This window comes from Thermoactinomyces sp. CICC 10735 (assembly GCF_016055175.1).
Taxonomy (GTDB): domain Bacteria; phylum Bacillota; class Bacilli; order Thermoactinomycetales; family Thermoactinomycetaceae; genus Thermoactinomyces; species Thermoactinomyces vulgaris.
This window is the reverse complement of the sequence record NZ_JAECVT010000002.1, coordinates 229952-459988: the sequence shown is the minus strand read 5'-3', so window position 1 is coordinate 459988 and position 230037 is coordinate 229952. Positions and strand designations below refer to the sequence as shown.

The 230037-nt window shown below is 48.3% G+C and carries 239 protein-coding genes, 6 tRNA genes, 2 other RNA genes, 3 pseudogenes, 2 riboswitches and 3 other annotated features (2 of these 255 only partly in view); of the genes and pseudogenes, 202 read left to right on the top strand and 48 right to left on the bottom strand.

Going from position 1 to position 230037, the window contains the following annotated elements; all coding sequences use genetic code 11:
* The 12 genes from I8U23_RS05525 to I8U23_RS05470 all read left to right on the top strand — a co-directional run.
* Positions 1-214: the 3' portion of a PaaI family thioesterase gene (locus tag I8U23_RS05525; protein WP_049720439.1), read on the top strand. Its footprint begins 206 nt before the window's first position; the window shows 214 of its 420 coding nt (coding positions 207-420); its start codon lies off the left edge, out of view; the stop codon is at positions 212-214.
* A 27-nt stretch (positions 215-241) separates the two neighbouring features.
* Entirely contained in the window at positions 242-1027 is a 786-nt protein-coding gene (locus I8U23_RS05520; RefSeq protein ID WP_037995562.1) for an enoyl-CoA hydratase-related protein, read from the top strand.
* A 33-nt stretch (positions 1028-1060) separates the two neighbouring features.
* Entirely contained in the window at positions 1061-2389 is a 1329-nt protein-coding gene (gene paaK, locus I8U23_RS05515; protein WP_037995560.1) for a phenylacetate--CoA ligase PaaK, read from the top strand.
* Between the two features lie 56 nt (positions 2390-2445).
* Positions 2446-3303, top strand: coding sequence for a 3-hydroxyacyl-CoA dehydrogenase NAD-binding domain-containing protein (locus I8U23_RS05510; protein WP_049720438.1), 858 nt, complete (start codon positions 2446-2448; stop codon positions 3301-3303).
* Positions 3287-4060 carry a 3-hydroxyacyl-CoA dehydrogenase family protein gene (locus I8U23_RS05505; RefSeq protein WP_037995555.1) on the top strand — a complete coding sequence of 258 codons (774 nt, stop codon included), beginning with the start codon at positions 3287-3289 and terminating at the stop codon, positions 4058-4060. The genes I8U23_RS05510 and I8U23_RS05505 overlap by 17 nt, the downstream gene beginning before the upstream one ends.
* A complete protein-coding gene (pcaF, locus tag I8U23_RS05500) occupies positions 4057-5256 on the top strand; it encodes a 3-oxoadipyl-CoA thiolase (protein ID WP_037995553.1) in 1200 nt (399 codons plus the stop codon). The genes I8U23_RS05505 and pcaF overlap by 4 nt, the downstream gene beginning before the upstream one ends.
* A gap of 133 nt (positions 5257-5389) precedes the next feature.
* A complete protein-coding gene (gene paaX / locus I8U23_RS05495) occupies positions 5390-6214 on the top strand; it encodes a phenylacetic acid degradation operon negative regulatory protein PaaX (RefSeq protein WP_049720437.1) in 825 nt (274 codons plus the stop codon).
* A gap of 165 nt (positions 6215-6379) precedes the next feature.
* Entirely contained in the window at positions 6380-7387 is a 1008-nt protein-coding gene (paaA, locus tag I8U23_RS05490; protein ID WP_198050813.1) for a 1,2-phenylacetyl-CoA epoxidase subunit PaaA, read from the top strand.
* Complete coding sequence (gene paaB, locus I8U23_RS05485) at positions 7384-7722, top strand: 1,2-phenylacetyl-CoA epoxidase subunit PaaB (RefSeq protein ID WP_049720435.1); 339 nt, start codon at positions 7384-7386, stop codon at positions 7720-7722. The genes paaA and paaB overlap by 4 nt, the downstream gene beginning before the upstream one ends.
* Positions 7723-7737: 15 nt before the next feature.
* Positions 7738-8568 (top strand): 1,2-phenylacetyl-CoA epoxidase subunit PaaC, encoded by an 831-nt coding sequence (gene paaC / locus I8U23_RS05480; protein WP_049720434.1) that lies wholly within the window; start codon positions 7738-7740, stop codon positions 8566-8568.
* Between the two features lie 14 nt (positions 8569-8582).
* The gene (gene paaD, locus I8U23_RS05475) at positions 8583-9059 is read left to right on the top strand and encodes a 1,2-phenylacetyl-CoA epoxidase subunit PaaD (RefSeq protein WP_231564599.1); all 477 of its coding nucleotides are present in this window, start codon (positions 8583-8585) and stop codon (positions 9057-9059) included.
* Between the two features lie 28 nt (positions 9060-9087).
* Positions 9088-10530, top strand: coding sequence for an NAD-dependent succinate-semialdehyde dehydrogenase (locus tag I8U23_RS05470; protein WP_198050812.1), 1443 nt, complete (start codon positions 9088-9090; stop codon positions 10528-10530).
* 118 nt (positions 10531-10648) lie between these two features.
* Here I8U23_RS05470 and I8U23_RS05465 read toward each other — a convergent pair.
* Positions 10649-11720, bottom strand: a pseudogene (locus I8U23_RS05465) (NAD(P)H-dependent flavin oxidoreductase).
* A gap of 431 nt (positions 11721-12151) precedes the next feature.
* Here I8U23_RS05465 and I8U23_RS05460 point away from each other — a divergent pair.
* Positions 12152-13071, top strand: a pseudogene (locus I8U23_RS05460) (class I SAM-dependent methyltransferase).
* A gap of 32 nt (positions 13072-13103) precedes the next feature.
* Positions 13104-13604, top strand: a complete 501-nt coding sequence (locus I8U23_RS05455) for a GNAT family N-acetyltransferase (RefSeq protein ID WP_037995541.1) — start codon at positions 13104-13106, stop codon at positions 13602-13604.
* A gap of 188 nt (positions 13605-13792) precedes the next feature.
* Here the strand turns inward: I8U23_RS05455 and I8U23_RS05450 are convergent, their stop codons facing one another.
* The 6 genes from I8U23_RS05450 to I8U23_RS13395 all read right to left on the bottom strand — a co-directional run bounded on the left by I8U23_RS05450 (position 13793) and on the right by I8U23_RS13395 (position 17553).
* Positions 13793-14386 carry a pentapeptide repeat-containing protein gene (locus I8U23_RS05450; RefSeq protein WP_121874170.1) on the bottom strand — a complete coding sequence of 198 codons (594 nt, stop codon included), beginning with the start codon at positions 14384-14386 and terminating at the stop codon, positions 13793-13795.
* Positions 14387-14401: 15 nt separating this feature from the next.
* Positions 14402-15538, bottom strand: a complete 1137-nt coding sequence (locus I8U23_RS05445) for a pre-toxin TG domain-containing protein (protein ID WP_049720428.1) — start codon at positions 15536-15538, stop codon at positions 14402-14404.
* Positions 15539-15552: 14 nt separating this feature from the next.
* Positions 15553-16167, bottom strand: a complete 615-nt coding sequence (locus tag I8U23_RS05440) for a YIP1 family protein (RefSeq protein WP_037995533.1) — start codon at positions 16165-16167, stop codon at positions 15553-15555.
* Between the two features lie 277 nt (positions 16168-16444).
* A complete protein-coding gene (locus I8U23_RS05435) occupies positions 16445-17014 on the bottom strand; it encodes a manganese catalase family protein (protein ID WP_037995530.1) in 570 nt (189 codons plus the stop codon).
* A gap of 15 nt (positions 17015-17029) precedes the next feature.
* A complete protein-coding gene (locus I8U23_RS05430) occupies positions 17030-17296 on the bottom strand; it encodes a spore coat protein CotJB (protein WP_037995529.1) in 267 nt (88 codons plus the stop codon).
* Entirely contained in the window at positions 17296-17553 is a 258-nt protein-coding gene (locus I8U23_RS13395; RefSeq protein ID WP_049720427.1) for a spore coat associated protein CotJA, read from the bottom strand. The genes I8U23_RS05430 and I8U23_RS13395 overlap by 1 nt, the downstream gene beginning before the upstream one ends.
* A gap of 224 nt (positions 17554-17777) precedes the next feature.
* On the opposite strand from I8U23_RS13395, the gene I8U23_RS05420 reads away from it, so the two are divergent.
* From I8U23_RS05420 to I8U23_RS05410, 3 genes are all read left to right on the top strand, one after another.
* On the top strand, positions 17778-17990 hold the full coding sequence (locus I8U23_RS05420; RefSeq protein WP_037995524.1) for an alpha/beta-type small acid-soluble spore protein: 213 nt from the start codon (positions 17778-17780) through the stop codon (positions 17988-17990).
* 191 nt (positions 17991-18181) lie between these two features.
* On the top strand, positions 18182-19741 hold the full coding sequence (locus tag I8U23_RS05415) for an acetate--CoA ligase (RefSeq protein ID WP_232335454.1): 1560 nt from the start codon (positions 18182-18184) through the stop codon (positions 19739-19741).
* 59 nt (positions 19742-19800) lie between these two features.
* Positions 19801-20334 (top strand): hypothetical protein, encoded by a 534-nt coding sequence (locus I8U23_RS05410; RefSeq protein ID WP_121874173.1) that lies wholly within the window; start codon positions 19801-19803, stop codon positions 20332-20334.
* Between the two features lie 120 nt (positions 20335-20454).
* Here I8U23_RS05410 and I8U23_RS05405 read toward each other — a convergent pair whose 3' ends face one another.
* Positions 20455-20784, bottom strand: a complete 330-nt coding sequence (locus I8U23_RS05405; RefSeq protein WP_037995515.1) for a hypothetical protein — start codon at positions 20782-20784, stop codon at positions 20455-20457.
* Positions 20785-20870: 86 nt separating this feature from the next.
* On the opposite strand from I8U23_RS05405, the gene I8U23_RS05400 reads away from it, so the two are divergent.
* Entirely contained in the window at positions 20871-22004 is a 1134-nt protein-coding gene (locus I8U23_RS05400) for a S8 family peptidase (RefSeq protein WP_121874174.1), read from the top strand.
* A 119-nt stretch (positions 22005-22123) separates the two neighbouring features.
* The gene (locus I8U23_RS05395) at positions 22124-24097 is read left to right on the top strand and encodes a peptidoglycan D,D-transpeptidase FtsI family protein (protein ID WP_037995514.1); all 1974 of its coding nucleotides are present in this window, start codon (positions 22124-22126) and stop codon (positions 24095-24097) included.
* 152 nt (positions 24098-24249) lie between these two features.
* Here I8U23_RS05395 and I8U23_RS05390 read toward each other — a convergent pair whose 3' ends face one another.
* A complete protein-coding gene (locus I8U23_RS05390) occupies positions 24250-24540 on the bottom strand; it encodes a gamma-type small acid-soluble spore protein (protein WP_082813516.1) in 291 nt (96 codons plus the stop codon).
* A 101-nt stretch (positions 24541-24641) separates the two neighbouring features.
* Here I8U23_RS05390 and asd point away from each other — a divergent pair, with 101 nt between their 5' ends.
* The 5 genes from asd to I8U23_RS05365 all read left to right on the top strand — a co-directional run bounded on the left by asd (position 24642) and on the right by I8U23_RS05365 (position 29381).
* On the top strand, positions 24642-25511 hold the full coding sequence (gene asd / locus I8U23_RS05385; protein WP_049720421.1) for an archaetidylserine decarboxylase: 870 nt from the start codon (positions 24642-24644) through the stop codon (positions 25509-25511).
* Positions 25501-26109, top strand: a complete 609-nt coding sequence (locus tag I8U23_RS05380) for a rhomboid family intramembrane serine protease (protein ID WP_037996792.1) — start codon at positions 25501-25503, stop codon at positions 26107-26109. The genes asd and I8U23_RS05380 overlap by 11 nt, the downstream gene beginning before the upstream one ends.
* Before the next feature lie 88 nt (positions 26110-26197).
* Positions 26198-27430 carry an MFS transporter gene (locus tag I8U23_RS05375; protein ID WP_082240726.1) on the top strand — a complete coding sequence of 411 codons (1233 nt, stop codon included), beginning with the start codon at positions 26198-26200 and terminating at the stop codon, positions 27428-27430.
* 94 nt (positions 27431-27524) lie between these two features.
* Complete coding sequence (locus tag I8U23_RS05370) at positions 27525-27989, top strand: gamma-glutamylcyclotransferase family protein (RefSeq protein ID WP_049720420.1); 465 nt, start codon at positions 27525-27527, stop codon at positions 27987-27989.
* 24 nt (positions 27990-28013) lie between these two features.
* Positions 28014-29381 (top strand): aldehyde dehydrogenase, encoded by a 1368-nt coding sequence (locus I8U23_RS05365; protein ID WP_198050811.1) that lies wholly within the window; start codon positions 28014-28016, stop codon positions 29379-29381.
* A gap of 62 nt (positions 29382-29443) precedes the next feature.
* On the opposite strand, the gene I8U23_RS05360 is transcribed toward I8U23_RS05365, so the two are convergent.
* Positions 29444-30487: an oxidoreductase gene (locus I8U23_RS05360; RefSeq protein ID WP_198050810.1), complete on the bottom strand. Its 1044-nt coding sequence runs from the start codon at positions 30485-30487 to the stop codon at positions 29444-29446.
* Positions 30488-30509: 22 nt separating this feature from the next.
* Positions 30510-31922, bottom strand: coding sequence for an amidase (locus tag I8U23_RS05355; protein ID WP_198050809.1), 1413 nt, complete (start codon positions 31920-31922; stop codon positions 30510-30512).
* 206 nt (positions 31923-32128) lie between these two features.
* Here I8U23_RS05355 and I8U23_RS05350 point away from each other — a divergent pair, with 206 nt between their 5' ends.
* Positions 32129-33115, top strand: coding sequence for a 2-hydroxyacid dehydrogenase (locus tag I8U23_RS05350; protein WP_049720418.1), 987 nt, complete (start codon positions 32129-32131; stop codon positions 33113-33115).
* 291 nt (positions 33116-33406) lie between these two features.
* On the top strand, positions 33407-33883 hold the full coding sequence (gene greA / locus I8U23_RS05345) for a transcription elongation factor GreA (RefSeq protein ID WP_037996774.1): 477 nt from the start codon (positions 33407-33409) through the stop codon (positions 33881-33883).
* A 49-nt stretch (positions 33884-33932) separates the two neighbouring features.
* Here the strand turns inward: greA and I8U23_RS05340 are convergent, their stop codons facing one another.
* The gene (locus I8U23_RS05340; protein ID WP_037996772.1) at positions 33933-34307 is read right to left on the bottom strand and encodes a group I truncated hemoglobin; all 375 of its coding nucleotides are present in this window, start codon (positions 34305-34307) and stop codon (positions 33933-33935) included.
* Between the two features lie 234 nt (positions 34308-34541).
* Entirely contained in the window at positions 34542-34718 is a 177-nt protein-coding gene (locus tag I8U23_RS05335) for a hypothetical protein (protein WP_156097751.1), read from the bottom strand.
* Between the two features lie 162 nt (positions 34719-34880).
* Here I8U23_RS05335 and I8U23_RS05330 point away from each other — a divergent pair, with 162 nt between their 5' ends.
* The 4 genes from I8U23_RS05330 (at position 34881) to tkt (ending at position 40050) form a co-directional block, all read left to right on the top strand.
* A complete protein-coding gene (locus I8U23_RS05330; protein WP_037996769.1) occupies positions 34881-35246 on the top strand; it encodes a hypothetical protein in 366 nt (121 codons plus the stop codon).
* Positions 35247-35359: 113 nt separating this feature from the next.
* Positions 35360-37513 carry a RelA/SpoT family protein gene (locus I8U23_RS05325; protein ID WP_037996766.1) on the top strand — a complete coding sequence of 718 codons (2154 nt, stop codon included), beginning with the start codon at positions 35360-35362 and terminating at the stop codon, positions 37511-37513.
* 21 nt (positions 37514-37534) lie between these two features.
* A complete protein-coding gene (gene dtd / locus I8U23_RS05320; RefSeq protein WP_037996763.1) occupies positions 37535-37984 on the top strand; it encodes a D-aminoacyl-tRNA deacylase in 450 nt (149 codons plus the stop codon).
* A 59-nt stretch (positions 37985-38043) separates the two neighbouring features.
* Positions 38044-40050: a transketolase gene (gene tkt, locus I8U23_RS05315; RefSeq protein WP_138614891.1), complete on the top strand. Its 2007-nt coding sequence runs from the start codon at positions 38044-38046 to the stop codon at positions 40048-40050.
* 54 nt (positions 40051-40104) lie between these two features.
* Here tkt and I8U23_RS05310 read toward each other — a convergent pair whose 3' ends face one another.
* Positions 40105-40485 carry a DUF423 domain-containing protein gene (locus I8U23_RS05310; RefSeq protein WP_037996759.1) on the bottom strand — a complete coding sequence of 127 codons (381 nt, stop codon included), beginning with the start codon at positions 40483-40485 and terminating at the stop codon, positions 40105-40107.
* A gap of 139 nt (positions 40486-40624) precedes the next feature.
* Positions 40625-40863: a binding site (T-box leader), on the top strand.
* Positions 40864-40933: 70 nt separating this feature from the next.
* Between I8U23_RS05310 and hisS the strand changes: the two genes are divergently transcribed.
* The 4 genes from hisS (at position 40934) to I8U23_RS05290 (ending at position 44873) form a co-directional block, all read left to right on the top strand.
* On the top strand, positions 40934-42223 hold the full coding sequence (hisS, locus tag I8U23_RS05305; protein WP_037996757.1) for a histidine--tRNA ligase: 1290 nt from the start codon (positions 40934-40936) through the stop codon (positions 42221-42223).
* A gap of 2 nt (positions 42224-42225) precedes the next feature.
* On the top strand, positions 42226-44019 hold the full coding sequence (gene aspS / locus I8U23_RS05300) for an aspartate--tRNA ligase (protein WP_037996755.1): 1794 nt from the start codon (positions 42226-42228) through the stop codon (positions 44017-44019).
* A gap of 38 nt (positions 44020-44057) precedes the next feature.
* A non-coding RNA gene (ssrS, locus tag I8U23_RS05295) (6S RNA) lies at positions 44058-44239 on the top strand.
* A 37-nt stretch (positions 44240-44276) separates the two neighbouring features.
* Entirely contained in the window at positions 44277-44873 is a 597-nt protein-coding gene (locus I8U23_RS05290; RefSeq protein WP_037993280.1) for a 5' nucleotidase, NT5C type, read from the top strand.
* A gap of 77 nt (positions 44874-44950) precedes the next feature.
* Here I8U23_RS05290 and I8U23_RS05285 read toward each other — a convergent pair whose 3' ends face one another.
* On the bottom strand, positions 44951-45589 hold the full coding sequence (locus I8U23_RS05285; RefSeq protein ID WP_037993279.1) for a spore coat protein: 639 nt from the start codon (positions 45587-45589) through the stop codon (positions 44951-44953).
* 164 nt (positions 45590-45753) lie between these two features.
* Between I8U23_RS05285 and I8U23_RS05280 the strand changes: the two genes are divergently transcribed.
* Together I8U23_RS05280 and I8U23_RS05275 are read left to right on the top strand one after the other, a co-directional pair.
* Entirely contained in the window at positions 45754-46344 is a 591-nt protein-coding gene (locus tag I8U23_RS05280; RefSeq protein ID WP_037993276.1) for a hypothetical protein, read from the top strand.
* 137 nt (positions 46345-46481) lie between these two features.
* On the top strand, positions 46482-46664 hold the full coding sequence (locus tag I8U23_RS05275; RefSeq protein WP_049720416.1) for a hypothetical protein: 183 nt from the start codon (positions 46482-46484) through the stop codon (positions 46662-46664).
* A 38-nt stretch (positions 46665-46702) separates the two neighbouring features.
* Here the strand turns inward: I8U23_RS05275 and I8U23_RS05270 are convergent, their stop codons facing one another.
* Positions 46703-48040 carry an AAA family ATPase gene (locus I8U23_RS05270; RefSeq protein WP_037993272.1) on the bottom strand — a complete coding sequence of 446 codons (1338 nt, stop codon included), beginning with the start codon at positions 48038-48040 and terminating at the stop codon, positions 46703-46705.
* Between the two features lie 296 nt (positions 48041-48336).
* Here I8U23_RS05270 and cymR point away from each other — a divergent pair, with 296 nt between their 5' ends.
* The 19 genes from cymR (at position 48337) to I8U23_RS05175 (ending at position 66610) form a co-directional block, all read left to right on the top strand.
* Complete coding sequence (gene cymR, locus I8U23_RS05265; RefSeq protein WP_037993270.1) at positions 48337-48756, top strand: cysteine metabolism transcriptional regulator CymR; 420 nt, start codon at positions 48337-48339, stop codon at positions 48754-48756.
* Between the two features lie 80 nt (positions 48757-48836).
* A complete protein-coding gene (locus tag I8U23_RS05260; protein WP_049720415.1) occupies positions 48837-49979 on the top strand; it encodes a cysteine desulfurase family protein in 1143 nt (380 codons plus the stop codon).
* A gap of 70 nt (positions 49980-50049) precedes the next feature.
* Positions 50050-50556: a hypothetical protein gene (locus I8U23_RS05255; protein ID WP_037993265.1), complete on the top strand. Its 507-nt coding sequence runs from the start codon at positions 50050-50052 to the stop codon at positions 50554-50556.
* A 68-nt stretch (positions 50557-50624) separates the two neighbouring features.
* On the top strand, positions 50625-52880 hold the full coding sequence (gene recD2 / locus I8U23_RS05250) for an SF1B family DNA helicase RecD2 (protein ID WP_037993263.1): 2256 nt from the start codon (positions 50625-50627) through the stop codon (positions 52878-52880).
* A gap of 64 nt (positions 52881-52944) precedes the next feature.
* A complete protein-coding gene (locus tag I8U23_RS05245; protein WP_049720414.1) occupies positions 52945-53448 on the top strand; it encodes a PRC-barrel domain-containing protein in 504 nt (167 codons plus the stop codon).
* 15 nt (positions 53449-53463) lie between these two features.
* The gene (locus I8U23_RS05240; RefSeq protein WP_037993262.1) at positions 53464-53664 is read left to right on the top strand and encodes a hypothetical protein; all 201 of its coding nucleotides are present in this window, start codon (positions 53464-53466) and stop codon (positions 53662-53664) included.
* A gap of 27 nt (positions 53665-53691) precedes the next feature.
* On the top strand, positions 53692-53892 hold the full coding sequence (locus tag I8U23_RS05235; RefSeq protein WP_037993259.1) for a hypothetical protein: 201 nt from the start codon (positions 53692-53694) through the stop codon (positions 53890-53892).
* Between the two features lie 117 nt (positions 53893-54009).
* Complete coding sequence (locus tag I8U23_RS05230) at positions 54010-55083, top strand: AI-2E family transporter (RefSeq protein ID WP_309485132.1); 1074 nt, start codon at positions 54010-54012, stop codon at positions 55081-55083.
* Between the two features lie 336 nt (positions 55084-55419).
* Complete coding sequence (gene alaS / locus I8U23_RS05225; protein ID WP_037993257.1) at positions 55420-58050, top strand: alanine--tRNA ligase; 2631 nt, start codon at positions 55420-55422, stop codon at positions 58048-58050.
* A 76-nt stretch (positions 58051-58126) separates the two neighbouring features.
* Complete coding sequence (locus tag I8U23_RS05220; protein ID WP_037993255.1) at positions 58127-58384, top strand: IreB family regulatory phosphoprotein; 258 nt, start codon at positions 58127-58129, stop codon at positions 58382-58384.
* A gap of 15 nt (positions 58385-58399) precedes the next feature.
* Complete coding sequence (gene ruvX / locus I8U23_RS05215) at positions 58400-58858, top strand: Holliday junction resolvase RuvX (protein ID WP_049720393.1); 459 nt, start codon at positions 58400-58402, stop codon at positions 58856-58858.
* Positions 58858-59184: a DUF1292 domain-containing protein gene (locus tag I8U23_RS05210; protein ID WP_037993253.1), complete on the top strand. Its 327-nt coding sequence runs from the start codon at positions 58858-58860 to the stop codon at positions 59182-59184. Before ruvX ends, I8U23_RS05210 begins: the two co-directional genes overlap by 1 nt.
* Positions 59174-59470 carry a DUF1292 domain-containing protein gene (locus I8U23_RS05205; RefSeq protein WP_037993252.1) on the top strand — a complete coding sequence of 99 codons (297 nt, stop codon included), beginning with the start codon at positions 59174-59176 and terminating at the stop codon, positions 59468-59470. Before I8U23_RS05210 ends, I8U23_RS05205 begins: the two co-directional genes overlap by 11 nt.
* A gap of 103 nt (positions 59471-59573) precedes the next feature.
* A complete protein-coding gene (gene mltG, locus I8U23_RS05200; RefSeq protein ID WP_049720392.1) occupies positions 59574-60647 on the top strand; it encodes an endolytic transglycosylase MltG in 1074 nt (357 codons plus the stop codon).
* A 199-nt stretch (positions 60648-60846) separates the two neighbouring features.
* Positions 60847-62649, top strand: coding sequence for a peptidoglycan D,D-transpeptidase FtsI family protein (locus I8U23_RS05195; RefSeq protein ID WP_049720391.1), 1803 nt, complete (start codon positions 60847-60849; stop codon positions 62647-62649).
* Between the two features lie 153 nt (positions 62650-62802).
* The gene (locus I8U23_RS05190; protein WP_037993249.1) at positions 62803-63129 is read left to right on the top strand and encodes a hypothetical protein; all 327 of its coding nucleotides are present in this window, start codon (positions 62803-62805) and stop codon (positions 63127-63129) included.
* Positions 63130-63257: 128 nt separating this feature from the next.
* Entirely contained in the window at positions 63258-63536 is a 279-nt protein-coding gene (locus I8U23_RS05185) for a hypothetical protein (RefSeq protein WP_037993247.1), read from the top strand.
* A gap of 148 nt (positions 63537-63684) precedes the next feature.
* Positions 63685-65220, top strand: coding sequence for a glycine betaine uptake BCCT transporter (locus tag I8U23_RS05180; protein WP_037993245.1), 1536 nt, complete (start codon positions 63685-63687; stop codon positions 65218-65220).
* Positions 65221-65431: 211 nt separating this feature from the next.
* The gene (locus tag I8U23_RS05175; RefSeq protein ID WP_082240550.1) at positions 65432-66610 is read left to right on the top strand and encodes an NRAMP family divalent metal transporter; all 1179 of its coding nucleotides are present in this window, start codon (positions 65432-65434) and stop codon (positions 66608-66610) included.
* 29 nt (positions 66611-66639) lie between these two features.
* Here I8U23_RS05175 and purU read toward each other — a convergent pair whose 3' ends face one another.
* The gene (purU, locus tag I8U23_RS05170) at positions 66640-67527 is read right to left on the bottom strand and encodes a formyltetrahydrofolate deformylase (protein ID WP_037993241.1); all 888 of its coding nucleotides are present in this window, start codon (positions 67525-67527) and stop codon (positions 66640-66642) included.
* Positions 67528-67839: 312 nt separating this feature from the next.
* On the opposite strand from purU, the gene I8U23_RS05165 reads away from it, so the two are divergent.
* On the top strand, positions 67840-69675 hold the full coding sequence (locus I8U23_RS05165; protein WP_037993240.1) for a monovalent cation:proton antiporter family protein: 1836 nt from the start codon (positions 67840-67842) through the stop codon (positions 69673-69675).
* 31 nt (positions 69676-69706) lie between these two features.
* Here I8U23_RS05165 and helD read toward each other — a convergent pair whose 3' ends face one another.
* A complete protein-coding gene (gene helD / locus I8U23_RS05160) occupies positions 69707-72067 on the bottom strand; it encodes an RNA polymerase recycling motor HelD (RefSeq protein ID WP_049720390.1) in 2361 nt (786 codons plus the stop codon).
* A 298-nt stretch (positions 72068-72365) separates the two neighbouring features.
* On the opposite strand from helD, the gene I8U23_RS05155 reads away from it, so the two are divergent.
* The 12 genes and pseudogenes from I8U23_RS05155 to sigK all read left to right on the top strand — a co-directional run bounded on the left by I8U23_RS05155 (position 72366) and on the right by sigK (position 82687).
* The gene (locus I8U23_RS05155; protein WP_037994678.1) at positions 72366-73358 is read left to right on the top strand and encodes a LacI family DNA-binding transcriptional regulator; all 993 of its coding nucleotides are present in this window, start codon (positions 72366-72368) and stop codon (positions 73356-73358) included.
* Positions 73346-74230, top strand: a complete 885-nt coding sequence (gene rbsK / locus I8U23_RS05150) for a ribokinase (protein WP_049720389.1) — start codon at positions 73346-73348, stop codon at positions 74228-74230. The genes I8U23_RS05155 and rbsK overlap by 13 nt, the downstream gene beginning before the upstream one ends.
* Positions 74227-74619, top strand: a complete 393-nt coding sequence (rbsD, locus tag I8U23_RS05145; protein ID WP_049720388.1) for a D-ribose pyranase — start codon at positions 74227-74229, stop codon at positions 74617-74619. The genes rbsK and rbsD overlap by 4 nt, the downstream gene beginning before the upstream one ends.
* A gap of 16 nt (positions 74620-74635) precedes the next feature.
* Positions 74636-76135 carry a sugar ABC transporter ATP-binding protein gene (locus I8U23_RS05140; RefSeq protein WP_049720387.1) on the top strand — a complete coding sequence of 500 codons (1500 nt, stop codon included), beginning with the start codon at positions 74636-74638 and terminating at the stop codon, positions 76133-76135.
* Positions 76119-77063: an ABC transporter permease subunit gene (locus tag I8U23_RS05135; protein ID WP_037994670.1), complete on the top strand. Its 945-nt coding sequence runs from the start codon at positions 76119-76121 to the stop codon at positions 77061-77063. The genes I8U23_RS05140 and I8U23_RS05135 overlap by 17 nt, the downstream gene beginning before the upstream one ends.
* Positions 77064-77077: 14 nt before the next feature.
* The gene (gene rbsB, locus I8U23_RS05130; RefSeq protein ID WP_037994667.1) at positions 77078-77992 is read left to right on the top strand and encodes a ribose ABC transporter substrate-binding protein RbsB; all 915 of its coding nucleotides are present in this window, start codon (positions 77078-77080) and stop codon (positions 77990-77992) included.
* 289 nt (positions 77993-78281) lie between these two features.
* A complete protein-coding gene (gene ssuE / locus I8U23_RS05125; protein WP_198050808.1) occupies positions 78282-78875 on the top strand; it encodes an NADPH-dependent FMN reductase in 594 nt (197 codons plus the stop codon).
* Entirely contained in the window at positions 78872-79183 is a 312-nt protein-coding gene (locus I8U23_RS05120; RefSeq protein ID WP_138614897.1) for a hypothetical protein, read from the top strand. The genes ssuE and I8U23_RS05120 overlap by 4 nt, the downstream gene beginning before the upstream one ends.
* 17 nt (positions 79184-79200) lie before the next feature.
* On the top strand, positions 79201-80277 hold the full coding sequence (gene sfnG, locus I8U23_RS05115; protein ID WP_198050807.1) for a dimethylsulfone monooxygenase SfnG: 1077 nt from the start codon (positions 79201-79203) through the stop codon (positions 80275-80277).
* A gap of 24 nt (positions 80278-80301) precedes the next feature.
* Positions 80302-81486, top strand: coding sequence for an acyl-CoA dehydrogenase family protein (locus I8U23_RS05110; protein WP_198050806.1), 1185 nt, complete (start codon positions 80302-80304; stop codon positions 81484-81486).
* Positions 81487-81557: 71 nt separating this feature from the next.
* Positions 81558-81705, top strand: a pseudogene (locus tag I8U23_RS05105) (4-hydroxyphenylacetate 3-hydroxylase C-terminal domain-containing protein); the annotation flags it as partial.
* 268 nt (positions 81706-81973) lie between these two features.
* The gene (sigK, locus tag I8U23_RS05100; RefSeq protein ID WP_198050805.1) at positions 81974-82687 is read left to right on the top strand and encodes an RNA polymerase sporulation sigma factor SigK; all 714 of its coding nucleotides are present in this window, start codon (positions 81974-81976) and stop codon (positions 82685-82687) included.
* 68 nt (positions 82688-82755) lie between these two features.
* On the opposite strand, the gene I8U23_RS05095 is transcribed toward sigK, so the two are convergent.
* From I8U23_RS05095 to I8U23_RS05070, 6 genes are all read right to left on the bottom strand, one after another.
* Entirely contained in the window at positions 82756-83385 is a 630-nt protein-coding gene (locus I8U23_RS05095) for a tetratricopeptide repeat protein (protein ID WP_049720381.1), read from the bottom strand.
* Between the two features lie 431 nt (positions 83386-83816).
* Positions 83817-84428: a YIP1 family protein gene (locus I8U23_RS05090; RefSeq protein ID WP_165489733.1), complete on the bottom strand. Its 612-nt coding sequence runs from the start codon at positions 84426-84428 to the stop codon at positions 83817-83819.
* A 16-nt stretch (positions 84429-84444) separates the two neighbouring features.
* Positions 84445-84912: a signal peptidase I gene (gene lepB / locus I8U23_RS05085; protein WP_198050804.1), complete on the bottom strand. Its 468-nt coding sequence runs from the start codon at positions 84910-84912 to the stop codon at positions 84445-84447.
* 110 nt (positions 84913-85022) lie between these two features.
* Entirely contained in the window at positions 85023-85496 is a 474-nt protein-coding gene (locus tag I8U23_RS05080) for an SMI1/KNR4 family protein (RefSeq protein WP_049720378.1), read from the bottom strand.
* A 435-nt stretch (positions 85497-85931) separates the two neighbouring features.
* Positions 85932-86861, bottom strand: a complete 930-nt coding sequence (locus I8U23_RS05075) for a hypothetical protein (protein ID WP_049720377.1) — start codon at positions 86859-86861, stop codon at positions 85932-85934.
* Between the two features lie 315 nt (positions 86862-87176).
* Positions 87177-87401 (bottom strand): hypothetical protein, encoded by a 225-nt coding sequence (locus I8U23_RS05070; protein ID WP_049720376.1) that lies wholly within the window; start codon positions 87399-87401, stop codon positions 87177-87179.
* A 255-nt stretch (positions 87402-87656) separates the two neighbouring features.
* On the opposite strand from I8U23_RS05070, the gene I8U23_RS05065 reads away from it, so the two are divergent.
* A complete protein-coding gene (locus I8U23_RS05065; RefSeq protein ID WP_037994654.1) occupies positions 87657-88019 on the top strand; it encodes a hypothetical protein in 363 nt (120 codons plus the stop codon).
* 22 nt (positions 88020-88041) lie between these two features.
* Positions 88042-91368, top strand: a complete 3327-nt coding sequence (locus tag I8U23_RS05060; protein WP_049720375.1) for an AAA family ATPase — start codon at positions 88042-88044, stop codon at positions 91366-91368.
* 285 nt (positions 91369-91653) lie between these two features.
* Here I8U23_RS05060 and I8U23_RS05055 read toward each other — a convergent pair whose 3' ends face one another.
* The 4 genes from I8U23_RS05055 to I8U23_RS05040 form a co-directional block, all read right to left on the bottom strand.
* Complete coding sequence (locus I8U23_RS05055) at positions 91654-93396, bottom strand: hypothetical protein (RefSeq protein WP_198050803.1); 1743 nt, start codon at positions 93394-93396, stop codon at positions 91654-91656.
* Between the two features lie 56 nt (positions 93397-93452).
* On the bottom strand, positions 93453-93626 hold the full coding sequence (locus tag I8U23_RS05050; RefSeq protein WP_198050802.1) for a hypothetical protein: 174 nt from the start codon (positions 93624-93626) through the stop codon (positions 93453-93455).
* A gap of 220 nt (positions 93627-93846) precedes the next feature.
* Positions 93847-94176, bottom strand: a complete 330-nt coding sequence (locus tag I8U23_RS05045; protein WP_198050801.1) for a type II toxin-antitoxin system PemK/MazF family toxin — start codon at positions 94174-94176, stop codon at positions 93847-93849.
* On the bottom strand, positions 94176-94448 hold the full coding sequence (locus I8U23_RS05040) for an AbrB/MazE/SpoVT family DNA-binding domain-containing protein (protein WP_037994644.1): 273 nt from the start codon (positions 94446-94448) through the stop codon (positions 94176-94178). Before I8U23_RS05040 ends, I8U23_RS05045 begins: the two co-directional genes overlap by 1 nt.
* 201 nt (positions 94449-94649) lie before the next feature.
* On the opposite strand from I8U23_RS05040, the gene I8U23_RS05035 reads away from it, so the two are divergent.
* Positions 94650-95354, top strand: a complete 705-nt coding sequence (locus I8U23_RS05035) for a YdcF family protein (protein ID WP_198050800.1) — start codon at positions 94650-94652, stop codon at positions 95352-95354.
* Here I8U23_RS05035 and I8U23_RS05030 read toward each other — a convergent pair.
* Positions 95346-96011 carry a hypothetical protein gene (locus I8U23_RS05030; protein ID WP_156097720.1) on the bottom strand — a complete coding sequence of 222 codons (666 nt, stop codon included), beginning with the start codon at positions 96009-96011 and terminating at the stop codon, positions 95346-95348. The two genes, I8U23_RS05035 and I8U23_RS05030, sit on opposite strands and share 9 nt — an antisense overlap.
* 426 nt (positions 96012-96437) lie before the next feature.
* Between I8U23_RS05030 and I8U23_RS05025 the strand changes: the two genes are divergently transcribed.
* Genes I8U23_RS05025 through cydC form a run of 4 tightly spaced genes read left to right on the top strand, consistent with a single transcriptional unit; the run spans position 96438 to position 102337 of the window.
* Positions 96438-97847, top strand: a complete 1410-nt coding sequence (locus I8U23_RS05025; RefSeq protein ID WP_198050799.1) for a cytochrome ubiquinol oxidase subunit I — start codon at positions 96438-96440, stop codon at positions 97845-97847.
* Positions 97831-98847, top strand: a complete 1017-nt coding sequence (gene cydB, locus I8U23_RS05020; RefSeq protein ID WP_037994635.1) for a cytochrome d ubiquinol oxidase subunit II — start codon at positions 97831-97833, stop codon at positions 98845-98847. The genes I8U23_RS05025 and cydB overlap by 17 nt, the downstream gene beginning before the upstream one ends.
* Positions 98847-100571 carry a thiol reductant ABC exporter subunit CydD gene (cydD, locus tag I8U23_RS05015; protein ID WP_198050798.1) on the top strand — a complete coding sequence of 575 codons (1725 nt, stop codon included), beginning with the start codon at positions 98847-98849 and terminating at the stop codon, positions 100569-100571. Before cydB ends, cydD begins: the two co-directional genes overlap by 1 nt.
* A complete protein-coding gene (cydC, locus tag I8U23_RS05010; RefSeq protein ID WP_198050797.1) occupies positions 100568-102337 on the top strand; it encodes a thiol reductant ABC exporter subunit CydC in 1770 nt (589 codons plus the stop codon). The genes cydD and cydC overlap by 4 nt, the downstream gene beginning before the upstream one ends.
* A gap of 52 nt (positions 102338-102389) precedes the next feature.
* Here cydC and I8U23_RS05005 read toward each other — a convergent pair whose 3' ends face one another.
* Positions 102390-102797 carry a hypothetical protein gene (locus tag I8U23_RS05005; protein ID WP_138614906.1) on the bottom strand — a complete coding sequence of 136 codons (408 nt, stop codon included), beginning with the start codon at positions 102795-102797 and terminating at the stop codon, positions 102390-102392.
* A gap of 248 nt (positions 102798-103045) precedes the next feature.
* Between I8U23_RS05005 and I8U23_RS05000 the strand changes: the two genes are divergently transcribed.
* On the top strand, positions 103046-103762 hold the full coding sequence (locus I8U23_RS05000; RefSeq protein WP_198050796.1) for an AzlC family ABC transporter permease: 717 nt from the start codon (positions 103046-103048) through the stop codon (positions 103760-103762).
* On the top strand, positions 103755-104054 hold the full coding sequence (locus tag I8U23_RS04995; protein WP_037994628.1) for an AzlD domain-containing protein: 300 nt from the start codon (positions 103755-103757) through the stop codon (positions 104052-104054). The genes I8U23_RS05000 and I8U23_RS04995 overlap by 8 nt, the downstream gene beginning before the upstream one ends.
* Positions 104055-104090: 36 nt before the next feature.
* Here I8U23_RS04995 and I8U23_RS04990 read toward each other — a convergent pair whose 3' ends face one another.
* Positions 104091-105476 (bottom strand): peptide MFS transporter, encoded by a 1386-nt coding sequence (locus I8U23_RS04990; RefSeq protein ID WP_037994627.1) that lies wholly within the window; start codon positions 105474-105476, stop codon positions 104091-104093.
* 404 nt (positions 105477-105880) lie between these two features.
* On the opposite strand from I8U23_RS04990, the gene I8U23_RS04985 reads away from it, so the two are divergent.
* Positions 105881-106915, top strand: coding sequence for an acyltransferase (locus tag I8U23_RS04985; protein WP_037994624.1), 1035 nt, complete (start codon positions 105881-105883; stop codon positions 106913-106915).
* Positions 106916-107026: 111 nt separating this feature from the next.
* Here I8U23_RS04985 and I8U23_RS04980 read toward each other — a convergent pair whose 3' ends face one another.
* Together I8U23_RS04980 and I8U23_RS04975 are read right to left on the bottom strand one after the other, a co-directional pair.
* Entirely contained in the window at positions 107027-107254 is a 228-nt protein-coding gene (locus tag I8U23_RS04980) for a hypothetical protein (RefSeq protein ID WP_037994623.1), read from the bottom strand.
* A 246-nt stretch (positions 107255-107500) separates the two neighbouring features.
* Positions 107501-108076, bottom strand: a complete 576-nt coding sequence (locus tag I8U23_RS04975) for a TlpA family protein disulfide reductase (protein WP_052186670.1) — start codon at positions 108074-108076, stop codon at positions 107501-107503.
* Positions 108077-108414: 338 nt separating this feature from the next.
* Here I8U23_RS04975 and qoxA point away from each other — a divergent pair, with 338 nt between their 5' ends.
* The 6 genes from qoxA to I8U23_RS04945 all read left to right on the top strand — a co-directional run bounded on the left by qoxA (position 108415) and on the right by I8U23_RS04945 (position 114006).
* Positions 108415-109302, top strand: a complete 888-nt coding sequence (gene qoxA, locus I8U23_RS04970; protein WP_049720367.1) for a cytochrome aa3 quinol oxidase subunit II — start codon at positions 108415-108417, stop codon at positions 109300-109302.
* A 26-nt stretch (positions 109303-109328) separates the two neighbouring features.
* Positions 109329-111272: a cytochrome aa3 quinol oxidase subunit I gene (gene qoxB, locus I8U23_RS04965; RefSeq protein WP_255517021.1), complete on the top strand. Its 1944-nt coding sequence runs from the start codon at positions 109329-109331 to the stop codon at positions 111270-111272.
* A 19-nt stretch (positions 111273-111291) separates the two neighbouring features.
* Entirely contained in the window at positions 111292-111876 is a 585-nt protein-coding gene (gene qoxC / locus I8U23_RS04960; protein ID WP_037994620.1) for a cytochrome aa3 quinol oxidase subunit III, read from the top strand.
* A gap of 2 nt (positions 111877-111878) precedes the next feature.
* A complete protein-coding gene (qoxD, locus tag I8U23_RS04955) occupies positions 111879-112178 on the top strand; it encodes a cytochrome aa3 quinol oxidase subunit IV (RefSeq protein ID WP_037994618.1) in 300 nt (99 codons plus the stop codon).
* A 124-nt stretch (positions 112179-112302) separates the two neighbouring features.
* Positions 112303-113139: an aldo/keto reductase gene (locus I8U23_RS04950; protein ID WP_037994617.1), complete on the top strand. Its 837-nt coding sequence runs from the start codon at positions 112303-112305 to the stop codon at positions 113137-113139.
* Positions 113140-113235: 96 nt separating this feature from the next.
* Positions 113236-114006 carry a TatD family hydrolase gene (locus I8U23_RS04945; protein WP_049720365.1) on the top strand — a complete coding sequence of 257 codons (771 nt, stop codon included), beginning with the start codon at positions 113236-113238 and terminating at the stop codon, positions 114004-114006.
* A 49-nt stretch (positions 114007-114055) separates the two neighbouring features.
* On the opposite strand, the gene I8U23_RS04940 is transcribed toward I8U23_RS04945, so the two are convergent.
* Positions 114056-114841, bottom strand: coding sequence for a carbon-nitrogen family hydrolase (locus I8U23_RS04940; RefSeq protein ID WP_121874196.1), 786 nt, complete (start codon positions 114839-114841; stop codon positions 114056-114058).
* 95 nt (positions 114842-114936) lie between these two features.
* On the opposite strand from I8U23_RS04940, the gene I8U23_RS04935 reads away from it, so the two are divergent.
* Entirely contained in the window at positions 114937-116109 is a 1173-nt protein-coding gene (locus tag I8U23_RS04935; RefSeq protein ID WP_198050795.1) for a pyridoxal phosphate-dependent aminotransferase, read from the top strand.
* A gap of 58 nt (positions 116110-116167) precedes the next feature.
* Here I8U23_RS04935 and I8U23_RS04930 read toward each other — a convergent pair whose 3' ends face one another.
* On the bottom strand, positions 116168-116356 hold the full coding sequence (locus I8U23_RS04930; protein WP_037994609.1) for a hypothetical protein: 189 nt from the start codon (positions 116354-116356) through the stop codon (positions 116168-116170).
* Positions 116357-116529: 173 nt separating this feature from the next.
* Here I8U23_RS04930 and I8U23_RS04925 point away from each other — a divergent pair, with 173 nt between their 5' ends.
* The 3 genes from I8U23_RS04925 (at position 116530) to I8U23_RS04915 (ending at position 118945) form a co-directional block, all read left to right on the top strand.
* The gene (locus I8U23_RS04925) at positions 116530-117633 is read left to right on the top strand and encodes a M24 family metallopeptidase (protein WP_198050794.1); all 1104 of its coding nucleotides are present in this window, start codon (positions 116530-116532) and stop codon (positions 117631-117633) included.
* A gap of 134 nt (positions 117634-117767) precedes the next feature.
* Positions 117768-118211, top strand: a complete 444-nt coding sequence (locus I8U23_RS04920; RefSeq protein ID WP_037994607.1) for an SACOL1771 family peroxiredoxin — start codon at positions 117768-117770, stop codon at positions 118209-118211.
* A gap of 143 nt (positions 118212-118354) precedes the next feature.
* Complete coding sequence (locus I8U23_RS04915) at positions 118355-118945, top strand: DedA family protein (RefSeq protein ID WP_198050793.1); 591 nt, start codon at positions 118355-118357, stop codon at positions 118943-118945.
* Between the two features lie 122 nt (positions 118946-119067).
* Here I8U23_RS04915 and I8U23_RS04910 read toward each other — a convergent pair whose 3' ends face one another.
* A complete protein-coding gene (locus tag I8U23_RS04910) occupies positions 119068-120306 on the bottom strand; it encodes an MFS transporter (protein WP_198050792.1) in 1239 nt (412 codons plus the stop codon).
* A gap of 170 nt (positions 120307-120476) precedes the next feature.
* On the opposite strand from I8U23_RS04910, the gene I8U23_RS04905 reads away from it, so the two are divergent.
* From I8U23_RS04905 to I8U23_RS04820, 18 genes are all read left to right on the top strand, one after another.
* Complete coding sequence (locus I8U23_RS04905) at positions 120477-120665, top strand: hypothetical protein (RefSeq protein ID WP_037994601.1); 189 nt, start codon at positions 120477-120479, stop codon at positions 120663-120665.
* A 75-nt stretch (positions 120666-120740) separates the two neighbouring features.
* Positions 120741-121262 carry a YqeG family HAD IIIA-type phosphatase gene (locus I8U23_RS04900; protein ID WP_037994600.1) on the top strand — a complete coding sequence of 174 codons (522 nt, stop codon included), beginning with the start codon at positions 120741-120743 and terminating at the stop codon, positions 121260-121262.
* Positions 121263-121292: 30 nt separating this feature from the next.
* On the top strand, positions 121293-122399 hold the full coding sequence (yqeH, locus tag I8U23_RS04895; RefSeq protein ID WP_037994599.1) for a ribosome biogenesis GTPase YqeH: 1107 nt from the start codon (positions 121293-121295) through the stop codon (positions 122397-122399).
* A gap of 27 nt (positions 122400-122426) precedes the next feature.
* Entirely contained in the window at positions 122427-123272 is an 846-nt protein-coding gene (gene aroE, locus I8U23_RS04890; RefSeq protein WP_037994597.1) for a shikimate dehydrogenase, read from the top strand.
* Positions 123273-123287: 15 nt separating this feature from the next.
* Positions 123288-123872 (top strand): nicotinate-nucleotide adenylyltransferase, encoded by a 585-nt coding sequence (locus I8U23_RS04885; RefSeq protein WP_037994596.1) that lies wholly within the window; start codon positions 123288-123290, stop codon positions 123870-123872.
* The gene (gene yqeK / locus I8U23_RS04880; RefSeq protein ID WP_037994595.1) at positions 123862-124452 is read left to right on the top strand and encodes a bis(5'-nucleosyl)-tetraphosphatase (symmetrical) YqeK; all 591 of its coding nucleotides are present in this window, start codon (positions 123862-123864) and stop codon (positions 124450-124452) included. The genes I8U23_RS04885 and yqeK overlap by 11 nt, the downstream gene beginning before the upstream one ends.
* Entirely contained in the window at positions 124449-124790 is a 342-nt protein-coding gene (gene rsfS, locus I8U23_RS04875; RefSeq protein ID WP_206759997.1) for a ribosome silencing factor, read from the top strand. Before yqeK ends, rsfS begins: the two co-directional genes overlap by 4 nt.
* A gap of 106 nt (positions 124791-124896) precedes the next feature.
* Positions 124897-125130 (top strand) — a binding site (T-box leader).
* Between the two features lie 68 nt (positions 125131-125198).
* A complete protein-coding gene (gene leuS, locus I8U23_RS04870) occupies positions 125199-127661 on the top strand; it encodes a leucine--tRNA ligase (RefSeq protein WP_049720363.1) in 2463 nt (820 codons plus the stop codon).
* A 133-nt stretch (positions 127662-127794) separates the two neighbouring features.
* Positions 127795-128427, top strand: coding sequence for a helix-hairpin-helix domain-containing protein (locus I8U23_RS04865; RefSeq protein WP_049720362.1), 633 nt, complete (start codon positions 127795-127797; stop codon positions 128425-128427).
* A gap of 80 nt (positions 128428-128507) precedes the next feature.
* A riboswitch (SAM riboswitch) is annotated at positions 128508-128622 on the top strand.
* Between the two features lie 101 nt (positions 128623-128723).
* Positions 128724-129872: an aminotransferase class I/II-fold pyridoxal phosphate-dependent enzyme gene (locus I8U23_RS04860; RefSeq protein WP_082240634.1), complete on the top strand. Its 1149-nt coding sequence runs from the start codon at positions 128724-128726 to the stop codon at positions 129870-129872.
* 16 nt (positions 129873-129888) lie between these two features.
* Positions 129889-131049 (top strand): aminotransferase class I/II-fold pyridoxal phosphate-dependent enzyme, encoded by a 1161-nt coding sequence (locus I8U23_RS04855; RefSeq protein WP_121874199.1) that lies wholly within the window; start codon positions 129889-129891, stop codon positions 131047-131049.
* A gap of 88 nt (positions 131050-131137) precedes the next feature.
* On the top strand, positions 131138-131695 hold the full coding sequence (gene dcd / locus I8U23_RS04850) for a dCTP deaminase (protein ID WP_037994582.1): 558 nt from the start codon (positions 131138-131140) through the stop codon (positions 131693-131695).
* An 84-nt stretch (positions 131696-131779) separates the two neighbouring features.
* Positions 131780-132058 carry a DUF6881 domain-containing protein gene (locus I8U23_RS04845; RefSeq protein ID WP_232335453.1) on the top strand — a complete coding sequence of 93 codons (279 nt, stop codon included), beginning with the start codon at positions 131780-131782 and terminating at the stop codon, positions 132056-132058.
* A 93-nt stretch (positions 132059-132151) separates the two neighbouring features.
* Positions 132152-134575, top strand: coding sequence for a DNA internalization-related competence protein ComEC/Rec2 (locus I8U23_RS04840; protein WP_198050790.1), 2424 nt, complete (start codon positions 132152-132154; stop codon positions 134573-134575).
* Positions 134576-134671: 96 nt separating this feature from the next.
* Positions 134672-135229 carry an RNA polymerase sigma factor gene (locus I8U23_RS04835; protein ID WP_037994578.1) on the top strand — a complete coding sequence of 186 codons (558 nt, stop codon included), beginning with the start codon at positions 134672-134674 and terminating at the stop codon, positions 135227-135229.
* Entirely contained in the window at positions 135211-135900 is a 690-nt protein-coding gene (locus tag I8U23_RS04830; RefSeq protein WP_037994576.1) for an anti-sigma factor, read from the top strand. Before I8U23_RS04835 ends, I8U23_RS04830 begins: the two co-directional genes overlap by 19 nt.
* A 17-nt stretch (positions 135901-135917) precedes the next feature.
* Complete coding sequence (gene holA, locus I8U23_RS04825; protein ID WP_037994574.1) at positions 135918-136943, top strand: DNA polymerase III subunit delta; 1026 nt, start codon at positions 135918-135920, stop codon at positions 136941-136943.
* 87 nt (positions 136944-137030) lie between these two features.
* The gene (locus I8U23_RS04820) at positions 137031-137600 is read left to right on the top strand and encodes a hypothetical protein (protein ID WP_037994572.1); all 570 of its coding nucleotides are present in this window, start codon (positions 137031-137033) and stop codon (positions 137598-137600) included.
* Between the two features lie 43 nt (positions 137601-137643).
* On the opposite strand, the gene I8U23_RS04815 is transcribed toward I8U23_RS04820, so the two are convergent.
* Positions 137644-138933 (bottom strand): phytoene desaturase family protein, encoded by a 1290-nt coding sequence (locus I8U23_RS04815; RefSeq protein WP_082240625.1) that lies wholly within the window; start codon positions 138931-138933, stop codon positions 137644-137646.
* Between the two features lie 145 nt (positions 138934-139078).
* Positions 139079-139600 (bottom strand): CcdC family protein, encoded by a 522-nt coding sequence (locus I8U23_RS04810; RefSeq protein ID WP_049720358.1) that lies wholly within the window; start codon positions 139598-139600, stop codon positions 139079-139081.
* A gap of 126 nt (positions 139601-139726) precedes the next feature.
* Positions 139727-139947 (top strand) — a binding site (T-box leader).
* Positions 139948-140001: 54 nt separating this feature from the next.
* On the opposite strand from I8U23_RS04810, the gene trpS reads away from it, so the two are divergent.
* Positions 140002-140979 (top strand): tryptophan--tRNA ligase, encoded by a 978-nt coding sequence (gene trpS / locus I8U23_RS04805; protein WP_049720357.1) that lies wholly within the window; start codon positions 140002-140004, stop codon positions 140977-140979.
* 90 nt (positions 140980-141069) lie between these two features.
* Here the strand turns inward: trpS and rpsT are convergent, their stop codons facing one another.
* Complete coding sequence (rpsT, locus tag I8U23_RS04800) at positions 141070-141333, bottom strand: 30S ribosomal protein S20 (protein ID WP_037994564.1); 264 nt, start codon at positions 141331-141333, stop codon at positions 141070-141072.
* A 157-nt stretch (positions 141334-141490) separates the two neighbouring features.
* Between rpsT and gpr the strand changes: the two genes are divergently transcribed.
* From gpr to I8U23_RS04730, 14 genes are all read left to right on the top strand, one after another.
* Positions 141491-142603: a GPR endopeptidase gene (gpr, locus tag I8U23_RS04795; protein WP_037994560.1), complete on the top strand. Its 1113-nt coding sequence runs from the start codon at positions 141491-141493 to the stop codon at positions 142601-142603.
* Positions 142604-142805: 202 nt separating this feature from the next.
* Complete coding sequence (spoIIP, locus tag I8U23_RS04790; protein WP_049720356.1) at positions 142806-143945, top strand: stage II sporulation protein P; 1140 nt, start codon at positions 142806-142808, stop codon at positions 143943-143945.
* Positions 143946-143967: 22 nt separating this feature from the next.
* Positions 143968-144321 carry a DUF3679 domain-containing protein gene (locus tag I8U23_RS04785; RefSeq protein ID WP_037994558.1) on the top strand — a complete coding sequence of 118 codons (354 nt, stop codon included), beginning with the start codon at positions 143968-143970 and terminating at the stop codon, positions 144319-144321.
* Between the two features lie 135 nt (positions 144322-144456).
* Positions 144457-146274 (top strand): translation elongation factor 4, encoded by a 1818-nt coding sequence (gene lepA, locus I8U23_RS04780; protein ID WP_037994557.1) that lies wholly within the window; start codon positions 144457-144459, stop codon positions 146272-146274.
* A gap of 58 nt (positions 146275-146332) precedes the next feature.
* Positions 146333-147484, top strand: coding sequence for a radical SAM family heme chaperone HemW (hemW, locus tag I8U23_RS04775; protein WP_082240633.1), 1152 nt, complete (start codon positions 146333-146335; stop codon positions 147482-147484).
* A 94-nt stretch (positions 147485-147578) separates the two neighbouring features.
* Positions 147579-148601 carry a heat-inducible transcriptional repressor HrcA gene (gene hrcA / locus I8U23_RS04770; RefSeq protein ID WP_037994556.1) on the top strand — a complete coding sequence of 341 codons (1023 nt, stop codon included), beginning with the start codon at positions 147579-147581 and terminating at the stop codon, positions 148599-148601.
* 87 nt (positions 148602-148688) lie between these two features.
* Positions 148689-150233: a TCP-1/cpn60 chaperonin family protein gene (locus tag I8U23_RS04765; protein WP_037994555.1), complete on the top strand. Its 1545-nt coding sequence runs from the start codon at positions 148689-148691 to the stop codon at positions 150231-150233.
* 13 nt (positions 150234-150246) lie between these two features.
* Positions 150247-150879, top strand: a complete 633-nt coding sequence (gene grpE, locus I8U23_RS04760) for a nucleotide exchange factor GrpE (protein WP_049720355.1) — start codon at positions 150247-150249, stop codon at positions 150877-150879.
* 47 nt (positions 150880-150926) lie between these two features.
* Positions 150927-152777: a molecular chaperone DnaK gene (dnaK, locus tag I8U23_RS04755; protein ID WP_049720354.1), complete on the top strand. Its 1851-nt coding sequence runs from the start codon at positions 150927-150929 to the stop codon at positions 152775-152777.
* Between the two features lie 125 nt (positions 152778-152902).
* Complete coding sequence (dnaJ, locus tag I8U23_RS04750) at positions 152903-154024, top strand: molecular chaperone DnaJ (RefSeq protein WP_049720353.1); 1122 nt, start codon at positions 152903-152905, stop codon at positions 154022-154024.
* A 58-nt stretch (positions 154025-154082) separates the two neighbouring features.
* Positions 154083-155027, top strand: a complete 945-nt coding sequence (prmA, locus tag I8U23_RS04745) for a 50S ribosomal protein L11 methyltransferase (RefSeq protein ID WP_049720352.1) — start codon at positions 154083-154085, stop codon at positions 155025-155027.
* Between the two features lie 17 nt (positions 155028-155044).
* Complete coding sequence (locus I8U23_RS04740) at positions 155045-155791, top strand: 16S rRNA (uracil(1498)-N(3))-methyltransferase (protein WP_037994549.1); 747 nt, start codon at positions 155045-155047, stop codon at positions 155789-155791.
* Positions 155788-157134, top strand: a complete 1347-nt coding sequence (gene mtaB, locus I8U23_RS04735) for a tRNA (N(6)-L-threonylcarbamoyladenosine(37)-C(2))-methylthiotransferase MtaB (protein WP_037994545.1) — start codon at positions 155788-155790, stop codon at positions 157132-157134. The genes I8U23_RS04740 and mtaB overlap by 4 nt, the downstream gene beginning before the upstream one ends.
* 78 nt (positions 157135-157212) lie before the next feature.
* A complete protein-coding gene (locus I8U23_RS04730) occupies positions 157213-157641 on the top strand; it encodes an NUDIX hydrolase (RefSeq protein WP_049720351.1) in 429 nt (142 codons plus the stop codon).
* Here I8U23_RS04730 and I8U23_RS04725 read toward each other — a convergent pair.
* Together I8U23_RS04725 and I8U23_RS04720 are read right to left on the bottom strand one after the other, a co-directional pair.
* The gene (locus I8U23_RS04725; protein WP_037994536.1) at positions 157638-158576 is read right to left on the bottom strand and encodes a Na/Pi cotransporter family protein; all 939 of its coding nucleotides are present in this window, start codon (positions 158574-158576) and stop codon (positions 157638-157640) included. The two genes, I8U23_RS04730 and I8U23_RS04725, sit on opposite strands and share 4 nt — an antisense overlap.
* Positions 158577-158669: 93 nt before the next feature.
* Entirely contained in the window at positions 158670-159053 is a 384-nt protein-coding gene (locus I8U23_RS04720; protein ID WP_037994535.1) for a hypothetical protein, read from the bottom strand.
* Positions 159054-159155: 102 nt separating this feature from the next.
* Between I8U23_RS04720 and I8U23_RS04715 the strand changes: the two genes are divergently transcribed.
* From I8U23_RS04715 to glyS, 18 genes are all read left to right on the top strand, one after another.
* A complete protein-coding gene (locus I8U23_RS04715) occupies positions 159156-159500 on the top strand; it encodes a histidine triad nucleotide-binding protein (protein WP_037994532.1) in 345 nt (114 codons plus the stop codon).
* Between the two features lie 254 nt (positions 159501-159754).
* Positions 159755-159928 carry a 30S ribosomal protein S21 gene (gene rpsU, locus I8U23_RS04710; RefSeq protein WP_037994530.1) on the top strand — a complete coding sequence of 58 codons (174 nt, stop codon included), beginning with the start codon at positions 159755-159757 and terminating at the stop codon, positions 159926-159928.
* 14 nt (positions 159929-159942) lie between these two features.
* Positions 159943-160386, top strand: a complete 444-nt coding sequence (locus I8U23_RS04705) for a GatB/YqeY domain-containing protein (protein WP_037994527.1) — start codon at positions 159943-159945, stop codon at positions 160384-160386.
* Between the two features lie 62 nt (positions 160387-160448).
* Positions 160449-161108 carry an NfeD family protein gene (locus I8U23_RS04700; protein WP_049720350.1) on the top strand — a complete coding sequence of 220 codons (660 nt, stop codon included), beginning with the start codon at positions 160449-160451 and terminating at the stop codon, positions 161106-161108.
* Positions 161109-161123: 15 nt separating this feature from the next.
* A complete protein-coding gene (gene floA, locus I8U23_RS04695; protein WP_369792444.1) occupies positions 161124-162113 on the top strand; it encodes a flotillin-like protein FloA in 990 nt (329 codons plus the stop codon).
* Positions 162110-162292 carry a hypothetical protein gene (locus I8U23_RS04690; RefSeq protein ID WP_037994524.1) on the top strand — a complete coding sequence of 61 codons (183 nt, stop codon included), beginning with the start codon at positions 162110-162112 and terminating at the stop codon, positions 162290-162292. Before floA ends, I8U23_RS04690 begins: the two co-directional genes overlap by 4 nt.
* Positions 162293-162423: 131 nt before the next feature.
* Positions 162424-162612, top strand: coding sequence for an alpha/beta-type small acid-soluble spore protein (locus I8U23_RS13390; protein ID WP_037994523.1), 189 nt, complete (start codon positions 162424-162426; stop codon positions 162610-162612).
* Positions 162613-162743: 131 nt separating this feature from the next.
* Positions 162744-163001 (top strand): YabP/YqfC family sporulation protein, encoded by a 258-nt coding sequence (locus I8U23_RS04680; RefSeq protein WP_037994522.1) that lies wholly within the window; start codon positions 162744-162746, stop codon positions 162999-163001.
* A gap of 14 nt (positions 163002-163015) precedes the next feature.
* Positions 163016-164227 carry a sporulation protein YqfD gene (gene yqfD, locus I8U23_RS04675; RefSeq protein WP_037994520.1) on the top strand — a complete coding sequence of 404 codons (1212 nt, stop codon included), beginning with the start codon at positions 163016-163018 and terminating at the stop codon, positions 164225-164227.
* Positions 164228-164231: 4 nt separating this feature from the next.
* Positions 164232-165218, top strand: coding sequence for a PhoH family protein (locus I8U23_RS04670; RefSeq protein WP_049720348.1), 987 nt, complete (start codon positions 164232-164234; stop codon positions 165216-165218).
* Between the two features lie 13 nt (positions 165219-165231).
* Positions 165232-167376: an HD family phosphohydrolase gene (locus I8U23_RS04665; RefSeq protein ID WP_049720347.1), complete on the top strand. Its 2145-nt coding sequence runs from the start codon at positions 165232-165234 to the stop codon at positions 167374-167376.
* Positions 167373-167843, top strand: a complete 471-nt coding sequence (ybeY, locus tag I8U23_RS04660) for an rRNA maturation RNase YbeY (protein ID WP_037994518.1) — start codon at positions 167373-167375, stop codon at positions 167841-167843. The genes I8U23_RS04665 and ybeY overlap by 4 nt, the downstream gene beginning before the upstream one ends.
* 17 nt (positions 167844-167860) lie before the next feature.
* On the top strand, positions 167861-168550 hold the full coding sequence (locus tag I8U23_RS04655; RefSeq protein WP_049720346.1) for a diacylglycerol kinase: 690 nt from the start codon (positions 167861-167863) through the stop codon (positions 168548-168550).
* Between the two features lie 101 nt (positions 168551-168651).
* On the top strand, positions 168652-169557 hold the full coding sequence (gene era / locus I8U23_RS04650) for a GTPase Era (RefSeq protein WP_037994701.1): 906 nt from the start codon (positions 168652-168654) through the stop codon (positions 169555-169557).
* 82 nt (positions 169558-169639) lie between these two features.
* Positions 169640-169774 carry a YqzL family protein gene (locus tag I8U23_RS04645; protein WP_082240616.1) on the top strand — a complete coding sequence of 45 codons (135 nt, stop codon included), beginning with the start codon at positions 169640-169642 and terminating at the stop codon, positions 169772-169774.
* A 22-nt stretch (positions 169775-169796) separates the two neighbouring features.
* The gene (gene recO, locus I8U23_RS04640; protein ID WP_049720345.1) at positions 169797-170543 is read left to right on the top strand and encodes a DNA repair protein RecO; all 747 of its coding nucleotides are present in this window, start codon (positions 169797-169799) and stop codon (positions 170541-170543) included.
* Positions 170544-170863: 320 nt separating this feature from the next.
* Positions 170864-171751: a glycine--tRNA ligase subunit alpha gene (gene glyQ / locus I8U23_RS04635; RefSeq protein WP_082240614.1), complete on the top strand. Its 888-nt coding sequence runs from the start codon at positions 170864-170866 to the stop codon at positions 171749-171751.
* Positions 171748-173826, top strand: coding sequence for a glycine--tRNA ligase subunit beta (glyS, locus tag I8U23_RS04630; protein WP_037994511.1), 2079 nt, complete (start codon positions 171748-171750; stop codon positions 173824-173826). The genes glyQ and glyS overlap by 4 nt, the downstream gene beginning before the upstream one ends.
* A 35-nt stretch (positions 173827-173861) precedes the next feature.
* On the opposite strand, the gene I8U23_RS04625 is transcribed toward glyS, so the two are convergent.
* Entirely contained in the window at positions 173862-174770 is a 909-nt protein-coding gene (locus tag I8U23_RS04625; RefSeq protein ID WP_037994509.1) for an apurinic/apyrimidinic endonuclease family protein, read from the bottom strand.
* A 168-nt stretch (positions 174771-174938) separates the two neighbouring features.
* Between I8U23_RS04625 and ccpN the strand changes: the two genes are divergently transcribed.
* The 21 genes from ccpN to I8U23_RS04520 all read left to right on the top strand — a co-directional run bounded on the left by ccpN (position 174939) and on the right by I8U23_RS04520 (position 197305).
* Positions 174939-175568 (top strand): transcriptional regulator CcpN, encoded by a 630-nt coding sequence (ccpN, locus tag I8U23_RS04620; RefSeq protein WP_037994507.1) that lies wholly within the window; start codon positions 174939-174941, stop codon positions 175566-175568.
* A 29-nt stretch (positions 175569-175597) separates the two neighbouring features.
* Positions 175598-176413 carry a pyruvate, water dikinase regulatory protein gene (locus I8U23_RS04615; RefSeq protein ID WP_037994505.1) on the top strand — a complete coding sequence of 272 codons (816 nt, stop codon included), beginning with the start codon at positions 175598-175600 and terminating at the stop codon, positions 176411-176413.
* A 2-nt stretch (positions 176414-176415) separates the two neighbouring features.
* Positions 176416-179061 carry a pyruvate, phosphate dikinase gene (gene ppdK / locus I8U23_RS04610; protein ID WP_255347168.1) on the top strand — a complete coding sequence of 882 codons (2646 nt, stop codon included), beginning with the start codon at positions 176416-176418 and terminating at the stop codon, positions 179059-179061.
* A gap of 368 nt (positions 179062-179429) precedes the next feature.
* Entirely contained in the window at positions 179430-181265 is a 1836-nt protein-coding gene (gene dnaG, locus I8U23_RS04605) for a DNA primase (protein ID WP_049720408.1), read from the top strand.
* 56 nt (positions 181266-181321) lie between these two features.
* Entirely contained in the window at positions 181322-182404 is a 1083-nt protein-coding gene (rpoD, locus tag I8U23_RS04600) for an RNA polymerase sigma factor RpoD (RefSeq protein ID WP_082240632.1), read from the top strand.
* Positions 182405-182608: 204 nt separating this feature from the next.
* Positions 182609-183748 carry an acyl-CoA dehydrogenase gene (locus I8U23_RS04595; RefSeq protein WP_049720341.1) on the top strand — a complete coding sequence of 380 codons (1140 nt, stop codon included), beginning with the start codon at positions 182609-182611 and terminating at the stop codon, positions 183746-183748.
* 25 nt (positions 183749-183773) lie between these two features.
* Positions 183774-185429: an AMP-binding protein gene (locus I8U23_RS04590; RefSeq protein WP_049720407.1), complete on the top strand. Its 1656-nt coding sequence runs from the start codon at positions 183774-183776 to the stop codon at positions 185427-185429.
* An 86-nt stretch (positions 185430-185515) separates the two neighbouring features.
* Positions 185516-186130, top strand: coding sequence for a GNAT family N-acetyltransferase (locus I8U23_RS04585; RefSeq protein WP_049720340.1), 615 nt, complete (start codon positions 185516-185518; stop codon positions 186128-186130).
* A 73-nt stretch (positions 186131-186203) separates the two neighbouring features.
* Positions 186204-187289 carry a 4-hydroxyphenylpyruvate dioxygenase gene (gene hppD / locus I8U23_RS04580; protein ID WP_370526902.1) on the top strand — a complete coding sequence of 362 codons (1086 nt, stop codon included), beginning with the start codon at positions 186204-186206 and terminating at the stop codon, positions 187287-187289.
* Positions 187290-187400: 111 nt separating this feature from the next.
* The gene (locus I8U23_RS04575) at positions 187401-188825 is read left to right on the top strand and encodes a M1 family metallopeptidase (protein ID WP_037994496.1); all 1425 of its coding nucleotides are present in this window, start codon (positions 187401-187403) and stop codon (positions 188823-188825) included.
* Positions 188826-188996: 171 nt separating this feature from the next.
* Entirely contained in the window at positions 188997-189740 is a 744-nt protein-coding gene (locus I8U23_RS04570; protein WP_037994494.1) for a tRNA (adenine(22)-N(1))-methyltransferase, read from the top strand.
* Positions 189716-190825, top strand: coding sequence for a Nif3-like dinuclear metal center hexameric protein (locus I8U23_RS04565; RefSeq protein WP_037994492.1), 1110 nt, complete (start codon positions 189716-189718; stop codon positions 190823-190825). The genes I8U23_RS04570 and I8U23_RS04565 overlap by 25 nt, the downstream gene beginning before the upstream one ends.
* A 69-nt stretch (positions 190826-190894) precedes the next feature.
* An RNA gene (gene rnpB, locus I8U23_RS04560) (RNase P RNA component class A) lies at positions 190895-191315 on the top strand.
* A 125-nt stretch (positions 191316-191440) separates the two neighbouring features.
* Complete coding sequence (locus tag I8U23_RS04555; protein WP_198050789.1) at positions 191441-191644, top strand: hypothetical protein; 204 nt, start codon at positions 191441-191443, stop codon at positions 191642-191644.
* Between the two features lie 275 nt (positions 191645-191919).
* Positions 191920-192984: a M42 family metallopeptidase gene (locus tag I8U23_RS04550; RefSeq protein ID WP_037994489.1), complete on the top strand. Its 1065-nt coding sequence runs from the start codon at positions 191920-191922 to the stop codon at positions 192982-192984.
* Between the two features lie 237 nt (positions 192985-193221).
* Positions 193222-193827 carry a DedA family protein gene (locus I8U23_RS04545; RefSeq protein ID WP_037994486.1) on the top strand — a complete coding sequence of 202 codons (606 nt, stop codon included), beginning with the start codon at positions 193222-193224 and terminating at the stop codon, positions 193825-193827.
* Positions 193828-193951: 124 nt separating this feature from the next.
* The gene (locus I8U23_RS04540) at positions 193952-194410 is read left to right on the top strand and encodes a GNAT family N-acetyltransferase (protein ID WP_037994485.1); all 459 of its coding nucleotides are present in this window, start codon (positions 193952-193954) and stop codon (positions 194408-194410) included.
* Between the two features lie 42 nt (positions 194411-194452).
* Positions 194453-194554, top strand: a riboswitch (TPP riboswitch).
* 67 nt (positions 194555-194621) lie between these two features.
* The gene (locus I8U23_RS04535) at positions 194622-195233 is read left to right on the top strand and encodes a thiamine phosphate synthase (RefSeq protein WP_049720338.1); all 612 of its coding nucleotides are present in this window, start codon (positions 194622-194624) and stop codon (positions 195231-195233) included.
* Positions 195220-196314, top strand: a complete 1095-nt coding sequence (gene thiO, locus I8U23_RS04530; RefSeq protein ID WP_049720337.1) for a glycine oxidase ThiO — start codon at positions 195220-195222, stop codon at positions 196312-196314. The genes I8U23_RS04535 and thiO overlap by 14 nt, the downstream gene beginning before the upstream one ends.
* A 15-nt stretch (positions 196315-196329) precedes the next feature.
* Positions 196330-196533, top strand: a complete 204-nt coding sequence (gene thiS / locus I8U23_RS04525; RefSeq protein WP_037994479.1) for a sulfur carrier protein ThiS — start codon at positions 196330-196332, stop codon at positions 196531-196533.
* Positions 196534-196537: 4 nt separating this feature from the next.
* The gene (locus I8U23_RS04520; RefSeq protein ID WP_037994477.1) at positions 196538-197305 is read left to right on the top strand and encodes a thiazole synthase; all 768 of its coding nucleotides are present in this window, start codon (positions 196538-196540) and stop codon (positions 197303-197305) included.
* Between the two features lie 57 nt (positions 197306-197362).
* On the opposite strand, the gene ftsW is transcribed toward I8U23_RS04520, so the two are convergent.
* Positions 197363-198505, bottom strand: a complete 1143-nt coding sequence (gene ftsW, locus I8U23_RS04515) for a putative lipid II flippase FtsW (RefSeq protein ID WP_049720336.1) — start codon at positions 198503-198505, stop codon at positions 197363-197365.
* A gap of 91 nt (positions 198506-198596) precedes the next feature.
* On the opposite strand from ftsW, the gene rodA reads away from it, so the two are divergent.
* Together rodA and I8U23_RS04505 are read left to right on the top strand one after the other, a co-directional pair.
* On the top strand, positions 198597-199751 hold the full coding sequence (gene rodA / locus I8U23_RS04510; RefSeq protein ID WP_198052675.1) for a rod shape-determining protein RodA: 1155 nt from the start codon (positions 198597-198599) through the stop codon (positions 199749-199751).
* Between the two features lie 14 nt (positions 199752-199765).
* Complete coding sequence (locus tag I8U23_RS04505) at positions 199766-200044, top strand: hypothetical protein (protein ID WP_037994475.1); 279 nt, start codon at positions 199766-199768, stop codon at positions 200042-200044.
* 70 nt (positions 200045-200114) lie between these two features.
* On the opposite strand, the gene I8U23_RS04500 is transcribed toward I8U23_RS04505, so the two are convergent.
* A complete protein-coding gene (locus tag I8U23_RS04500) occupies positions 200115-201320 on the bottom strand; it encodes a cation:proton antiporter (protein ID WP_049720334.1) in 1206 nt (401 codons plus the stop codon).
* A 155-nt stretch (positions 201321-201475) separates the two neighbouring features.
* Between I8U23_RS04500 and I8U23_RS04495 the strand changes: the two genes are divergently transcribed.
* The 7 genes from I8U23_RS04495 (at position 201476) to I8U23_RS04465 (ending at position 206496) form a co-directional block, all read left to right on the top strand.
* Positions 201476-202159 carry a zinc metallopeptidase gene (locus I8U23_RS04495; protein WP_049720333.1) on the top strand — a complete coding sequence of 228 codons (684 nt, stop codon included), beginning with the start codon at positions 201476-201478 and terminating at the stop codon, positions 202157-202159.
* A 157-nt stretch (positions 202160-202316) separates the two neighbouring features.
* A complete protein-coding gene (locus I8U23_RS04490) occupies positions 202317-202859 on the top strand; it encodes a YhcN/YlaJ family sporulation lipoprotein (protein ID WP_049720332.1) in 543 nt (180 codons plus the stop codon).
* A gap of 91 nt (positions 202860-202950) precedes the next feature.
* Entirely contained in the window at positions 202951-203232 is a 282-nt protein-coding gene (locus I8U23_RS04485; RefSeq protein ID WP_049720331.1) for a DivIVA domain-containing protein, read from the top strand.
* Between the two features lie 182 nt (positions 203233-203414).
* Positions 203415-205007, top strand: a complete 1593-nt coding sequence (locus I8U23_RS04480) for a peptide ABC transporter substrate-binding protein (protein ID WP_198050788.1) — start codon at positions 203415-203417, stop codon at positions 205005-205007.
* Positions 205008-205109: 102 nt separating this feature from the next.
* Positions 205110-205496 (top strand): DUF308 domain-containing protein, encoded by a 387-nt coding sequence (locus I8U23_RS04475; RefSeq protein WP_049720329.1) that lies wholly within the window; start codon positions 205110-205112, stop codon positions 205494-205496.
* Positions 205497-205583: 87 nt separating this feature from the next.
* Positions 205584-205657, top strand: a tRNA-Gly gene (locus I8U23_RS04470).
* Positions 205658-205854: 197 nt separating this feature from the next.
* Complete coding sequence (locus I8U23_RS04465; protein WP_049720328.1) at positions 205855-206496, top strand: O-methyltransferase; 642 nt, start codon at positions 205855-205857, stop codon at positions 206494-206496.
* A gap of 50 nt (positions 206497-206546) precedes the next feature.
* On the opposite strand, the gene I8U23_RS04460 is transcribed toward I8U23_RS04465, so the two are convergent.
* A complete protein-coding gene (locus I8U23_RS04460) occupies positions 206547-206792 on the bottom strand; it encodes a PGPGW domain-containing protein (RefSeq protein WP_037997165.1) in 246 nt (81 codons plus the stop codon).
* A gap of 123 nt (positions 206793-206915) precedes the next feature.
* Between I8U23_RS04460 and I8U23_RS04455 the strand changes: the two genes are divergently transcribed.
* The 7 genes from I8U23_RS04455 to I8U23_RS04425 all read left to right on the top strand — a co-directional run bounded on the left by I8U23_RS04455 (position 206916) and on the right by I8U23_RS04425 (position 213373).
* Positions 206916-207479, top strand: coding sequence for a beta-class carbonic anhydrase (locus tag I8U23_RS04455; RefSeq protein ID WP_037997162.1), 564 nt, complete (start codon positions 206916-206918; stop codon positions 207477-207479).
* A 59-nt stretch (positions 207480-207538) separates the two neighbouring features.
* Positions 207539-208009 (top strand): peptide-methionine (S)-S-oxide reductase MsrA, encoded by a 471-nt coding sequence (msrA, locus tag I8U23_RS04450; protein WP_049720327.1) that lies wholly within the window; start codon positions 207539-207541, stop codon positions 208007-208009.
* A gap of 64 nt (positions 208010-208073) precedes the next feature.
* Positions 208074-208418: a CHY zinc finger protein gene (locus I8U23_RS04445; RefSeq protein WP_037997175.1), complete on the top strand. Its 345-nt coding sequence runs from the start codon at positions 208074-208076 to the stop codon at positions 208416-208418.
* A 114-nt stretch (positions 208419-208532) separates the two neighbouring features.
* Positions 208533-209693: a cysteine desulfurase family protein gene (locus I8U23_RS04440; protein ID WP_037997157.1), complete on the top strand. Its 1161-nt coding sequence runs from the start codon at positions 208533-208535 to the stop codon at positions 209691-209693.
* Positions 209690-210886, top strand: a complete 1197-nt coding sequence (gene thiI / locus I8U23_RS04435; protein ID WP_037997154.1) for a tRNA uracil 4-sulfurtransferase ThiI — start codon at positions 209690-209692, stop codon at positions 210884-210886. Before I8U23_RS04440 ends, thiI begins: the two co-directional genes overlap by 4 nt.
* Before the next feature lie 77 nt (positions 210887-210963).
* Positions 210964-212628 (top strand): M20/M25/M40 family metallo-hydrolase, encoded by a 1665-nt coding sequence (locus I8U23_RS04430; RefSeq protein ID WP_049720405.1) that lies wholly within the window; start codon positions 210964-210966, stop codon positions 212626-212628.
* 67 nt (positions 212629-212695) lie between these two features.
* Positions 212696-213373 carry a TerC family protein gene (locus tag I8U23_RS04425; RefSeq protein WP_231564635.1) on the top strand — a complete coding sequence of 226 codons (678 nt, stop codon included), beginning with the start codon at positions 212696-212698 and terminating at the stop codon, positions 213371-213373.
* A gap of 69 nt (positions 213374-213442) precedes the next feature.
* On the opposite strand, the gene I8U23_RS04420 is transcribed toward I8U23_RS04425, so the two are convergent.
* Positions 213443-213517, bottom strand: a tRNA-Gln gene (locus I8U23_RS04420).
* A 177-nt stretch (positions 213518-213694) separates the two neighbouring features.
* Between I8U23_RS04420 and I8U23_RS04415 the strand changes: the two genes are divergently transcribed.
* From I8U23_RS04415 to I8U23_RS04320, 19 genes are all read left to right on the top strand, one after another.
* Positions 213695-214819, top strand: coding sequence for a GspE/PulE family protein (locus I8U23_RS04415; protein ID WP_165489735.1), 1125 nt, complete (start codon positions 213695-213697; stop codon positions 214817-214819).
* On the top strand, positions 214812-215816 hold the full coding sequence (locus tag I8U23_RS04410; protein WP_181733392.1) for a type II secretion system F family protein: 1005 nt from the start codon (positions 214812-214814) through the stop codon (positions 215814-215816). The genes I8U23_RS04415 and I8U23_RS04410 overlap by 8 nt, the downstream gene beginning before the upstream one ends.
* A 21-nt stretch (positions 215817-215837) precedes the next feature.
* Entirely contained in the window at positions 215838-216176 is a 339-nt protein-coding gene (locus I8U23_RS04405; protein ID WP_049720324.1) for a competence type IV pilus major pilin ComGC, read from the top strand.
* A complete protein-coding gene (locus tag I8U23_RS04400; protein ID WP_037995095.1) occupies positions 216166-216621 on the top strand; it encodes a GspH/FimT family pseudopilin in 456 nt (151 codons plus the stop codon). Before I8U23_RS04405 ends, I8U23_RS04400 begins: the two co-directional genes overlap by 11 nt.
* Entirely contained in the window at positions 216611-216994 is a 384-nt protein-coding gene (locus tag I8U23_RS04395; RefSeq protein ID WP_037995093.1) for a hypothetical protein, read from the top strand. Before I8U23_RS04400 ends, I8U23_RS04395 begins: the two co-directional genes overlap by 11 nt.
* Positions 216931-217464: a hypothetical protein gene (locus I8U23_RS04390; RefSeq protein ID WP_131470921.1), complete on the top strand. Its 534-nt coding sequence runs from the start codon at positions 216931-216933 to the stop codon at positions 217462-217464. The genes I8U23_RS04395 and I8U23_RS04390 overlap by 64 nt, the downstream gene beginning before the upstream one ends.
* 7 nt (positions 217465-217471) lie before the next feature.
* A complete protein-coding gene (locus I8U23_RS04385; RefSeq protein WP_049720321.1) occupies positions 217472-217837 on the top strand; it encodes a hypothetical protein in 366 nt (121 codons plus the stop codon).
* A gap of 61 nt (positions 217838-217898) precedes the next feature.
* Positions 217899-218099 carry a YqzE family protein gene (locus I8U23_RS13710; protein ID WP_037995087.1) on the top strand — a complete coding sequence of 67 codons (201 nt, stop codon included), beginning with the start codon at positions 217899-217901 and terminating at the stop codon, positions 218097-218099.
* Entirely contained in the window at positions 218089-218253 is a 165-nt protein-coding gene (locus I8U23_RS04375) for a hypothetical protein (protein WP_156097725.1), read from the top strand. The genes I8U23_RS13710 and I8U23_RS04375 overlap by 11 nt, the downstream gene beginning before the upstream one ends.
* A gap of 99 nt (positions 218254-218352) precedes the next feature.
* The gene (gene ispG, locus I8U23_RS04370) at positions 218353-219459 is read left to right on the top strand and encodes a flavodoxin-dependent (E)-4-hydroxy-3-methylbut-2-enyl-diphosphate synthase (RefSeq protein WP_037995084.1); all 1107 of its coding nucleotides are present in this window, start codon (positions 218353-218355) and stop codon (positions 219457-219459) included.
* A 136-nt stretch (positions 219460-219595) separates the two neighbouring features.
* On the top strand, positions 219596-219811 hold the full coding sequence (locus I8U23_RS04365; RefSeq protein WP_037995082.1) for a DUF378 domain-containing protein: 216 nt from the start codon (positions 219596-219598) through the stop codon (positions 219809-219811).
* Positions 219812-219924: 113 nt separating this feature from the next.
* Entirely contained in the window at positions 219925-220644 is a 720-nt protein-coding gene (locus I8U23_RS04360; RefSeq protein ID WP_037995080.1) for a gamma-glutamyl-gamma-aminobutyrate hydrolase family protein, read from the top strand.
* 44 nt (positions 220645-220688) lie between these two features.
* Positions 220689-220955 (top strand): DUF1294 domain-containing protein, encoded by a 267-nt coding sequence (locus I8U23_RS04355; RefSeq protein ID WP_049720320.1) that lies wholly within the window; start codon positions 220689-220691, stop codon positions 220953-220955.
* A 62-nt stretch (positions 220956-221017) separates the two neighbouring features.
* Positions 221018-222007: a VanW family protein gene (locus I8U23_RS04350; RefSeq protein WP_049720319.1), complete on the top strand. Its 990-nt coding sequence runs from the start codon at positions 221018-221020 to the stop codon at positions 222005-222007.
* 104 nt (positions 222008-222111) lie between these two features.
* Positions 222112-223089: a 3D domain-containing protein gene (locus I8U23_RS04345; protein ID WP_049720318.1), complete on the top strand. Its 978-nt coding sequence runs from the start codon at positions 222112-222114 to the stop codon at positions 223087-223089.
* 420 nt (positions 223090-223509) lie between these two features.
* The gene (locus I8U23_RS04335) at positions 223510-224880 is read left to right on the top strand and encodes a hypothetical protein (RefSeq protein ID WP_165489698.1); all 1371 of its coding nucleotides are present in this window, start codon (positions 223510-223512) and stop codon (positions 224878-224880) included.
* A gap of 99 nt (positions 224881-224979) precedes the next feature.
* A complete protein-coding gene (locus I8U23_RS04330) occupies positions 224980-225189 on the top strand; it encodes a hypothetical protein (protein ID WP_037995073.1) in 210 nt (69 codons plus the stop codon).
* A 206-nt stretch (positions 225190-225395) separates the two neighbouring features.
* Entirely contained in the window at positions 225396-226052 is a 657-nt protein-coding gene (locus tag I8U23_RS04325; RefSeq protein WP_049720316.1) for a hypothetical protein, read from the top strand.
* Between the two features lie 23 nt (positions 226053-226075).
* Positions 226076-226915 (top strand): PHP domain-containing protein, encoded by an 840-nt coding sequence (locus I8U23_RS04320; protein ID WP_049720315.1) that lies wholly within the window; start codon positions 226076-226078, stop codon positions 226913-226915.
* Here the strand turns inward: I8U23_RS04320 and I8U23_RS04315 are convergent.
* Together I8U23_RS04315 and I8U23_RS04310 are read right to left on the bottom strand one after the other, a co-directional pair.
* Positions 226912-227346: a GNAT family N-acetyltransferase gene (locus I8U23_RS04315; protein WP_049720314.1), complete on the bottom strand. Its 435-nt coding sequence runs from the start codon at positions 227344-227346 to the stop codon at positions 226912-226914. The genes I8U23_RS04320 and I8U23_RS04315 overlap by 4 nt on opposite strands.
* Positions 227347-227362: 16 nt before the next feature.
* The gene (locus tag I8U23_RS04310; protein ID WP_037995065.1) at positions 227363-227875 is read right to left on the bottom strand and encodes a 2'-5' RNA ligase family protein; all 513 of its coding nucleotides are present in this window, start codon (positions 227873-227875) and stop codon (positions 227363-227365) included.
* A gap of 258 nt (positions 227876-228133) precedes the next feature.
* On the opposite strand from I8U23_RS04310, the gene I8U23_RS04305 reads away from it, so the two are divergent.
* The 7 genes from I8U23_RS04305 to I8U23_RS04275 form a co-directional block, all read left to right on the top strand.
* The gene (locus I8U23_RS04305; protein ID WP_037995063.1) at positions 228134-228313 is read left to right on the top strand and encodes a hypothetical protein; all 180 of its coding nucleotides are present in this window, start codon (positions 228134-228136) and stop codon (positions 228311-228313) included.
* A 70-nt stretch (positions 228314-228383) separates the two neighbouring features.
* Positions 228384-228460, top strand: a tRNA-Met gene (locus I8U23_RS04300).
* 5 nt (positions 228461-228465) lie between these two features.
* Positions 228466-228542: transfer RNA gene (locus I8U23_RS04295), tRNA-Asp, on the top strand.
* An 8-nt stretch (positions 228543-228550) separates the two neighbouring features.
* Positions 228551-228626 (top strand) — tRNA-Ile (locus I8U23_RS04290).
* Between the two features lie 38 nt (positions 228627-228664).
* A tRNA-Val gene (locus I8U23_RS04285) sits at positions 228665-228739 on the top strand.
* A gap of 229 nt (positions 228740-228968) precedes the next feature.
* Complete coding sequence (locus I8U23_RS04280) at positions 228969-229517, top strand: DUF4352 domain-containing protein (protein WP_049720313.1); 549 nt, start codon at positions 228969-228971, stop codon at positions 229515-229517.
* A 368-nt stretch (positions 229518-229885) separates the two neighbouring features.
* Positions 229886-230037 carry the start of a hypothetical protein gene (locus tag I8U23_RS04275; RefSeq protein ID WP_049720312.1) on the top strand. It continues 571 nt past the right edge of the window, so only the first 152 of its 723 coding nucleotides appear in the window; the start codon lies at positions 229886-229888; the stop codon falls past the right edge of the window.

Here is a 230037-nt window from a genome sequence, read left to right as displayed (position 1 = left end):
TCCGCCTGTCAACGGTTTGCAACAATGCGTCACGGTGGAAAGCAAAATCAATTACCTTGCACCGGCAAGAGGCGACCGTTTGATTGCCGAGGCCAAGGTGATCAAAAGGGGATTGAAGATCATCGTGATGGAAGCCCGGGTCAGGACCGGTGACAGAAAGCTGGTGGCGGTCGCGGTTGGCACGTATGCCCGCATCCAGCCCAAACATGAATGAAAATTTTCACTCAAGGAGCCATGCATGATGGGAAAAGAAACGGTATTGCTGGAGAAAGAAGGCTATTTGGGGATCATCCGGCTGAACCGCCCGGACCGGATGAATGCCTTGGATTACTCCACCTTGGTTCGGCTCGGGGAAGTGATTGGCGAACTGGAACAGGATCTCAAAGAAACCCGGGCCGTCATCGTGACCGGAGAAGGAAAAGCGTTTTGCGCCGGAGCGGATTTGAAAGAGCGGAGAACCCTGAATGAACAGCAAGTCCGCCGCAATGTGAAAAAAATCCGGGAGGTGTTTTCGGCACTGGAGAGGCTTCCGCAACCCACCATTGCCGCCATCAACGGACATGCTTTTGGCGGAGGGTTTGAGTTGGCACTGGCATGTGATTTCCGGTTTGCCGTACAGGAAGCCAGGATGGGACTGACCGAGGTCAGTCTGGGGATCATTCCGGGAGCCGGCGGAACACAGCGGCTGACGCGGTTGACCGGCCTGGCCAGGGCCAAGGAACTGATCTTGACCGCCCGGAAAATCACGGCAAACGATGCGGAGGAATATGGCATATTAAACGGGGTTGCCGAAAACCGCGATCATCTGTTTAAGCTGTGCCGTTCCTTGGCCGGTGAGATGCTTTCCAACGCCCCGCTGGCGGTGTATCAGGCGAAATATGCCATCGACCGGGGAGTCGGGTTGGATCTGCAAAGCGGATTGGATCTGGAGTCCAAAGCGTATGAGGTGTTGATCCCCACCAAAGACCGGGTGGAAGCGTTGGAAGCATTTCGTGAAAAAAGGAAGCCGGTGTTTCGGGGAGAGTAACCGTCGGCCTGGCCGAAAGGGAGGGACATTCTGGTGATATTCAATCAAGCGATGGAAACCGCATCACGGGAGGACATGCAAAAACTTCAGCTGGCTCGTCTGAAAGAAACGGTAAAGCGTTGCTATGATAACGTTCCTTTCCACCGGGAAAATTTCGACCGTGCCGGGGTGAAACCGGAAGACATCCGGTGCTTGGAAGACATCCGGCGTTTGCCGTTCATGAAAAAGACAGACTTGCGCGAAAACTATCCGTTTAAACTTTTTGCGGTGGATCTCAGCAAAGTGATTCGCATTCACGGCTCTTCCGGAACCAAAGGAAAGCCGACGGTGGTCGGTTATACGAGAAAGGATATCGAAAATTGGGCAGAGATTGTCGCCAGGGCGATTTGCTGTGCCGGCGGCCGTCCGGGTGATATTTTTCATAATGCATATGGATATGGTTTATTCACCGGTGGCCTCGGATTGCACTATGGAATGGAATACCTCGGTATGACGGCCGTTCCGGTTTCGGGAGGGAACACGCCCCGTCAGGTTACGCTGATTGAAGATTTCAAACCCCGCGGCATTTCCGGAACGCCTTCTTATATCCTGAACCTCGTGGAAGAAATGGAAAGGCGGGGAATGGATCCCCGGGAAACCAGCCTGGAATACGGCATTTTTGGGGCGGAGCCATGGTCAGAGGAAATGCGCCGGCAGTTGGAAGAAAAGCTCTGCATCAAAGCAGTGGACATTTACGGATTGAGCGAAGTGATGGGGCCGGGTGTGGCGATTGAATGCCACGAAGCGCAGGACGGACTCCACATTGCGGAAGACCATTTTCTGGCGGAGGTGATTGACCCTGAAACCGGGGAAGTGCTTCCCGATGGTGCTGAAGGAGAGTTGGTCTTCACTTCGTTGACCAAAGAAGCGTTTCCGGTGATCCGCTACCGGACGGGCGACATTGCATCCCTTCATCCGGAAAAATGCAAATGCGGACGCACAACCCTCCGGATGTCGCGGATCAAAGGGCGCGTGGATGACATGCTGATCATCCGCGGTGTCAATGTTTTTCCGACCGAGATCGAATCGGTGCTTTTGAGTTTTCCGCAACTGGCACCCCATTATCAGGCGGTGGTGGAACGGGAAGGGGCGTTGGACCGGATTGAAGTGCACTGCGAAGTCACCCCGGAATTTATGGAGCAGGGCGGGGATATAGAAAACAGTCCGGAAATGGAAAAGCTGTCCAAAGAGATCGGGCATGCCATGAAAAGCACGCTGGGGGTTTCCATCTTGTTGAAGGTTTGCAAACCGCACACCATCCCGCGCAGTGAGGGGAAAGCGATCCGGGTGGTGGACAACCGGAACAATGCAACTGCAGGCTGAAGCATCGGCGGAAGAGGAATGGAAGGGAAACCAAAACCGGACAAGGAGGGGAGTTTGTGACCGGATATCAGATTGGCGTCGTCGGGGCAGGCACGATGGGATCGGGGATTGCCCTGGTTTGCGCCAAAAAAGGGCACCGGGTCTTATTGCTGGATGTGGATCCGACGATGCTGGAAAAAGCCAAAGCTTATTTTCAATCGGTTTTATCGAGAGACGTCAAGAAAGGACGAATCAGCGAAGAGGGAAAAGCGTCGGTTTTCCGGTCCGTCCAATTTGTACAAGACCTGAAGAAGTTGGCGGACTCGGACATTGTGATCGAAGCGGTCTCGGAACGGATGGACCTGAAAAAATCAATTTTCCGGTCGTTAAGTGAAATTTGCCGGCCCGATGCCTTGCTTTTGACAAATACTTCTTCGCTTTCCATTACCGAAATTGCCGGCGGCCTGAGGAACCCGGAGCGGATTCTGGGGATGCACTTTTTCAATCCGGCTCCTGTCATGCCGCTGGTGGAAGTGGTCCGGGGGAAGAAATCGGGCGAAAAGCAGGCAAAGTTTGTTTATGAATTTGCGCAAAATCTGGGAAAAGTGCCGGTGTATGCCAATGATACGCCGGGATTCATCGTCAATCGCGTGGCCCGGCCTTACTACAATGAAGCGCTCCGCATCTTGGAAGACCGGGTGGCCGGCGTCGAGCAAATCGACCGCATTCTCACCGAAGCCGGCGGATTTAAAATGGGGCCGTTTGAACTCCAGGATCTGATCGGCATCGATGTGAATTTTGCGGTGACCGAGTCGGTTTACTCCGGTTTTTTCCATGAACGCCGGTTTCAGCCGAGCCGCATTCAACAAAAGATGGTTCAGGCGGGAACCATCGGCCGGAAGTCAGGTGAGGGATATTATGACTACGACAAGTAACACCGTTTTGCTGACGGGCGAGAGTGTGCTGCTTCCTGAATTGAAGGAACTTTTTACGGACAAGAATTATGAAGTGGTGACAGAAAAAACCGTTGAAAACGATGCACAGAAGATCGGGCTCGCCGTTGAAGTTTCCAATCTCGACTTGGAATTGAAAAAAGCCGTGATCCAAAAGCTGGACCGGGAGCTTCCGCCGGATGTTCCCATTCTCACGACTTCATTGGGAGTGTCGGCCACCGAAGTGGCGTCGTGGACCCGGAATCCGGAAAGAGTTTGCGGTTTTGGCACCTTCCGTCCGTTGTCGGAACGGAAATTGCTGGAGCTGGCTCCCGGTCTCAGGACATCTATGGAAACGTTGAAACGGGCGGAGGCGTTTTTTCAGTCGCTGGGCAAAAATACCGCTGTGGTGCAAGATGAGACCGGACTGGTCTTTCCGAGGGTTTTGTCACTCATCATCAATGAAGCCGTTTTTGCCGTGATGGAGGGGACCGCAACCCCCAAAGACATCGATATTGCCATGAAAAAAGGGACGAATTATCCATACGGACCGCTGGAATGGGCTGACCAAATCGGCTTGGACGAGGTTTACGCGGTGATTCGCGGACTGCATCGGGATTTGGCGGAAGAACGGTACCGGCCGGCTCCCTTGCTCCGGAAAATGGTGCTGGCCGGGATGCTTGGCGTCCGAAGCGGCGAGGGATTTTATACTTATTCCGGGGAAGCGGCCCGGCCATCGACAAGGGGGGACGAACGATGAGAATTCCGGTGATCGTGGATGCCGTACGGACAGCCATCGGAAGATACGGCGGCGCATTGAAAGAGGTCCGTCCCGATGACTTGGGAGCCGTGGTGATCCGCTATCTGATGGAACGAAACGACATCCCTTTGGAACGGATTGACGACGTGATCTTGGGGTGTGCCAATCAAGCCGGTGAAGACAACCGGAATGTGGCGAGAATGTCCTTGTTGCTGGCGGGCCTTCCGGTGACGGTGCCGGGAGTGACGGTAAACCGTTTGTGCGGCTCGGGACTGGAAGCGGTGAATCAGTGTGCCAATGCCATTGAAGCGGGGCGCGGAGAAGTTTATGTTGCCGGCGGAACGGAAAGCATGACAAGGGCTCCGTATGTGATGCCAAAACCCGAAAAGGGTTTTGCGCGCGGAGAGCAAAAACTGTATGACACCACGCTCGGTTGGCGGTTTGTGAATGAAAAGCTTGCCGAAATGTATTATCCGTACAGCATGGGGGAAACCGCGGAAAATGTGGCGGAACAATACGGCATCAGCCGGGAAGAACAGGACCGCTTTGCGTTGGAAAGCCAGCGAAAATACGCCAAAGCCCGGGAGGAAGGCAAGTTCAAAAGCGAGATTGTCCCGGTGGAAATCCCCGGGCATAAAGGGCAGGTCACCCTTTTTGCCGAGGATGAGCATCCCCGTCCGGATACGACCCTTGAACAGTTGTCCCGGTTGAAACCGGTTTTCCGCCAAGGCGGGACGGTCACGGCCGGCAATTCTTCCGGCATCAATGACGGGGCCGCCGCCTTGTTGCTGATGGAAATGGAAACGGCCGTGAAGCTCGGCTTGAAGCCAAGGGCCCGTGTGGTGGCTTCGGCTGTGGCCGGTGTGGATCCGTCCGTCATGGGAACCGGGCCGGTCCCGGCCACGAAAAAAGCGTTGAAACAGGCCGGTCTCACCATCGATGAGATCGATTTGATCGAATTGAATGAAGCGTTTGCCGCCCAATCCCTGGCCTGCATCCGCGAGTTGGGGATGAATCCCGCCCGGGTGAATGTCAACGGGGGAGCCATTGCCATCGGCCATCCCTTGGGATGCAGCGGGGCACGCATTCTGACCACCTTGCTGTATGAAATGGAGCGGAGGGGTGTGCGCTACGGGTTGGCGACGATGTGCATCGGGGTCGGACAGGGCATTGCCACGATAATAGAAAGGTTATAACCAAGAGCCCGATAACAGTCACAGAAGAAAGTTGACAAACTCCGTTCAACATTTGAAATATTTTTTTGTTATAATAGGCGAATAGGTTTGAGATGGAGAAAAACAGGCAACGGTTGAATGGAGTTGAAAGAGATTGAAGCCTCAATCGATGATTTTTACGATATATGGCGAATATGTCCGCCATTTTGGCGGGGAAATCTGGGTGGGCAGTTTGACCCGGTTATTGGGGCGATTCGGCATGTCCGAACAAGCCGTGCGCGTCGCCATATCCCGCATTGCCAGCCAGGGATGGCTGAAAGCGCGCAAAGTCGGCAACCGCTCCTACTACTCTTTGACGCCCCGCGGAAAAAAGCGGATGAATGAAGCCAGTGCCCGGATTTATAAGCAATCCCCGGGCCGGTGGGACGGAAAATGGTGCATCATTCATTACAACATTCCGGAAAAGCAGAGGGCCAAACGGGATCAATTGCGAAAAGAATTGTCTTGGATGGGCTTTGGCATGCTGGCCAACAGCGTGTGGATCAGCCCGAATGACTTGGCCGACCGGGTCAAAGAAATTGCCGAATCTTATGATGCCAGCGAATATATTGAAGTCTTCCGGTCCGAACATCTCGGCGTCAGCACGGATAAGCAGTTGGTGGAAAAATGCTGGAATCTGGATGAAATCAACAAGGCCTACGAAGAATTCATCAGCCACTATCAACCGCAATATGAAAGATTGAAAGAACAAGTGAAAAACCAGGAAGACATATCGGATGCAAAATGCTTTGTGGAGAAAACCAAACTGGTGCACGAATATCGCAAATTTTTGTTTATTGATCCGAGCCTGCCGGAAGAGTTGTTGCCCGATTTTTGGACGGGACGGGAGGCGGACCGGATATTCCGCCATTATTATGAGCTGTTGCATCCCGGTGCGGTCCGGTTTTTCCTGAGTGTTTTCAAAAGTGCTCCGGAGTAGAATCCAAGAGTGGACGCTAAACAAAGAAGGGGAGATCCTCCCTTCTTTTTTTGTGTTAATTTATTCTGGCAATAAATATATTAATGAATTTTATGCATTGAAAAACATGTTACAATATGTTAATATATCGTTAAACAAACGTTATATAAAAAGGTTGTGATGTGGATGCATATCTATGACCGGAGACTGTTGGAAGATCAGGAACATGGCAATGGGCATCCCGATGACGAAAAACGGCAAGAATTTCTTGCCCGGATTGAGCGTGGCGAAAAAATTGAAGCGGATGACTGGATGCCGGATGATTACCGACAGCAGTTGATTAAATTGATCGCGATGCACGGAATCAGCGAAGTCATGGGGGCGTTGCTGGAGAAAGAATGGGTTCCCAAAGCACCAACGTTACGGCGCAAGCTGGCGATCATGGCCAAAGTCCAGGATGAGATGGGGCATGGGCAATTGTTGCTCAGGGTGGCGGAAGATATGCTGGCTCCGCTTGGAAAAACCCGGGAAGACCTGATGAACGATTTATTTGTCGGAAAATTAAAATTTCACAATGTGTTCCACATGGAGTCGCCGACCTGGGCCGATGCCGGAGTGATCGGATGGTTGGTGGACGGGGCGGCGATCATCACGCAAACGATGTCGCTTAGCACCTCGTATGCGCCTTATGCCCGGGCGCTGCAACGGATTTGTGCCGAAGAAAAATTTCACATGCAACACGGCGAAAGCATCGTGTTGAGCCTGGCAGAAGGAACCCCCCGGCAGCGCCGGATGTTGCAGGAGGCGGTCAACCGCTGGTGGCCGGCATTGCTCATGTTCTTCGGGCCGCCGGAAGACGGGGGAATTTCCAGCAACCAACGCCTGAACCTCCGGTATAAAATCCGTTCCAAAACCAACGAAGAGTTGAGGCAGGAGTTTTTCCACAAATATGTTCCGCGGATTTTCCATCTCGGGTTGACCTTGCCGGATGAGACCATTCATTACGACGAAAAAGAAAGCCGTTGGCATTACCGGCAGCCGGACTGGAATGAATTCAAACGGATCATCAAAGGAAACGGGCCCCGATCCAAAGAGCGGCTGAGATTGAGAAAAATTTCTTATGAAGAAGGAAAATGGGTGCGTGATGCCCTGCTCGCCAAGCAACGAAACGCGGTCTGGGGGGGAAGCGTATGACCAGCGGGGACAAGGAAAAGAAAGACTTTTTCGTGTTTGAAGTCTTCAGCCAAAAAAGCCCGAATGCCCATTTTGTCCACCAGTTCAGCTTGCTGGCCCCGAATCACGAGGTGGCCATGTCCATGGCGCGTGAAAACTTCCTCCGGCGTGAACCGTGCGTCAATTTGTGGGTGGTCAAACGGGACGATATCTGGGTTTTGCCTCCGGAACAGCGCCGGTACTTGGAAAAGCTGGACAACAAGAGTTACCGGGAAACGAAAGGGTACGGCGATTTGCAATCGAAATGGCGCCGGCACAAAGAGCGGTACGAGAAGAAAAATGCTTCGGGAAAGTAAAAGGAGGGTCAGCATGTGAGCAATTTCCGTGTCGAATCGGCAGAGCAAGCCAAAGCGAATCCGGAATATTTATCGGCTTTGAAGGACTTGCTGCTTCAAATCGCCGATGATGATTTCATTATGGCTTTCCGGGGATCGGAATGGCTGGGACTTGCCCCCCATATCGAAGAAGATGTCGCTTTTTCCTCCATTTCACAAGACATGATGGGACATGCCGTGCTCTTTTATGAAATGTTGGAAGTATTGGGGGCCGGAAGAGCCGATGATCTGGCACAACTCCGCAAGCCGGAAGACTTCCGTAATGCCGTCCTGGTGGAGCGGGTGAACGGCCCCGGCCTTTATCTGGAAGAACCCCGCTATGATTGGGCTTATGCCATTGTGCGTTCGTATTTTTACAGTGTGTTCAAGCAAATCCGGTTTGAATCTTTGTCCCATGCTTCCTACCTTCCGCTGAAGCAGTCGGCGCGTAAAATCCTGACGGAACACCATTACCATCTGTTTCACTGGCGGGTGTGGATGAAACAATTGGCCGACAGTACGGAGGAAGCCCGGTCCCGTCTGAAGGAGGCGACGGAAAGGGCGTGGGAGGATGCAGGCGGATTGTTTCAGTTGGGGCCTGAAGCTTCCGCCATGGTCCGATACGGATTGATTGAAGGAGAAGAGCCGTTGACGAAGCGGTGGTTGGAGCAAGTGAACAAAGATTTTGAGGACTATGGCTTGCCTCCGGCCGGCGGGCTGAAAGCGCCCGGATGGAACGGACGGGCCGGGGAGCACACACCGGATCTCGCCGCGGCACTAAATACTTTGTCAGAAGTTTACCGGCTGGATCCCACAGCCCGTTGGTAAAGGAGAGGATCTGGGTGGCAGGGAAGGAAGAGATTTTTTTGGAACTGCTGCAAGAAGTGAAGGATCCGGAAATCCCGACGGTCAGCATGGTGGAAATGGGCATGATCCATCAGGTTCGTGTCGAGGATGATGTGGTGTCCGTGGATGTTTTGCCCACTTTTGCCGGTTGCCCCGCTTTGGACATCATGAAAAAAGCGATTGAAAAGAAACTGGGCGCGGTGGAAGGGGTCCGGGAGGTCCGGGTGAAATTTTTGCTCGAACCGGCGTGGTCCTCCGACCGCATCAGTGATGAGGGAAGGGAAAAGCTGAAAAAAATGGGCATCATGCCGCCGCCACGCAAGGATGAGCAAAAGGAAACATGGGAAGTGAAATGTCCGTATTGCGGTTCTTCATACACCGCTCTGGAGAACTTGTTCGGGCCGGCCGCATGCCGGAGCATTTTATATTGCAAAAACTGCAAAAATCCGTTTGAAGCGTTGAAAATGATTTAAATCCAAATGGAGAAAGGGTGGCCAATCCATGAGTGAGATCAAAAAAATGTATATCCGGGGAGAATGGGTGGAAGCAGAAAGCGGAGAAACACTGGAAGTATTCAATCCGGCCACGGGAGAATGTGTGGGAGTGGTCAGTTACGGGGATGAACGGGATGCGAAAAAAGCCATTGATGCGGCGCATGAAGCGTTCAGAGACTGGTCCCGGTTGCCCGGACGCCAAAGATCCAAATATCTCACCAAATTGTACGGGCTGGTGATGAAACACCGCAATGAGCTCGCCGAACTGATGTCGGCGGAGATGGGAAAGCCTTTCGGGGAAGCCAAATTTGAAGCCGTGGGCAGTGCGGACAATTTCTTGTGGTATGCCGAGGAAGCCAAGCGGATTTACGGGGAAACCATCCCGTCCTATGACGGCAGTAAACGGTTGATGGCCATCAAACAGCCGGTGGGTGTCGTGGCCGCCATCACTCCCTGGAACTTCCCGGTCAACATGGTGGCGAGAAAAATTGCCCCGGCACTTGCCGCCGGGTGTACCGTCGTTTTAAAACCCGCGATGGAAAGCCCGTTGAGCGCGGTCCGGCTGTTTGAGCTGATGGAAGAAGCCGGGTTCCCCAAAGGCGTGGTCAATCTGGTGCTGGCCAAGGCGGAAAAGTTTGGCGACGAAGTGTTGCAAAACCGGAAAGTGGCGAAGATCACCTTCACCGGTTCGACCGCCGTCGGCAAGCATTTGATGGAAGGTGCGGCCAAGCAGGTGAAACGGATCAGCATGGAGCTTGGCGGACACGCTCCCTTCATTGTGTTTGAAGACGCCGATCTCGATGCGGCGGTTGCCGGTTTCTTTGAAAGCAAATTCCGCAACTCCGGGCAAATGTGCATTAGCACCAACCGTTTGTATGTCCATGAGTCCGTGGTTGATGCGTTTACGGAAAAACTGGTCGCACGGTTGAAAAAAACCAAGGTGGGTGACGGGCGCCAAAAAGGCGTGGAGATCGGACCGCTGGTGGATGAAGAAGCATTAAACGGGGTGATGGAACACATCCGTGATGCCAAAGAAAAAGGAGGCCGCGTGATCTTTGGCGGAAACAGGCTGACAGAAGGGGAATACAGCAAAGGATTTTTCCTGGAACCGACTGTCATCACCCATGTCACCCCGGATATGAAAATTACTTATGAAGAAACATTTGGTCCCGTCGTGCCGATTATTCCCTTTAAAGAGGAAGAGGCCGTGTTGGAGATGGCAAACGACACCCGCTACGGATTGGCCGCCTACTGCTATACAAAGGACAACAGCCGCTGCTTCCGGGTGGCGGAGGCCTTGGAATATGGCATCATCGGCGTCAATGACGGCACCCCGACTCAGACCCAGGCACCTTTCGGCGGGTTGAAGGAAAGCGGCTTGGGCCGTGAAGGAGGTCGCTATGCGATGGAAAGCTTCCTGGAAACCAAGTTTATTTCCATGTCCATTTAGCCATTACTTCGAATTCTTTCCTTGCTTTTATTTTTAAACACTGAATTTGGATGGTGTCTGCAGAAGAGCTGAACCCTTGCGGATTCAGCTCTTTTCATTAGTTGTCCCGGTTATGGGCTTAATGCTCGCCGGCCAGTTGCGACAAACATTGATCAACTTGGGTCATGATTCTTTGCATCAGTTCTTCGACCTGTTCAAAACGGCTGAGGGCAGCGGCTTGGCCGGCCCACAAAGCCATGTAGTCCTTGTTTCCTTTTTTGGAGGCTGCTTGGCGCAGGTGCTTGGTCAAGGCGTTTTGGACCGGGTATGGGGGAAGGGGATGGGGATAGTTCTCGGATAAATTCGTTTTGGATGGCCCGTGCCGGCTTTCCGGAAAAGACGGTTGTCATGACGGTGCTTTCATCGGTGCTTTGCAGGACGGCTTCTTTGTGTTTGTCATGGGCGCTGCTTTCCAAGGTGGGTAAAAAGGCCGAGCCCATTTGAACCCCGTCCGCCCCCAGAGCCAGGCTGGCCAGAACCCCGCGACCGTCCATGACCCCGCCGGCGGCAACGACCGGAATCCGGACATGATCCACCACTTGAGGGATCAGGGCCATCGTTCCGACATATGGAAATTCGGCGGAGAGAAAGGTTCCCCGGTGGCCTCCCGCTTCACTTCCTTGGGCTACGACGGCATCCATCCCGCTCTTTTCCACTTCGACAGCTTCCCGCACCGAAGTGGCTGTCCCGATGACCACCGTGTGACGGGCATGCAGTTCCTGGATGACGGCGGGGGACGGAATTCCAAAAGTGAAGCATGCGACAGGGACCTTTTCTTCCAGAATGACGTGAATTTGTTCTTCAAAGGAAATGGCGGCATGGCTTGTGGTTTCTTGGCCGGAGGCACCGGCGGCTTCTTCAAACCGCTTGAGATGATTTTTCATCAGGCGTTCTTGTTCCGCATTGGTTTCATAAGGCGCGGGAACCATCAAGTTGACGGCAAACGGACGGTCGGTTTGCTTCCGGATTTCCCGGATGGCTTGGCGGATGTCTTCGGGAGACATATAGCCCGCTCCCAGTGATCCCAGACCGCCGGCATTGGATACCGCCGCAACGAGCCGGGGACTTGTGATCCCGCCGGCCATTCCTGCCTGGATAATGGGGCGGGAGATTTGCAATAATTCGGTTAACCGGGTTTGATACCAAGGCATGTGAATCCCTCCCTGATCATGTTGTAAAATCCATCCGGGATCGTTTCTTTTGCACGGAATGCGATTTGAAGGTGGATTTTCAACAACCTAAATAAAACCTTAACTTTATTCTATGAAATTTACGGAATGATTTGAATTGTCGTGTCAGACGATCTCTTGATAAATGCATTCGATTTATACAGTTCCTGTCCAAAATTCTCACAGGAACGCCTCTTTATAAGGAAGAATGATCATGCAAAAAAGAAGATAAATTTTTAAGCTGGTGAAGATGATTTGATTCATTTTAGAGAGGGAATCGGGTGAACATTGAAAAAGAAAGCAGTAAACCTCTTGACAAAAAAATTAATTTATGCTATAATTTAAAATTAATTCTATATTATATATAATGGGATTCCCGGACGTGGGGGATCCCATTTTTTTTAAAGGGGTGTATGGACGTGAAAAAAGGGGAATCCAGTTTAACCGCGCTGATTTCCGCATTTGGCAGGGCTTATCACAGCCAATTTGATACACCAAAGATTTTCGACGATTTTCTCGCCAAACAATTGATGACACAAGAAGAATATGATGCCATTAAAACCCATATGGTTCAAGGAATTTCGTTTTTCAACCCGGAAATGGCCGAGCAACATCGGGACAATCCGGATGAAATATTGAAATGGATCACCCAAGTTCAGTTATCGCCAACGCCTTTGGCACGGGCGGCCTATTGCGAAGCGGTATTGCAAAAGGAAATCGAATCAGGGGTCAGGCAATATGTCATTCTCGGTGCAGGCATGGACACGTTTGCCCAGCGGTATCCGGAACTGAAAAACAGATTGGAAATCTTCGAATTGGATCACCCTTTCACCCAAACGTTTAAATTGCAAAGATTGCAGGAGGCGGGTTTGGAAATACCGGATCATCTTCATTTCATTGCTTGTGATTTTACAAAGCCGTTTTCTTACGAAAAACTGTATGAAAAAGGCTTTGGCGATCAAAAAACCTTTTTCAGTTTGCTGGGCGTTTCTTATTATTTAAGCAAAGAGGAGTTGGCCGGTTTGCTCCGGCATTTGTTTGCGAACGTTCCGGCGGGAAGTTCCATTGTTTTCGATTTTGCCGATGAACGACTTTTTGAAGAAAAAGGGTTCTGCAACCGGGTGGAGAACATGGTGAAAATGGCCGCGGCTGCCGGAGAGCCGATGAAATCTTGCTTTTCATTGCCGGAAATGGAGAACATGTTGGAGAAACCGGGCTTGCGGATCGTTGAACATTTATCGCCGGTCGATATTCAGGAGCGGTATTTTCGCAATCGGAATGAGCCTGCGAAACGATACATTTTCTTCATGCCGTAAAAAGGGAAGAACTTTGATAAGATTCTTTCTTTCAAAGAGAGGATGAAGGATGATTCTGGAAACAGAAAGGTTGTACTTGAGAGAATTGAAACAGGAGGATCTGGACCGTCTTCATGCCATCTTCTCCGATGAAGAGACCATGCGGTTTTACCCGGCGCCTTTCACCCGGGAACAAACCGGCCAATGGATCAAAAAAAATCAGGAACGATACCGGAAAGACGGGTTCGGACTGTGGGGGGTGTGTTTGAAAGAAACAGATGAACTCATTGGTGATTGCGGATTGGTTCGCCAGACGGTGGACGGCCGCACCGAAATTGAAATCGGGTATCATATCCATAAAAAGTATTGGTCCAGGGGATTTGCCACGGAAGCGGCCAAAGCATGCAAAGCATATGGCTTTCATCAATTGCATTTCAATAAATTGATCTGTCTCATCGATCCGAAAAATATTCCTTCCATCCGGGTGGCGGAAAAAATCGGTTTTACAAAAGAAAAAGAGGTTTTTATATTTGGCAAAAACCATGCGGTTTATTCGGGGTATAAAAAATAAGCTTATCGGGGATCCATCGGGTCTTGTATAAATCATCATCAGAAGCACTTGCCCTGTGTATTTGCAGGCAAGTGCTTCATTGGCAAGTAAAGATTGTTTTTTAATTTTTCCGGATCATGCTGAGGGTTTTTTATCATTCATCCAACTCTCCTCCGGGAAGAGCCGTAATCACGTGATCTTATGATTGATTAAACCACGTGGTTCATGAGCCATTCTTTGGCTTTATCGCCTTCAAGCATTATTGGATTTTCAGGTGTACCGATATTAATGCTTTTTATATATGCATTATCAATACCTCTGATGTCTGTTAATTTTGCTCCTTTAATCAAAACATCTTCAAAAACGGAGACACTTACATCCACATGTTTCAAAGTAGCCTCACGAAAGTCAGCCTCCACAAAAAGACTGTTCACTAACTTGGCATGGGTCAGGTCTGTTTTGTAAAAGATGGTTTCAAAGCACTCACATTTAACAAACCTTGCATTTTTGGCATTAGCATGAGAGAAATTCACATAAGATAAATTTGCTTTCGTAAAATCAGCATGGGCCAAATTGGTATATTGAAATGTGGAGGAACACAGATGTGATGCAAACCAATCTTTACTTTTTAAGTTCATTCCATCAAATACACAATCTGTTAAAAAAGATTGATCCAAGGGATATTCCATTAAATTCATTTCACGAAAATCGATTGCGTCCAATTTTAATTTTTCGCCTTTTTTGCCAATCGTTTTAATCCATATTTTATGGGCTTCCAGACAATTCAATATTTTTTCTTGCATTTTGAAAACCTCTTTCTATGGATACCATATGATTCGGTCCTCAACCCCATTCTTTTTAATTGCATCTTCTAACTCTTTGACATGTTGAGGAATTAAATCTCTTTTATCAATAATTACATTATGACCTCTGCGAAACTCCGCATTAATCTTTTTCATTGCTTTTTCAACAGTAAAAGCGCCCTTTCTTGGAGAAGTGTGACCATTTGGATAGGAAACAAAACTTTTTATGTCCCATTTTATACCTGTGGTGGTATCAATAAATTCTGCGCCCCCGTCAGCCTGTGGATCACGAATGATTTTTCCCAGCTTTCCTTGACTTTCAAGCGCTAAACCTATTTCTCTTTCTTTAATCCCCTGTTCTGTAATTTGTCCGCCATGAGAAGGGTCTCTTGCTAAATCGTCATATTCCTCTTGGGTTCTTTTGACAGGATGATTTTTCTGATTTTTTCCACCCCCGTTTGTGCCTTCAATCCGATTCACCTCAGGTCTCCGGGGAATGTCCGGGGGTCCGCCGGCAGGCTGCAGTTTGGGACCGAATCCGAATCGTTCAGCCAGATCATCAATATAGACACCAAATTTCTTTAATAATTTCTTTCCGCCATTAAATATTCCTTTCAGGATCACCCCTGCTTTTTTGCCGGGGCCGGAAGCAATGCCGATGGCTGAGATCACTTTATCGACCGGGCTCAGTTTGTCCCCGGAGATGGAATCTTTTCCGGTAAAGAGGTCCTTCAAATTTTTGATGTTGGAGATGACCGGAATACAGTCGACAACGCTGCTTAACGCCCGGTCTGCCTCTTTTTTCCTTTCGCCTTGCAATGGATCGCCTGTGTATAGATCATATCCCAACAAACTTTCGACTGATTTTTTGAAGAAGCCGTCCAAAAATTCGTCATTTGCCTGCTTGCTTAATTTCTCCAAGTCTTTTTTATCCTTGGCGGCACCGATCCAGATAAGAAAATCGCCCAGCCAGGTGTTTTCGTCTTTTTTCTGTTGCGCACCTTGATTCGGTTTGACTTTGGTAAAGTCCTCATTCACTTCGGGAACCTCAAAACCTCCCGATGGATCGGCATAGCATGTTCCCGCCGACATGAAAAGAACAGCGAAACAAACAACAAGCCTGAACAAGGTCATGCAGAATCTTTTGATCATGATGATCACCCTGTTTAAAAAATCATAAGAATTATGGCAATCAAAAGGTTAACCAATACAACCAACAGCAGGGAAATGAGCATGGCGAAAAATCCCCTGAGTTTGGAAAAAGAGTGGATTTCTCCCAATGCAACGGCCATAAAGACGGCCCACCAAATTAAGATGGCCAGATCAAGCAGATGGAGGAAAATAAATAAGATTGATAAAAATGTACTGTTTTCCACGGTGGGTTGAACGGTTTGAAAAATTTCGTTTCCCAGGATCAGGATTTCCAAAAATCGGATGATCAGCGAAGCGGCAAAAAAGATCCCTGACCATGCGACGACGGGTTTGATTTCTTTGGTTGATCCTGTGCCTCCCAACCATTGTCCGGTAATGGAAAACAAATAGGTGGAAATCCAGACAAACAGGTAACCGGTCACCGGACTAAAGATGATTGCAATCAGCAAGATGGCGGACAAGCTCAAGGTATCCCCTGTGGAGTTGAAATAAGAATTGTCCAGATTCATGGAAAGGCCGGTCAGCAATATCAGCATAACGGGTATTTTCTTGTTGTTTAAAATCCGCTGGACCGTGTCCCCGGGGTTTAACCATATGGACAACCATGGAATGTTGAATTTGTTTTTCAATGGAGACAACCTCCCGTAAAAATGTAATGTTCCGTACGGATCTCATGGATCAATCACCAAACCGGCGCAAGGTGACAGTCCTATTGGCCGGATTTAACGATGTGAAACAAGAAGTTGTTTTTATTATAGAATATATAAAATATTTTAAAAACAATGAACTCAAAAGATTTGTAGATTATTTCCATCGGGGCTGAGGTTGTCCCTTGCGCCAATACACAAAAACCGCCCCTTGAAATGGTGGCGGCTTTTTTATCTGAGACGGGATGACGTCGCTCGTTTAAAAATACTTCTTCTGCCCCTGATACTCTTTCAGGATTTCCACCGCTTCACGGAAACGCTGTGCATGCACCACTTCCCGTTCACGCAAGAATTTCAACGCATCATTGATGTCCGGGTCATCGGACATGTCAATCAGCCATTGGTATGTGGCCCGTGCCTTTTCTTCGGCGGCGATGTCTTCATACAGATCGGCAATGGGATCTCCTTTGGCCTGGATATAGGTGGCCGTAAATGGAACACCGGCGGCATTATGGTAAAACAGGGCTTTGTCATGATCTGCAAAATGGGCCCCCAGTCCTGCTTCTTTCAGCTGTTCCGGCGTTGCATCTTTGGTCAATTTGTACACCATGGTGGCGATCATTTCCAAGTGGGCAAATTCTTCTGTGCCGATATCCGTCAAAAGGGCTTTGACCTTGTCCGGCAACGTGTAGCGCTGGTTTAAGTAGCGCAGGGCTGCGGCCAGTTCCCCGTCAGCGCCCCCGTATTGTTCAATCAGAAATTTGGCCAGTCTCGGGTTGCATTGGCTGACCCGGACCGGGTATTGCAATTTTTTTTCATAAATCCACACCGAATCTTTCCCCCTTTATATTTCCCAAGGCCAGGGACCTTCATTCCATCCGTCGGGATACTGGTTAAAACTGTGTCCGAAATGCATCAGGGGACCGAACTGTTTTTCATATCGGCGGCGGAGTTTGTCGCGTTCTTTGGCGTACCAGTTGTATTGGTCAATGGCGGACAGATCATCCGGATGGGTATCCAAATAAAGGTTCAATTCAGTCAACACAAAATCCACTTCCTGTAACTGCTTGAGCATTTGGAAGCGTTTGGCGTGATCCGGATACGTATCCATTATCTTTCCTCCCTTGGCGTTTTTTTCGGAGGATAAGGGCTGTATAAAATAGGCCACAGTGTTCCGCGGCGCAGGGCTTTGTGCGGCGGATATTGGGGGAGGCCGGGCGGTTGAAAACCAAGGAATTGGTTGGGTGCAACGACGTAAGTTTTGACTCTTTGCGGAGGGCAGGGATCCAAAGGGCTGATGTACGGATACCAAACCCGCTGTTGATAACGGTACGGGTCGGGCGTATTGCGGTCGCGGCAGTCTTTCACTCCAATCACCCTTCCTGTGAAAAATAAAATGGGAGGCATAATAACGATATGTATAAAAAAAGCATTTTAGAATGAAAAACATATTTTCCGTTTACAAAAAAACGGTGATGATGCAAGAAAACTACTGATGACGGAAAACGGCTCGAATACCAAATTTTCCTATGCATTGGCTGATTTGATCCGACACAAGCTATAGACAACAAAGCCAAGGAGGTGAAAAACACATGGCACAACAAGATCGCACTCGCAGTTCTAATCAATTGCTGGTGGCTGGTGCTGCTCAAGCAATCGATCAAATGAAATATGAGATTGCTCAAGAGTTTGGCGTTCAATTGGGAGCTGACACCACTTCCCGCGCAAACGGTTCTGTCGGGGGAGAAATCACGAAACGTCTGGTTTCCATGGCTCAACAACAGCTTGGAGGAAGCAACTTCTAATTCAGGACAATGAAATAGCATGGTCATTGGGTGGCGGCTGTGGAAGCCGCCACTTTCAATGGAAAGAAATACATCCATCCGGGATGTTCCATTATTCATAATTTGTTTTATTCAAATTCTTTACTTTTTGGCGAAAAGTGTTTATTTTATAAACAATAGTTGCAATTATGAGAGATTGGGAGGGGATTTGGATGGCGAAACTTTACAATTTGACACAAGATATTGACCGCCATGCCCAAAGCGGCAAGGAAGCGATCCGCTGGGTCAACGCAGAGGGGAAAAGACGTTCGTTTTCTTATTCTGAATTAAAAGAGAGATCAGATCGTTTGGCCAAAGGGATGGTGGAGCTCGGACTGGACAAGGGAGACCGGGTCATGATTTTATTGCCGCGAATCCCTGAGGCTTACCTATCATACATAGCGTGCTTAAAAGCCGGATTGGTGGTGATTCCGGGATCGGAAATGTTAAGGGCCAGCGACATTGCCTACCGGCTTCGCCATTCCGGTGCGAAAGCGGTGATTGCCCATGCTTCACTTGCGGAACGGGTGGAAGAGGCGGAAAAACAATCTCAATCATTGCACAGCCGGCTGATTCACGGAGAGGAACGGGATGGCTGGAAACCTCTTTTATCCTTAAATGGAAGCGCTTTAACGGAACTCCCGGAAACCACCGAAGAGGATATGGCCTTTTTGTCTTACACATCGGGAACCACCGGCAATCCCAAAGGTGTGATCCATCACCACAGTTGGGCGATTGCCCATCAAAAGACGGCGACCGAAGCCTGGCTGGACATACAGACGGATGATGTGGTCTGGGCCACTGCCAGCCCGGGATGGGCCAAATGGATTTGGAGCCCGTTTGTATCCACTTTGGGAGCCGGGGCGACGGCGTTTGTATATCACGGGACGTTTGATGCCAAAACGTATCTGGAGCTCCTGCAGGATGAAAAAATCAATGTGCTTTGCTGTACCCCCACCGAGTATCGCATGATGGCGAAACTGGACAACTTAAAGGATTATCAGTTGTACTTGAGAAGCGCAGTCAGCGCCGGGGAACCCTTAAACCGGGAAGTGATTCAGGTCTTCCAAACCCATTTCGGGATCCGGGTGCGGGACGGTTACGGCCAGACCGAAAACACACTGTTGGTGGCCACCATGAAAGATATGGAAACCAAACAAGGTTCCATGGGCAAACCGACTCCCGGCAACAAGGTGGCCATTATCAACGACGAAGGAAAAGAAGTCCCGGCAGGGGAAGTGGGGCATATTGCGGTTCATCGTTCCTCACCGGCTTTGTTTAAAGGGTATTATCAGGATCCGGAAAGAACCCGGCAAGCATTTATTGGTGATTGGTACCTGACCGGAGACCGGGCAAGAAAAGATGAAGACGGATATTTCTGGTTTGAAGGCCGGGCGGATGATATTATTATCAGCTCTGGATACACCATCGGCCCCTTTGAGGTGGAGGACGCCTTGGTTAAGCACCCTGCCGTGAAAGAGTGTGCGGTGGTGGCCAGTCCGCATGAAGTGAGGGGGTCGATTGTCAAAGCGTTTGTGGTTTTGAAAGAAGGATTTTCCCCATCCGAAGAGCTGATCCAAAAGTTGCAAGATCATGTCAAAAAGATAACGGCTCCTTACAAATATCCGCGGGAAATCGAGTTTGTCGGCCACTTGCCCAAAACAGCCAGCGGAAAAATCCGCCGGGTCGAACTTCGGAATTTGGAAAAGCAAAGAAAACAGGCATCGTCTTGAAAGGATCAAAGCGCTTTCGGTATAATGAATGGGACTTGAATGGAAAAGGAGTCCATGAAATGAAGGTATTTGCGCATGGTTGCAATATCAACTTCCAGGAATCCGTCCGGGAAATGGTGATTTCCGATTGGAAGCGGCTTTTGGATAAAATGCTCGATCAGCAGGAAAAAACGCTTTTTGGGAAAATCGATCTTGAAGCAAAAGAAGTCAGGGTTTACGGCCGCTTGGAAAGCTTTGATTATGATGAGGAAGGGAACCGGTGCACGTTTTCTTTCCAATGCATGGATGAACCGAAGCAAGAGGAAGAGAACCGGAAGCTGGAAGATGTGTATTTGAGCCACGAAGCCAGCTTTGATATTGTGGATGAACAAGCTGGTCCCGTTCATTACCGGGTTTTATATATCACGTTTATGGATGAAGAGACGGGAGATGAAACCACTTATTTCTTTGCGGATGAAGATGGCGTCTTGGAACCGTTGGCTTGTGTGGCGGAATTTTGGCAGCAGGTATGGGAGTTGGGACGGGACATCGATTTTGAAATGTTTGGATGTTCGGTTTATGACATCAATCGCAAACCATGCGGTTGTGAATGAAATCACGGGATAAAGGGCAGAAGTCTTTGGACTTCTGCCCTTTTTTCGTTTTTTAGGTATATAACGTGTGACTTTGAACGGCTGTTTCATACAACTAAATCAACCGGAAAAAGCCATCGTTCACCATTTTCGCTTGTTTTTGAAGACCTCTTTAAACACGTTGCTGATGGCCGGAGTGTTCATGAGCTGAACCAGAAATTCATCAGAGCCGCTGCTTTCAGCGGATTGTTTGGAAACGGTTTTTTCTTTTTGGGGTTTGGTTTGGACTTGGTTCAACTTTGCGAGGGCAGAGATGAGTTCTTTTAAAACTTCTTTATCTGTCACCGCCAAGTTGACCGATTGCATAGCTTTCACGATGTCATCGAATTGTTTGATCCGTTTGGACAACAAGCCGGACCAGTTTTGGATTTCTTTCCAATAATCAAGAGAATCTTCCGGCTTTTTTTCCATCGTCGTACGCACCGCCTTTCAGGAGAAGGATTCGATGGAAATATATTCACAAAATTGTGAATCAGTGAAACCGGGGAGTGAAAATCATGGAATACACCAATGGTCTGCTCCCTTCTTCGGCAGAGAAGTGGAATGCGCGGCCGCCGCAAGGCATCCGGAAAATTTTTTACCTCCGCAGCGGCCATTCTTTGGACCGTTGTTTGAAGGGAATGAGATATTCAGGGGTCCGGCCGATTCGTTACTTGTCCCATTTGGGGATGATCATCGGGGAATACACCCGGCCTTCCCGCTCGCATAAACTGGAAGGAATCGAGTACTGGGAAAGCGACATCCGGATAACGATCACCGAACCTTATGTCGGAACATTGAGCACTCCTGTCAAGCAGGAAAATTTGCCTTGGGGAATTGAAAGAATCAAGGCACACAAGGCTTGGAAATGGAGTAAAGGAAGAGGGATACGGGTCGCTGTGATCGACACGGGCATTGCGGATGATCATCCGGCGATCCGTGACAATTACCGGGGTGGGATCAATATTCTCTCTCCTTACCATACCCCGAGGGATTATAACGGCCACGGCACGCATGTCGCAGGGATTATTGCCGGACGGACGGCAGAGGCCGGGATTGTGGGGGTTGCCCCGGAGACGCATATTTACGGGGTGAAGGCGTTTAACCGCAAAGGAAGTGCCAACCTTTCCGACTTATTGAGTGCGATCAACTGGTGCATCGAAAATAAAATGCATGTCATCAACATGAGCTTTGGCATGGACAAAGTCAGCGAATCCCTTCGCCATGCCATCCAGATTGCTCACCGGAAAGGGATTTTGATGGTTGCGGCGGCAGGGAATCAAGGAATGTCTTCCCGGATTGATTTTCCGGCCCGCTATCCGGAAACCATCGCGGTGACATCGATTTCGAAAAACGGGGAATTGTCGGTGTTTAGCAATATCAGCAAAGGAGTGGACATTGCCGCCCCGGGGGACCGGATCCTGTCTGCCTGGCTGAATCATTCCAAACGGGAGATGAGCGGGACTTCCATGGCGGTTCCCCATGTGACCGGAACCATTTCGCTCTTGTTGCATCTCAATCCGTATCTCAATCCGGAGCAAGTCCGTTACATTCTCACACAATCGGCGGAAAAGCACGATCACCTCAAGGAGATCGGCGCGTTGAATGCCTACGAGGTACTGCGGTTTTATCATAAGATCTACCGATATTAGGCCGGGTTTCCATTCAAAGAAAGGTTGGAAAAGAAAGATCGATTCCGGTGATTTTATGTTAAACTTATTATCGTGGTCAAAAGCGACAGCACCATATTGAAAAAGGATTGATCAAGGCGATGAAGAAGTCAAAGCAAAAAACAGGGGGCGCAGGGCTGGTTACCCAGCGTTTGCACATCCTGTGGTTCATTGTTGTTCTGCTCTTTGTCGCTGTGATATTGCGATTGGGTTGGATCCAGCTGGGCTCGGGAGAAAAATATCAACTGTTGGCCGAACAAAACAACTTCAAAAAAATCCCGATCGTTGCCTCAAGGGGGCAAATTTTTGACCGGAACGGTACGGAGCTTGTCGGGAATCAATCGCTGTTTGCCGCAATGTATATTGAACCGGATATCAGCAAAGAACAAAAATTGCAGACGGCAAAGAATCTGGCAAACACATTGGGGATGACCGTGAGCGAAGTCCTTGAAGCCATGGATGTCGGATTGGATGAAAAAGGAAACACCGTGATGCGCAAACAGCCCCCCTATTACCCGAAGAGCATCAAAGACCAATTGAGTGAGAAGGAAATTGTCAAAATCTCTGAAAACCCTGATCTTTTTCCCGGCGTGAATATTTTTTCCCAGCCGCTTCGCAAATACCGGACGGATACATTTGCCGTTCAAACCATCGGCTATGTCCGTCCGTTTGCCGGAGCAAAATCCTCGCTTTCCAGGTATAAAGATGCGGCGGAAAAAAAGGACCAAGGCGGTTACCTGGACTGGGAGCAAGTCGGAATTGACGGATTGGAATACACCTATCAGGATGAGCTCCGGGGAAAAAACGGTTATCGGCTGGTCCGGGTGAACTCCAGGGGAAAACTGGTTGAGGTGTTGAAAGAAGTTTATCCGAAATCGGGAAATCACTTGTATTTGACCCTGGATGAAAAAATGCAGCTGGATGCCGAAACATTTATCGAGCAACATTTGCGCCACTTGCGCACCACTTCCGGAAAAGACCGGGCACCGTATGCCAAAAATGCCTATGCCGTCGCCATGGAAGTCAAAACCGGAAAAATCCGGGCGATGGTCAGTTATCCGGACTATGATCCGGGGATTTGGAATCAAAAAGTGTCCCAAAAAGATTATCAAAATCTGAGTTATGTGATGAGAAACGGAACCATCACCGAAGCTCCTTATGATGCAAGGGGTGCGGCGAACCCGGAAAAAGAGATGCAAAAACATCCGCTGTCCGTTTTGCCGCCCGGATCCACTTTTAAGCCGCTCATGGTTTGGATGGGGTTGGAGAAAGGATTGATTTCGCCGAACACACACTGGGCCGATCCGGGAAAATATTATTATGCGAAAGCCACTCCCCCGGTGCGGAATTCCGGCGGGCACAATTACGGGATGTTAACTCCGGAAAAAGCGTTGCAAAAGTCTTCCAACACGTTTATGGCCTGGCTCGGTACCCGTTGGTATTGGAAAGAGAAGACGGAGGCGGTCCGCGAATTCCGTGAACTCACGCACCGCTTTGGTTTGGGGGTGAAAACGGGGGTTCCTTTAAAAGGAGAACAGGATGGATCGGAAGATTATCTTGTCACCGCCGAGAAATTCTCAGGTTTGGGCGCAATGGCTCTTTCTTCTTTTGGCCAAGCCCAACGGTACACCACGATGCAGTTGACCCAATATGCGGCGACGCTGGCGAACAAGGGGAAACGAATGAAGCCGCAACTGGTGGAAAAAGTGGTCAATCCCCATACGCGTGAAACCAAAGAGACCAAACCGGAAGTGTTAAACCAAACGGACATCAAGCCGGAACATTGGCAAACCGTTGTCAACGGCATGGTGAAAGTGACCAAGTCCGGCGGAACCGCCAGCGGACTGTTTGGCCATTTGCCCTTTGACGTTGCGGCAAAAACGGGTACGTCCGAACAAGACATTCCCGGCAGAGGCCGTGTGGAAAATTCCGTGTTTATTGCCTTTGCCCCGGCCGACGATCCGGAAATTGCGGTGGCTGTCGTTGTACCGGAAGGCGGATATGGTGCAGTGGCTGCCGGCCCGATTGCGGAGCGGTTGATCACTTCCTATTATGAGCAGTTTATGGCAAAGTGATCTGAAGCCGGCGGCGAGCCTGGCGGATAATTCCGTTTTCCGGTTCGTTTTGGGTAAAAGGATGGGTCGACCCTGAAACGGGTGATGTCAAGAAGAAAGAAAATCCCATCTACATCGCCGGTAGATGGGATTTCATCTTCTGATGAGGCCAATTATTGTTGTTGTTGGCCTTTTTTGGCTTGAGATTGCTGATTTTGTTGACGAACTTGTTGTGCATTGGTTTCGGAAGCAAACTCAGTTCCGAATTTACCAGCTTGTTGCCCTTGGCGTTGAGCTTGGCGAGCTTGTTGTTGCTGTTGTTGTTGTTGAGCTGCACCAGCTTGAGAAGCAAACTCGGTACCATATTTACCGGTTTGACGTTGAGCGGATTGCTGATTTTGCTGACGAACTTGTTGTGCATTGGTTTTGGATTCTTGCGGCCCAAAGTTTTTGTTGTTCATCATTCGTTCACCTCCCGTTAACTATGGTGTCCCCTTATGGAGCAATTATGTTTACCGTTTTTTTCCTGTTCGTTTGAAATTGAATGAACCCATAGGAGGCGCACATGAAACAGAGATATTTACAATGGGTTTTGAAATATCTTCCGAAAAGAACCATATCCCGGTGGATGGGGAAGCTTGCCCGGCAGCCGTGGAGCCGCAGGTTGATTCCCATCTACATCCGGTATTTTCGAGTCGATCTCACACCTGTAAAAAAGCCTGTTCACGAATTTGAAAATCTGCTTGCCTTTTTTATCCGGGAATTGCGGCCGGATATGCGGCCGGTTGCCCGAGAAGATGATTTGATCATCAGTCCCGTGGATGGTACGATTTCGCAGGTTGGTGAGATAACAGAAGGAAAGTTGTTTCAGGCCAAAGGAATCACTTATTCTTTGGAAGAGTTGCTGGGACATCAGAAAAAATATGTCAAGTCTTTTTTTGGCGGTCGTTTTATGACCATTTATCTGAGTCCGAGCGATTACCATCGCTTTCATATGCCGTTGGACGGCAAAATTCACGCTTGTACTCATTTGCCCGGCGAATTGTATCCGGTGAATCCGATGGTGGTAAATTGTATGAAAGGCATTTTTGTTATAAATGAGCGTTTGATTTCTTACATTGATTCCATGGATTGCGGAAAAGTGGCGATGGTCAAAGTTGGCGCAACCAACGTGGGGAGCATCAAAGTTTCCTACGACCGGAATATTGCCACCAACCTGAAGGCGAAAAAGGAATCTTTCCAAACGTACGATCCGGCTTTTTCCTTTAAAAAAGGCGAGGAATTGGGTTGGTTTGAATTCGGATCCACCGTCATCCTGTTGTTTGAACCCAATCAGATCGACTGGATGAATCATTGTGTCCCGGGTGCAAAAGTCCAAATGGGACAAGCCGTGGCACGGATTATAAAAAACGGAGGGGAGGCCATTGAACCATAGACGCGTCATCATCCCCTTGCATCAGTTTCCGCGTATGTTTCCAGTGGTGACCAGCATTTTAATCATTCAAGCCATCGTGTTTTTCTTTTTTTTGATATCGGGCCATCAGCATCACCCGATGCAATGGGTTCAGTTTGGAGCCATTGTGCAATGGCGTGTGGAAGAAGGGGAATTTTGGCGATTGCTTTTTTCTTTGTTTTTGCATGTGAACCTTTTCCAATGGCTGATGGTGTCTTTTACCATTTATTTGTTGGCTCCGCAGTTGGAATGGCTGTTTGGAAGAAGTGTTTTTTTGCTTCTCTTTTTGGTGACCGGCATGATCGGCAACTGGGGAATTTGCTGGATGGATTTCCAAGGGATTTATACAGGTGCGACGGAAGCTGTTTTTGGCTTGATGGGGGTTTACTTATATCTGCTTTTGCGTGGCATCATTCATCCCTTATTCGGAAGAGCCATGATCTTGTTGATTGTTTTGAGCCTGGCTTTGGGCCATGCATTTTTGTTTGCGCATATTTTGGCTTTGCTTGCGGGATTTGTCATGGCCATGGTGATTATTCAAATCAAACAATTCACAGCACGAAACAAGAGTGGTTTTTAAGGATTTCGGGACAGGCGGAAAAAGTCTGTCCTTTTTTGTTTTGTGGTAAAAAATCCGGGCTTGGATAAGCTAATACCGGTGATGGGTGATGCAAATCTTAAACATGGACCGGATGGACCGGGAAGCATGGCTTCTTTTGTTGACCAGCACCCTTTTTTTTATGGCCACTTCTCTGTCCAGCACTTTTGTGAATGTATACCTCTTTAAAATGGAAGAAGATTGGGTTTTCATCAGCATGTTTAATCTCATCCAGTACTTGACGACTGCGGTCACTTTTGCGCTGGGAGGCTGGCTGATCAAAAAACGGGACCGGGTGATGGCGATCCGGTTGGGGGTTGCGGTTCTGTCCTTTTTTTATCTCAGTGTATGGTGGTTGGGCGCCCGGTCGGTTGACTGGTTCGCCGCGCTCGGTGTCATCTTGGGGATGGGTTCCGGTTTTTATTGGCTGGCTTTCCATGTAATGTATTTCGAGATCACGGAAAAGGAGAACCGGGATATTTTTAACGGCCTTCACGGTTTCTGCACATCCGTGGGAGGAATCGTGGCCCCTTTTGTATCCGGGTTCCTGATCAGTCAGATGGGGGAGCTGAAGGGATACCGGCTGATTTTTGGCATTTCGTTGATCATCTTTTTATGCGCCGTTTTGGCCAGCTTTTTTTTCCGTTCCCGAAAAGCCCGGGGAAACTATCAATTGCACTCGGTTTTAGCTTTGGCACGGGATCGGGATACGGATTGGTTTTGGGTGAATTTGGCCATGATCGGCCAGGGGTTTCGCGAAGGGGTTTTTGCTTTTTTGCTTGGTTTGCTCTTTTTTGTCATTGTGAAGAGTGAATTGGCGCTGGGAAGTTTCTACACGGTTTCCTCCGCGATGTCCTGTCTTTCCTTCTTTATTGTCAGTCGCTATCTGAGGCCGGATTTGCGAAACCGTTACATGCTGGTCGGCGCCTGGATGATGGGATTGGCTGCGGTGCCGTTTGTTTTTCAAACCAATGAATGGACGATCTGGATCCTGGGGGTGATCGTTTCCCTGTTTTATCCTTTATACCTGTCCCCGATGACTTCCGTTGTCTTTGATGTGATCGGTCAATCCAGGGAAACCGCCAAGTACCGGGTGGAATATGTGGTTTCCAGGGAAATGGCATTAAATTTGGGACGCATGGCCGGTGTTTTGTTGTTTGTGGGATGGGTTCAATATTCGACGTCCCTTTCGTCGATCCGGTGGTTTGTTTTGGTCATCAGCTTTGTCCCGATTTTTGCATGGTGGGCGATGCGAAAGATTCCGGTACCAAAGCGCGTGGAAAACCACGCCCGGAGGATGTGAAAGACAGGACATCCTCAATGGATTTAACATTTCTGAATATATCAATTATTTTTGATTTGATACAATAAAAGAAAGCAAGGGAGGGGGGGCCGGATTGATCCTTTACTTTGCTTACGGTTCGTGCATGGATGAATTGAGTTTCAAGCGGACAGTGGGCGAAAACGGGTATAAACTCATGGGCAGAGCCGTTTTGCCGGATTTTCGGTTGGCTTTTACCTTGTACAGCCCGAACCGGAAAGGAGGGGTTGCGGATATTCTTTGGTCTCCGGGTGAAACAGTGGAAGGGATCCTGTATCAGTTGAACCCGAAGGCACTGCCGGATCTGGATGAACGGGAAGGGGTGAGCCGCGGGCGATACAAGCGGATCCAAGTGAATGTCTGCCATCAGGGGAAAAAGAAGATGGCGATGACTTACACGGTGGTGAAGAAAGAAAGCAAAGAGGTTTGCCCGCATCCGTCATACTTGAAAGAAATCATGCGGGGAGCCGGAAGGTTGAGTCGGGAATATCAGGAGCAATTGCGAAAGGCATGCAAGGAACGGTTTGGCATTTTCGTGTAACCGGAAAAAAGGGAGGGGAAACGGATGGATTTGTCCGGATTGGTCCGGAGGCAAAAAGCTTTTTTTTACAGTGGGAAAACCAGGGAGCTTTCGTTTCGGTTGAAAAACTTGCAAAAACTGCTGGATGCGGTGAAAAGGTATGAGCCGGATATCCTGACTGCATTGAAAAGAGATTTAAACAAGTCGGAGTATGAAGCCTATGTGATGGAAATTATGGTGATCAAAGAAGAAATCAAATGGATGAAAAAGAATTTGCGCAAGTGGGCAAAGCGGCGCAGGGTCAAAACTCCGCTGGTTTTATTCGGCGCCCGGAGTTATGTTTATCCGGAACCTTATGGCGTCAATTTGATTATTGGTCCGTGGAATTATCCGGTTCAATTGATTTTGTGCCCGTTGACGGGTGCCGTTGCGGCCGGGAATTGTGCCGTGATCAAACCGTCGGAATATACCCCGCATACCTCCAAAGTATTAAAGCAAATGATTGAAGGAATATTTGATCCGGAATATGTGGCTGTGGTCGAAGGGGAGGCGGAAACAGCCCAAGCATTGATCCGGGAGCCTTTTGACCATATTTTCTTCACGGGGAGTGTGGCCGTCGGCCGATCTGTCATGGAGAGTGCAGCCAAATCATTGACCCCGGTGACCTTGGAGCTGGGCGGCAAAAGCCCGGTGATTGTCAGTCCAGACTGTAATCTGGAGTTGACTGCCCGCCGGATTGTCTGGGGCAAGTTTACCAATGCCGGGCAAACTTGTGTGGCGCCGGACTATGTATATGTTCCGGAAGAGATCAAAGAGGCCCTTTTGAATCGGATGAAAGAGGAGATCAAGCGTTTTTACGGGGAGAATCCGCTGGAAAATCCGGATTATACACGGATTGTGTCCGAAAAGCATTTCCATCGGTTGCAGTCCTTTCTGGCACCGGACCGTATTGTCGTTGGCGGCAAAAGCGATCCAAAGTCGCTTAAGATTGAACCGACCATCCTGGATCCCGTTTCTTGGGAAGATCCCGTCATGCAGGAAGAAATTTTCGGCCCGGTCTTGCCGGTGTTGACCTATTGCAAGCTGGATGAAGTGATCCAAACCATCCGGCAGCAACCGAAACCGCTTGCACTCTATGTGTTTGCAGAAAACAAAAACGTGCAGGAAAAAGTGATTGCTTCCTTGCCTTTCGGCGGGGGATGCGTCAATGACACGCTGACGCATGTCGGAACCCCGCATCTGCCCTTCGGGGGAGTGGGCCCCAGCGGGATCGGAAGGTATCACGGTAAATACAGTTTTGATTGTTTCTCCCACCAGAAGGGAATGATAAAACAAACCACGCGGTTTGATATGGCTTTGCGTTATCCTTATGTGAGAAGCGGTTTGAAATGGATCCGGAGATTGACAAGATAAAAACCGCGGAAGCGGGGAAGAGGGTTCCCTGCTTCTGCGGTTTTTTTGTCGGTCGCCTACGTTTACAAATCAATCCGCCGGCCTTCCCGGTGGCTTTGGATGACGGCTTCAATGATGCGGATGGTTTCACGGGCTTCTTCGGCGGTCACGGGCGGCCGGGAGCCGGTGCGGATGGCTTCGGCCAGCTTTTGATAATACATTTCATAGCAGCCGGCAAGAGAAGGAATGGTCGCCGAAATTTCCAATCCGTCCTTTTCGTAAACCGCTTTTAAATAGTGTTCCGGACGTTCTTTGCCCCATTCGGGGGCATGGGGGGTCAGGCCGTTTTTCAATTGCTCTTCTTGCGGATCCATCCCGTATTTAATCAAAGTTCCCTGCCTTCCGTGTATTTCGTAACGGGGACCCGGCGATTTCACCAGACAGCCGGCTTCCAGCCGGACCCTCAAACCGGATTCATAGCCGAGAACCAGGTGAAAGGCGTCCGTGGTTTGCGCCTGCGGGCGTTGTTTGAACAACTCCGCGGACACGAATTGAGACAATCCGAATAAGACCAATGCCTGATCGACCAAATGGGAACCCAAGTCATAGAGCAATCCGGAGCCGGGAAGATCCCATTCGCGCCACCGGTCTTTGACTTGCGGGCGGAACCGGTGAAAATGGGCATGATAAGTGTGAACCGTTCCGATCAATTCTTGACTCAGGCATTTTTGGACGGTCAAAAAATCGCTGTCAAAACGACGGTTTTGGTAGACGCTTAAGATGCGGTTTTGCTTTCGGGCGAGTTGAATCAGTTCATCGGCTTCTTCGGTGCGAATGACAAAAGGTTTTTCCACCACCACATGTTTGCTGGCCGCCAGCGCTTCTTTGGCATAGGGATAATGGGTTTCATTGGGGGATGTGATGATGACCAGTTCCAATTCGGGATCGTTGAGCATCTCCTCCAATGTTCCGGTAATTTCTGCTTCCGGGAGCGATTGTTTGACCACTTCGGGTTTGGAAGAAAGGACTTTGGTCAATTTCAGGGCCGGTACGGCCTGAATGACCGGCGCATGAAAAGTGGACCCGGAAAAACCAAAGCCGATCAGTCCCGTCTGAATGGGTTTCATATGAAAACACTTCCTTTGCTGCTTAAGTATCATAGTGTGTGGCCCGACGATAGCCTCGAAAACGGGTTTCCAGCTCCGTACCCAGCCGGAACAAAGCATCTTCCTGTCCAGGGATGGTCACCAGCTGATAAGCAACTGGCAGGTGTTCTTCACTTTCCCCGATGGGAATGGTGAGGGAACACAGTCCGTATGTGTTGGCATACGTGATAAACTGCAGGTATTTAAAAATCGTTTTCCGGATGGAAAAGAGTTCGCGGTAAAGTTCACCATGCTTCAGGGCCGGGCTGTGATAAACAGGCAAAACCAAGATGCGTTGTTTTAGAAAATCATACACTTCCATTTTCGTTTTTTTCCACCGGATGAGCAAGTCTTTCCATTCCCGGGGGGAGGGTTTGAGAAATTCAGCGGCCAAAAGAGCCCAGGTCAAATAGTGGTGATAACGGGGCTTGAGGCCGGTTTTGGATTTGAGCCAATCCCAAAACACTTGTCCGATATGGTCAAACTCGGTCTGCTGGAGAAAGGATCGGGCGCCGTCAAAAGTCATGATCCAAAACCACGTTTGTGTCGAGTCCGAAAAGTGAGGCGGGAGGGTCCGGTCGATGGGGAAATCTTGTTTTAAAAAGGAATGGATTTGGTCATACAGTTGCCTGGTTGTAGTGTTGACAGGAGTGAAAAAACAAAGATCAGGCACCGACAGGGTGTACTCGGAGAGATTTTGGCTTGGAGACGGTTTTCCGGCGATAATTTCATGGATCAATTGGGCATCGGCGACGGATTTGGAAAGGGCGCCGATTCCCAGCATATTTTGCTGCAAGGGATGAGCCAGCTTTGGAAACAATCCTTCATCCGGCACTTGATTCATACCGGACTTGAAACCGATCACTCCATTGAAATGGGCCGGAAACCGGATGGATCCCCCGATGTCGGCTCCGATGCCGACCGCAGCTCCGCCCGCGGCAATCAGTGCACCTTCCCCTCCGCTGGATCCCCCGCATGACCTGGACAAATTCCACGGGTTATTGGTGCGGCCATAAAGAAGATTATCGGTTTCTTGGCAGAAGCAGAGTGAAGGTGTGTTGGTTTTGGTAAGGATAATGGCTCCCTCTTTTTTCAAACGCCGGACAACTTCGGCATCGCACGGCCGGGGAGCGGAAGCATGGTGGGGAAGGCCTCCTGAGGTGACCGTTCCTTTGACGAAAAAAGATTCTTTCATGCTGACCGGGACACCGGCCAACCGCCCTTTCAAACCTTGACTCTTGATTTCCCGGGCTTCTTTCAACGCGTCATCCCACCGGGTTTCAACAACGGCATTCAAATGCGGATTGATTTTTTGAATGTGGTGATAATAAGTTCGCAAAACCTCTTCCACATCCCAGGTTCCCTTTTTTAATTCCCTGGACAAGATCGTTGCATCCATGTTCAGGATTTCTTTCATTGAATTCCCCCTGTATGGAGTCAGAGTATTCTGTTATTATTATATCATTGTTGCTCACAGGGAGGGTGTGGGCGCATGGAAGAAAACGGAAAATATTTCGGGGATTCTTGGAAAGATTAGCAGGGAAAAAAGGTTTATTGGTCGAATATTATAGAGATTGAAAATGCAGTTATGGTACCTTTGCATGATGAACAGGAGGAAGATCATTGGGTCACCGTGTTTTTGTTACAAGTTTGATCAACCAACATTATTTATCCAAATTAAAAGAGCATATGGAAGTGGAACTGAATCCGATGAACCGGCAATTGACACAGTCGGAAATCATGCAATTCGCCAAGGATAAAGATGCCCTTTTATGTACGGTGTCCGATGAAATTAATTCAGAGGTGATGGATGCTTGCCCCCGGTTAAAAATCATCAGCAACTATGGGGTTGGATACAACAATATTGATTTGGAAGCTGCGACATCGTCCGGGGTCATCGTGACGAACACGCCGGGTGTGTTGACCGATGCAACCGCGGATTTGACGTGGGCACTGTTGCTTGATGTGGCCCGCCGTGTGTCGGAAGGAGACCGGTTGGTCCGGTTCGGGGAATGGAAGGGATGGGAACCCGGGTTTTTGCTGGGGACGGAGGTGACCGGAAAAACCCTGGGAATCATCGGTATGGGGCGAATCGGCCAAGCCGTGGCATATCGGGCGCGGGCTTTTCATATGAATGTGATCTATCACTCACGCACACGCTTGTCTTCTGAAGAAGAGCAGAAGCTGGGGGTCCGGTGGAGTTCATTTTTTGATCTGCTGGAAGAAGCCGATTTCGTTTCGCTGCACGCCCCTTACACTCCGGAGACGCACCGCTTGATCGGGCGACAGGCGCTGAAAAAAATGAAAAAAAGTGCGTATCTCATTAATACCGCACGAGGTTCTCTGGTGGATGAACGGGCATTGGCCGAAGCGTTGCGGAATCAAGAAATTGCCGGAGCGGCGCTGGATGTTTACGAAAGGGAACCGGAAGTTCCGGCAGAGCTCAAAGAAATGGAAAACGTTGTGCTGGCTCCCCATATGGGAAGTGCCACCGTCGAAACGAGAGAAGCGATGGCCCGCTTGGCCGTGGAAAACTTGATCTGCTTCTTTAAAGGGAAGCGTCCGCCGCATGTTGTCAACACCCGGGTCTGGGAAGAGCTTTACGGGTAATTTTGACAAGGTGGTGGCTAAAAGAAAAAAGTTTGGTTCTTTACTTGGAGGAAGAAATAAAATGTGTTAATATATTCCTCAGTTTAATTTCGTGGTTTGATTCTTGGCTTCGGCCAATCAAGTTCAGCGTTGAATCGCAAGGTGAAATCGCTTACAACCACCGTTTGACGGGATTGAAACTTCATAAAATGCTTGTGAATAAGAGAATGGGATCAGAAGACTGGCGGTGGATCGCCGGGGAACACAAGCGATGAGAAGAGCTTGTGTTGTATTAAAGGAGGATGAGTTAGCATGTCGCAAAATAAAGAAGTTTATTTGACAGAAGAAGGGCTCGAAAAGGTAAAAGAAGAGCTGGAATATTTAAGAACGGAAAAGCGCCAACAAGTCGCCCAACGGTTAAAAGAAGCCATTGCCCAAGGGGACCTGAGCGAAAACTCCGAATATGACGCAGCCAAAGAAGAACAAGCTTTTGTGGAGTCCCGTATCATTACGCTTGAAAACATGATCCGCAACGCAAAAATCATTGATGCGGCCAATCAGGATAAAAACGTGGTGAACGTGGGAAGCAAAGTGACGATTGAAGAACAGCCGGACGGGGATCGCGAGACCTATACGATTGTGGGAAGCGCCGAATCCGACCCTGCTTCTTTCAAAATTTCCAATGAATCCCCGATCGGGAAAGAGTTGATCGGCAAAAAAGTGGGCGAAATCGTCAATGTTTCCACTCCGTCCGGAACCATTCAGTTTAAAATCATTGAAATTGAATAAGAGGATTCTTAACATAAATAACAGGGAAGCGGCCGGTGCCGCTTCCCTGTTATTTATTAATGATATGTGGCTTTACACTGCGCAGAAATGCCTCGATTTTGGCGATATCACCCAGACCCACATTGTATTTCCTCAGCGAACTGTTTAAATGTTTGATGGCGATTTCATATTCTTCCGAGGTGATGTTCAAACCGGTATGGGCTTCTCTCAGGGTTGCTTTGTCGTAGAGCGGGGTCCCGCTTATGGCATAGCTCATGAAGTTGGTGATTTGTTTCTGCCGCAATTGTTCGATGTTGACACCGATAAAATGATGGTTGACCCGGTCATCCTGCATCATCCGGTTGAAAAATTCCGCAATCACTGCTGCAATGGCCTGTTCTCCGCCCAGGCGTTCATAGAGAGTGCTTTTGGTACTTCTTAACATAAAACATCCTCCGTTCGTAGGGGAGAAAAGTAAAAATTAACAAAAAATTTCATCGGATATATTTCCAGTGAAGCAATCCGTGCGATTAAACAAGATACATATAGGAAAAAATGGAATATATTTGCCGATTGGTTTCATAAGAAAAGTTTATTCGATTTTGAATGGGAGTGCAAATAAAAATAAAAATCTAAAAAAGCCCCATGAAAATGCATGGGGCTTTCTGAGCGGACCCGGTTACTTGGTGCGTTCGACATCCTCTGGTCCGGATTGGCTGTACATTTCCTGGATGGCACTCATGACTTTCCGGGTGGATTCATCCTCAAAAAACTCGGATGCAAATTCGGTTTGTTCCTGATCGCGCCGGGCTTTTGGTTTTTTCATTTTGTCTTGTTTCATTGGTTCTTCTTTCATTTGCTCACCTCCATATGGTAACAGATAATCTTAACCTGTCATTTTCAACGGATTTTATTCGGGAACCTGATTTCAACTGATGGAATTGCAGGAAACAGGAGATTGCATTATTATTGTTAAAAGATTATGTTTGAATTTTTTTATTAAGGAGAGAGGACGCGCGTGGAATCATTTCAGGAAGGATTCACATCATTTATCACGGGATTTTCGATCATATTGTTGATCGCAGTAGTGATTTGGATGATTGGGCTCGTTGTTTTGTTGTTTCGTGAGTTATTTTCACCGACTCGGTTGGATCTGCGTGATTATCTGTATAAAGTGTTGCGTATGCTGATTGTGAGCGTGGAGTGCACCATCTATGGCACTGTGGTCATCGCGCCCATCATGATGTATGTGACAGAAGAATATTTGCGGTACGGGATGATTACGGTCGCCGCTGTCATTTTGACCGTCATCAGTTTATATATCCGCAGCCAGACCGGAGGATGGGGCCGGTCCGGGATGTTCCGGATCCGCCGGCATAAATAAACCGATTGGGATCACCGATCGGTTTATTTCCTATATCTGCATTTCCCTTTACTTTCAAAGACCATTGAGTGATAATAGAAGGAAAACTTATTTTTTGTACGGATGTGAGAGGAATGCCGATCGATGCATTAGTCGACATTGCAGAATCGTATTTATCGAAAGAAGATGTGATGTGCCTGAAGGCGGCTTATGAATTTGCCGCCAAAGCGCATGAGGGACAAACCCGGAAATCCGGAGAGCCTTATATTCATCATCCGGTGGAAGTGGCCATCATTTTGGCGGAACTGAAGATGGATTTAACGACACTGATCGCCGCCCTGCTGCATGATGTGGTGGAAGACACCAGTGTCACCTTGGAAGAAGTGGAAGAAAAATTCGGGCCTGCTGTCGGGAAACTGGTGGATGGTCTGACCAAGTTGCGCAAACGCATGAAATTCAAGTCGAATCAGGAGCATCAAGCTGAAAACCACCGGAAAATGTTTGTGGCCATGGCCAAAGACATTCGCGTGATTTTGATCAAGTTGGCAGACCGTCTCCATAACATGAGAACGTTAAAATACATGCCCGAAAAGAAACAAAGGGAAAAGTCCAGGGAAACGCTGGAAATTTACGCCCCGCTTGCTCACCGGCTCGGGATTTCCAAGATCAAATGGGAATTGGAGGACACCGCTCTCCGTTATTTGAACCCGCAACAATATTACCGGATCGTGCATCTGATGAAGAAAAAAAGGGCGGAACGCGAACAATATCTGGATGAAATCATTTCGACGTTGTCCGAACGCCTGGAAGGTTCGGATGTCCCGGTGCTGGATATTTCCGGGCGCCCGAAGCATATATACAGCATTTATCGCAAGATGGTGACGCAAAACAAAGAATTCAATGAGATATATGATTTGATGGCGGTGCGGGTCATCGTCAACACGGTTCGGGATTGTTACACGGTGTTGGGAATCATTCATACGATTTGGAAGCCGATGCCCGGCCGTTTCAAAGATTACATTGCCATGCCGAAAGCCAATATGTATCAATCGTTGCACACGACGGTGATTGGTCCCAAAGGGGAGCCGATCGAGGTGCAAATCCGCACCATGAAAATGCATCGGACGGCTGAATACGGGATTGCGGCCCATTGGGCTTATAAAGAGGGAAGCACCATTGAGAACAGCAAGTTTGAAGAAAAGCTCAAATGGTTCCGTGAAATGATGGAGCTTCAGCAAGAAACGAAAGATGCGCTGGAGTTTGTGGAAAGCCTGAAGGTGGATTGGTTTTCGGATTCGGTCTTTGTGTTTACCCCCAAAGGGGATGTGATTGAGTTGCCGCAAGGCTCGGTTCCGCTCGATTTTGCCTACCGGATTCATACGGATATCGGCAATATGTGCATCGGGGCAAAGGTGAACGGAAAGATTGTCCCCTTGGATTATCAGCTTCACACGGGAGACATTGTCGAGATCCTTACTTCCAAGCACAGTTACGGCCCCAGCCAGGATTGGCTCAAAATCGTCAAATCCTCCAATGCACGCAATAAAATCCGCAGCTGGTTCAAAAAGCAAAGACGGGAAGAGAGCATTGCCAAAGGCCGCGAGATGGTGGAAGCGCTGCTGAAAAAACATGATTTTAAAGTGAGCGAAGTATTAACCAATGAACGCATTCAAGAAGTGACCCGGAAATTTAATTTTCAGGATCCGGATGACTTGTTTGCGGCCGTCGGATACGGGGGGATCACCACCGCACAGGTTGTGAACCGGTTAACAGACGGTCTCAAAGAGGAAGAACAACCGGTTATTCTGCCGGACGTGAAAACGATGCGTCACCGAAACCATAAGGCGGATCAGGGAGTCCGGGTCAAGGGTGTCGACAATCTGCTTATTCGCTTGTCCCGATGTTGCAATCCCGTTCCCGGGGACGATATTGCCGGATATGTGACACAAGGGCGCGGGGTCACGGTCCACCGGGCCGATTGCCCCAACCTGAATAATGTCCCGAAAGAGCGTAGAATCGAAGTGGAATGGGACAGCCAAACTTCCCAACATTATCAGGTCGACATCGAGGTCTCCGGATTTGACCGGCAAGGATTGTTGAATGAAGTGCTCCAGGTCATCAGCGACACCCAGACCAGTTTGTCGGCCGTCAGTGCCAAGGGGGACCGGCGCGGCATCGCTTCCATCCACATCCGGGTGGGAATCCAAAACATCAATCACTTGAAATCCGTGGTGGAACGGGTCAAAGGAGTTCGCGACATTTACAGCGTTCGTCGGATTATTCAATGAAAGCAAAGGACGGTGTCAGGCATGAAGGTGGTTTTGCAGCGGGTGAAAAATGCCAGTGTGACCGTGGATGGAGAGGTGACGGGAGCCATTGATCACGGGCTCCTGCTCCTTGTCGGCTTTAAAGAAGGGGATACGGAAGAGGATTTGCGCTATTTGGCCGACAAGGCGGTCCATCTCCGGATTTTTGAGGACGAGAGCGGGAAAATGAATCACTCATTGCTGGATGTGAAGGGTGCTATCCTTTCGGTATCCCAGTTTACATTGTACGGGGACTGCCGGAAGGGCCGGCGCCCCAATTTCATGCGCTCGGCCAAACCGGAAGTGGCAGAACCGTTGTACCGGCGCTTTAATGAAATTTTGAGAAGTTACGGGGTGCCGGTCGAAACCGGCGTTTTTGGCGCGATGATGGAAGTTTCTTTCACCAACGACGGGCCGGTCACTTTTATTTTGGAGAGCAAAGAAGCATCCTAAAAGAGACAGATATGTTATAATACCCGCTGAGTAATCAGTCAGATGAAAAAGGAGGATACATAGTGTCCAACGTGGATCAATTAGCTGTTAACACCATTCGTATGTTGTCGATTGATCAAATTGAAGAAGCAAATTCAGGACATCCGGGATTGCCGATGGGAGCAGCCCCGATGGCCTACGAACTTTGGGCAAAATATATGAAACACAATCCGAAAAATCCGAAATGGTTCAACCGCGACCGGTTTGTGTTGTCTGCCGGTCATGGCAGTGCCTTGCTGTACAGTCTCCTGCATTTGTTCGGATATCCGCTTTCCATCGATGATCTGAAAAATTTCCGCCAGTGGGGAAGTTTAACGCCGGGACATCCGGAAGCCAATTACACCCCCGGGGTGGAAGCGACCACAGGCCCGCTCGGACAAGGGATTTCCACGGCGGTCGGGATGGCGATGGCGGAAGCGCATTTGGCCGCACGTTTCAACCGTGACGGTTTGAATGTCGTGGACCATTACACCTATGTATTATGCAGCGACGGCGATCTGATGGAAGGGGTTTCGGCGGAAGCTGCATCGCTGGCGGGACATTTGCGTTTGGGCAAATTGATCGCCCTGTATGACTCCAACGATATTTCCCTGGATGGAGAATTGGCCCACGCCTTTACCGAAAGTGTGAAAAAACGCTATGAATCTTACGGCTGGCATTATCTCCTGGTGGAAGACGGAAATGATCTGGATGCCATCGGCAAAGCGATTGAAGAAGCGCAAAAAGTGACCGACCGCCCGACTTTGATTGAAGTGCGCACGATCATCGGGTATGGAAGCCCCAACCGGGCCGGCACTTCCGAAGTCCATGGAAAACCACTCGGCAAAGACGAAGTGGAGGCGGTGAAAAAAGAATACGGCTGGCCTTATGAAGAACCTTTTACGGTTCCGGCGGAAGTGCGGAAATACTTTGATGATCTCGCTTCCAAACTTGGTGAATCGGAAGCGGCATGGCAAGACTTGTTGAAACAGTATGAAGCCAAACACCCGGAACTGGCACGGGAGTTCCACCGGGTGATGAGAGGGGAACTGCCGGCAGATTGGGAACAACAATTGCCGAAGTTTACCACAGAGGACAAGCCGCTCGCCACCCGGGCCGCCTCCGGTCAAGCGTTGCAGGCCCTGGCCAAAGCGGTTCCGGAATTGATCGGCGGATCAGCGGATCTGGCTTCGTCCAACAATACCATGATGAAAGAAGAGGGCGTGTTCCATGCCGAAGATTACTCGGGAAGAAACATTTGGTTCGGTGTGCGCGAACATGCCATGGGTGCGGCTTTAAACGGAATGCTGCTCCACGGCGGGGTTCGGGCGTATGGCGGAACCTTCCTGGTCTTCTCCGATTATTTGCGGCCGTCCATCCGTCTTGCCGCTTTGTCCAAACTGCCTGTTGTTTATGTCTTTACGCATGACAGCATTGCAGTCGGGGAAGACGGACCGACACATGAACCGGTGGAACATGTTCCGTCTTTGCGTCTGATTCCGGGACTCAAGGTGATCCGTCCGGCGGATGCGAATGAAACGGTTGCCGCTTGGGCATATGCATTGAGCCAAAAAGAACATCCTGTTGCGCTTGTTTTGACGCGGCAAGGATTGCCGGTTCTGGAAGGAACAGTGGACAAAGACCGCACGGTGATAGAACGAGGGGCTTATGTCTTGTCCGAAGCCCAAGGCGGGAAACCGGAAGGCATCATCCTGGCCACCGGTTCTGAAGTGAGCCTGGCGGTTGAGGCACAACAAAAACTGGCTGAAAAAGGAATCCATGTCCGTGTTGTCAGCATGCCTTGCCGTGAATTGTTTGACGCACAGCCCGAGGATTACCGCGAATCGGTTTTGCCTTCCAACATCAAGGCACGCCTTGCGGTGGAAGCCGCTCATCCGATGGGATGGGATCATTATGTCGGCGACAACGGCGCAGTGATCGGCATCGATCGCTTCGGTGCATCGGCGCCTGGATCCCGGGTGATGAAAGAGTATGGTTTCCATGTGGATAATGTGGTCTCGCATATGGAAAATCTGTTGCGGGGCTGAACAAAAAATCCCTGTCACTGTCCTCAGTGGCAGGGATTTTTTTGGAACGTGTCCTTATTCGATGGCCATTTTGGCGGTGGCAACGGCAACCAGGATCCATCCGACAATGAAACAGACACCGCCAATCGGTGTAATCATGCCGAATTTGCTTACATTGGTCAAGACCAGCGTATACAAACTTCCGGAAAAGATGACGATGCCGGCAAACAAGAGCCAGCCGCCGATGTTCATTAATGACGAAGCTTGGCCTGCTTTGCTCATCAACAGGCCGACGGCAATCAATGCAAGGGCATGAATGATGTGATAATGAGCGCCTGTTTCCCAAGTTTGAAGCATTTTATCCGTTACCCTTGGAGCCAGTCCGTGAGCGCCAAAAGCCCCGATGGCCACCGCAAGAGCCATGTTGATGCTTCCCAGGATGACGAACACTTTCATGATGATCCCTCCTGTCCATCATTACCATACCATGATTCACGATTTCATCACACAGTGCAAAAGAAAAAAGATGGATCTTTTTCTTGACAAAAGCAATCTCCCTCATTAAAATCTTAAGATAAATCAACTTGAAATGGATATTTGCACGATGATGGGAAAAGTAACTGTCTGGCGAGCAACCAGAGAGGGGAATCCTGAGGCTGGAAGATTCCCTTTGTGACGGGGCAGTGAAAGACACCCGGAGTATCTAACCGAACGCCAATGTTGGTCAGTAGACTTAGACGTATCTCGGCGATAACGAGTATGAAAGCGGGAAACTCAAAGTTTCCAACTAGGGTGGCACCACGGGAATCGTTAAACCAATCTCTCGTCCCTGACAATAAGTCAGTGGCGGGAGATTTTTTAATTTGTAAATACGGAAAACGGGTGTTTAGGAGGGAATGCGTTCATGAAATATCAAGCATCGCCGAAATATTTTGTTCCGCGCGGAACGGACGATCTTCTGCCGGGTGAAGTGGAGAAATGGCAATGGATGGAAGAAACGGCGCGCAAGATTTGCCGCCTTTACGGTTTTCGGGAAATCCGCACTCCTTTGTTTGAACACACGGAGATTTATCAACGCGGGGTGGGGGAAGCGACCGATATCGTTGAAAAAGAAATGTACAGTTTTTATGACCGCGGCGAACGGGCGTTAACGCTTCGTCCGGAAGGAACGGCCGGAGTGGTCCGGTCTTTTGTGGAGAAGAAAGTGTTTGCCGATCCGCAACCGACGAAATGGTATTATATCGGGCCGATGTTCCGGTATGAAAATCCCCAGGCCGGAAGGAGACGCCAGTTTCACCAGTTCGGGGTGGAAGTGTTTGGAAGCGCGGATCCGGCGTTGGACGCGGAAGTGATTGCGCTCGGGATGCATTTTTATCAAGCGTTGGGACTGAAAGATGTCCGGGTTGAAATCAACAGCGTGGGTGATCAGGAAACGCGGGAACGGTACCGGAGGCGCCTGATCGATTATTTTGAGCCGGTAAAGGAATCGTTATCAAAAGAAGCCAGGGAACGCTTGTATAAAAACCCTCTGCGTATTTTGGACAGCAAAGATCCGAAAACCAAAGAGATTGCGATGGAGGCGCCGTCGATTTTGGACGATCTGAGTGAGCCGGCCCGGCAGCATTTTGAGCAAGTCAAGTCGTATTTGGATGTTTTAAAAATCCCGTATGTGATCAATGACCGTCTGGTGCGTGGCCTGGACTATTACACACACACCGCATTTGAGTTTATGGTGGATGTGCCGGGGGCGCAAGCGGGAACCATCGGCGGAGGCGGCCGGTATAACGGGCTGGTTGAAGAATTCGGCGGGCCGGAAATGCCCGGTTTTGGTTTTGGCATCGGGCTGGAGCGGGTGCTTCTTGCTTTGGAGGAGCAAAAGGTGGAAATACCCGTCGAAGACGGCATCGATTGTTATTTGATCACCATTGGGGAAAAAGCAAAAACAGCCGGTGCGAAATGGCTGAAAGCATTGAGGGAAGCCGGAATCGCCGCTGATCAGGACTATTTGGGCCGGAAAATGAAGGCGCAATTCAAAGCAGCGGACCGGAGCAATGCCCGCTTTGCCGTCATCTTGGGCGAAGACGAAATGGAGCAAGGCAGAATCAACGTCAAACACCTGGACTCCGGAGAACAGGAAACGATTGAGCTTGAACAATTGATTCCATATATCAAAGCAAACATCAGGAGGAGATAAGCGTGGAACAGGTTTACCGTACTCATTATGTTTCCGAATGCACCAAAGAACTGACCGGAAAAATGATTGTGTTAAATGGATGGGTTCAAAAGCGCCGGGACTTGGGCGGTCTCATTTTTATCGACTTGCGCGATCGCACCGGGCTGGTGCAGGTTGTGTTTAATCCGGAGATTTCGGCGGAAGCGGCGGCGGTTGCCGACCAAATCCGAAGCGAGTATGTTTTGGCGGTGCGCGGGGAAGTGGTCAAACGCGACCCGGAAAATGTCAATCCCAACATGGAAACCGGTGAAATCGAGGTACTCGCAAAAGAGGTGCACGTGTTTAATGCTGCCAAAACCCCGCCTTTCATGATTGCCGATGATGAAGAAGTGGATGAATCCATCCGCTTAAAATACCGTTATCTGGATCTCCGCCGCCCGGGCATGCAAACCACCATGCAAATTCGCCATAAAGCGATGCAAGTGGTTCGCCGCTTTTTGGACCGGCACCACTTTATGGAATTGGAGACCCCGATGCTCACACGTAGCACACCGGAGGGGGCACGCGATTATTTGGTGCCGAGCCGTTTGCACGAAGGGGAATTTTATGCCCTTCCCCAATCGCCTCAATTGTTTAAACAGTTGTTCATGGTGGCGGGCATGGACCGGTATTTCCAATTTGCCCGTTGTTTCCGGGATGAGGATCTGCGTGCAGACCGGCAACCGGAATTTACCCAAATCGACATTGAAGCTTCCTTCTTGCCGGCCGAAGAACTGCAGTCGATGATGGAGCAAATGATGGCCGAATTGTTCCAAGAGACCATCGGGGTCAAGGTGGAAACCCCTTTCCCGCGCCTCACTTATCAGGAAGCCATGGAACGCTACGGATCGGATAAACCGGATTTGCGTTTTGGCATGGAGCTGAACGATCTGTCGGAAGCCTTGAAAAACACTTCTTTCCAAGTCTTTGCCAAAACCATCCAAAACGGCGGGCAAGTCAAAGCGATTTGTGCCAAAGGGTGTGCCGGCTGGAGCCGGAAAGAAATCGACGGTTGGAGCACCAAGGCCCAGGAACTGGGGGCAAAAGGATTGGCATGGTTGGCCTTTAAAGAGTCCGGCGTGAAAGGATCGGTGGTCAAGTTTTTAACGGAGGAAGAGATTGCCCGGATTCAGGAAATCACCGGTGCCGGGACGGGAGATTTGTTGTTCTTTGTCGCAGACCGGCCCTCCGTGGTGGCTCATGTGCTGGGGCAATTGCGGTTGCTGCTGGGACAGGAGCTGGGCTTGATCGACCCGGATGTATACCGGTTCGCCTGGATTGTCGATTTCCCTCTGCTTGAGTATTCGGAAGAAGACGGACGCTATTATGCGATGCATCATCCGTTTACGATGCCGGTGGAAGAAGACATCGATCTGTTGGAAACCGAACCGGGCAAAGTGCGGGCCAAAGCCTATGACATGGTTTTAAACGGTTATGAAATCGGCGGGGGAAGCCAACGGATTTATCAACGTGAAATTCAGGAAAAAATGTTTAAAGCGTTGGGCATCACCGAAGAAGAAAGCAAAGAAAAATTCGGCTTTTTGCTGAGAGCTTTCGAGTACGGGGCTCCGCCGCACGGAGGAATTGCTTTCGGGTTTGACCGGATTGTCATGTTGCTGGCCAAACGGAGCAATCTCAGGGAATGCATCGCCTTCCCGAAAACCGCGCAAGCCAGTTGCTTGTTGACCGAAGCGCCATCTCCGGTTGAAGAAAGCCAGTTGGATGAACTGCACATCCAAATCAAACCAAAGAAGAAGGCAGAAGACGTTCTGGCTTGATGCATCTATAAATTTTTGGTAATATAGAAGCAACCAAACGAGTCCTGCGATGTACGTGTCCGCCGGGATGTTTTGAGCCAACACCCACGAAAAGGGAGTCTGCGTCATCCATGCTAGGGGAAGCCACGCAATGTGAGTGGACCTTCGAACATGGATGCAGGACACCCACCTGCGAGAGAGCAGGTTCAAAACAAACGGAGCACGGCATAACGGGACTCTTTTTTATTATGTGTGGATGGCAGAGGAAGGCGAAAAACATGATTATTGGTGTGGATATCGATAATACCATCAAAGATACTCACCGTGCCGCTGTGGAAATTTACAACCGGAAATTGAATCAACAAGTCAAAGTGGAAGATGTGCAAGACTTCTATTTGGATAAAGCGTATGGCTTGACACCGAAAGAAGGGCAAAAACTGTGGCGTTCTCTGGAAGAAGAAATTTACCAACTGGGTGTTCCGTTAAATCATGCTGTGGAAGTATTAAATGATTTGGCTGACCAAGGACACCAGATTTATTTTATCACCGCACGACCCGGTTTGAAAAATATTGAAAGCGTTACCAGGAAGTGGCTGAAAGAACATGGCTTTCCCTATAACGGAAAAAATCTGATCATGAATTCGCAAGATAAAGGAAAAGTTGCCAAGGAATTGGGAGTGGAGCTGTTTTTCGAAGATGCTCCCGATCATTTGGAAAAACTGGTGAAAAGCCAGGTGCCCACGGTGATCGTCGATGCCGTCTACAATCGCGACTTTCCGGTGCCTTTAAAACGGATCACCAACTGGCGGCAAGTGTATTCATTGGTTGAAGAAATGGAACGTTCCAAACAAAAAAAGGACACTGATGAACCGTAAAGCGCCCCACCGATGCTTTGCGGCTTTTGTTTTGCAAAAAATGCAAACCGCCCCTTTGAAAGGAGCGGTTTTCCCGTTTATTGCACCGGTGCCTGGGGGGAAGAGGACATCGTGGCATTGGACGGTTGGTAAGATTGGATCATTTGTTGCATGACATTGGCCGGGAGCTGAGGCACCTGATAGTACCCTTTTTTGTTTTGATACAGGAAGATTTCGTACGCCATTTCCAGGCAGTTGGCCACGCTGTCTTGAACGACGCGGCGTACCACGGGATTGGTGATTTCGCAGGCAGCTCTTGCTTTCTCGGTGGCAGAGGTTTTCATCAGCCCCATCATTTGTTGGGAAATGTTCTCGTTGTTCCATTCATTGGCGGATTGGATCGGCTTCTTGGGCGTACCGGCTTCCAAGCCGTAAATCACATTGTTTCCTTGCTTCATTTCATACTTTCCGGTGGGTTGTTGAGGCGGGGTACCGGTGGAGAAACATTCAAGCAATGTATTATATTCTTGTGTCATGAAGTCATGTTGCCGCCGGATGATATCGCGAAGCTCTTGGCAAGTGCATTGCTGTTCCATCATGGTATATTGGTTCAATGTGTTGATGCCAAAAGATAAAAGTTCATGCACATCCATTATTTCATGAGCACCATGGTTCAGTGAAGGGGGAACCGAGGGGTTCATGGTTTGATTTTCCTGTTGATGTTGAAATTGATTCATAATTTCTTCCTCCTTTCTGAGTCAACATTAGGTAATATGACCAAATAGATAAATGATACTCTTGTTTTTTTTAGTAAATAGTTGGTAAAGTAAAGGGTTCATTTAAACGATGTCGAAGATTCCATATTTATGATCTAAATTCTCTACATAAGGAGGATTTTTCATTGAAAATCAAAGTGATTACACGGAAGGTGTCGGGATCGACCTTGCCGCCGCTTCCTTCCTCCAGAAAGAAACAACGCATCCCCAACAAGCTGGTGTGGACGTGTGTGATTTTGCTGGCTGTGGGACTGGGTGCCGGACGTTTGATGGATAATGAAGATCAAAGAGAGGCTGTCCACGGGTTGTCTGCGGAAAGGGTCGTGGTGCGGCATGTTCCTGAGATTCCCGAGATCACCCGGACGTTCCATGCACCGGAGCCCGCGGCTCAAGCGTCGGAAGAAGACACCGATACCCAAACATTCGAAGCCGACATTCATGAGGAAAGAACCAGAGAAGTGGAAAAAACCCCCGAACCGGTTCAGGTGCCAAAGGTGAACCCGGTCGACAAAGATGAACCGGAAACCACGAGTCCGGACCCCAAAGAAGAGGAAAGACCCGTTGAACCTTGGCAAGCCGACCGGGTTTATCAACCGGGAGATTATGTCCGGTATGAAGACAGGGTTTATGTGGCGGAAAGAGAGAATCAGGGGATTCAACCGGGGGCCGGGTTAAACGGCGATGAGGAAAACCCTTGGAAACAGGTGGAACGGTAGATATCCCTTCCATGAAGGGATCACTTTTGTAAGAATTTGAAATCATCTTGACAGAAATTCAATCTTTTTGTATGAATTAGATGACTTGGAATCTTTACATAACAATCGATAATATCTGGAAAAAAAGGAGCCGGGGAATGAAGATCAAACATTTTGGGATCATGATGCTCGTGATCGCGGTGATTTATGCTTTGGTTGAGATTTTGACCTATGACGGGGGATTTAACTTTTTTGTGCCCTTTGCTTTGGTACTGGCCGGGATCGCTGCTCTGAAACGAAAAGACCGGGAAGAAAAAATATTTAAAAAGAAAGAAAGCTGACGGGGAAAGATTGAATCAGGTACGAGCCGTACCTGATTTTATTTTTGGGATTCCCCGGGCGTTTCCTTCATCCAGTTCATAAACAGTTGCAATTTTTTCTCATAACCGTGTGTTGTCGGATGGTAAAAGGTTTTCCCGCGATGTTCCGCCGGTAAATAATCTTGCCGCACATAACCGCGGGGATAGTCGTGCGGATACAAATATCCTTTTCCTCTGCCTTGTTCTTTGGCGCCGTGGAAGTGCGCATCGCGCAAATGCGGGGGAACGGATCCGTCTTTTTCGTTCTCGACAGCTTGCATGGCTTCTTGAATTCCCCTCACCACGGCATTGCTTTTCGGGGCGGTGGCGATGTAAATCACCGCTTGTGCCATGGGGATTTGTGCTTCAGGCAGGCCCACCAGGTCCACCGAGTGTGCAGCGGCTGAGGCGATCAACAGTGCGCGCGGATCGGCCATTCCGACATCTTCGGCCGCATGGATCAAAATCCGGCGGGCGATGAAACGGGGATCTTCCCCGGCCTTTAACATTTTCGCCAGGTAATAAAGCGCGGCATCCGGATCCGAACCGCGCATGCTTTTGATAAAGGCGGAAATGGTATCATAATGGTTGTCGCCGCTTTTATCGTAACGCACCACTTTTTTCTGAATGGATTCTTCGGCAATGTCCAACGTGATGTGGCGGACCCCGTCTTGGTCAGGGGGAGTGGTCATGACAGCGAGTTCCAACGCGTTTAAAGCGTTGCGGCTGTCTCCGCCGGCCACGCGGACGAAATGCTGAAGCGCTTCTTCATCCAAGCGGATGTTTTCCTTGCCGTATCCCCGATCCGGGTCCTGTAAAGCTTGGAGCAGAATTTGCCGGATTTCGGAATCCTTCAGCGGTTCCAACATAAACATGCGGGAACGGGAAAGCAGCGCGGCATTCACTTCAAAAGACGGGTTTTCGGTCGTTGCGCCGATCAGGATGATGGTTCCGTTCTCCACGTGCGGGAGCAGGGCATCCTGCTGTGAGCGGTTGAAGCGGTGGATTTCGTCAATGAAGAGGACGGAACGCCGGCCGTGCATGGTTAACCGTTCTTTGGCTTCCGAGATGACTTGGCGTAAATCTTTGACGCCGGCGGTCACTGCATTCAGTTGTTCAAAGTAAGCTTGCGTGTGGTTGGCGATCACATGCGCCAGGGTCGTTTTTCCCGTGCCGGGCGGTCCGTATAGAATAATGGAAGACAGGCGATCGGCTTCGATCATCCTCCGGAGCAGTTTTCCCGGTCCGATGATATGTTGTTGTCCGATCACTTCATCGATGTGGCGGGGACGCATCCGGGCTGCCAGTGGTTCGCTTTCCTTTTTGGTTTGTTGGTATCCATATTCAAACAAGTCCATATGGTTCCGCCTTTCCTGATCAATCATCTACGTTTTATTTTTATGATAAATTCAGGAAAAGTAAAGGGAAACAGAACGTTTTCCAAGCGGAATGTAACAAAAAGTACAGGAAAAAAGATTGCTAAAAGAGAATGAAGCTATGATACACTGACAATGAACTGTCGATCCATTCTTGCGATTGGCACACGGGCATCGGAAATTTTTGTATCCGGTTAAAAGAAAAAACGTCGGGAAGCCGGAAACGGCATATGAAAACCATAAAATGTTTGATTAAGTAAGTTAAAGGAGTGGCAATCTTGAAAATTTCAACCAAGGGTCGATATGGTTTAACCATTATGATGGATCTGGCCAAACGGTTTGGACAAGGGCCGGTTCCTTTAAAAAGCGTGGCTGAACGCCACGGGTTATCGGAGCATTATTTGGAACAGCTGATCGCCCCGCTGCGCAATGCCGGTCTGGTGCGGAGTGTACGCGGAGCTTACGGCGGATATAAACTGGCAAAAGATCCCGAAGAGATCACCGCCGGAGACATCATCCGGGTTTTGGAAGGCCCCATTAACCTGGTGGAATACACCGAAGAAGATGATCCTGCCAGGCGGAACTTGTGGAAACGCGTCCGGGATGCCATTGTCAAAGAATTGGACAGCACCACGCTGGCCTCATTGATCAATGATTCCGATGACGGAAATCATGACGGTTATATGTTTTATATCTGAAGAAACTTTTAAAAAGAAGCGAAAAGGCGTATCTTTTTATTATAGATTTTTAAAGAGTTCAGCAGGTAAGGTGAAAATCAATGCCAATTTATTTAGACCATGCAGCGACAACACCGATCCATCCAAAAGTGAAAGAAGCCATGTTGCCTTTTTTGGATCATGCGTTTGGGAACCCCTCCAGTATCCACCAATACGGCAGGGAAGTGAGAAGCGCGCTGGATCGGGCACGTGATCAAATCGCACAAAGCTTGAATGCCGACAGCAGCCGGATTGTCTTTACCAGCGGCGGAACTGAAGCAGATAACCTGGCCTTGTTCGGGGTCATGGAGGCAGAACGCAAAAAAGGCAGAAATCATTTGATCACATCTCAAATTGAACACCATGCGGTTTTGGATACATGCCATTATTTGGAACGGAACGGGTTTGAAGTCACTTATCTTCCGGTGGATTCCAAAGGGCTTGTGGATTTGGAAGCTTTGAAAGAGGCGACCCGGCCGGATACGGCTCTTGTTTCCATCATGTATGGAAACAATGAAGTGGGCACCCTTCAGCCTGTCTGGGAAATCGGCGAATGGGCCCGGGAACGGGGGATTTTTTTTCATACCGATGCGGTGCAGGCATTCGGGGTGGAAGAAATCGATGTAAAAACATTACCCGTGGATTTGGTTACCATCTCCAGCCATAAGATCAACGGTCCCAAAGGGGCGGGTGCCCTTTATTTCGCACCGGAGGTTCCGCTGATTCCCCGCTTTTTTGGCGGTGCCCAGGAAAGAAGGCGCCGTGCCGGAACGGAAAACGTTTTGGGAATCGTCGGATTTGGAAAAGCAGCTGAAATCGCCGGCCAAAAACGCCGGGAGCACAGGGCAAAAATGGAAGGGTTGCGGAAACTCTTTTTGAAAGAGCTGCAAAAACGCGGAACCCGTCACGTGATTAACGGCGATCCCGACCGGAGCCTTCCCCACATTGTCAATGTTAGTTTTCCCGGTACGGATTCCGAAACGTTACTGATGAATTTCGATTTGGAAGGAATTGCGTGTGCGAGCGGTTCGGCATGTACATCCGGAACGCTGGAAGTGTCGCATGTCTTGAAAGCGATGAATTTGCCGGATGAAGTGACAAAATCGGCCATTCGCTTCAGTTTCGGCTGGGAAAATACCGAAGAAGAAGTGAGACAGGCGGCGCAAATCACAGCGTCGGTTGTGGAGAGATTGACTTCGGTGTAAAAACCGGCAAAAGCAGGAATGGACAAGGGTGGAGATCGAAACAAATGGAAAAAGAAAGGGAGGGAGACCATTGAATTTGCATGCCCTTGATCAAATGGAAGATTGGGAAAAGGAATTGGACAACATTGACTGGAAAACCATGCTTGCCGACATTGACCGTGCATTGATGGATAATTTGGCCGCCGAGTTGGGTTTTCCTTCCTACCAACGTTTGGAACAAGCTTCGGAGCGGGTGGTGGAAGACTTTTACGTCGCCCACCTTTCCGACGGCCGGTGGGTGTGGTGGAATCCGACCACGTATGCCAAAGAAGATCCGTTGTATTTTGAGAATAAACAACAAATTATGGAGTTTATTGCCAAAGTATTAAAGTTGGAAAAAAAACATTTAAGACGCTTGGAACAGGGGCTGGATCAAGTAGTGCAAACCAAGCGCTGCCGTTGTTGCGAACACGAATACAATCCGTTTGACCCGTCCCGCATCGATTGGGATGCGGAGCAGGAGCAAGCGGAATTTTGCTCCCCCGAATGTGCGATGGAATATGTGATGGATGAAATGAAAGAAGATTTTACGGGATAATTCTTAAAAGCGACCTCAGATGTTTGTTTGAGGTCCTTTTCTTTAAGGCATGAATCAGGGTGAGTGTCATGAATACACAGTTGGATCTGTTTCAAGAAAGCTATGTCAAAGGCGTTTTCAAACAGGAAATTTTTTATAACGAGGAAACCGGATATGGCGTGTTTATATTGAAGGTGACGGATGCTTCCGAGGAAGTGGAGGAAGAGGAGATCACCGTAGTCGGCAATATGTTGCGCCCGTATCAGGAAGAAGTTTATTGTTGCTACGGAGAGTGGAGAAACCATCCCAAGTTTGGCCGGCAATGGTATGCCCATCGCGTGCAAAAAGAGATTCCGCGCTCCAGAGACGCCATCATCCGTTATCTTTCCAGCGGGCTGTTCTCCGGCGTGGGGCAAAAGACGGCAGAAAAAATCGTTGATTTTTTGGGGACGGAGGCGCTCGACAAAATTGCAAACGATCCCCGTTGTTTGGAGGAAATCAAAGGGATTTCGGCCGCAAAAGCCCGGAAAATCGCTGAGCAACTTCATGACCATCAGGGACTGGAACAAGCGTTGGTTTATTTGTATCAATTCGGAATCGGCCCGGCCTTGGCCTTGCGGATCGTTCAAACATATAAACATGAGACCATCTCCATTCTGAAAGAAAACCCCTACCGGATGATTGAAGAAATTGACGGAATCGGGTTTCGGCGGGCCGATGAAATTGCCAAAGCACAAGGGCTCAGCGAAGATGCGCCGGAGCGTTTTCAAGCCGCGTTGCTGTATGTGATCAAGGAAGCCTCTCTGTCCCGGGGACATGTTTACGCCACTTGGGAACAGTTGAACGAAGCGGTCAATGATCTGTTGGGGGAAGAGGCGGTCCGATGGTTTCCGGAAGAGAAACGGACGCTTTATATTGAGCATCTGTTGGATGATGACCGGTTGATATTAGAAGACGGCCGCTATTATCTGCCTTCGTTGTATTACGCGGAATACGGGCTTGCCATGCGGGTCAAGCAATTGCTGGAGGAGCCGTTTGAGCCGGATTACTCGGTGGCGGACATTTACGGAAAAATCGGGGAGATTGAAGAAGAGTTGTCAGTCAGTTATGCCGAAAAGCAGAGAGATGCCTTGATCACGGCGATGTTGTCTTCCTTGATGATCTTGACCGGTGGGCCGGGAACGGGGAAGACCACCGTGATCCAAGGGATTTGTCAGCTGTTTTCCCGCCTGAATGAAATTTCCATCAATCCCGAGGATTACAAAGGAACGGAGAAGCCGTTTCCCATCCGGCTGGTTGCGCCCACCGGGCGGGCCGCCAAGCGGATGTCTGAAACCACGGGGCTTCCGGCAATGACGATTCACCGGTTGTTGGGATGGAAAGGAGAATTTTTTGAGCATCATGCCGATCATCCGATTGAAGGAAGTTTGTTAATTGTGGACGAGGTTTCGATGCTCGACATCTGGCTGGCCAATTCACTTTTCCGGGCGATTCCAAAGGGGATGCAGGTGATTTTGGTCGGGGATCAAGACCAGCTTCCTTCCGTGGGACCCGGTCAGGTTTTGCATCATCTCTTGCAGGTGAAAGAAATTCCCCGTGCCGAGTTGACGGAAATTTTCCGGCAACAGGAAGGCTCTTCGATCATTGAGCTGGCGCATGCCGTGAAAAACGGTGAGGTTCCGGATGATTTGTTGTTGCCCCGGCCCGACCGCCGTTTTTTTTCGTGCAAAAAAGAACAAGCGCTGTCCGTCATAGTGCAAACCGTCGTCAATGCCGTCAAAAAAGGGTACACGTTGTTTGACATCCAGGTTCTGGCCCCGATTTACAAAGGTCCCGTCGGGGTGAACCGCATCAACGAAGAGATTCAAGCCGTTTTAAATCCCCCGGGCCCGCAAAAAAAAGAAATTGCTTGGGGAGACACGGTGTTTCGGTTGGGAGACAAAGTGTTGCAGCTTGTCAATCACACGGAACATCCGGTTTATAACGGGGATATGGGCATCATCACCTCCATTGACGAAACGGCTTCCGGGGATCAGCCGGTGTTGTGGGTGCGGTACGACCGGTTGGAAGTTCCTTATAAAAAGACGCAATTGGGCCAAATTTCCCTGGCATATGCCTGTTCCGTCCATAAGGCGCAAGGATCCGAATTTCCGATTGTGGTGTTTCCGGTATTATTTGCTTTTCGCCGGATGCTGGAGCGGAATCTGATTTATACGGGGATTACCCGGAGCAAATCGTATCTGATCATGTGCGGGGAAAAGGAAGCCTTGGTCGAGGGATTGAAAAACCAACGGGGTGAGGAACGAAACAGCCGGCTTCAAGATTTGATTGAGGAAGACTGGTAACAAATCCCCCGCATTTCCGACGGTGATCCGCCAATACTAAGGGTAGCGGGGGAGGCTGATATCCTTGCGCAAATCCCAGGAAGTGATCGGGCTTTCCATCATCCATCTTGAAACAGGCAAGAAGTTGGGAACCGTCTGTGATCTTCTGTTTGATGAAGAGCAACAGTTCAGGGGTATTTTGATGGAAGACGGCGGTTTGTTTAAAAGGCGAAAGTTTATTTCGACGGACCATATCGTTTCCATCGGAAATGATGCCGTCGTAGTGGACAACGAGCATCCATTTTCCGCCAACCCGAAAAACAAGAATTGGATGAGCATTTGTTCGGGAGACAAGAAATTAAAAGGACGCACCATTTTAACCAGCAGCGGATATGAAATGGGTTTGGTGGAAAATGTCTATTTTCTGGAAGAAATGGGGACGCTGATAGGGTACGAACTCTCTGACGGCATCTTAAATGACATTCGGGACGGCAGAAAGTGGTTGAAAACGAAAAAACCGCTGATTTGGGGAGAAGATGTGTTGATTGCCCCCGCCGACCAAATTGAAGTCAAAGATGCCAATTCTTGAAGGAAGGAAATCAGTATGCTTCGTTGTCCGAATTGCAATTCTCACGACCTGGGAAAAGTGGGAACCAATCAGCTGTATTGCTGGCACTGCTTTGTGGAAATCACCACAGAAGAAGATCAAATTACCTCGGTGTATCAAGTGGAAGAAGACGGAACCCTGACTTCCCTCAATGACCTGTTTTTGGAGGAAAGCTCTCACCTTTCGTATTTGGACTGACCTCACCCACAAGGAGGGAGCTTCGTCATGCGCCGGACACTTTACACCCTTATCGCAGGCGGATTGATTTTATTCGGCTTCAGACGGATGATGCACATGCGGCAAAAAAGCAAGATGCAGTACTATTTGCAGTCCATGATGCGTGCCATGCAAAAAAACAAATGGTTGCGCAAAATCATGATGGAAGGGCTCATGAAAGGGCTTCGTCGCTTCCAAATCGCAAGATAACCAAACCCCGCGAAAATCCCCGGGCTTATTTTGAGCCCGGGGATTTTTTGCTTCTCATAAAATGAGACAGGTTTTCGTATCTTATAAGTAAGATTGGTTTTTCGGGAGGTGCCGTCCGTGGAGCAATGGAAAATGCCGCAATATTTGCATCGGGCTCTTTTTGTCCTTGTTCTGCTCGGCATCTTGTATTTTCTTATGCAACTCGGACCGTGGATATCGGGCATTTTTCGTTTTTTAAAGGCGGTTTTCGGCCCTTTTTTAATTGCCATGATCATTTCCTATTTATTAAATCCGGTGGTCAATTTGTTGAGCCAGAAGTTTCTGCCGCGCAGTCTGGCGGTGTTGCTCATATACAGTTTGTTTATCCTGTCTCTGGTGATTTTGGCGATGAACACCATTCCGCTTTTGCAACATCAATTCAAAGAGTTGGCTGAGCATCTTCCGGAATGGAATGAGCGGATCCAGCTCATGATCAAAGAATACAATGATCACAGCAAAGAGTTGTTGCCTTTTGGGGTCAAAGAAGGCATCGAGCAAGCATTGTCAAAATTGGAGCATAAGATGACCGGTTATGTGGGAAACATGATGAGCGGGATCGGCAGCACCATCAACCAGTTGTTTCTCGTTTTGATCATTCCTTTTTTGGCTTTTTACATGTTAAAGGACATTCAATCCATTGAACGGACATTGCTTACTTTGTTGCCCAAAAAACAGCGCAAGCCGATTCTCCGTTTGTTGAGGGATGTGGACGATGCACTGGGCAATTACATTCGCGGGCAGTTTCTGGTTTGCGTGGTTGTCGGGGTGCTGGCATATATCGGTTATCTCATTGTGGGGTTGCCCTATGCACTCTTGATGGCGGCTTTGGTTGCCGTCTTTAATGTCATTCCGTATCTGGGCCCCATATTTGGCCTCATTCCGTCATTGTTTGTGGCACTGACCGTTTCTCCCAAAACGGCCGTCGGCGTTGTGATCGTCAATCTCTTTGTCCAGATGCTGGAAGGGAATGTGATTTCGCCACAGATTGTCGGGCGAAGCCTGCATATGCATCCGTTGTTTATTATCTTGGCCTTATTGGTCGGTGGGGAAATCGGGGGGGTTTTGGGATTGCTTTTGGCTGTTCCCGTTTTTGCGATGGGAAAAGTGACGGTGGAGCATATTTTGCAACATTTTATTGAACGAAGGGTTTGAAACCCGGCAAAACAGATTGTATAATAAAAAAACCAAAGAGCATCTGGAATATGTGAAACATGATGAAGGAACCGAGTGGATTGAATCCCCGCCAGAGAGAAAAGCCCGTGGGCTGAGAGGCTTTTCCGGAACCGATCGATCCACGGCCAGTTCCGGAATGCAGCTAATCCCTGCCGGCAGAATCTGCCGTTATCCTTTAATGAGGTGACCGTGTTACATACCCGGCTTCCAAAGGACCGGGATTTGACGGTAATAAGGGTGGTACCGCGAGAACAGCCTTCTCGTCCCTGATCGAGGACGGGGAGGTTTTTTATTGGAAAAAGGAGGTAAGAGTTGATGAAAGCAAGTGAAATTCGCCGGAAATATCTTGAATTCTTTGCGGAAAAAGGGCACAAAATCGAACCCAGTGCATCGCTTGTCCCTGTGGATGATCCTTCTCTGTTGTGGATCAACAGCGGGGTGGCCACATTGAAAAAGTATTTTGACGGCCGGGTGAAACCGGAAAATCCACGGATCGTCAATTCGCAAAAAGCGATCCGTACCAATGATATTGAAAATGTCGGATACACGGCCCGCCATCATACGTTTTTTGAGATGTTGGGAAACTTTTCGGTCGGGGATTACTTTAAAGAAGAAGCGATCGAGTGGGCTTGGGAATTCCTGACCGATCCCAAATGGATGGGGCTGGATCCGGAAAAATTGTCCGTAACCATTCACCCGGAAGATGAGGAAGCTTACCGGCTGTGGAAAGAGAAAATCGGCTTGCCCGATGAGCGGATCATCCGCCTGGAAGAAAATTTCTGGGATATCGGCGAGGGACCGAGCGGCCCCAATACCGAAATTTTCTATGACCGCGGGGCCCATCTTTGTGATCCCTCGGATCCGGAGTGTTACCCCGGCGGTGAAAACGAACGGTATCTGGAAATCTGGAACCTCGTGTTTTCCCAATACAACCACAATCCGGACGGGACTTACACGCCCCTGCCGAAAAAGAACATTGATACCGGCATGGGGTTGGAACGGATGGCTTCGGTGATGCAGGATGTTCCGACCAACTATGACACGGATTTGTTCCAGCCGATCATCCAGGCAACCTGTGAGAAAGCGGGAGTGGCCTACGGGGAAAAAGAGGAAACCGATGTCGCGTTGAAAGTGATTGCTGATCATGTGCGGACCATTGTTTTTGCCGTGGGGGATGGAGCGCTTCCTTCCAATGAGGGCCGCGGCTATGTTTTGCGCCGCTTGTTGCGCCGGGCCGTTCGGTACGGACGGAAGCTGGGGATCAAACGGCCGTTCCTTTATGAATTGACCCCGATCGTGGCGGAGATCATGAAAGATTACTATCCGGAGCCGGTGCAAAAACAAGATTTCATCCAACGGGTCATCCGGGGTGAAGAAGAAAAATTCCTGGAAACATTGACCGAAGGCTTGCATATTCTTGAAAAGGTCTTGGATAAAGCAAAAACCGAAGGAAAACAAGAAATCTCCGGAAAAGAAGCATTCAAATTGTATGACACCTATGGTTTTCCTTTTGATTTAACCGAAGAAATTGCCCGCGAGCAAGGGGTTTCCGTCGACCGTCAGGGATTCGAAGAAGAAATGAAAAAACAACGGGAACGGGCCCGTTCCGCGAGGGAAGATGCGGACAGCATGCAGGTGCAAGGCGGTGTTCTCTCTGAATTGCAAGTGGACACGGAGTTTGTCGGTTATGAAAAAACCGAATGCCAGACCACCGTTTCCGTGTTGATTCATGAAGAGGAACGGGTTCGGGAATTGACGGAAGGACAAAAAGGGTTTTTGATCCTGAAAGAAACCCCGTTTTATGCGGAAAGCGGCGGGCAGGTCGCCGACCGGGGCGTCATTTTGTCCGGCCAGGCGGAACTGACCGTGCTGGATGTGCAAAAAGGACCGCGTGGTGAGCATGTCCACAACATTCAGGTTGAAAAAGGGACGATCCGCGAAGGAGAAACGGTCAAAGCCGCCATCCATCGCGATTTGCGCCAGGACACGGTGAAAAACCATACGGCCACTCACTTGTTGCACCAAGCCTTAAAAGATGTCTTGGGCGAACATGTGAACCAAGCCGGTTCTTTGGTTGCGCCGGATCGCCTCCGCTTTGATTTCACACACATCGGCGCGATGTCCGAAGAGGAAATCAAAGAAGTGGAACGGCGTGTAAACGAACAGATTTGGGCTAATAATAAGGTGGAAGTCATGATCAAGCCGCTGGACGAGGCCAAAGCGATGGGAGCCATGGCTTTGTTTGGCGAAAAATATGGCAGCATCGTGCGGGTCGTGAAAATTGACGACTACAGCTTGGAGCTTTGCGGCGGAACCCATGTGAAATTCACCGGTGAGATTGGTCTTTTCAAAATTACCGGGGAAAGCGGAATCGGTTCCGGAACCCGCCGGATCGAAGCAGTGACCGGGCGCCATGCTTATGCGTTCGTTGAAGAGCAGATCGGATGGCTCAACCAGGCTGCCCGGCAGTTGAAAAGCAAAGCGCAAGATGTTCCGGAACGGATTGAACAATTGCAAAACCGCCAGAAAGAGTTGGAAAGGGAAAACGAATCCCTCACGGCCAAGTTAAACCAGGCTCAGGTTGCCAAATTGCTGAATCAGGTGCAGGAAGTGTCCGGAGTCCCGGTGCTCGCCACACAAGTGCAAGCCGGCGGCATGGAACCGTTGCGCTCGTTAATGGACGATTTGCGTAAGCACCTCGAAGAAGGAGTCATCGTGCTGGGCGCGGCTTCAAACGGAAAAGTGTCCATTGTGGCTTCGGTCTCCCCCAAATACGTAAAGGAAGGGTTGCACGCCGGAAAATTGGTGAAAGAAGTGGCTGTCCAATGCGGTGGCGGCGGTGGCGGCCGTCCGGATATGGCGCAAGCCGGAGGCAAGAAACCGGAACAATTGCCGGCTGCTTTGGCCGGAGTCAGTGAGTGGATCCGCCGGCAAATGTCCTGTTAAAAACAAAGGATAATCCATTGCAAAAGGCGAAGGATTAAAGTGCGGATCTTCATAAGAGAGGGGTGTGAGATCATCCATGGATGAAACGATGAAGTTTAATTTCCGAGGTGGAAATGAGATCGACCCTAAAGATTTGTTGTTCCACGTTTATGAGGCCTTGAAGGAAAAAGGTTACAATCCGATCAGCCAAATTGTGGGCTACCTTATTTCAGGAGATCCGGCTTATATTCCGCGCCATAAAAATGCCCGTGCCATGATCCGGAAAATGGAACGGGATGAAATTATCGAAGAACTCGTCAAGCACTACTTGGGTGTGGAAAGGCAGAATCAATAAGAAAGGTATTGGAAAATGGATTTGGATGAACTCTCTTCAAAGCATATAGATGATTTCCCCCGGATTCTGGGACTGGATGCAGGAGACCGGAGAATTGGCGTGGCGGTCAGCGATGCATTAGGGCTGACCGCTCAGGGCGTCAAAGTCATTGACCGCAAAAACAGTAACTGGTTGAAAGAATTGGACCAACTTGTGGAACAATATCAAATAAAAGAGCTGGTTGTCGGCTTCCCCCGCAACATGAACGGGACCATCGGTCCCCGCGGGGAGTTGAGCCGGCAACTGGCCGAAGAATTAAAAAAGCGATATGGATATCCTGTGCACTTGTGGGATGAACGCTTGTCAACAGCAGCGGCAGAGCGCACCTTGATTGATGCCGATCTTTCCCGCCGCAAACGGAAAAAGGTGGTTGACCAACTGGCTGCGACATGGATTTTGCAAGGATATCTGGATGCAAAGAGGAGGCAATTTTAATGGCACATAATCATGAACCGGAATACTTGATCATTCCGACGGAAAACGGGAAAGAGGAAAAGTTTGAGATCTTATATACGTTTGATCATGATGAAACAGGCAAAAGCTATATGTTTGTCACGCCGGTCGACGGGGAACAAGGCGGGGAACCGGACGAACAGGAGCCTTACCAAGAAGTGATGGCTTTTCGCTATACCGAAGAGGATGGCAATTTGAATCTGGAAATGATTGAAGAAGAGAATGAAGAAGAATGGGATATGGTGGAAGAAGTGTTTAACACACTGGTGAGTGAATTGGAAGAGGAAAGTGAGGAAAATGAACAATAACAACCTGTCGGTTCACGGAGCAAGAGAAGTGAATATCTTGCGTCAGCAATATCCGGATCACATGGTTTCCAATGTCGAACCGGCCGGCACTCCTTACCGGATTGTCCATGAAGTTGAAGTGAACGGACAACACTATGCTTTGTTGCAAAAAGACGGCGATCATCCGGATGATCTGCACTTGTTTCATGTCAATCAAGGGCGCATCGAAGAAATTGAGGATGAGCAAGAGTGGGAAAATATTGCCGATGCCGTTGACGAAATGTTATATTTTCATGACTTTCAGTAAAAACGGGGGGAACCCCGTTTTCTTTTTGATAAACTGTGCTAACATAGAGAAGGGTTTCTTGTAATAAAGAAGAGATTTAATCAGAAAAAGGAGTCCACGTCTCATGAAATGGTTTTGGCGCATCTTCTTTACCATTGCGCTACTGGCCGGTTGGGGGATTCTGGGTTACTTCTTTATGGATTTCACTTTGGGCTCATCGGAACGAACCGAACCAGTGGCGGTGGAAATCCCTAAAAATACATCATTGAAGCAAGTCGGCAAGATTTTGGAGGAAAAGCAAATCATTCGCCGGTCCTATTGTTTCGGTCTTTATGTTTTTCTTAAGCAAAAGACCAACCTGCAAGCCGGGAATTACCTGATTGAGCCTGATGAAGACATCGATCGAATATTAGAAAAATTTTCTAAAGGCGAAGAAAACGTTGTTACGGTGACCATTCCCGAAGGATGGGATGCCATGAAAATCGCCAATCGCCTTGAAAAGGAAAAAGAGGATTTTGACAAAGAAAAGTTTCTAGATTTATTGAATAGTAAAAAACCAAAATATAATTTTGAGGTGAACATTCCCCAAAATCCCGACCGACCGTTTAAATTGGAAGGATATTTGTTCCCCAGCACCTATGACTTTCCAAAAACGGCTTCGGAAGAGGAAATCATCAACATCATGCTGGGCCAGTTTGCACAGCGTGTCGAAAAACTGAAAATTCGTGACCGGCTCAATCAAAATGAACCGGAAAAAGGCATGACGTTGGATAAGCTGGTGACAATTGCGTCGCTGGTGGAAAGGGAAGGAAAGGCAAAGCAGGAATATCCGCGCATTTCCGGTGTGATTTATAACCGGCTGCACAGCACCGATAATCAGAAACTGGGAATCGACGCCACTTTTTTGTATGTGACGCAGTTGAAGGAGGAATGGAAGGATATTCCTTTTCATCAGTTGAAATACAAACAGCACCCGTATAATACATATCAAGTCAAAGGTTTGCCGCCGGGGCCGATCGCCAATCCGGGGGAAGAAGCGTTGCGCGCCGCTTTGGAACCGGAACAGCATTCTTACCAGTATTATGTCACCAAGGGAGATGGCAGCGGCGAACATTACTTTGCCGAGACGTATGAGCAGCATAATCAGTACATCAAAATGAGTAATGCCAATCAAGCACAAAGAGAACAGAAAAATTAACAGGAGCAAGCTCTTGCATTTTTGCAAGAGCTTTTTTGGGCAAAAAAAGGGATTTTCTGAAAAAATTGCTGAACAGAAAGGACATCGCGATGAATAAATAATGGTTTATTTTCTTTTTTGGTATGAAAGACTGCTTTGATATAAGAAGTATACCCCGCTTTCATCCTGTCCAAGCTGATGAAAGAAGTGGGGTGTCATCATGAAACGAAATTGGCGAAGCATCACAGTCAGCTTGTTGATTTTGTCCATGTTTGCAGTGATTTTGGTTCGGTTGTACATGATTCAGATCGCCTCGGCGCGGTCTTTTGAAATTGTGAATAAACAAGTTGATTTGGTCACCATGGCACAAACGCGGCAAAACAAAGAAATTGTGATTCAAAGCGGTCGCGGGGACATTTTGGATCGCCATCAAGAAACGCTGGTTGGAGGGAACGATTGGCATTTGCTGATCTTTCCGCAAAGTGAAGAGCAGCTCAAGCTGCGCGAGGAGCAATTCAAACAGATTGCCGAATGGATCCATTATCCGTATGAGGCATTCCGACGCCAGTTGTTGCATCTGAAGTCTCCCGCGATCTTGTCAGGCATTCGCGGAGAAGAAATCACCCTGTCCCCCTTGGAGCGGGAGAGGATCGAAGCGATGAACATCCCGGGGGTGATGGTGGTTCAATCGGACCAGCGCATGACATTAAACCAAGTGGCGGAACAAGTGATCGGACAGATTGCCCGCAGTCCGCTCCTTTTGAAAAACCGGTATCAGGAGCAAGCCCAAAACGGAAATTGGCATCCCGAATCATTCATTGGAATCTCCGGGCTTGAACAAGCTTTTGAACCATTTTTGCACGGAGAAGAAGAGCATCTTTTAATTTATACAAAGGCACGGACGGGAAAACCGTTAAACGGGGTGCAGATGAAACGAAAAGATATTCAACGCGGATCCGGAGACCGGCCCAAGACCCTTGTCACCACATTGGACAAAGAGATTCAGCAAATGGCGGAAAACCTGTTGCAAGAAGAAAGTGTGGATGACGGTGCAGTGGTGATTCAGGAGATCTCTTCCGGGGATATCCTGGCGATGGCCAGCCGGCCGAAAGGAAATTCGGAAAAGGAAGGGGAAAATCATTGGGAAAACCGGGCGGTGATGGAGGCAACACCCGGCTCGATCTTTAAGACTGTGGTTGCGGTGGCGGCTTTGGATCAGGGATTGGTCCGCCCGGACACCACTTTCCATTGCAAAGGAAAATTGGATCAATATCATTTGCGGGACAATGATCCCGAAGGGCACGGAAAAATTACGTTTGCCGAAGCTTATGCCAAGTCCTGCAATATTGTTTTTGGCACCGTGGCCAAAACACTCGGCCCTGAAAAACTGGAAGAGTATGCGAAGCGGTTGGGGCTCGGGCAAAAAGTGATCTGGAACGGCAAAGTGTTTCACGACCCGTCGTTTGCGCAGTTGGCTGAAGAGCAAACGGGACTGATTTTTGCAGATTCCACGAATAAAAAAGATGAAGGGGTTTTGGTGCAAACCGGGATCGGACAGCGCGATGTCCGGATGACCCCGGTTCAGGCAACCAATATGATCACTTCGGTCTTCCATCAGGGAAAAACCATGGAACCGCGTCTGGTGAAGGAAATCAAAGATGCTGAAGGGCGCATGTTATTTCGCTTTCGGGAGCAGACAATCGAAGGGGCCAAACCGCTCAAGCCGGAAACCGCCGCATCCGTCAAAGCGCTGATGCGTCAAGTCGTCACAGATGGCACGGCTTCATCGCTTAAAAATGCAACCTGGTCCCTGGCGGGGAAGACGGGAACGGCTCAGATCGGGGTGGACAAAGACCGGTACAACAAATGGATGATCGGTTTCGGCCCCGTGGAAACGCCGCGTTATTCGGTGGCCGTGTTGTTGCGTTCGGTGGATGATGCCGGTGATCAAAGAGCGATAAAAATCTTTGAAAAAGTGATGAACAATTTGGCTGATTTGGAAAAAAAGCGGGCAAAAGAGTGAAGGAATCCATAAAAATGCGGAAAAAAGAATATTTATTTCCGCGGGCGATGTGAAAGTTATTGGTTTCACAAGATGTTCTTCTGGTTGTTTTGTGATTCCTATCCGATTATGATATTAGTAGTATTGTAGGTTTTAAATAAAGGAGTAGAAATCATGAAAATCACCGTTAATTTATCAAAGGCCGAACTTGATTTAATTGAAGAAGCTCTTTTGCAATATCAAAATCTTTTGCTCAAATCAAAAGATCAAGATGAAATGGTCAATGACGAGTTAAAATTGGTGCACCGCGTTTTGGAAGAGTTTGGGATGGAAGATTTGGAGGAGAATTCTCAGGATCAACCACAGTCCCAGCAAAAGGCATTGCCGATGCCTCCGGGCGGAAACCAATATCAGCCGCCGCAGGGCCAGTACGCTTCTCCCAATCAATACCATGGTCCCAATACCTTTGTAGCTCCCAATCAATATCCATTTTCTCGTTAAATGGATTCAGTAAATCAGCGCCTCTGATTTTCATATTCTTCAGATGGCGCTTTTATATTGGATGCCGGATCATGTTATGATGTACATGAACAAAGATGATTGGTGCATATGCCAAAGGGAGAAAGATGATGAAGGAACAAGAAGTGAAAAATATTTTAAAAAACTTGAAAGTCGGGGAATCGACTTATTTTTCGACGTCGAAGGATGAACATAAGATTGAAGTGGAAAGAGTGTTCAAAGGTTTGGACGAAGGTTGGATGGTGATTTATCAGGGAGAGCGCAAGGTTTTTAGTGATTTGGATGAAGCGGCCCGCTTTTTGTCCCAACATTGGGAAGTGAATATCAAAAAGCGTATGCAAAACCAATATCAGGAAATGAATGATTTGATTGATTTGGGAGAATACTGATCTTGAGAGGATTGGGGAAACAGATTCCTCAATCCTTTTTTTTATTCTCTTTGAAAAAACACGGTTTAAAAATCGAAAAACCGGGGAATATATCTTAATTATGAAACCGGAGCATTTTTACCAGTCTGTAAATAGGAAGGATTGAAGCATGAAAAAATTTACCAACGTCTTCATTATTTCAGTGATTATTTCCTTTGTCTTTATTTTGTGGGGGGGTGTCGCCCCAAAACATATTCTGACGGTCATGAACGATATCCAGACTTTTTTGCAGGATAAGTTTGGTTGGTTCTATTTGTTTTCCACCACGGCCTTTTTGATCTTTTCTTTATTCCTCATTTTCAGCCGCTATGGAAATATTCGACTCGGAAAGGATACCGATCGTCCCGAATTTGGCACCATTTCATGGTTTGCCATGTTATTCAGTGCCGGAATGGGGATCGGACTGGTCTTTTGGGGAACAGCTGAGCCGTTGTCCCATCTTTATCAGCCGATCTTTGCCCAACCAGGTTCCGGTACCGCCGCCAATGATGCGATGCGTTATTCCTTCTTCCACTGGGGATTGCATCCATGGGGGATTTATGCCCTTTTGGGATTGGCGCTTGCTTATGCAAACTTTCGAAAAGATGCTCCGGGATTGATCAGCCACACCTTTTATCCACTGTTGAAAGAGAAAGTGAAGGGGCCGGTCGGGAAAACAATTGATATTATTTCCGTTTATGCCACGGTGTTCGGCGTGGCCACTTCCTTGGGATTGGGGGCCATTCAGATCGGCGGAGGGCTTTCTTTTGTGACGCCGCTGGAAAATAACATACTCACCCAATTCATCGCCATTGTGATTGTGACCGGCTTGTTTATTCTTTCGGCCACCACCGGGCTGAATAAAGGGATCAAGTACTTGAGCAATATCAATATTCTGATTGCGGTATTGTTGATGTTTTTTGTTTTGTTCACGGGACCGACCAAGTTTATCATGAATTTGTTCACATCCACGTTGGGGGCGTATATTCAGGAGTTGCCCCGGATGAGTTTCTATTTGGGGCCGTTTAATCCGCAGGCCAATGAATGGATTCAAAGTTGGACGATCTTTTACTGGGCATGGTGGATTGCTTGGGCTCCGTTTGTCGGAACGTTTATTGCCCGCATTTCAAAAGGGCGCACGGTGCGGGAATTTGTGATCGGCGTCCTCTTGGTGCCCACCTTTTTCGGGGCATTTTGGTTCAGCGTTTTCGGAGGAACCGGACTTCACATGGAGATGTCGGATGGTATTCCGCTTTTTGAACAGATGAGCGAGCAGGGAACCGAAGTGGCTCTGTTCTCGATGCTTTCCCATTTGCCGTTGAGCGGGATTATGATTGTGCTTGCCGTGATTTTGATCAGCACGTTTTTCATTACTTCCGCCGACTCGGCAACGTTTGTGCTGGGAATGCAGACGACGGACGGGAGTTTAAACCCTTCCAATACCGTCAAATGGATTTGGGGACTCATTATTTCCGCTTCGGCTTTGATCTTGCTTTACTCCGGCGGATTGGAAGGATTGCAGATGGCATCGATTATTGCCGCTTTTCCATTTGCCTTTATCCTGATCGGTGTGGCGGTTTCCTTGTTGAAGGCGTTCCGCCAGGAAGTGCCCAAAAGAAGAAGAGCGGGAACCCCGAAAGAGCCGGGATCGGCCAAAGCGAAATAAGCATCTCGACTTGACTTGAAAACCACTTCTGAATGTCATTTCAGAAGTGGTTTTTTTAAACGGGGAAGGTGTTGGTGGCAAGCGGAAATATGTTAGTATGGAAAAGAAATAAAACCATTTAAAAGTATATTATTAAAAAACGGAATCTTTTTTTAATTCAATCCAATTAAAGGCGGTTGGTACGGTGCAGAAAAAAGTTTGGTTATCTTTGATGGGGGCCGCTTTTTTAATGGCCACTTCTGCCGTCGGACCCGGGTTTTTGACACAAACTTCCGTATTCACGGCCCAATTTGGAGCCAGTTTCGGGTTTGTGATCCTGGCTTCCGTTTTGCTCGACATTGGAGCCCAATTAAATATTTGGCGGGTTATTGTTGTATCGAAGATGCGGGCGCAGGATATTGCCCATGCGGTCCGGCCGGGGCTCGGCCACGTTTTGTCGTTTTTGGTGGTGTCAGGAGGATTGGCTTTTAACATTGGCAATGTGGCCGGTGCCGGATTGGGGTTTGAAGTGTTGTTTGGTGTGGATGCGGTATGGGGAGCGGTCATCAGCGGGTTGATTGCCGTGATGGTTTTTTTGTCAAAAGAAGCCGGGAAAGTGATGGACCGGTTTGCCGTGTTGTTGGGATTTGTGATGATTGGGCTGACGCTCTGGGTGGCAGTGGGATCGCATCCTCCCCTGGGTGAAGCTGCGGTGCGCTCGCTGGTTCCCGATGTGCCCGTTGACGGGTGGAATGCATTTTTTATGGCCATTGTGACCGTGGTCGGCGGATCAGTTGGCGGATACATTACCTTTGCAGGAGGGCACCGCCTTTTAGATGCCGGATTGAAAGGAACGGAAGCGTTGCCGGAAACCAACCGAAGTTCGGTTTCCGGAATCATCATCACATCGGTCATGCGTTTGGTCTTGTTTTTGGCGACATTGGGCGTGGTTTCCGCGGGGGGAACATTAAGCGAAAGCAATCCGGCAGCTTCGGTCTTTCAGCTGGCCACGGGAGAGACAGGCTATCAATTGTTCGGTTTGGTCATGTGGGCGGCCGCCATTACGTCGGTGGTGGGAGCGGCATATACTTCCGTCTCCTTTATTCGTACTTGGCATGAAAAGATCGACCGTCATCACCGGTGGTGGACCGTTTGCTTCATCTTGTTGTCCACAGCGGTTTTTGTGGTGGTGGGAAAACCGGTGAAAATGTTGATTTTGGTGGGGACGTTAAATGGTTTTATTCTGCCACTTTCACTGGCCATCATCCTGTTTGCCGCCCGCCGGAAGGAGATTGTCGGTGAATACAGGCATCCGCTTTGGCTGACGGTCTTTGGCATCCTGGTCGCTGTGATCATGGCAACCATGGGATTGGTGGTCAGTGTGGAAGAGTTGCCGAAGTTGTGGTCATAAAGCAAAAAATCCCCTGTAAAGGGGATTTTTTATTCAAACACGATGGTTTTGTGATTGTGAACGATAATCTGGTCATTGATGTGCCATTGGACGGCTCTGGCCAAAACGATCCGCTCCAGATCGCGTCCGATTCGTTTTAAATCGGCGACTTGATGCCGGTGATTGACACGGCTCACATCTTGTTCGATAATGGGACCTTCATCCAAATCTTCCGTGACATAGTGTGCTGTGGCCCCGATGAGCTTCACCCCGCGGTTGAACGCTTGGTGATACGGTTTCCCACCGATAAAGGCCGGCAAAAACGAGTGGTGGATGTTAATGATTTGATTCGGATAACGGTCGATGATTTTACCAGGGATAATTTGCATATAACGAGCAAGGATAAGAGTATCCACTTGGTGTTTTTGAAGCAGTTCCAGATGGATGTCTGCGGCTTCTTCACGGTTTTCTTTGGTCACCGGGACATGATAATAAGGAATGTTGTGGGGTGTAACCAGATATTTCATGTCCGGGTGATTGGAAACCACCATGACAATATCGGCATTCAATTCTTTGATACTCCAACGCCACAACAGTTCCCGCAGACAATGGTCTTCCTTTGAAACGAAGACCGCCAGCTTTTTTCTTTCGGACGGATGCGTGATTTTCCAATCCATCTGAAACGGCTCTGCAATCAATGAAAATTGTTGCCGAAGTTCATCAATCCGTCCGGTCAGGTTGTCCATCAGAAACTGGACCCGCATAAAAAAGTGTCCGCTTTCCGGATTGGTTGAAAATTGATCGGAGTGCAAGATGTTGGCTCCGTTTTCATAAAGAAATTGTGTGATTGCAGCAATGATTCCTTGCTTTTCAGGGCAGGAAACGATCAGAGCCCCTTGATTCATATTGACAGCAGTTTTGTTCGACGTTTGATTCATCCTTTTTCTCTCCTTTGGTGCTCCGTACTCACTCTTTACCTACTATAGTACGTTTGTGAAAGCAATTTCAATCTCCATGCAAGGGTTGATGCCGGTTCACCGTCGCTGGCCGGTGTACCAAGCGGGGAGAAGGCATGTTGGTAAAAAAAGGAGGCCTTGTCGGGCGGAAACAAAATAAAATTATATCGCCCGGCACTTGTCACGGATCTCAAAGACCATTATGATGAGCAAGAAAGTGCTTTGCAACTTCTCATGTTTCGGCAGGGTCTACAGGTAGAAAATTGAAACCCGTAATGGATGGGGGGACAAGATATGGAAGTGGATCATTCATTGATTTCAGTCATGATTGTGGTCATCGTGGCATTTTTGGTTCCGATCTTATTGCACCGTTTAAAATGGAATGCGATTCCGGCCGTTGTCGCAGAAATCATGGTTGGCTTGATCCTGGGAAAAAGCGGCTTGGGATGGGTGGTTGAGGACACCTGGCTGGAAATGTTGTCCACGCTTGGAATTATTTTTTTGATGTTTTTAAGCGGACTGGAAATCGACTTTAATATGATTTTAAACACGGGTAAGACAAGCGGAAAGAAAGAGAATCGGGAAAATCCGCTCATGATCGGTCTGATCAGTTTTATAAGCATCCTTCTCTTGTCTTTTGTGATCAGTTGGATCTTATATGTTGCGGGGTTTATCAAAGATCCTTACTTTATCACTTTGATCATTTCCACGATCTCATTGAGTGTCACTTTGCCGGTGGTGAAAGATAAAGGGATCAATAAAAAACCGCTGGGACAATCAATCTTGGTGACGGCAGTTTTTGCGGACTTTATCACCATGATTTTGTTGGCGGTTTATGCGGCGCTGAAGTCGGAAAAAGGATTTTTCAGCGTGCTGCTGTTATTGTTATTTTTTGTGATTTTCTTTGCGGTGTACCGCATTATCCAAGCATTAAAGCCCATTCGGCTGACCGAATCCATTTCCAAAGAGACAATTTCCATCGGAACACGCGGCGTCTTTGCTTTGATCCTGTTTTTTGTCGCGTTATCGGAAACAGTCGGGGCGGAAAATATTTTGGGAGCCTTTTTGGCAGGCGTCATTGTGTCGTTGTTGGGGCCGCGTGAAGAGTTTGTCAGTCAATTGAATGCATTTGGTTTTGGCTTTTTAATCCCGATATTCTTTGTGATGGTGGGTGCCAAGCTGGACCTGGTCTCGTTGATGCAGGATGCCCGTGCTTTGATCATGTTTCCGCTCATTTTGCTTGCCTTTATCTTATCCAAAGGACTTTTGGTTTTGATTTTCCGCAAGTGGTTTTCTTGGCGCGAGTCAATCAGTTCGGGGATTTTGTTGACATCCACCATCAGTTTGGTCATTGCCGCCGCGGCGGTCGGGATGGATCTCGGAATCATCAATAACACGATGAACACGGCGTTGATTTTGGCCGCGTCCATCACCGTGATCATTCCGCCGATTATATTCCAGCAATTGTTGCCGGATGCCGTCGATGAGGTGGAACGCCCGTCCGTTTCGCTGGTGGGGATCAATGCCGCGACATTGACCCTGGCGCAGGATTTGCACCGGGACGGGTATGAAGTCAAGGTTTACGGAGCGGATAAATCGAATCTGGAAGAAAAACAGCGTCCGTTTCCGATCATTCAATTGCCGGTGGTCGAAGAGGAATACCTGCAAAAGGAAAACGGATTTTCATGCGATATCATGGTTTTGTTCACGCCGCATGATGAAAGGAACGTGGAGTTGGCCAAAGCGGCGAAGAAACAAGGCGTTGAACGGATCATTGCCCGGGTGGAAAGCAAAGAGTTGCAACAGTCGTTAAACAATCTGGGAATCCAGCTCATCTCCACCTTCTTTGCCAATCAAACGTTGACCAAGATTTTGATTGAACATCCGACCCTGTTTAAACTGGTGAACCATGATAACGGAAATTTGATGGAAGTGAAATTGTTGAACCACCGTTACCATTTGGCACGGGTCCGGGACCTGACTTTTTGGGGGGATACGTTGATCATCCGCATCCTGCGGGGAAATGAAGCCATCCTTCCTCACGGGGACACCGTGCTGGAAGTCGGGGATCGCCTCATTATCAGCGGTAGCCCCGATCACATTCACCGGTTGCGGGAAATGCTCCAATAAAAAAAGAGCGGGTATGTTCCCGCTCTTTTTTTTATTGATGATCCCGGAGATAGGTGTCTTCAGGGACTTCTTTTATAAACGGACTCATTTTGCCGAGGCAGTAAAGGTGCAAAGCATGCATGGCGCGGGTGCAGGCGGTGTACAATAATTTCCGCTCGTTTTCCCGGTGATATTGATCCCCGGAAGCGTCATAAAGAATCACGGCATCAAATTCAATGCCTTTGGCGAGATAAACCGGAATGACCAGGATGCCCGGGTGAAATTCGACGGATTCTTTCGTGATCAGTTGAACCGGTTCGGCAGTTGCTTTGTTCAATGCATCAAAAACCTTTTGGCTTTCCGCGGCTGTTTTGCATATGACGGCAATCGTTTCATGCCCGTCTTTTAGCAATGTTTCGATGCGGTGGAGAATCCGGTTGTGAAGTTCCTTTCGGTTTTGCACTTCGGTCACGGTCGGCTTGCTCCCCGGACGTTCAAAGGGCTCGATGGCTTCTTTGTTTTCCGCCAGGTGACGGGTGAATTCGATGATCGGAAAGGTGGACCGGTAACTTCGTTTCAATTCAACCAATTCGGTTTGCTCTTTTCCATACAGAGAGGACAACTCAGCCATATTGTGATGAACCGGGGTATGAGAAAAGACGGCCTGGTTGAAATCGCCGAGGATTGTCATCTTGCTGCGCGGAAACAAACGCTTTAAAAAGAAAAACTGAAAAGGCGAGTAATCCTGCGCTTCATCGATAAAAATATGGCGGATGGACCGGTTGGTTTCCAATCCTTCAAGCCGGGTTTTCAAATAGAGCAAAGGAGTGGCGTCTTCGTAAAAAAGCTCCTTTTGCTCCAGTTTGGCAACCGTTTGCCGGCAGATGTCCGGCCAGGTTTCCGGCAGATCCGTGACCCCGAGGGCATCTTTGGCCAGGGTTGGATCGGCAAACAGTTGCCGGTAGATGGCCGGAATGTCCAGAAATCCGAGTTTTTTGACCATGCGGACAGCCGGTTTGATGTGTTTTTGGACCACTTTTTTGGCCAGCCAGTGCCGTTCCCTTTGTAGATCGTCAAAGGTATCGGAAGTGAAATGTTTGTCTTTTTGCAGCGCTTGGTCAGCGCGGATGTAATCGGCCGGATTCAACCACTGGATTTCTTCATCCACCCAGTCTTTTTTGACTTCTTCCCGGGCCCGCTTTTTCAGTTCTGCCATCAGCCGGTCTTTGACCAGGGAGATCCGGTGGGTGAGCGGAAGGGACGAATCCAGGGAAGCAAAATGGGCTTTGATTTCCCCGGCCGGAATGATCGTGCCGCCACGGAACGGAATGTCCCGGAAGACTAACGCGCCATGTTGCCCGAGATAAGACAGGTAAAGGTCCAGCAACCGGATGTATGCCCGGGAGGCTTTGTAGCGGATGCCGTCAATCCTTGCCTCATACCCGTCTTCCTGATGGTTCGTCAAGGTATATTCAATTTGTGAAAACGGATTTTCCACTTTCAATAGATTTTTCAATTGATGTTCCAACAGCTCCTGAAAAGTGGTTTGTTGCATGTTTTCCTCCCCCAGTTCGGGAAGAACCGTGGAGACATACCGGTTAAACATCGGATTGGGGGAAAACAAAAGGATATTTTCGGCTTTCAATGAATTCCGGTACCGGTAAAGGAGATAGGCGACCCGTTGCAACGCGGCCGAAGTTTTTCCGCTCCCGGCCGCCCCTTGAACGATGACCAGCCGGCTTTTTTCATTACGGATGATGCGGTTTTGTTCTTGTTGAATGGTGGCCACGATGCTTTTCATTTGGGAGTCGGATCTTTTTCCGAGCACTTCCTGCAACAGTTGATCGCCAATGGTGATCCCGGTGTCAAACAAGCTTTCAATGATTCCGTTTTTTATCAGGAATTGGCGCTTCAGACCGATGAATCCTTCGACCGTTCCGCCCGGCGTTTCATACCGTGCAGGCCCCGGCGGGTAATCATAATACAGGCTGCAGACGGGGGCGCGCCAGTCATAAATGAGAAACTCATTCGTTTGCTCATCGACCAGCGAGGCGATTCCCAGATAAATCGATTCTTTTTCTTCCCCGTGTTCGGTAAAATCAATCCGTCCGAAGTAGGGGGAGGATTTCATTTTCTTTAAGAGTTGCACTTGTTTTTGCGCGGTTCGGTGGCGGCGCTCTCTTTCCGCCAAAACTTCGGCTTGTTGCTTGATGCTGACCACGGTTTCGGTTGTTTCGATCTCGTCGGCAAAATTGATCCGCACATCTTCCCAAAAGTTTTTGCGTATATCCACAATGTCTGATTTGACTTGGTTTGCTTGCTGTTCGAGCGAAGAAAGGCGTCCGTCGATTTCATCGATCACCCGGTCGACACGTTCTTGCTCTTCCTGCCAGATCCGTTTGGAATTTTCCATGCTTCCGCTCCTTTCAAAAAAAGATTGACAAGGGGGTGAATTATGTTTTATAATTATTATGGAGTAATTATGTTCTTTCGAATATAATGTGCATGGAGGTAACATTCATTTTACCGGGTTCTTTTTTGGATTGCAAATGGAAAATATTGGTGATAACGGCCGGCTGATGGCAAAAGCCGGCCTTTTGGCATGTTTTTTTAATTTGAACAGAGAAAAAAGATTTATCTTGTGAATTAAACATTTTTGTGACATAATGATGTAAACGGTTACACATCAAAAAAGAAAAATGGTGGGAGTAATGGCGACGATCAAAGATGTGGCGAAAGAAGCGGGGGTGTCGGTGGCGACCGTTTCCCGGGTGATCAACCGGAACGGGTATGTTCAGGAGGAGACCAGAAAATTGGTGGAAGCCGCCATTTCGAAATTGAATTATTTGCCGAATGAAGTGGCCCGTTCTTTATATTTCCAAAAGTCGAAGCTGATCGGGTTGATCATTCCGGATATCACCAACCCCTTTTTTCCGGAAATTGCCCGGGGAGTCGAAGATGTTCTGCAACAAAACGGATACCGCTTGATTATCGGAAACAGTGATGAGGATGCAGAAAAGGAAGTCCGTTACATTGAAACGTTCACCCAACATAATGTGCTTGGCGTGATCAGCACCAGCAGTGAAGAAGTATCGCAATGGGAAAAATTAAATATTCCCGTTGTCTTGCTGGACCGGATTCATCATGACTTTCCGTTTGTATGTTCCGATCAAAAGGAAGGAGGGCGGCTGGCTGCGCAAATCCTGCTGGACCGGGGCAGCCGCAATATCACGTTGCTTCGGGGCCCGAAACATGTGCGGACCGCGTATGAAAGATTTTTTGCGGCGCTGGAAGTTCTCGGGAAATCCCAAGTGCAGTTTCAGGTGTTAAACACTTCTTTTTCTTTTGACGGGGCTTTGGAAACCGCCGGGAAACTGTTTGAATTGTATCCGGACACGGACGGGGTGATCGCCGTCAATGACATTGTGGCCTCGGCCGTGTTGCGGGAGGCGTTGCGACGGGGCAGGAAGATCCCGGAGGAGATGCAAATCATCGGTTTTGACGACATTCCGATGAGCAAATTTCTGTTTCCCGCTTTATCCACCATTCAACAGCCCGCCTATGAAATGGGAAAGGAAGCGGCCAAACTGTTGTTGGAGAGAATCCGTCAAGCGGATATCAAGAAAAAGCAAATCATATTGCCTGTATCTTTTGTGGAAAGAGAGACAACCAGAAAGGCAGGGGATGGAACGTGGCAAAAATAGCAGTGATCGGCAGTTCGTCCATTGACTTGGTGGTGAGTGCGGACAAGCGTCCGCAAGCCGGCGAAACGGTATTGGGGAATTCGTTTGAAACCGTTCCCGGCGGAAAGGGAGCCAACCAGGCGGTGGCCGCGGCACGGCTCGGAGCCGATGTGACCATGATCGGGCGGGTCGGGGACGACGACTTCGGCGAGATCATCCTGGAGAATTTGAAAACCAACGGGGTCAATACGAAATATATGGAACCGGTTACACATACCCGGTCGGGAACCGCACATATCACCTTGGCGGAAGGGGATAACAGCATTGTTGTCGTCAAAGGCGCGAATGACCATACCACACCGGAATATGTGAAAAAAGCCGAATCTGTGATTCGTGAAGCGGATGTCGTGCTGGTTCAGTTGGAAATTCCGATGGAGACGGTGGAATTTGCGGCTGAGCTTTGCGACAAGCTGGGGGTTCCGCTTTTGCTCAATCCCGCACCGGCACGGCCCGTCAGCCGGGAATTGATCGCGAAGGCTTCATTCATCACTCCCAATGAACATGAATTCAAGCTTTTGTTTGACGGGGAAGACCGTTCCGAAGTGCTAAAAAGATATCCGAACAAATTGATCATCACGGAAGGGAAAGAAGGGGCACGCTTTTTTGACGGGGAGAAAGAATGGCTGGTTCCGGGAATCAGCGTGCCGGTGGTGGATACAACCGGTGCCGGGGATACCTTTAATGCCGCATTTGCGGTTCAAATTGCCGGGGGAAAATCCGTTTATGAATCCCTTGAATTCGCCAACCATGCCGCCGCATTGTCTGTGACGAAATTTGGTGCACAGGGTGGGATGCCGACGGCAGAAGAAGTGAAAAGGAGTCGGGAAGGATGAAAAAAACCGGAATCATCAACAGCGCCATTTCCAAGATTCTGTCCGATTTGGGGCATACGGACCGGATTGTGATTGCCGATGCGGGACTGCCGGTGCCCGCCGGCGTTCCCAAAATCGATCTGGCCGTCACGGTGGGAAATCCGTCGTTTGAAGCCGTCGTGAAAGCGGTTCACGGGGACATGGTGGTGGAGAAAGTGTTCGCTGCAGAAGAAATCGTCGCCGAAAATGCAAAGCAACATGCGTTTTTGACCAGCGAATTTCCGGATCAAATCAGTTATGTCCCGCATGAAGAATTCAAGCAGATGACAAGGCAGGCCAAAGCCGTCATCCGGACAGGGGAAGCCACGCCTTATTCCAATTGCATTTTGCAGGCAGGGGTCTTTTTCTGACAAGGGGGGATGCATGATGCAAATTGAAATGCTAGATATTTATAAATCCTTTGGCGCGAACAAAGTCCTGGAAGGAGTCCGTTTCACTCTCCTTCCGGGAGAAGTGCATGCCTTGATGGGGGAAAACGGTGCCGGCAAATCGACCCTGATGAATATTTTAACGGGACTTCACAAGCAAGATAGGGGCCGCATTCTGATCAACGGCGAGGAAAAACAGTTCCAAAATCCCAAAGAAGCCGAAGATGACGGGATTGCTTTTATTCATCAGGAATTAAATATCTGGCCGGACATGACCGTTTTGGAAAATTTGTTCATCGGCAGGGAAATCACCAACAAGCTGGGGATTTTGAAAACGGAAGAAATGAAAGCGCTGGCAAAAAAGGTGTTTGACCGTTTGGGAATCTCGCTTCCTTTTCACCAAGAGGCCGGAAAGTGTTCGGTCGGGGAGCAACAAATGATTGAAATCGCCAAAGCTTTGCTGACGGATGCCGAGGTCATCATCATGGATGAGCCGACATCGGCATTGACGGACCGGGAAATCGAGTCCTTGTTTCAGGTGATGCGGTCGTTGAAAGATGACGGAGTTTCCATTGTTTATATCTCTCACCGGATGGAAGAGATTTTCACCATCTGCGACCGGATCACGGTGATGAGGGACGGGAAAACGGTCGATACCAAGCCGGTTCAAGAGACTGACTCGCAGGAAGTCGTGAGAAAAATGGTGGGCCGGGAATTGGATGAATGGTTTCCGGAAAGAAAGGCCCAACCGGGGAAAGTCGTTCTGGAAGTGCGCCATCTCACGCGATCGGACGTGTTCGGGGACATCAGCTTTTCGGTGCGTTCCGGCGAAATCCTGGGGATTGCCGGTTTGATGGGATCGGGAAGGACGGAGATCATGAGAGCGATTTTCGGGATTGACGCGTATGATGAAGGCGAAATTTTGATCGACGGCCAAAAGGTCCGCATCAAGCATCCCGGTGACGCCGTTTCCCATGGCATCGGTTTTATTACGGAAAACCGCAAGGATGAGGGGTTGCTGTTGGACTTTTCGATCAAGGAAAACATGAGCCTGGCCAATCTGAAAAGCTTTGCGCCCCACGGATGGATGAAAACCAAAGATGAAGAGACGTTTGTCCAAATGATGGTGGAGCGATTGAAAGTGAAAACCACGTCGTTGGATGAACTTGCCGGAAACCTGTCCGGGGGAAATCAGCAGAAAGTGGTGCTTGCCAAATGGATCGGGACGGCTCCGAAAGTTCTCATCTTGGATGAACCGACACGCGGAATCGATGTCGGGGCGAAAAAAGAGATTTACCATCTCATGAATGAACTGACGGAAAGAGGAATGGCCATCGTGATGATCTCTTCCGAGTTGCCGGAGGTTTTGGGAATGAGCGACCGGATTCTGGTTATTCACGAGGGCAGACTGGCCGGGGAATTGAAACGGGAAGAAGCCACACAGGAAAAAATCATGGTTTTGGCAACAGGGGGGGATCAACATGGAACAGATCAGTAAAAAAAGTGCCGGCCTCATACAAAAATTGGGACCTTTTTTGGCGTTTGTTTTGTTGTTTGCGGTGGTGGCCGTTTTAAACCCGTCATTTATCGAACCGCTGAACTTATTGAATTTGCTCAGACAAATTTCGATTAATGCACTCATTGCTTTTGGTATGACGTTTGTCATTTTAACCGGCGGCATTGATTTATCGGTCGGTTCCATCCTGGCTTTGTCCAGTGCGTTGATGGCGGGCATGATCGTATCCGGCGTGGATCCAATCCTGTCCATATGCATCACTGCGCTTCTCGGGGCCTTGATGGGGGCGGTCAACGGGCTTTTGATCACCAAAGGAAAAGTGGCGCCTTTTATTGCCACGCTGGCCACCATGACCATTTACCGGGGATTGACGCTGGTTTATACCGACGGAAATCCGATCACCGGTCTGGGGGATCATTATAGTTTTCAATTGTTCGGCCGCGGATATTTCTTCGGTATTCCGGTTCCGGCCGTCACCATGCTGATCACGTTTTTCATTCTGTGGTTTATCCTTCACAAAACGTCATTCGGAAGAAAAACATATGCCATCGGCGGGAATGAAACGGCGGCGTTTGTTTCCGGCATTAAAGTAGACCAGGTGAAATGCTTGATTTACAGCTTGGCCGGAATGATGGCGGCGATATCCGGAGCCATCCTGACTTCCCGCTTGAATTCCGCCCAACCGACGGCCGGTACGGCTTACGAGATGGATGCCATTGCCGCGGTGGTTTTGGGCGGAACCAGTCTGGCCGGCGGGAAAGGAAGAATTTTCGGGACGTTGGTGGGTGCCCTCATTATCGGGACTTTGAACAACGGCCTCAATTTGCTCGGGGTTTCTTCCTTCTACCAACAGGTGGTCAAAGGAATTGTCATCCTGATCGCCGTTTTGATTGACCGGAAAAAATCATGAGGAGGGTGTCGGTGATGAAGAAGCTGGTTCATCTTCTGTTGATGTGTTCTCTCATTTTCATTTTATCGGCTTGTTCCTTGGAACCGCCGGAATGGGCCAAACCTGCCAAAAAGAAAGATCTGGCCGACGTGAAAATCGGCTTGAGCGTTTCCACGTTGGACAACCCGTTTTTTGTTTCGCTGAAAGAGGGGGTCTTAAAGGAAGCGAAAAGCAAAAACATGGAAGTGATCACCGTTGATGCGCAAGATGACACTGCCAAACAAATCAATGACATTGAGGATTTAATCCAACAAGGCGTGGATATTCTCTTGATCAACCCGACGGATTCTTCCGCTGTATCGACGGCGGTGCAAAATGCCAACCACATTGGCATTCCGGTCATCACGCTGGACCGGACGGCTGATCAGGGAGAGGTGGCTTCCTTTATCGCTTCTGACAATATCGAAGGAGGAAAAATGGCGGCGGAATTTATCATTGGTCAATTGGGCAAAGATGCCAAAGTTGTCGAATTGCAAGGAACACCGGGGGCTTCGGCAGCGCGTGAACGGGGACAAGGATTCCGTTCCGTCGCAGACCGGGATTTGAATGTAATCGCCCGGCAAACGGCCAATTTCGACCGGACCCAGGGGTTGAATGTCATGGAAAACCTGCTGCAGGGCCATAAAGAGATTGATGCCGTGTTCGCCCAAAACGACGAAATGGCGCTGGGAGCCATTGAAGCCATCAACAGTTCGGGAAGAGACATTTTGGTGGTTGGTTTTGACGGAAATGATGATGCCATCAAAGCCGTCCAAGATGGAAGGCTCGGCGCCACCATTGCCCAACAGCCTGAATTGATCGGAAAAGAAGCGGTGGTGGCGGCTTCAAAAATATTGAAAGGGGAAAAGGTGGACAAGAAAATTTCCGTTCCTTTGAAATTGGTCCAATAGAAACGTTGGAAAAGCCGCCTCGCCGGATGCGTCCGGAAAGCGGTGAACCGATTGAACCGCCTCGTGGGAGGCGGTTCTTTTTTGTCCGGGACAAAGCGGAAATGTTCTTCATTTTCTCTTTACTTCCGGCGGAGGGTATGCTATATTAAACTTGATTAATCAAATCGGAATTGTGAGTGTATATCAGGGTTTCCATTGCCGATCAGTCAACTGAAGGCACCTTTGCTTGCGAGGGTACACGCAGGCGGGGTGCCCTTTTTTATTCCATGCCACAGAGAGGAGATGCTTTATGCCCAATGTGTTGATTGTCTCCGGAAGTCCGTCGCGCACGTCAAGGCTGAACGGGATGGTTGATTATGCCCAAACCCATTTGCAGGAAAAAGGACTGAAAGTCGGGGTGATCCGCGTTTCGGATCTGCCGGCGGAGGCACTCATTACGGCTGATTTCGAACATCCCGCCATTCAAGAGGCCAACCGCCGGGTGGAAAACGCGGATGCCGTCATCATTGCGAGTCCGGTTTATAAAGCTTCCTATACCGGTATTCTCAAGACCTATCTTGATTTGTTGCCGCAAAAAGGGCTTGCTGAAAAAGTCATTCTTCCCGTTTTTATCGGCGGAACCATCAATCATTTATTGGCCATCGATTATGCTCTGAAACCGGTGTTGTCCGTATTGGGAGCGCGGCACATTTTGGCCGGCGTTTACGTCATCGATTCCCAGGTGCAACGGGACAGCCAGGGGCAATTGGTGTTGGACGGGGAAGTGAAACGGCGGTTTAATGATGCTCTCCGGGAATTGATCGAAGAGGTTTTGTGGCATTCAGGCAAAAACAAGAAAAACCGCCTTTTGTCCGGAGTGAACAGGGGGGTCGCGGGAAATTGAAAATACAATCTGCCAAAATCCCCCCGGCGCCGGCCAGGACGCATCTCGTGCATCAACCGGATTACCGGTTTGCCGCCTGGTGCCGCCGGCAATACGGCATCAACCGGGGGATTTACAACACGATTGATGATGCGCTGTACCGGTTTGGTTTGAAAGACATCGTGACCCGCCGCAACACCATCGTCTCGTTTTTGGACGAGGTTTATCAGTCCGGAAAATGCCGGGAGAAGGACCGGGTCAAATTCGGAAAAGGCATGCTGATGGCCACACTCCATCAATATCTTCGCGATTCGTTTCCAATTTGTTGAAATGAGGTGAAGAAGCGATGGCATTAAAGTTTGCTTATTGGGTTCCCAATGTAAGCGGCGGATTGGTGATTTCAGACATCCCGCAAAAAACGGATTGGTCTTTTGAAGCCAATTTGCGGTATGCCCGGATTGCCGAACAGGGCGGATTTGATTACGCGTTGTTGCAAACCCGTTTTGTGGGCAGTTATGGTGCGGAGAATCAATTGGAAGCGATCACGTTGGCGGCGGCATTGGCGGCCGTCACCCAAAAGATTCGTCTCATTCCGGCAATTCTGCCGGGCTTGTGGCACCCGGGCGTGGTGGCGAAAATGATCGCCACCTTGGATCAGATCAGCAACGGGCGGGCCGCGGTGAACATTGTAAGCGGTTGGTTTAAAGATGAATTCCACAAATACGGGCAACCCTGGCTGGACCATGATGAGCGGTATCGCCGGTCCGAAGAGTTCATCAGGGTGCTCCGAAGCATGTGGACGCAGGAAGAAACCACCTTCACGGGAGCTTTTTACCGCATCTGGCAAGCGCCGCTCAAACCCAAGCCCGCCACTTTGCCGCCCGTTTTTCAAGGGGGGAATTCCAAAGCGGCCAAGCAAATGGCGGCGCGGGTTTCCGATTGGTATTTCATGAACGGGAACACCTTGGAGGGGATCCGGAAACAGATTGATGAAGTGAAGGAATTGGCGGCCTTGGAAGGGAGGAAGGTTCAATTTGGCGTGAACGGGTTTGTCATCGTCCGGGACACCGAAGAAGAAGCAAAGCAAGTGCTGCGTGAGATCGTGACCCATGCCGATCCGAAGGTGGTGGAAGGGTTCCGGGATCAGGTCCGTTTCGCCGGCAAAGCGTCTCCGGAAAGAGAAGGGATGTGGGCCAATTCCGGTTTTGAGGATCTGGTTCAGTATAATGAAGGGTTTAAGACGGGATTGATCGGAACGCCTGAGCAGGTGGCCGACCGGATCATTGCGTTGAAAAAAGCCGGGGTGGACCTGATCTTGACCGGGTTTCTGCATTATGAGGAAGATTTGGCGTTATTCGGCGAAAAAGTGATTCCGCTGGTGCGCGAAAGAGAACGGCTTTTGGAACAACCGGTGACAGACTGACCACCAAAAGGGGGAGAATGAAACATGAGCAAGGCGGCCGATGAAAAAAGATACCGGGACGAAGTGCGGGAGATCGTGGAAACCGTGGTGAGACCGCGGGCGGAACAAATTGACCGGGAAGGTGTGTTTCCAAGGGAGAATTTGCAAGCGTTGGCCAAACACGGGTGGAACGGAGTGCTCATCCCTGAAAAATGGGGTGGATTGGGCCTGAACCATGTGGCCTTTTCCATCGCCGCCGCGGAAATTGCCAAAGGGTGCGCTTCCACCGCCTTGGTTTACGTGATGCATGTGGGCGCTGCACAAACGATTCATCTGTATGGAAATGACGATCAAAAGCGCCGCTGGCTCGAACCGGTTCGACACGGATTGATCGGAACTTATTCCACGAGCGAAAAAGCCACCGGCGGTCATTGGTGGTTCAACTTGAGCGAGGCCGGACGGGACGGCGACGAATATATTTTGAATGCGGAAAAATCGTTTACGACCAGTGCCGGACAAGCCGATTTTTATGTTTTTCAAACCAGGTCCCCCGGCGCCCGCAAACCGACGGACATCAGTTTTTTCATCATCGACGGGAAAAAGCCGGGGATCCGACCGGGGCATTGGGACGCATTGGGAGTCAGGGGAAACCACAGCGGTCCCATTCGGTATGAAAACGTAAGAGTGCATGCCCGGGACCGCTTGGGGGAAGAAGGCCAAGGAAAAGAAATCGTTGAAAACGGTGTGTCGCCTGTCTACCTGATCGGTTTGGGATCGGCCTGGGTCGGGGTGGCGGAAGCAGCACTCGAAGAAGCCGTTCAGTATGCCAAAGGGACCATCCATCGGGATTTTAATAAGCGGTTGGCCGATTATCAGGTGATCCGGCAGGAATTGGCGAAAGTGAAAATCTTGCTTGAAAGCCTCAAACATTGGCAAAATTATTTGGCCTGTGAGCTGGATGCCCTTCAGGCGGAAGGACGGCCGCAAGCAGAGCTTTTGATCCCGCTGGTGGAGTTTAAAGTCCATGCGGCGGAAGTTGCAAGCAGAGCCACACAAGCGGCGATGAATGTGAGCGGAGGTTACGGGTATAAAAAAGGGGTAATTGAGCGGTTGTTCCGGGACGCCCGCGCTGGCATTGTCATGGGCCCGTCCAATCATATTGCCCGCGAATGGATCGGAAAATCCCTGCTTGGTTTGCCCTTGGAGTTGTGGTATGAAGGAGGAGAATAAAGCCGTGAAACGGTCAGATCATGAAGGTACTTTTTTCGCGACAGCCATTGGGGGAAGCAAATATTATCACGGGGCGAAAAATTGATGCCGACAGCCGGATCTGGCTGTTCAAATCGGCTTGGGACTTGATCGGCAGTCCGTTGGGTTCCAGACAAGAGCTTTATGAACGTTTCCACCGGGGATCCCGTGCGGATGTATGACCGGCGATACTTGGAATAAAATAAAAACGCTTGATCGATCCGGTGTGGCAATTGGCAGCAATCAAAAGGAGTGGCGGGCCGTAAGTCCGGTCAAATCAGGCGGTTTGAAAAAAACAGGAGATTTTTGTCTCCTGTTTTTTTCGGTTTTTTCCTCTTCCTGCTTAACCAAGCCCATGCTGCATATATATAAAAGGGATGGATTGAAAAATAAAATTCACCCCCGGCCCCGGTCGGGCATATGGTGAAGATGAATGGGTTTTTGACCAGTGGGATGGAGGTGTCGCAGATTGCCCGGTATGTTGACGGCGATGGCTTTTATGGTGAAAGAGCTCATTGCGTTTGTCTCGTACATTAAAAACAATGCCTTTCCCCATCCGCTTTCATCGGAAGAAGAGGAAAAAGCATTAAAAGCGATGGCCCGGGGAGACACCAAAGCGCGCAATAAGCTGATTGAGCATAACCTGCGTCTGGTTGCACATATTGTGAAAAAGTTTGAAAATACGGGAGAAGACAATGAAGATTTGATCTCGATCGGCACGATCGGTTTGATTAAAGCGATTGAATCGTACCAGATGGGAAAAGGGACAAAATTGGCGACGTATGCGGCACGGTGTGTGGAAAATGAAATCCTGATGTATTTGCGTTCATTAAAAAAATCCCGGAAAGATGTTTCCCTGCATGACCCCATAGGCACAGACAAAGAAGGAAATGAAATCACCTTGATCGACATTCTCGGAACGAGAGCGGATGACGTGGTCAAACAAGTGGAGATGCAGATTGAGCGGCGCAATATTTATCAGCACATCCATATATTGGATGACCGGGAACAAGAGGTGATCCGGGCGCGATTCGGGCTCGGGGGAGAAAGAGAGAAGACGCAGCGGGAAATTGCAAAGGAGCTGGGGATTTCCCGTTCTTATGTTTCCCGGATTGAAAAAAGGGCGTTGATCAAGCTGTTTCATGAGTTTTACCGCAATGACCGGAAGCTGGAATCAAGATAAAAAGATGGAAGAAAAAGCAGATCTTGCCCGTTGTGGTTTCGGGAAAGATCTGCCGGCAGTTCAAGCCCTTAATTTTTCGGTGGATTGGAGAGTCCGTGAATCAAATAGTTTCCCCATTCACGCATCGCGATGACTTCTCCGGATTCGGCCGCTTTTTGCAGCCAGATTTCTCCTTCTTCGATATTTTGCTCCAGTCCTTGTCCATTCAACAAACGGTAACCCAAAACCCTCATAGCCACGGATTCCCCGGCTTCTGCGGCTCTTCTCAGCCACATTTCCCCTTCCTCGGGGTTTTTCTCCAATCCGTCTCCTTCAAGCAAACGGTAACCCAAGATTCTCATGGCCACCGGATAATTGGCTTCCGCTGACTTTCTGAGCCACATTTCTCCTTCTTCGGCATCTTTGGCCAGCCCTTCACCGACCAACAAACGGTAACCCAATTCCATCATGGCCCACCGGTCGCCGGCATCCGCTGCTTTTCTCAGCCATCTTTCGCCTTCTTCCAAATCTTGTGCCACTTTTGTGCCGGTCAACATAAGATAAGCCAACTCGGTCATCGACCAAATGTCTCCGGAGTGAGCCGCCCGGCGCAACCATTTGATGCCTTCGTCGACGCCGAACTGCTCTCTTTTTTTGCTCAGGTCAATCACTTGCGCGTTTTTTTCGTTGGGTTGTTGATTGTTTTCATGTTCACTCATCGTTTCTCACTCCCCCTGTGATGGATCAAGGATCCGTTTTGAAAAAAGATTTTGCTTTGCCTATGTATTTACAGTGAGTCCCTTGGCTGTTGTGTTTTTGTCCGGGAAAGCAAAATCATAAGAAAAGTATAAACTGAAAAAATGAAATTGAGGAGAGGGCGATTAAAACAGGGGATATTAAAAAGAGTTTTGTGTTTCTTCTATGGACGGCCGGGCCGAAAGAATAAAACCAAAAGAGTGAGGGTTCTGCTATTACATTATCTTTGCATTCACTTGGTAAAAGATTACCAAAAGATTACCAAGTTATATGAGACACCTGTGATGGGATTTGACTGGAGTCTTGCAAGTTGGATTCATGGAGGAATTTTTGAAAGAAGAATGAAAAAAGATTGAGGAAGATTCTCAATATTTAAAACAATTTAATTCATGTTTTAAAAAAATATTAGTGACAAAACAATCAAAAACAAAATCAAAATGACAGGTATCACAATGATCGAAGCAAATCCTTTCCATGAACCAATGCCGTGAATTTCCCCAATGATTTTTGAGTAAACCATGAAATAATAAATGGTCATTATTAATCCGATCAATAAAGCAATAAAAAACAACAGTATCAAGAAAAATGAGGAATCAATATCCGGTGTCTCTGTTGTAAAGTTTTCTTCTCTGAAAATGAGGAGCATGGGAATGAACAAAGCAAGTTTTGTTGAATACGGAACAGTTGCCCAAGCGGTTGCTTTATATGTTTCTTTAAAAGTTGCCGTTCCTTTAAACAAGCGAGTGCCTGCATAAGTCAAAAGACTGTATAAAAACCAGGAGATAATACCGATGATTGGTCCCAAAATTACTGATAAGACCAAAATGGTCGGGACGGCCATCGTATCGCCTGCATTCCGGTTCATTGCTTGTTCCAAAAACAAGGTGATTCCATATAATATAGCCAAAATAAAAAATATTCCACTTGAGCAATTGGCGATGGCTTGGCGAATGACTGACTTAGGCTGCTTGATCATTGGAATCCAAAATTCCTTTAATGTAACCAACATTTTTATCACCTTTCTATTGGATTACGACACCGATGATGTCGTCTTTTTTGATTGCTCCGTAATATCGGCTGTCTTGGCTTGCGGAACGGACATCGCCGAGAACAAAATACTGGCCGGTCGGGACATGTACCGGTTTGAAATGGTCACTTTTGTTTTTATGTAAGAGATAAGGTTCTTCGAATTTTTCGCCGTTGATATAAAGTTGGCCTTCCTTGATTTCCACCATTTCGTTTCCAAAAGCAACCCCTCGTTTCGTATGTATCTGATTCAGACCAGGGGCTTTGAAGACGATGATATCTCCTCTTTGTATGTAGTCAGGGTTTTTTTTAACAATATAAACTTCTCCTTCGGCCATGGCGGGCTCCATACTCTTTCCTGTCCCTTGATAAAATCCAAAAAAGGTGTTCCAAATGATAAAAATAATGAGAAGAAGTACGGCGAGAATGACTATAATCCCTTTACGGGATTTTAACCAAGCCACATAATTTCCTCCTTTCAGACTGTGGCTTCAACAATAATTATATTTTCTATTCAGATTATAACGAATACTTTGCCTTTAATCCATAAAAAAGACCAGTGAAACACTGGTCTTTACATACTGTCAATATTTTCAGCCGGGTGATATAAAGCGTTAATAAACTCTGTAAAGGAAGAGCCGAATATCTGAACACGATTGTTTAATTTATTTTTATCAAAAATAGCTTCCAATGCATCGTTTTTATCTTTCCAAAGAATCAAGGGATTCAGGTTTCCGGGACGGTAGTAAAAACAGTAATGGTTTAATGACCCGTCAAAGGCGAATGGCACGAGAAGCCCGAATTCTTTAAACTCTTCTTCCCCAAAATAGAGGGCTTCAAATTCTTCAATAATGGAATCTGGTGGGTAAAACGCATCAAAATGATAATGTTTCCCATCGACGAGGAGATACGTATTACCATCTTCCGGGGAAGCATATTGTTGCACCCAATGAATATAGTCTTTGGGAAGTTTCACACCAATTTCTTCCTCAATTTCGGCAAATTGCTCGTCGGGGATTTTTTCTTCTTGCTCAGCCCAAGAAATCAATATTTAAATCTCCTTTCTTTAATAAGCAGGCCGATAAAAAATCGATAAATTATTTTTTTCATACTAAATACAACGATGCTACCTCCTTTTTGATATTGAATAATAATGAAATGCTTCATCTATTAAATAAACTCAACTTTCAAATAATAAATAGGATGAAAATTATCTCGAAATGATTGGAGAGAGTTGAATGAAATATAAGGATTTGTTCATTTTGAGAGGTGAGGAGTTATATTGATTAAAAAAATTCTTGAGAAGAACAAAGTCTGTGGCATATCAGATGAGGTTTTAGATAGGCTGACTTGCAAGCCGCAAAAGCCCCGCACTGAAAATCTCTTTTTTATCCAGGTTTGGGGCTTATCGCAGATTGCCTTGCGTCTTGCAAATTTATGGATCCGGATGGTTTCCCGCCATTCGGATCCAATGAACGATTGGCTAGGATGGCACCATGGGATTGGTTTTTGAAAAAATGTTGATCTCTTCCTCAACGGATGCCAGATTCAATTCGTTACTGATCAATTGTGTCAAATGAAAACTGAGTTGATTCAGCCGTTTGAAATATTCCAGATCTGACTGCAGTTTGTATCCGTCCGATTCGGTTAAATGTCCGATGAAATGCAGGATGGAAAGAGCGATCCGGTTTTGTTTCCGGCCAAGGTCCGATTTGAATCGTTTTTGGATCCATTTCTCCGGCAGCTCCTTGATGAGATGGCCAAATGTCAATGGATCCTGCCCGATGTTCTTGATATAATCCGGAGACCAGGATGGATGCGCTTTATGTATTTTTTTGACCGTACGGGGATGGGCCGTAAACTGAACAGCCTGATGATAAACCGCATGGGCTGAATACAAGTGATGGTCATCCTCCGGGGCAAGATTGGCTGCGATGAGATAGTAATAAATCAGGTCACTCATGTCTTTACTGAGAAACAATTTGTTTTGGTCATGGAATTGCTTTAACCATTTGTGCAGTTCATCATATTTTTGGAAACTTTTCTTTTCGTTAAATTTTTCTTCGCTGTAATTGGGAGTGGAGAGAAGATCAAAATAGTATTTTTGGTACTTTTTTATTTTCATGATGAGTTCCTGATACAATCTCATCCGCTTTTCCAAGATTTGATCTTGGACTGAGGACCGTTGCGGCCCGGCGGAAAACGAATCGGCCTTTTGGTTTCCATGATGCATCCGGACAAGCATGGCCACCAAAGCAAACAGGGTGATGCAAATGTTTAAAAGAGAAACAACAATGGCGGCCTCAGCTTTTGGAATGTGATCTTTGATTAACCATAAGTTGGTTCCCAAAAGAAATCCTGCAACGATGCTGAACAGAAACAACAAAATCGATGTGAATACATACTTTTTCAACGAAAACCTCTCCTTTTATCGCAAAGGGGACCCCCTTCCACCATGATTTCGTGTCACACGGTCATCAAAGGCATGAAACTTGGCATTATACCACTCGCATTTAATTTTTAATCAACAAACCGCCCTTGCGGATTGCTGAGATAGACCTTTTTCTCGAAGGAATTTTTGGATGATAAAAAATTAGTCCCCTCTGTATGAAAAATTCTGTTTCTATAGAATTATATAAAGCATGAATAAAATCTGTAAAGATTAAATAGGGAAAACACCAATAAAAAAGGCCTGAGCTTTTCCTCAGGCCTGAATGATACGAGTCTCTTATTTACGCAGCCTTAAGCGGGTAAGGAGAGAAGGGATATCATTGGCTAAAAACGCAAATGATTTTCGCTCGAAGTCTTCCAACCGGACGGTTCCGTGTTGGTTGTCCACCTCCACGATCCGGCCGTTTCCTTCCATTCCCAACGGGATGTGTTGCAATCGGGGGTGATTTTCTTTGTAACCTTTTACCATATACGCAAAACTGTCCAATTCGATCCGGGGCAACACCGGCTCCAGTGGATGCAGTCATTTTCAATAAATCCGTCGAGTTCGGCAAACCAGTAGCTGTTAAAATATGCTTTGATGGAAGGATGAAAAACAGCCCCGAGTTGATTTTCCAGTTCCGTGGTTGAGATATCATCCTTCATACAACACTTCGACCTCCAACCACGATTGGTTTTGCAGAGTGAAAAAATTATTTGTTCGTATTAATTTTTGAATTTATAATGATAATAATAACTTTAATGAGGGGGGATTATTATGAGTGAGCAAAACAACTCACAATTTCACTTTGACCGTATTACTGGACAAATTAATATTGGACAAGGAAAATCGAAAAATATTAACATGTATAATGCTGTTAGTACGGAACAAATCAATAATGTAAAACAGTTGGTTGAACGACTATTAAGCGAGATTAATGATATAAAGGAATTAAATGATGCGGACAAAGAACAAATTAAATCTTTAGTTAAAATAGTGGAATCCCAAATGGAAACGGGGAAAGTAGATCAGGGGATTGTTGCAATTCTTAATGAGAAGTTGCAAAATATTTCTAATTTATTTGAGGCAGGTTCATTTCTAAACAGTACAATTGATACCTTCATGAACTTATTAAAGTAGTAAGAGAAAGGAGAATTTATGAGTGAATAACGATAGTAAAAGTATTTTTAATATATCAAGTTTTGAGGGACAGCTAAATATTACTCAAGATGATGCGCAAACTTACGGGATTATGGGATATGAAGAAAGAAAAGGAATAAAATGTAAAGGGGTTACAAATCAAATTTTCCAAGGCAGAAGATTATTTTCAGATCATCGGGATTTGTTTTTACAGAAAATACAAGAAAGTATGGTTATAGGGGAATTAAAATTCGATTTGGATAAAAAAATTGATAAACTCTTACTGATTTGTGATCGGTTGGTGGCCGGTTATGGTGAGGATCCTTATTTTCATAAAATAAAACATATTCCAATGTTGTTAGAGCAAAAGGGATCTGATTTGATGTCCTGTTATCAGTGGAGCGATATCATCTTGGAATGGTTGAGGTTAATTTTCTTTGTTATCAATTCCAAAACATCAATTAATAAATCGAAAGTGAAAAAAATGTCTTTTAGTGAATTGTTGGTTAATTTGAAGTTAGAAAGACAATATTGCTTTCAATCATTTCTTCGATCAAAACATATGCATAACATTTCAAATCTAGTTCCTAATGATTGGGAACGAATAGGACTTGTTTCATTATTAACACCTGTATACATCTATAAGAAGAAGCTTACCCAGTACTTACGAGGCTGTATCTTGAATTCTATTGAAAATTCAAATTTAACCCCATTACTTGGATCGATTAGAGATGAGCGAAACCGGCATATAAAACAATTTGCAGCTCGTGAAGAAATTATTGGTAAATTATTTGAGATTATGACAAGCGATAAGACAGGATTTAGTCGTTATTTTATGTTAGTTGGCGATGAGGGGACAGGTAAGACAGCATTGTGTAGCAAATTATCAGAACAATTTGCTTCTATGTATACTAGTTTTGGGCCCAGGGAAATTGAGGTGAAGAAATATGCTCCATGGATACCTGGAGTTATCATGCATTACGGAAAACAATCCAATCAGCCTTATGAAATTGTTCTCTCTCTAATCGAACAAGCTAATACATTATTGCTACATCCTATACAGACTAAAGAAATCAAGGAAGTTGGAGAAATGAAAGAAATCGAGCACAAGCTGATTGAAGAGAAGATTGGACTACAAGATAAAGGATTTGATTTTGAAAAATTAATGACTATCCGACGAAATAATTTGGTTCAAAGCAATGAGAAGTTAAGTCGTTATTTATACCAAGCTTTAGATCAATTGTCTAAAGAACTTGGTCATGTTGTAGTTTTGATAGATGCATTAGATGAAATTAGTCAGGATGGTGAGACGCTTTCGTTTTTACCTAAGTCATTGCCTGATGGGGTAGTTTTATTAATGACTACACGTCCGGGGCAAGTAGAGAAATGGGTATGTTTAAATCGTCCTGTAGAAACATTCACGCTTAATCACTTGACTCGGGAAGAGATACCTTTATTAACTGGTATACCTGATGAGGGAAGTGAAGAACGGTCATTTAATGATAAAGTAATGGAAGCGAGTGATGGATGGCCTTTATTGGTGTCTGCGATTTCTAAAGAAGTGAGAAGATGTAACTTTCAAATAGATAAGGTTGAAATTTATGAAAGTAGAAGTGTTTTTTTAGATCGGATGGCAGAAAATTGGCAATCCTATTCGATTTCAGCTAAAGATAATGAGATCTTAGAAGAACTTTTACCTTTATTGGCTTTGTTTGAACCAGTTGCACCACTTCATTTTAGTGATATCCAGAGCTACTTGCACTATCATGGTTTTTATTTAAATAAACCGCGCTTGATTAGAGTATTAAAATTAGTGGAAGAGCAGATTGAGGGTTTAAAGTCAAAAACTTGGGTTAAATTGAGGTTCAAAGTTTTTGCAGAGTATGTACGAGAGGAATACTATAGCCCAATTGATATGGAAGAAGTATTTATTAATATATTAGATTGGATAGCTTCACTAAAAAATGTTACAGAAAAGAAAATGGAATTAATAGAAAAATTTTTCATCTTTTATACTGACAAAAAAAATTGCGAACAGTTGGGTGTCGAAATAGATTTATTACAACAGTTAAAGGAAAGAGGTTGCTCACAATTATTATTTAATTTATCTGATTGTCTTATTGGAGAAAGCAAAACAGTAGGCAAAAAATGTTTACTATTTGCGATTGATTTAGAAAATGTGGATGCAATGAGGAAGTTAGCGTGGCATGTAATTAATGATGAAGATTTTGGTATTGATAAAACATATGGTGAAAATCTATTGCGTCAGGCGATTGATTTGGGTTGCATTAAATCTATGTATCTATTAGGAGTGTGCTTGATTGATGGAAATCTTGGAAGAATTGATGTCTTGGAAGGGGAACAATGGTTAAGAAAAGCAGCTGAAAATGGTGAGGTTCAAGCGATGTTATCATTAGGGATAAGATTTTTAACAGGGAATGGATTTAAACAAAACTCTAAAGAAGGTGAGATGTGGTTAATTAAAGCGACACAAACAGGAGATTTACAGGCGAAACGAATCTATGGAGGAATTTTGTTTGAAGGGGAGTATTTGAATGATAGAGAAAGAGGAAAAAAATTGTTAAGAGAGGCGGCAAAAGAAGGTGATCAAAGAGCGATGTTAAGATTGGGAGTTAATCTCGTCGATAATTATATTGATAAGGATGAATTGGAAGAGGGAGAAATGTGGTTGAGAAGAGCCGCTCAGCAAGGAATAGGAAATGCAATTTTGGCTTTAGCTGGTAAGTTATACGAAGGAGTAAATTTAAAAACTCAATGGAAAGAACTCGAAGTTTGGTTGAATAAAATAAAAAGAATACCAAATATAAAAGAAATTTTAATGGGGGTTGGGGCCGTTTACTATAAAGCTAATAATTATCTATTGGCATCAAAATATTTTTTGGAATGTGCTGAAAGCCAAAATTATGGTTTAGCATATAACCTTCTGGCATATATGAAACGTAGAGAAGAAATTCCTCAGGAAAATGATAAATACTCATTTGATGAATTGATTAGGTTTTCTTTAGAAAGTGAAGAAGAAAAAGAAGAAGCGTTATTATATGCCACCATAAATAATATTCTTAATCAAGTTGCATCTAACACTGATAAAGAATCTTGGTATCAATGTGATCAAACTATTGCGGAGAAAGGAAATAAACTTTCAATAGTAACTGAATGGTGGTATAACTTGGTTGACGAAGCTGATCCAGAACGTGATCTGGTTATTGGATGGTTGGTTCGTCATAAAATTATCGATGACCCCGATGGAATGTCCATTAAAGAGCGGATGAAGAGAGCACGGGAGGGCGGTTGGAAAGTTCCAGAGTGGATGGATGATATGAGAAAATAATGGAGTAATTAAAGGGGTATCTTGATGAAGCTATGTATTGAAGAGGGAAGCAAAATATGTTTAATGTAGATTTTATTAATTGTAGATGAACTCTCCCTCAGCTAAAATATTTTCAATTTCACATGAGGTTACATACTCTTATTGTATAACTAAAGTTCAATTTGCTAATTATAATGAAATTTGTTGATTCTGAGTCTCTTGATTTGTCAAAAAGGTGACCCCAAATTGCCCGAGGGAATGTTTCATAGAGAAAAAAAGCCAGGCAGTAAGCCTGGCTTTTTTGGGTTATACGGGGGTGGTGGCCATTTCGCCCTCAAGGTTTTCGGTTTGGCTGTCAATCCATGCTTTCAATTGATTGAACAGTTTTCCATATGGTTTGAGAAGATCCGGTTCGAGATGGATTGCTTGTTTTGCGAAGGGTTGCGTCAACCGTTTTTCGGTTCCTTCGGTTTCGTAAGGCTGAAGGAAGGCTTGAACATGAACGGAACGGGCATTATCCTGGTCCCGCGAGATGTTCAGGCAAAAATGAAAGCCACGGGTATGGGATGAAAAGAGATATGAGTGCTCAGCATGATTTGCGACCTTTTGCCAAGAGCGGGCGAGTTCATCATGTTGACGCAACGAACCCAGCGAGCTTTTCACAGATTCCATTTCCGATTGGATTTTTTTCATCTCCGCCTTCAGCGTTTCCATCTCCCGATGGATCTTTTTTTGTTCATCGGCCAGCTTTTGGATTTTGGATCGGGTTTCGTAAATTTGGCGCGTCAAGTATTGGAGTTCTGTTTGGACGGCGATGAGTTCCTGTTGCTTTTGTTTCAGCTTGCCGGAGGAAAACAGGCGTTTGAAAAATCCGCTGAGTTTCCGGATTTCTTTTTTTAGCTGGTTTTCAACCGCTTCTTTGGCGCTTTTTTCTTGTGTATATTTCTCTTTCTGTTCCTCATATTCAGATTGTTGTTGCAATAAATCAGTATGTTGATGATGTAAATCTTTGGTTTGCCGCTCAAGTCGGGCATATTCTTCTTCCAGTTGCGCCCGTTGTTCTTCGTGTTGCTGAATCAGTCCAGTTTGAAAACGGAAAGGAAATTCTTTTGGTGCCAGCGGTTGGGCTTGGTAACGGGCCAAAACCTGATGGATGGTGTCGTGCAAGCGTTGATCTTTGACCTTTGGTGGATCAAACGCGGGAAAAGGTTTTTCATCCAGATCCAAAAAAGCCAGTTGTTTCTCTATGGAGATCAGTTCCATCCCGGGAGGCTGATCTTCTGTTTGTGTCACCTTGCCGTAGATCGCGATTTTTCTTCCCAAAAGCGGGGAGAGGAAATCCCGGTCATAAAGGTGTCCCGGGGAAACCGTGATTTTCAATTTCTCATCAGGTCCCAAGGTCAGTTCCACGCCGTGGTACCGGTTCAAAGAGAGATTTTGCACCACACCGGTGATGATGGCATAGGAGCCGGCTGCTTGGTGTGCTGATTCATGAGAGTACAACATTTGCCCCAAATCGGTGGTTTTTCCGTCCACCTGCACCCGTTGGTGAACCCAATCTTCCTGCATTCCGTCAAACAGCTCTTGAAACAGAAAAGATTGTTCCGGGCGTTTCTTGCCGGAAGCCGGTTTGGATTCTTGGGAACGGGTTGGTGCGGCCAAACGCAGGCTTTTTTCCAAGTCCGGCATACAGAGGACTTGATCATGGAGAACGGTTAATCCGTGCCTTTGGGCCACTTCGCGAATATAGCCGGCGTCCCGGAAAACGCATCCGGGGATGTGTTTTTGATTGGGGCGAAGCCGGAAATGATGTTCTTTGCTTTTTTTAAAGTGATAATGGCTCACTTTGGGAAGCTCAGAACGCGAAGGCGGCGTTTCATGCTCTTGGACGTAGCGCTTCCAGCAACCGAAACAGTAAAAGTCGCCCTTCATTTTGGCAAAGCGGGAAGGGTCCCGTTCCCGGAGCGCGGCGATTTCCTTTGTGTGTTTCCGTTGCCATGTCTCATTCTCCCATAACATCGCATTTCTCATACTGGTTACAGAGGGCATATCAAAGATCACCTCATATGTATAAATATTCTTCCCTCTATTACCATATCAAAGAATTACCGTTCCTTTAACCAAGGAGACCCATTCCAGTTCTCATGATTGGTCCATCCGGTCAAATTTTCGCCCTTTTTGGTATTTACCCATCCCCGCGGGTTTAAATCCGACCGGGTGAAATAATTCTGTTTGGGCAGTGGTTTTGCTTTGACATTCCAACCAAAATTCTTTTTCATCAGCGTCATCTCCTTTTATATTTAAAAGAGAATGTTGTTTTATTGGAAATAATATTCGTTCCGTCATGTTCTTTTCCTGCTTGCAGCAGAGGGGAACCGGTTGTTGTGAACTTCCCGGGGGAGCATTAGACAAAAAATAAGAGACCATCCTTGAGATCGTCTCGCGATAATTTCATTTGTTAAATTGGCTTGAGAGAAAAAGAACAGGCTTTCTTGCCGTTTATGACAAAAAAGTATGGATTAATTCAATGCAATCATTAACCACGTTTTCGGGTGCCCGACCTTTGATCGTAAATTGCCGTGCCCGCCAATCCAGGTTTTTGACTTGGTCCGCCAGAATGACGCCTTGAATGGGCAGACCGTCGGGCAATTTCACTTCAAATGGGTAGCCTTTTTCTTTGCGGGTGATGGGGCAGACCACAGCGAATTTGGTCACTGCGTTGAATGATTGGGGGGATAAGACAATGGCGGGGCGTCTTCCGGCCTGTTCATGCCCGGCTTGTGGATGGAAACTGACATAAACAAGATCCCCGCGATCCGGTACAGCCATTAAATCAGCTCATTCCCTTCGGTTCCAAGCTGAATTTCCTCGTGGCGGTTTTCCGGTGTGACTTTGGCCAGAAGTTCATCCAATGTGGGCTTTTTCTTCTTTGGAACCAATTTGATCTCTTGGTTTTCCACTTTCATTTCCAATTCGGAGCCTTGCTTGATGGACAACATCTCGGCAATATGGCTGGGGATCCGAATGGCCAGGCTGTTTCCCCATTTACGGACTTGTGTCGTCATCTTCATGATTCCTCCTTGATTTTCCTCCTCTTTCATTTTATCACCTCCGGGATGCCTTGTATACACATTGTATCTACAATGCGGTTGGATTATGCATTTATCTTTCAGAATGGCAAACGGGAAAACCGGCTTTAAAATCCATCCAAAATATCCGGGGCAAAAAGGAGGAAATGGGAGGGACGAAATCAAAAAGAGAGGAAGAATTCAGCTGAGGTTTGATCAGCGGGGGAGAGAAAAATGACGGTGTTTATTATTCTTGTCCTGATGTTGTTTGCCACTTGGTTTGTTTTCTGCCTGCGGGGAAAACGTTTTGCGTTGAGAGACCGTTTGCAAAAAGCAGATGCCATTGTCGTGCTTGCCGGCACCCGGGGAAACATCCGGTTTTTGGACGGCAAAATTGCGACGGCCGTGCGGTTATATCGTGAAGGATGGGCTCCCCGGATCATTTGCAGCGGAAAGTTCAGTGCCAAGGTGAATGGAACGGGGAAACCCCGGTTGATCTCTCTGGAAACATTGCGGGAGGCTGCACGGTGCGGACGGATTGAAGAAAAAGACGTTAAAAGAGCCGCCGCCACTTGGGATACCCGTCTCGGAGCCGGATATATGCGACGAAAAGCTTTGTCCATGGGGGTTCCTTCCCGTGCGGTTCTCGTCGAAGATGAGTCCCTCCATACGCGTGAAAATGCGGAGTATGTGCTGGATCTGCTTAAAGAGCATGGTTTATCCCATATCATTCTGGTGACGTCGCCCTTTCATCAATTGCGCGCTTATTTGACGTTTGCCAAAGTCTTTCAACCGCACGGGATAAAAATCACCAATTATTATGCGGATACAGGGGAATGGCGGCCTTTCACCTGGTTCCTGTCAAAAGAACATCGAAAACTGGTGAGGGGAGAAGTGCAAAGAATCAAATTGTATAAAGAAAAAGGAGATCTAATGTAAAGACGGCTTTGTTCGCACACCAAAGAAAATGAGAATCAAGCCGATTAATCCTGTAGCATAAGGATAAAGGATTGGAAAAATGAAAGATGGCCATGCAAATAACAAATCGGTATACCGGCCGACCGGATGCCCTGCATATTGAACCAGAAAAGTTTGAAGATCGGTCCTCCCACCTTTATATCCGAACTCTTCTTTTGTACAGGTACCGTCTTCACGAACCTTCCATAAACGAAACGTTAACATTTCCTTCATCCCGTCACGGTAATATTTGTAATGCAATTCATTTTCATTCCTTATTTCATAGTCAGAGATCTCTGCCAAAATGAAGACATGACTTTCCTTTGTTTTGGAATCGGTGACGGCGAAGACAGAAACGTCGTCAGCTGAGGGGGGGAGGAATTCGGGAGGTTCATTTTCATGATTGGTGACGCTCTCCAGCATTCGATTTTTAAATGTATCTAACCGTTTTCCATTCAAGTAAACCTCGACATCGCCTGTGAACACGGATTTTTTGATCTCTTTTTGCGGCTTGATTTTCAATTCCACTTGGTTTCTGCCATATTTAAAATGAGGCGTGCCGGTGTGCCAGGGATCGTCAAAAGGATTAAGGGTCAGTTGTAAATGATAATCAGCGACGATTTTGTAGCGTTGGTTCATTTTTGAATTCCAAGTTTTTTCCATCGTCATTAAGGTGATTAAGGGGAAGGAAAAAAGAGAAAGGACCAAACAACCGGTTCAGCTCTATTATTATATTTTAAATATAAATCATTTTTCGAATTAATAGAATGAAAATAACACCAGCGGTTGTTTCGCTTTCCCGATATTTCATTTTGTTAATGAATGATCATTCTTGTGCGTTTTCTTCCGGAAAAGGATTATGGGGGATGTATGATTTCAAATCAGGATATTCACTTGAATTCCGGGGTGGAAAAAGGGATTTATTCTTTGGGTGATTATGTGATTTTTTTCACAAAAAAGCCATACTCGCCCGCAAAAATTGGCAGCGCTTCATGCCATAATAAAGGTGAGAAGGATTAAAGCCAACGTGATTGGCAAATTGGCGGGAAAGGTGGAGAGAAGCAAATGAATTTGCTCACTTTGTCACGAATTCAATTTGCCGTGACGACGATTTATCACTTTATCTTTGTGCCTTTGTCCATTGGCTTGGTGTTTTTGATTGCTGTGATGGAGACGATGTACGTTGTCAAAGGCAAAGAAGAGTACAAAAACATGGCAAAGTTTTGGGGAAAGCTGTTTTTGATCAACTTTGCCGTCGGTGTGGTGACCGGGATCATCCAAGAGTTTCAGTTTGGGATGAACTGGTCGGATTACTCCCGGTTTGTCGGGGATGTGTTTGGTGCGCCACTTGCCATTGAAGCGTTGTTGGCTTTCTTTATGGAGTCGACGTTTATCGGGCTTTGGATTTTTGGTTGGGACCGGTTGTCGAAAAAATTGCATTTGGCTTGCATCTGGCTGGTGTTTATCGGGACGACACTGTCGGCGTTTTGGATTTTGGCGGCCAATTCGTTCATGCAACATCCGGTCGGATTTACCATCAATCAAGGCCGCGCGGAAATGAACGATTTTCTCGCCCTCATTACAAACGGGCAATTGTGGGTGGAGTTCCCGCACACGGTGCTCGGGGCGTTGGCGACCGGGGCGTTTTTGGTGACCGGGGTCAGTGCTTACAAGCTGCTTAAAAAACAAGATGTCCCATTCTTTAAAAAATCTTTCCACATCGGAATTGTCGTTGCACTCATCTCATCTTTCCTGGTGGCAATATTCGGACATCAGCAAGCGCAGTACCTGATGCATACCCAGCCCATGAAAATGGCGGCCAGTGAAGGGTTATGGGAGACCAGTGAGGATCCTGCGCCGTGGACGGTTTTTGCCGTCATCAATCCGGAAACGATGGAGAATAAATATGAAATTAAAATTCCGTACATGCTCAGCTATTTGACCTACAGCAAGTTTTCCGGATCGGTGGAGGGCATGAAGGAACTGCAACAAAAATATGAGCAGACATATGGAGCGGGAGATTATATTCCGCCGGTAAGAACCACGTTCTGGAGCTTCCGGATCATGGTTGGGGCCGGCGTGGCGATGATCCTGTTGGGAATGTACGGAACTTACCAGGCCTTGCGCAAAAAACTGCCGGATGTGAAACCGTGGTTTTACCGCATCATGGTCTTCGCCATTTCTCTTCCGCATATCGCCAATGCTTCGGGATGGATCATGACCGAGATCGGCCGCCAGCCGTGGACGGTTTTCGGGCACATGACTACCGCAGACAGTGTTTCGCCGGGTGTGACGGCAGGGGAAGTGCTGTTTTCGCTCATCGCTTTCACGGCGATTTACACGATCCTGGCGATTGTGATGGCTTACTTGTTTGTCCGGGTCATTAAAAAAGGGCCGCATGTAGCCGTTGAAGAGGAAGCCCAGTCGGAAGACCCGTTTGAAATGGGGGGACAACGCCATGCTGTATCTCAATGAATTGTGGTTTGTGTTGGTGGCCGTGCTCTTTGTCGGGTTCTTCTTTTTGGAGGGATTTGACTTTGGGATCGGGATGTCGACGAAGTTTCTGGCCAGAACGGACGGGGAGCGGAGGGTTTTGATCAATGCCATCGGCCCGTTCTGGGATGCGAATGAGGTGTGGCTCCTGACTGCCGGCGGTGCGATGTTTGCCGCATTTCCGCACTGGTATGCCACGCTGTTCAGCGGATATTATTTGCCGCTGGTGATCGTCCTGCTGGCTTTGATCGGCCGGGGCGTTTCCTTTGAATTCCGCGGGAAAGTGAACAGCGAAAAGTGGAAAAAAACCTGGGATGAAGTGATTTTTTGGGGAAGTTTGTTGCCTCCGTTTTTGTTCGGGGTTTTGTTTGCTGGTTTGATCCAAGGGTTGCCCGTGGATCATCAGATGGAACTGAATGCCGGGCTGTTTGACATGGTTAACTTGTACACCGTGACCGGCGGCGTGACGGTTACCGTTTTATGCCTTGTGCACGGTCTCCTGTTTGCCACGCTGAAGACGACGGGGGATTTGCGGGACCGGGCGCGGAAACTGGCCAAACGCCTGTTGGTTCCGCTGGCCATGTTGCTGGTGGCGTTTGGGGGCATGACCTGCTTAAAAACCGATTTGTTTAACGTGCGCGGGGACATTCTGACCGTGACGTTCCTGTTAGGGACGGCGGCTTTCCTGGTGGCCGGAGCGATGATTTCAAAGAAAAAAGACGGCTGGGCTTTCGGCATGATGGGCACGGTGATCACCCTCGCGATTGCCTCGGTCTTTACGGGCATGTTCCCCCGCGTGATGATCAGTTCCATTGACAGTGCCTATAACCTGACGGTTTATAATGCGGCTTCCGGACCGTATTCGCTGAAAGTGATGACGATCGTGGCTTTGACGCTGTTGCCTTTTGTGTTGGGATACCAAATTTGGAACTACTACATTTTCCGCAAAAGATTGTCTGAAAAGGAGCACTTGGAATATTGATGAACCGCAATTGGTTGAAGCTTCAAGGGGTGAAGGGCTTCCTCTTGAAGCTTTTCATCATGACAGTCATTCAAAGTGTCGCGATCATCATGGCGGCGAAGTGGCTCTCCGGTGTGGTTTCGGCTTTGTTTGCCGGGGAGCCGCCGGCTGAGCAAGCTGTTTTAATGGGACTGTTTTTGGTGTTTTTCCTTCTGCGCCACGGGATGCAGTTTCTGATGGATCAATCGGCCTTCCGTTTTGCGGAGCGGACGGGAGCCGGGGAGAGAAAACAACTCCTGAAAAAGCTGGTGCAAAACGGGCCGCGCTTTGCCAAACGGGAAGGGACGGGGAACTTGGTGACGCTGGTGTTGGAAGGTGTCACGCAATTTCGCACGTATTTGGAACTGTTTTTCCCCCGCATGATTTCCGTCGCCGTGACACCGGCCCTCCTGTTGGTTTATGTGTATACGCTGGATGTGACCTCCGGTCTGATTTTAACGGTGACCCTGCCCGTTTTAATCGTGTTTTTGATTCTTGTCGGTATGGCGGCGCAAAAGCATACGGAAAAACAGATGGCCTCGTTTCGGGTTTTATCCAATCATTTTGTCGATTCGCTGCGCGGACTGGAAACGTTGAAATTCCTCGGGCGGAGCCGGGCACACGGCCACACGATGGAAAGGGTGAGCAACCGGTACCGGGAAGCGACCATGCGCACCTTGCGCGTTGCTTTTTTGTCCTCGTTTGCGTTGGAGTTTTTCACCATGCTTTCCGTGGCCTCGGTGGCGGTGCATCTGGGACTTGAACTGATCAAAGGACACATGTCGCTGGCGACGGCACTGGCCATTCTGATGTTGGCGCCGGAGTATTTCTTGCCGGTCCGGATGGTGGGAGCGGATTACCACGCCACATTGGACGGAAAAGAAGCAGGGGAAGCGATTTTCGGGATCATCGGACAAAAAGAAGAACCCGTCACTGCCAAGCTTCCCGCTTCGTTTGTCTGGGACAAAGACAGCTTCTTGTCGCTCACTTCGCTTGTGGTTCGCCATGAAGAAAAAGGATCGGCTTCTTTGGAAAAGGTGTCGTTTGAGATCCGAGGATTTCAAAAGGTGGGGATCGTCGGGGAGAGCGGAGCCGGCAAATCGACATTGATCGATGTGCTGGCCGGCTTTAAGCGGCCGGAGTCCGGTTCGGTTTGCATCAACGGAATAAAGCTCTCGTCTTTGATGGAAGAAAGATGGCGCGGGCAAACGACGTACATCCCGCAACATCCGTATTTGTTCAGTGCCTCTTTGGAAGACAACATCCGGTTTTACAAGCCGGACGCCACCCGGGAAGAAGTGGAAAAAGCGGCAGCGTCCGCCGGCCTCACGAAACTGATTCAAACATTGCCCGGCGGATTGGATCAAATCGTCGGAAACGGCGGCAGATCGTTAAGCGGCGGCCAGGAACAGCGGGTGGCATTGGCCCGGGCTTTTTTAAACGACCGCCCCGTTGTGCTGTTGGATGAACCGACGGCACATTTGGACGTGGAGACCGAGTATGAACTGAAAGAAACGATGCTTCGTTTGGTTGAAAACAAACTCGTCTTCCTGGCCACGCACCGGCTGCACTGGATGCCGCACATGGATGTGGTGTTGGTGCTGGACAAGGGGAAAGTGGTTGAAACCGGAACCCATGAGGAGCTGCTGGCGCAAAAAAGCTTGTATTATCAGTTGTTTCAAGCGCAAAGGGAAGGGTTGGCATGAAAAAGGAACAATGGATTTTCGCTTATCTCCGGTCTCACCGTCTGCGGTTTTTGCTGGTCATTGGATTGGGGATTTTGACGGCCGGTTGTGCGGCGGCCTTGATGTTTACTTCCGGTTTTTTGATTTCCAAATCGGCGCTTCGTCCGGAAAACATTCTCATGGTTTATGTGCCGATCGTTCTGGTTCGGACGTTTGGGATCGGGCGTGCGGTGCTCCATTATGCGGAGCGGTTGATCAGCCATGATATGGTGTTGCGCATTCTGGCCAAGATGCGTGTCTGTCTGTACCGGATCTTGGAACCGCAGGCACTTTTCCTTCGCTCCCGTTACCGGACAGGGGATATGTTGGGGACGCTTGCCGATGACATCGAACAATTGCAGGATGTGTATGTGAGGACGATTTTCCCGGCGGTGACCGCGCTGGTGATTTACGGGTTGGCCGTTGTGGCTTTGGGAACGTTTGACCTTTCGTTTGCCCTTTGGATGGCTTTGTATCTGTTTTTCCTGGTGGTTCTTTTGCCGCTTGTCTCGCTTTGGGTGACACAGGTGAGGCAGCGCCGCATGAGGAAAAACCGGAACCGTTTGTACCGGGAGTGGACGGATGCGGTCATGGGGCTTTCGGATTGGGTGATCAGCGGGCGGTCGGCAGAATTGATTGCGTCGCATGAGGCGGATGAAGACCGGTTGGCTGTTGAGGAGAGAAGGTTAAAGCGCTGGAAGCAGTGGAGAACGCTGGTCGGACAAATCATGCTCGGAGTCCTGGTGATCTTCATGGTTTCCTGGGCCGGTGGCCACGCACAAAACGGCCAACTTGCCGCCCCCATGATTGCCGCGTTTACGTTGATTGTCTTTCCGTTGACGGATGTGTTTCTTCCGGTGTCCGAAGCCGTGGAAAAAATTCCGCAATACCGCCATTCGCTGAACAGGATACATCGTTTCGGCAGATCGGGTTTCGTTCCGCCATCCGAACCGGAAGTTGCGGAAGAAGAGTTGCAAAAGGCGAAACAAAAAGCGGATATCCGGTTGAAAAAGGTGTCCCATCGGTATGAAGGTGCTGATGAATGGAGCATGGACAACATTTCCCTGGATATTCCCCACGGGAAGAAAGTGGCATTGATCGGACGGAGCGGAGCCGGAAAGTCGACCCTCATCAAACTGATCCGGGGCATGTTGGCTCCCGAACGCGGACAGGTGACCATCAACGGGGTGGATGCCGTCCGGTTCGGCGGGGAAATTTCAAAAGTGATTTCCGTGTTAAACCAGCGGCCGCATTTGTTTGACACCACCGTAGCCAATAATATCCGGCTGGGCAAACCGGATGCGACCGATGAAGAAGTCCGCCGGGTGGCCCGGCAAGTCCGACTGGATGCACTGATCGAATCCCTGCCCCTGGGGTATGACACCCCGATGATGGAAACGGGAGAGCGATTTTCTGGCGGGGAACGGCAACGGATTGCATTGGCCCGGATATTGCTGCAAAACACGCCCGTGATGGTTTTGGATGAGCCGACGGTGGGACTGGATCCCCGGACGGAACGGGATTTGCTTGCGACGATTTTTCAGGTTGCCGCCGGAAAAACCCTGATCTGGATTACACACCATTTGACGGGAGTGGAAAAAATGGATGAGGTGGTCTTTATTGAAAACGGAAGGATTGAAATGATCGGTCCGCATGAAGAACTGCTTGCCTGTTTGCCACGTTACCGCCGTTTATATCACTTGGATCGTCCGGTGATGCCGGAAGAAGCCAGTGGATCCGGACGATGAAGAAAGCCTCCTTTGTCCCAGGTTTAAGCCCGGAGCAAAGGAGGCTGTTTTCTTACCAACCATATGGGAATTTCATCAACACAAGGATCAGATACATGCAAATCGAGGTCAGGATGGCATGAAAGCGCACTTTTTTCAGCCAGCCGGTCCGGTCCTCTTCAAAGGACGGGGGAGCTTTCCGGCAATAATATCCGAACATCCCGCCAAATGCGCCCACACCGGTAAATACAACCGCCACAAGGATGATCCACAATACCGGATAATTTCCTTGAAGATACATGATGAGGCCCGTGACGAATTGAGCGACCAAAATCCATTGGACGGTGAAGTTCATCCAGTAATAAACTTGCAGAACCTCCCGGTTTTGTAACCACGTTTTGCGCAAGAAGAAGGGCAATAACAAATAGAAGCCCATGCCGACGGCTCCCAAGAGATGAAGAAACAGCATGATCCGGTTCAAGAATGCTTCTCCTTTCTTTGAGTGATGGTGAACATTTTATTCTATCATGGAAAGGCCGATGGGTTTGTGAGATTTATCGCAAGACCAAAAAGATTTTGATGCAGCCGATCAACCGTCCGGTCGGGCGCGGCGGTCCGCACAACATGATGCTTTGGCTCCAAATCGGTTTCCTGTCTTTTTATATCAACTTATAATATACTAATAAATAAAACTTTTGTTGAATCAGCTTGAAAGGATTGGACAAGCAGATGATCAATCAGCAGGGGCATGAAGCATGGCGGGGGATTAAACAGGGTTTTGCGGAGGGAGTCTTAAAGTCCGTTGCCATCGTCATCGGTTATCTCCCGGTGGCGGTTGCTTTCGGCCTGATTTCCACCCAATCCGGTCTTTCTCTTTATTACACGGTGCTGATGAGTGTCATGGTTTATGCCGGAGCCAGCCAATTCATGGCCGTGTCGATGTTGGCAGGCGGAGTGGGGGCAATGGAGATTATCTTGGCGACCTTTATTTTAAATTTCAGGCATTTTATCATGAGTTTATCTCTGATGAACGGAATAAAATCCGTCCCGAATCAATGGAAGTGGGTTTTGTCTTCGTGGATCACGGATGAAACGTTCAGTGTGGCTTCTTTTCATAAAGAAAAAGCCGGTCCCGGGTTTTTGGCGGGTTTGATGCTCACCGCTTACGGATCGTGGATTTTTGGCACCTTGTCGGGCGCGCTCCTCGGGGATTTTATTCCGCCGGTCATCGGGGAAAGCATGTCCATTGCTTTGTATGCCATGTTCATCGGGCTGTTGGTGCCATCCGTGCGGAAGAACTGGAGAATCGGGTTGATCAGCGTTCTTTCCATGCTTCTTTGTTACCTTTTCAGCCAATTTACAAGCAGCGGCTGGTCGATTGTGCTGGCAACCGTATTGGGAAGCCTGGCAGGTTTGGTTCTGAAACGGAGGGAGACTGATGAATGAATTCTTGATCATCCTCGGCATGGCAGTGGTGACTTTGATCCCGAGATGGTTGCCGGTCCTCATTATCGGGCGCTTCACTTTTCCCAAACGGGTGAATGACTGGTTGGGCTTCATTCCTTATGCTGCACTGGGCGCTTTGATTTTTCCCGGGATCTTAAGCGTGGATGCCGAAAATCCTTCCACCGGACTGATCGGCGGTCTGGTCGCCGCCCTGTTGGCGGTTTTTCGCGCCCCGGTTCTGTTGGTGATTGCCGGTTCGATTTTAACGGTCATGATTTTAAAAGGCGGATAAAAAGGGAGGGAACCTGGTTCCCTCCCTTTTTTCCGGTCAGTCCATCATCCGCACCAGGATGCGGTTGATGGAAATCAACAAGAGGCCGAAGAAGATGGCCAGTCCTCCAATGATGGCGAAAATCTCCATGAAGCCGAACGATGTGGTCAGTGCAGCGATTTGGCCGCCCAAGATATTGGCCACCCCGGTGCTGGCCAACCAGACTCCCATGAGAAGCGAAGCCAGTTTGACCGGCGCAATGCGGCTGACCAAGGAAAGCCCGATCGGAGACAAGAAAAGTTCTCCCAAGGTATGGAACAAATAAGTGAACACAATAAACAGCAGGTTGGCTTTGACCGTGATATGTTCCGCATCACTGCCGGTTTGAAGCACGGCAGCCATCAGAATCAAAAAGCCTGTGCCCAAAAGAACCATTCCCAGCCCCATTTTGATGGGAACGGGCAAATCTCCCCGCTTGGAGTTGGCCAGTTTGGTCCACAGCATGGAAACCAAGGGTGCCAGCAGAATGATAAACAACGGGTTGACCGATTGGAACCAGGAAATGGGGATTTCCCATCCGAAGAGGGTCCGGTCGATAAAGTCCCGGGTGTAAAGCGTCATGGAGCTTCCTGCTTGTTCAAAACCGGCCCAGAAAAAGACGACAAAACAAGTGATGAGGATGATGGCCAGTGTCCGTTGTTTTTCCTTTTTGGTCAACGGTTCGTTGGCTTTGGGATTGGCGGCCGTTTTCTTGCCGGCCGGTTTCATCCCGATGTCCCCCAAATAGCGTTTTCCCAACAGGTTAAAAGCCAGTTGTCCCGCGATCATTCCGATGGCAGCGGCAAGAAAAGCGTATTTAAAGCCGTATTGCACCACTCCGTTGACGGTGGTTTTAAAGAAATCTTCGGCCAAAAAACCGCAAATGAGCGGGGCAAACAAGGCGCCCAGGTTGATGCCCATGTAAAAAATCGTAAACGCTGCATCGCGCCGTTTGTCTTGTTCGCTGTAAAGTTCGCCCAAGAGGGTGGAGATATTGGGTTTAAAGAAACCGTTCCCCAGGATGATCAGCGCCAGTCCGATATATAACGCCGCCTGACTCTGGTTAATGAACAGCACCAGGTTTCCGAGCGCCATGGTGACACCCCCGATGGTGATGGCCAGGCGTTTTCCGATGAAATGGTCGGTCAGCCAGCCGCCGGCAAGCGGTGTGAAATAACAAGCGCCGGTGTAAAAGCCGTAAATCATCGATGCGGTCGCAGGATCAAATCCCAAACCGCCGCTGACCAGACTGGCGGTTAAATACAAGATCAACAAACTCCGCAATCCATAGTAACTGAATCGTTCCCACATCTCCGTGAAAAAAAGCAGTTTGAGTCCGGGAGGATGTTTTTTCGTGGGTGCCGATTCCGCTATGTTTTCTTCAATTTCCACTGCTGCTTCCATGTGATGATCCCTCCTTGAATGTTGCCTGATTGCCTGGCTGGTTGATTGATTAGGTGAAATACTTTGGAAAAAAATAAAAATCCAGCAGAAAAAAGGCTTGTCGTTAAAATTTTGGAACAATTATAGAAAAAACATCGAATATTATCTTTGAAAATTTTAAAGGAAATATTTCTGTTCGTCAAAGGTTAATGATTGGGAAAAAGATTGCCAAGCGAGGAAGAGATCTTGGATGAATATTTAAAACTTATGGACAAATTTTTCTGACTATTAATTGTTGCGGGCAAATATGTTATGCTGGAGATGAAGATGAAATGATCCCTTTTAGGGATCATTTTTTTGTTTATCAGTGCATTGGCTGTGTCTTAAGGATTGGGGAAATGTTTTGCAGCAAGAGGAGGATCGGGATGAAAAAAAGAATTGAAGAAGCGGATTACATGAAAGGCGTCGCCATTTTGGCCGTGATTTTGATTCATGTAACCGCTTTTAGCATGCGTTCATTTCATCAATTGACAGACGGGGGCGTGTTTTTTGCGATCAATCAGTTGGGCAGGTTTTGTGTTCCGGTTTTCTTTATGATCTCCGGCTTGTTTTTGTTCTACCGGTACTATGACAATGAACCGTTTCCGGTCAAAAGCTTCTTTAAAAAGCGCACCATGTATATCCTGATTCCCTATCTGATCTGGTCGGTCATCTATCTGATTTACGGAAAAATGGTTCATCCGGAAACCGCTCCCGGGCCGGGAATCAAAAGCATTGAGGCGATTTTTACGGGAGGTGCCTATTATCACTTGTATTTCTTGGTGGTCATGGTTCAATTTTATGTGTTGCTTCCCGTTTTGATCTGGGCATTCCGCAAGTTTGGAGGCATCACGGTGGTTGCCTTCTCACTGCTCGTGAATGTGATCGCCGGAAGCATGACTTGGTGGGAAGTGGTGGACAAGTTGCCGTGGCTTGCGTCCTATAACCAAAATGCCATGTATTACTTTCCGGTTTGGTTATTCTACTTTTGTCTGGGCGGTTGGATCGGCCAACATGCCGACCAGGTATACCAATATGTCAAAAAAATCCCTTTTTCGGCGACGGTCCTCTTTTATCTGGCCTCGGCCGTTGCGATGATGATCGAGGGATTCGTCCGCAAACACACCGGCTTCTTTAATTATTCGGTTTTTGCTTATTCGATTTGCACGCTGATGCTGCTGTATCAGATGTTTTGCAAATGGAAGTTTTCCTGGATGTATATGTTGGGGAAATATTCGTTTGGCCTGTATTTGATTCATCCGATGTTGTTAAACTTATGGAGCCAAGTCAGTTCCAAGCTGTTCCCCGCTGCCTCCTGGACGGAGTTTTTCATCATGTTGTTCGTCGTGACGCTTTTTTCCTTGGGATTGGCCAAGCTGATGAAGCGTCTTCCCTACCATTATCTGATCACGGGAAAATAATACGGGAAATGCAAAGGGAATCCTGAACGGATTCCCTTTGCCGGAGCGAAACGACGGGACGGATGTTTTGAATCAGGCGGTGCCATGCGGTAACACATCGCCTTGAACCGGTTATTTGCGAGGGGTGGAAGGGATGCTGGGCAATGCTTGATTCCACTGTTCGATCACTTGATTCGCCAAATCTTCCAAAATTTTCGCTTCATCAAAATAAAGGGAAGGGCAGCTGTTGTCCGGGTTTCGCTTCAATTCCACCTTTCGCAAAGTCTTATGTTTCTTTAAAGCGTGCAACAAAATCTGTTTGGCGTTGTTATCCAACTTCAAAACAATTTTACGCTTCACCTTGATCTTCCTCCGATCTTCTGAATACGAACCCGTTGATCCGTCGGGGGCGGTTGGTGAACGATGATTCACAGGTATCTAGTACAAGTATAAGAAATAGAAGCCGTTTGATGCAATGAATTATGGGAATTAGATAAAAATATTTGCTAATCTTAATTTTTTATCTTCTTATTTGTATATTTCGGTTTTGAGACCGAATGAAAAAGCGGAATCTCCCAACCGCGGAGATCCCGCTTTTTTTGTGTTTTACGGTTCAATCAGCCTGGAAAGTTGTTGATCCAACACGGCTGGGGTGAGTTCGCCGATTTGGTGGTGGATGATGCGCCCGTTTTTGTCGATGAAAAACGTTTGGGGCAAGGCCGACACGCGATAAAGATCGGAAACCCGGCCATCCGTGTCCAGACCCGCCGGGAAGGTGTAGCCATGCTGTTTTATGTATTGTTGTGCCGCCTCTTTCCGGTCCAGATGCGTGGTGTGAACCATGATGATTTGGACTTGATCCTGTTTGGATTGGTAAACCTTCTCCAACAGCGGCATCTCCCGTTTGCAGTTTTCGCACCAAGTTGCCCAAAAATTAATGATCGCGGGTTTACCGGAGTCCGCGGAAAACCGGACCGTCTCTTGAAAAATGCCGGGCAGCTCAAATCCCGGCGCTTGGGACTGTTTGGGAAGCGCATGGGACGCAATATATTCTTCGGCGGTCATGTTTTGCGGGTTTTGGGATTTGGAGGGGGAACTCCTGAAAGACCAGATCGCATAAACGGTCAGGACGGCCAGGATGAGCAGAAGGGAGATCTGAAGCAGCGGCTTTTTCTTGTCCATCCTCGTGTCAGCTCCTTCCGTCAATTTATCCCTATTGTAGCGGTCGGCACGGAAAAAGGAAAGGAGAACGAAGATGGGAAGTTTTTATAAAAATATAAACAACAACCGGCGGAATCGGGCCGAAAAACAAAAAATTTTATGAGTAACCATCATTTTCCTGGCATTTTCAAGAAAAGATTTACGGAAATGTCATATTTCATGTGATCAATTGCACATTTTTTTCTATACAATGTCTCTAGTAAAAACCGTAAGCAATTATCCATTGTTTGTAAAAATATTCTTTCTATTGTATTCAGGCGATGATGTTTATTTACGCAAGGAAGGATGGGGTATCAGCAATGAATAAAAAGCGCCTGCTGCGATGGATGCCGCTGACGGGATTGTTCCTGTTTCTGTTGACGGGCTGTTCGATGAAAACAGGCATTTTGAATCCGCAAGGTCCCGTGGCACAAAAACAGTATGACTTGATCTTGTGGTCTGTGATTTTGATGATGATTATTTTCGTCGCGGTTTCCGTCTTGTTTGTTTACATGATTGTGAAATACAGAGCAAAGCCGGAAAACGAAGGTTACGAGCCGCCGGATATTGAGGGAAGCCGCAAGCTTGAAGTGGTATGGACCTTGATCCCGGTGGTGATTGTCGCCTTGTTGGCCGTCCCCACGGTGAAGGCCACGTTTGACTTGGAAACATCCCCGAGTCCTCACAAGGAACCGATGGTGATCGAGGTGACATCGGCTGACTGGAAATGGATTTTCAAATATCCGGAACAAGGGATTGCCACTGTCAACCACTTGAAGATTCCGGCCGGGGTGCCGGTCAAATTCGAATTGAATGCGGTCGGGCCCATGAACTCTTTCTGGATCCCTGAATTGGGCGGACAAGAGTACACGATGCCGGATATGGAGATGGTTTTGTGGCTGGAGGCGGACCGGCCGGGCGTGTATCAGGGCAGAAGCGCCAATTTTTCCGGTGAAGGATTTACGCATATGACCTTTGATGTGGAATCCGTTCAGGCTCCGGACTTTGATCAATGGGTGCAAAGCGTGAAAAAATCTGCACCGGCCATGACGGAGACGGAGTATCAGCAGTTGCTCGAACCGGGACTGGTGGAGGAGAAAACTTACTCTTCTTTCCCGGAAGAAAAAGAAAAAACAAATGCCCATGGATCGGATCATCAGGGCTCCGCAGGCACTGATCATCACGGTAGCCATGGAAGCCACCATTAGAGCAAAGGAGGGCTAACGAAGTGGATCTGTTCAAGTTTAAGATACCGGACCCGTTTTTGATTACCAATGAACCGATGATTGTCATTGCGGAGATATCCATTGTTCTTGTCACATTGGGAATTCTGTTTGTGCTGACCTACTTTAAAAAGTGGCGTTGGCTGTGGGAAGAATGGTTAACCACGGTGGATCATAAAAGAATCGGGATTATGTATTTGATTTGTGCGTTGTTGATGTTTTTCCGGGGCGGGGTGGACGCACTGTTGATGCGGACCCAATTGGCCCTGCCCGATATGAATTTTCTCAATGCCCAGCATTATAACGAGATTTTTACGACGCACGGAACCATCATGATCATCTTTATGGCCATGCCGTTTCTGATCGGTTTGATGAATATCATCGTTCCGCTTCAGATCGGTGCGCGGGACGTTGCGTTCCCCGTGTTGAATGCGGTCAGCTTCTGGCTGTTTTTTGCCGGAGCCATGCTCTTCAACCTGTCCTTTGTCATTGGGGGGTCTCCGGATGCCGGATGGACCAACTACACTCCGCTGGCAGGCAATGATTTAAGCGCAGGCCCCGGAATCAACTACTATCTGTGGGGACTTCAAATATCCGGGATCGGCACCTTGATGACCGGGATCAACTTTATCGTCACGATCATCAAGATGCGTGCACCGGGAATGAAACTGATGAAAATGCCGATGTTTACTTGGTCGACGATGATTGCATCTGTCATCATTGTCTTTGCGTTTCCCGTTTTAACCGTTGCTTTGGCGATGCTCAGCATGGACAGGCTGTTCGGCACCCATTTCTTCACCATTGACGGCGGCGGTATGCCGATGATGTGGGCCAACCTGTTCTGGATTTGGGGACATCCCGAAGTGTATCTGGTGATTTTGCCCGCATTCGGGATTTTCTCGGATGTGATTACGACTTTTGCCAGAAAACGGCTCTTCGGATATGGCGCCATGGTTTGGTCGATGATTTTGATCACGGGCTTGAGTTTTCTCGTGTGGGTTCACCACTTTTTCACCATGGGTTCCGGACCTTGGATCAACTCGGTCTTTTCCGTCACCACCATGCTGATTGCCATTCCGACCGGTGTGAAAATCTTTAACTGGCTGTTTACCATGCACAAAGGACGGATTGAATTCACCACGCCGATGATGTGGGCAACCGGATTTATTCCCACCTTCCTGATCGCCGGGATCACCGGTGTGATGCTGGCGGCAGCAGCGGCGGATTACCAATTCCACAACACGTACTTTTTGATCAGCCACTTCCACTATGCATTAATCGGCGGAACGGTCTTCGGATGTATGGCGGGACTCACTTACTGGTGGCCGAAGATGTTCGGGCATATGCTGGACGAGCGGCTGGGGAAATGGTCGTTTTGGACCTTCTTCATCGGGTTTCATCTTTGCTTTTTCCCGCAATATATCCTGGGCTTCCAGGCGATGCCGCGGCGCATTTACACGTATCCGGCCGAAGCGGGTTGGACTGCGGGCAACTTTATCAGCACCGTGGGCGCTTTCGTGATGGGAATCGGTTTTCTCATCCTGGCTTACAACATCTATTACAGTGCGCGTTACGGCGAGCGGGATACGACCGGGGATCCGTGGAACGGACGCACGTTGGAATGGTCCATTCCGTCACCGGCTCCGCATTACAACTTTGCCCGCATTCCTGTGGTGAAGAAGCAGGATGACTTCTGGTACCGGAAAAAAGAAAACCGCAAAGACAGCGACGAGCCGCTTCAACCGATTCATATGCCGAATAACACCGGAATGCCGGTCATCTTTGCGGCGTTCATGTTTGTTGCCGGATTCGGGTTTGTTTTTGAATGGTATCTCTTGGTGGTCATCGGCTTGTTGGGAATCTTCGGATCGATGCTGTGGCGCACGTTCAACGATTATGACGCCGATCATTATATCCAGGTGGAAGAAATTGAAAAAGATTTAAGGGCCGGTTGATCAAAGGAAGAAGGAGGGAATGAAGATGCCTTTGGAATATTCAACGAAGGAAGGCCGGATGAAAATTTTCGGCTTCTGGATCTTCCTGGGGGCGGAAGTTGTTTTGTTTGCCACGTTGTTTGCCGCGTATTTGGTTTATCATCATCAGACGGCGGGCGGCCCGTCCTCGCGGGAGCTTTTTGAAGTCAAAGAATTTATGATGGAAACGCTCCTTCTTTTGACCAGCAGCTTTACGTGCGGGCTTGCCATGTTGGAAATGAGAAAGGATCGGCAGAAGGGATTTATGGCATGGATGGGTGTCACGCTTTTGCTGGGTCTCGGCTTTCTCTACATGGAGATTCATGAGTTTATCGCGTATGTGAATGAAGGGGCAACCATCGGAACCAGTGCATTTTTGTCTGCCTTTTTCACCTTGCTCGGGACGCACGGTTTGCATGTATCCTTGGGGATTGTATGGGTGTTGGCGGTCATGCTGCAGATTTCCCGCCGCGGTTTTACGCCCATGACGGCGAGAAAAGCGTTTATAACCGGTCTTTACTGGCATTTCCTTGATGTTGTGTGGATCTTTATCTTTACGGCGGTTTATTTGATGGGAGTGATGTGACAATGAAACAACATGATCTTTCGCCCAAACAGCATATTATCGGTTTCCTGTTGTCACTCCTTTTGACCTTTGCCGCACTCAGTGTGACGCTCAAAGCGCCGTTTTCCGAGTCTGTCAAAATCACGGTGATTTTTGCTCTGGCCTTCGTGCAATTCATCATTCAGCTCATTTTCTTCATGCACCTCACCGAAGGAAGAGTGAAATTCTTTCAGGTTATCAACATGTGGTTTGCCGTTTTCATTGCGGTGGTTGTGGTGGCAGGTTCCGTTTGGATCATGCTTTATAATACAATGCATTTGTAAAAATGAGGGATGACTCACCGGCTGGTGGGTCTTTTTTTCGCTTTAAACGTTCATATGATCGTTTGCATGATCATTTTGCATTGACTAAAATGAGAAGGCATCGAAAAAAAGATGGAGGGATATTATGGCAAACCCCAAAAAGCTTTCAGACACAGTCAAACTGGCAAACGGTGTGGAAATGCCCCGGTTGGGACTGGGGGTTTGGAAAGCCAAAGACGGTGAAGAAGTGCAAAACGCAGTCAAAGCGGCAATTCAAACCGGATATCGGTTGATTGACACGGCAGCGGTTTACAAAAATGAGGAAGGTGTCGGAAAAGCCATCAAAGAATCCGGGGTATCAAGAGAAGACCTGTTCATCACCACCAAAGTTTGGAATGATGACCAAGGTTATGAGTCGACGCTTCAAGCTTTTGAAGAAAGCCGCAAGAAACTGGGGTTGGAATATATTGATCTTTATTTGATCCATTGGCCGGTGAAAGGGAAATATAAAGAAACCTGGAAAGCCTTGGAGAAACTTTACGAAGACGGATTGGTCAAAGCGATCGGGGTCAGCAATTTCCAAGTTCACCACTTGAAAGATTTACTGTCGGATGCCAAAGTCAAACCCATGGTGAACCAAGTGGAGTTTCATCCCTATTTGACCCAGAAAGAACTGCTTTCCTATTGCAATGAGGAAAACATTCAATTGGAAGCATGGAGTCCTCTGATGCAAGGCGAAGTGGTCCGGGTGGATGTGATCAAGGAGTTGGCGGAAAAATACGGAAAAACCCCGGCCCAAATCGTATTGCGCTGGGATTTGCAGCACGGGGTCGTGACCATTCCCAAATCAGTCAAAGAGCATCGGATCCAAGAAAACGCAGATGTGTTTGACTTTGAGTTGAGCCGGGAAGATATGGACAAGTTGGATGCACTGAACAAGAATCACCGGTATGGTCCGGATCCGGACAACTTTGATTTTTAATCCGGCCGCCGCGGGAGGGGAAAAACGTTTGGCCAACAGGCGGATCAAAAAACGGATCCGCCTGTTTCTTTTTTTATGTTTACGGAGGAATCAAAAGTGTATTGGGATGCGCATATTCATTTGGAGAAATACGAGGATTCGGAAATAGAGCGGTTTTTATCCGACGCACGGTTGGAAGGGGTGATCGCGGTGTCGATGGATCTTCCGTCCAGCCGGCGCACGTTGCAACTGAAGAAAAGATTTCCGGGCAAGGTTTTTGCCGCTTGCGGTTTTCATCCGGAACAGCCGCCTTGTTTTGACCGTGACAAGTGGTTTTCATTTCTGAATGCCCACCGGGAGGAGATCGATGCCATCGGTGAAGCGGGGCTTCCCTATTATCTGGAACGTGAGCGGAAAAAAGAAGGAAAGCCATTTGACAAGCCGGCATATCTCCACATCTTGCAAACCCTGTTGAAATGGGCGGATGAGTGGGACAAGCCGGTGATTTTGCACGGGGTGCATGAAGACGTGCCGCTGATTTGCGACTTGCTGGAGGAAACTTCCATCCGCCGTGTTCATTTTCATTGGCTGAAAACCGATCCGGAGACGTTAAAACGGATGGAGAAGTCCGGATATTATGTTTCTTTTACGCCAGACCTCCTTTACAATGAAAAAACGCGTCAAGTGGCCCGGAGTTATCCGCTGGAGCGGATCATGGCCGAAACCGACGGTCCCTGGCCTTTTGAACATCCATTTGCAGGCAAGCGAACCGAACCCCCGATGGTTTGGGCGGTTTTGAAAGAGCTGGCCCGGTTGAAAGGATTGCCGTTTGAAAAAGTTGCCGGGCAAGTGCGGGAAAACACCCGGCGCTTTTTGCGGATTTCATGAAAAGAGTCCCTTTTTTTGAAAAAGAGACTCGCGAAGCAGCGGATATTATTTATTCATAGAGTTCCGGCCGGCGGTCCGTGAAGACCGGAATGGTGGAACGGACTTTTTGCACCAAGGACAAATCCAGATCAGCAAAAAGAATTTCTTCGTCTTCTCCGGCTTCTGCAATCACTTCTCCCCACGGATCCACCACCATGGAATGGCCGGCGAATGTATTGTTCGGATCTTTTCCCGTCCGGTTGCAAGCGACGACATAACATTGGTTTTCAATCGCGCGGCTGATTAAAAGGTGACGCCAGTGAGAAAGCCGCGGCCCGGGCCATTCGGCCGGCACAAACAACACATGGGCGCCGCGGAGCACCATTTTCCGGATCCATTCCGGAAAGCGGATATCATAGCAAATGGCTGCCGCACACAACAGGTCGCCCCATGGGAAGACCCCTTCCTGATCGCCGGCTTTCAGATATTTTTCTTCTTCCATCAGACGGAATAAATGCACTTTCTTGTATTCCCCCGTCTGCTTGCCGGCAGGATCGAAGGCATACAATGTATTATACGTACCGGTTTCCTCCCGGTTGGAAACGGAGCCGCCGATGATGGCCACTTGATGTTTTCGGGCGAGATCCCGCAAGAAGGCTTTGTTGGTTTGACCGTGGTCATCCGCGATTTCATCCAGCCTTGTCAAATCGTATCCGGTGTCCCAAAGTTCCGGAAGCATGATCAAATCCGGTTGTTGTTCCATCGCCTGCGCGACTTTTTCCTCCACTTTTTTCCGGTTGGCTTCCGGCCGTCCGTAGGCAATGTCCATTTGAATCAAGGCAACGGTTTTTTGCATGGTTTTCCTCCAGATCCTTTGACAGATTTTCTTTTAACATATAACATAATTCAATATATTTTCAAGAATATTTGGATAGACGGGATGTGGTCAGGATGGAGAGATTTGAACAAGCTGATGCCTTAAAACGATTGCCGGAGCAATTTTTTGCCAAACTGGTCCGAAAAGTGGGGAGGGCGGTTGAAGCGGGTCATGATGTGATCAATCTGGGACAGGGAAGCCCGGATCAACCCACACCTCCCCATATTGTCAAGGAACTGCAAGAAGCGGCTTCAAATCCCAAGTACCATAAATACCCGCCGTTTCACGGTTTTTCTTTTTTAAAAGAAGCCGTCAGCCAATTTTATGATCGCGAGTACGGGGTACGGCTGGCTCCGGAGAAAGAAGTGGCGGTGTTGTTCGGGGGAAAAACCGGATTGGTTGAAATTTCGCAGTGTTATTTAAATCCGGGGGATGTGGCATTGGTTCCCGATCCGGGGTATCCGGATTATTGGTCGGGAATTGCCTTGGCCGGCGGCCGGATGTACATGATGCCCCTTTTGAAAGAAAACGGGTTTTTGCCGGATTACGGGCAAATCGACCGCGAAAGTGCGGACCGGGCAAAATTGATGTTTCTCAATTATCCCAATAATCCGACGGGTGCTTTGGCCCATGCGGCGTTTTTTGAAGAGACCGTGCGTTTTGCCAAACGGCATCATGTTTTGGTGGTTCATGATTTTGCTTATTCCGCCATCGGTTTTGACGGGCAGAAACCCCGCAGTTTTTTGCAAACGCCGGGGGCCAAAGACGTTGGCGTTGAAATTTACACCATGAGCAAAACTTACAACATGGCCGGCTGGAGAATCGCTTTTGCTGTCGGGCATGAAGAAGTGATCCGGTCCATCAACCTGATCCAGGATCACTTTTATTGCAGCTTGTTTGGCGGCATTCAACAAGCAGCGGCCAAAGCGCTTTTGGGGCCGCAAGACTGTGTGCGTGAATTGGTCGGGATGTATGAAAGAAGGCGGGATCTCTTTATCCGTCATTTGAGGGAAATCGGCTGGAAGGTGGAAGCACCGCAAGGCTCCTTCTTTTGCTGGTTTCCGGTCCCCGAAGGATATGATTCGGAGACGTTTTCCGATCTGTTAATCGAAAAAGCGCACGTGGTCGTCGCTCCGGGCGTGGGCTTTGGACAGCAGGGAGACCGGTATGTCCGGGTCGGATTGTTGACCTCGGAAGAACGTCTGCAAGAGGCGGCTCACCGGATCGGCCGGTTGGGGATTTTTTAAAAAGGGCCAATGGAAAAAGGGCGTTTTCCCCGGGAAGCCCCTTTTTATTCTGCGGGGATTAAGCCCTTTTTTGCGTTTTCCAATCCCAACCGGCTTCGGTGTGAAATACCGGCGGGCAATGTGATGAATCAAAGTGTTTCAAACAACGTTCGCAAAGCAAAATGTTTTTTCCCTCCAAAACAAAACGCGCTTCATATTTGGCTTCCTCTTTCCCGCAATGTTCACACAAGTATCCGTTATGATTCATGGCAGGTGTCCTCCTTCACAGCAAGATAAATCATAATATTTTATAAATACTATATATTCCCTTATTTTTTCAATCGAAACCATTAATTTTTTGACAAATGACGGGCTTGACCGGTTAATTTGTTGGAAAAGGTTCGGTTGTGGTATGATTTGATTAAAAAAGAGGGAGAAAAAATGATCCAACAACAACGACTCGACCGGTTGACGGACTGGCTGAAAGCCGGAGGAATCGATGCGGCTTTTGTCCATTCGCCGGAGAATGTATATTATTTCACCAACTTTATGTGCCACCCCCATGAACGATTGTTGGGGTTATTTGTGTTTCCAGAAGCGGAATCTTTTTTGGTTTGTCCGAAAATGGAAGAACAAGCCGCGAGGGAAGCAGGTTGGACCGGTCACGTGATCGGCTATGATGATGCGGAGGACCCGTGGGCATTGATCCGTGAGGAGTGGAGCCGCCGTTCTTTCAAAAACCGTCTAAATATCGCGATCGAAGAACATGTGGTTTCCTACGCAAGGTCCCAAGAACTTCAAACCCTGGCGGAAGAAGTCCGGTTTTGCTCCTTGGACGAAACGCTGAACCAATTGCGTTTGGTCAAAGATGAGCGGGAACGGCAGATTTTGAAGGAAGCGGCCCGCTTGGCGGATGAAGCGGTGCAAGTCGGGATTGAGCATTTAAAAGAGGGTTGTACGGAGATGGACATCGTGGCACAAATTGAACTTGCCATGAAGAAAAAAGGCGTCGCCGCCATGTCCTTTCCCACCATGGTGTTATTTGGCGAGAAAACCGCATTGCCGCACGGAAATCCGGAGTTGAACCGCCTGAAAATAGGGGATTTGGTATTGTTTGACCTGGGGGTCGTCTGGAACGGATATTGTTCGGACATCACCCGGACGGTGGCGTTTGGATCGGCCGGTTCCAAACAACGGGAAATTTATTTGCTTGTCCAGGAAGCGCAACAAGCCGCCATCGATGCGGCACGGCCCGGTGTGCGCATGGGTGATCTGGATCAAATCGCCAGGAAAAAGATTTCCGATGCCGGCTATGGGGCTTATTTCACGCACCGGTTGGGGCACGGGCTCGGAATCAGTGTTCATGAATATCCTTCCCTTCACGGGAAAAATGACCATCCTCTGAAAGAAGGAATGGTGTTTACCGTTGAACCGGGGGTTTATGTTCCCGGAGTCGGCGGGGTCCGGATTGAAGACGATGTTTATATTGCCAAAGACGGCGCGGAACTGTTGACTTCCTTCCCCAAAGACCTGATCTTTGTGTGAGACTTTCAAGGGTTGTTCACTGGTATTGGTTTTGATTCTTGTTAAAATGGATTTATTAACAAACGAAGGTGGAAGCTGAAAGTAACGAACCATTGATGCAGATGATTTCATATTAAAAAGACAGGTGATGAAAAATGGCACGACATCATTTTCATTTGAAGGCAAGCTGGGATGGAGGCAGAAACGGGCAAGGCACGATTGAAGCGGGAAACTTGAAACAGACGATTTCCATTCCAAAAGAGATGGACGGCCCCGGTGTCGGAACCAATCCGGATGAAATGTTGATCGGTGCGGCCGCCACGTGTTATCTCATCACGTTGGCGGCGATGATTGAAAGAGGAAACATGCCGGTTCGTGAATTGTCGCTGGAAACCGAAGGCATTGTCCATGTGGATAAAAAATTCACCTTTGAAGCGATCATTCATCGCCCGAAATTGATTTTGGAAGAAGGAACGACGGACGAAGAGCTGAAAAAAATCGAGCGGGCGGTGGAGTTGGCCGAAAAGAATTGCATGATTTCCAATGCGCTTCGGGGGAATGTACGGTTGGAAGTGGAAGCGGAGGTCGTCAAGCATTAGATAAGCCGGTTTCATTCATGTTTATTTCTTCTATTTGTAGTATGTTATAATGAAATCGAATTGTTGATAAGGTTCGGTTTTTTATTTCGAGAAAAAATCAGAGCGGCTGGCTTTGAAACATATAGTCAATGAGGAGTGGAGATATGCTGCAAACGGCATTGGACTTTCTGGAGAAATGTGGCGTATGGGGGCTTTTTGCAGCAACGGCGATTGAAGCTTCATCACTTCCGTTTCCCGGGGCGACTTTTGTTTTGATTTACGGGTATTTGATGGATGTGAGTACGTGGCAATTGGTGGCGATCAGTGCGCTAAACAGTCTGGTTTACGTCGTGTTCAGTTTGATTCCTTATTATATCGGGAAATATTTGGGGAATTTAACCCAGAAGAAATTTGATGAGAAAAAAGTGAAAAAAGCCCAGGAATGGTTCCAAAAGTACGGAGAGTGGAGCATCACCCTGACACGTCCCACCGGATTTGGGAATTATATCTCTTATATATCCGGCATCAGCGATATTTCCATCTGGCGGTTCGGGCTTTTGAGTTATCTGGGTGTGTTCCCGTGGAATACGCTTTTGTTGTTTATCGGAAATTACGGGAGTTTGGAAACGGTTGAACATTTTCTTGCCATGACCCGAAAAGTCGGAGTGATGATCACCATTATCCTGGTGTTCGCTGTAGCCTTTATTTTGTGGTATTACTTAAAAAAAAACAAAGAACAGAAACAACACATCTGAAAAAGAATGCAGAAAATGAATGACGGATTCGGCGGTGACGATGACGGATGCACCCTGTCAGATGGAAAAAATTGAAAGGATTTGAGAATAAAAAGGAGCGGGAATATCCCGCTCCTTTTTCCTCAGGGCATCGATTGGGAACGGACCGGAATGGTTCGTGCCTCGAACTTTTTCAGCGGATAAGAGACAAAGGTGGCAACGGTGCTGGCGACTGCGGCGATGATATAAACCCATTGCACGGAAAAGTGGTCGGCAACCCAGCCCATCAAAAAGCAGGAAGTGCCGTATGCAACACAACATAACGCATATTGCGCCGAAAATACTTTCGGCATGGTGTCCAGCGTGGTGTGGAGTTGATACAGTGTCTTTTTGGCCACGCCTTTTGCCTGATAGGGAAAACCGAGCAAAAAGATGGTGATGAGCGAAATGACAGGGAACGTGACGAAACCGAAAATGAGTTTGAACAAGATGGAAGCAAAACCTGAAAATATTAATATTTTGTATAATCTTTTTTCAATGGAGTGGCTGTAACGAATCACCAACATTCCGCCGATCATCGTGCCCAAAAAGTAACTGCTGTTGATAAACCCCCACCAGGTATGCTGCTCGTGCAACACTTTGTCGACAAAAGTCAGGGTGATGGCGCCGATCCATACCGATGAAGCGGTGTAATCGAGAAAATCGATCGCTGCAAGCCTTTTCAGAACCGGATGATTGAATAACAGCTGCCAACCCTCTTTCATCGCTTTCCGGTGAGATGTTTTTTCAGCCGAAACCCTTTCTTTGTGATGGGGATCATGAATGAAAAACAAAGAAAGGGTGGAAATGAGAAAACAAACGGCAGTCAGCCAAAGCACCTGATGGGCCCCAAGCAATTCAACCAACAACCCTCCGGCTCCCCAGCCGACCAGCAAGACGGTTTGGTCCGAAGTGGATAAAAGGCCGTTGGCTTTCACCAGTTGCTCTTTGGTGACCAGACGCGGAACCAGTGAATTTCTTGCCGGGTTGGTCCATCCGTCAAAAAAAGCAAGGAGAATGATAAACAGCCAAATGACGAGCGTCAATGACGCGGAGTCCTTCCACCAATCGATGCTCAAGATCAAAAGTCCCAACAAAAGGGTCTGGCTCCCTTGGGAAGTGATGAGCAAAGGGAGCAGCCGGTAACGTTCCAGTAACAGAGGCGAGATGATGCCGCTGATAAACTTGGCGATGATGCGAATGACCGGGATGAAAGCTGATATCGCGGCAGATCCCGTCTTTCCGTAAATCAGGGTGACAATGGCCAGCATGTAAAATGAATCCGCCAAATTAGCCAAAGATTGTCCCAACCACAAAAATTTGAATGAGTATGAATAATCCATCGCCTGAACCTCATGGAATATATTTTTTGTAAAAAGATTTGCTATACAAATAAAATTATAACATTAGCAAGGGCGGTGTACCAGCGATTTATCCGATGATTTGGTTGAATGTGCTTGGGACTCGAAGTAAAATCGAAATGGAAAATCGCAAAAAAATTAGGAGGATCGGTATGCGTTCCAGATATGTGATTGAACGGGTCGGTGAACTTTTGGAGGATAAAGGGTATAATGTGATAGATCAAGATGCGGATGAAGTGATTGCATGGTTTCAATATTTATCCGATGCCGATTTGTTCCTAGCCGTTTTGGAGGAACAAGAGAAAATCGGGAAAGAGCAAGAAGCGAATTTGGACCGGTGAGGAGTTTTTGAAAACAGTTTTATGCCTGTGATATATTATTTGCCGATAAGCTTTGAATGGACGGTGTAGCCTTTGTTGAAACAAATGATACCTGATTTGTATGTTCAATCGATCTATGAGATTGATTTTGCCGCACTGAAAAAGCGCAATATCAAGGCAGTCATTGTGGATTTGGATAACACCTTGGTGGAATCGACACGCCCCGATGCCACCCCGGAGTTGGTGGAGTGGCTGAAAGAAGTGCAACAAATGGGATTAAAAGTGATGATCGTATCCAATAATACCAAAACCCGGGTTTCCCAATTTGCTGATCCGCTTGGAATCCCTTATATTCATGCGGCCAAAAAACCGTTTTCTGCTGCGTTTCGCCGCGCGCTCAAAGAGTTGGGGGTTTCCAAACAGGAAACGGTTGTGATCGGGGATCAGTTGTTGACGGATGTGCTGGGCGGAAACCGGATGGGCTTTTTCACCATCTTGGTGGTGCCGGTTTCCGAAGTCGACGGGTTTTTCACGCGAATAAACCGGAGGGTCGAACGGTTTGTCTTTCATTTGTTGGAAAAGAAGGGGTTGATTCCCTGGGATATTCATAAAAGTTGAAAAGAAACGGACAAGAAAGGAGTCAGATGATTGGATTCAGAAACGAAACATTGTGAAGGATGCGGAATTGCCCTGCAAACCGAAGATCCGGATCAAGCGGGATATATCCCTGAACAAGCGTTGACGCGGGAAGTGGTTTTGTGCAAACGTTGTTTCCGGATTCGCCATTACGGGGAAATGGCCAAAGTGGAACAAGATCCGGATGCGTATCTTCATCGCCTGGACGAAATTGCCCGCAGTGAGGGCTTTGTGGTATGGGTGGTGGATCTGTTTGATTTCGCCGGAAGTTGGATTCCGGGATTGGCTCGCCGGATCGGAAATCTTCCGGTTTTGATTGCGGCCAATAAAGTGGATTTATTCCCGCCCAGCGTGAAACGGGAACGGCTTAGGGGATGGATTTTTCAGTCGGCAAAAAAGTTGGGGATTCGTCCGGTGGATGTGGTGTTGATCAGTGCAGAAGTTGGGATTGGCATCCGGCAGGTGATGGAAGCGATTGAATTTTACAGAGATCACCGGGATGTCTACATGATCGGAACGACCAACGTGGGAAAATCGACCCTGATCAATCAAATTCTGAAAAAAGCCAAGCTCACGGAAAAAGAGATCATCACCACTTCTCCTTACCCGGGAACGACTTTGGACGCCATCCGGATCCCGTTGGAAGACAGGAAATTTTTGGTCGACACACCGGGGATTGTCCGGGAGGACCGGGTGAGCGAATGGGTGGAGCCCGGGGAATTGAAATCGGTGATTCCCCACAAAACGATCAAGCCGCGGGTGTATCAGTTGAATGATCAACAAACGTTGTTTTTCGGAGGATTGGTCCGCTTTGACTTTGTCCGGGGAAACAGACAGTCGTTTGTTTGTTATTTATCCAATCAGTTATACATTCACCGGACGAAATTGGAAAAAGCGGATGAAGTGTGGGACAAACACCGCGGAAAATTGTTGTCCCCGCCCAAACGTCCGGACAATTTGCCGCCTTTGAAAAAGCACGTGATCCATTTAAAAGGGGAGAAGAAGACGGACATTGTCATTCCCGGCTTGGGATGGGTGGCGTGTGGTAAGAATGCGGTGTGGGTTGAAGTTTATGCTCCGGAGGGGACCGGAGTGAGCACCCGTCCGTCCATTATATAAATAAAGAAAAAAGAGGGGGGAGCCCAAGTGGACAGTCAAACAGGACTTCTGGCGCTGATCGGGGATCCGGTCGGCCACTCCAAGTCACCGGAGATGATGAACCGGGCGTTAGAGAGCCATGGATTGCCTTATGTATACCTGGCTTTTCAAGTGGCACCGGAACGGTTGAAGGAAGCGGTGGATGGATTTCGGGCCCTCGGGGTGAAAGGATGGAATGTGACCATCCCTCACAAAGTGGCGATCATGAAACATTTGGACGCGATCGATGAATCGGCCCGGGCGATCGGCGCGGTCAACACCGTCGTGTGTGAAGAAGGAAAATGGGTGGGATATAATACCGACGGGCCCGGTTATTTAAGGTCGCTGAAAGAAGAGTGGGATCTTCCCTTTTCCGGGCTGAAAGCCGTGATATTGGGAGCCGGCGGGGCCGCCCGGGCGGTCGGGTATGCTTTGGCAACCGCAGGTGTTCCTGAAATTTCCATCGCAAACCGGACGGTGGAAAAAGCAGAAGCCCTGGCAAACCACTTGTCTTCGTTTACCCAAACCCGGGCTGTTTCTTTAAAAGAAGGAAAAGATGTGATTGAAAAAGCCGATTTGGTGATCAATACCACATCGGTGGGCATGCACCCCGACCGGGATGCAACACCGGTACCGGCAGAATGGTTCCACGAAGGCCAATATGTGAGCGATTTGATTTATCATCCGCGGGAGACCGCGCTGTTAAAAGGGGCCAAACAACAGGGAGCCAAGGTGCATGAAGGATTGGGCATGCTGGTTTATCAGGCGGCGATCGCCTTTGAAAAATGGACGGGCGTCCCCGCACCCGTTTCCTTGATGAAGCAAGCATTGGCCAATTCCTTAAAAGATGATTAAAGGATGAATGATGGTATGAAGGTAGGGATTTTTGGAGGCACTTTTGATCCCATCCATTTCGGGCACTTGTTGCTCGCCGAACAAGCACGGGAAGCAGCATCCCTCCATGAGATTTGGTTTATCCCTGCGGGCGAGCCCCCGCACAAGCAAGGAAAACCGGTCACCCCGGCCATGGAGCGAAAAAAAATGGTGGAGCTGGCAATCGAGGGGCATCCGCAATTTAAAGTCAATCCGATCGAGTTGATGCGCTCCGGCCCCTCCTACACGGTGGACACGATCATGGAGCTGAAAAAACAAAATCCTCATGTTGAGTTTTTTCTGCTAGTGGGGGCGGACATGGTGAAAAATTTACCAAAATGGTATAAAATAAAGGAAATTATACAAAATGTTCAAGTGATCGGTCTTGGACGCCCCGGGTTTGATCACGATGCGTTGCCGGAATATATTGAAGAACGTTTGATGTGGATTCCGGACGCCGTGGAAACCAATATTTCCTCAAGCATCATACGCGAGCGCCTCATGCTGAACCGGTCGGTTCGTTATCTTGTCCCCGATTCCGTATACAAATATATAAAGGAGCAAGGGTTGTATGGATCTTGAGTATTTAAAGCAAGCTACAAAGAAAGAGTTGCCTCAAAAAAGGTGGGAGCATACCCTTCGTGTTGCAGAAACGGCCGTTCAACTGGCCAGGCGGGAGGGAGTGGATCCGCACAAAACGGAAGTGGCTGCCATTTTGCATGATTTTTGCAAGTTTTGGCCCGGGGAAGTACTGACCGAGTGGATTTTACAAGAAAACGAGCGGCAGGACTTGCTCCTGTACAACAAAGAATTGTGGCATGGCCCCGTTGGCGCGGCCGTGGCCCGGAAACGGTTCGGGATTGAGGATGAGACGGTCTTGAATGCGATCCGGTACCATACCTCCGGCCGCCCTGACATGTCGAAAATGGAAAAGATCATTTTTCTGGCCGATTATATTGAGCCGGGCCGACAATTTCCCGGGGTGGAGGAAGTCCGGAGGATTGCGGAAAAAAGCCTGAATCTGGCCGTGCTTCAATCATTGGACAACACCATTGTCTTTTTGATCGAAAAAGGCCGGAAGGTTTATCCGCTTACACTCGATGCACGCAATCACATGCTGGATCAGATTGCCCAAAAGGATTCAAGGGAGGAATCTGTTTGAAAGTCGTGGAAATCGCTCAGTTAGCAGCCACCGCTGCCGAGGAGAAAAAAGCACAAGATGTCACGGTTCTGGATATTCGCGGATTATCCGTCTTTGCGGATTATTTTGTGATCTGTCACGGAAATTCGCAAACACAAGTTCAAGCAATCGCCACCGCAATCAAAGAAAAATTATTGGAAAACAACGTGGAACTCAAAGGGATGGAAGGTTATCAGGATGCCCGTTGGGTTCTGATGGATCTCGGTGATGTGGTTGTCCATGTTTTCCACAAAGATGATCGTGAATTTTACGGCTTGGAGCGCTTGTGGGGCGACGCCAGGCAGGTCCATGTCCAATAGGTCGGGTTTGTATGAAAAACAGGCGGTCCGTCCGCGTTGAAATTGGAGAAAAATGTTGACACGGATCTGTTTGTTTTCATATAATCTTAAAAAACAACTTTTGAATGCGACAGCGATGATGAGGAGTAGTAATTTGCCCTCTCCCGGCTCAGAGAATTGACGGATGGTGCGAGTCAATCCGGGAAGCAAATGAACTCGCCTCATTGCTCCAAAGAGGAACGCGGTCACGTCAGTACTTTTTGGCGGTTCATCCCCGTTACCGGATCCATGAGGGAGTGTTTTTTGAAACACTAATTAGGGTGGTACCGCGGGAATTTGGAAACAACCTCTCGTCCCTAGCCGAAGATGCTGGGGGTGGGAGGTTTTTTAATTGATCGCATGAAATCAGATTGATGGAGGTTTACAGGCATGAAGGAGTACTCTCCAAGGGAAATTGAAGCCAAATGGCAAGAACATTGGAGAAAAACAGAGCTTTATCAAACGGGTGAGGATACAAACAAACCGAAATATTATGTGCTGGAACAGTTCCCTTATCCTTCTGGGGAAGGGTTGCACATGGGACACACACGGGTCTATTCGATTGGCGATGTGGTGGCACGGTTCAGGCGGATGAACGGTTATAACGTGTTGCACCCAATGGGGGCGGATGCCTTCGGATTGCCGGCTGAAAACGCAGCGATCCAGCGTGGCGTGAATCCGCGGGAATGGACGCTGAACAACATGGAACGCATTCGCCGCGAACAATCGCTTTTGGGTGCTTCTTACGATTGGGACCGTTATGTGGGAACTTGTCTCCCGGATTATTACAAGTTCAACCAATGGTTGTTTTTGCTTTTCTATGAGCGTGGACTGGCTTACCGGAAAAAAGCGATGGTCAACTGGTGCCCGTCCTGCGGTACGGTTTTGGCCAATGAACAAGTGGAAGAAGGAAAATGCTGGCGCTGTGATTCGGAAGTGATCAAAAAAGAGCTGGAACAATGGTTTTTCAAGATTACCGATTATGCAGACCGTTTGCTGGAGGGACTGGACCGTTTGCCGAAATGGCCGGAACGGGTCAAAGCCATGCAACGCAACTGGATAGGCCGCAGCGAAGGGGCGCACGTCACGTTTACGGTGCCGGAGCTGTCCGATGAAAAAATCACGGTCTTCACCACCCGTCCGGATACGTTGTACGGTGTCAGTTACTTGGTGTTGGCTCCGGAGCATCCGCTGGTTCCCCGGCTGATCAAAGGAAAAGAAAACGAAGCCGGGATTCTTGAGTTTATCAACCAAACCCAAAAACAATCCGAAATTGAACGGACCAGCAACGATGCCGAAAAAGTGGGCCATCCGACAGGAGCGTATGCCCAACATCCATTGACGGGAGAGGCCATCCCGATCTGGGTGGGCAACTATGTGTTGATGGATTACGGAACGGGCGCTGTCATGGGGGTACCGGCTCATGACGAGCGGGATTTCGCGTTTGCGTCCAAATACCAATTGCCGGTGAAACCGGTCATCCGTCCGGAAAATGAGGAACTCAGCGAACCGTTGCGTGAAGCATACACCGGAGACGGCGTGTTGGTTTCTTCGGGCCAATTTGACGGCATGAAAAACCGGGAAGCCATCCATGCGATTGCGAAGTTCCTGGAAGAACGGGGACAAGGGAAATGGACGGTGAATTACCGGTTGCGGGATTGGTTGATTTCGCGGCAACGCTACTGGGGAACGCCAATCCCGGTGGTTTACTGCGATGATTGCCATATCGTGCCGGTTCCCAAGGATCAATTACCGGTTCTGCTGCCGGAAGATGTTGTTTTTGACGGGAAAAACAATCCGCTTGCCACTTCGGAAAGTTTTGTGCACACCACTTGCCCGAAGTGCGGAAAACCGGCCCGCCGCGAGACGGACACGATGGACACCTTTGTGGACTCTTCGTGGTATTTCTTGCGGTATACTGATCCGCATAATGAAGAAATCCCGTTTGCAAAAGAGAAAGCAGACCGCTTTATGCCGGTTGACGAATATATCGGCGGCATCGAGCATGCGGTGTTGCACCTGCTTTATTCCCGGTTCTTTACCAAAGTGTTTTATGATGCCGGCATGGTTTCGTTCGATGAGCCGTTTGAAAGCTTGTTGACACAGGGAATGGTGTTGAAAGACGGGTTTAAAATGTCCAAATCCAAAGGAAATGTGGTCAGTCCTTTGGAAATTGTGGAGAAATACGGTGCGGATACCGCCCGCCTCTTCATCCTGTTTGCGGCGCCCCCTGACCGCGATCTGGATTGGAGTGAATCCGGTGTGGAAGGGGTTCACCGTTTCTTGAACCGGGTATGGCGTCTGGTCGTACAGAACGAAGAGCTGTTCAAGCAACCGGTCCCGTCTGGTGCGAAAGCGGATGGCAAAACCAAAGAGTTGCGCCGTCTCTTGCATCAAACCATCAAAAAAGTGACCATTGAAATCGGGGAAAGAAACCACTTCAATACCGCGGTGAGCGCGATTATGGAGCTGGTCAACGGATTGTACCAACATGCGGGCGAAACGGATCCCGCCTTGTACAAAGAAGCGTTGGAGACGCTCGTGGTCTTGCTCGCTCCGTTTGTGCCCCATATATCGGAAGAATTGTGGTCCGTGATGGGGAAAGAAGGAAGTGTCCACCAGACAGCGTGGCCGTCTTATGATGAATCGGCGCTGGTCTTGGATGAAGTGGAATTGGCTGTTCAGATCAACGGGAAAGTGCGGGATAAAATCGTGGTGCCAACCCAGGCTTCCCGGGAAGAGATTGAAAAACAAGCGCTCGACAATGAACGGATTAAACATTGGACGGAAGGAAAAACGGTGCGTAAAGTGATCGTTGTGCCCGGAAAATTGGTGAATATTGTGGTGAAATAGATGACCACAGAAAAAACGGTTCGCCCATTTTGGCGGGCCGTTTTTTATTTGCTTTGGAAGAAGGTTTTTTTGTGGAATCATGGAATAATTTGTAAAAGCATGTCCTTTGGCGAAAACGGAAAGGGGAAGGCCGATGGTGCAATGGGAGTGGGATTTTACTTCCCGGGAAAAGAAATGGATGATCTTGTCGGGCGGTTTGGCATTGGCGTTGATCGTTTGCCTTGTTTTTATCTGGCAACAGGATGAAAACCCAAATGAATCAGCGTCTCCGCTCACTCCTTATCAGCCTGTGGAAGCGGACGCACCCGATTCGCCGGACACGGCTGAAGAAAAAAATCCATGGGTGATGATCGATGTGAAAGGAGCCGTCAAAAAACCGGGGATTTACCGTCTGGATCCGGAGTCCAGAGTGCATGACGCCATATTGAAAGCAGGCGGTGCCCGGTCCGATGCTGATTTGGACCAAGTCAATCTGGCCGAACGCCTGACAGACGGAAAAGTGGTTTACATTCCCAAAAAAGGAGAAACGCAGCAAGGGATGGCATGGATGAATCCGTCCGCAGACGGAACGGGCGGAAAAATTAACATCAATTCGGCGACGGCTGAAGAACTGCAACAATTAAACGGTGTGGGAGCCAAAAAAGCGCAAGCGATTGTGAGCTATCGTGAGGAAAACGGGCCCTTTCAAAGCATTGAAGAGATCTCCAACGTCCCCGGAATCGGAGAAAAAACACTGGAGCAGTTTCGTGAGCAAATCACTTTGTAGCTCCTTGACTTTTTATTTTGTGAATCGGTATAATGTTCATATCACTTACGGCAACAACTTCATATGGATCAGGAACGATTCTCTTATCCAGAGTGGCGGAGGGACTGGCCCGATGAAGCCCGGCAACCTCGGTGCATATCAGTGTACCGGATGGTGCCAATTCCTGCAGAAACCCCGGTTTCTGAAAGATAAGAGAAGAAGCTTGAATTTGCGTGCGATTGTGTTCAGCATAAAAGCCTCTTCTCTTATGGGAAGAGGCTTTTTTCATGATTGTCAACATCAAGGGAGGGGCAGCCATGAGATTGGAAACCAGGTTGGCGCAGATCGGCAATAAAAAAGAAAGGACCACCGGCGCTGTCAGTTTTCCGGTCTATTTTTCAACCGCCTATGAGCATATCTCCGGAAAAAGTACAGGCTATGATTATTCGAGAACCGCCAATCCCACCCGTGAGGTGGTGGAAGCCAGCATCGCCGAATTGGAAGAAGGAGATGAAGGATATGCCTGTAGTTCCGGCATGGCTGCGATTCACACCGTGATGGGATTGTTTGAAAAAGGCGACCATTTCATAGTGTCGCTGGATTTATACGGCGGAACGTACCGGTTGTTTGAACAAGTTTTGTCACAATACGGGTTGACGTTTTCTTATGTGGATTTACGCAATCCGGAAGAAATCGCGGAAGCGCTCCAGCCGAACACCAAAGGCCTTTTTATCGAATCCCCCACCAATCCGCTCATGCAGGTGGTCGATATCCGGTCGTTGTGCCGATGGGCCCGGCAAAAAAATTTGTGTGTCATTGTGGACAATACGTTTATGACTCCCTTTTTCCAAAAGCCGCTGACGTTAGGAGCCGACATTGTGATTCACAGTGCCACGAAATACTTGGGCGGGCATAATGATGTGCTGGCCGGATTGATTGTGGCCAAAGGAGAAGAATGGACCGAACGCCTGCGGTTTGTCCACAATTCCATCGGGGCGGTGTTGGGCCCTTTGGATGCCTGGTTGTTGATGCGGGGAATGAAAACATTGGCGCTCCGGATGCAAAAACACCAGGAAAATGCACACAAGCTGGCCAAATTTTTGGCCGCACATCCCCAAGTGGAACAGGTTTTTCATCCGGCCTTCGATCCGGCCGGGCGAAAAATCCTGGATGAACAGGCGGAGGGATACGGAGGCATGATTTCATTCCATGTGAAAGATCCGGATCAAATCCCCTTTATCCTTAATCATTTGAAGATTATTACTTTTGCGGAGAGTTTGGGCGGAGTGGAAAGCCTGATGACTTATCCGGTCACCCAAACGCATGCCGATATTCCCGAAGAGGTGCGGAAAAAGGCAGGCGTGACCGACCGGTTGCTTCGTTTGTCGGTGGGGATCGAACATGCTGACGATTTGATGGATGATTTGGTTCAAGCTTTCCGACAAGCCGCTTCAAAGACGAAATAAAGAGAGGAGATAGATGATGAACTTTGAAACGCAACTGCTTCATAACGGAAATGAAGTCGATCCTGTAACCGGGGCAGTGGGGATTCCTCTTTATCAGTCATCCACCTTTCATCAAAATGTGGACCGGCCCGGGGAATTTGATTACACCCGTTCGGGAAATCCCACAAGAAAAGCGCTGGAGGACACCATTGCCAACTTGGAAGGCGGTGAACGGGGATTTGCCTTTTCCTCCGGGATGGCTGCCATCTCCACGGTGCTGTTGCTCTTCTCGCGCGGGGATCATCTGATTGTTTCCCGGGATGTTTACGGGGGAACGTTTCGTGTCCTGACACAAGTTTTCCGGCGGCTGGGCATTGAAACGACGTTTGTCGATACCACCCGGACCGGGGAAGTCGAACAAGCCATCCGGCCCCAAACCAAAGCGATCTATGTGGAAACCCCGTCCAATCCCCTGCTTAAGGTGAGCGATTTAAAAGAAATTATCTGGTTGGCAAAAAAACACCGATGTTTGACCATTGTGGACAACACCTTTTTAACGCCTTATTACCAACAGCCGCTGAAGTTGGGAGCCGATATCGTCATTCACAGTGCGACGAAATTTATCAGCGGACACAGTGATGTGCTGGCCGGGTTGGTGGTGGCCAAAGACAAAGAGATGGCGGAACGGCTGGAACTGTTGCAAAATGCGTTTGGTGCCGTATTGGGCGTCCATGATTCCTGGTTGGTGTTAAGGGGTCTGAAGACATTGAAAGTGCGGTTGGAACAATCCACGCAAAGCGCGGAAAAAATCGCGTTGTGGCTGAATCAGCATCCATTGGTGGAAAAAGTTTATTATCCCGGCCTCCCGTCAAATGAATGGCATGATTTGCAATGCCGGCAGGCGACTGGGCACGGAGCGGTTCTCTCTTTTGATGTGGGCAGCAAAGAAAAAGCCCGGCAAGTGTTGAAACGGGTCCAACTGCCGGTCGTTGCCGTCAGCCTCGGAGCGGTTGAAAGCATCTTGTCCTATCCCGCGGTGATGTCGCATGCTTCCATGCCGCCGGAAGCAAGGCAAAAGCGCGGCATCACCGACGGTTTGTTGCGGCTTTCGGTCGGATTGGAAAATGCGGAGGACCTGATTGGCGATTTGGCCGCTGCCCTTCAAGAAGAAACGGTTGTTTCTTTTTCTGGAAAATAATACGTCTTTTTCGGGAGACGTTTTTCTTTCAGCCGTCATCATGTAAAATGAGAAAGGAAAATTGATGTTAGAAGGGGTACGTAAAACGATGGCGATCAAATCAGACAAATGGATTCGGAAAATGGCAGAGCAATACAAAATGATTGAACCATTTATTGACCGGAATGTCGGGAAAGGAGAAGCGGTCAGTTACGGATTGAGCAGTTACGGATATGACCTCCGGGTCGCTGATGAGTATAAGATCTTTCACAATGCCTTAAACCCGGTGATTGATCCCAAAGCAATCGATTCGGATTCTTTTTTGGATTATAAAGGGGATGTGTGCATTATTCCGCCCAATTCATTTGCTTTGGCCCGGTCCGTGGAATATTTCCGCATTCCGGAGAACGTGCTGGCGATTTGTGTGGGTAAATCGACCTATGCCCGTTGCGGGATCATCACCAATGTGACCCCGCTTGAACCGGGATGGGAAGGATATGTGACCTTGGAGATTTCCAACACCACGCCTCTGCCGGCCAAAATTTACTCCAATGAAGGGCTTTGCCAGATTCTTTTCTTGGAAAGTGATGAGGACTGCGAAGTTTCCTACCGGACGAAAAAAGGAAAATATCAGTTTCAATCCGGTATTACATTGCCGAAAGTATAGCCATGCATAGAAAACGTGCGGGAAATCCGCGCGTTTTTTGCTGAAGAAGGCTGAAGGTTCAACATGAGCCGGAGAACTTACATCATGGTAGATCATGTTCATTGCCACGGCGACATGCCCATGAGAATCTGTTCCGAACTGGACGAAAACCGGTACGAACTGCGAAAAGTGGAAGTGTTCCGGGACGGAAGCATTGGATATGCTTATGATGATATCGAGGCAGGTCCGACCGGATTGGGAAAGTTGCCGGTTCCGCCGCTGGAGGAGATCGCGCAAGACCCGTATGAAATCTTTTTTCCGAAGGAAATCACCCAAGAAGAGTTTGAACAAATTTGGAAGGAGATAGTGGAGGGCGCACGGTGAATCCGTGCGTTTTTTGGAGTGAAGATAGGCGGCCAAAAGGAAATCGTCGGAAAATGTCGAAAGGAATGGAAACGGAAGAAAGGAAGATGGGCATTGCAGCGTCCTTTTGTGGTTGCAGGAATTGCCTGGGGAGCCGGGATTTTGTTGGCGGACCGGATGGGGAACCATGCGGCTTTGTTCCTCGGACTGGCCGTTTCTTTCTTGCTTTCGGGCGTCTGCTATGATTACCTCTTTCGCAAGGGGCGGCCGGTTTGGATTTTTTTGTCGGCGCTGTTTTTGGCCGCTGCGCATTTTTCCTGGGTGGACGGGCAGAATCGGAGCCAAATCCCGTCAACGGTGGAAGGGGAAGAAATGACCGTCGCCGGAACCATCATTTCTTCGCCCGTCGTGGACGGGGATGTGCTCCGCTTTGACCTGAAACTGGACCGCTTGCAACAAAAGGATCATGTGATCAACGGAAACCGGGAAAAAATCCGGGTTTTCCTTTCACTCCAATCAAAAGAAGAAGCGGAAAAGGCTGGACAATTGCGTCGTTATTCCCGGATTCGGCTTCCGGTCCGGATGGAAAAACCATCTCAACGTTCCAACCCGGGGGGAATGGACTACCGGGCTTATTTATTTCGGCAAAAAATTCATTGGACGGGAAAAGGAAAGGGTTTGCATTCTTTGGTGATGTTAAAAGAAGCCCCGCCACATCCGGTGGGATGGGTGGATGCATGGCGGAAGAAGTTGGCCGGACAATTGGAAAAACTGTATGACGAGCCGGTGTCCGGTTATTTGCGCGGCTTGCTGCTGGGGGAGCGCTTGGAAGTGGATCCGGACTGGGAACGGCAATACACCCGGTTGGGCTTGGTTCATTTGTTGTCGATTTCCGGATTGCATGTTACGGTTCTGACCGGGATCGTATATTATATTTTAAAATGGATCGGCCTGACCAGAGAAAAGGCGGCATGGGTTGTCCTCGGATTGCTGCCGGTCTATGCGGTTCTCACCGGTCTCGGAGCCCCGGTGGCCCGTGCGGCGGTCATGGCGGGGTTGACGATGGTTGCCTTGATTTTCCGCAAGCCGGGGGACAGTTTGTCCTTTTGGGGGATTGCTCTTTTGCTTCTGTTGGTGTGGGATCCCTATCAATTGTTTGAAGCCGGATTTCAGCTCAGTTTTTTGTTGACGGCCGGATTGATTGTCTGGACGGAACCGGTGTCCGGACAGCTCACATGGCTCCCCTCACCGCTTCGTTATCCGGTCGCAGGGAATCTGGTCGCGGAATGGCTGTCTTTTCCATTGGTGATTGATCACTTTCATGAATACTCTTTCATGTCTTTGCCCGCTAATCTGCTGTTTGCTCCCATCGTCAGTTTTGTCGTGCTTCCGGTCTCTTTGCTCCTTTTGGGGTTGAGCTGGATCTGGGAGTCCGGGAGCATGGGGGCGGCCAATGTGATGGAAACGGGGATCCGGATGATGCAGGGAGGGATGGAGTGGCTGAGTACATGGAAGGCATTTTGTCCGGCTTTTCCATCTCCTCCAGAGTGGTGGATCCTCCTTTACTATCTCTCTTCGGCGATGGCGCTTTGGTCATGGCTTCGGCGCGGAAAACCGGTTTTTCTTGCGGCAAGCGTGGCGGCACTCAGCCTGCTGTTGTGGGCGGAGCCGGGAAAAGAAGACGTTTTGGCACGCCTTGCTTTTCTGGATGTGGGCCAAGGGGATGCCACGGTCATTGAGACGGCAAACGGTCAAACCGTTTTGGTGGATGGAGGCGGCCATGTACGTTACGATAATCATGAAGCATGGCGAAGGCGAAAGCATCCGTTTCGGGTTGGCGAGGATGTGATTGTGCCTTACTTAAAATCACAAGGAATCCAAAAAATCGATTGGTTGATCCTGACACACGGCGACCAGGATCATATCAATGGATTATTGGATGTGATCCGGCGGTTTCCGGTGCAAAAAGTGGTGCGTAATGCCCGTTTGCCTGCAAATGAGGAGGAACGGCAACTCATGACGGAGCTCCACAGACAAAAAGTTCCGGTCTATGTGTCCCCTGTGGGCCGCACGTTGGAAATTGAAAGGGGAACGGGGTTTGCGTTTTTGCACCCGGATCCGGTCCGGCATGGAGGCAAAGGGGAAGCAACCAACGAAGATTCGGTGGTCTGTTTGTTTTCCGTTCACGGCATCAACGTTTTGTTTCCCGGAGACATCGGCACGGAGACAGAAAAAAGGTTGCTTCAACGCTGGCGTTGGCCGGCAGTGGATATTTTAAAAGTCGCCCATCACGGCAGTGGCTCTTCCACCCATGAAATCTGGCTGGACGTGCTCAAGCCCAAGCATGCGGTGATTTCGGCCGGACGTTACAACACCTATGGACATCCTGCCCCGGAAGTGATTTCGCGGTTGGAGAAAAGAGGCATTTCCATTTGGCGGACCGATCAACAAGGAGCTGTGATCTTTGAGATCGGGAAGAAGGGAATGACCGTCAGTTCCGTCAGGGATGCAACCCGGAAGATGTTCCATTTAAAATGAATCCGTTTTTTCTTTATACTACTTTTGTATACATAAATCTCCTGTTTGCAACTAACATGTGGGAAAATAGGTCAATAAATATGGGGGGTTATTTTTTTGCTTGACTCGGAATTGATTCAGCGGGCACAGGCAGGGGAGCGAAAAGCACTGGTTGAGATTTTGCGACAGTTGGAAACGCCGCTCTATCGCACTGCTTACTACATCATGGGGAATGAACAGGATGCGCTGGATGCAACCCAGGAAGCATTGCTGAAAGTGTATCGGTATTTGCCTTCGTATAAAGGGGATGCCATGATTTACACGTGGGCGCAACGCATTGTCACCAATGTGTGTATGGATATGTTTCGCAAACGGAAGAAGGTGGTGTTCATGGAGGAGGATTTTGTTCAGGAAGATTACCATGCAGGCAAAGAGATAGAAAAGGGCGCCATCATCTCCGATTTAAAGCAAGCGATCCGGCGTCTTCCGATGCCCCAGCAAACAGCGATTATTCTACGGTATGTCCAGGACTATAATTACAAGGAAATTTCAGAAGCCATGAATTTGCCGTTAAATACGGTGAAATCTCATTTGTTCCGGGGACGGAAACAATTGCAAAAGTGGTTGTCCGAATATCAGGAAGGAGGGGATTACCTGTGGCGGATGAAAAAATAAACGAATGGGTGCAACGTGATCTGGATGATGATTTGTCTGAAGCGGAAAAAAAGATGCTAAACAAACATCTGGCAGAATCAGTGAAAGATCGCGAGAACGCTGAGAAGCTGATGGAGGTTTCGCGTCAGCTGTCCCTTCTTCCCAAAGTGGATCCACCCCGCGATATTGTGGGCGATGTCTTGGCTCAAATCGATCAAGAGGAGGCTTCCCGTCTGAAGAGAGAAGCTTCCGTCCGGCGCCGGTTTGGATGGCCGCTGGCGGCAAAGGCATTGGCGGCAGTGGTGGTGATCGGTTTCATTGGCTTTTATGCGTGGATGAATTTTCAACCGGCGGAGAAAGAAAACGGAACCTTCATGGGAGATTCCACCCCGAAGGAAGAAGTGAATGTCCTGATGGAGAAAACGGATGGTCCGGCACCGGACGGGGAATCCGGTGCACAAGTTTGGTCGCCGGATGAAACCTATCAGGCGGAATGGAGACAAGGAACGCTGGTTGTCACCAAAGCGGACGGGACCATTCAATTTGAGCGTTCTTTTGCGGGAACGGGTGCGCGTTTGCAAAAAATCGAGTGGTTGACCGATCAAACCCTGAAAATGACCATTCAGGAAGACCAAAAAGCTCCTCAATCGATCACCATTGATGTGGAGAAAAAGGAAGAAGTTCATCATTAGGGCAAGAGGTGGAACAAGTGGATCATTCCCGTTTGGAAGAATTGAAAAGAAAAGGGCCGCATCCGGTATATTTGCTTTACGGAACCGAGTCTTTTTTGATCGAGGAAACGGTTCGGTGGATGAAAACCAATTGGATGCCTGCCGATGATCCGTTTGGCAACATGATCGCTTTTGATCTGGAGGAAACGCCGGTTCAAATGGTGGTCCAAGAGGCGGAAACACTCCCTTTTTTTGGTGACCGGCGGTTTATTGTCGGGCATCATGCCCATTTCCTCACAAGCGAAAAAAAGGCTGCGGGGATTCAGCATGATGCGGATGCCTTGCTGAAGTACCTGGAAGATCCTCTTCCATCCAGCATTCTTGTGCTGACGGTTTATTCCGAGCAACTGGACAAGCGAAAAAAAGTGGTAAAGGCCTTGCAGAAAAAAGCCTTTACCCTTTCGTTTCCCCCTCTGAAAGGGAAGGAATTGACGGATTGGGTAAAAGGGCGGTTTGCAGCACATCAAGTTGCCATCGATCCTTCCGCATTGAAAGAGTTGGTTCTTTTGGTCGGAGAGAACTTGCAATTGTTGAATCAAGAATGTATGAAGCTGGTCACTTACGCGGGAAGGGGAGGAACGGTGACGCGGCAAACGGTGTCAGAGCTTGTCCCGCGGACACTGGAGCATAATATATTTAAACTGACGGAAAAGATGGCCGAGCGGAAAATTGATCAGGCGCTCATGGTTTGGCAGGATTTGTTGTTTCAAAAAGAAGAGCCGATCCGGATTCTTGCCTTGATGATCCGGCAAATCCGGTTGATGTTGCAAGTCAAAGCCCTGGCAAAGAAAGGGATGCCCGAAAAAGAGATGGCAGGTTTCTTGAAAGTCCACCCTTATCCGGTGAAACTGGCCTTGAAAAACGGTGCCAAATTTACAGAGGACCAACTGCGGCAATTTTTGATTTCCGCCATCGCCACCGACCAGGATATCAAATCCGGAAAAGCGGATAAGGAACTGGCGGTTGAACGGTTACTGTTCGCCATTCATCATTCCTTTGCTTGAAGAAGATGTGCCGATCCTGTTTCCTTCATCAACACAGCAATGCTAAGATACTAAAGAGAAGGGAAGCTGTGGAAGGAGTTGATCAAAATGGATCCGGCAAAACGGAATGAACTGCGTAAAAAGCAGCGGATTTATACCAATGTGCTCATTCTCGTCTATCTGGGGATTCTTGCTTTGCTGTCTCTGGCACAACTGTCATCGCTTGTGATCTACACGCTTTTGGGCATTTTGTGTTTTCTTGTTGCACTCAGCAGCTTTTGGCTGAAAACCTTTCACCCGACCTTGCTGCTTTTTCCGGGGATGAAAGAATTGATCCGGTACGAGAAAGAAAAGCTGGGTGAAACTTGGAAGAAATATCATCTGTCATCGGTGATTTTGGCCGTTGTGTTGGGGATCTTTTTCTTGGGGCAGGCTTGGTTTCGCCAGGATTTGTACTTTTTGGAAGGGATCCCGGTTTGGTATATCGCGGTTTTCATCGTGGGAGTGTTTCTGATCGGGAATTTGAGTTTGATTGCCCATGCCCGCCGCTTTGACCGGTTGTCGGCGGAACAAATCCGTGTACATGCGTCAGAGCGGAGTTTGTTTACCGTTATTTTTGCTTGTGTTGTATTAGGCATGACGTTGTTGGGATCCGTTTTTATCCTGCTCATTTCTTGAACCGGGTGAAAAAGGCCGGCGATGAAGGCGCCGGCCTTTTTGTTTATGATGCGGTGGTTTTATTCATGATCCGGTTGGTGACTTCATAGGCCGAGGAGAAGGAAAGTTCGGAGAGTTGGCCTTCACCCTGGCACCAGTCTCCGGCGAAATACACATTATCCAAACTGTACAGTTTCACCGGCAGCAGTTTTTGGTCATGAATACATTTAATTTCCTGAACAACCGCTTTTTTCGAAATTCGTTTGGCGACGAGTTGATCCCGCCAGCCGGGGAAGTGTTTATCGTAAACGGATTCAATGTCCGCCACTTTCTCGTTGGCCTTGTTGGCAGCCGCTTCTTCATCATTGAGATAAGCGATGGCTTGCATCAACTGACCGCCTTCCGGGATGCAGGTCGTATCATAGTAGGAAATGTCTGTGATAAACACTTTCTTTTCTTTTTGATATACATAGGTATACGGGCTGGGGATCCGTTCTTTCAATCCCACATCATAGACGACCACTTGGGTGGGCGAGTAGTTGCGATAAATTTCGAATGTCGATTCATACGGGGTGTCGGCAAAAAGCTGGTGTAACTCTTTCGGCGGAATGCACAAAATGAACTCATCGGCTGTGTAAGTGGTTTCTTTCCCGATGATTTTGGAAATTCGGTTGCCGTCCAGTTCGATGCCGCTGACTTTTTCTTTGGTGATGATTTTTCCCCCGTGATCTTCAATGATTTTGGAGAAGGATTCCACAATCGCCTGCCAGCCTCCCCCGATGTAACTGACGGCACGTTGTGTGGAGAATAAGCGTTTGTAATATTGGAAAAACAGCGGGGAAGGAATTTTTTCAGGCTCATTGGTAAAGAAGTTGGATGATGCAATGGTCAACAGCAAATCCCTGACTTTTGGGGGCTCTTTCTCCAAATATTGCCCGATGGGAATGCCTTCTTCCCCTTTTTCGATGGAAGCCATGGTTTTGAACACTTCATAGGCGAAACGCCATTTGTTTTGGGAATCCAAAATTTTTGTGCGGTAAAGCCCTTCCAATGTGGCAGGCATTAAGGTTGTATAAGACCCCAGATCGTAATAAGCTTTGGATGGGGAAAAATTTTTCCAGTCCACTTCCAATCCGATTTCGCTTTCATAACGCCGCAAAACGGATTTGTCCCGGGCATAAATGGCATGGGCGCCAAAGTTAAAGTTAAACCCCTTCAAAGGGATGGTGATGGCGCGTCCGCCCAGTTTCGGTGCTTTTTCCAGCAAAGTCACATCATATCCATTGTAAGCGAGTCGGGCTGCTGCGCTTAAACCGGCCAAACCTCCACCCGCTACAATCACTTTTTTAGACACAAGACACACTCCCTTGAGATCGTTTGCAATTTTTATAAAGAAATATCGATCTACTTGTAATATTGTAGCAAGTTTAATCACAAGAGGATAGTTTTTTTAGATATTCGAAAATTTCAATCGAATGAAACAAAAAAATCTCCCGCGATCAGGGAGATTTTTGGGGCATGGGTTTTCGGGACGCATCTTTTTCTGTGGACAAAAGTTTTTTATATTGGATATACATGGCGATCCGCCAGGGCAGCAGCATGCCGAAAGCCAGAATAAAAAACAAACTGGCCGTTTGGTAATAGCTGATGAAATGTTCGATGTATGTGTGCAGTGACATGCGGATGACAAACAAGATCAACAGAATGTAAATGAACGCCCGGGAACGTTTCAGGTAAACTTGTCCGTCGATGATTTCATATTTGGACGTTTGAATCAAAGGAATGGACAAAAAAAGAGCCCCGACCAAGAAAGATGCGATGGCCCAAGACCAAGGGATATGCACAGGCGGGTACAGGAACATTAAAAAACCTGTGCTCATTCCAAGCGGTGGAATGAGTATTTTTTTGGCGTTGGTCGGTTTGTCAGCCGCTTTGATTCGAACGAAAATCACGGTCAGTGCCATGATGAAGGCAAAAATGGGTGCAATGACTTTGACATTCACGGGGATAGAATGCATCATGCCCGTCCCTCCTTGTATGATAAAAAAACTAGCACAATTTAAGAAGCTTGTAAATAATATATACTTGACTTTTCCGGATCGTTCTAGGAAAATATTCTTCAATCGTCAGGTACAAATGGATAAGGACAGAAAGTGTTGAAAAAGAGGAGTACCACAGGGGAACTGTTCAGAGAGTTGGCGGGTGGTGCAAGCCAATCAGGGACCTGTGTGAATGGACTTTGGAGCTTTTTTTCCGAACGGGGCATGAGTCCTCAGTAGGGAAAAACGGGAAGACCGTTATCTGTTGAGTGCACCTTGATTTCTCAGGTGAACGAGGGTGGTATCGCGGGCAAAAACCCGTCCCTTTTGGGGGGCGGGTTTTTTATATGAATATTTTTTGCATGGCAAAGGAGTGATTTTGGATGACGCGAGTATTGTCCGGAGTGCAACCGACGGGGATGTTGCATTTGGGAAATTATCTCGGGGCCATCAGGCAGTTTGTCGAGTTGCAAAATGAAGCGGAATGCTACTTCTGCGTTGTGAATCTGCATGCGCTCACCATTCCGAAAGATCCCAAGGAGGTTTTGGAAAGAACCAAAGATGTCGCCGCTTTGTATCTGGCGGTCGGGCTGGATCCCGAAAAAGTGACCTTGTTTGCCCAGTCACAGGTGAAAGCCCATGCGGAAGCAAACTGGCTGCTTCAATGTGTCGCCCGTGTCGGGGAATTGGACCGGATGATTCAGTTTAAAGAAAAAGGAAAAGGATCGGAATCGGCACTGGTCGGATTATACACGTATCCGGTGCTGATGGCGGCAGATATTCTGCTGTACCAGGCGGACAAGGTGCCGGTCGGGGAAGACCAAAAGCAGCATTTGGAACTGACCAGGGATTTGGCACAACGATTCAACCGGGATTATGCGGAAGTGTTCACCATTCCCGAACCGCTGATCGGAAAAGTGGGGGCCCGCATCATGGGGCTGGATCAACCAAAGAAAAAAATGAGCAAAAGTGCGGAAAGCGCAATGAATTACATTGCGATGTTGGATGATCCGAAAACCATTGAGAAAAAATTGAAACGCGCGGTGACCGATTCGGACAACCAAGTCCGTTTTGACGTGGAGAACAAGCCGGGGATCAGCAATTTGCTGTCGATTTACAGCCTGCTCTCCGGAAAGTCCATCCCGGAATTGGAGAAACAATACGAAGGGGTGGGCTATGGTAAATTTAAAAAGGATTTGGTCGAGGTGACGGTCGATCATCTCACGCCAATCCAAGAGCGGTACCGGGAAATCCGGCATACCGATTATGTGGACAAAGTATTGGATGAAGGAAAAGAAAAAGCCCGGCTCGTGGCCGAGGACACTCTGCGCAAAATGAAAGATGCGATGGGAATCTTGTGAGGCAAAAAAAGATGCCCCGGAATCTCCGGCGGCATCTTTTTTGTATAAAAAAGCGACCCGGTCAAAGGGGTCGTTTTATGGAACCGTGCATCAGGCCAAAGCGTTCAACTTTTTGGCAAGACGGGATTTTTTGCGGGCAGCTGCGTTTTTATGGATTAAACCCTTGGTTACAGCTTTGTCCAAGCTGCGGGTTGCTTGACCGAAAAGAACTTGTGCTTGTTCTTTGTCCTGATTTTCCACAGCGGTCAAAAACTTTTTCACAGCCGTACGCATTGCCGATTTTTGGGAAGCATTGCGTTTGCGGCGCTCTTCGTTGGTTTTCGCACGTTTAATTGCCGATTTGATGTTTGCCAATGAATTCACCTCCCGTACAAGGATTCCGCATCCCTAAAATGCAACATGCAATATTCTAGCATGGGAAGGGGCAAAAAGCAACAATCCCCCAAGAATAAATCCAATGACATCAAGCAAACTAAAAACAGGAGGAAGTGAATGGAAGGAGAAAAGAAACATGAATCAGGATCCATCGCAAGGTCATCAGGTTGATTTGAGCCGGTATAACATCCGGACCGATTTGGCGCGTGAATCGCATGAATTGGCAACCAAAAGAAACAGGAGCGGGAACGGTTCCATTCCGGGAGTGCGGATCGAGGAAAAGACGGAGGACGGGATCACAACCAGCTGGATTTGGATTGAAAATGACCGGGGCGCGGAAGAGATGGGAAAAGTGCCAGGCACTTATTTAACCATTGAAGCTCCGGAACTGAGATCGAGAGATTCCGTCTTCAGCCAGAAAGTGGCGGGCCATTTTGCAGAACAGTTTGCCCGGTTTTTAGATGAAGCCGGAATTGGGAAAGATGATTCCTGCCTGATTGTCGGGTTGGGTAACTGGAATGTCACGGCCGATGCATTGGGGCCCCTGGTGGTGAAGCACACCATGATTACTAGGCATTTGTTTGAGCTGGAACCGGAATCCGTTGAGGAAGGATACCGGTCGGTCAGTGCGTTGTCCCCGGGCGTGTTGGGGTTGACCGGACTGGAGACGAGCGATATTGTACGGGGAGTGGTTGACAAAGCCAAACCGGATTTTGTCATTGCTTTTGATTCGTTGGCTTCCCGGGCTTTGACCCGTGTGAATACGACCATTCAGGTGGCGGATACCGGCATCAATCCGGGATCCGGGGTGGGAAACAACCGGAAAGCGTTAACCCGGGAAACGTTGGGGGTTCCCGTGATTGCCATCGGTGTTCCCACCGTGGTGGATGCGGTGACCATTGCCTATGACACGATTGATTTTGTCATCTCCCATCTGGGAAGAGAAATTCATGGCGAAAGAAACAACCCGCTGGATCCTTACAACCGCCCGACAGTGAAGGATTTGAAAAATTATCAGCTTCCTTCCGGCACCGCGCGGGAAGTGTTGGGAATGTTCGGTCGTCTGAATGAACAGGAAAAACGCCAGCTCATTCATGAAGTTCTTTCCCCGCTGGGACAGAACCTGATCGTGACCCCAAAAGAAGTGGACTCCTTTATTGCCAATGTGGCCAAAATGATCGCCAACGGTGTCAATTGTGCCTTGCATGATGCGGTGACGATGGATAATGTGGCTTCGCACGTCAATTGAAGACGGCGTACGGGATCAAAAACGGAAGCTTGTGAGCGGAACAGGCTTCCGTTTTTATGTCCGCCTGTTTGTTGAAGGGGCGGGGTTTTGTTCCGGATTTCTATCAACCCTTCTCCTGTATTTTTTAAGTCTCATAGGTTCTACTTTTGCCGGTTTTTTCATAGCTTAGGGATGAGAGACAAGCTGGCAAAGGGTGAACCGGATGAATCATCGGTATCGAAGGTTTATGACGTTAAACTTGGCACGTCCGCGGACCAGAAGAATCTTGGTTTTTTTATTTTTGGCCATCGCGGTGTTGTTTTCATTTGCGGGAGCCTGGGTCATGGTTCAGGCTGAAAACAGCATGCAGGGTTCGGATTTTAGCCGGGTGACTTCCCGCATTTCGGCCAAAACCCTGGCCATGGTGATGGGGGAGAACATCCCGTATTTTCAGGAAGAAATCGGTTCGGCCGGATTGGACGGGATTGTGTCCCGGATGACTTTTGAACTTTTAACCAGCATGAATTTACAAGATCCCCGTACCTTTCTGGGCCGGGAATTGCCGATGTACGCACTTTTTGACAGCGAAATTGACGTGGCGAGCGCCGATGTCGATTACACATCGATTCCCATTGAATCGGCTCCTCCTCCCGAATTGGAAAAAGAGATCATCAAAGCGATGGAAAAGCCGGATCAGGACCGCGCCAGCACAACCCAAAGCGGGATCAAACAGAAAAAAGTATTGATTTACTCGACGCATTTTTGGGAGTCTTATCTTCCGGAGGTGGGAGAAAAAAATCCGCAGAAAGCATCGCATATCGAAAAAAACATCACCCTCGTTTCTCAACATCTGGCCCAAGTGCTCGAGAAGATGGGCATCGGGGCGGTCACGGCGGAACGGAAATACACTTGGGATTCGGGAGCGTACAAGCAATCGAGGAAAATGGTGCAATCCGTGATGGGGCAGCATGAAGGGATCACTTATCTGATCGATTTGCACAGGGATGCGCAACGAAGGGACAAAACCACCAAAACTTACAACGGGAAAAGTTATGCCCGGTTAGCTTTTGTCGTGGGAAAATCGAGCAAGCATTTTGAGCAAAATCTGAAGCTGGCCCGTGAGTTGCACAAAGAAATCAACAAACAATATCCCGGATTGTCACGGGCGGTGATTATTAAAGAACGGACAAATGGGAACAACGGTGAATATAACCAGTCTTTATCCCCCAATAGCATGCTTGTGGAAGTGGGAGGGGTGGATAACACCTTCGAAGAAGCATACCGGTCGGTCGAAGTGTTGGCGGAAGTGCTGGCGCAACGGATTCATGATGCCACGCCGGTGATGCGGCAAGAAGGATCTTAAAACAGTTTTGAGGTGGAGAAACATGCGGGTTTGGGTGCAGATAATCGGGCTTTTGGCCATGTTGGTTTTCGGTATTTTTATCGGGATGGATGTTGCGGAACGGAATATGCAAAAAATGCAAGGGATCGAAGGGGCGCCACGGGCCATTCAAATTACTCCACAGGAAGGGAAAATCGAAATCTCCGTCTTCGGACAAACCATCGGATCCGAAGAAGCGTCGGCGAAAGCCGGTTTAAAGAATCCGGAAAAAAGCGCTGGTCAGGAAATGAGGGAAGGAACCAATTATCTGGCTGAAACCGGAAATCAGGTCGGCACGATGATCCGTGAACTGTTGCGCGAGTTGGCCGACCGGTTGTTTGCCTGGACAAGATCATAGTTTTTTCCATCTCAAATCCGGCGGATGCATGGGGATCGCGGTCCCATGCTTTTTTTATGTCGTTGAAACCTCCTGTGTCTGCTGATATAATTTAGGAATGCAGTCTTGCATTTTGCAGGAGGGAAAAGAACGGGAATGGAAAACAAGAATCATCAGAAACAAATACGTAATTTTTCTATCATCGCCCATATTGACCATGGAAAATCGACGTTGGCAGATCGGATTTTGGAGAAAACGGGTGCTTTGTCCGAAAGGGAAATGCAAGATCAATTCCTGGATCAGATGGATTTGGAAAGAGAACGGGGAATCACCATCAAGTTGCAGACCGTGCGTATCCCCTACAAAGCCAAGGATGGGAAAGAGTATGTGTTAAACCTGATTGATACGCCGGGACATGTTGACTTTTCCTATGAAGTTTCCCGTTCTTTGCAAGCATGTGAAGGAGCGTTGTTGGTGGTGGATGCTTCCCAGGGGGTGGAAGCGCAGACGCTGGCCAACGTTTATTTGGCTTTGGAAAACGATCTTGAAATCATTCCCGTTATCAATAAAATCGATCTACCCAGCGCGGACCCGGAGCGCGTGAAGCAGGAAATTGAAGACGTGATTGGTTTGGATGCCAGTGATGCAGTCTTGGCATCGGCGAAAGCCGGCATCGGGATTGAAGAGATTCTGGAGCAGATTGTGGAAAAGGTTCCCCCGCCGGAAGCGGATGAATCCAGTCCGCTTAGGGCGCTCATTTTTGATTCGGTTTATGATTCCTATAAAGGCGTCATTATTTATACCCGTGTTTTTGATGGGACGATCAAAAAGGGCATGGGCATCCGGATGATGGCATCGGGAAAAACCTTTGAAGTGACCGAAGTCGGCGTTTTCACACCGCGCCCCGTGATCACCAATGAGTTGAAGGCCGGTGAAGTGGGATTTGTCTGTGCCAACATCAAAAACGTGCGCGACACCCGGGTAGGGGACACGATCACCGACCGGGACCGTCCGGCTGCAGAGCCGTTGGCCGGTTACCGGCGCATCAATCCGATGGTCTTTTGCGGGTTGTATCCGGTGGATTCGTCCGACTACGACAATTTGCGGGAAGCCCTTGAAAAGCTGGAATTGAATGATGCTTCCTTGTCTTTTGAGCCTGAGACCTCACAAGCGCTCGGATTCGGTTTCCGTTGCGGTTTTCTGGGGCTTTTGCACATGGAAATTGTCCAGGAACGGATTGAACGGGAATTTGGAATTGAATTGATCACCACCGCTCCCAGTGTGGTATACCGGATTCACAAAACCGATGGCACGATGTTGGAAATCGAAAATCCGACCTTGATGCCGCCGGTGCAGGAGATTGACCGGGTGGAAGAGCCGTATGTGAAAGCCAGCATCATGGTTCCCAATGACTATGTCGGTGCGGTGATGGAAATATGTCAAAATAAAAGAGGACAATACGTCAATATGGATTACCTGGATCAAAACCGGGTCAACCTGGTTTATGAGTTGCCTTTGGCCGAGATTGTATACGACTTTTTCGACCAATTGAAATCCAACACCAAAGGGTATGCCTCCTTTGATTATGAATTGATCGGTTACAAGGAAGCGAATCTGGTGAAACTGGACATTCTCCTCAATGGAGAGATTGTGGATGCCTTGTCGTTTATCGTCCACCGGGATCGTGCCTATCAGCGCGGCCGGGCGTTGGTGGAAAAGCTGAAAAGCCTGATTCCGCGGCAAATGTTTGAAGTGCCCGTACAGGCGGCCATCGGCAACAAGGTGATCGCAAGGGAAACCATCCGTGCCGTACGGAAAAATGTTTTGGCCAAATGCTACGGCGGCGACGTCAGCCGCAAAAGAAAGCTGCTTGAAAAGCAAAAAGAAGGAAAGAAAAGAATGAAGTCTGTGGGAAGCGTGGACGTTCCCCAGGAAGCATTCATGGCCGTGCTGAAGATTGACGAACAGAAATAAAGAGGAAAAGCCGCAGGCGGGTGCAACGCTTGCGGCTTTTATCAAGGAGGTGGGGGTTTTGCCGCCCAAATCGGTTTATGTTCATATTCCTTTTTGTACAAATAAATGTTATTACTGTGACTTTACGGCTTATGTCGTGGGCGGACAGCCGGTGGATGATTATTTGGATGCGCTGAAGCGGGAAATGGAGATGGTGACGGAAGCAGCCAAGCCGCAAGAAATTGAAACCATTTTTATCGGAGGCGGCACCCCGACCGTGTTGACTCCAAAGCAAATGGAAAAACTCCTTCGGGATTTGCGTCTTCATTTTCCGGATTGGTCCGACCAGCTTGAATTCACCGTTGAAGCCAATCCCGGCACCACCAGTCCCGAACTGCTTTCCGTCATGCGCGAAGGCGGCGTGAACCGGATCAGTTTTGGGGCGCAAACCTTCCGGCCGGATCTGTTAAAGCGAATCGGGCGCATTCACAGCGCCGGGGAAATCCGGGAAAGTGTCGACGCCGCCCGCATGGCCGGTTTTGACAACATCTCACTGGATCTGATGTTCGGCCTCCCGACGCAAACCGTCGACGATCTGAAACATACATTAAATGAAGCCATGTCACTCGATCCGGGTCATTTTTCCTGTTACAGTCTGAAAATTGAAGAGGGTACGGTGTTTTATCACTTGCACCAACGGAAGGAATTGCCGCTTCCGACGGAGGACGAAGAGTTTGAGATGTACCAATGCATCCGTTCGTTTATGCGGGAAAAGGGGTATATCCAATATGAAGTGAGCAATTTTGCCAAACCCGGAAGGGAGAGCAGGCACAATACCACGTATTGGCTGAATGAGGAATACTATGGTTTGGGAACCGGGGCGCACGGCTATGTCGGTTCCACCCGCTACGCGAACGTGACGGGGGTTCGGGCCTATATCGATCAAATCCGGCAGGGGCATTTGCCGGTGAAAGAATCGTATCAGGTCAGTCCGGAAGAAGATATGGAAAACTTCATGATCCTGGGGCTTCGCCTGTTAAAAGGGGTGAAACGATCCCGTTTTGACCGCCGGTACGGTTGCCGGCCGGAAGAAGTGTTTGATACGGTTTTGAGGAATTTGCAAAGTCAAAAATTCATCAAAATGGAGGGAGACTGGATCTCCTTGACGGAAAAAGGGCTTTTGTTTGGAAATGAGGTGTTCGCCTCATTTCTCAACGGCGTGGAATTATAGAGGCATCCGTTGACATCATTTCAGCCGTTTGGTAATTTAAAAATAGTATTTTTAGCACTCGTCCTTCAGGAGTGCTAACAAGGAGGGAAGGCAGATGTTAAGCGAGCGGCAGAAGATGATCCTTTGGGCAGTCATTGATGATTACATCTTATCGGCTGAACCGGTTGGTTCACGCACGGTTTCCAAAAAGGAAGGAATTCATTTTAGTGCCGCAACGGTTCGCAACGTCATGGCTGATCTGGAAGAGATGGGATTTTTGGAACAACCGCACACATCTGCCGGAAGAGTACCTTCACAAAAAGGGTATCGTTTTTATGTCGATCATTTGTTGAAGCCGTATATGTGGTCAAAGAAGGATTTAATGGCTTTGCATGATTATTACGTCACACGGATGGATCATGTCGAGCAAGCAATCAAACATACCAACTCGATTTTGTCACAACTGACCAATTATATGACCTTTATCTTGGGGCCGAAAATTTCGGAAAGCAGATTGAAACACCTGCAAATCGTTCCGCTGAATGACCGGACCGCAGTTTCCATATTGGTTACGGATACGGGCCATGTCTATCAACAGCACATCACCGTTCCTGAAGGGGTATCATTGTCGGAGATTGAGCGGTTGACGAATTTCCTCCGTTTCCGTTTGACCGGTTCTCCCATTTCCAAATTAAAGCGGATTGTCGTCAAAGAGCTGGCTGACGAATTGCAGAGACATGTGGACCATTTTGAAAAACTGACAGACTTGCTGGACCAAATTCTGCTGGCCCGGCCGGACGAACGCTTGTATACCAGCGGGACGACGAAGATTTTGGAACAACCTGAATTCCGCGATGTGGATAAAATGAAATCCCTGCTCGACTTCCTTGAAAATGACGATGAGATCATATCCCTTCTCCAAACTTCTTCCGAAGGGGTGCAGGTCCGCATTGGGTATGAAAACCATTTGGAAGCAGTGAGGGATTGTAGTATCATTTCCGCATCGTATATGATTAATGGGGAACCTGTTGGCACAATCGGCGTGTTGGGCCCGACCCGGATGGATTACGGGCGGGTGATCGGAATCATTCAGTTGTTGGCAAAAGATTTCTCAAGGCGTTTGGATTCGTTTTTTTGAAAATGGAGATTAATGGATTATCATGGTTTTGAGAGGGAGGGGGATCTGAATCCCCCGTCCCTGTGTATAGAAAGGGGGGAATACCCGTTGCCCGAAAACGAGTCTTTTGTCCGTAATCCGGATGCGCGGGTTTCGGCGTTGGAGAGTAATGCCAAAGCCGTAAAAGAGGTGGCTTCAGCCGTATCTTCCACCCTGGGGCCCAAGGGGCTGGATACGATGCTGGTCAACTCCAAAAACGAAGTGGTGGTCACCAATGACGGCGTTACCATCCTCGAACTGATGAAGACGGAGCATCCGGCTGCGAAAATGATTGTCAACGTTGCCAAAGCACAGCAGGAGGAAATGGGGGATGGAACGACCACCGCCACGTTGCTGGCCTCCGCGCTGGTGGATGAAGGGGTTAAACAAGTGGCGCACGGGGTTCCTGTAACCAAAGTCATTGACGGGATACAAAAGGGAATCCGGTTTGCATTGCACAAAATGCAGGAAAAAGCACGTCCCATTTACGAATTAGATGATGAATGGCTGCAGCGGATTGCCTTCACCGCCTGCCGCGAGGATGAAGACATCACAATGGCGGTGACGGAAGCCGCGTATATATTGGGACGGGAAAAGTTGTTGGATAAAGGATTTAAGTTTTCATCCTGTGTAATGGCCCATCCCCGCAGCGAGACACGGGTGGTTCCGGGGGTCCTTCTCAAGCAGCCTCATATGGACAGTGAGGTGCAGCGGAAAAAAGGAGAGACGCTTGTGCTCGTTTTGGCGGATTCTCTGGAGCCGGATCAAGATCCGAAAGATTTCGCGTCGGATGATGAGAACAACAAACAAGAAAGATTAAAAGAAGAGTTTTATGTGATGTTGGAACACATCATCCATTTAAATGTGGGGCTGATTGTGGCAGGAGGTTCTGTTGATCCGTATGCAGAGAGTGTTTTTGCGGATGCAGGGATTGTCGTGGTGGAAAACGTGGCAGAGGATGATCTGAGAAAAGTCGCGGAACACACCCGCGCGAGGATTGTGAAGCGGAGTGCTTTGCGCCGCAGCTTGCCGGACGGCATGAAGCCGTTTTTGGGTGTGTGCAAAGAGGTTGCCGGCGACAACGAGCTTCAATGTGTGAGCGTGACCGGCGGTCAAGGAAAGCCGTATGCCACCATTGTTGTCGGAGCGACCACGGAAGATGTGATTAAAGAGCAGGAACGCATTGCCAAAGATGCGGCATCGGCGGTGCAGGCTGCCATCCGGGGCGGTTTTGTGCCGGGAGGAGGCGCCGTTGAGTTGTTTATTGCCCGCCATGTGGAACATTACCGGGAAACCATCCAGGGAACGGAACGGTTTGGCGTGTCTGCCGTGGCGGAAGCTCTCCAAAAGCCGATGAAACAAGTTGTGGCCAATGCAGGCTTTAATCCGTTGGAAAAGATCGAGTCCGTCAAGGTTTTTCAAGCCAAACGTCAATCCGACTCCTTGGGGGTGGATTGCGATCGTGGCACAATTGTCGATATGATTGAAATGGGTGTGGTCGATCCGTTGTTGGTGAAAGCACATGCACTGAAAACAGCCGGTGAGGTTGCGATCGCCATCTTGCGAATTCATGCCATTGTGAAAATGAAGGAAAACCCCGTTTCAAAAACTTAGGAGGATTTTTAAGATGAATCAAGAAAAAGATGAGCTCCAGCATCAACCGGAAGAAGCCCGTTTAGAGCAGGAGCAAAATCGGGAAGAAAAAGAATTACATATCCAAAAGGAACCACCGAAGGAAGAGACAGTTTCCGAAGAAGAAAAAGACGGCGGGAAAGTGCTTGAAAAGTTGGAGGCAGAGTTGGAAGAAGCGAGACAATCTGCAGATCATTGGAAAAAACAAGCAGAAGAAAACAAAGAATTGTATTTGCGGGCGTTGGCCGATTACGAGAACTACCGCCGGCGTGCCCGCAAGGAAAAAGAGGAAGCGTTGAAATACAGTGTGGTTCCTTTTTTGGAAAATCTGTTGCCGGTCCTTGACAATTTCGAGAGGGCGCTTGATGCCGCTGACGCCAATCAGGATGTCCAGGCGCTTCAAGAAGGCATAGAAATGGTGTACCGGCAATTTTTAAATGTGTTGTCCCAAGCGGGACTCACTTTGATTGAAACTGAAGGGAAACCATTCAATCCTCATGAACACAATGCGGTGATGCAGGTTGAAGCGGATGATGTGGAATCCGGAATGGTGGTTGAGGAATTGCAACCGGGGTACCGGTATTTGGATCGCGTCATTCGTCCTTCAATCGTGAAAGTCAGTAAATAGATAACATCTATCTTCATATTTGTCACTGAAGTGGGAGGTAGCAGTTTATGGGTAAAGTGATTGGAATTGATTTGGGTACAACCAACTCATGTGTCGCGTTTATGGATGGTAAAGAAGCGGTGGTCATTGCCAATGCGGAGGGAGGGCGCACCACTCCTTCGGTTGTCGGCTTTTCGAAAACCGGGGAACGTTTGATCGGGGAAGCTGCAAAACGGCAAGCAATCACCAACCCGGACAAAACCATTGTTTCGATCAAACGTCACATGGGAACGGACTATAAAGTGGACATTGACGGAAAAAAATATACTCCGCAAGAAATCTCGGCGATGATCCTGCAAAAGCTGAAACAAGACGCTGAAAGCTACCTGGGGGAAGAAGTCACGCAAGCGGTCATTACCGTGCCGGCTTATTTTAATGACAGTCAACGTCAAGCCACCAAAGATGCGGGAAAAATTGCCGGGCTTGAAGTGCTTCGGATCATTAACGAGCCGACGGCCGCCGCGCTTGCTTATGGTTTGGACAACACCGATGATCAAAAAGTTTTGGTGTTTGACCTCGGTGGAGGAACCTTTGACGTTTCCATCTTGGAATTAGGCGATGGGGTTTTTGAAGTTTTGGCCACCAGCGGAGACAACCAATTGGGTGGGGACGACTTCGACCAAGTGATCATGGATTATCTGATCGAAGAGTTCCAAAAAGAAAACGGAATTGATTTGCGGAAAGATCCCAATCACACCCAAGTGATGCAACGTCTGAAAAATGAAGCGGAAAAAGCGAAAAAAGACTTGTCCGGTGTGTTGACCACGACGATTTCCCTGCCGTTTTTGACCGCTGATGAAACCGGACCGAAACACTTGGAAGTCACCTTGACCAGAGCGAAATTTGAAGAGCTGAGCGCGGATTTGATTGAAAGAACGATGGTTCCGACTCGCCAAGCTTTGAATGATGCCGGATTGAAACCGGAAGACATTGACCGGGTTCTCTTGGTAGGGGGATCGACACGGATTCCGGCCGTTCAGGAAGCCATTAAAAAATTGATCGGAAAAGAACCCAGCAAAGGGGTCAATCCGGATGAAGTGGTGGCCATGGGTGCGGCCATTCAAGGCGGTGTCTTGTCCGGCGATGTGAAAGACGTTGTTCTTCTGGATGTCACCCCGCTTTCCCTTGGAATCGAAACCCTCGGTGGCGTCTTCACCAAATTGATTGAACGGAATACGACCATCCCGACGGAGAAATCTCAAATCTTCTCCACTGCCGCCGACAACCAAACCACGGTGGATATTCACGTTCTGCAAGGGGAACGGGAAATGGCAGCGGACAACAAAACATTGGGACGTTTCCAATTGACCGACATTCCGCCGGCACCTCGCGGCATCCCGCAAATCGAAGTCACCTTCAAAATTGATGCAAACGGGATTGTCAATGTATCGGCGAAAGATAAAGCAACCGGAAAAAGTCAAGCCATCACCATTCAATCTTCCAGCGGTTTGTCCGACGAAGAGATTGAACGGATGGTGAAAGATGCCGAATTGCATGCGGAAGAGGATAAAAAACGAAAAGAAAAAGTGGAGCTTCGTAACAAAGCCGACCAGCTGATTTTCACCACGGACAAAACCTTGAAAGATCTTGGCGACAAAGTGGACGCCGGAGATAAAGACAAGGCGGAAAAAGCCAAAGATGAGTTGAAAAAAGCCTTGGAAAAAGATGACGACGAAGCCATCAAAAAAGGCATTGAAGAACTGGAACAAGCCGTACAACAACTTTCCATCAAACTGTACGAACAAATGCAACAACAAAGTGCCCAACAAAGCCAAGGGGGCAGTGACAACTCCGGTCAGAAGAAAGATGACAATGTCGTGGAAGCCGAATACGAAGAAGTGAAAGAGGATGAGAAGTAAGGAGGAGCAGGAAGAGTTCTCCTCGACTGGAAAGTCAGCGTCGGGGCTCTGCCTTGAGTTGACTTTCCCTTTTTTTGTGAAAGGTCAAAACCAAATCGTTTCATCAATGAAGGGGAGGTGACCCGGTGAGCAAGCGCGATTATTATGAGGTGCTTGGCGTGAGTCGTGATGCCTCGGAAAGCGAGATACGGAAAGCCTATCGGAAATTGGCGCGTAAATACCACCCGGATGTAAACAAAGAAAAAGATGCGGAACAGAAATTTAAAGAGATTAAAGAAGCTTATGAAGTCTTGAGCGATCCGCAGAAAAAGGCACAATATGACCGCTTTGGACATGCCGATCCCAACCAGGGGTTCGGGGGGGCTGGCGGTTTTGAAGCCGATTTTGGTTTTGGAGACATTTTTGACATGTTTTTCGGCGGCGGCCGCCGCAGCACCAATCCGCATGCTCCCCGCAAAGGGGCTGATTTGGAATACCGTTTGACAGTGGAGTTTAAAGATGCGGTTTTTGGGAAAAATGTGGAAGTGGCGATTCCGCGAACCGAAACGTGTGAAAAATGTCATGGTTCCGGGGCCAAACCCGGAACCCAACCGGAAACCTGTTCCACCTGTCAAGGAACCGGTCAATCCGAAGTGGTGCAAAATACGCCTTTCGGCCGCATTGTGAACCGGCGGATTTGTCAGGTATGTAACGGATCGGGTAAAATCATCCGTGAAAAATGCAGCGGATGTTCCGGAACCGGCCAAGTGAAACGGAAAAAGAAAATCAACGTCAAAATTCCTGCCGGGATTCATGAAGGTGCCCAACTGCGCGTGAGCGGGGAGGGAGAACCCGGCCAAAACGGCGGACCGGCAGGGGACTTATACATTACCGTTTATATCAAACCGCATGAATTCTTCAAAAGAGAAGGTGACGATTTGGTCTGTGAACTGCCGATCACCTTTGGACAGGCTGCATTGGGAGATGAAGTGATCGTCCCCACCTTAAACGGCCGTGCCAAACTGAAAGTTCCTGCCGGCACACAGACCGGAACCGAGTTTCGCCTTCGCGGAAAAGGTGTTCCCCGTTTACGCGGATACGGGGAAGGGGATTTGCGCGTGAAAGTCCGTGTGGTCACACCAACCAAATTGACGGAGGAACAAAAAGAAGCCTTGCGCCATTTCAGCCATTTATGCGGCGAATATATCAAACAAGAACAAAGCACGAACTTTTTCGATAAGATGAAACAGGCATTTCGAGGCGAGTAAAGAGGGAAACGGGCAATTTCGCCCGTTTTTTCTTTGATGTGAAGGGAGCAATGAGCGGATGGATTGGCTGGAAGTGAGTGTCCGTACAAGCCACGAGTCGGCAGAAGCCATCAGTGAATTCTTACAGGAGATGGGGGCCGACGGGGTTGCCATAGAAGATTCGAACGTCTTGCATCAGGATTTTGAAAAGCGTTATGGGGAAATCATCGAATTGACCCCGGAGGATTATCCGGAAGAGGGCGTGGTCATCAAAGCTTATTTGTCTGATTTGCAATCGGTCGATCCGGAAATCCTGAAAAAAAGAATCAAGGAGAAATTGGAATCGCTGAAGCAATACGGATTGTCCCCCGGGCAAGGGTTGGTCGGGATCCGAAGCGTGAGTGAACAGTCTTGGGAAAACGAATGGAAAACATACTACAAGCCGGTCCGGGTGACGGATACGATCACTATCAAGCCGGTGTGGGAGGATTATCAGCCGGAAAGCCCGGATGAAAAAATCGTCCGGCTGGATCCCGGAATGGCCTTTGGAACCGGGACGCATCCGACAACCAAACTGTGTATCCAGTGTTTGGAAAAATATTTGCCGCGCGATGCCAAGGTGATAGATGTGGGATGCGGAAGCGGCATTTTAAGCATTGTATCCGCCATGCTCGGTGCGAAAAACGTTTTGGCGTTGGATTATGATCCCCTGGCCGTGGAAAAGGCAAAAGAAAACATTGGTCTCAATCCAATCGAAAGCGGGATCCGGGTGGAAAAAGGCGATTTGTTAAAAGGGGTGTCCCAAACGGCGGATGTTGTCGTCGGCAATCTGTTGGCCGAATTGATTCTGCCGATGGTTCCGGATTTGCCGCGTGTCTTGGTGCCCGGCGGCATTTTTATCGGCTCGGGGATTATTGAAGAAAAAGCCGATGCAGTGGAACAGTCTCTGGTTTCGTGCGGGCTTCAAGTGCTGGAAAAGATTCATATGGATGGCTGGGTAGCCATTGTGGCAAAAAAATGGTAAAATGGCAGGAGTGTCAAATGCAAAGATATTTTGTATCCGAAGACGCATTTCAAGGTGAATTCGTTTGGTTAACAGGGGAAGAAGTGCACCACATTCGCAACGTGATGCGGTTTCAGCCCAATGATCAAATCATTGTCTGTAAAGAAGATGGAATGGATTATCTGTGCTCCATTTCGGAAATCAACCGCAACGAAATCCTTTGCGAAGTGGTGGAAAAACGGCCTTCGAAAGGAGAGCCGAAAACTAGGATTACTGTTGCCCCTTCTTTGGTGAGAAGCAATAAACTCGAATGGATCATACAAAAGGGGACCGAAATCGGTGCTGTTTCCTTTCAGCCCTTTTGTTCTGAACGTTCATTGATCCATATAGATGATAAAAAGGAAAGAAAGAAGCGGGAGCGTTGGCAACGGATTGCAAAGGAAGCGGCCGAACAGTCGCATCGCGGCAAAGTGCCGGCTGTCTTGCCTGCTTTGTCATGGAAAGAATTTCTCGCTGAGATGGAAAGGTTTCCGCTTGTTCTCATCGCGTATGAAAAAGGGGGAGTCCCCATCCGTCAAGCGATGGCCGGCTCGCAAGCGGATGAAATCATGCTTGTGACCGGACCGGAAGGCGGGTTTACTGAAGCCGAAATCGATGAGGCCAAAGCAAGGGGAGCCGTGCCGGTCACATTGGGAAACCGGATTCTCAGAGCCGAGACAGCACCGCTGGTTGCTCTTTCTTGCATATTGTTTGCAAGACATGAATTGGGAGGTGAAACACAGTGAAAACGGTGGCTTTTCATACGTTGGGTTGTAAAGTGAATGCCTATGAAACCGAAGCCATCTGGCAAATGTTTAAAAAAGCGGATTACAAACGGGTGGAATTTGAAGAGGAAGCCGATGTTTATGTGATCAACACTTGTACGGTCACCAATACGGGAGACCGGAAAAGCCGGCAAATGATCCGCCGGGCGATCCGGCGCAATCCTGACGCGGTCATCGCGGTGACCGGTTGCTATGCCCAAACCTCCCCTGCCGAAGTGGCTGCGATTCCCGGGGTGGATGTCGTGGTCGGGACACAAGGGCGCGAAAAGCTGATCGATTATGTGGAACAATACATGCGGGAACGTGAACCGATCAACGCTGTGGGGAACATCATGAAGCAACGCAAGTTTGAAGAATTGGATGTGCCCACGTTTTCGGACCAAACCCGGGCATATCTCAAAATCCAGGAAGGATGCAACAACTTTTGCACGTTCTGCATTATTCCCTGGGCGAAAGGGTTGTCCCGCAGCCGTCAGCCTGAAAATGTCCTGAAACAAGCGCGCCAGTTGGTGGATGCCGGTTATAAAGAGATTGTCCTGACCGGTATTCACACAGGTGGTTACGGGGATGACTTTGAAGATTACAAGCTGGCTGACTTGTTGTGGGATTTGGATAAAATTGAAGGGTTGAAAAGAATCCGGATCAGTTCCATTGAAGCCAGCCAGATCGATGACCGGGTGATCGAGGTGTTGAACGCATCCGAAAAAATGTGCCGCCACCTGCATATTCCGTTGCAGGCGGGAGATGACGCCGTGTTAAAACGGATGCGCCGCAAATATACGACAGAAGAATACAGGGAAAAAATCATGAAGTTGCATGAAGCCATGCCGGATGTGGCGATCACCACCGACGTGATTGTCGGCTTCCCGGGAGAAACGGAAGAACAATTTGAGCGCGGATACCGTTTTATTGAAGACTTGAAAATGTATCAGCTGCATGTCTTCCCATACTCCAAAAGAACCGGAACCCCCGCCGCCCGCATGCCGGACCAAGTGCCGGAAGAAGTGAAACACGAACGGGTCCGCAAGCTTATTGAACTGTCCAAACGGTTGACGGTGGAGTATGCCCGGCGTTTTGTGGGCGAAGTGGTGGAAGTGATTCCGGAACAACCGTTTAAAGAGGACCCGGACAGCGGGCTTTATATGGGTTATTCGGATAACTACCTGCAAGTGGTTTTCCCGGCTGATCCCGAATGGGTTGGAAAAGTTTGCCGGGTGAAAATTGATCGTGTTGATCCGGAGTATTGTTACGGCACTTTCGTGCGTGTGGTGGATGAAGTGCCCCGTCCGGCCAGGGTTGGTTGAGGTCGGGATGGAAAAAGGTTGTTAACCGGTCGGGGTTGACAACCTTTTTTCTCACCTTTTTTTAAAGGAGGAAGGAAGTTGAAAGAGATTTCTGCAGGCGGTGTTGTGTTTCGGGAAAAGCACGGAAGATACGAGATTTTGATGATTAAAGACCGTTTTGAACATTGGACGTTGCCGAAAGGAAAACAAGAGCCGGGCGAAACCGTTGAGGAAACTGCCTTGAGGGAAATCGAAGAGGAAACGGGGATCACAGGGGAAATTCTGCGTCCCCTGGTGACCGTGCAGTATACATATGAACATCCGCAGCACGGGGAAACGGACAAGGTTGTGCACTATTTTTTGGTGAAAGCGATGGACGGAACAGAATCCCCTCAGTTGGAAGAGATAGATGATGTCACATGGCTCACGGTGAAAGAAGCGTTGTCAAGACAAGCGCTTCACGGCTATTCGAATAATCAGGAGGTCATGGATCAGGCAGTTGATTTCCTGACCAATGAGTGCGGTTAAAAGCTTGCTTTTTCGGGAACCAGCCGGGTGATAAAGCGGGCGAATTGGTCGCAAAACGGAAGCACCGCGATGGAACAAATGAGATTGAACAAGGTCTGAATGTGGGCGATTTGCGTTGCCGGATCTCCGGACAAATACGGAGCCAGCCGGGCGATGACTGGTATGAACGGGGTGAACAAGATGGCGCCTGCCACATTTAAGATCAGATGGGAAAGGGCGACTTGTTTGGCGGCAGGGATGGTGCGGATGGACGCCATGAGTGCTGTGACGCAGGTGCCGATGTTGCTTCCGAACACAACGGCAATGGCAAAAGGAAGCGGAATCACCTGGGCGGCATAAAATCCCATGGCCATGGCGATGCAGGCGCTGCTGCTGTGAATCAGCGCCGTAACCAGGATGCCTGCGGCAAGACCCGAAACAATGGGGTTTCCGCCGTGATGGATGAGCCAGGAAACCCATCCTTGTTCCTTCAGGGATTCCGTGATGCTTTGCATCCATTCGATTCCCCAAAAGATGGCTCCAAATCCGAGACAGACCGAGCCGGTGTTTTTGAGGAACGGATTGGAAAGCAAAGTGAGGCCGCCGCCGATGACCAACAGCGGAATGGCAAAATCTTCGATTTTCAAGGCCAGGATTTGGGTGGTGATGGTGGTTCCCACATTGCTTCCCAGGATGATTCCCAACGATTGGGAAAAAGTGAGCATACCGGCATTGACGAAACCGATGGTCAACACCGTCACGGCACTGCTGGACTGCAAAAAAGCGGTGGTGACCGTTCCGGTCCAAAAACTGCGCACCGGTGTTTTCGTGAATCGCAGCAACACGGACTGCAAGCGGTCACGGGCCAGGTTTTCCAAGCCTGTCCGCATCTTGGAAAGTCCCCATAAAAAAATAAAAAGACCAAACCCGAACGGAACCAACAATTGAATCGGCATCGGCTTGTTTCCCTCCTTGATTTGATTTATATGTGGACATGCGGAGGGAATGACCGATAAAATAAATAAAAGCCCTGCAACAGGGCTGGCGCATTATGCTTTTCTTTCTTCCGGTGCTGTTTCAACGGACAGGTCGCCCGGCTTTTCCCGGGGATGTTTCGGGATGAACGGGGGAGCGTCAAACCCGGTGAAGTCTGGGCGGTACAATTCCGGAAAGCCGGGCAAAGCACGTGCATGTTCTGAGCGGGTTTGGACCGGTGCCAGTTCCGGTGTCCCGAAAATGGCCCAAGTGCCCGTATGGGGATCTTCCGCCATGCGCGGCGGTTTGATGGACGGCCCGTCTTCCATTTGTTCCGGCAGCGAAGCGGAATTGTTTTCCTTTTTTGACTCCGCAAAGAATTGGCTCAGTTCTTCCCGGACGATTTTCCGGATCAGTTTCCGCAGTTGCGATGCCGATGGATGATTGCGTTGTGTCATGGTTTTCACCCCTTTTTTCCTTTCAGGCTGATATAGTGTATGTCAAACGGGAAAAATGGGTGAATACATAGATTGCCCTGAAAAAGTAGGGAGGGAACTTGTATGGCGGATTGCATTTTTTGCCAAATCGTGGAAGGGAAAATGCCTTCCAAAAAAGTGTACGAAGATGAATATGTTTACGCTTTTCATGACATTTCCCCGGCTGCTCCGACGCACATTTTGGTCATTCCGAAAAAACATATTCCGACGATCATGGACTTGAAGGAAGAAGACCAGATGCTGGCAGGGAAAGTGATGGCGGCAATTCAAAAAATTGCAAAAGAGTATCATTTGGATGAAAGAGGATTTCGGATTGTAAACAATGTCGGAAAAGAAGGCGGACAAACCGTCTATCACATTCATTTCCATTTGTTGGGTGGACGGACCCTGACCTGGCCTCCGGGTTGATTTTGACAGGAACCATTCTTATAAGATATAATATAAAATGATTATTTGTGTCTCCAACGGTGGTTCTCAGACGACTGTCTTGGAACCTTATTTTGGGCATCGTTGGCTGATTTTTTGAGCAGGTGTTGTTGTGCTGACCCTCCTCTGGGGGAAGGCCGCTCTCTTGTTTTTTTGCTTGAAATGTGTGGGTCTTTTTCCTTTGTTAGGCTGCCGGCCCAAAGCGGTCTAGCTGACCCGTGGAGGGAGGGAATAGCATGGTTGAAACTCGCGTTCGCAAAAACGAATCACTCGATGCCGCTTTGCGTCGTTTCAAGCGTTCTTGCGCCAAAGACGGGATTTTGGCCGAATACAGAAGACGCGAGCGCTATGAAAAGCCGAGTGTAAAACGCAAAAAGAAGTCGGAAGCGGCACGTAGAAAGCGCCGTTAGTGAGGTGGCATTTTTTGAGTTTGACGAATCAGTTGGATCAAGAGATGAAAATGGCACTGAAAAATAAGGATAAACAAAAATTATCCACCATTCGCATGTTGAAATCAGCGATAAAAAAAGAAGAAATCGATAAAAAGCGTCCGTTAAACGACGATGAAATCATCAGTGTCATCATGCGTGAAGTAAAACAACGCAAAGATTCATTGGCTGAATACAAAGCTGCCGGACGCGATGATTTGGCAGAGAAAGAGCAAGCTGAAATTGACATCCTCTCTGCTTATTTGCCGGAACAAATGTCCGAAGAGGAATTGAAAGCCCTTGTGAAACAAGTCATTGAAGAAGTGGGGGCCGGTTCCAAAGCGGACATGGGCAAAGTGATGAGTGCGATCATGCCCAAAGTGAAGGGACGGGCAGAGGGAAGATTGGTCAATCGAATGGTGCAAGAAGCACTTCAGTAATGATTGCAGCGTGTTTATCCAAACACGCTGTTTTTTGTACCGGGAGGGGAGGGCGAACCGGGATGGAACTATCGGAATTTTTGATGAATCCCGCGGTGATGATGGTTATCCTTACCATCGGGCTCGTGGGTTTGCTGGTGGAGTTGTTTTCCCCGGGAGTCGGGCTTGGAGCGTTCATCGGTTTGGCCAGTTTTGCCGTTTTTTTCGGGACTTATATTCATGCCGGAACGGCCGGTGCAACCGAACCGTTGCTTTTTATCGCCGGAATCATTCTGATCTTGTTGGAAATTTTTTTGCCGACACTGGGGATTGTTGGAACAATTGGTTTGATTTTGGTGGCGGTTTCCATTTTCAATGCCGTTCCCATATTGAGCGAGGCCATTTGGATCGTGGCCGGAGCGGTCCTGCTCACGGCGGTGATCGTGTGGATCTTGATCCGTTTTTTGGGATGGGAAGTGAAATGGAACCGAGTGGTGCTCCGATCGTCTCAATCCAATGAGGAAGGGTATACGTCTTCAAAAGACCGGAACGAATTGCTCGGGCAAGTCGGAATCACTTTGACTCCGTTGCGCCCGTCCGGTTTTGCCAAGTTTGGCGATCGGAAGGAAGATGTTGTCAGTGAAGGAGAAATTATATCAAGAGGAGAAGAGGTAAAGGTTATTCATGTTGAAGGGATGCGTGTGGTTGTGAAGCGTGTGAAGGATTTGGATTCTGACCATTAACAACAAAAAGGAGAAATGGGTATGGATTTTGGTTCGTTGTTTTCGGTTATCTTGATTATCATCGCGATTTCCCTGTTTTTTTCCTTTGTTCCGGTCATGCTGTGGATCACGGCCATGGCCTCGGGGGTTTACATCGGTTTGACCACCCTGATCGGTATGCGGTTGCGCCGGATTACTCCTGCCCGCATTGTCAATCCGTTGATCAAGGCGCGTAAAGCCGGATTGAATGTGGATATTTCCCAATTGGAAACGCATTATTTGGCAGGCGGAAACGTGGATCGTGTGGTGGATGCTTTGATTGCGGCACAACGTGCCAATATCGACCTGGTGTTTGAACGGGCGGCGGCCATTGATTTGGCTGGACGGGACGTGCTGGAAGCCGTGCAGATGAGCGTCAACCCCAAAGTGATTGAAACCCCGGAAGTTTCTGCAGTTTGTAAAGACGGAATCGAAGTCAAGGTGATTGCGCGGGTGACGGTGCGTGCCAACATCGACCGTTTGGTCGGAGGCGCCGGTGAAGAAACCATCATTGCCCGCGTGGGGGAAGGGATTGTCACCACCAACGGATCGGCGGAAAACCACAAAGAAGTCTTGGAAAATCCCGACATGATCTCCAACACTGTTTTAAGCAAAGGTTTGGATGCAGGGACAGCGTTTGAAATCTTGTCCATTGACATTGCGGATGTCGATATCGGAAAAAACATCGGCGCTTCTTTGCAAATTGACCAAGCCGAAGCGGACAAGAAGATTGCCCAGGCGAAAGCCGAAGAACGGCGGGCCATGGCGGTGGCCGCGGAACAGGAAATGAAAGCACGCGTTCAAGAGATGAAAGCCAAAGTGATCGAGGCGGAGTCCCAGGTTCCATTGGCTTTGGCCGAAGCGTTGCGTTCCGGAAAAATGGGCTTTATGGATTATTACATGTTGCAAAATATTGAAGCCGACACCAAAATGCGCCGTTCCCTGCGCGGAGATGACCTCAAGGAGAATGGTGGAGATAAAGAATGATTTTTGAAGAAGTGAAGGAGAAGGTGGAAGGGAATCAGAGAGAGGAGACAAAAAATGATCCGGAGGCATCGCTTTGGCTGACCCGTTCCGAGCTTCGCCGGGGATTTTTGATGAGTGAAATTTTGGGAGCGCCCCGGGCCTTGAAACCATTTTCCTGGGTCCGGTATCGCCGCTTTTAATGCATATCAAACAAAAAGTCCGTTCCTTGCGGGGGAACGGACTTTTCTTTTTTATCCCAACCAAGGAAATAAATCTCTGTCATGGATTCAATCCGTACACTCATACTAAAAAAACAAAGGAGGTGAAGAAGGTGGCCAACCGTTCCAACCGATTGCTCGTTCCCGGTGCCCGGCAGGTCTTAAACCAGTTCAAAGAAGAAATTGCTTCGGAATTCGGAGTGAAGTTGGGCTCTGACACGGCGGCCCGTGCCAATGGTTCCGTCGGCGGTGAGATCACGAAACGGCTCATTTCGCAAGCGCAAAAACAATTGAATGAATAAACGGGTTGACAAGCATGGGTGATTCACGGTTCCCATGCTTTTTTGGTTGGAAGGAACGAAACATAACGGAGTACATCGAAGCATAAGGATGGTACAAAAGAAGGGGCGGGTGGAGAGGAAGGCTGAAAACCATGCGCAAATGGGCTTCGGATTGGTTGGATTTACCGGTTCATGTGGCAAGTGATGCTCCGCGGATTGAGATCATCGGCTCAATGACCATGCAAGTGGAAAATTATCAGGAGATTGAGAAATTTAACGCCGATGAATTGTTGCTAAAGACAAAAACCGGAATTTTGAAGATCGAAGGAAAGCAATTAAAAATCAAAGCCATTCAGCCTGAAGTGGTATGGGTTGAAGGAAAAATTCAGGGCTTTCAATTTCAGGAATAAGAGGAGGACCCGGCGTGTCATCCAACATCTTACCATCCAATTTCAAAGGAAAAATCGAATGTATTTGCGAAGGGGAGCATTTGACTTCTTTGCTAAACCAAGCGGTTCAGCAGGGGATGGAACTGGAAAATATCGAATGGCTGGACGGGCATCGCATCCGGTTAAAAGTGCCACTGTCGGAGTTTCTCTCTTTCTACCGGATTGCGCGTAAATCACGCAACCGGGTGAGGATTGTGAAAAAAGAAGGACTTCCTTTTTTATTAAAGCGCTTGAAAAGGAGGAAGTTCTTCGTTGCGGGCTCTGTTTTGTTTTTTGTCTTGATTCTTTTGTTCACCTCGCTGGTGTGGAATGTGAAAGTGGAAGGGACGGAGAAGATTCCCGTGCAACACGTACAAGCTTTATTAAAAAAAGAAGGCGTGTATCCAGGCCAATGGAAGATGCGTTTGCCGGACCGGGAAGAAGTCCAATACCGTTTGCTGTCCCAACTGCCGCAGGCTTCCTGGGTCGGCGTCCGCGTTGAAGGGACACGGGTGGTGGTGACCGTGGTGGAAAAAAGGGAGAAGGATCCGTCCGGGGAACAAAACGGCGATGCCGGACCCGTGCATTTGGTTGCCACCAAAAACGCATTGATTTACGATCTGAAAGTGGAACGGGGCAATCCGATGGTCGAGGTGAATGATGTCGTCAAAGAAGGCCAAATTTTGGTATCGGGAATTTACGGGGACTTAAATGATTCAAAATCGAAAAAAATAGTGGGTGCAAAGGGAAAAGTATGGGGAGAGGTTTGGTATGAGTCCAGTGTCGAGATTCCGCTCGAACGAAAAAGAAAAGTGTATACGGGACGACGCGAAAAACATGTTTATCCTTATCTGTTTTCCCATGTGATGAAAAATCCTTTTCACAGAAAACCGCCGTATAAATCAACCGAGGTAATGGATCATTTTCACTTTCTGAAGTTGGGCCGGTGGGAACTTCCTGTTGGCTGGGTGGAACGGGAAGAGTTGGAAATGGAGTGGATGAAAGAACGGTTGTCGGTTGATGAAGCCGTTCAGGAAGGACTGGTTCACGCCAAGGAGGATTTACTTAAAAAAACCGGATCGGACGGGCGGATTTTGGGGCAAAAAGTTTTGCAGAAGCGCCAAGAGAATGGTAAAGTTTATTTGAAAGTACACTTTGATGTGATTGAAAATATCGCTAAAATCCAACCGATTCTGCAAGGAGAATGAGCCATTGCAAAATCCACGTGAAGAGAACAAAACCGTAAAAATTCATTTGCGCAACGGGGCGGAAGCCCTGAGCCTTTTTGGCCCCCATGATGCTTATTTGAAACAAATTGAAAGAAACACCAATGCCCAAATCATTTCGCGCGGGGGAGAGGTGCTGATCCAAGGTCGGCCCGGGGACGTTGAAATATTGGAGGAATTGTTCCGGGTACTGATCACCCTCATTCGCCGCGGGATGCAAGTGACCGAAAGGGATGTGGTGTATGCTCACCGCCTGGCGGAACAGGGGATGGCCGATGAATTGCTGGAATTGTACCAGGAAGAAATCGGTGTGACCCAAAAAGGGAAAGCCATCCGGGTCAAAACGTTGGGACAGCGCCATTACGTGACGGCCATTCAAAAATCGGACATTGTTTTTGGTGTGGGTCCGGCCGGAACCGGTAAAACGTTCTTGGCGGTGGTGATGGCCGTGTCGGCACTGAAAGCCCATCGGGTGAAACGGATTGTTTTAACCCGCCCGGCTGTCGAAGCTGGAGAAAATCTGGGCTTTTTGCCCGGGGATCTGCAGGAGAAAGTGGATCCTTATTTGCGTCCGCTTTATGACAGCTTATATACGATGCTGGGCACCGAGCAAATGAATAAAATGATGGAACGGGGGTTGATTGAAGTTGCCCCGTTGGCTTACATGAGGGGACGGACCTTGGAGGATTCGTTTGTGATTTTGGATGAAGCGCAAAACACGACCCCTGAACAGATGAAAATGTTTTTGACCCGTCTGGGGTTTGGTTCCAAAATGGTGGTCACGGGAGATGTGACGCAGATTGATTTGCCGAGAGGCAAAAAGTCCGGTTTGAAAGAAGCCGAACGGATTTTGAAATCGATTCCGGAAATCAGCTTTGTTTATTTGGGACAAGCCGATGTTGTCCGCAATACCTTGGTACAGAAAATCATTGATGCTTATGAAGCCGATTCAAAAGAAGAGGAGAACAGATAAGGAGCCGGTTTCGATGAAAGAGAGCAAAGAACCGACCTCTGGTGTGAGCCATTGGTTTCTTTTAAAGGATTGGAAAACAAGCTGGCGTGTTAAGATTCTGATGTACGCGATCTTCGGGATCGCGTTCTATTTATTGCTGATCCATCATGTGTTGCCCGACCAATATGATATCACCCTCGGGGAGCCCAGTCCGGCAACGGTGGTGTCCCCCGTTACCAAAGTGGATGAATATGCGACCAATCAGGCAAGGAAAAAAGCGGCTGCATCCGTGGAGCCGGTGTACATCAAAGATGATCATTTAACCATGCAGCAAATCGGAAAGATTGATTCCATTTTTGTGATGGCCAAAGAAATTTTGGAGAAGCCGGTCGATGCGGATGAAAAGCGGGAGAAATTAAAAAATGATTTTGAAGCCACTTTTTCCTTGGGGTTTTCAGACGGGTTTTACCAAAAACTGTTGAATGTTTCGCTGAACCGCCTGCAAGTGATTCGTTTGACCGCCCGCCAAATTGTGTCTGAAATCTTACAAGAAGGGGTTCGGGAAGACGAACTGAAAAAAATGCAGGAAAAAGTGGATCAGACCTTATATCTCAGCGTTAACACCCTGAACAATGAAGAGCAGGCCCTGGTGAGTGAACTGGCGAAAAAAAGCCTGGTTGTCAATGAATTTTATGACAAGAATCAGACCGAACAGCAAAAACAGGCTGTACAGGAGGCGGTCAAGCCGATTCCCATCAACAAAGGGCAAATCATCGTCGCTTACGGAGAAGTGGTGACGGATGACCAGTATCGAAAATTGCAAGAATTGGGCCTGCTGAAAAAAGATACCCAATTGCAGACACATCTGGGAATCCTTTTGTTTGTCTTTACCATCATGGGTCTTTTATATTATTACATTTACCGCTTTGATCAGGAAAATCACCATAATAACCGGAACTTGTTGTTGCTGTTTTGCATCTTGCTGCTCACGCTGATCGGGATGAAAGTGGTGTCTTACGGCCAAAATCTCGAATGGAGCAAAATCGGATATCTGGTTCCGGTCGGATTGGGATCCATGCTGATCACTTTATTGCTCAACATACGCTTGTCTTTGATCTGCACGGTCTTTTTGTCGATCTTCTGCAGTGTGTTGTTTAACGGGGATAATCATTTGCTGTTTGATTACCGGTACGGTCTGGTTTCACTGGTGAGCGGGATGACGGCGGCGTTTGCGTTGGGCGATGTGCGAAAAAGAAGCGCCATTTTGAAGGCGGGGCTTATTTCTTCGCTGGCTTCCGTGATTCCGGTGATGGCCATCTGGTTTATGATGCCGGTGGAGGGAACCTTGAATGAATTGTTGCAGTCGATCGGTTTTGCCATGTTGGGCGGGATCTTTTCGGCTGTTTTGACCATGGGTTTTCTCCCCTATTTGGAAACGCTTTTTGGCATTTTGTCCCCGATGCGTCTCATTGAACTCGGAAATCCGAACCATCCGTTGTTGCGAAAGTTGCTGATTCAAAGTCCGGGGACTTACCACCATTCGGTGATGGTCGGAAACTTGTCGGAAGCGGCGGCCGAAGCGATCGGCGCCAACGGATTGCTGGCGAGGGTGGGGGCTTATTATCATGATGTGGGCAAAACCAAACGTCCGCAATTTTTTATCGAAAATCAATTGTCCAAGGAAAATCCCCATGACAAAATATCGCCCAATTTAAGCAAAAGCATTATCATTTCCCATGCCAAAGACGGGGTGGAGTTATTAAAGTCCCACAATATCCCCAAACCGATTCAGGATATCGCCGCCCAACATCACGGAACCACCTTGATCAAATATTTTTATTTTAAAGCCAAAGAACAAATGGAGAATGTGCGTGAAGAAGATTACCGTTACCCCGGGCCCAAAGCACAATTTAAAGAGGCCGCGATTGTCGGAATCTGTGATTGTGTGGAAGCAGCTGTCCGGTCGCTGTCCAGACCGACTCCGTCCCGCATCGAAAACATGGTCAAAAAGATCATTCGGGAGCGGTTGGAGGACGGACAGTTCAATGAATGTGACCTGACCCTGAGGGAGCTTGATTTGATTGAAAAATCGGTTTGCGAAACCTTGCAGGGAATCTTTCATTCGCGCATCGAATATCCGGATGAAACAGGAAATGCCAAAGGAGTCAAGAAAGAATGAGTTTAGTCATCGATTTGCAAGTGGAAACTCCCTTAAACGAAGCCGAACAAGAGTCACTTTCGGTGATATTAAAAGCGCTCCGGGCCGCCGCCCGGGCTGAAAACCTGCCTCCGGCGGATGTGGCGGTCACGGTGGTGGACAATGAACAGATTCATGCGTTGAACAAGGAGTATCGCCAGGTGGACCGTCCCACCGATGTCTTGTCGTTTCCCCTGTGGGAACCGGGGGAGGAATGGGTGATCTCGGAAGAAGAAGAAACCGTGCCGCTCGGGGATATTGTGATTTCTTACCCCAAAGCGAAGGAGCAGGCGGAAGAATACGGCCATTCCCTCGAACGGGAACTGGGCTTTCTGGCCGTACACGGTTTTTTGCATTTGTTGGGATATGATCATGAAACGGCGGAAGAAGAAAAGGAAATGTTCCAAAGACAGGAGGAGATCTTACAGCAAGCAGGTTTGCACCGGTAAAAGGGAGGATGTCTTTCATGAAAGTGACCAAACTGTTACGCAGTTTTGTCTACGCTTTGGAAGGATTAAAATACACGATTGTGACGCAACGGAACATGCGGTTTCATTTTTTGGTGGCATTGGGGGTTCTTTTGCTGAGCCTCACGCTCCCGATGAACAAAGTGGAAGTTCTGGTCTTGTTTGTCGCAATCGTCCTCGTCCTGTTTGCTGAATTGATTAATACGGCCATTGAAGCCGTCGTCGATATGGTCACCGGTGAGTATCATCCGCTTGCCAAAGTGGCCAAAGATGTCGCAGCCGGTGCGGTGCTTCTTACCGCCGGATTTGCCGTGATCATCGGAATCAGTGTTTTTTATCCGCATCTGGATGCTTTGTTTACCCTGGCCATCAACCAAAAGACGATTCCGGCCAATATCAGTCTTGCAATCATCATTGTGTTTGACTTTTTCCTCACGCTTTTCATAAAGGGCTGGTTGCAACGTATGGATCGTGGAAGTTGGGAGCCCAGTATGGTTGCATCCATTGCCGGTTGTGTTTCGGTATTACTGATCGGTGTCATCGGTCATTTTTTGATCACCTTATTGGTCCTTGTGCTTTTTGCCATGTTGATCGGCACCCGCCTCCGCTTCCGTTCTTCGCGGAAACCGGTGTTTTTTGGCGTCTGCCTGGGGATTTTGGTGGCCCTGATTGGCGCGCAGTTCTTGTAAGAACCGGCCGTTTCCGGTGAAAATAGATAAAGAAAAAGACCATTGCTTGGCAACCATTCTTTACAAGAAGGGCCAAGCAATTTTTGAAAGGGGATATTGACTTGGGAAGTGAATTTCGTTCAGGATTTGTAGCCTTGATCGGGCGCCCGAATGTGGGAAAATCGACTTTGATGAATCATGTGATCGGGCAAAAGATCGCCATTATGTCCGACAAACCGCAAACCACCCGCAACAAGATCCGGGGGGTTTACACCGAAGAAAACGGACAAATTGTTTTCCTGGATACACCGGGGATTCACAAGCCGCAATCCAAATTGGGGGAAATGCTGGTCAGGGCATCGCACAATGCCTTGGAAGAAGTGGATTTGATCCTGTTTCTGGTGGATGCGGTCGCAGGAAAAGGTCCCGGGGATGAATTTATCATGAACCATTTAAAGGATGTCAAAACACCTGTTTTTTTGGTTGTCAATAAAATCGACCAGGTGCATCCGGATGATCTGTTGCCGCTCATTGACAAATACCGCAAAGATTTTTCGTTTGCGGAAGTGGTGCCGATTTCGGCGCTGAACGGAAATAATACGGGAACGCTGATCCAACAGGTTTTTCAGTATTTGCCGCAAGGGCCGAAATATTATCCGTCCGACCAGGTGACCGATCATCCCGAACGGTTTATCGTCAGTGAATTAATCCGGGAAAAAGTCCTCGAACTGACCCGGGAAGAGATTCCGCATTCGGTGGCGGTCGTTGTCGAGGAAATGAAGCGGAGACCCGGGAAGGACATCGTGGATGTGTTGGCAACGATATATGCTGAGCGGCCTTCACAAAAAGGCATCCTGATCGGAAAAAAAGGAGCCTTGCTGAAAGAAGTCGGCACGCGTGCCCGGGTTGAAATCGAGCGTTTGCTGGGTGTGAAGATTTTCCTTGATTTGTGGGTCAAAGTGAAAAAAGACTGGACCAATGAAGATATCATGTTGCGTCAACTGGGTTACACGGAAGAAGAGATCTGAAAAAATGACAAATTTTCCTTCTTATACTCTCCCGCTCAAAAGGTCATCCTAAAGTTGTAAAATACGGAAAGGGTGATACTGGTTGCGCAATTTCTTATGGAGTTGCTTTGAAGTGACTGGCAGTATCGATGCATATCTCTTGCTCAAAAGCCTCGAAAACATAAAAGAGAATGAAGAAAAAGCGCAAAAAGAGCGGGATGAGGAGGAAAGCGGCTGACACGGGAAAGGGCGGTTAACTGGTGTTAAACAAATATGAGGGGATTGTCCTGAAAGCTCGCGATTACGGAGAGAGCCATCAAATTCTAACCGTTTATACGAAAAACCAGGGGAAAGTTTCTTTTATGGCCAGAGGCTCCAAGAAAACGAAAAGCCGTTTTGGAGCCGTGACCGAGCCGTTTACCCGGGCTCATTTTGTCAGTTTTGGAAACGGGAACATCGCGACGTTGTCGCAAGCTGATCTCATTTCTTCTCATCATTTATTGCGTTCTGATCTCTTGTTGACGTCATATGGCGCCTACTGGCTGGAGTTGATCGACAAAACGACGGAAGAAAAAGAAGCGGATCCTTCTATGTACGATTTGTTGACCAGCTTGTTGGAGCATTTGGAACAAAAAAAGGACCCTGACATCTTAACCTTTATTTTGGAACTCAGAGTGTTGAGGACGGCGGGATACACTCCGGAGACGGACCGGTGTGTTTCTTGTTGTTCCGGACGGCGTCCTGTCCGTTTCAGTATCCGTCAGGGCGGTTGGTTATGCGAAAGTTGTCAGGATCAGGATCGAGACGGGATTTTGGTATCGGAGGCAAGCATCCGGATTTTGCGGATCCTGCAACAAGTCGATCCGCACCGGCTCGGTAAAATCGATGTGAAACCGGAGACCAAAGAGCAGTTGGAAAAAATGATCCGGGGATTTGTTGAAGAGTATTTGCCGGTCCGGCTGAAATCCTTGCAACTGCTGGAGCAGTTCAAAAAAATCTGGACGTGAGACTTCCGGATTTTTTCATGGATATTGACATTTGAAAGGATTTTTGCTATACCATTATTAAAATTTGAAGATCGGCGCGATGAGAGAAAAGGAGTAGCCAAATCTGTCTGTGTGAACAGCGAGCCGGGGATGGTGGGAGCCCGGTCCGGGCAATTGGTGAAGGCAGTTCTTAAGCGCTGTATGATAAAAAGCGGGCCTGGACCAAGTCCGGGTCAAATAGGGTGGAACCGCGGGAAAACCTCTCGTCCCTATGAGAAAACCATGGGTTTTGTCAGGGATGAGAGGTTTTTTAGGTGGAAATTTGACGGAGGTGGAAAGCTGTGAACATGCAGGAGATGATCAAACGATTGCAAGATTATTGGGCTTCGCATGGTTGTATCCTCGCCCAGCCCTACGATACGGAAAAAGGGGCCGGAACCTTAAATCCAATGACTTTTTTAAGGGCGTTGGGTCCGGAACCGTGGAACGTGGCGTATGTGGAACCTTCCCGGCGTCCGGCGGATGGCCGTTACGGGGAAAATCCCAACCGCCTTTACCAGCACCATCAATTTCAAGTGCTGTTAAAGCCGGCACCGGACAACATTCAGGAAATCTATTTAAAAAGCTTGGAAGCGTTGGAGATTGACCCGTCCAAGCATGATATCCGGTTTGTGGAAGACAACTGGGAAAACCCGACATTCGGCGCGGCCGGACTGGGATGGGAAGTATGGCTGGACGGGATGGAAGTGACCCAATTTACATATTTCCAACAAGTGGGCAGTCTGGATGTGGATCCGGTTTCCGTGGAATTGACTTACGGATTGGAACGCTTGGCCTCTTACATTCAGGAAAAGGAAAATGTCTTTGACCTTGAATGGGTGGATGGCGTAAAGTATGGCGATGTGTTTGGCCAGCCGGAATATGAGCATTCCAAATATACCTTTGAAGTCTCCAATAAAGAGTGGCTCTTCCGCCAGTTTGACGACTTTGAGAAAGAAGCGATGAGGGCTTTGGAGGACCAATTGGTTTTCCCGGCATATGACTATGCGCTGAAATGCTCGCATGTCTTCAATCTGCTGGAAGCCCGGGGAGCGATCAGTGTGACGGAGCGGACCGGTTATATCGGACGGGTGCGAAACCTGGCCCGGAAAATCGCCAAAGCTTTCGTCGAGCAAAGGGAGAAATTGGGTTATCCCTTATTAAAACAAGAAGGGGGAAGAAGCAAATGAGCAAGGATTTGTTGCTGGAAATCGGTTGCGAGGAAATTCCGGCCCGGTTTGTGGATGATGCGGCGGCCCAGCTGAAAGACAAGTTGACCGGTTGGCTGGAAGAAAACCGGGTTCAATACAGCCATTGCAAAACCTATGCAACCCCGCGCCGGTTGGCCGTTTGTGTCACAGGCGTTTTGGAACGGCAAGAAGACGTGTATAAAGAAGTGAGAGGGCCTGCGGAAAAAATCGCCAAGCTGGAGGATGGCACCTGGAGCAAAGCGGCTCAGGGATTTGCCAAAAAACAAGGGGTGGATCCCGAACAACTTGTTCTCAAAGAGGTGAAAGGGGAAAACTACGTTTTTGCCAAAATTCACCAACCCGGAAAACGGACGGCGGAGTTGTTGCCGGAAGGGATTCCGTCTTTGCTGAACCAATTCCATTTTCCAAAGACCATGCGCTGGAATTCGCGGGTCAGGTTTATCCGTCCGGTGCGCTGGCTGGTTTGTCTGTTGGGAGACGAAATCATTCCCGTCCGGTGGGCGGGGCTGACGGCAGGCAATCAAACCAGGGGGCATCGCTTTTTGGGAAGCGAAGCGGTGATTCCGGAAGCCGGTGCTTATGAAGAGGTGATGAATCAGCAATATGTTTTGGCCGACGTGGAGACGAGAAGAAATGCCATTTTGAACCAGCTGAGAAGGTTGGAGGAAGAAAAGGGTTGGGTGATTCCGACAGAGGAAGGCTTGTTGAAGGAGATTACCCATCTGGTGGAATACCCGACGGTGTTGTACGGGCAATACGATGAAGAGTTTCTGATTCTGCCGCGTGAAGTGTTGGTCACCACCATGCGGGAACATCAACGTTATTTTCCGGTGGAAGATCAAAACGGCCGGTTATTGCCTTATTTTGTGACGGTCCGCAACGGAGATGACCAATATTTGGAAACGGTGGCCAAAGGAAATGAGAAGGTGCTCCGTGCCCGCTTGTCTGATGCCCGCTTCTTCTATGAAGAAGACTTAAAGCTTGCGTTGGATGATGCCGTACAAAAATTGGATCAGATTGTGTATCAAGATGAATTGGGAAGCCTGGGGGATCGGGTGCGCCGGCTCGTAGCACTTGCCGCACAACTGGCTGACGGGATCGGCCTTTCGGAAAAAGAGCGGTCTCAATTAAAACGGGCGGCGCACATTTGCAAGTTTGACGCCGTGACCCAGATGGTCGGGGAATTTCCCGAACTGGAAGGAATCATGGGGCGCACTTATGCACTGAATGCCGGAGAGGAAACGGAAGTGGCCGAAACCGTGTATGAGCACCATTTGCCCCGTTTTTCCGGAGATGCCCTCCCAAGCCGGAGAATTGCCGGATTGCTCTCGCTTGCTGATAAAATCGATGCAATTGTGTCCAGCTTTGGAATCGGGATTCAGCCGACCGGATCACAAGACCCCTACGGCTTGCGCAGAAAAGCGCAGGGGATCATCCAGATTTTGTTGGCCGGGGATTACCACAAGCTTTCTTTAAAGCAATTGTGGCAACTTTCCTTGGCGCAACTGGACGATGCCGGATTGCTTCAAAAGCATCCCGGCGAACTGGAAAAAGAACTGCATGAATTCTTTGCGCTCCGCCTGCGTACGGTATTGCAGGAGCAGCAAATCCGGTATGATGTGATGGATGCGGTATTGGCCTCCGATCTTTCCCATCCCGTGCAAGTCGTGGAAAAAGCCCGGGTATTGATGGGGCAAGTCGGACGGGAAGCGTTTAAAGAAGAAGTTGAAGGGTTTACGCGTGTTGCGCGATTGGCGAAAAATGCCGAAGATTCCACGCCGGATCCGTCCCTTTTCCGGGAGGATGCTGAAAAGGCGCTTTACCGCCGGTTGGAAGAAGTGAAAGCCGGTTATGAGGAAGCGGAAAAGCAACAAGATTTCCTTGGCATGTATCAAGCCCTGGCGCAAATGGCACCCGATATTCATCACTTCTTTGACCGGGTGATGGTGATGGTGGAAGAAGAGGAAATCAAAAGTAACCGCCTTGCATTGCTTAGTGACGTCACCCGATTGATTCACCGGTTTGCTGATTTTAACCAGATCGTTTTCGCTTAAAAAAGAAACAGCTTCAAAGCTGTTTCTTTTTTTGCTCAGCTTTTTTTCAATTGATGGAGGGTTTGGATCATTTCCTCCAAATGTTCCCCCGGGAGAATGACGGGGGTTTGCTCCCGGATCAGCTCGGCAAATTGAATCAATTCCCCGTAAGCAGACGGAGGGAACGGGATGTGGTGAGTGGTTTTGGTGTCCCCCCAGCTGTGGGCATAAGAAAGGCGGACCAATCCCACATGGTTTTGAATCTGTTGATAAAAATCCACCCAGTTGTTGGTTCTGTGGGTGATTTCTTGTTCGGTTGCCCCAGCAAACAAACTCCGGGATCGGTGCATGTAGGTGAGCACATTGGACGTGATGCAGGCGTTGGCAGTGTCAAAACAAAGGCGCACACCCGTGTTTTCGGCGATTTCCAGTAAATGTCGGGGGGTTCGCAGAGCCGGATACAAATCGGCGCGTCCCGGTTCAAAGTAGTGTTCTCCCCCCATCGGGGCATTTTCCAAATACAGTTCAAACCCAAGGGGCCGGCAAAGTTTTTGAATCTCTTCCAGTTGGGATGCGATGGTTTTCACATATTGATCTTTAAAGTCCTGCAATGCGGAAAAGTCCGTGGGATGACGGTCCAGGTATTCAAATATAATGCCGAGCGGAACTTTCCGGCCGCTGCAGATGAGGCGGCGGCCTTTTTCATCGGTGGATTGATGCAAAAGATGAAGCCATTTTTCCCAGTCTTCAGGGTTGAATGCCCCGGTTCCAAGCCCCGCGGAAGGCGGCATCCGAAAAGCGACGGGCCGGAGCCGGCCGGTGTTGATCATGTCCCGGAATTGGCCGGGATCAAAGGGCTTTTCAGGAAGTTGAACTTCAATATACTGCACATCATGGGCTTTGGCATGATGAAAACAAGAATAATCACACGAACAACTGACTGCAATCGGATGGTTGAATAACATGGTGTGTCCTCCATCATCGGGATTCAAATCTACCCTTATGTTAACTCAAAAAGCGATAAAAATTACACTGGTAAGAAGGATGAAAAATGTTATATACTAAACATGGATTTTTGATCAAAAGTATGTCATAATTAATAAAAGCAAGGCTTTCGTGGGAGGTGTGAAAAAATCGAGCTCACAAAGCGTCAAGAGAAAATCCTGGAGATTGTCAAGGAAGAGGGTCCGATTACAGGAGAACATATTGCCGACAAACTTCACTTAACCAGAGCCACGTTGCGGCCTGATCTGGCAATCTTGACCATGGCCGGTTTTCTTGAAGCCAGACCGCGTGTCGGCTATTTTTACTCGGGAAAGACCGCGAACCAACTGATGGGGGAACATATCCGTCATTTGCTGGTGAAAGATTACAAATCCCGCCCGGTGGTCGTACAGGAACACACATCGGTTTATGACGGGATTTGCACCATGTTTTTGGAAGATGTCGGTTCGCTCTACGTGATAAAAAAAGAAGGCAATCTGGTCGGTGTTGTGTCACGGAAAGACTTATTGCAGGCGGCGATGGGAAAACAAGAATTGCAATCGATGCCCATCGGGGTCGTGATGACCCGGATGCCGAACATCATCACTTGCAAGCCGGAAGATACCCTTTACTATGCGGCGAAACAGATGATGCGCCATGAAGTGGATTCTTTGCCGGTGGTTCGCCCGGTCGACGGGGATGAACAGCAACTCGAAGTGATCGGCCGGATCAGCAAAACGACGCTGGCCAAAGTATTTGTCGAGCTTGGACAACCTTGAAGAAATTAAGGGAGGGAGTATGACCTTATATGTCAGAAAAGCAACGAGTCGTATATGTCGTTTCCGATTCCGTGGGAGAGACAGCAGAACTGGTGGTCAAAGCTGCTTCCAGCCAGTTTAACGGGGGAGAAATCGAAATCCGCCGCATCCCTTATGTGAACGATGCGGATACCGTCATTGAGACGGTACAAGCCGCCAAAGAGGAAAAAGCGCTGATCGCTTTTACTTTGGTGGTTCCGGAATTGCAAGAGCTCCTGATCACAGAGGCCGGACGCAAGCAAGTCCCTTATGTGGATATCATGGGGCCGATGATTCAAGGCATGTCTGAGCTGTTTCAGCATGAACCCAAATACAAGCCGGGGCTGATCCACCAGTTGGATGAAGATTATTTCCGCAAAGTGGAAGCGATCGAATTTGCCGTGAAATATGATGACGGCAAAGATCCGCGGGGCCTTTTGAAAGCCGATGTCATATTGGTGGGGGTTTCCCGGACTTCGAAAACACCGCTGTCCATGTATTTGGCCCACAAGCGCTTTAAAGTGGCCAACGTCCCGCTTGTTCCGGAAGTGGAACCGCCGGAAGAGTTGCTGCAAGTTCCCTCACATCGCATTATCGGCCTGACCATTGATCCGGAACAATTAAATCACATCCGGACGGAAAGGCTGAAAGCATTGGGGCTGGCTTCCGGTGCCAACTATGCGAGCATGGAGCGGATCCTGGAAGAGCTGGATTATGCAGAACGGGTGATTCGCCGCCTGGGATGCCCGGTGATCAACGTATCCAACAAAGCCGTGGAAGAAACAGCAAATCTCATACTGGATATCATTCAAAAAGGGGGACAATAGCAGTGGGTTTGAAACAGGTTTACCGTTTTCATGAAGGAAACAGGGACATGAAAGATTTGTTGGGAGGCAAAGGGGCGAATCTGGCAGACATGACCCGTGTCGGTCTGCCCGTTCCGCCGGGATTTACCATCACCACCGAAGCGTGCAATGACTTTCTGAAAAGTGGGGAAGGGTTAAAAGAAGAATTATTGGAGCAGGTGAAAGAAGCGATATCCGGTCTGGAAAAAGAAACCGGAAAAAAACTGGGCCATCCCAAGCGCCCGTTGCTGGTCTCGGTCCGTTCAGGCGCCAAATTTTCCATGCCGGGCATGATGGATACGATTTTGAATCTGGGGCTCAATGACCAAACGGCGGCCGGCCTGGCCGGGCAAACCGGCAATCCCCGCTTTGCCTATGATTGTTACCGCCGGTTTATCCAAATGTTCGGGGATGTCGTGTTGGGCGTGGATCATTACAAATTCGAACAAGTCATCCAAAAGGTGAAAGAGAAAACAGGCGTTGAACTGGATACCGAACTGGATGCAGAGGATTGGCAGGAAGTGATTCGCGCGTTTAAAGAACTGATTTGGAAGGAAACCAAAAACCCTTTCCCCCAGGAGCCGATGGAGCAATTGAAACAAGCCATTGTAGCCGTGTTCTCTTCATGGAATAACAACCGGGCCAAAATTTACCGGAAAATGAACGGAATTCCGGATGATTCGGGAACGGCCGTCAATGTGCAAACCATGGTTTTCGGGAACATGGGGAATGAATCAGGGACGGGGGTTTGCTTCACACGAAACCCTTCCAGCGGGGAGAAAGAGTTATACGGGGAGTTTTTGTTTAACGCGCAAGGGGAAGATGTGGTGGCCGGCATTCGCACTCCCAAACCGATCGCCGATCTGGAAAAAGAGATGCCGGATGTTTATGAGGAGTTGGTCCGCATCTGCAACCAATTGGAAAGCGCTTACCGGGATATGCAGGATATTGAATTTACCATTGAAAATAAAAAATTATACATTCTGCAAACGAGAGTTGGCAAAAGAACTTCGCAAGCTGCGGTGAAGATTGCCGTTCAGATGGCCGGGGAAGGAATCATCTCGCGCGAAGAGGCCCTGATGCGGGTCGAACCGGAGCAATTGGAACAGATGTTACACCGCCGGATCGACCATAACGCCAAGCTGACCGCATGGGCCAAAGGATTGCCCGCATCGCCTGGAGCGGCTTCCGGACAAATTGTTTTTGACGCGGACACGGCGGAAGCCTGGGCCAAAGAGGGCAAACGGGTGTTGTTGGTCCGGCCGGAAACGACGCCGGAAGATATTCATGGTGTTTTGGCGGCACAAGGGATTTTGACAAGCCGCGGCGGAATGACAAGCCATGCTGCCGTGGTCGCCAGGGGAATGGGAAAAGCATGCGTATGCGGATGTGAACAGTTGAAAATCGATTTGCGCCAAAAAACGGTGACCGTAGAGGATGTGACCCTCCGGGAAGGGGACGTTTTGTCCATCGACGGGGGAACCGGACAAGTGTTTATCGGCGAAGTTCCGATGAAGGATCCCGAATTGACTCCCGAGTTCCGGGAATTGCTGAAATGGGCGGATGAAATCAGAAGGTTGAAAGTGCGCACCAATGCTGACAATCCGGAAGATGCGGAAAAAGCACGGGAACTGGGGGCGGAAGGAATCGGATTATGCCGCACGGAGCACATGTTTATGGATCCCAAGCGGATTCCGATCGTGCAACGGATGATTCTGGCCGATGACCAGGAAGAAAGACAACAGGCGCTCGATGAGCTTTTGCCCATGCAAAAAGAAGACTTCAAAGGAATTTTCCGGGCGATGGACGGATTGCCGGTCAACATCCGGCTGTTGGATCCACCGCTGCATGAATTCCTGCCGAATATGGAAGACTTGCTGGTGGAAATCACCAAAATGCAAGTGGCGGGGCAAGAAGGCACCGGGGAGTACCGCCAAAAAGAACATTTGCTTAAAAAAGTGCGTTCCCTCCATGAGTTTAACCCGATGCTGGGGCACCGGGGATGCCGTCTGGGGATCATTCACCCCGAAATTTACCGAATGCAGGCAGAAGCGATCTTCCAAGCGGCAGTGGAATGCATCAAAGAAGGCATCCGGGTGGAGCCGGAGATCATGATCCCGCTGGTGGGGCATGTGGAGGAATTGAAACGGATGCGTGCCTTGGTGGAACAAGTGGCGGCTGAAGTCATGGCGGCTGAAAATGTAAGCGTTTCATATCAGGTGGGAACCATGATCGAGATTCCGAGAGCAGCCTTGACGGCAGACCAAATTGCAGAAGAAGCCGATTTCTTCTCTTTCGGAACCAATGATTTGACCCAGACGACGTTCGGCTACAGCCGGGATGATGCGGAAGGCAAATTTTTGCATACCTATGTGGATCAGAAAATCCTGCCGGATAACCCGTTCATCCGCCTTGACCGCGAAGGTGTCGGGGAGCTGGTTCGCATCGGGACGGAAAAAGGAAGAAACACAAAGCCAGCCTTAAAGACCGGCATTTGCGGGGAGCACGGCGGAGAAAAAGAATCCATCCGATTTTGCCATGAAGTCGGGATGAATTATGTCAGCTGCTCTGTCTTCCGGGTTCCGCTGGCAAGGCTTGCCGCCGCACAAGCCGTCATTTTGGAGAAATAAGCTTGCAAGAATATGAAAGTAGTACTAGAATAAATTTATTTAAAAAAATACCCACGCGTTGGGTATTTTTTCTTTAAAAAGATTTCTTTACAAAATTAAAATAAAATGCAATGATATGATGATGAATTCATTCCCCTGGTTTTTTATCCTCCTGATTTTTAAAAGAAGGCACCTAGAAGGAGAAGCGATTTTTAATGTAGAATAAGGGGATAGGGAAAGGTCAAAGCACTTTTTGCAGATATTGCCATTTTATAAAAAAAGGATTGAAGGAGGAGTTTGCCGAATGTTGGCGAATAGTTAACATTCGTGCAGGGGAATCAATCCATCCATACCTTTTATTAGGAATTCTTTAGAAAGCAGTGATGGATATGAAAGGAAGGATTCCTGATGAAGTCATTGACCAAGTCAGAAAAGAGTATGATATTGTCGATGTGATTGAACAGACCGTTTCCCTGAAAAAAAGCGGTAAGAATTATTTTGGATTGTGCCCTTTTCATTCAGAGAAAACTCCTTCCTTTTCGGTCGCGCCTGATAAACAGATTTTTTATTGTTTCGGTTGCGGGAAAGGCGGAGATGTGATCAAATTTGTCATGGAGCTGGAGCAGTACACGTTTGTCGAAGCCGTGACGCATTTAGCTGAACAAGCCGGCATTCCCGTTCCCAAGCTGGTTGCGGAAGATCTTTCCGATGAAGAGGAACAAATGCGCCGGCAAATGAGAAAAGCTCTCGATCTGACTGCAAAGTTGTATCATTATGTGCTCCTTTCCACAAAGTACGGCCGTGTTGCAAGACAATATCTCAAGCAACGGGAAATCCTGCCGGAGGCCGTCAAAGAGTTTCAACTTGGCTATGCACCTTCATCTTTTCAATTTCTACTGTCATTCCTTAAAAAAAGAGGGTTTTCCGAAGAGATCCTCGAAAAAGTTGGATTAATCACATCGCGTGAACAAGGATACACTAAAAAATATTATGACCGTTTTCGACATCGCCTGATGTTTCCGATTCATGACGCCCAGGGAAAAGTGATCGGCTTTGGCGGACGGGCATTGGGAGACGGACAACCGAAGTATTTGAACAGTCCTGATACAATATTATTTCATAAACGGAATCATTTATATAATCTTCATCGTGCACGTTCTCACATACGTAAACATTCCAAAGCCGTTCTGTTTGAAGGATACATGGATGTGATCTCTGCCTGGCAGGCAGGGGTTCCCAATGGTGTTGCGACGTTGGGAACGGCTCTGAGCGAAACCCAAGCACGAATCCTGAAGAGAAATTCAGACCATGTCATTTTGAGTTACGATTCCGATGAAGCCGGGCAGAATGCGGCTTTCAGAGGAATTGAATTGTTAAAAAATGAAGGATGCACGGTCAAAGTCGCGCAAATGCCCTTGGGATTGGATCCGGACGATTACATCCGGCGGTTCGGAAAGACGGCGTTTAAAGAAGAAATTTTGGCGGCGGCCATGCCATTAACGGCATTTAAATTGGAAATCCTAAAGAAAAAATATGATTTGCAGGATGAAGACGAACGCATGAAATATCTGGCCGAAGCGGTCGGTGTCATTGCCAGGTTGCCTCAAGCCATTGAACAAGATCACTATCTTCGCCGGTTGGCCGGAGAGTTTCATCTTTCATTGGATGCCCTGAAAGATGAACTGCGGAAAGCAAAGCGGATAAAGCAGAAAAGCAAAAGGGATAAAGATGGCTCCAAGTGGAATAATGGGTATCAAGAGATTGGCAAACATTTGATCGGAGGTGCTCAACCCCGGTCGATTGCCGAGAAATCGGAGATGTATCTGATTGCCCATATGATGAGAAGCAGATCAGTGACGGAATGGGTGAAAACCCATTTGGGAGCTGATTTCAATACAGAAATTTATGCCGTGTTGGCAGCTTATCTTTATTCTTACTATGACCGGGACAGCCCGGAAGATCCCGGAGCCTTTATCCGTACATTGACCGACCCCGATCTGGAATCAGTGGCCGCAAAACTTGCTTTCATGGAGTTGCCCGATGAGATTTCGGAAAAGGAATTGAGGGATTGTGTTCACCATATACGAGATGTTCCTCTCCTGAAACAGATTGAAGAAAAGGAGAGACAGATTGAACAACTATCGCGTGCTGATGAACCCGTCAAAGCCGCAAAGTTGTTAAAGGAAGTTACGCAGTTGCGTAATCAGTTGCATATGCGGATTTAGGAAACGAGTTCATCAGAAAGGAGGAGGAAAGGAACTTGGCGAACAAACAAAATGAAATGGAACTAACTTTGGATCAAGCCAAAGAACAATTGGTGGAAAAAGGCAAAAAGCAAGGTGTTTTATCTTATAAAATGATCATGGAAAAAATGTCTCCTTTCGACCAAAGTTCCCAACAAATGGACGAGTTTTTTGAACACTTGCATGATCAGGGAATCGAAGTGGTCAATGAAGAAGACGATTCGGATTTTGATGAAACCGAGGTCGATGACGAGGAGTTTGTGGATGATGATTTAAATGTTCCGCCGGGAGTTAAAATCAATGACCCTGTCCGGATGTATCTCAAAGAGATTGGCCGTGTTCCTTTGCTGACTGCGGAAGAAGAAGTCGAATTGGCTAAACGGATTGAACAGGGGGATGAAGAAGCCAAGCAGCGGCTGGCTGAAGCCAACTTGCGCCTGGTGGTCAGTATCGCCAAGCGGTATGTCGGACGGGGAATGTTGTTCTTGGATTTGATTCAGGAAGGAAATATGGGGCTGATTAAAGCCGTTGAAAAGTTTGATTTCCGTAAAGGATTTAAATTCAGCACGTACGCAACCTGGTGGATCCGGCAAGCCATCACCCGCGCCATTGCCGATCAGGCCCGCACCATTCGAATCCCGGTTCATATGGTGGAAACCATTAATAAATTGATTCGCGTGTCCCGTCAATTGTTGCAAGAACTCGGCCGGGAGCCGACACCGGAAGAAATTGCCGAAGAAATGGGTTTAAGCCCTGAAAAGGTACGGGAAATCATGAAAATTGCCCAAGAACCCGTTTCGTTGGAAACGCCGATCGGAGAAGAAGATGACTCCCATCTGGGCGATTTCATTCCGGATGATGATGCACAAGCACCAGCGGATGCCGCGGCTTATGAATTGTTGAAAGAACAGTTGAAAGATGTGTTGGATACCTTGTCGGAACGGGAAGAAAATGTTTTGCGTTTACGTTTTGGATTGGATGATGGACGCACCCGCACTTTGGAAGAAGTCGGGAAAGTCTTTGGCGTGACACGGGAACGGATTCGTCAGATTGAAGCCAAAGCACTTCGCAAATTGCGTCATCCAAGCCGCAGCAAACGTTTAAAAGATTTCCTCGAATAAAATTTGGTGGTTTGACGCACCCAACCGGGTGCGTTTCTTTTTTGTTGATTCAATTTTATCCCTTTTCAACCCTCATTGCAAATAAGTTTCGGACAATTTTGGGCCCGTTTGGGGCGAATAACCGAAAATTATTGAATAAATAGAATAAAAAAATTTATAATAAAAATGAAAACGCTGTCATTCGGACCGAAGGAGTGGGGAAACATGAACTACGAATTGACATCCGAGCAACAAATGATCCGATCTTTGATGCGTGATTTTGCCGAAGGAGAGGTGGCTCCGGGAGCGGATGAAAGGGATCGAAGCAAGCAATTTCCCAAGGATATTTTTCAGAAAATGTCCAATCTTAAATTAATGGGGTTGCCCTTTCCGGAAGAATACGGAGGAGCGGGTGCAGATACGATCAGCTTTGCCATTGCCGTGGAGGAATTGAGCCGGGTTTGTGCTTCCACCGGAATCACTTATTCTGCTCACATCTCATTGGGGTGTGCTCCACTCTATCTCTTTGGAACCAAAGAACAAAAAGAAAAATATCTGGTTCCGTTGTGTGAAGGAAAGACCTTGGGGGCTTTTGGGCTCACCGAACCCAATGCCGGTTCCGATGCCGGAGGAACCAAAACCCGCGCTGTCAAAAAAGGGGACGAGTGGGTCATAAATGGCAGCAAATGTTTCATCACTAATGCCAGTTATGCAAAGTATTTGGCTTTGACCGCCGTGACCGGCCAATCCGGAGACCGCAAAGAAATCACCGCGTTTATCGTTCCGACGGATGCGCCCGGGTTCCAAGTGCTGGATCATTATGTGAAGCTGGGGTTAAACAGTTCCAATACCACCGAATTGGTGTTGGAAGATGTGCACGTTCCGGAAGAAAATATTTTGGGGGAAAGGGGAAAAGGGTTTAAACAGTTTTTGATCACCCTGGACGGGGGCCGGATCGGGATCGGGGCCATGGCGGTCGGAATAGCGCAGGGAGCCTATGAATTGGCTTTGAAGTATGCGAAAGAACGGAAACAATTTGGCCAATCTCTGTCCAAGTTTCAGGCGATTCAGCATAAATTGGCGGATATGCACATGAAAATTGAATTGGCCCGGACTTATGTATATAAAGCTGCCTGGTTGAAGGATCAGGGAAAACGGTTTACCAAGGAAGCTTCCATCAGTAAATTGTTTGCTTCGGAAGTGGCCATGGAAGTTGCCAATCAAGCGGTGCAAATTCATGGCGGCTGGGGATATATGCACGATTATAAAGTGGAGCGGTATTTCCGTGATGCCAAATTGACCGAGATCGGGGAAGGAACCTCGGAGATTCAGCGCAATATCATTGCACGTGAAATCGGCTGTTGAAAAGGGAGGTCATATCTTGGCGGAACTGGTTCATTACACGCTGGGGGATTTGTTGGACGAACAAGTGAAGCTCCATGGAAAAAAAGAAGCGGTGATTTATCCGGAGAAAGGCATTCGCTGGACTTATGAGGACTTTCAAAAAAAGGTGATCGAAGCTGCCAAAGGATTGATTAATCTGGGGTTGGACAAAGGGCATCACCTGGCCATCTGGGCTCTGAACCAACCGGAATGGTTGATTTCCCAATTTGCCACCGGCATGACCGGGGTGGTTTTGATTACGGTCAACACCAATTACCGCGTGCGCGAACTGGAATATTTGCTGAAGCAATCGGATACGGAGACACTGATTTTGGAGAGGGAAGTAAAAGGCGTTTCCTATGTCGATATGCTTTATGAAATATGCCCGGAGTTAAAAGAATGTCCGCCCGGCCGGTTAAAATCCAAGAGATTGCCCAAATTGAAAAATGTCATACTGCTCGATGATGAACCGGCCCCCGGGATGTTTTGCTGGAAGGACCTGATTGAAATGGGGAGGGAGGTCCGGGAGGAGGAAGTCAAAGCCCGTCAGGCATCTTTGCATCCGGATGATGTGATCAACATGCAGTACACGTCCGGCACCACCGGATTTCCAAAAGGCGTGATGCTTTCTCACCACAATATCATCAACAACGGGCGAAATATCGCAGAGTGCATGAAATTGACGGAGAAAGACCGCCTCTGTATACCGGTGCCTTTTTTTCATTGCTTCGGGTGCGTCCTGGGCACCCTAGCCGGCATCAGTGTCGGGGCGGCCCTGGTTCCCTTGATCACCTTTGACGCCGGAAAAGTGCTGGAGATTGTGGAAAAGGAAAAGTGTACAGGCCTGCACGGGGTGCCCACCATGTTTATTACCGAATTGAATCATCCGTCCTTCCGAAAGAAAAAGTACCCCCATTTGCGAACGGGGATTATGGCCGGTTCCAATTGCCCGATTGAAGTGATGCGCAAAGTGACCGAAGACATGGGGGTCCGCGAAATCACCATTGCTTACGGCCAAACGGAGTCTTCACCGGTCATCACCCAGACCCGGACGGATGACCCTTTGGACGTGCGTGTGGCCACCGTGGGAAGGCCCTTGCCGCATGTGGAAGTGAAAATCATTGACCCCGAAAGCAACAAGCCGTTGCCTCCAGGAAAGCAAGGGGAGCTTTGCACCCGGGGTTACCATGTGATGAAAGGCTATTACAAAATGCCTGAGGCGACCCGGGAAGTGATTGATGAAGAAGGATGGCTTCACACCGGTGATTTGGCAGTGGAAAATGAAGATGGAACCTACCGGATTACCGGACGTTTGAAAGATATGATCATTCGCGGGGGCGAAAATATTTATCCGCGGGAGATCGAGGAATTTCTCTATACGCATCCCAAAGTTTTGGACATTCAAATTGTGGGAGTGCCGGACGAAAAGTATGGTGAAGTTTCGGTGGCTTTCATCCGGAAGAAAGAGGGGGTCGATTGTACGGAAGAGGAAATCATTGAGTTTTGCAAAGGGAACATTGCCCGGTACAAAATCCCTTCCCAAGTCATTTTTGTGGACAAATATCCGATGACCGCCAGCGGAAAAATCCAAAAGTACAAGTTGCGGGAAGCCTTTATCCGAAAGGACTTGTCCGCCTATCAACAAGCGGGCGGCAAAGCTTGACCCTTGTCTTTTTTCCGGCTTCCCGGTACATTTAGAATGAATATCATCGGTCTGTATGGATTACAGCAAGAAATGGAGAGTCAAAAATGGAGCGAATCCCTCCGATCTTGATGGATTTTCCGCATTCTTTCGAAACCGAACGTTTATGGATTCGTTTGCCTTTGCCGGGAGACGGGGAAAAAGTGTATGAAGCCATGGTGGAAACCGAGGAGCTTTTGCGCCAATGGATGCCATGGGCGCAAACTCCCCCTTCCAAAGAACAAGCCGAAATCAATGTCAGGCAGGCACACAGCAAGTTCTTGGAGCGAACCGACTTGCGTTTCCATTTGTTTCACAAAGAGACCAAGGATTTTGTCGGGAGCAGCGGACTGCACCGGATTGACTGGAGCGTACCGAAATTTGAAATCGGTTATTGGTGCCGCAAGTCTTACATGAGACAGGGGTACATCACTGAAGCGGTCCGGGGGTTGTCCGTATTTGCTTTTGAAATTTTAAAAGCCAACCGGGTGGAGATCCGCTGTGACCAACGAAATGTACGCAGCCGGAAAGTGGCTGAACGTTTGGGGTACCGGTTGGAAGGGATCCTGCGGAATTTCCATGTGTCCCCGGATCGCCAATTGGAAAATACGTGTGTATATGCAATGATTGCTGAAGACTTCCACAGTCTTTCATTACGGAAAAGCGGCGGTGCATCAATGTAGATGCTTGCGCTGTTTTTTTTTGCATATTAATCTATAAATGACAGATTATTTTATAAAGGAGGAATATTCTTACATGAGCGATTTTTTCCCAATCCATGATGTAGACTATTTAGAGTATTACACAGGAAATGCGAGGCAAGCTGCATCTTATTTTTGCCAGACGTTTGGATTTCGTCCGGTTGCTTACAGCGGATTGGAAACCGGAAACCGCGAAACCGTTTCGTATCTGGTGGAACAAGGGAATGTGCGCTTTTTGATTACCGGGGCTTATTCTCCGGAGCATGAGATTTCCTCCTTTGTCAGGCAACACGGTGACGGAGTCAAAGATATTGCCCTTTTGGTGGACGATGTGGAAAGCGCTTTCAAAGAAGCGGTTTCCCGCGGAGGCATTGCCATCAAAGAACCGTATGAATTGAGGGATGAACAAGGGGTTTTGAAAAAAGCCGTCATCGGCACCTATGGGGACACCGTCCATACGCTTGTGGAGCGGAAAAAATACAAAGGGTTGTTTGCGCCGGGCTTTATTCCGTGTGAAATGAACCTCCCCGTGCGGAATGCCGGCATCACCGGTGTGGACCATGTGGTGGGCAATGTGGAAAAAATGGAGACATGGGTGGCTTATTATGAGAAAGTCATGGGCTTTAAGCAGTTGATTCATTTTGATGACGAGGATATCAGCACGGAGTATTCGGCGTTGATGTCCAAAGTGATGCAAAACGGATCGGGAAGAATCAAGTTCCCCATCAACGAACCGGCGGAAGGAAAGAAAAAATCACAAATCCAGGAGTTTTTGGAGTTTTATCACGGTGCGGGCGTTCAACATGTGGCGCTCCTTACCGATGACATTGTGAAAACCGTGGAAACGATGCAGAAAAACGGCGTGGAGTTTTTGGACACCCCGGATACGTATTATGAAGATTTGTTTGAACGCGTCGGCGACATTGATGAAAAGCTGGATGATTTGAAACGGCTCCGGATTTTGGTGGACCGGGATGATGAAGGATATCTGTTGCAGATCTTCACCAAACCGATTGTGGACCGTCCGACCTTGTTCTTTGAAATCATCCAGCGCAAAGGCGCCAGGGGATTTGGTGAAGGAAACTTTAAAGCTTTGTTTGAGGCGATTGAGCGGGAGCAGGCCCGGCGAGGCAACTTATAAAGAGAAAATCATGAGACCCTGAGATGACAAGGCGGCTTTTCTCTGTCATAAATCCTCAATATTAAGGTCATCCTATGGAAGAATCCAATTGACCAAATTGAGGTGACACAGATGAAAGGCCGTGTATTTTCGCTCGTTCTCTCTTTGATTTTCGCCTCTTCGGTTTTGACCGGAATGGCGCCCCGTGTCAATACAAGGGAAGGGGTCGCTTATGCGGACCGCCCTTTTTATCAGATGGATACAACCTTTTATCCGGAAAAGGATGAGTTGACGGGACATATGGTGGTCACTTTGCCGGAAAAAAGAAACGAACCGCAAAATGAAGTATATTTCAGGCTCTATCCCAATGCATTTCAAAATTGGAAGCACAAAGCCTCCAAACCGGAAAAACCGGGTTACATCCGCGTTTTTCATGTGAAAGTGGATGGCAAAAGCGTGCAGCCCGATATCAAGGAAACGGTGATGAAAGTGCAGTTGCCCCGTTCCCTTCAAGACGGACAATCCGCCCGCATTGAGATGGATTTTTTATTGCATTTGCCCCGTGGAGGGATGCGGCTGAACACTTTCAAAAACACGGCCTTTTTGGCTCAGTGGTACCCGATGCTGGCCGTCAGGGATCAACACGGATGGCATACCGAACCGTACACCACGACCGGCGATCCCTTTTACTCGGTGATGTCTGATTTTGAAGTCACTTTCCGTCTCCCCGAAGGTTACCGGGTGATTTCCACGGGAAATGACAAAAATCAACCGGTACGCTCCAAAATCACCATCAAACAGGATCAAGTCCGCGACTTTGCAGCGGTTTTGACCAAAGATTACCGGTCGGTAAGCGGAAAGTACAAAGATATTCAAGTCAACCTTTGGTATATGAACGGGATGGAGGATGTGGCCAAACCCTTGTTGGAAGCAGCGGTATCCGGAATGAAATTTTACAGTGAAAAATTCGGACCCTATCCTTATGAAGAAGTCGATGTCGTGTTGGGGGAAACCGGTGAAGGAATCGCCGGGATGGAATATCCGGGCCTGGTGACCTCCATTCCAAAAATCGGGACCAAAAAAGGGATCCAACCGGCCGTCAATGTGGTGGTGCACGAGCTGGCGCACCAGTGGTGGTACGGGGTGGTCGGCAACAACCAAGCCAAAGAACCCTGGCTGGATGAAGGGTTGACCACCTTCTCCGAGTTTTTGTATATGGAAGAGCAGATGAAAGAAGATGAACGGGAGCTTTTGAAGAAAGCATCGGAAAAAGCCGATGAAATTCATCAAACGGTGGGGATCAGTTCGGCTCAACCGTTGTATGATTACCCGGAACCGGTGTACGGTCTGATGGTGTACATTCGTCCGGCAGCCATGTTGTATGAACTGATGGACGAAATCGGAAGAGAGAAAGTCCTGGAGATCTTAAAAACCTATTATCACCGTTATCAATACAAAGTCGCCACCACCCGGGATTTTATCCGGACCGCAGGTGAAGTGGCCGGCAAAGATTTGACTCCTTTTTTCCAAAAATGGTTGTACTTCAAGGAAGCTTAAATTCGAGGGGGAAGGAACCGAAAACAACCAAGCGAAGGAAGTGATGACCCGTCACTTCCTTCTTTGCTGTCCGGAGACGGCTCAACCAAACCGGTTGCTTTTTTGTTTAAAGGGTTCGTGCTATTATTCTAAGAGGCGTAAAGGTCTAAGTTTCAAGGGGGAGGGAAGAGGTTGTCGGATGATCCAATTGTCCTGTCGGCGCGCCTTCAGAAATTGACGGAATGGATCCCTTCCGGGGCGCGGGTGGCAGACATCGGCGGAGATCATGCCTATTTGCTGATTCATCAGGCCAAGGCCGGTTGTTTGTCACATGGAATTGTGGGAGAGTTAAACAAGGGGCCGTTTGAAAATGCCCGCCGCACCATCCGCATGGCAAAGGTGGAAAAGATGGTGGAAGTCCGCCTCGGAGACGGATTGTCAGTGTTAAAGCCGGATGAAGTCGATGTGGTTGTGATCGCCGGAATGGGCGGGGCTTTGATTGCTCAGATTTTAAACGAGGGCAAAGAAAAACTGCACGGTGTGAAAAGGTTGATTTTGCAACCCAACATCGGCGGCCACAATGTCCGCAGGTGGTTGAAAGAAAACGGATTTTGCCTGGTGGATGAATCATTGGTGGAAGATGCCGGCATCTTGTATGAGGCGATGGCGGCCGAACCCGGTGAGGAGAGGATTTATCACGAAATGGGCGGGGAGTTTTCGGAATCCACCTTAATGGAAGTGGGGCCGCTGCTTTTTAAGAAAAGGCATCCGCTTTTGAAAAGAAAAGTGATGCAGGAATGGGAATCGAAACAAAAGGTGTTTCGTTCATTGAAAAACGCGAAATCGGCGCCAGCTGTCACCAAAAGAGAACAACTGGCGGAACAATTAAAAGAATGGGAGAAGGTGAAAACATGTCTGTTCGCGGAGTCGACCTGATCAAAGCGATGGAATCGTATGCCCCTTCCGCTTTGGCTGTCGAAAAAGACCGGATTGGTTTACAGGTGGGGGATCCGCAAGGGGAAGTCCGGAAAGTGCTGGTCACCCTGGATGTGAATGAAGAAGTGGTGGATGAAGCGATTCGCATCGGGGCCAATTGGATCGTGGCTCATCATGCGGTGATTTTTCATCCGTTGAAAGAAATTCGGACCGATGAGCCGGCAGGCAGAATGTTTGCCAAGTTGCTGGCACACGGCATCCATGTTTACATCGCGCACACTAATTTGGATGCGGCTGAGGGTGGAGTGAATGATGCCTTGGCCGACCGTCTCGGGCTCACCGGCACCAAGGTTCTGATCGGCTATAAACAGGATGCATTGAAAAAACTGGTCGTCACCGTGCCGGTGGCTCATCATGAAGCGGTGCTGAATGCCATCAGCAGGGCCGGGGCCGGATGGATCGGGAACTATAGCCACTGCACGTTTAATGTGGAAGGAACCGGAACCTTTTTGCCGCGCGACGGGGCCAATCCGTTTATCGGCCAAACGGGGGAACTGGAAAAGGTGAAAGAGATCCGTTTGGAGACCATCATGCCGGCATCGATCGAAAAACGGGTGCTTGAAGCCATGTTCAAAGCCCATCCATATGAGGAAGTGGCTTATGACATTTATCCGTTGGATTTGAAAGGCGAGCCGCTCGGGTTCGGACGAATCGGATCCTTGCCGGAAACGATGAAATTGGATGAATTTGCCCGTTTCGTCAAAGACGCTTTTGAATGTGACGGGGTTCGTGTGGTGGGGGACCCGGAAAAAGAAATCCGGAAAGTGGCGATTTTGGGAGGATCTGGCGGCCGTTACCTTCGCGATGTCAAACGGCAGGGGGCCGATGTTTACATCACGGGGGATGTGGATTATCATACGGCGCAAGAAGCCATGGATTTGGGAATTTCACTGGTGGATCCGGGACACCATGTTGAGCATTGGGTGGTTCCGTATGTTTGCAAGGAGCTGGAAAAACGGTTGAACCGCCAGGTTCCGGTCGAACCGTCGAAAGTGAACACCAACCCCTTTCGGTTTTGTGTTTGAGCAAGTGGAAAGAGGTTCCTGTTGATATGACCCTGCTCCATTGTTATAATTAAATTTACTGTACAAAGGAAAGTAAACAAGGCAATCGCCGGTGGTGTACCGCAAGGTCCCACGGGAGGAAAGTCCGGGCTCCACAGGGCAGGGTGCCGGCTAACGGCCGGTGGGGGCGACCCTAAGGCTAGTGCCACAGAAATGCAGACCGCCGATGGGGACGAATTTCGTCTCACAGGCAAGGGTGCAACGGTGCGGTAAGAGCGCACCAGCAGCATGGAGACATGCTGGCTAGGTAAACCCCACCCGGAGCAAGACCTGATAGGAGATCAGCATCTTTGGATGCAGCTGTGGCCCGCAGTGATCTCGGGTAGGTCGCTGAAGTTGTGTAGCAATACACAATGTAGATAGATGATTGCCACTCCAATGGGTGGGAGACGTTCAAGCCGTTGCTTGGACCACCCGGAGAACAGAACCCGGCTTATTGTTTGCTTTCCGACAAATCGCTTGAGAAAAGACGCGAACGCGTCTTTTTTTATTTTTACGGACTTTTGCGGACTTTGAATAGGAATGAAAGGGAAGGCCATGCTAAACATAGAATCTTTCAAAATGAGGTTGGTTCAGATGAACGGGGACTTTACATCTTACGAGGCTTATTTGGAGCGTTATCAGACTTTTTACGATGAAGAATTGGATGACCGCCCTCCCGTGTTGGATCGTGAGCAATTCACCCGCTTGTTTCAGTTGCTGAAAGAAAGTTACCAAACCTATGAGGAAATGCTGCGCATGGGAAAACAGGAGCGGCGGGGCAGTATTACCGCAGTGTGATTAACGGTTTGGAAAATCAATTGGCCATCAGTGATGCTTCTGACAATTTCCGTATACAACTTCTTCATTCAATGTAACCGGCCGGGAAAAACGATGGCTTGTTTTCAAGCCATTGTTTCTCGGGTGATATTTATCGGAAAATTCACGCGAAGAGAGAGGGTTTTGGCGGGCAATTGCCGGTGTTGTGAATTTTTGCCGCGGAACAGGCCGGACCGGGGTATAAATCGCAAAACGTTGCAAAACTTAACAAAAGATGAACATGAAGGAGGATATCTATGCAGCTGTTGAAGGAACTTACCGAAGCCAACGGGGTATCCGGGTTTGAAAAAGAAGTCCGCGAAGTCATGAAAAGGGAACTGAGCAAAGAAAATGTGGAAATTCAAACCGACGGGCTCGGAGGCATTTTCGGGATTAAAAAAGGGACAAGTGACCGGCCGCGTATTTTATTGGCCGGACACCTGGATGAAGTCGGCTTTATGGTGACCGAAATCACCAAAAGCGGTTATTTGCGTTTTACTCCGCTCGGGGGATGGTGGAGTCAAGTTCTGTTGTCACAGCGTGTTTTGATCATTACGGAACAAAGAACCTTTACGGGGGTCATCGGTTCCCGGCCGCCGCATGTGTTGACACCCGAAGAAAAAGGAAAATTGATTCCGATTCGCGAAATGTTTATTGATATCGGTGCCCACAGCGATGAGCAGGTGAAAGAATGGGGGATCCGCGTCGGAGATCCGATTGTGCCGGTGTGTCCGTTTGAAATTTTGCCGGATCGCGACACCATTCTGGCTAAAGCGCTGGACAACCGTGCCGGTTGTTATCTGGCTTTGGAAGTGTTAAAACAATTAAGTATGGCGGATCATCCCAATACGGTGATTGCCGGGGCCACGGTGCAGGAAGAAGTGGGCCTCAGGGGAGCGACAACCGCCCCGCGCCTGCTGAAGCCGGACGTTGCGATTGCTCTGGATGTGGGGGTTGCGGAAGATTCCCCGGGCAGTGAAGGACAAAACAAAGCCAAGCTGGGCAAAGGCCCGTTAATCACATTTTTGGATGCGACGATGATTCCCAATCTGTCCTTGCGCAATTATGTGGTGAAAGTGGCCGAAAAACATGGAATCCCTTTCCAAATCGACACGATGACCGGAGGTGGAACCGATGCCGGACAGTTCCATCTCTACGGCAAAGGCGTTCCGTCGATCGTCATTGGTGTGGCGGCACGGTACATCCACAGCCATGTTTCCATGATCAGCAAGAGTGACTTGGATCATGCCGTCCGCTTGCTGGTGGAAGTGGTCAAAGGGTTAAATCAGGACCAATACAATGAATTCATTCAATATGTCTGACTTGTACCCATCATGGGACGGTGACTCCATACCGTCCTCCTTTTATGCTATGATGGAGAAAGATCAAAAGGAATGGGGGAAATACAGCACGGTAAAACGAAAGGATTCAGGCGGGATGGATGAAGTTCAGGGAGCTTGCCGGCCAGGATGAACCGGCGGACAAAAAGCAGTATTTTTCAGCATCGGAATTCGTAAGATATTTTTAGAATGAGACGTGTCCAAAAACGGGGTTGAGTTATGGAACAAGCATTGTATATCTTGCAGGAATACGGGTATATAGGAATCTTTCTGTTTCTGGTGTTGGGGCTGATCGGACTTCCGTTGCCCGATGAGATTATGTTAACTTTTCTTGGTTATTTGACAACCATCGGACAATTGAATTTTTACCTCACCATCCTTTGTGCGTTTCTCGGATCGGCGGGTGGAATCACCATCAGTTATTTGCTCGGCATTTGGTTGGGATACCCGTTTTTGAAAAAATACGGGCCCAAGCTTTTCATTACCCGCCGGCGATTGCGAATCACGCAGTTGCTGTTCCGTAAATACGGAAATTGGCTGTTGTTTGGCGGGTATTTCATTCCCGGCGTCCGCCATGTCTCGGCCTATCTGGCGGGGATAACCCGGATTTCTTATTGGCGTTTTGCCATACATGCCTATGCAGGCGCCGTTTGCTGGTGCACTGCTTTTATCGGTTTGGGGCATCTTCTGGGAGCCAATTGGGAATGGGGGTTTTTTCTGTTGCACAAGTATGGGACCCGGATTTTATTCATTCTGTTGCCGGTTGCTCTGGTTTTTGGCGGATGGTATTTTTGGAGTCAAAATAAATCGTTAAACACAAAATAGAAAGTGGCGAACGTACCATCATCCCCAAAAAAGTTGGTGGTGGCTTTTCTTTATGGAATCCGGTGATTGCTTGTCAAAGGTGGAGAGATAAAGATATAGTGGAAGAGGTTAAGGAGGGATGGGGATGACGATACAAATTTTGTCGCTCATGGATGATAAACATCTGATCCAAATCTTATCCACACAGCAAGCGGCGTACCAGGTGGAAGCAGAGCGAATCCGTTCCTACAATATTCCCACACTGAAAGAAACCATTCAATCCATGCGAAAATCGAAAGAAACGTTTATCGGTATATATAAAAAAGATCAATTGGCCGGTTTTTTATCGTACATAAAAGAGAAAGACCGGATGACGATCTGCCGTCTGGCGGTTCATCCGGACTATTTTCGGCAGGGGATTGCCTCCCGGTTGTTGACGGAGGTTTTAAACCAACCCGGGATCAAAAGCTGGGTCGTGACCACGGGAAAAGAAAATGAGCCGGCCATTCGATGTTATGAAAAGCACGGATTTCAGAAGCAGGAAGAAATCATGACAAGAGAAGGGATTCCCATCGTGCGAATGTTTAAAAAAGTTGACGGGTAGATCATTCTATGTTTAGAATAAAGAAGATAACATCATATTGAAATTATCCACTAGGGGTGCACGGACGTGCTGAGAGGAACATGGTTCCAACCCTTTGAACTTGAACTGGGTCATGCCAGCGAAAGGAAGTGGGGAAGGTTCGTTATGACTTGATGATGCATAAAAACCGGTATCCCCATGGATGCCGGTTTTTTTGATGGGGGATTCGTGTATGGAATTGCATGTGATATCCAGCCCTTGTCAAACACTCAGTGGTTTGATCGAACAATGGACCCGTTTGGCTCCTTATGCCGATGCTTTTCATCTGCGCTACAAAGAAAAAAGCGAAGGGGAAATCTTGGAGATGGCCCGTCTGCTTTTGCAAGAAACCCCGATTGAGGCGAAATCGTTGATCATTAACCGGCATGCCGCTGTGGCGGAAGAATTGGGGGCAGGGGGCCTGCATCTGACCGAACATCAAGTGATTTCCCGGGAAATGTTGCAACGGTTGCAACGAAAAATGCGGGTGGGACGTTCCGTTCACTCTGTCCGCCGCGCGGTTGAAGCAAATCAGGAAGGCATGGATTATCTGATGGCAGGGCACATTTTTCCTTCCGCTTCCAAACCGGGATTGCCTCCCTTCGGGGTGGAATCGTTGCGGCGATTGGTACAAGCCTGTTCGCTGCCTGTCATTGCCATCGGCGGGATCGGACCGGACAATGTGAATCAAATCCGACAAACGGGTGCTGAAGGAGTGGCTGTGATTTCAGCCGTCGCACATCATCCTTCCCCTGAAGAAGCGGCAAAGGAAATGAAAAGAAGGTGGGTTGATGAAGCACAGTGATGTTTTAATTATTGGCGGAGGGATCATCGGCATTTCCATTGCTTATCACTTGGCCAAAGCAAAAGTAAAAGTCGTTATCCTTGAACAAGACCGGGCAGGCGCTCATGCCTCAAGGGCGGCCGCGGGAATGTTGGGGGCCCAGGTGGAGATGCATCATCCGGGGCCGCTGGCCGATGTTTGTTTAAAAAGCAGGTCCATGTTTCCTGAACTGGCGGAAGCATTGCGGGAGCAGACCGGGCTGGATATTGAATTGAACCGTTCCGGGTTGATCAAACCCGCCCGGTCGGAAGAGGAAGCGGCCGGTTTAAAAGAACGGATGAAATGGCAAAAAGCCGTCTGGCTGGATCGCAAGGAATGCTTGGAGAAGGAAAGAGGGCTGGGCGAAGAAGTGATCGGCGGCTTGTTTTTTCCTGAGGAATTTCAAGTTTCTGCCCCCCGGTTGACCCAAGCTTTGATCCGGGCTGCGCAACAGCAGGGAGCAAAATTGATCGAAGATTGCAAAGTCATTGATTTTTGCGTTGAAAACGGACGGATCCGGAAAGTGGTCACCCCGCATGAAGAATGGGCGGCGGACACGGTGGTGCTCGCTGCCGGTGCTTGGACGGGGATTGCTTCGCGGCGGTTGGGATTGAACCTGCCGGTCTATCCGGTCAAAGGCGAGTCCTTTGCCCTGAAAACCACCCGTCCTTCCCTGAAACACACGATATTCGGCAATGATGTGTACATCGTGCCAAAAGCAAACGGTGAATGGATCATTGGCGCCACCGAAAAAGAACATCAGTGGGATCCCGGCGTGACAGCCGAAGCGGTTTACCGGCTTATCGCCGATGCCTCCCGTTACTTGCCTGGTGTCAAAGAATTAAACATCAGCCGGATGTGGGCAAGCGTCCGTCCCGGAACGCCGGATAAGCTTCCTGTGATCGGCCGGCTGGAAAACATCGATCATTGCATTGTGGCCACCGGTCATTTTCGAAATGGCATTTTACTCAGCCCTTGGACCGGTCAAGTCGTGGCCCGTCTCATTTTGGGAGAAACAGAAGAAGAATGTCTCCCGTTCAGTCCCCGGAGGTTTACCGGATGAAAAGGAGGGTGTTCCGTGCAAATTCAGTTGAACGGGGAGATGCAAACGGTCCCCCCTCATCTGAAAACGGTGGATGATCTCATCAAACACTTCAAATTAAACAACAAAATTCTTGTGGTGGAACACAACCGCCATGTATTGACAAGGGAAATGCATCCCACGACCCGGTTGTCGGATGGCGATTGCATTGAAATTGTTCATTTTGTCGGAGGGGGATAAGCCGGTGTTGAAAATCGGAAAACATACTTTTCAATCGCGTTTGTTTCTCGGCACAGGGAAATTTTCCAGTTTGGATGTACAAAAAAAAGCGGTGGATGTTTCCGGAACCGAGGTGTTGACTTTTGCGGTCCGCAGAATGAATCTCTTTGATCCGGAGCAACCCAACTTTTTGGAAATGCTTGATTTGAAAAAATACAAACTGCTGCCAAATACAGCAGGGGCCACAACTGCGGAAGAAGCCGTACGGATCGCCCGTTTGGCCCGGGCCTCCAACTTGTGTGATATGATTAAAGTGGAAGTGATCGGCGATTCCAAAACCTTGTTGCCTGATCCCGTTGAAACGTTAAAAGCCACCCGGATGTTGGTGGAAGAAGGATTTACCGTTCTTTCTTACACTTTGGATGATCCGGTTTTGGCCCGCAAATTGTGGGAAGCCGGGGCCCATGCGATCATGCCCGGAGGGTCGCCGATTGGTTCGGGGCAAGGGTTATTGAATCCCCTTTATCTGAAGTGGATCATTGAGAATTCGCCGGTGCCGGTGATTATCGATGCCGGAATCGGTTCGCCGAAAGATGTTGCGGAATCCATGGAATTGGGAGCGGACGGGGTGTTGCTCAACACGGCCGTATCTCAGGCGAAAGATCCGGTCAAGATGGCAGAAGCCATGAAATATGCCATTATTGCGGGAAGAATGGGATATGAGGCCGGAAGGATCCCAAAACGGGAATATGCCAGTGCCAGCAGTCCTTCCGAGGGATTGCCGGCCAATTAAATAACTCTTTCAACGAAAAATCCCCTGGCCGGATGAATCCGGCCAGGGGGATTTCTTCTAACTATGTACCTGATGAATGGTGGGTGAGGAAAATTTCACTTTGCTTTTTACATTCCGGTAGCGGGAGATGTTCAGCAAAATGCCCAACGACACCAACTTAAACACCAGTGCCGTTCCCCCGTAACTGATCAGCGGAAGCGGAACTCCGGTCACCGGAAGCAATGCCGTGACCACGCCCAAATTGAAAATCGTTTCGATTGCAATCAAAGTGACGATCCCTGTTGCCATCAAGGTTCCAAACTGATCCGGTGCCTGGAGGGCAACCAAGATGCCGCGTACAATGAGCAAGGCAAACAAAGCGATAATGATGAACCCTCCGATAAACCCGAGTTCTTCGGCAATGATCGAGAAGATGAAATCGGTATGGGATTCCGGAAGGTAAGCCAGCTTTTGAATGCTTCTTCCAAGTCCCACTCCCGTCAAGCCGCCGGGGCCGATGGCCATCAGTGATTGCATGATTTGATACCCGTTTCCGGTCGGATCACTTAACGGATTAAGCATCGATTGAATCCGGTCGACGCGGTAGTCTCCCAACAACATGACGCCAATGAGAACGGGAAGGCCGGATAATGCCAACAAAAAAAGATGTTTCAGCCGGGCGCCGGCGCAAAAAATGATGGTGAAACATATTCCCATGATAATCACCGTTGCGCTAAAATGAGGCTGTAACATTAAGAGTCCCAAGATCAGAAACAGGACGATCAGGGGAGGGAGCAAACCACGCCGAAATTGATGCAAGACCGGTTGCTTTTTGACCATGATGGAGGACATGTAAATGATCATCCCCAGCTTGACAAATTCCGAGGGTTGAAAAGAGATGGCCCCGTAACCCAGCCAACGTTGCGCTCCGTTTCTGACCAGACCGATCATCGGGACGAGGATTAAAAAAATGAGCGAAAGGAGCAAGATCGGGCCGACCCATTTGCGGTAGGTGTGATAGGGGATATTGGAAACCGTAAAAAATAAAATCAAGCCAATCAGGGCATAGATGGATTGCTTTTTGAAAAAGTAATAGGAATCATGGATGCCCGGATCGATATATCCATTGAAATAACTGGCGCTAAAAACCATGACAAGTCCAATTCCCAACAGCAAAAAGGTGAGAAAAATCAACCAAAAGTCTGGTTTGCCACGCTTCATAGTAAAAAATCTCCTTCTGCAAAAGGTTTTGATGTTTCATGCATTATGATAGGATGAAATCCGAGCAGAGAAAAGGAGAATGGAAATCGTGATGAACAAGAAGCACCAAATACAACAAATTGATTTTGCCACCGTGTTGATCTTCATCCTGCTTGCGGCTATTAGCATTGTTGCCATATCGAGTGCGACTTACACCGGAAACCAGGATTTTTACGAAAAACAGATCATGTGGTACATAGTCGGGTTTCTCTGTATGTTCGGTGTTCTCCTGTTTGACTATAAAATTTTGTTACAAGGGAAACTCTTGTATATTTTATACGGGATCGGCATTTTCTTAAATCTGCTCGTCATGATCCCGGGCATCGGCCAGGAAGTGAACGGTGCGCAATTGTGGATCCGGATTGGCGGTTTTTCCCTGCAGCCGTCGGAGTTGATGAAAATCTTTGTTATCTTGATATTAGCAAAAATGATGTCCCGGAAAAAAGGGGAGATGTGGGAGGATTTTCATACGCTCGGAAAGAGTTTGCTGGCTGCGGGCGTCCCGTTTCTGATCATTTTGATGCAACCCGACTTGGGTACGGCACTGATCTTGTTGGCCATCACCGCAAGCATTTTACTGGTGGGCGGCTTGCACTGGAAATGGTTGGTTGGCGGCCTGACGGTGATTGCAATCATCGTCGGCTCGGTCGTTTTTCTTTACCTGTCGGATTCTCCTTTGCTCCACCTCTTGTTGGCGGATCACCAAATTGAACGGATTCAGATCTTTTTGGATCCGGCATCCGACCCGACGGGAGCGGGATATCAGGCAACCCAGGCCAAAATCGCCATTGGTTCGGGAATGCTTTTGGGAAAAGGCTATCAGCAGGGAACGCAAGCTCAGGGCAACTGGATTCCGGAGCCCCACAATGATTTCATCTTTGCGGTGATTGCCGAAGAGTTCGGCTTTTTGGGTGCCGGTTTCCTGCTTGCATGTTATTTGATGTTGCTGTACCGCTTGATTCGCATTGCATTAAAATCAGCCAATTTGTTCGGAACCTGCATCGTCAGCGGAATCGTTGGTATGTTTGCTTTCCAAATATACCAGAATATTGGAATGGCGATCGGTTTGATGCCGATTACCGGTATTCCGCTTCCGTTCATCAGTTACGGAGGCACTTCCATTGTCACGCAAATGATGGCGATCGGTTTGGCATTGAATGTAGGAATGCGTTCCAAGGCGGAACAATTGCAATTTACCATTCATTAAAGGGAGGCGAATCCATGAAAATCACTTCTTTGTCACTGGATATCCGGGAAAAGGATTTTGAAGAGTATGAGGAGACTTTGATCCAAAGAGGATGGAAAAAGGTGAAAGGCCAGCACATTTATCAAAAAACATTCGGCGAGACGGAAGTGGAAATCCGGGAACATATTGCCGCATTCAGTGCCGAAGTCACGTTGAAATTGACGGCGCGAAACGAGCAGGGAATCAAACTGGACCGGATCATCCAATTGCTGCAAGAGTTGGACAAAGCTGATCACACCCCGGATCAAGAGTAAAAAAGCCGCCCTTTTCGAGGCGGTTTTTTTGTACTTTTTTTGCTTTTTGTCCCATAGAATCATAAGGGGTTCAGGAAGAGGCGGATTTTTTCTCCGGCTTTGGCAAAAACACCTTTAAAAGCGGCGGAGTCAAAACGGTGGTGATCAAGATTACTGCGACCATGACCGGAAACAGGGAGGCCGGGAACAGCTTGTTGTTTAAACCGATGCTTGCAATGATCAGCCCGACTTCTCCCCGGGCCACCATGCCGGCACCGACGGCGAAAGAATCCTTTGCCGGGAAACCGCCCAATTTCGCCCCGATGGCACCGCCGGCCAATTTGGTCAATACCGCGATGACGGTAAACACAATGATCTGAATCAAAATGGTGGCATTGACGGACTCAATTTCGGTCATTAAGCCGATACTGACGAAGAAGACCGGCACAAAAAAGGAAAAAGAAATCGTCTCCAGTTTCGGGAACAGTTCGTCCTGAAATTTGCTCGTGCTGAGTATGAGTCCGGCAAAGTATGCACCGACAATCCCGGCCAGCCCGAACATTTCGGCAAGAAAAGCATAAACGAGCGCCACGATGATGCCGATGGTCAGGATGACTTCTGTCGTCATCATTTGGTTGGCCCATTGAAATATTTTCGGAAGCGGCTTGCGGCTCAACCAGATGAATAAAAAGAAGACGATGATTTTCACAATCAATACCGGAAGCGACGGGCTGTCGTCCCCGTTTTTTCCCACAAAGCCAATGACAATGGATAACGTGATGATTCCGAGAATGTCATCCAGGACGGCCGCACCCAAAATGGTGTTGCCCGCTTTCGATTTTAAACAGCCCAATTCGCGCAACGTCTGAACCGAAATGCTGACGCTTGTCGCCACCAATGCGGTTCCGATAAAGATGGACGTGGCAAACCGGTAATCAAACCAGAGACCGCTGGCCAGTCCGCCGAGAAACGGAAAAATCACCCCGATGACCGCCACCATGGTGGAGGCAAAAGCGGCTTTTCGGAATTCCTTTAAATTTGTTTCCAGCCCGGCCAAAAACATCAACAAAATGACACCGATTTCGGCCGCTTCTTCAATAAACGCATTCATATGGATCCAGTCGAGCACCATCGGCCCTAAAAGGATGCCGGCCAAAAGTTCCCCCAGCACGGAGGGTTGCCCCCATTTTTTGCTCAGATGCCCCATGATTTTTACTGCCAGCAGGATGATTCCCAGCTCATACAAGAAGCCGAATTGTTCCAGTTTGCCGAAGTCGAAGAATTGATCTGCTAACATGGTAACCCTCCCTGTTGTTAGGATGGATTTTTTTGTTTATAAAAATACATAGGTGCCCGCTTTTTATCGCTTAGTTTTCATTTTGGTTTTTGTTAGAATAAGAGTGGGTATAGTTATTATGTGTATACAGGCTTGAGTTGAGGAGTGAAGGGTCATTGTTTGGATTATTTCTGTTGCTGTCTTTAGCCGGTTTGGTCTTGACCTTATGGGCACAGGCCAAAGTGAGGGGAAATTATTCTAAATGGTCAAAGGTGCCTGCACGATCCGGATTGACCGGTGCAGAAGTGGCGCGGCGCATTTTGGACCAAAACGGATTGTACAATGTGGCGGTTGAACCGGTACGCGGGATGTTGACGGATCATTATGATCCGGTATCCAGAGTGGTCCGGTTGTCGGAAGGAGTATACAGCTCCAGTTCCATTGCTGCCATTTCGGTGGCCGCGCATGAGTGCGGGCATGCCATTCAACATAAAGAAGCTTATGGCGCGCTTGTCCTGCGCCATCGGATGGTTCCTGTCTTAAACATCACTTCGGGATTGGCTCCTTTCTTGTTGATGGCCGGTATTTTCTTTAAAATGACGGGCATGCTTTTGCTCGGATTGATTTTCTTTTCCGTGGCTGTTTTGTTTCACCTGGTGACATTGCCGGTTGAGTTTAATGCCAGTTCCCGGGCCAAGACGATCATGGTCAGGGAAGGATTTATTAACGGAGCCTCGGAAGAAAGAGGCGTCCGCAAAGTCTTGGGAGCGGCGGCGCTCACCTATGTGGCCGGTGCGGTTGTCGCCTTGGTGGAACTGTTGCAATATGTTGCTTTATTTTTCTTGCAACAGGACGATTAAAGAAAAAACCCTCTTCGGAGGGTTTTTTTTGTGAACGGTCGATCATCTTTTCCTGTTTTTCCCTCTTTTGCCGTCTTTATGACAGAAACCGGGTACATAGTTTGAGGGCCGGATAACAATAATAATGGCAAATCAAAAGCAAAAGGGGGGAAAACAAATGAACCGAATGGCCTTGTGGATGCGTAGCTTCATGAGTTTATGCCTGTTTTTTGTATTGAGTGCGTGTGCCACTTCCCAAGAGCAAGGAGTGGACCGGGACACGCTGAGGGATGACGTGACAAGAATTGCCAACCGAAACAACATGAACGAACGTGCACAAAACTTTACCCGGATGAATGATACGGATGACAACAACTTGGCTCGTGGTGTCCGGGTTTCGGATGAAGTGGCCGGCGAAGTGGCCGGTTTGCCGGAAGTAAAAAGTGCCGCAGCTATAGTGATGGGCAAAACGGCTTATGTGGCGGTGGTTCTGGATAAAAAACGCGGAGACGGAAAGGTGACGGACCGATTAAAAGAAAAGATCACCAAACACGCCAGAGCCGTGGATCCCACTTTGCGGGATGTGTATGTTTCCGCCAACCCGGATTTCGTCAAACAAATGAATAATTATGCCAATGACTTGCGGAACGGACGTCCGGTCAGCGGATTGATCAAAAATTTAAATGATATCATTAAGAGAACATTCCCGGAAGCCAAATAAGCCTTTTTACGGATATAGACCTCTTTTGAGGTCTGTTTTTTTTATATATAATTAGGACAAAGAAGGAAATTGAAGCAGGGAGTGTCGGTTTGTGAAAAGGTTAACGCCCATGGAGATTTTCAATAAAGATTTCAAGCAATCGTTGCGGGGTTATGACATCGAAGAAGTGAACAAATTTTTGGATCAGGTGATTGCAAGTTATGAAGATGTATTGCAGGAAAATGAATATTTGAAGGAAGAAATCAAGAAGTTGAAAAGCGGTGGAAAAAAGGTGTCCCAGGCAACGGGCCGCAATGCCGCCGTTAAAAACGATGACGTGATCAGTGACATCCTCGCCCGGTTGGATCGTTTGGAGAAAATCGTCCTTCGCTAATACATAAAAACAAGTGTGAAAAATGGCTGGCATCCGTATCAGATCAAAATCAATCGGTTTCCTTCGCTTTCGTCATGGATATATATTTTTATTAAAAATAATAATCAAACCTTCTTCTAAGGAGGTTTTTTGAATATTTTGCTGAATTAAAAAATAGTTTGATGAAAAAAGGGGGGCATCGATTGAGAAAAATATTGACGATGGGGATGGCAGCCATTTTTCTTTTGGCTGTGATGCTAAGCGGTTGCAGTTCAAAAGCGGATCAAGGCGACCAAACGTTGAATTTGAATATCACCGGCGAACCGACTTCCTTGGATCCGGCGCAAGCTTTTGATGAAGATTCCCTGGATATCACCCATAATCTGTTTGTCGGGCTGATGCGCCTGGACGAAAATCATCAACCGCAGCCTGCCATTGCGGAGAAAGTGGAGACCAGTGAAGACGGACGGGTCTATACCTTTACGTTGAGGCAAACCAAATGGTCCGACGGAAGTCCGCTGACCGCCCATGACTTTGAGTTTGCTTGGAAACGGGTGTTGAACCCGGAAACGGCTTCAAAAGCGGCTTTTCTGCTTTATTTTATTAAAGGAGCGGAAGCGTACAATCAAGGAAAAGCCGGTGTGGAAGGAGTCGGAGTTCAAGCGTTGGACGATGACACGTTGCGGGTGGAGCTGGAAAAGCCGACGCCTTCTTTCCTCGAACTCACTGCCTATCCGGTTTATGCCCCGGTGAGCAGGCAGGCATATGAAAAAAATCCCGACATGTTCGAAAATACCCAAAACTATGTGAGCAACGGCGCTTACCGGTTGGCTGAATGGAAGCACAACAATTATGTGAAAATAACCAAAAACGAAAATTTTTACAAAGCCAATGAAGTCAAACTGGATGGAATTCATTTTTCGGTGATTACGGATAACCAGACCGTTTATCAAATGTTTCAAACCAAAAAATTGCATGTGGCGTCCAAAAGTTCCATCCCCGGGGAGATGTTAACCCGGCTGATCGGGGAAGAGAAAGTGAAAACCATGGAAGGAAGCGGGCTTTCCTTTTTTCGGTTTAACGTGAAAGAGAAACCGTTTACCAACAAGAAGATCCGTCAAGCGTTTGCGCTGGCGGTGGACCGCAAATTGATCACGGAACAGATTGTGGGAAGCGGGGAAGAGCCGGCATACGCTTATGTCGCTCCTTCCGTGCCGGACAATTTCCGCAAGGAAGGGGGAAATCTGATTTCGGACGGCCAGTATGAAAAGGCACGGCAACTCTTGGCTGAAGGGATGAAAGAAGAAGGATGGGACCGGTTGCCGACGGTGACGCTTATGTACAGTAATGCCACTGACAAAAACAAAAAAGTGGTGGAAGCCGTACAGGAAATGTACCGCAAACATCTGGGCGTGGAAATTCAATTGCAAGCCAAGGAGAAAAAGGTCTATTATGCCGATCAGGAAAACACCCGGTTTGTGATGAGCACCTCCAGTTTCTTGGCAGATTACAACGATGCTTATAATTACTTGGAAAGTTTCCAAACAGGTCATCCGATGAACCGAACCAATTGGAGCAATGAAAAATATGATGCGCTTCTCAAGCAGGCTTCCGAAACGGCTGATCCTGAATCAAGAAAGAAACTGCTGCATGAAGCGGAGGCGATCTTGTTTGAGGAAATGCCGGTATTCCCGCTTTACTATTACAACACGGCATATATGGAACAGCCGGGAGTCAAAGGAATCATCCGCCATCCGGTCGGCCCGAAAGATTATACGCAAGCCGAAGTGAATTAAACCCTCTTGGCATCCGGAAGTCCCAAGTGGATTTTTTTTACAAAGTAATTTTGCTTGAAACACACATACTAAGGACAGATCCGGACCGTTTGGAGGGTAATGATGGAGAATCGAGACAATCAATTTCAAAAGCAAGAAGAACGTCAGGAAGAACGTATGGAAAATCGCACCTATCAGGAAAACAATCACAATCCTCAGCTGGATGAAGAGGTGGCACAGGAGGTTGCTCCCAATCCGGCTCTGGCGAAGGACAGAAGGGAGAACAATAAAAGAAAGGAAGAGGCGGGAGGATTCGGCATTGGTTTAACCGCCTTGATTCTGTCCGTTCTTTCATTTTTTGTCTGGCCGTTTGTTTTATCCATTGCCGGGATTATTGTAGGGATTTTTGCCGTTCGGAGAAGAAGTGCTTTAGGATGGTGGGCGATTGCAGTCGGGATCGTTGCCCTGATCGTCGCACTCTTTTTATTTCCGTTCCGACTACTTTTTTAATCACGTCCGGATCAGGTGAACAAGCCTTTCTGAAAAAGAAAGGCTTGTTCTTATGATAGGAATATGTTATAATTTAAAGTGAAATTAGCGGATGTAGTTCAATGGTAGAACACTAGCTTCCCAAGCTAGGAACGCGGGTTCGATTCCCGTCATCCGCTCCAGTTTATTTTCTGAACGGACTGGAAGCGCTTTTAGGAAATGCACAAAAAAGAGGGAATTATCCTGGAACCCCCTCCGAAATAAAAGCAGAGGCATTACTGTTTTCAGTAGTGCCTTTTTTATTTGATTTCAGAAAAAGTAGCCAAGGGTGCGCCCGATCGAATAAAATAATAAAAATAGCGAAGAAGGAGGGGCTTGCATGCAGGAAATACAATATATCCGTGAGCAATTTACGCGTGAAGAAGATGAAGTGCTCAAGTCGATCAGCGCCGGGTTAGAAAAACAAGGGTTCCCGCAAATATCCGTGCCGCCGGAAGTCGGAAAAATGTTACATATGCTTGTTAAGATTTCCAATGCATCCTGTATTTTGGAAATCGGTGCATTGGGGGGCTACAGCACGATCTGGATGGCCAGGGCGTTGCCGGAGCATGGGAAAATTATTTCGTTGGAGTTAAAGGAGGAGCATGCACAATTTGCCCGCGAGAATATTGCCAAGGCGGGGCTCAGTGAACAGGTTGAATTGATCGTCGGCGATGCTTTGGAAAGTTTAAATCAATTGGAGAAAGAACAAAAACGGTTTGATTTCTTTTTAATTGATGCGGACAAGCTGAATTACCCGAACTATCTGGAGAAAGCCATCCGTCTGTCAAATCCGGGGGCCGTAATCACTGCTGACAATTTATTTCTTCGCGGCCGGGTGTTTGATGAGAAAAATCAGGCGCCTTCTCCGGTGACCATGCGCCGGTTTCACCAGCAGATCGCCTCGGATGACCGCTTGGAGTCCCTGATTCTTCCACTGGGTGATGGTTTGGGCGTTTGCCGGGTAAAGGGGTCCCGTTAAAGTTAAAAAAGGAACCCGAATTTTCCGGATTCCACGGTTTCTGTCTGATTCTAATTTTTCTGTGCCGAGCCGGACTTCACAAGAAAACGAGCCATCCATTCATCTGATTTTCGGGCGATGTTCGGATATCGTTTCCGAAGTTTGAGTACGATTCGTGCTGCCCAAGGAGTGGTTTTGGAAAGCAATGCCAATCCGATAAATGTGAACAAAAATCCTTGGAGAAATGGTGCGAAAAAACCAATGATTCCCAATATTAAAAAGGTCCAACCGAGAATGTTTGTCCAAAGTGTTTTCATGTGATGTTCAAACCCCTTCAGCCCGTTAATATATTTTTAGTATATCCCAGACCTCCGGGAATCAAAATGAAGTTTTTTTGGCAAATGTAACATAAATATGACCGTGACGAAGGGGGCAAAATGATGAGTTGTTTGGAAGAAATTTTGTCATATAATGAGAGGTTTGTAAAAAATAAACAATATGAAAGTTACACCACGGACAAATATCCCAATAAACGGTTATTGATTGTTACTTGCATGGATACCCGGTTGACGGAGTTGTTGCCCAAAGCCCTGAATTTGAGAAACGGGGATGCCAAAATTCTCAAGACGGCCGGTGCATTCATATCGGAACCGTATGGAAGCCTGATGCGAAGCCTTTTGGTGGGCGTAACGCTTTTAAAAGTGGAAGAAGTGATGGTGATTGGTCATCATGACTGCGGGCTGGTCGGTTTGACGGGCGAGCGGGTGCTTGAAAAATTAAAAGAGAGAGGAATCACCGAAGAGAAAGCGGATGAAATAGAAAAACAAGGAGTGGATGCCGCGAAATGGTTGTCCGGCATTCAAAGTGTGGAAGAAGGCGTGATGGAAAGTGTCCGTTTGATCCGAAACCATCCTTTTTTTCCCCGGGATGTGTTGATCCATGGCTTAACCATCGATCCCGAAACGGGAAAATTGGAAGTGGTTGATGACGGTCGGAAAAAATAATCTTCTTCTTTTCAGCAAAAACTGATAAAATATGTGGTAATTAAAAGGAGGCACTGCTTATGGCACTGGCTACTTTTGGAGCTGGATGTTTTTGGGGGGTTGAAGAGGTGTTCCGCCAAATTCCCGGTGTGAAAAACACCACTGTGGGTTACATGGGTGGAACCACGGAAAACCCGACGTATGAAGAAGTTTGCACGGATCAAACCGGCCATGCCGAAGTGGTTCAGGTCGAGTATGATCCGGAACAAGTCACCTATGAAGATTTGCTGAATGTATTCTGGAATAATCACAATCCGACGACACTGAACCGTCAGGGCCCTGATGTGGGAACCCAGTACCGTTCGGTCATTTTTTACCATACAGATGAACAAAAGCAGGCTGCGGAAGCGTCGAAAAAACAATTGGATCAATCCGGCAAATGGAAAGATCCGATTGTGACACAGATTGAACCAGCCGGCACTTTTTGGCGTGCGGAAGAATATCATCAACGTTACTTGCAAAAACGCGGCTTAAATGCCTGCCATTTATAATCAGAGAGAAAAGGCGCTGACATCGGGCGCCTTTTTCTGTAAGGAAGTGAAGCGTGTGAAAGAAATGGTTGTCAAAGGCAAAGTCGTGGATGGTATGACCCGTTGTATCCATTACCATTCGGAGTTGGATATCATAGCGGTTAAGTTTGCCTGTTGCGGGCAATACTATCCATGCTATTTTTGTCATCAGGAAGCGGAGAATCATCCGGTCATTCGCTGGTCGGTCCGCCATCTGCATGAAAAAGCGGTCTTCTGCGGTGTGTGCCGGCATGAAATGACCCTGAAGGAGTATTTGCAGGGGACGGGAGCTTGTCCCTCTTGCCGCGCCAAGTTTAATCCGGGTTGCCGGAAACACTGGCAATATTATTTCGACAGGTCTTTGCTATCTTGTATCCGAACAGAAGTTTGAACAAAACAGGCGGATCTCCCGGCACCTGAATGGATGGCAGGTGTTTTGTTTTGTGTTAGAATGATGGAGTTATGAAAACAGGCATTCTTGTACAGCAGAAAGGAGGGGGGATCGGTGGTTTATTTGGATAACAGTGCAACGACCCAAACCGATCCGGCTGTGATTAAGGTCATGGGGGATGTCATGCGCGAAGTGTACGGAAATCCCTCTTCATTGCACGGTATCGGAGTGAAAGCCGAGCGGTTGCTGCAGCAGGCGCGCAAAGTGATTGCCGATCAACTCGGCGGATCGCCGCAGGAAATCATTTTTACTTCGGGAGGAACCGAAGCCAATAACATGGTGATTCGCGGAATTGCCGAATCTTACCGCAACCGGGGAAACCACATCATCACGAGCCAGGTTGAACATCCGTCTGTGTATGATGTTTTTCAGTACCTGAAACAAAAAGGGTGGAAAGTCACTTTTCTGCCTGTGAATGAAAAGGGGCAAGTGAGGACCGAAGACGTCAAAGCCGCTTTGACCGATGAAACGGTTCTGGTTTCCATCATGCATGTCAATAATGAGACGGGAAGCATTCAACCAGTCGGGGAAATCGGGGAATTATTAAAATCTTATCCCAAAGTGATGTTTCATGTGGATGCGGTCCAATCTTTCGGGAAGATCCCGCTGAAACCGGCCGATGCCCATATCGACTTTTTAACCATGTCCGGCCACAAGATTCACGGACCGAAAGGCATTGGTTGTTTATATAAACGGAAAAACCTGACCCTTCCGCCGCTTTTGATCGGCGGGGGACAAGAACAGGGATTTCGCTCGGGAACCGAAAATGTCCCGGCTGTTGCCGGCCTGGCCAAAGCGGTGGTGATGGCTGGCCAATCGGAGAAAGATTTTATCCAAAAATGCCAACGATGGAAAGAAATGCTCTTGGAGCGGGTGAAAGAGTTAAACGGTGTGAAAGTGAACGGAGATACGTCTTCCCGCGGTGGAGCCCCGTATATTTTAAACTTGTCTTTCCCTGGACTGAAGTCCGAGGTGGTGGTTCATGCCTTGGAAAAAGAAAAGGTTTATGTCTCCAGCAAATCAGCCTGCTCCTCGAAAAAAGAAGAGCCTTCCAGAGTGTTGAAAGCGATGGGGTTGACCGATCTGGAAGCGATCGGTTCCATCCGGATCAGCATGGGGAGGATGAACACGGACGAAGATATCCGCCGATGCGGCGATGCACTGGTGCGTGTCATCCCGGAATTACAACAAGTCATGAAGGTGCATAAAGGATGAAAAAGAACTGTATATTGTTGCGATATGGAGAGCTTGCATTAAAAGGCAAAAATAAAAAAGAATTTGAGAATCAGTTGGTGAACAACATCCGCCAAAAAGTGAAACGGTTTCCGGGCACGGTGGTGACCAAAAGTCCGGGCCGGATTTATATTGACCTGAGTGAAGAACACTTCGAGCCGGTCATTCAGGCTTGTTCGGAAATTTTCGGTCTGGTGGGGATCAGTCCCGCCATCCGGGTGGAGAAGGATTGGGAAAAAATCAAAGAGGCGGCATTGGCGCTGTTGAGTGAACAAAAGGAACGGGTGCACACGTTTAAGATCAATGCGAAACGGGCCGATAAGCAATTTCCCATCCCCTCCCAGGAGATGAATCACCGGTTGGGCGGATTTTTGCTGGCCAAGCTGCCGCATTTGAAAGTCGACGTCCACGATCCGGATCTGACATTGTTTGTGGAAGTGCGGAAAGAACATGCTTATGTATATGGCGAGGATCTCCCTGGCTTGGGCGGTTTGCCGGTTGGAGTCAGCGGAAGGGTTTTGTTGATGCTCTCCGGAGGGATCGACAGCCCGGTCGCCGGATATCTGGCGCTGAAACGGGGCGTGGAGCTGCAGGCAATTCATTTTCACAGTTATCCGTATACCAGCGAACGGGCCAAACAAAAAGTGATCGACCTGGCCAAAATCTTAACCCGTTACGGGGGACACATCCGGTTGCATGTGGTTCCGTTCACCGAGATCCAAACGGAGATCAACAAGCATTGTTATGAATCGTACAGCATCACCATTATGCGCCGCTTTATGTTCCGCATCGCGGAGCAAATCGCCAAAAAACACAAAGCGTTGGCGCTGGTGACCGGAGAAAGTCTCGGCCAGGTGGCCAGCCAGACACTGGAAAGCATGCAAACGATTAATGCCGTAACGACAATGCCCGTACTAAGGCCGCTGGTGGGGATGGATAAACAGGAAATTATGTCCATCTCCAAGCGTATAGATACTTATGAAACTTCCATTTTGCCGTATGAAGATTGTTGTACGGTTTTTCTCCCGAAAGCACCGAAAACCAAGCCTCATCTGGACGTGGCCGAAAGGCAGGAGCGTTTGCTGGATGTGGAACGGTTGATCCAAGAAGCCGTGGAAAACACGGAAATCATCGACTTGCGCCCGGAAGATGAAGAAGAATTTTCCTACTTTTAAGGTTGCGTTTGGCATGCGGTTTCCGTTCCGCATGCCAAACGGTCAAAACAAACATGACCGAAACGGGGGTCCGATGTATGATTCCATTTCAAGAGGAAGTATACCGATTGACAAAAAAATTGGTTGAACACCCCAGTATTGTCGGAACTTTCGGTGAACGGGACATGGCTTATCTGATTTATGAAATATTGCAAGAGACCCCTTATTTTCAAGAACATCCGGAGTATTTGCAGATGACGCCGACCCGGCAGGATGACCTGGAAAGATATAATGTGCTCGCTTTGCTGAAAGGCGGCAAAGAGAATGAAAGCGAAACCGTGATATTGATGGGGCACATGGATACGGTGGGAGTGGAAGATTACGGGAAGTGGATGAATCTTGCTTTTTCGCCGGAACAATTATTGGAAGAGTGGAAAAAGAGCAAACTGCCGGAAGAAGTGAAAAAAGATCTTGACACCGAAGATTACATCGGCGGACGCGGGGTGCTGGACATGAAAAGCGGGATTGCCATTCATTTGGCGATTGTCCGGTACTTTGCCCGGAACCGGCATTTATTGAATGGGAATTTGCTGTTTGTGGCCGCTTGTGATGAAGAACGGAATTCGCGCGGGATCCTGTCTGCCCTTTCCGATATCTTGAAATGGGGAAGGGAAGAAAATCTTACTTATATTGCGGCAATCAATTCGGATTACACATCGCCCCGATTTCCGGGGGATCGCGACCGCTATATTTATCTGGGGACGGTCGGTAAATTGTTGCCGGCTTTTTATATCGTGGGCAAGGAGACCCATGTGGGGCAGGCATTTGAAGGATTTGATCCCAACTTGATTGCGTCGGAGTTAACGGCGCGAATCGATTACCAAACCGATTTGTGCGATGAAATGTTTGGCGAAATTACTTTGCCCCCGGTTTCATTGAAACAAACGGACCTAAAAAAACAATATGATGTGCAAACGCCCAAAACCGCACTGGTCTACTATAATTTTTTCGTTCACAGTTGGTCGCCGAGGGATGTGCTGGAAAAGTTGAAGCAGGTGGCTATTGACGCCTTTGAATCAGCCGTCATGAAGTTTCGGGGCCGGTCGCGCCGGTATCATGAATTGAGACGCCGTCCGTACCGGGACATTGACTGGAAGCCGCGTGTTTATACATATGAGGAGTTTTACCGGAAATGCCGGGAAAAACACGGACAGGAATTCGAACAGGAAGTCTTGCGATTGACCCGTAACATGCTGAATCAGGAAAACATGGATGTCCGCGAGCATTCGCTGCGGATGGTGGAGGAGTTGTGGAAATGGGGCGGCGACGATGAACCGGCGGTGATTCTTTTTTATGCGGCTCCTTATATTCCCCGTGTGGTTTTAAATGAAAAAGATCCGCGTGATCTCCGCCTGATCCGGGCCGTAGAAAAATCGGTCAAAGAGATTGAGCCTTTGCAGGAGAAAAAGATCAAAGTGCGCAAATTTTTTCCGTACATTTCGGATATGAGCTTTGTGGCAATGAGCGATGATGAACGGGAAATTCAAACGTTTGAAAAAAACATGCCGGTGTGGGGGGCAAAATACCATATGGACATGGAGGCCATCCGGCAGCTGGATGTCCCGGTGATCAACATCGGTCCTTACGGAAAAGACGCTCACAAAAAATGGGAACGGTTGGAAATTTCCTATTCGATGCAATGGGTCCCCAACTTGACCGTGCGTGTGATACGGTATCTTTTCAATTCTGTGGATGCTTTTTGACAACGTCTCATCGGATGAAAATTTGTGTTATCGTATAAAGGAGCAGATACCGAAAAGGAGAGTCGACATGGATACGAGTTGGATGGAGCCTGCCTTATGGCTTGCTTTTTTTAATATTATCATCATCGATTTGATTTTGAGCGGGGATAACGCGGTTGTGATCGGGATGGCTGCACGCAAACTGCCGCCGGCACAAAGGAAAAAAGCGATCGTGTTCGGTGCGGGTATCGCCGTGTTGTTACGGTCCACCCTGACGGTCGTGGCCGCATATTTGTTGAACATTCCTCTGTTGATGACCGTGGGCGGAATCTTGTTGATTGGCATTGCGGTGAAATTATTGGTTGAGGAAGATGACGGAGTGGATGTCCATGCCGGGGACACTTTGAAAAGTGCCATTAAAACCATCATCATCGCTGATGTGGTGATGAGTCTGGATAATGTATTGGCAGTTGCCGGCGCTTCCCACGGGAATGTTTTTCTCGTATTGATGGGACTGGCATTGAGCATTCCGATCATCATGTGGGGAAGCAATATCATTGCCGGATTGCTGAACCGGTTTCCCTGGCTGCTCTATGTCGGAGCCGCCGTACTCGGGTACACGGGCGGACAATTGATCGTGGAAGACCCGTTCGTTCATCAATTGCTAGCCGGGCTGGATGTCTTGAACATGATCATCCCGGTGGCGCTGGCAGCGATTGTCGTTATCAGCGGCTATGCGTGGAAACATAGAACCAAAACAGTGTAAATCAAAAGCCGGCTTGTCCGTTGTTGCGGATGAGCCGGCTTTTTCCGGTTAAAAGGAGCCAATCTTTTTTGGCTGGGGAAGCAGGATTCGAACCTGCGCATCACGGAGTCAAAGTCCGTTGCCTTACCACTTGGCTATTCCCCATTGCTTTCATTCTTAGAATGGATCCATCCGGACCGTTTTATACATCGCACAAGGCATAAAAGAGAAAAAAATCGAAAACAACCAAAATCAAAAAAATGACAAAATTCAGGAGGATCTTCCCTTTTAAAGGGGAAATTGTAAAAATATGTCGTTTGCATGGGGAAAGGGGTATTCAGCGTGGACATAGCTTCTTACATCAATCAATTGTTGCATCAGGCCGTGCAGCTCCGGGCAAGTGATGTCCATATTGAACCGCAACAGGATGCATTGCGCATCCGCATGCGGGTGGACGGACAATTGACGGAGACCGGAAGGGTGGATCTCTTCCATGCGACAGCGATTGTCTCAAGGATCAAAGTGATGAGCCGGTTGGATATCGGGGAAAAACGCCTTCCGCAGGACGGGGTTTTTGTTTTTGAGCGGAACAAACAACCGCTTGAGATCAGGGTATCCACCCTGCCGACGATTTACGGGGAGAAAGTGGTGATGCGGCTTCTTCGCCTTCGCGAGAATCCTTTCACCATGGAAGAGTTGGGGATGGAGAGCGACCAGCAACAAAAAGTGAGGCATCTGTTAAGCAAGAACAGCGGCCTCATGGTTGTCACCGGCCCCACTGGCTCAGGCAAAACCACGACGCTTTACACCTTGTTGCAGACATTGAATCAAAACCGGACCAACATTGTTTCTTTGGAAGATCCGGTTGAATTGCAACTGGACGGGATCAATCAAGTGCAGATCCATCCCAAATCCGGCCTCACTTATGCCTGCGCATTGCGGGCGGTGATGAGGCAAGATCCGGATGTGATCATGATCGGGGAAATCCGGGATGAGGAAGTGGCAAAGATTGCCGTGAGTGCCGCATTGACCGGCCATCTGGTTTTGACGACGTTACACACGCCCGATGCGGCGGGAGCCGTGATACGTTTGCTTGATTTGAAAGTGGAACCGTACCGCCTGGCCGCATCGCTCATTGGGGTGATTGCGCAAAGGCTCGTGCGGCGGATCTGCACCGGCTGTGGCGGTGAGGGGTGCCATCATTGCCGGCAAACCGGGTACCAGGGAAGAACGGGAATCTTTGAAGTGCTGGAGATGAGTGATGATCTGGCCGGGCAGATTGCCCGTCAAAATACATGGATGAAAATTCGCAAGACGATGAAAGATTCGGGGATGAAAACGCTGGAAGACAGGATGAAGGAGTATGTCCGTCAAGGCGAAACGACACTGGAAGAACGGGTGAGGAAGGTCGATGGGGATGTTGTGGATAAGGAAACGGTGGAATGCGGAGCAGTACATGGTGTTTAGCCAACAAATGGGACATCTGTTGGAAAGCGGAATACCATTATTGGCCTGTTTGGAATTGCTGGCGGCACAACGTTTGATCGACGAACCGGTTTATCAACGGCTGAACGGGTTGCTGCAAAAAGGGCAATCGTTGTCCGCTGCTTTGAAAAAACTCAATTTTCCGCCGATTTACATCGCCTTTGTGCGGGCGGCGGAAGAACACGGGGATTACGTATCGGGGTTTAAGCGCTGTGCTTCTTACTATGCAACTAAAGCCAATTGGCAGCGGGAAGTCAAAAAAGCATGCACTTATCCGGCGATCGTTTTTCTCCTTGCCGTTTGCGCTTTTGTCTTTATGTTTGCAGTGGTGATGCCGAGGTTTTCCCATCTGTATGCATCCATGAATATTTCCATGCCGCTGGTTACACGCCGTTTGTTTCGGGTTTATGATGCGATGCCGCAGCTTTTGGCAGGGGGGATGCTTCTCATCCTTCTGGTGGTGGCCGTGGGTTTCATCCTTCGGTTGAGCCCTTTTCCGGTCCGGGTTTGGTGGGGAGCCTGCTGGATCCGTTTGCCGTTGGTCCGGCAGATTTGCCGGTACCGGCACACTCATTTTTTGACCATTCAGCTGTCTTCTCTTTTAAAAGCCGGGGTTTCGTTGGTGGATGCCCTGCAGTTGATCCAAAAACACACACCATGGCCGGTGCTCGTTCACTACCTGAACCGGGTGAACAAAGAACTGTTGACGGGGAAATCTTTTGCTGGTGCCTTGAGCCAAAAGGGCAAATATTTCTTTTTGCCTTCTTTGCCCCGGTTGGTTGCCATTGCCGAAGAATCGGGGAAATTGGTGGAAACCTTGACCAATCTGGCGGACGGGACCGAAATGATGATCCGTTACAAGTTGGAACGGGTGGCCAAAAGCATTGAGCCTGTTTGTATTTTTGTGATCGGCCTTATGATTGCAGTCTCGGTGGTTGCTTTGTTTTTGCCGGTTGTAAAACTGGTGCAGGCGCTCTGAAAAAACGAAAGGGGGAGGAACATGAATGTCCGTCGTTCGCATGGAGAAAACGGGTTTACTCTGATTGAAATGTTGGTTGTCCTGTTTATTATCGGTTTGATTTTGGCAATTGCCATTCCCAATTTGAAAGCGGCGGGATTAAAAGCACAGGAGAAAGCGGATCTGGCCAACCGGCAAATGATTGCGGCCCAAGCGGATCAGTATTTTTTGGAGTACGGGGAATATCCGACGGTTGAAGAATTGGTGAAAAGGGGTTATTTGCGTTCCATCCCACCATGTCCGTCCGGAAACGGGAAATATGTGATCCATCCAGAACCAAATCTTCCTTTTGAACGGAGAGTCACTTGTCATGCCAAATGACGGAAAGTCGGGCGGCCAAGCGGGATGGACGCTGATCGAAGTTATTTTTGCTTTGTTTTTGTTTGGATTGTTGGCCGCTTTGTGTGTTCCCGCGGTCATGTCGCTGGGGGAGCGGGTGGAAAGAAAGCTGTTGATCGAGGAGCTTGCGACCCAACTGCAACTGGCGCAAATGGAAGCTGTCACGAGACAAGCGGAAGTGACAGTGCAGTGGGAAGCAAAGGAAGTGAAAGTGATCGAGGATGGGACGATATTAAGGAAAATGGATATCCCTCCGCCATACCGGTTGGACAGCAACTATCCGGGGCAACGGCTCACTTTCCGGGAAACGGGACAGGTGCGCGGTGGCACGGTCACTTTTTATGTAAAAGACAAGCCCGTCGGCCGCATTGTGATTCAAGTGGCTTCAGGACTGCCGATGATCGAGGTGTTCGTCAATGCCGTCTGACCGTTTCAACAGCTCAAGCGGATATTCGCTGGCCGAACTGGTCAGTGCCGGCTTTGTCCTGGGGGTGTTTGTGTTTTTTGCTTTGCCTGTGATGAAAGAAATGCGGATGCACTATGCTTCACAAATGTTGCAGATGGAGATATCAGAGGCCATGCAAAGCAAAATGGAAGAGCTTCAACATGCCGATCCAGGGCAATGCAAGGGGCAAGAAAAAGTAAAAAGCCGCAAGATCCCGCAAAAAGAAATCCTTATGCGCTGGGATTGCAAAAAGGTGCAACCTTTCTTATATCAATTGGAGTTGAAGGCTGAATGGGAAGGATTCGATGGAAAAACCGAAAACCGGCGATGGTTCACCCACCGGTTTTACCCGTGAAAAAAGAAGCCGGATTTACATATATTGAATTTTGTATTGTTTTGTCCGCTTTGATCGTTTTTCTGCCGGCCTTGTTTTTTGTGTCCTCAACCACCGAGAAAGAAATCAAAGAAATGATTCATCACTCCCGGTTGGAGATGGATTACCTGTCTTTTCTGGTATGGCTGGAAAAAGACGTCCAAAAAGGAGTTCATTTTCGGGAAACGGATGGCGTGTTATACATTGAGCAGGATCAACAAGTGATGATTCGCTACATGCTGAAAGACCGGCGCTTGATCCGAAGCGTCAAAAAGCCGGAAGACAGGGGTTTCAGGGGCACGACCATTGTTCTGAACCATGTTTATTATGCGCATTTTTTACCGGATGGAAACGGGGTGAAGTCGGATGTCGGATTGCAAAACTGGTATGCCCATCAGGAATTTCAAACGTACTTTTCAAAACGGTCACAGGAGGAAGACCCATCCCGGTGAGTGCGGCATGGCTCTGCCGGTCACCCTCATGGTCGTGACGTTTTTATTCACGCTGATCATGCTGTCGGTTTCGCAAATGGTTCAGGTGAGAAATATGCAAACGCTGTATCAGGAAAGAGTGAAAAGCCGGTATGTGGCTGAAAGCGGGATCGCCGTCGTCCAGCAACAATTGCGGTTGAACGGGCAAAACCGGGCAGACGCGCCGGATGAAACCATGATTCAGGTGGAGGACCGGTATGTCTTGGTAAAAGTGGAAGTCAAGCCGTCCCGTGTCCATGTACAAGCCACCACGTGGGGGGAACAGGGAGTGGTGCAAACCGTGGAGGCCTTTCTCCATCCGGATACCTATGCTGTTTCGCGGTGGATCCGGTAAACCGGTATTTCCTGGTTTAAAGTTTTTTGTGCCGGGCCATGCTAAAGGCTGAGGTGATTCAATGTCATTCAGGGATTGGTTTACCTATTTGTTGGAAAGATTCATCTGGTATCTTGAAACCCCCCGGACCGAACGGAAGAAATTGAAACAATCGCGAAAAGAACCTTGGAGTGTCCGCTGGTTTGGATTGATCCCTTTCTCGATGAAAATGACCATTGACAAACAACGAAGCAGATTGCGAGGGAAGCAAAGTGGAAAATAATTACCGGTTGATGAATTTGAAACAGGAGCCGAAGTTGTTGGAGCAAATTCAAAAATGGGAACGGGAACTTCATGAAAAGACCGGAAGCCATGTGGCCCTGATTGCTTACGAAGAAAAGCAAACGGAACAACTTCACAAAAAGGAGCGGGAGTGAAGCTCCTTTTCTTTTTGTTCTGTGTTATACTTTATAATTGAGTTTCGACCTTATTAATCGATTATAGATTTACCTATATTTAAAAGGAGCGAATCCTTGATGGTACATCGTACAAAAACCCGACCGGTAAAAGTGGGAAATATCCAAATCGGGGGAAACGACCAAGTTGTGATACAAAGCATGACCACAACCAAAACCCATGACGTCAAAGCAACCGTTGAGCAGATTCAGAAGCTGGAAGAAGCCGGATGCCAGATTGTACGCGTGGCTTGTCCCGATCAGCGTGCGGCAGAGGCCATTCCGTTGATTAAAAAAGAAGTGAATGTCCCCTTGGTTGCGGATATTCATTTTGATTATAAGTTGGCATTAAAAGCGATTGAAGGCGGGATTGACAAAATCCGTATCAATCCGGGAAACATCGGCCGCCGCGAAAAAGTGGAAGCGGTCGTCAAAGCCGCCAAGGAACGAGGGATTCCCATTCGGATTGGTGTGAATGCCGGATCTTTGGAAAAACGCATCTTGGAGAAATACGGCTACCCGACGGCAGAAGGCATGATTGAGAGCGCATTGTACCATATCGGCATTTTGGAAGAGTTGGATTTTCATGATATTATCGTTTCGTTAAAAGCCTCGGATGTCCGGTTGGCGATTGATGCATATAAATTGGCGGCCGAAACATTTGATTATCCTTTGCATTTGGGAATCACTGAATCGGGAACGTTGTTTTCCGGAACGGTGAAAAGTTCGGCCGGTTTGGGTGCACTCTTGGCGATGGGAATCGGAAACACTATTCGGATCAGCCTGAGTGCCGATCCGGTGGAGGAAGTGAAAGTGGCCCGCGAATTGCTGAAATCGTTCGGATTGGCAGCCAATGCCGCCACTTTGATTTCTTGTCCCACCTGCGGCCGGATCGAGATCGATTTGATCTCCATTGCCAACGAGATTGAAGAGTACATTGCAAATATCCAAGCGCCCATCAAAGTGTCTGTGTTGGGATGTGCCGTAAACGGTCCGGGTGAAGCTAAAGAAGCGGATATCGGAATTGCCGGGGCCCGTGGAGAAGGATTGCTGTTCCGTCACGGCAAGATTATCCGCAAAATTCCCGAAGAGAAAATGGTTGAAGAACTTAAAAAAGAAATCGACAAGCTCGCGGAAGAGTATTATAAAAAACAAGAAGCAGAGAAACAAAACGTTCTCAATGCTTAAAGAACAGCCATCCTTAAAAAAGGATGGCTTTTTCATTGGCACGGAAAACGGGTTTCCGGCATTTTTCCAATTCCATGTATAAATCCCGCTTTTTTTTGTGATACTATTGCTGATCCCAAGTTAAAGGAGGGACCTCATGAGAAAATTAGCTTTGATCTTGGTGATTATTGGCGCATTAAACTGGTTGTTGGTAGGACTTTTTCAATGGGATTTGGTATCGGCCATTTTCGGAGGCGAAGCTTTCAGGGAATCCTCCTTTCTCAGCCGCATCATTTATGCCCTGGTCGGGATTGCGGGGATTTATGCGATTCGCTTCCTCTTTGACGACCGTACAAAAGCCGAATCCCAATAACATGAGTGAAACTCCGGGCAAATCCGTCTGGAGTTTTTTCGGGGATAAAAAATTTGATTCTTTCGTAAAATCAGGAAATAAGTTAAGATCAAAAAAGAAAGGGGGAGGCAAAAATGAAACCGCTCATCGGACTGACGATGTCTTTGGAAAACGAGATCAAACAATATCTTTCCAAAGCTTACAGTGATGCGGTGTTTGAAGCCGGAGGGATCGCCCTGGTCATTCCCTATACCGTGGAAGATCACGTGATTCAACAACTGAGCTTAAAATTGGATGGATTGATTTTGACCGGGGGAGGGGATATCGATCCGACCTTGTTTGATGAAGAGCCGCATCCCGGATTGGGTGAAATCGTTCCGGACCGCGATGAGATGGAGATCGCGTTAATTGAACAGTTCATGGAGCAAAACAAGCCCATCCTGGGGATTTGTCGCGGTTGCCAGATCTTAAACATTGCGCTCGGAGGAGACATGTACCAGGACCTTGCCGCCCAAAAGCAAACCCTTTTGCAGCATGCACAGCGGGCGCCAAGGGATCATGCTTCCCACACCATTACCATTGTGGAAGATACCTTGCTCCAATCGATTTATCAAAAAGGGCTGGCCAAGGTGAACAGCTTTCACCATCAAGCGGTCCGCAATGTCGTGGAACCTTTTCGTGTTTCGGCCGTGTCTAAAGACGGGGTCATTGAAGCGTTCGAAAGCAAAGAACACCCTTTTATGATGGGAGTGCAATGGCATCCGGAGGACATGGTGAAAAGGGATGCCGATGCACACCGTCTCTTTTGTGCTTTTGTGGAGGCTTGCATCAGAAGAAAAAGGGGGGAAACCTGAATTCGACAACCTCCGGTTCCTGTGTTAATATGCGGAGTATGGTGATGATTTTATTGATTCTTGCTTGGATGATTTTAAACGGATTTGGTTTTTTGCTGATGGGATGGGATAAAGCCCAAGCCATGAAACGGAAATGGAGGGTCAGAGAAAGCGCCTTTTTTTTGCTGTCTTTTTTTGGAGGGGCCACCGGGGTTTGGATGGGGATGAAAGCTTTTCGCCATAAGACCCTGCACCGGTCTTTTCGCATCGGGGTTCCTGTGCTCTTTGCATGGAACTTGTTTTTTCTTTATGTTTTGTGGGAAATCATCTAGCCGTTTTTTCATACCCGCCTCCTTTTTGATGCAAACTATGGATCAAAAAGGGGGTTTCATTTATGAAGCGAACTAAACCGATTTTTCTCTTTATTCTTTTTTTGTCAAGCTTGTTTTTCTTTCCGGAAGCGGCATGGTCTTTTCAGGAAAAAAAGGATCCGGAAGTCCGGTTGATGGTGAGGTTTGGCGAAAACGAGTGGAGTTTGGATTTGCGTGAAATCGGTTTTGACGGGATCGACCCGACCACTTTGAATCAGGATGCGCTCATGAATCAAATCCGTGAGACTATCGAAAAAGAGGTGAATCGCAAGCCTCAACCGGCATACTACAAGGATCGCAAGGTGGTTCCTCATCAACTTGGAGTCAAGGTGGACCGCCAAAAAATCAAATTATGGTTTGACGAAATTCATGATTACATCAATCGCCCGGTTGATTTGCCCGTTCAGTGGTCCATGCCGGAACTTACCACGAAGGAACTATTGCAATTAAAAGAAAAAGTATTGGGCAGTTATACCACATTTTTTAATTACAGAAATGTAAACCGCTCGCATAATATCTATTTATCCGCCAAAGCCATCGACCATCATGTGCTGATGCCCGGGGAAACCTTTTCCTTTAACAAAGTTGTCGGAATTCGTTCCAGAGCGCGGGGATACCGGATGGCGAAGATCATCGTAAAAGGGGAATACAGCGAAGGGGTGGGCGGCGGCATTTGCCAAACTTCATCCACTCTGTTTAATGCCGTTGATATGGCGGGGCTTGAAATTGTTGAACGAAACAGCCACAGCCGCCGGGTGGCTTACGTGCCCAAAAACCGGGATGCCACCGTATCCTGGGGAGGGCCAGATTTCAAGTTTAAAAATACGCTTTCCAAACCGATTTTGATTGAAGCCGGCGTCAGGAAAGGAATGTTGACGATTCATATTTATGCTCCGAGCGATGCCCGTCATTTTCCGCGTGAAGTTCCCGAGCCTCCGAGTGAAAAAGAATCCATTCGGGAGGAAGTGAAAGAAAAAAGGCGAATCTTGGATAAGCCGGCGACATATCTTTAATAAAAATGGGTGATTATTTGACAAAAGTTGGTGACTCGTAGATCATTCCGGGAACATTTGCTATAATCAAGTCATTGTTTCAGGCTCACCGAAGGAGGTATTGGATGAACAAGACCCTTCTCAGCAGCCTTGCGATGATTTTTCTCCTGCTGGCAGGATGTTCCGGGTCTTCCCAACAAGTGGAAGTCACGTTCAGTGACCAATCCAAAATGATCAAGCTTGAATCAAGTGATCATACTTTGGCAGAGGCGTTGGAGGGGGCTGGTTTGAATGTGGCGGAGTTGAAACGGAAATATTCGCCGAGCATTCAGTGGAACCAACCTCTTAAAGGACATAACCAAGTTCAATTGATCTGCAAATGTGAAGTCTCGCTTCAAGTCGGCGGAAAGGACATGGGAACGTTCGAGACTTCGAAGACGACCGTTGGTGATGTCTTGGAAGAAAAAAACATTCAAATTTCCGAGTGGGATGAAGTCAATCAGCCTCTGAATCAGAAAATCAAAGACGGCGTGAAAATCGTCGTGGATCGTTATGAACAGCGGATTCAGAAAAAAATAGAACTGGTGCCTTATAAAACCAAGGAAGTTGAAGATAAAGAATTGGCCAAAGGCGAAAAAGAAGTGGAGCAAGAAGGGAAAAAAGGGAAGAAAATCTACGAAGTCGCCATGATGTATAAAAACGGGGAGCCCATGGAGGAAAACGGGAAACAAGTGGTGAAGCAAAGATTGGTGGATACGGTTCAGCCTGTCGAAGAAATTGTAAAAATTGGCACGAATGAAGAATTGGCTGAAAAAGAAGACACCCAATTGGCGTCTGCCGGCACATTGACCGTTCAGGCCACTGGTTACACCCATACAGGCAGCAGAACCGCAACAGGTACATACCCGCGTCGTGGAACCATTGCCGTGGATCCGGATGTGATTCCTTTGGGAACAAAACTGTATGTTCCGGGTTACGGTTATGGAGTGGCGGAAGATACCGGAGGAGCAGTGCAAGGCCATATCATCGATTTGTTTTTTGAAACAAGAAGTGAAGCGATCCAATGGGGAAGAAGAACGGTAACGATCAAGATTTTAAAATAAAATAGAAAAAAGTGGACCTGCAATCAAAAGAATTGCAGGTTTTTTTTGTTGAATAGGGAATTATTTTTATAGCAGGGAGTTCTTCTTGGGTGAAGAGACATCGTTTCCTTCGCAATGATCTCCAAACGGCCCCGGCTACACCATCCTTCCATGAAGCATTCAAACCATCCGATCATGCCGTCACATTTTGGTTTAAATTTCCTCAGATAGAGGAATATTGTTAGTGAGAATAAAGTGATGTATGGGGGAAATGCAAGCAGATATTTGGTATATTTTGTGATATTTTCTTTGTTTTCGGTAGCTGATTGAGCTATACTTGAAAACAAGGAATCTTTCATCCGAGGTGTGACGATGGTAGGTCGGAATGAATCCTGCCCGTGCGGCAGTGGAAAAAAGTACAAAAAATGTTGTGAAAGGGTAGTGACTCTGTCTGTAGCTGAAAAAGCAAGAGAAGATCGGGAAAGTCAACTGAAGAATGATTTGCTGCATGAGTTTAATCAATGGTTCCATCGACACATGCCACCAGAAATGCAATTGGATTGGGTCGACCGTTTTAAGCAGTTGCTGAACATTCCGCCTGAAAAGCCGATTCCGCACGACATGTCCGCTTTCTTCCGATTTTGGCTGTTGTTTGATGCACCCAGCCTGAATCATAAACGTCCCGTAGAGATCTGGGCCTCCACACTTATGAAAAAAAATCCCTACCAGAAACGACTTGCAAAAAGCTTTTGCCAATCCCGCTTTACTTGTTACGAGTTGTTGGATTTTGATGAACAAAAAGCGGTCTATCGGATGCTGACGGGCGGCGGGGAGATGACGGTGAAGCATCCGGCAGGAGAATATCCGCCGGCACCTTTGATTTTCGGGCGGTTTGTCCGAATCGGCAATCATTATGAACTGATTGGCCCTTATACATCCTTCTTGCATGAGATGAGAGGGGAGATACTTTTGCAACTAGAGAAATACAACCACTTGGAAGAAGAAAATAAGTATACGACTTGGGAGAACGGTTGGAGAGTTTTTGGTTGGTCCATTCAACGTGCAGAAGAAATGGAAAATTCAAAATCTGTTCAAACAGGGCCAAAAGTTTCAGAAGAAAAAACCTCCGGATGGCCTGTCTTGGAGGAGAAAAATGAAACGTTGCCTTTGTATGTCATGCAGCAATTTGAACAATTTTTCATTCAATATGTTTCTTCTTTCCAAAAAGGGACGCAAGCTTTGTACAGCCAATCGATCGATAAATTGTACCAATACCTGTCCTCCCGGTTCGGAAACCGGTTTCGCTGGGAGCATTTGGATGAAGAGGCGTTTATTCATTTTCTCAGTAAATGGTATTTGGATCAGGGAAAATGCACACCTCAGGGTTCCCGCGTTTTCCTCAACACACTGAAGTATTTTTTCCGCTGGTTGGAAAGCGAAAAGATGGCTCACGTTTATCCGGTGTTCCGGAAAGTTTACATTTATTTGATCCGTACCTTGCCGGTTGCGGTTGAAGTGCGTAAATGGCTTTTGGATCATGGCATTTGTCAGGCTGAAAAGAATCCGGAAACGGTTGAAGAGAAACAGGAAATGTCGATGTTTACTTTTTCTTCTTCCGGACCGGTGGTCTATCTGGAAGGGAAATGGAAACCTGTCCATCTGTCGGCGGTTCCCTCGTTTACAACAGAACAGCGTTTTTGGATCCGGGGAAAGCTTGCAAAAAATGAAACGGGTTGTTATTTTACGCAGATCGACGGGGTCTATCCGGTGGTGGTTTTTGACAATCCGGCACAACTAATAAGTCAGAAATGATAAAAAGAAGCCATAGCAAGGGGTGGCTTCTTTTTTGTATGCAAAAGAACAAAAAAGAAAATAATAAGCATATCACTCAACCAAAAGGGGGATCTTCGAATGTTCCGCTTTCTCAACCAATTATTTGGACGGGAAAAAGATCAAAAACAACAACGCAACAATCAACAAGGGCAAAATAAAAAACAGGTCGAAGAACTGATGAATGAAGTGGGTCGTGAGTTGGGTGTGAATGAAAATACGCGTTCAACCAATCAGGACCCGAAGCAATTGGCGGAACGGATGAAAGAGGAGATCAAAAAACGGAAGTAAAAGGTGTTGAGTGAGGAGAGTACCCGGTCTGAAGCGGGTACTCTTTTTTTGTACTACAAAATTCAACGGGCCTGGATTCCTTTGTCCGGATGAAAATCCTGCCCGCAGGAGGGATTGAAATGCGTTGTTTGCCCCTGGACATGCCTCCATCGAGTTTGATTTCATGCCGGACTTCGTGTTTGATGTTACAGAGGGAGTGAATCCGGATGCATTCCAATTCCAACCATGAAATGATTCACTTTACGAATTGGCGGGAGCAATGGCAGCGGCAAAAAGAAAAAGAGTTTCAAACCATGCTTCAAGAAGTGGAGCAATGGGCCCGGCGGTTGATTTCCATCCGGGAAAAGATGCGGGCTCTTTATTGGTTTCAGCGATGTACCGGTTACCAACGCACCAAAGAATCAACAGCGGACATTCTCCCCGAACAAATATTTCAGCAGTGGTTTTTGTATGACTATTTTAATGTCAAACAGGAAAGGATGGTGGAATTCGTACTGAAAGAAGCCAAGCTTCATGATTATTGGGAATATGCTTCCAAGTTGATTGCGTCTTATTATTCGTTATATGAGATGCAACAAGAAGGCCAAACGGTGAAGCTTCGCTCTTTGCTGGAAGATGCGGCCGAATGCCGTGTTGAGTGGTCCGGGACGGATGGACCGGGGACAGGGTGCACATACTATGCCTTGTTGAGGCCGGTCAAGGTGGGAGTCAGGTTTTATCCATTAAAGCCGGTTGTTTTTTTGACGAAAGAGCAGGCACAAAAGATGCAGGCATGGTCTTTTGAAAAGCGGAAGAACCGGACGGTTCCGGTGCGGATCTGGATGAAAGGCGAAGGGATGGGGCTGTTTCGGTTTGTTTTTTGAATCAATGAATGGAGGGGTTTTGCATGGGGAAAGTGGATTTACATGTGCATACAACGGCTTCGGATGGCTTGTTTTCTCCCGCCGGTGTGGTGCAGCTGGCGGAGGAAGCCGGGTTGAAAGGGATCGCCATCACCGACCATGATACCGTCGAGGGAATCGAAGAAGCCCGGGCAGAAGGAAGAAAACGGGGAATTGAAGTGGTGCCCGGTGTGGAAATCAGTACAATGTGGCAGGGGAAAGAAATTCACATGCTGGGATACCATATTGATATGTATGACAACCGTCTCCTCAAAATATTAAAGAAACAGCAAGAAGCCCGGCATCAACGCAATTTGAAAATCATTGACCGTTTAAACGAATTGGGGATTCCGGTTACTTATGAGGAGGTCATCGCCAAAAAGAAAAGAAATGCCCGAAAAAATCCGGGGAGGCCGCATATTGCCGAAGTATTGATCGATAAAGGCGTCGTAAAAACGATGGACGAAGCGTTTGATCAGTATTTGGGGAAAGATGGGAAAGCTTATGCGGTGGTTGAGCGGATTTCTCCGTTTGAAGCGATTGAATGCATTCATCAAAGCGGAGGAGCAGCCGTCATTGCTCATCCCGGTCTTTATGAGCAAGACGACTTGATCCCGCTCTTGGTGGAGAAAGGATTGGATGGCATAGAGATGAACCATCCTGATCATCCGGCCGATCAAAAAAGACATTATGAGGAGTTGGCGGATCAACTGGGAGTGCTGAAAACAGCGGGCTCGGACTTTCACGGGGAGCGAAACGGTTCCATGTATCACGCGCCGCTGGGCACATGCACAACAGACATCTCCGTCATAAAGGACTTGAAAAAACATCGCCTTTATCTTTAGAAAATTTTTTCCATCCGCATGTGTAAGATCCCGGCATCTTCAAACGGGGTGCCAAAAGCGACATAACCCAACTTCTCGTAAAAGGGCAACGCGGAGACTTGCGCATACAGCAAGACTTTTTTGGCCCCTTTTTGCCGGGCGAAGGTTTCCAATGCCTCCATCAATTTCGTGCCGGCACCGGTTTTTCGGTACTCTTTTAAAACGGCCACTCTTTCCGCTTTGCCCGTATCATGGTCAATAAAACGGAGGCGGCAGGTTCCGACGGGAATGTCTTCCAGCCAGGCAAGGAAATGGACGGATTTTTCTTCCCATTCGTCCATTTCCAAGTCTTTTGGCACTTGTTGTTCCTCGATGAACACCTTGGTCCGGATCGAATAGACAAGCTCCATTTCTTTGGAGCCGGTCGCTTGTTTTACGGTGGTGTCTGCCATTGCATACCTTCCTTTCTCAGTCCTTGGCCAGCAGGAAAGATTGATGAATGCTCCAAGAACCGTTTTCCAATTGGTACATCAAATGAAAACGGTCAATTTTTGATTCCATTTGCACATTTTTCATTCGCAAGCTTCCGTAAACATCATGCAACTCATCTTCCGCCATTTTTTGCCCGATCGTGAGATGAGGGATGTATTTGTAGGGAGCTTCGACGCTTTCAAACACCTCGCTGATTTTATTGTGCAATTTGACCAAAGGCTCTCCATTTTCAATGGCATAATAGATGGTGTTGCTGGTGGGATGAAAGTGGCTGATTTTATGGAATTTAATTTGAAACGCTTTGACTTCTTTGGCGATTCTCTCCAGATCTTGAACCGCTTTCTCGAGTTTGTCGTCAGAAAGTTCGAATTTCTCTTTTAAAGTGATATGCGGGGGAATTAAGGAATAATGCGGATCATAGCGTTTTCGTAAAGCGTTTACTTTGTCTTGGACATGTTTCTGTGGAAAGGCAACAATGCCGTAGTACATCTGAATCCCTCCTCAAAATAGTGACTCCTATTATTATAACTTTTATTTAAGCAGAACGCATCTGTCTGCAAAGAATAAGACAGGCCGCAAAGATCCGGCCTGCCTGCTCAGAGGAGGGAATGTAGAGGTGTTGCAATGGTTGTTTTATTTTATGCGTTTCACATTGAACGGTTATGAAACCAGGCAAAAATATGCGTTTATCCAGGCATGAAAAGGAAGCGCCGCGGAAAAAATAGACATACAGGGAGGGTGTGAAAAATGACAAAGTGGATTTATTGGGCCAAATTGTTTGACAGTTCGTTTCAAGCGCGCTGCCTGGCAACACGCATGCAGGAAGATTGGTGGCTGTATGGTTACGACAGCCCGGAGGAAGTGGAAGTATTCCGCTCCAAAAAAGGGAAATACGGGGTGCGGTACATTTGGAGAAAAAAATTTTAAAAAACCCCTTGCATGTTCCAGAGAATTATTGTATATTAAAACATGTCGCTGATGACAAAGCGGAAAACGACGCGGGGTGGAGCAGTCAGGTAGCTCGTCGGGCTCATAACCCGAAGGTCGCAGGTTCAAATCCTGTCCCCGCAACCAAATGTGGAGCTGTGGTGTAGAGGCCTAACATGCCTGCCTGTCACGCAGGAGATCGCGGGTTCGAATCCCGTCAGCTCCGCCATCTTTAATGGGCCTATAGCTCAGTTGGTAGAGCAGTCGGCTCATAACCGATCGGTCACAGGTTCGAGTCCTGTTGGGCCCACCATATCACTTCCTTTTCTATTCACAAACTATTCAAAACTTGGGCAGTTAGCTCAGGGGGAGAGCGCTTCCTTGACACGGAAGAGGTCGTTGGTTCGATTCCAATACTGCCCACCAAATCGAACCCCTTCTTTTGCGAAGGGGTTTTTGCTTGGTAAACGGATACGCTGTGTCAGATCCGTTTCAAAATTGACGCCGGCCGGAGCCCGCTTCTTTTCATGGGGGGATTTCCATGAGGGGAGCGGGCTTTTTGTGTCTTCATCCAATCCCGGTTGTCCGGTCCGGACAAAAACTTTTGATTTCAATACGAATGAATTATCCGGAGACCAAGGTAAGGAGGGATTGGATGAAGCGATGGATCTTATGGGGGGCAACGCTTTTGTTCGCAGGGGGTGTGTTGACGGGTTGCTCCACGCAAGGACAAAAAGCGGAGCCGAAAGCGGAAAATCTCGCGGCGGTCAGTGAGGAAAAAACGGATGCCGAGGAGAAACAAGAACCGACCAAAGAGGAAAAAGTGTTTCAAACCGGTGAAACCGCGGCTGTTGACGGGCTGGAGATCACCGTCCAAAGCGCCGTTTTAAAAAACGGAAACAAATATATTCCGCCGGAGAAGGGAAAAGTGTTGGCGGTTCAATTTCAGTTGGCCAACCAGAAGGATGAACCGGTGAGTGTGGGGGTAGAAGCGTTTAATTTATATGATGAGGACGGGAACGCATTGCAAAGTTATTTTTCCTATGATGACGGGTTTATGAAGGCCGATTTGCAAAAAGGGGAGACGAAAAAAGGCGTCCTCTATTTTGATGTTCCCCAAAAAGAAAAATATGTGCTCCTTTATAAGCCTAATCTTACGGATGAAAAAGAAATCAAATTTGAAGTGGCATTGCAACACTCCTGATGACAGCTGATGATCCGGGCAGGGAGAAATGGAAGCACCGTTTGCCCGGTTTTTTTGATCCACTGTGAAAGCGGATTTATCAGCGCAAAGGAAAATGGTTTAATAGGAGTAAGTGGTTATACAGCCTGTCCGGATCAAAATGGAACGCCTGTTGTTTTGTTGCATGGGGGAGGCATCGATTCCGCCTGCCTGTCCTAGGGAGTACTGGCACCGTTGTCAAAAAATTTCAGGTGTATGCGCCGGATCTCCCCTTGGCGATCTTTGAAAAATGCAAGCATTGGCCGCAAAGAGAACAGCCGGACAAATTCGTGCGGACTGTTACATCGTTTCTCAATCAAAAGGAATAACATTTACAATCGGGTGATTCAATGAAGTATCATTATGAAATCGAAAAGAAAGATTATCGTGATTTTGCAAGCGGACGGGTGTTGTACAATGTCCCCGGTTCCGCGCCGTTTCCCGTCCGGTTGGCAAGCGAAATTTTTTACCGGGCGCAATCGTTTTTAAATGAAGAAAAAAA

Excerpts from the sequence above, each read along its gene's own strand:
- I8U23_RS05520 (WP_037995562.1), top strand. The coding sequence starts at position 242 with ATGGGAAAAGAAACGGTATTGCTGGAGAAAGAAGGCTATTTGGGGATC.
- I8U23_RS05505 (WP_037995555.1), top strand. The coding sequence starts at position 3,287 with ATGACTACGACAAGTAACACCGTTTTGCTGACGGGCGAGAGTGTGCTG.
- pcaF (WP_037995553.1), top strand. The coding sequence starts at position 4,057 with ATGAGAATTCCGGTGATCGTGGATGCCGTACGGACAGCCATCGGAAGA.
- paaA (WP_198050813.1), top strand. The coding sequence starts at position 6,380 with ATGCATATCTATGACCGGAGACTGTTGGAAGATCAGGAACATGGCAAT.
- paaB (WP_049720435.1), top strand. The coding sequence starts at position 7,384 with ATGACCAGCGGGGACAAGGAAAAGAAAGACTTTTTCGTGTTTGAAGTC.
- I8U23_RS05470 (WP_198050812.1), top strand. The coding sequence starts at position 9,088 with ATGAGTGAGATCAAAAAAATGTATATCCGGGGAGAATGGGTGGAAGCA.
- I8U23_RS05455 (WP_037995541.1), top strand. The coding sequence starts at position 13,104 with ATGATTCTGGAAACAGAAAGGTTGTACTTGAGAGAATTGAAACAGGAG.
- I8U23_RS05450 (WP_121874170.1), bottom strand. The coding sequence starts at position 14,386 with ATGCAAGAAAAAATATTGAATTGTCTGGAAGCCCATAAAATATGGATT.
- I8U23_RS05445 (WP_049720428.1), bottom strand. The coding sequence starts at position 15,538 with ATGATCAAAAGATTCTGCATGACCTTGTTCAGGCTTGTTGTTTGTTTC.
- I8U23_RS05430 (WP_037995529.1), bottom strand. The coding sequence starts at position 17,296 with ATGGATACGTATCCGGATCACGCCAAACGCTTCCAAATGCTCAAGCAG.
- I8U23_RS05420 (WP_037995524.1), top strand. The coding sequence starts at position 17,778 with ATGGCACAACAAGATCGCACTCGCAGTTCTAATCAATTGCTGGTGGCT.
- I8U23_RS05415 (WP_232335454.1), top strand. The coding sequence starts at position 18,182 with ATGGCGAAACTTTACAATTTGACACAAGATATTGACCGCCATGCCCAA.
- I8U23_RS05410 (WP_121874173.1), top strand. The coding sequence starts at position 19,801 with ATGAAGGTATTTGCGCATGGTTGCAATATCAACTTCCAGGAATCCGTC.
- I8U23_RS05405 (WP_037995515.1), bottom strand. The coding sequence starts at position 20,784 with ATGGAAAAAAAGCCGGAAGATTCTCTTGATTATTGGAAAGAAATCCAA.
- I8U23_RS05400 (WP_121874174.1), top strand. The coding sequence starts at position 20,871 with ATGGAATACACCAATGGTCTGCTCCCTTCTTCGGCAGAGAAGTGGAAT.
- I8U23_RS05395 (WP_037995514.1), top strand. The coding sequence starts at position 22,124 with ATGAAGAAGTCAAAGCAAAAAACAGGGGGCGCAGGGCTGGTTACCCAG.
- I8U23_RS05390 (WP_082813516.1), bottom strand. The coding sequence starts at position 24,540 with ATGATGAACAACAAAAACTTTGGGCCGCAAGAATCCAAAACCAATGCA.
- asd (WP_049720421.1), top strand. The coding sequence starts at position 24,642 with ATGAAACAGAGATATTTACAATGGGTTTTGAAATATCTTCCGAAAAGA.
- I8U23_RS05375 (WP_082240726.1), top strand. The coding sequence starts at position 26,198 with ATGCAAATCTTAAACATGGACCGGATGGACCGGGAAGCATGGCTTCTT.
- I8U23_RS05365 (WP_198050811.1), top strand. The coding sequence starts at position 28,014 with ATGGATTTGTCCGGATTGGTCCGGAGGCAAAAAGCTTTTTTTTACAGT.
- I8U23_RS05360 (WP_198050810.1), bottom strand. The coding sequence starts at position 30,487 with ATGAAACCCATTCAGACGGGACTGATCGGCTTTGGTTTTTCCGGGTCC.
- I8U23_RS05355 (WP_198050809.1), bottom strand. The coding sequence starts at position 31,922 with ATGAAAGAAATCCTGAACATGGATGCAACGATCTTGTCCAGGGAATTA.
- greA (WP_037996774.1), top strand. The coding sequence starts at position 33,407 with ATGTCGCAAAATAAAGAAGTTTATTTGACAGAAGAAGGGCTCGAAAAG.
- I8U23_RS05340 (WP_037996772.1), bottom strand. The coding sequence starts at position 34,307 with ATGTTAAGAAGTACCAAAAGCACTCTCTATGAACGCCTGGGCGGAGAA.
- I8U23_RS05335 (WP_156097751.1), bottom strand. The coding sequence starts at position 34,718 with ATGAAAGAAGAACCAATGAAACAAGACAAAATGAAAAAACCAAAAGCC.
- I8U23_RS05325 (WP_037996766.1), top strand. The coding sequence starts at position 35,360 with ATGCCGATCGATGCATTAGTCGACATTGCAGAATCGTATTTATCGAAA.
- dtd (WP_037996763.1), top strand. The coding sequence starts at position 37,535 with ATGAAGGTGGTTTTGCAGCGGGTGAAAAATGCCAGTGTGACCGTGGAT.
- I8U23_RS05310 (WP_037996759.1), bottom strand. The coding sequence starts at position 40,485 with ATGAAAGTGTTCGTCATCCTGGGAAGCATCAACATGGCTCTTGCGGTG.
- hisS (WP_037996757.1), top strand. The coding sequence starts at position 40,934 with ATGAAATATCAAGCATCGCCGAAATATTTTGTTCCGCGCGGAACGGAC.
- I8U23_RS05290 (WP_037993280.1), top strand. The coding sequence starts at position 44,277 with ATGATTATTGGTGTGGATATCGATAATACCATCAAAGATACTCACCGT.
- I8U23_RS05285 (WP_037993279.1), bottom strand. The coding sequence starts at position 45,589 with ATGAATCAATTTCAACATCAACAGGAAAATCAAACCATGAACCCCTCG.
- I8U23_RS05275 (WP_049720416.1), top strand. The coding sequence starts at position 46,482 with ATGAAGATCAAACATTTTGGGATCATGATGCTCGTGATCGCGGTGATT.
- I8U23_RS05270 (WP_037993272.1), bottom strand. The coding sequence starts at position 48,040 with ATGGACTTGTTTGAATATGGATACCAACAAACCAAAAAGGAAAGCGAA.
- I8U23_RS05260 (WP_049720415.1), top strand. The coding sequence starts at position 48,837 with ATGCCAATTTATTTAGACCATGCAGCGACAACACCGATCCATCCAAAA.
- recD2 (WP_037993263.1), top strand. The coding sequence starts at position 50,625 with ATGAATACACAGTTGGATCTGTTTCAAGAAAGCTATGTCAAAGGCGTT.
- I8U23_RS05240 (WP_037993262.1), top strand. The coding sequence starts at position 53,464 with ATGCTTCGTTGTCCGAATTGCAATTCTCACGACCTGGGAAAAGTGGGA.
- I8U23_RS05235 (WP_037993259.1), top strand. The coding sequence starts at position 53,692 with ATGCGCCGGACACTTTACACCCTTATCGCAGGCGGATTGATTTTATTC.
- alaS (WP_037993257.1), top strand. The coding sequence starts at position 55,420 with ATGAAAGCAAGTGAAATTCGCCGGAAATATCTTGAATTCTTTGCGGAA.
- I8U23_RS05220 (WP_037993255.1), top strand. The coding sequence starts at position 58,127 with ATGGATGAAACGATGAAGTTTAATTTCCGAGGTGGAAATGAGATCGAC.
- ruvX (WP_049720393.1), top strand. The coding sequence starts at position 58,400 with ATGGATTTGGATGAACTCTCTTCAAAGCATATAGATGATTTCCCCCGG.
- I8U23_RS05210 (WP_037993253.1), top strand. The coding sequence starts at position 58,858 with ATGGCACATAATCATGAACCGGAATACTTGATCATTCCGACGGAAAAC.
- I8U23_RS05205 (WP_037993252.1), top strand. The coding sequence starts at position 59,174 with ATGAACAATAACAACCTGTCGGTTCACGGAGCAAGAGAAGTGAATATC.
- mltG (WP_049720392.1), top strand. The coding sequence starts at position 59,574 with ATGAAATGGTTTTGGCGCATCTTCTTTACCATTGCGCTACTGGCCGGT.
- I8U23_RS05195 (WP_049720391.1), top strand. The coding sequence starts at position 60,847 with ATGAAACGAAATTGGCGAAGCATCACAGTCAGCTTGTTGATTTTGTCC.
- I8U23_RS05190 (WP_037993249.1), top strand. The coding sequence starts at position 62,803 with ATGAAAATCACCGTTAATTTATCAAAGGCCGAACTTGATTTAATTGAA.
- I8U23_RS05185 (WP_037993247.1), top strand. The coding sequence starts at position 63,258 with ATGAAGGAACAAGAAGTGAAAAATATTTTAAAAAACTTGAAAGTCGGG.
- I8U23_RS05180 (WP_037993245.1), top strand. The coding sequence starts at position 63,685 with ATGAAAAAATTTACCAACGTCTTCATTATTTCAGTGATTATTTCCTTT.
- I8U23_RS05175 (WP_082240550.1), top strand. The coding sequence starts at position 65,432 with ATGGGGGCCGCTTTTTTAATGGCCACTTCTGCCGTCGGACCCGGGTTT.
- purU (WP_037993241.1), bottom strand. The coding sequence starts at position 67,527 with ATGAATCAAACGTCGAACAAAACTGCTGTCAATATGAATCAAGGGGCT.
- I8U23_RS05165 (WP_037993240.1), top strand. The coding sequence starts at position 67,840 with ATGGAAGTGGATCATTCATTGATTTCAGTCATGATTGTGGTCATCGTG.
- helD (WP_049720390.1), bottom strand. The coding sequence starts at position 72,067 with ATGGAAAATTCCAAACGGATCTGGCAGGAAGAGCAAGAACGTGTCGAC.
- I8U23_RS05155 (WP_037994678.1), top strand. The coding sequence starts at position 72,366 with ATGGCGACGATCAAAGATGTGGCGAAAGAAGCGGGGGTGTCGGTGGCG.
- rbsD (WP_049720388.1), top strand. The coding sequence starts at position 74,227 with ATGAAAAAAACCGGAATCATCAACAGCGCCATTTCCAAGATTCTGTCC.
- I8U23_RS05140 (WP_049720387.1), top strand. The coding sequence starts at position 74,636 with ATGCAAATTGAAATGCTAGATATTTATAAATCCTTTGGCGCGAACAAA.
- I8U23_RS05135 (WP_037994670.1), top strand. The coding sequence starts at position 76,119 with ATGGAACAGATCAGTAAAAAAAGTGCCGGCCTCATACAAAAATTGGGA.
- rbsB (WP_037994667.1), top strand. The coding sequence starts at position 77,078 with ATGAAGAAGCTGGTTCATCTTCTGTTGATGTGTTCTCTCATTTTCATT.
- ssuE (WP_198050808.1), top strand. The coding sequence starts at position 78,282 with ATGCCCAATGTGTTGATTGTCTCCGGAAGTCCGTCGCGCACGTCAAGG.
- sfnG (WP_198050807.1), top strand. The coding sequence starts at position 79,201 with ATGGCATTAAAGTTTGCTTATTGGGTTCCCAATGTAAGCGGCGGATTG.
- I8U23_RS05110 (WP_198050806.1), top strand. The coding sequence starts at position 80,302 with ATGAGCAAGGCGGCCGATGAAAAAAGATACCGGGACGAAGTGCGGGAG.
- I8U23_RS05095 (WP_049720381.1), bottom strand. The coding sequence starts at position 83,385 with ATGAGTGAACATGAAAACAATCAACAACCCAACGAAAAAAACGCGCAA.
- I8U23_RS05065 (WP_037994654.1), top strand. The coding sequence starts at position 87,657 with ATGAGTGAGCAAAACAACTCACAATTTCACTTTGACCGTATTACTGGA.
- I8U23_RS05055 (WP_198050803.1), bottom strand. The coding sequence starts at position 93,396 with ATGCCCTCTGTAACCAGTATGAGAAATGCGATGTTATGGGAGAATGAG.
- I8U23_RS05050 (WP_198050802.1), bottom strand. The coding sequence starts at position 93,626 with ATGAAAAAGAATTTTGGTTGGAATGTCAAAGCAAAACCACTGCCCAAA.
- I8U23_RS05045 (WP_198050801.1), bottom strand. The coding sequence starts at position 94,176 with ATGGCTGTACCGGATCGCGGGGATCTTGTTTATGTCAGTTTCCATCCA.
- I8U23_RS05040 (WP_037994644.1), bottom strand. The coding sequence starts at position 94,448 with ATGAAAGAGGAGGAAAATCAAGGAGGAATCATGAAGATGACGACACAA.
- I8U23_RS05035 (WP_198050800.1), top strand. The coding sequence starts at position 94,650 with ATGACGGTGTTTATTATTCTTGTCCTGATGTTGTTTGCCACTTGGTTT.
- I8U23_RS05030 (WP_156097720.1), bottom strand. The coding sequence starts at position 96,011 with ATGAACCAACGCTACAAAATCGTCGCTGATTATCATTTACAACTGACC.
- I8U23_RS05025 (WP_198050799.1), top strand. The coding sequence starts at position 96,438 with ATGAATTTGCTCACTTTGTCACGAATTCAATTTGCCGTGACGACGATT.
- cydB (WP_037994635.1), top strand. The coding sequence starts at position 97,831 with ATGCTGTATCTCAATGAATTGTGGTTTGTGTTGGTGGCCGTGCTCTTT.
- cydD (WP_198050798.1), top strand. The coding sequence starts at position 98,847 with ATGAACCGCAATTGGTTGAAGCTTCAAGGGGTGAAGGGCTTCCTCTTG.
- cydC (WP_198050797.1), top strand. The coding sequence starts at position 100,568 with ATGAAAAAGGAACAATGGATTTTCGCTTATCTCCGGTCTCACCGTCTG.
- I8U23_RS05000 (WP_198050796.1), top strand. The coding sequence starts at position 103,046 with ATGATCAATCAGCAGGGGCATGAAGCATGGCGGGGGATTAAACAGGGT.
- I8U23_RS04995 (WP_037994628.1), top strand. The coding sequence starts at position 103,755 with ATGAATGAATTCTTGATCATCCTCGGCATGGCAGTGGTGACTTTGATC.
- I8U23_RS04990 (WP_037994627.1), bottom strand. The coding sequence starts at position 105,476 with ATGGAAGCAGCAGTGGAAATTGAAGAAAACATAGCGGAATCGGCACCC.
- I8U23_RS04985 (WP_037994624.1), top strand. The coding sequence starts at position 105,881 with ATGAAAAAAAGAATTGAAGAAGCGGATTACATGAAAGGCGTCGCCATT.
- I8U23_RS04975 (WP_052186670.1), bottom strand. The coding sequence starts at position 108,076 with ATGGACAAGAAAAAGCCGCTGCTTCAGATCTCCCTTCTGCTCATCCTG.
- qoxA (WP_049720367.1), top strand. The coding sequence starts at position 108,415 with ATGAATAAAAAGCGCCTGCTGCGATGGATGCCGCTGACGGGATTGTTC.
- qoxC (WP_037994620.1), top strand. The coding sequence starts at position 111,292 with ATGAAGATGCCTTTGGAATATTCAACGAAGGAAGGCCGGATGAAAATT.
- qoxD (WP_037994618.1), top strand. The coding sequence starts at position 111,879 with ATGAAACAACATGATCTTTCGCCCAAACAGCATATTATCGGTTTCCTG.
- I8U23_RS04950 (WP_037994617.1), top strand. The coding sequence starts at position 112,303 with ATGGCAAACCCCAAAAAGCTTTCAGACACAGTCAAACTGGCAAACGGT.
- I8U23_RS04940 (WP_121874196.1), bottom strand. The coding sequence starts at position 114,841 with ATGCAAAAAACCGTTGCCTTGATTCAAATGGACATTGCCTACGGACGG.
- I8U23_RS04935 (WP_198050795.1), top strand. The coding sequence starts at position 114,937 with ATGGAGAGATTTGAACAAGCTGATGCCTTAAAACGATTGCCGGAGCAA.
- I8U23_RS04930 (WP_037994609.1), bottom strand. The coding sequence starts at position 116,356 with ATGAATCATAACGGATACTTGTGTGAACATTGCGGGAAAGAGGAAGCC.
- I8U23_RS04925 (WP_198050794.1), top strand. The coding sequence starts at position 116,530 with ATGATCCAACAACAACGACTCGACCGGTTGACGGACTGGCTGAAAGCC.
- I8U23_RS04920 (WP_037994607.1), top strand. The coding sequence starts at position 117,768 with ATGGCACGACATCATTTTCATTTGAAGGCAAGCTGGGATGGAGGCAGA.
- I8U23_RS04915 (WP_198050793.1), top strand. The coding sequence starts at position 118,355 with ATGCTGCAAACGGCATTGGACTTTCTGGAGAAATGTGGCGTATGGGGG.
- I8U23_RS04910 (WP_198050792.1), bottom strand. The coding sequence starts at position 120,306 with ATGGATTATTCATACTCATTCAAATTTTTGTGGTTGGGACAATCTTTG.
- I8U23_RS04905 (WP_037994601.1), top strand. The coding sequence starts at position 120,477 with ATGCGTTCCAGATATGTGATTGAACGGGTCGGTGAACTTTTGGAGGAT.
- I8U23_RS04885 (WP_037994596.1), top strand. The coding sequence starts at position 123,288 with ATGAAGGTAGGGATTTTTGGAGGCACTTTTGATCCCATCCATTTCGGG.
- yqeK (WP_037994595.1), top strand. The coding sequence starts at position 123,862 with ATGGATCTTGAGTATTTAAAGCAAGCTACAAAGAAAGAGTTGCCTCAA.
- leuS (WP_049720363.1), top strand. The coding sequence starts at position 125,199 with ATGAAGGAGTACTCTCCAAGGGAAATTGAAGCCAAATGGCAAGAACAT.
- I8U23_RS04865 (WP_049720362.1), top strand. The coding sequence starts at position 127,795 with ATGGTGCAATGGGAGTGGGATTTTACTTCCCGGGAAAAGAAATGGATG.
- I8U23_RS04860 (WP_082240634.1), top strand. The coding sequence starts at position 128,724 with ATGAGATTGGAAACCAGGTTGGCGCAGATCGGCAATAAAAAAGAAAGG.
- I8U23_RS04855 (WP_121874199.1), top strand. The coding sequence starts at position 129,889 with ATGAACTTTGAAACGCAACTGCTTCATAACGGAAATGAAGTCGATCCT.
- dcd (WP_037994582.1), top strand. The coding sequence starts at position 131,138 with ATGGCGATCAAATCAGACAAATGGATTCGGAAAATGGCAGAGCAATAC.
- I8U23_RS04845 (WP_232335453.1), top strand. The coding sequence starts at position 131,780 with ATGGTAGATCATGTTCATTGCCACGGCGACATGCCCATGAGAATCTGT.
- I8U23_RS04820 (WP_037994572.1), top strand. The coding sequence starts at position 137,031 with ATGGATCCGGCAAAACGGAATGAACTGCGTAAAAAGCAGCGGATTTAT.
- I8U23_RS04810 (WP_049720358.1), bottom strand. The coding sequence starts at position 139,600 with ATGATGCATTCTATCCCCGTGAATGTCAAAGTCATTGCACCCATTTTT.
- trpS (WP_049720357.1), top strand. The coding sequence starts at position 140,002 with ATGACGCGAGTATTGTCCGGAGTGCAACCGACGGGGATGTTGCATTTG.
- gpr (WP_037994560.1), top strand. The coding sequence starts at position 141,491 with ATGAATCAGGATCCATCGCAAGGTCATCAGGTTGATTTGAGCCGGTAT.
- spoIIP (WP_049720356.1), top strand. The coding sequence starts at position 142,806 with ATGAATCATCGGTATCGAAGGTTTATGACGTTAAACTTGGCACGTCCG.
- I8U23_RS04785 (WP_037994558.1), top strand. The coding sequence starts at position 143,968 with ATGCGGGTTTGGGTGCAGATAATCGGGCTTTTGGCCATGTTGGTTTTC.
- lepA (WP_037994557.1), top strand. The coding sequence starts at position 144,457 with ATGGAAAACAAGAATCATCAGAAACAAATACGTAATTTTTCTATCATC.
- hrcA (WP_037994556.1), top strand. The coding sequence starts at position 147,579 with ATGTTAAGCGAGCGGCAGAAGATGATCCTTTGGGCAGTCATTGATGAT.
- grpE (WP_049720355.1), top strand. The coding sequence starts at position 150,247 with ATGAATCAAGAAAAAGATGAGCTCCAGCATCAACCGGAAGAAGCCCGT.
- dnaK (WP_049720354.1), top strand. The coding sequence starts at position 150,927 with ATGGGTAAAGTGATTGGAATTGATTTGGGTACAACCAACTCATGTGTC.
- prmA (WP_049720352.1), top strand. The coding sequence starts at position 154,083 with ATGGATTGGCTGGAAGTGAGTGTCCGTACAAGCCACGAGTCGGCAGAA.
- I8U23_RS04740 (WP_037994549.1), top strand. The coding sequence starts at position 155,045 with ATGCAAAGATATTTTGTATCCGAAGACGCATTTCAAGGTGAATTCGTT.
- I8U23_RS04725 (WP_037994536.1), bottom strand. The coding sequence starts at position 158,576 with ATGCCGATTCAATTGTTGGTTCCGTTCGGGTTTGGTCTTTTTATTTTT.
- I8U23_RS04720 (WP_037994535.1), bottom strand. The coding sequence starts at position 159,053 with ATGACACAACGCAATCATCCATCGGCATCGCAACTGCGGAAACTGATC.
- I8U23_RS04715 (WP_037994532.1), top strand. The coding sequence starts at position 159,156 with ATGGCGGATTGCATTTTTTGCCAAATCGTGGAAGGGAAAATGCCTTCC.
- rpsU (WP_037994530.1), top strand. The coding sequence starts at position 159,755 with ATGGTTGAAACTCGCGTTCGCAAAAACGAATCACTCGATGCCGCTTTG.
- I8U23_RS04700 (WP_049720350.1), top strand. The coding sequence starts at position 160,449 with ATGGAACTATCGGAATTTTTGATGAATCCCGCGGTGATGATGGTTATC.
- floA (WP_369792444.1), top strand. The coding sequence starts at position 161,124 with ATGGGTATGGATTTTGGTTCGTTGTTTTCGGTTATCTTGATTATCATC.
- I8U23_RS04690 (WP_037994524.1), top strand. The coding sequence starts at position 162,110 with ATGATTTTTGAAGAAGTGAAGGAGAAGGTGGAAGGGAATCAGAGAGAG.
- I8U23_RS04680 (WP_037994522.1), top strand. The coding sequence starts at position 162,744 with ATGCGCAAATGGGCTTCGGATTGGTTGGATTTACCGGTTCATGTGGCA.
- I8U23_RS04665 (WP_049720347.1), top strand. The coding sequence starts at position 165,232 with ATGAAAGAGAGCAAAGAACCGACCTCTGGTGTGAGCCATTGGTTTCTT.
- ybeY (WP_037994518.1), top strand. The coding sequence starts at position 167,373 with ATGAGTTTAGTCATCGATTTGCAAGTGGAAACTCCCTTAAACGAAGCC.
- I8U23_RS04655 (WP_049720346.1), top strand. The coding sequence starts at position 167,861 with ATGAAAGTGACCAAACTGTTACGCAGTTTTGTCTACGCTTTGGAAGGA.
- glyS (WP_037994511.1), top strand. The coding sequence starts at position 171,748 with ATGAGCAAGGATTTGTTGCTGGAAATCGGTTGCGAGGAAATTCCGGCC.
- I8U23_RS04625 (WP_037994509.1), bottom strand. The coding sequence starts at position 174,770 with ATGTTATTCAACCATCCGATTGCAGTCAGTTGTTCGTGTGATTATTCT.
- I8U23_RS04615 (WP_037994505.1), top strand. The coding sequence starts at position 175,598 with ATGTCAGAAAAGCAACGAGTCGTATATGTCGTTTCCGATTCCGTGGGA.
- dnaG (WP_049720408.1), top strand. The coding sequence starts at position 179,430 with ATGAAAGGAAGGATTCCTGATGAAGTCATTGACCAAGTCAGAAAAGAG.
- rpoD (WP_082240632.1), top strand. The coding sequence starts at position 181,322 with ATGGAACTAACTTTGGATCAAGCCAAAGAACAATTGGTGGAAAAAGGC.
- I8U23_RS04595 (WP_049720341.1), top strand. The coding sequence starts at position 182,609 with ATGAACTACGAATTGACATCCGAGCAACAAATGATCCGATCTTTGATG.
- I8U23_RS04585 (WP_049720340.1), top strand. The coding sequence starts at position 185,516 with ATGGAGCGAATCCCTCCGATCTTGATGGATTTTCCGCATTCTTTCGAA.
- hppD (WP_370526902.1), top strand. The coding sequence starts at position 186,204 with ATGAGCGATTTTTTCCCAATCCATGATGTAGACTATTTAGAGTATTAC.
- I8U23_RS04575 (WP_037994496.1), top strand. The coding sequence starts at position 187,401 with ATGAAAGGCCGTGTATTTTCGCTCGTTCTCTCTTTGATTTTCGCCTCT.
- I8U23_RS04565 (WP_037994492.1), top strand. The coding sequence starts at position 189,716 with ATGTCTGTTCGCGGAGTCGACCTGATCAAAGCGATGGAATCGTATGCC.
- I8U23_RS04555 (WP_198050789.1), top strand. The coding sequence starts at position 191,441 with ATGAACGGGGACTTTACATCTTACGAGGCTTATTTGGAGCGTTATCAG.
- I8U23_RS04550 (WP_037994489.1), top strand. The coding sequence starts at position 191,920 with ATGCAGCTGTTGAAGGAACTTACCGAAGCCAACGGGGTATCCGGGTTT.
- I8U23_RS04545 (WP_037994486.1), top strand. The coding sequence starts at position 193,222 with ATGGAACAAGCATTGTATATCTTGCAGGAATACGGGTATATAGGAATC.
- I8U23_RS04540 (WP_037994485.1), top strand. The coding sequence starts at position 193,952 with ATGACGATACAAATTTTGTCGCTCATGGATGATAAACATCTGATCCAA.
- I8U23_RS04535 (WP_049720338.1), top strand. The coding sequence starts at position 194,622 with ATGGAATTGCATGTGATATCCAGCCCTTGTCAAACACTCAGTGGTTTG.
- thiO (WP_049720337.1), top strand. The coding sequence starts at position 195,220 with ATGAAGCACAGTGATGTTTTAATTATTGGCGGAGGGATCATCGGCATT.
- ftsW (WP_049720336.1), bottom strand. The coding sequence starts at position 198,505 with ATGAAGCGTGGCAAACCAGACTTTTGGTTGATTTTTCTCACCTTTTTG.
- rodA (WP_198052675.1), top strand. The coding sequence starts at position 198,597 with ATGAACAAGAAGCACCAAATACAACAAATTGATTTTGCCACCGTGTTG.
- I8U23_RS04505 (WP_037994475.1), top strand. The coding sequence starts at position 199,766 with ATGAAAATCACTTCTTTGTCACTGGATATCCGGGAAAAGGATTTTGAA.
- I8U23_RS04500 (WP_049720334.1), bottom strand. The coding sequence starts at position 201,320 with ATGTTAGCAGATCAATTCTTCGACTTCGGCAAACTGGAACAATTCGGC.
- I8U23_RS04490 (WP_049720332.1), top strand. The coding sequence starts at position 202,317 with ATGAACCGAATGGCCTTGTGGATGCGTAGCTTCATGAGTTTATGCCTG.
- I8U23_RS04475 (WP_049720329.1), top strand. The coding sequence starts at position 205,110 with ATGGAGAATCGAGACAATCAATTTCAAAAGCAAGAAGAACGTCAGGAA.
- I8U23_RS04465 (WP_049720328.1), top strand. The coding sequence starts at position 205,855 with ATGCAGGAAATACAATATATCCGTGAGCAATTTACGCGTGAAGAAGAT.
- I8U23_RS04460 (WP_037997165.1), bottom strand. The coding sequence starts at position 206,792 with ATGAAAACACTTTGGACAAACATTCTCGGTTGGACCTTTTTAATATTG.
- I8U23_RS04455 (WP_037997162.1), top strand. The coding sequence starts at position 206,916 with ATGAGTTGTTTGGAAGAAATTTTGTCATATAATGAGAGGTTTGTAAAA.
- msrA (WP_049720327.1), top strand. The coding sequence starts at position 207,539 with ATGGCACTGGCTACTTTTGGAGCTGGATGTTTTTGGGGGGTTGAAGAG.
- I8U23_RS04445 (WP_037997175.1), top strand. The coding sequence starts at position 208,074 with ATGGTTGTCAAAGGCAAAGTCGTGGATGGTATGACCCGTTGTATCCAT.
- thiI (WP_037997154.1), top strand. The coding sequence starts at position 209,690 with ATGAAAAAGAACTGTATATTGTTGCGATATGGAGAGCTTGCATTAAAA.
- I8U23_RS04430 (WP_049720405.1), top strand. The coding sequence starts at position 210,964 with ATGATTCCATTTCAAGAGGAAGTATACCGATTGACAAAAAAATTGGTT.
- I8U23_RS04425 (WP_231564635.1), top strand. The coding sequence starts at position 212,696 with ATGGATACGAGTTGGATGGAGCCTGCCTTATGGCTTGCTTTTTTTAAT.
- I8U23_RS04405 (WP_049720324.1), top strand. The coding sequence starts at position 215,838 with ATGAATGTCCGTCGTTCGCATGGAGAAAACGGGTTTACTCTGATTGAA.
- I8U23_RS04400 (WP_037995095.1), top strand. The coding sequence starts at position 216,166 with ATGCCAAATGACGGAAAGTCGGGCGGCCAAGCGGGATGGACGCTGATC.
- I8U23_RS04395 (WP_037995093.1), top strand. The coding sequence starts at position 216,611 with ATGCCGTCTGACCGTTTCAACAGCTCAAGCGGATATTCGCTGGCCGAA.
- I8U23_RS04390 (WP_131470921.1), top strand. The coding sequence starts at position 216,931 with ATGGGAAGGATTCGATGGAAAAACCGAAAACCGGCGATGGTTCACCCA.
- I8U23_RS04385 (WP_049720321.1), top strand. The coding sequence starts at position 217,472 with ATGGCTCTGCCGGTCACCCTCATGGTCGTGACGTTTTTATTCACGCTG.
- I8U23_RS13710 (WP_037995087.1), top strand. The coding sequence starts at position 217,899 with ATGTCATTCAGGGATTGGTTTACCTATTTGTTGGAAAGATTCATCTGG.
- ispG (WP_037995084.1), top strand. The coding sequence starts at position 218,353 with ATGGTACATCGTACAAAAACCCGACCGGTAAAAGTGGGAAATATCCAA.
- I8U23_RS04365 (WP_037995082.1), top strand. The coding sequence starts at position 219,596 with ATGAGAAAATTAGCTTTGATCTTGGTGATTATTGGCGCATTAAACTGG.
- I8U23_RS04360 (WP_037995080.1), top strand. The coding sequence starts at position 219,925 with ATGAAACCGCTCATCGGACTGACGATGTCTTTGGAAAACGAGATCAAA.
- I8U23_RS04355 (WP_049720320.1), top strand. The coding sequence starts at position 220,689 with ATGATTTTATTGATTCTTGCTTGGATGATTTTAAACGGATTTGGTTTT.
- I8U23_RS04350 (WP_049720319.1), top strand. The coding sequence starts at position 221,018 with ATGAAGCGAACTAAACCGATTTTTCTCTTTATTCTTTTTTTGTCAAGC.
- I8U23_RS04345 (WP_049720318.1), top strand. The coding sequence starts at position 222,112 with ATGAACAAGACCCTTCTCAGCAGCCTTGCGATGATTTTTCTCCTGCTG.
- I8U23_RS04330 (WP_037995073.1), top strand. The coding sequence starts at position 224,980 with ATGTTCCGCTTTCTCAACCAATTATTTGGACGGGAAAAAGATCAAAAA.
- I8U23_RS04325 (WP_049720316.1), top strand. The coding sequence starts at position 225,396 with ATGCATTCCAATTCCAACCATGAAATGATTCACTTTACGAATTGGCGG.
- I8U23_RS04320 (WP_049720315.1), top strand. The coding sequence starts at position 226,076 with ATGGGGAAAGTGGATTTACATGTGCATACAACGGCTTCGGATGGCTTG.
- I8U23_RS04315 (WP_049720314.1), bottom strand. The coding sequence starts at position 227,346 with ATGGCAGACACCACCGTAAAACAAGCGACCGGCTCCAAAGAAATGGAG.
- I8U23_RS04310 (WP_037995065.1), bottom strand. The coding sequence starts at position 227,875 with ATGTACTACGGCATTGTTGCCTTTCCACAGAAACATGTCCAAGACAAA.
- I8U23_RS04305 (WP_037995063.1), top strand. The coding sequence starts at position 228,134 with ATGACAAAGTGGATTTATTGGGCCAAATTGTTTGACAGTTCGTTTCAA.
- I8U23_RS04280 (WP_049720313.1), top strand. The coding sequence starts at position 228,969 with ATGAAGCGATGGATCTTATGGGGGGCAACGCTTTTGTTCGCAGGGGGT.